This window comes from Paenibacillus sp. KS-LC4 (genome assembly GCF_036894955.1).
GTDB lineage: Bacteria > Bacillota > Bacilli > Paenibacillales > Paenibacillaceae > Pristimantibacillus.
On the sequence record NZ_CP145905.1, the window covers coordinates 3155928 to 3386613 of the forward strand.

The following is a 230686-nucleotide window of genomic DNA, read 5'->3' on the forward strand; positions in this document are numbered from 1 at the left end:
TTCTAAATGTTGCCTCCAAACAAATGCTTGCTGCTTATGATCAGCTTCGTATTCTGTATGCAAACGGAACGGATTGTACTGCCGTACTTAACCTGGATGCTCAGTCATCATGGGCGCATCTGCTAACTCAACTTCGGCTAAGTGTTAAAAGAATCAATGAAATCACCTTGCAGGAAACAGATGTTTCGAGTAGCCATGAGGAGTCTTCCATTATCGTATACGTTCATCAATACATTCACTCGCATCTTGACGGCGATTTGTCATTATCCAAAATTGCCAAAGTAGTTTCGTTGAATCCGTCTTACCTGTCACGCTGGTATAAGAAGCATACCGGAATTGCATTATCCGAATATATTAACAAGGTTCGAGTAGATAAAGCAAAGGAACTGCTCCGCATCAGCGAATTAAAAATTCATGAGATATCCAATCGTCTTGGATTTACGGATCCTCATTATTTCTTCCGTTTTTTTAAAAAGGCTGAGAAATGTACACCGAATGAGTATCGTGATCGCTCAAAAATAAATGGATAGGAAAATGGTAAACGAAAGATACCGAAGGTCAATAACACACACTATGGTAGGGCGTCATATAAGCTTAAGATTTTAATGTAAGCGTTTCAATTACTGGGGGGGGCGATCTGATGGTGAAAATAAGGAAACTAGCATGGGGATTCTTGAGTCTGGTTACAGCAACATCGATGTTAAGCGCTTGTGGGAACGGAAGTGATGGAAACAATGCGACAGCAACATCTGGCAGCACTACTGCAAGTGCCGAGGCCAGCAACAGCGGTCCAGTCGATACTTCGAATCCTTTGAAGTATGATCCGCCGATTACAATTCGAGCTACTCTAAGTGATTCCGGGAAGAATTTTCTAAACGAAGGAGATTCTCTGGAGGATAACGTCTGGACCCGCGGGTATGAGCAGGAATTAGGAATTAAAGTGAAATATGACTGGATTACCGATCAGGCAAACGAAGTAGAAAAAATGAACGTCACGCTCGCAGGAGGTGACCTGCCGGAAATTCTCAATGTTCACGATACGCAGTTGCAACGGTTGGTGGAGGCCGGCCAAGTCGCCGATCTTACAGATGCATACAACAAGTACGCTTCTGATCAGCTCAAGAGTTATCTCTCGGCAAGTGATGGAGTTGCGCTTAAAACGGTTACTCTAGATGGCAAGATGGTCGCGATTCCAAACTTCACCGGAACGTTGGATTCGGCTCATATGGTTTGGATCCGTCAAGATTGGATGAAAAAATTAAATCTGCAACAACCGAAGACGATGGATGACCTGATTGCTATCGCACAAGCGTTTGTAAATGATGATCCGGATGGCAACGGCAAGAAGGATACGTATGGCTTGGTACTGACCAAAGCGTTGAATACGGATTCCATGTTTCAACCAACGGGATTCTTAAACGGCTATCATGCGTTCCTCGATAGCTGGGTACAAGATGCATCGGGGAATTACGTTTACAGCACGATTCAGCCTGAAGTTAAAACGGCTCTGGCTAAATTGCAGGAATTGTACAAAACAGGCATTATTGATCCGGAATTCGGTACGAAGGATGCTAGTAAGACGGGGGAAACAGTCAATTCTGGCAAAGCCGGAATGTTCTTTGGGCCAATGTATGCGCCGTTCCCGGTGGGTGATAGTGTAAAGAATGACAAAAACGCTGACTGGGTACCTTATCCAATTCCTTCGAGTGACGACAAACCTGCTGTAGTGCAGACTTCTGTATCGATCAGCAACTACTATGCTGTACAAGCAGAATATGAGCATCCAGAAGCGCTGATTAAGATGCTTAATTATCAGATCGAAAAGATGTATGGCGAAAACGCAGCTACTGAACGCAGAAAATTTACGGGGGAGTCCGATCAAGGCTGGCACATGGCAACGGTGTCTTTGTTACCACCGGACAAGAACCTTACCTTTCAAATTCAAATCAAGGCAGCACTTGATGCGAATGATCCTTCGTCCCTAGATGTCGAGGGGAAAGGCTACTACGACGGAATTATGAAGTATCGTGCTGGCGATCGTAGCGCATGGTGGCAAGAACGGATCTTTGGACCTGAGAGCTCGCAGAGCGTCATAAAGTATTACAAGGACAACAACCTAACCTACGTAAATCCATTCGTTTATGCTCCAACAAAGTCGATGACGAGCTATAAGTCAACGCTGGAGAAACTTCAATTAGAGACATTTACCAAAATTATATACGGCGCATCTTCTATCGATGAGTTTGATAAATTCGTGGCGAGCTGGAAAAAGCTCGGCGGTGATAAAATTACAACTGAAGTCAACGAATTGTTGAAGAAGTAAGTTCAGCAGACAGAGTGGAGGAATAATTCGATTTCAGGGAAGCTCCTTGAGAGGCAACGAAGGAATGTGAAGGCGAGTCCAAACTTAAATTATAGTGGGAGGAAGAACGATGAATTATATTTCCAGAAGAATTTCAAAAACGTCATTGATTGTAATGTGCTCCATATTAATTATGGTGCTGTTTGCCGGCACTCAAGCGCACGCCTCTACCAATACGATAAAAAACGGACCTCATTGGTATGATACGAACGGGAATCAAATTCAAGCGTATGGCTCCAATTTCACCTGGTCGGATGGTTATTTTTATTGGTTCGGTCTGAATTGGACGGGAAATAATACGGGGGGAAATAATAATTTTCAAGGTATGAATTGTTACCGATCTACGGATCTTGTGAATTGGGAATACGTCGGTGTGGCTCTTGCCAATCAAACATCTGGTGATTTAGGGCCAAATCGAGTTGTTGAGAACGGTGATGTTATCTATAACAGTGCAACTAATAAGTGGGTTATGTGGCTTCACATCGATAATGAATCGTACAGTGAAGGTAAGGTTGGCATTGCTACCAGCGATTCTATCACCGGGCCATATACGTACCAAGGAAGTTCTAACATGCTTGGGAAACTATTGCGTGATCAAACAGCCTGGGTAGATGATGATGGGACTGGGTATTTGTTTGCAGACGATGATGTTAATGGTGCTAGAAACTTAAAAATCTTTAAGATGAATGATAGCTACACAGACTTGGTTTCTATAGTTGCATCCTTGGGACATATCGAAGCACCGGCTGTTCAGAAGGTAAATGGAGTCTATTATTTGCTTAGCTCGGAACTGACAGGTTGGGCAACTAACCGCAATAAGTACCAAACGGCAACCTCGATCGCAGGTCCTTGGTCAGATAGAGTTGATGTCGCTCCGCCTGAAACCAATACCTACAATACTCAGACACAAAATATCATCAGAGCAGGGAATACCTTTATTTATGTTGGCGGACGATGGGCCCAAGGCAATCTCGCTGATTCACGCTATGTCATGCTTCCGATGACCGTTGATAGCTCAGCAAAAACGATGTATATTCCAAATTACTATGATCAATGGAGTTTAAATTCTTCAGACTGGTCTTGGAGCGATACGTCGAATAATAAGGCTTTATTTAAAACCGTTACGGCATCGAGTTCACTTGAGAATTACGGTTGGGGAAAAGCCAAGGCAGTTGACGAAAGACGAAATTCAATCAGTGGATTCATGGGTTATTCTAGCCAGCTTGGCCAGAACTCAAATCATACGGAATGGGTGGAAATCAATCTCGGAGAGGTCAAGACATTTTCCAAAATTGTGCTTTACCCTCGCAATGACAGCGGTCATGTAGGGGACGGCTTCCCGATTGATTTCAAGATTCAGGTGTGGAACGGCAACACTTGGTTGGATCGGGTTAGTGAGACCGGCTATACGAAGCCGGACAATTCAGCCCAAGAGTTTACTTGGGGCTTCTTGGACAACACTAACCGAATTCGAGTATACGCAACCAATCTAAGAACGGTCGGCAATAATGGTTATTTGATGCAACTGTCAGAAATTGAAGTTTATTAAAGACTGAATCGAGTAAGGACGGCCGTTTGTGCCGTCCTTCTTCTAATTATATTTGGCGAGCCCACGCATCTTCTAGCCGTGAAAGACCAATCGAGGGAGGGGCCAAGCCTTCTAGATGCATGGTATATACGATTTCTTCTCGCTGTTGTTTAGAAAGGTTTAAGTTCCTTAAGTAAATTTTCCCGAATAGAAGCCAGCGAGCAGCCGTTCACGAATGACCCTGGACAGTTACAAAAAAATCTCGGCTATGGAAAGACCATAATTGAGCACGCAACGCTTCCCATATAAACATATGTATAAAATACGGGTTTTGTGAATATGTAATTAAGAATCCACATAACTACGCAGGTTTATAGGTCCATATTATCTACAGCTTTCCCAAAAGCGGTCGCATATTTTTCGATTAGTTTTTCAATGAATTTTTGATTGCTTGCTGAAGCAAACATATTGTTCTTTATTGCCTTTGCGCATCACTCGTACGATAGCTTTACTTCATTCAGGTTAATGCCGGCAACCTCAGAAAGCCGCAGTCCTGAGCATAAAATAAGAGATACGATCGCTGTATCCCGTTCACGATTCAACTAATGGAAGTAATAAATCCGTTTGTTCTCTTTAATTTCTCAAGGTTAATACAATTTTCTATTGCATCTTTATTATATTAGACATGATTAATTGAAAAAAATCCTCAAAACTATTTGCTATTTTTTCCACCTCTTCGAATTCAGGCTCATTTCCTTGTACAATAGCACCTATATCATTCGTTAAATCTATTGCATAAAATGAATACCCGTCATCAACTGATATAATGATGGGTAGATATTTATCCCACCATGAAGTTATTTCTGATTTCCATTCCGCATCATTCTCTGCTGCTTCTAAGCTTAGTACTTCAAATTCATTCCATCTAAATGCAGAATCCGCATTATTATTATACTCATCCTCACATATAAACCATGTTTTTTCACTAGGCGTTATGCATTTTTTAACTCGTTTTAAAAATTCCAAATAACTTTCAGGAATTTCTTTATATCTGGATACTATACTTTCATTTAAATTTAATTCATACTCAGATTTATCAGTTATTTTCCATCCATTATCTTTTGTCCAACTAATGAATTCACAACATTTCATATTTATATTCATATTTCCTCCTATTTCCTCCTACTAGGTGAACAACATTATGCTAGTGAAATTTTATTGGTTTCTTTGCTCGGTAAGGGGCAGCGTATCTAGAGTTTCCACCCCATTTACCTCTTTCAGCCATTGACTGAAAATTGACCCCAGTTTCTTCACATTAATATAACCATCCATTCTTTTAGATCTCTCACACAACGTTTTGATGTTAGAACTTGTTTCCAGATTAATCTAATGATCATACTCTAAGTCCCCAATATTTATCTGCTGGAGTAAGAGATATAGGTGCATAATACACAGCTATCCCTTTGAAAACTATTGATATGGTAATAGCTTACAATTTCACTGCGGGTTATGCAACCTATTTATGTTCACCGTAATATAGTGCAACTAATTTGTCGGATCACCAGAGCATGTACCATTAAAGGACAAAACCTGTACCCATCCAATTTAATTTTTGTTTTCCCTTTCCATCATTATTCACATAATCAAAAACCCGATGAACTTTTATTCAAGTTCATCGAGTTTGAAAATTCGATTTCATTACAATTTTAGATTGAATTGCTTCTTTGTAAAACTCGTCCTGATACGGACAATTTTATTTTATTGGATTACAAAATGCCACATGCCGAGCTTAAGCTTCAGCCTCTACATTACAAGCAGGAATAAACGACATTTCGCAAGCGCCGCTGAACGTAAGGCTCCTGACTGTTTAGAAGGTGCTGGGCATACATAACGGTAAGCTTGGAATCCGGGTCAATGATCGCCATGCACCCGGCTGCGCCGCTCCATCCGAATTCGCCGACCGGGCTCAGTGAGCCGCTTAATGACTTGGAGACATGGGTCCGGACACCAAGACCATACCCGTACCCACTCATGTGATCCCATGAATAATCGCCGCGGGTCTGCTCATTCAGATGATCCTTTCGCATCAGCTCTACCGAGGCTTTTGATAGAATCCGCACGCCGTCCGGGCTAGTTCCATACCCAGTCAATGCGTTCAAAAACAGTGAATAATCACTAACTGTAGACAATAATCCGGCGCCGCCACTCTCAAATTCAGTACCGATTCGGTAACCATTTCCATCCTGACGTATGGCTTTTTCAAGCTCTTCATTGTACATATACTGCGGAATCAGTCGGTTCTGCTGATCAGCGTTCAGATCGAACACCGTATCATTCATCCCAAGTGGTCCAGTGATTTCTTCTCGTAGATATGTACCAAAGCGTCTTCCGCTAACCACCTCTACTAATGCCCCTAGCACATCGTGACACATGCTGTAGTTCCAATGCGTACCTGGCTCAAATAACAGCGGCTCCTTGGCAAGCGCTTTCGCGAAAGCACGTGTTGGCAATGTTCCGTTAGTGTTCTGCACAGCTTCCTTAAAAGCTGGAGTACCTATATCATAAGAGAATCCCGCAGTCATCGTAAACAAGTCGCGTACCGTAATGAGACGGGTTGCTTTTTCCAGCCGAACTTCCCCGTTCGGCAAAGTTTTCCTCACCGTCATCTCGCCATACTCCGGCAAATAGTCGGAAACCGGATCACTTAGCAGCATAGCGCCTCTCTCCACCAGTTGAAGCGCTGCCACGCAGGTCATAATTTTCGTCAAGGAGTAAAGATTGAAGATCGCTCTTTCGCTGATAGGCGTCTGTTCCTCAAGGTTTGCATAGCCGCTGCGGTAACGGAAAACGATATCATTTTGATGCATTACGAGTACCTCTGCCCACGGAACTCGCCAGGAAGTGATACGGTCAACAAATGAAACAAGCGGTTGAAATTCCATTTTCCCCCTACTTTCTATGTAGTATGGTTTATTATTACGTCATGTGGTTCATAGACTCTCTCATCATCCACATACTATTAATATACGATCATTTGCATGGAATAACCACCATCAATCAAATATCCCCAACCCCAAGGCGACCCAAATCTATAGTCGAAATTGCATGAAAAAGGGCTAACCATTCGAAATGGTTAACCCTAATCCTTTGTCCATTCAGCTCACATCGAACATCCGAGCTTGCTCTTCAATAGGCTGGCTATGCCATGAATGCTGCTCCAAGCTTACGAACAATGTCTAGAAAAGACGATATGCCCAAGCTCTTCTTGGAACGAACGCAAATCTCCGCGCAATGCACGAATCGCCGGAACTGCGGTTATGCTTGACGCAAACTTAAAGGTGTCAAGTCTCTCCATACTTCCTTCACATATGCCAGACATTCTTCCTTTGTGCCATTCTTGCCAGCATCGCTCCAGCCGACTGGATTTTTCAGGTGCAAGGGCCATAGCGCATATTGCTCCTCGACATTGACGACTACTTTGTAGCTGAATTCTAGCATTTCGTTCTCCATTAACAATTCCCTCCCTATTCTACCATTCTATCGTTACATTCCGGAGCTCATTTGGCGGTCCGCAAGCTGCTGAAGCTGATCCTTATCTCGAATAATAACAGCATCCGGCACAGCATCCGGTAAGATTGTCTCCATGTGGCGCAGCTGCCGATAACGCATACCGAGCAACCCCCATACAAGCAAGATGACGCCAATTGAAGTGACCAGCAGCCCGATCCCCATCCCACTTCCTGTTCCGAACAGCCCTGCCTCCTCCGTACCTGCTGGCAGCGCTGATGCAAGTGGAGTGAAAACAGACGCAACAAGTGGTCCTGCAAGCAGAAAGCTAAGGGGACGCATGCTGAAAGCCATAACTTGGTTAGTTGCCAATACACGGCCTTGCAGCTCAAGTCCTACTTTTGTCTGTATCAGTGACAGCCAGTGCGTATTGATGAGCGCCAGCGCCAAGCCAAAGCCGAATAAACCGATGGCTGCCGTCACAAGTGAAGGATAGGTTCCGACAATCGCTATTGATAAACCGGTCAGCATAACGAAGCCGACCATTCCGTCCGCTCGGCGGTCGAAGCCGCCCCAAATCGTCATTAGGATCGAGCCGATGAGCAGTCCTGCACCCTCAAACGCAATAACGATACCTACCTTGTCAGCAGTCATGAACTGAAGCAGAAATGGTGTCGTCAGCACGTTGTATAAGCTCATGAAGAAATTGACTACGACGAAAAACACGACCATCGCGACCATACTCTTCCTTTGAATAATGTACTTCCATCCTCCGACGATTTCCCTGCTCATCGGTTCCTCGCGTTTTTTAAACATTAGGTTCGGGAATCGAATTAGCGAAAGGATGAGGATAGACGAGCACAGCAGCACTAGATCAATGACGACAATCGTTTGCAGACCGATTAATACGACCAAAGCTCCTCCTAACGCAGGAGCCATAATTCCGTTCAAGGACATAACGAGCTGCCCTAAGCCGTTTGCATGTCCTAAGTATCTTTTTGGCACGAGTTGAGCTGTCGCTGCCTGATAGGCTGGCATTGTGAAAGCGCCTGCAATCGAACCAATGCCGGCAGCCACGTAGATCGCCCATAGCGACAACGCATCGAAATAGAGCATAGTCGAGAGGAAAATAACAGAGCATAACGCTAACATTTGTCCTGCCAGCATGACCTTTCGCCTATCATAGCGGTCCACAACTGCACCGGCCACGGGAAGCAGCAGAAGCGTCGGGAGAATAGCGTAAAGCGAAATTGTCGCATAATCTGAAATCGATCCGGTTTGCTGAAAAACCCAGATGCCTAGCGCAAATCCGGTCAGTGACGTTCCGATTGTAGCAATAATCAAGCAAAGCGTAACCCAGAGAAAGGATTTAACGCTTGGCTTAACGTCCTTCTGCCCCTGTACAGGTACATCATGTACATACTGAGGAGAGGACGAGGTCAGTGGAACCGCGTTCTTTGTTGCCTTATTTTCCCAGAAGTCGCGCTCTTCCTCCCACTTGCGAATCTGCTGCGCCATGATTTTCGCGGTATGCTCAGATTGATGCTTGTGAAAATAATGCCCGGCATGCTCAACAACATGCAGTCGCACATCCTCGCTGAAATCCTGCCACTCCATATAACGTTCCTCGTAAAACTCCGTCATTCGATCGGCTCCTCCGACAATGCAGGCAACTGGCGCCTTCAGCTTCGGCTTATTCGGCAGTGTGAAGAGCGCCGTGTAATAATCCTCCGCCTCACGTGCATCATGCCGCAAATTGCGAAGAACGAACGTTTGTTCCTCTGGAGAAATTTCGTCATCGAATCCACCAAAGGCGCGAAGCATGTCGCGTGCGAACTTATCGGACGTCCACTTCTCACGGGGGAACAAGCGATGCCACCATTCCGTCAGCTTGAATGGCAGCCTAGCACCCGGAAAGGTGCCCGCCATAAAAATCCCGCTAACCTCCACATTGGCTTGCTGCAGCAAAAGCGCAGTTCGAAGCACCATTGCCCCGCCTAAGCAATGGCCGTAAAGATAGACTTCGCCTTTAACCTTGTTTTTGATTTCTTGGGCAATCTGAGCAGCCGTTTCGCCATGCGAGGCCAGCAATTGGCTAGGCCTACTGTAATCATGCCCGGGCAGCTCGACCGCGAACAAGGTATAATTTGGCGGCAATTTTTTAGCTAGCGGCTGGAACGTAATCGCGCTGCCGCCGCCATACGGCACGCAGACTACCGTGATTGCTTTGCCCCCGATATTGGATGCCTTTTTGAACTCAATCAAAAGATCATTGCTTCGTGTAGCGCCGGAAGTGAGATGCTCGGCCAGCTCCCGCACCGTCGGATACTGGAAGAGATCCATTACGCTGAAGGAATTGCCCATTTTTCGTACGACCTTAATTGCCTTGAATGAGTCCCCGCCAAGATCGAAAAATTCATCGTTGATACCGATCTGATCGAGCCCTAAAACTTCCTGCCAGACAACGGCGATTTCAAGCTCTTCCTTCGTCTCCGGCGCAGCAAAGTCGTTGTCGCCCGCACGATTTTCGGCGCTAGGTGCAGGCAGCATGGCACGATCCAGCTTACCATTCGCATTAAGCGGCAGCCGATCAATCTCGACAAAAGCCGAAGGCAGCATGTAGTCGGGCAAAATACTCTTGGTGTGTTTTCGAATCGCGCTTACATCGATCTGTACCCCACTCCTTGTCTGCTCCTTAGAGTCTAGTAACAAGTGCTGCTCCGGTACGAGATAAGCAACGAGCCGCTTGTCTCCTGGTTCATCTTCGCGAATCGTCACGACCGCGTCGCGCACGCCTTCCATTTGCAGAAGAACATGCTCGATCTCGCCCGTCTCGATTCGGTAGCCACGAATCTTGAACTGTTGGTCCATTCGTCCAATAAACTGAATAATGCCGTTAGGCAAATGGCGAACGAGATCGCCCGTGCGATACATCCGTCCGCCTGGCTCGTCTGTGAACGGATTCGAAATGAATCGCTCGGCCGTCAGATCTGGCCTGCCGTAGTAGCCTCGCGTAACAGCGCTTCCCCCGATGTACAACTCGCCGATGACGCCAGCAGGAACTGGCTGCAGGTTAGCGTTAAGCACATAGACCGGTACATTCGGTAGCGGACGTCCAAGTGGAAGCACCGCAAGATGATCCTGCTCGCTTCCTTCTATCGGCACCTCATAGGTGAGCACGGAAACGGTTGTCTCCGTAGGGCCATAATGGTTTTGAATTCTACAGCCCGGTCGAAGGCTCCGAATGTCTGCAATTGTCCCCCAATGCGAGGCTTCTCCAGCAAGAATTAAGCATTCGCGTGGTATGATGACGCTGGGATTTGTTATGCCGAGCAGCAACTCCATATGGCTTGGAACGATCTTCATGACATCTATCGGATTCGCCTCGCAATAAGCGGCGAAGGCATCGGGATCAGCGGCTCGCTCATACGGAATAACATGCAGAGTGCCTCCTGATCCGAACGCTCCCCAAATCATCGGTGTGCCGAGATCAGCAGCAAGTGTACTGACGATAGCAAAATGAAGGCCCTCCCGCAGCTCCAAACGCTGCATGATTCCTTCCAAATAGTTAGCATAACTTCGGTGCTCCACCGCCACGCCCTTTGGTTTCCCTGTCGATCCGGAGGTAAACAGCACATACATAAGATCGCCCAGCTTTGAGATTACATCGGGATTGCCTGCTTCTTCCTGCGCTATTTTATCCCAATCACGGTCGAGTGAAACCATGCGTATGGGCGCAGATGCTGCCTCCTCGTTTTGCAACAGTAGATCTGCGAATGCTTCCTCGGTCACGATGACGGATACCTCAGCCTCCTGTGCAATCATTCGCAAGCGCTCTACTGGCAATTTAGGATCAAGCGGTACATAAGCGCCGCCTGCCTTCAAGATGCCGACTAAGCCGACGATGATATCGACGGTGCGCTCCATGTAGAGACCGACTGTTGTATTAGGTCCGACCTGCATACGGCGCAAATAGTGAGCTAATCGGTTAGCCCGTTCATTCAGTTCTCGATAGGTAAGCGTACGTCCCTCTGAGCATACGGCGGCAGTCAGAGGTGTGAGAGCCGATTGGCGCTCCACGAGAAGATGCGGCAATTGGAGCTCTGTCCAGACAGACTCGGTTGCATTCCAGTCAACTAGTACCTTCCGCAGCTGTTCGCCCGAGAGAGCCGCGACCGCATAGAGCGGCAGCGTGGAATCGTCTACTACGCGTTCCAAAATCATACAGTAAAGCTCCACCATTTGCCGGATTGTCGACTCGCGGAATAAATCTGGGCGGTAGGTCAAAGTCACCTCCATACCTAAGTTTTGATTCTCGAATATCGTCATCGTCAGATCCAGCACCCCGCCTCGCGTACGATCTCCTACGAATGGTACAATCTCAAGGTCTGGCAGTTCCCGCAGCTCCTGCCCGTGCCGTTCGAACAGAAACATGGTATCAAAAAATAACGCATGACCGATAATGCGATCTGGATTCATCTCTTCGACAATTCTATCAAACGGCAAATCCTGATGATCATTCGCCTCCAGCACCGTCTCGCGGACTGCCGAGATAAAGTCGCTAAAGCTGCTGACCATGTCAATCGGGGAGCGAAGCGCGACCGTATTCGCAAAGAAGCCGGCAAGCTTCTCGATTTCCTGCTTGCCTCGATTCGCCATTGGCGTTCCGACAACAATTTCTTGCTTGCCGTTATAGCTTGCGAGCAGTATTTTGTATGCAGCTATCAGCAGGACAAACAATGTGCAGCCGAGTTGCTTGCTCAACTCACGGATTCGCTGTGAGAATGCCGCATCAAGCGGTAGGCTGAAGAAGCCGACTTTGCGCTCAACTTGAATCGAGGGGCGCGGGTAATCCGTCGGGAGATCCAGCGTTGCCGGTGCTGGCATAAGCTTATTTTTCCAATAGCTCAGCTGGTTCTCGTATTCCGATCCTGTCATCCACTGCCTCTGCCAAACGGCAAAATCCGGATATTGAATCGGCAGCTCGGGAAGCGAATGCGGCTCTTGCAGAGCGAAGGAACGATAGATAGCGGCTAGCTCATGGTCAAATACGTCGGCAGACCAGCCATCATAGATTAAGTGATGCGTCATCCAGACGAGAACATGCTCTTCGGGATTTAAGCGGAAGAGCATTGCCTTTACAAGCGGCCCATTCAGGAAATCATAAGGTGCCGTGGCTTCCTTCTCCATAATCTCATAGACCTTGTTTTCATCGCTCAAGTCAATTATTGGGAGGTCGATCGTCAGCTCAGGGCGAATGATCTGAACGTAATCGTCGCCTTCAAAAGCAACAACAGCGCGCATAATTTCATGACGCTTGATCATCTCGTTCAGAGTACGATGCAAGGCAGAAACGTTCAATTTCCCAATAAATTTGTAGCCGTTGGCAAAATTATACCGCTCCGTCCCCGGCATATATTCTTCGAAAAACATAATCCGCTGTTGTGGAAAGGATAATGGGAATTTGTTGTCTCCTTCTTGCCTAGGCAGCTTCGGGATGACTGAAGAAGCTGCGACTGCCTTTGCCTTATTCTGTTTGGCTTTCAGAGCGAGGAGCGCCCGTCTTTCAGGTGAAAGCTGCTCAATTCGATCAACCGTTTTACTCATCGCGCTCCTCCTCCAAAGACTGGGGATGACTTCCGAGCTGCCGCTGCACGAGCCACTGCGAGAGCAATGAACGCTTTCTTGCTGATAGTGACTGATTGAAAGCATCCAGTCGCTGATCGGATGCTGCCGCTACGGTTCGCAAGGACTTCTGGTGCTGCGCTGCAACGAAATCAGCAATAAGCTGCTCCGAGGCAATCGCGTATTCGGGCTTGCCGATTACTGACTCCATGGCTGTGCAGGCCGCTGCCATCGTATCATGCTCCGCCATAACCTTCGCTAACTGGCGGCAGCGTTGTTTCACTACGCTTGTTTGAATGCCTTTCATGGCTTGGGCAATTAGCTCCGGCTCCCACTGCAGCGGCGGCAAATAATCACCGATGCCCAGATGCTTGATCCGCATTCCGTTATCTGGCCGATCCGTATCGGCCGCGAGTGCCAGCTGCGGCAAAGCGGCGGTCATGGCTCCCGTAATCGTACCGATTCCGCCGTGATGGATGACGCTGCTGACTAGCGGATAGACACTTGCGAGCGGCAATATTCTATACCAGCGAATATGATCGGGAAGCTCGCCTTGAATGAATTCTTCATGCCTCGTAACTACTATAGTTCGCTGCCCCAGCAGCTTGACTCCCTCGATTGCTGCTTGGTAGAAGTTTGGTTTAATCATTTTTCCTGTCCCGCCTGTTATCAAAAGTGGCGGTTCTCCAGCATGAATAAAATCTAGCAGGTCTTGGGGCAAAGGCTCATATTCGATGGCATCTGCCTGCGGAAACCCGACGGTGTCCACCTTAAGTGCCCATTCTGGTGCTTCGACGGCAGCATCGAAGCTCTCATGCCAGAAACCGATATTTTTTTTCACAGCGCCCATCCATGATGTCCAGCCTGAGACAGGCGTCAGGCCAAGATTACTGCGAAATGTGTTAATAAGAGATATCGCAAAGTCCAGTCCAAGCTCTTCCCAAATATGCAGCTGCGTTACATAGCTGGGAGCCAGAACGCCCGTTACGATTGGTACCTGCATCATCTCCGATACGATCATCGCAACGAAACCGTCACGATCCTTACAAATAAGCACGGAGTCCTCCGCTTGGCATAGCTCGGTCAGGATGTCATACTCCTGTTGGAATTTCTCTTTCGAATAATACTTGCGTTGATAAGCTTCATAAAGGTCCGGCTTGTTCAGTGGATCCTCCATCATGTAGAGATCCTTCATAATTTCGGTATATTCCTCTGGCTTATCAATGCCGCAAAACGCGATGCCGGACTTCTCGGCCAGCGGCGCAAACACGCCGTGCGTCACCAGGGTTGCTTGGTGACCGCGCCGGCGAAGTGCAGACGCTAACCGTAGAAACGGCAAAACATCCCCGTTCGTCATATGCGTGCTAAGAACAAAATTTGCCACGAATCGTTTCCTCCCCGCTCGTATGCTGACTATTGCTTCAGTAGCGCCTCAATTTCCTCTTCCGTTAGATGCTCCATTTCACTCAGCAATGCTTCAATTTCGGCATCGTCTGTTTCCGCAAGCAGCTTGGCTTCTATAATGGATGCGAGGGTGCGAATCGTCGTTCCTTGCGTGAGCATATCCTTCAGTGAAACCTTCACCCCTAACACATGATCGCACCTTACAAGAATTTGAGTAGCGACGAGCGAGTGTCCGCCTAAGTCGATGAAATCATCGTCAAGCCCGATTTGATCGAAACGGAAGAAGCCTGACCAGATCAGGGCAAGCTCTTTCTCAATATAGCTCTCCGGCGGTACATAGGCGTGACCGATCATTCCCCGTGATAGCGTGGGGCTTGGCAGAAGCTTTCGATCCGTCTTACCGCTAGGCGTAAGCGGAAAGGCTTCCATCTCGACGAAGTAAGAAGGAATCATATAGTCCGGCAAATGCTTCTGTAGATGGCTTCTAAGCTCGCTAATTGAGGGAGATATTTCTGGGCTGGGAATGAAATAGGAGGTAATGCGCTGATCTCCAGGCTGATCCTCGTAGATAATTGTCACGGCTTGATGGACACCCGAATGCTGTTCAAGCACGGTGCTGATTTCGCCAAGCTCAATGCGGAAGCCCCTTACCTTCACCTGATCGTCGTTGCGGCCGAGGCACTCCAAATTCCCATCCGTGAGCCAGCGTCCAAGATCTCCAGTATGGTACATGCGTGCTCCTGGTTCAGTGCTGAAAGGGTCAGGTACGAATCGCTCAGCTGTCAAATCCGGTCTGCCGTAATAGCCGCGTGCAAGCCCGATGCCACTGATAAAAAGCTCCCCAATCTCACCAGGTGCGAGTGGTTCATAACGATCGTTTAATACATACATGGCATTATCGGGGATAGCCTTGCCAATTGGAATGACTGAGCGATTCAGGCTGCGATCGCTGGTCCAATTGGTAATGAATACAGCAGCCTCAGTGGGACCATATAAGTTATGAAGCTGCGCGGACATCATGCGGCAAAATCGTTCGTTTAAGGCGGCAGATAATGGCTCTCCGCATAAGAAAACATGTTTTAAAAAGGAAAGATCCTGAGCCTGCTCCGCACTTAAAAATGTCTGGAGCATCGTTGGAACGAATTGCACATAGGTGATTTTTTCGCGCTTCATAATTTCCCACATATAATTGTTATCCAGATGGCCTTTAGGCTTGGCCATAACGAGACATGCTCCGCATATGTGCGGCCAGAAAAATTCCCATACCGATACGTCGAAGCTGTAAGGAGATTTTTGCAGAAGCTTATCATTTTGCCCCATTTCAAAATTGCGCTGCAGCCAGAGAACCCGATTGGAAATGGCAGCGTGCGTATTCATCGCCCCCTTAGGTCTACCCGTCGATCCGGAGGTGTAGAACATGTAAGCCAGATGACTATCCTGCAAGGCAATATTCAGGTTGCCCTCCTCCGCTCCATATCCGTCAAGTGGCTCTGACTCGTCTAAAATCAGTACCTCACCGTCGAACTCCGCGAACTGCTCCGCGAACTGACGCTGCGTAATGATTCGTCTTACCTTGCTGTCCTCAATCATGTAGGCTAGCCTATCCTTCGGATAATCCGGATCCAGCGGCACGTATGCCCCCCCTGCCTTCAGAACACCGTATAGAGCAACGACTAGTTCAATCGAACGCTCCATGCAAATGCCTGTCAGTGCGTCGGGAGCGACACCAATCCCACGCAAGCGATACGCCAACCGATTTGCGCGGCGGTTCAACTCGGCGTAAGTTACCGACTCCTCCTCAAATCTAACAGCTTCACGATCTGGCGTGCGTTCCGCCTGCTGCTCGAACAACTGGTGAATCCAGCCTCTTTGTTGCATTCAATCACTCCTCATATGTAGTGACTATCCCGATAATACTATTTCCTTTGCATAGATTATGCTACTTGAATATGGTAGAATGCGCTAATGCTGGAATGACTTCTTTCGCATTGCTTTAACGCTAGAATGACCCTTTCGGGCGATCTCTCATTGGAAGAGACCGCCCGTTGTTGTGACGGATGCTGTGCTGTAATTCCTTTGATTAGACTTGGAAAAACCTGCCATCTACCGCAAGTTCAATTGTTCATCCATTGATAGGTTTTCTGCTTGACTTACTTTGTTTACAAGCGTAAACTACAACTATCGTTTACACTTGTAAACAAACTGCATAGAAATAGGTGAATAAAATGAGCGACTCTCCTCACATAACCGAGGCCGAATGTGAAGTCATGAAGCTTCTTTGGCAGAAGGAGCCTTTGTCTGCTAATGAAATGATTTCGAAGTTGTCGGAGCAAATGAACTGGACGGATCAGACAATCAAAACCTTCCTTAACCGATTGCACAAGAAGAATGCGATCCGTTTCGAAAAAACCGGCAGGAATTATATTTATTATTCGATGGTTTCACATGAAGAATACTTAAAAAGAGAGAATAAATCCTTTTTAGACCGCGTGTATAAGGGGGCCGTAGGCATGCTTTTCGCAAAATTTCTTGAGGAAGAAACTCTCTCAGAGAAAGCTATTGAGGAGCTTCAACAACTGCTGGAAAAGAAGAAGAAATCATGATTTTCCTTAAAACGATGTACGCCCTTCTCTTGAATGCATCGTTGGCATCGACGGCAATCATCTTGTTGCTGCTTTGCATTCGGAAATGGTTTTATTTGCGCCTTGCACCTAGCTTTATTCATGTCTTGTGGCTTCTTGTGTTAATTAAGCTGCTTATACCTATTGCTCCGTCGAGCTCGTTCAGTTTTTTTAATCTGGTGCCGCTCACGATAGCAGATAAATGGACAACAGAGCAACGTTTTTCTACTCACGATTCCGGGTCTGTGAAGCAATGGGAGGACACTGTCGAATCCGGCGACGAGACGAAGGCTCCCTTACAACAACATGCAGAAGAATCGCTGCCTTCCATTTTAGCGGCATCCCAGCTTAAGGATGCGGATTGGGTAGCAACAATTCCTCCCTCTTACAGCAGCGAGGAAAACCGGGGTGGGTTCACGCTACTTAGAATCGGCTTATTGATATGGCTTGGAGGATTCGTATTTCTCGGTATTTATTACCTGGCTATAACACTGAAATTCAGAAAGCAACTCCAATTCGCCCGCCGGATCAACAATGAAGAGATCCTTTCTGTTCTTAAAGCATGCAGTGAACAACTGGGCATTAAACCAAATATTCCGGTCTATGAGATAAGCGGTTTTAAGAGCCCATGGATCTACGGAGTGTTAAAGCCTAGCATTTATTTGCCAGAAGATATGGTTGTTATATTAGATTCCCGGCAATTGAGACATGTACTACTACATGAGCTGGCACATTATAAACGCAAAGATTTATGGTTCAATTTCTTATGGACGTTAGCGATATGGCTGCATTGGTTTAATCCTTTCGTTTGGCTGGCACGGCGAAAAATGACCTCCGATCGGGAAATAGCCTGTGATGCCATCGTGCTTGAAGCGCTGGGTGAGCGGGAATCTTCGTCATATGGCAGGACACTTCTTATGCTGTCGCGTTTTTTTTCCCGAAGCTCTTCTTCACGGGCTCATCTTCCCTATTTCTTCAAAAACAATAAAGAGACGAAACGGAGAGTTATGATGATTACGAGGTTCAAACAAGGTTCATACAAGCTGTCTGCAACAGCTGTTTTGTTGATATGCTTCTTGAGCGCCGTTTTGCTTACCAACGCCAATGTCGACTCAAATGCTTCTCAGGCAGAAAATTCAAGCAATGAGAATACGGTATCCTCCCTTCAGATCGACAGATTGATTCCATCGTTCAAATGGTTTCATAATCTGGACCGGGCGCTCGCTTTTTCAACGTTTGAATTTAAAGTGCCTGATTATTTGCCCGAAGGGTATCGCCTAAGGAATGTGGATTTAAATGAGAATTTTAGTAAAGCCAATAAAGCAGACTTAATTGAATTTGCTACAATCACTTTCGTATCGAACTTTGATCAGCAAGACGAGCGTAATATTGAGATCAAAGCCTCCAAAGGAAACGGAACTTTGCTGGAGCATCAATTATTGTGGGGAGCCTCGTATTCCCAACAAGCGGGCCAAGCTCCTTCTTATCGGCAAGAAGACCTGACATTAGGCAGTATGAAAGGTACGATGTACACAACTACAAGGTCCAAGTATAAGAAAAAGCCTGAACCGGCCCAAAGCTTTGTATGGCAGGAACACGGTGTAACGTATGCAATCAATTATTATAGCGTTGATCTTGCACAAGAAGAGCTTGTAAAAGTCATTCAGTCCTTTGCTTTGCCAGAACAAGTTCAATCTGTCGATTATAAGGGTAAGGGCAATTCTTTCCCTTTGTATGATGAGACGGATTTGCAGAAAGCAAAACATATTCTTGGCTTTCCAGTGAAATTCCCGGTGGCCCTTTCAGACTATGGCCTTAAGCTTGCTGATTCGGTTATGCAGCAGGCTGATGATCAGAACACCGGGTTCTCCATTCGACCAGACACAGACGCCTTAAAAAATAGTTATCGCGTTCCTTACAATTCCTCCATTTATGAAATAAATGACACGATTGATTTTTATCAGAGCAAAGCGCCTGCTGTAGATGTAAACAAGCTGTCGTTTCTACGCAAACTTGAAATTAATGGCATTGAAATAACTACATATACAGATCATGATCACATTTATTGGGAACCAGTTCAATCCGATAACAATCAGTTGAAGTTCAAAACTCAAACGTATTACGTCTGGGAGCAAAACGGTATTTATTATACGGCCTTTTTTCTCGGGGTAGACAAGCATCAAGAAGAAAACCTGAAATCCTTAGTGCTCGCTCCTGTCTAGCAACTGGGGGAACTATCCATTCGTCACGTCGATCATTACGTTGAAATAGGAGTATTGGAGCAGGGTGATTTGCGGCCGTCCTTTACAAAAAAAACGCTCCCTGCATCATGGTTGCAGGGAGCGTTTTTGAAGTTAGGAGGCTGGTATCGGCTCTTCCCAGCGCGTCATTCCCACTAGCTCCGGATGATCGTCCGGGCAAGATTCTGTAGGCAGCTTGGTTTTCTTAGAAAGCACACAGCCACACTTGCCACAGATTTTCTCCGCAGCATCGGCAGCGACCGAGGTCGTTGCCGAAAGGGCATTGTAGAGCAGCTTATTCGGCTTGTTTTGAATATGCGGGCAAGTCATGCAAGCGCTCATCCGCTTATGATAAACGTCGTCCTCCACAGTGGCAAAGCCTGCTCGTGCCCACTTCCACAGCGCTTGTCCGGCTTTCTTGGCCAAATCGGCATTGGAATGTGTAGCGGAAGACTCGCCAGTAAAGGCAGTCACCTCTTTAGCATCAGGTCGTGAGGCATCAGAGACTTCGCGAGCTAATGCTTCGGGCGTTACTAAAATCTCCTCTCCTCCGTCCATTTCCACCACTGGAGGATTGTTCAGCAAATGAGTTAGAAACATCTCCGACCTTCTTGCTGACAATAAATTATGCGCATAACTGGCATCATGAACAGCCGCAAAAAGAACCTTTTCCGAAACCGGACCGTTCAAACCCAGGATGATGCCAAATTGCTCACACTGCTCCTTTATACTTCCCGTGAATGCTTCTTGAGCGGCTGATTTCATAGCTATTCTCCTTTGTGCTTGTAATCGTGCAGCTTTTATTTCAACGTGATTTCAGCCGAATTTGAATTGGGGTCCAAGGTCGAGCCGATATCAGAGGTTAGTGCTCTGGACACTGAAACGGTATAATCCACTCCGCGCTGCAAATTGACCTTCAGCAAGACGGACGAACGGCTGCTGCCAGGTGTTACATCGCTAATGTGCGCACTAGGCTCAAATGAAAAATCATCCTCATCAGCTGCATGCAGCGCCCTAACGGCTGTATTAAAATGCAATTCAACGCTTGCGCTGGCATGAAGCAAGGCGTAACGAACCTCTTCTATAAGCAGCGTCTTATTTTCACCGGTCACATCCGCGAATAGAAACGATAGGTCTGTAGCTACTGCAAAATCCGCTGTGATCAAGCCTGTTGCATCGACGATTTTATGTTCCTGAAGCAGCCTGAACGCTGTCGCTGCCGCGTCAGGCGTTATATCGGCAGTCACCAGCGAGGAAGCATGAATAGTCGCTCCGATCACTTTTGCTCCGATTACCTTCAAGCCATTTACTTCTGGACCACCAATGCCGTTCGGAGGGAAATTCATGCCATTGCCTGCTTCTATCGCATCCATCCTAGTTCCCGTAGTTGGCTTGTAAAAATCGGTTTCATAAGCATCATGCAACGAGGTATTTATGTTATTAAAGATAACGAGCTGAATTTGGTGCAGTGCGCTAGTCATCAATGGGGCATACAGCGTACCAAAGAACATATTTTGCAAAATTGCAGGTGTATAGTAATCACTCATGCCAACAGAAGTGTAGCCATCTGCGTTCAAAGGCGCGCTCTTCTGAAGACGGCTGACCATATTCCCGAGAATGAACGCCAGTCCTTCCATTCCAAGTCCCTTGATACGCGTTAAACCGCCCGAAAGGACAACGTATTGCTTGCCGTATTGGGTGAAGGCGTAAGCGTTGGGCTCCAGACGTCCGATATCATGATAGAACGTAATATCCGGGTAGAAGCCTTGGAACAGGTTCACTAGGTATTTGACCATGGCGTTGCCAATACTCACTTCCGTAAAGCTCCATCTATCCGCATTATCGTTTACATCAATCGCTTGCAAAGGGCTAAGGAAGGCGGCCGCAGTGTCTGGGACAAAAGCTACATTTGATCCGTGTACATAAAATTTGCTCGACTTCACAGTCGCTTCAGGAGCAGCAGCGGATAACGTATCCAATCCAGCGTCGCTCTTTGCGCTAAAGGACATATAATTACCAGCAACCAAGTGTGAATGAGCCGCTTCATATTCTTTAGTTCCCAATAATGGTTGATCCTCTACATCCTCCAGCAGGCCGCTTTTCAAAAGCTCCCGCTGATGGATTTGCAAATTGAAGTCACCGGAAACCAAGCCCTCGGAAAGCAGCAAATGACCGTCCAGCCTTCCATCAAACGAAGCGTCTGTAGCGATATGATGCACCCCTCCTACGTATTCGCCGATGCTGATTTCGTCGATTTGCACCTCAGTAGCATTATAGGAAATCAACAAATCACGTCCCGGTACGAGGCGATCAGCCCGCTTAAGCTTGCCGCTAGGCATGAGGAACAAATGGTCCGGTGTGACGACGATGCTGCCATGACCGCCGAATCGGATGTACACCATCGCGGGTTGATGACTTTGAGGACCAGTGCCGTTGCTGAAGTTCACTTTGGCCTTCTTCCACTCCAGCTGTAGACCTTGCTCGCTTTGCTGTAAGCTGGCTGTAATGACTTTATCCCCTACACTAAACTTCTCAATCGCAGTGTGACCCTCTGGTGTCCCGATTTGCGTGCCATGGGCGAAGCAGGAGCAGCAGCAATAGCAGGTGACAACGTTCCACGTTTCTCCCAGGCTCATACAGCCGCGGTTGCCGAGCGTCGCATGGCTCATATCGGAAGGGTTTTTCGTATCAAAGCATACTTGAGCTGCAAACGGGTACAAATAATCATGCGGGGAGCAACCTGGCACAGGGTTTCCGTTAATATCCGTACATTGGCATAAACGATGTGCTTGGGGGGAGAAGTTAACGTTATCCTGACAATGCTCTCCAGGGCAGACCAGGTAAAAAGGTTTTCCTAATTGAAAAGTATTGTTATTAATTGCCTGAGGATCTACCTGAGACCAGTTTACATCCGTTAAATTTTGCGCTTTACCCAAGTTCGTTTCAAGAGACTCTTTACAATCCATTTTTCATAACCTCTTTTCGTTTAGTTGGTCATACTTGTCTTTGTGAACACATTTGATTGATACGTTATAATGACGGTTAACCCTGCAAATACCTCCTGATTTAAAGCCCCGTTTAACAAAAGAGCATCCGGCGTATTCGCTAAAGAAAATTGCAAAGCGGCGTTTAAGCCAGTTCCTGTGACATTACTTATATTGCTTAAATTGCATGTTCCCAGGTTATTGCTGACGCTTAGCGGGATCGCCGCATTGTCCCCCAGCTTCAGACTTAAGAACGGCGTGCTTGAGTCCTTATCGGATACGATTGCCTGATTGGATGTAAGGATAAGAACCGAGGCCGACAATAAGCTTACATCTGACAAATGGGTCAGGATGGTTCGATCCGTGATAGGAAAGCTGATTTGCTGCACCCCTTGGGTTGCCTGTGAATTGAACAAGGCGAACCAGTTACTCGGAAATGCTTGCTTCAGGTCGATCATTTTGACCGGAGTATTGGGATAAGGAGCGCTTTCTGCATGCAGCTGTTGTTTCACCTGGTTAGCGAAGAGAGCCCCTCCGTCTTTGGCCGTGTACTGAATTTTGACAATAATATCTGAGATATTGCTGAAATCAAAGCGATTGGTTTCTGGCGGCAGGTGGAGCGTCCACGAAGATACCGCGCCTGTCCCCTCGAACGGCAAATATCGCTCATCCTTAAAATCCAGAACAAACAGACCGGAATCATTCATTCCCCGAGTCACGGCAACCTGCTGCGACACATGGTTTTGTCTCAAAATTTCAGGGCCCGGTGCAGGCTCAGCTGGATTCAAGAGATAGCTGACCCCCGTAATATCGGCTTGTACAACGACAGCATTTTTATTTTGAACCAGTATCGCATTAATGTTCTGATAGGGTCCAACAACAGCGGGTATGGAAATAGAGATTGACTTGATTTTGCGGCAGTAATGGCCAGGGAAGTCGAAATCGAACAGCTTCTCATTCCATTCGAAATCCAGCTTGCCTGTAGCCCCTGTGCCGCCAGGCATTCCCCCTTTAAAGGCAATAAATTTAACCGGGTCCAGATGAAGCAGGGATACGGTCTTCTCAAGCTCCAAATCTCTCGAGTTATTGAACAGATAAGCTTTCTCCATTTGATTCAGGGCCAGTTGCAAGCCTTCCCCGGCAAGAAGCCCCCTATGGAGGTTGTCCCAGTAGTCGAATTGCAGAAATTGATCCTGCCGCTCCAGCTCATACTGATATGCCGCCTGCGCAGCCATCGCCATATCCACTGCGAGCTGATAACATTGAAAGTAGGCCGTCGATAATCGACTGATCATCCACTGGTAAAGCTCCTGGCTGGTAAACTTGCCGCGCAGGAACTGCTCCATCTCATCCTGCTGCTTTACGTTTTGTTGATGGATGTCGAGCTCTCTTTGCAGCATGGCGGAGCGCACATTCCCTCCAATAATCTGTTGATCCAACTGCTTGACCTCAGATGCCGCGACATCCCGCTGCAGCCTCCATTCCTCCCGGCGACGCACATATTGAGCGCCGGTGTTAATCAAGCCCGCGGCTTTATCCAAGACGTTCGCCGCCCCGTCAGCCATAGCTGCGCCAGCGTTCACGGCGTCACCGAATTGCATTCCGCCATCCGCCAAGCCGAATATATTCGGAGCCAGATAGGCTCCTATCGAAAGCCCATGAATGGCGATGGAAACCCCCTGAAGATCTGTGGATAACCCCCTTAAGGTTAGATCCGTAATTTCCAATCCATTGATGTTCTCTTCATATAAGGCGTTATAATGCTCTTGTCGGGCTGCCGCACTTGCTCTACTTTCTGTTAATGATACAAGCGTACTTGCAATCTCCTCCAGTTGCTTCTCTTTAATCATGGTGGAGAGATTTAAAATGTTTTTTTCATGTGTGCTCTGGAGCAAAGACAAGCTTTCCGCATCATTGCGTTCAAGTGCGGCTAGCAGGCTGCCGCCAAACTGTGTTAACGTGGCGGTTATCGACTTGGCCCGTTCCAGCATAAATGCAAATCGGTAAGGAACACCTTGATTTGCTGGTGTCAGCGAAGCCAATGGATTTACTCCGGCGCTCACCATGCGAATCAATTGAGCAGGATCGAGCGGCGGTTCAAATAGAGCCAATGTTTGCGGGATTCCTTGAATGTTGAGACAATGTCTGATTTTGAACAGACGATCTTCCACCCGATCCCAATAAGCGATAAATTGCTTGTTTTCCGGCACACAGAAATAGGTGTCCAGCGCATTGAACGGTGCATAAGCCATTAGTGCGTCTTTCCCGGCTGTCTCCTGCTCTAACGCAATCAGAAACTGCGGAATGCCATCTTTGAATTGCGCAAGGAGATCAGCGAATGTTTTTGGTGCAGGCTCTGGCGCCTTCCCTAAATTTTCGGGCCTTGGTCCAAGCAAATCATAAGCGTATACGTACATCATCGTTGCGGTCACGATGGCTTCCCATGTGTATTGCGTAAAATAAGAGTCGCCCCACTGCAATAAATTATCAATATAGGCCATGACCACCGCTTTCTCGTATGCACCGATTCGGAGCCCGGCAATCGCGTCTGGATTGAACGGATCCATATTATAGGCCGCGATCTCCTGCGGATTGGTTAATTGATCCTTTAACGTTTCCAGCGAATGGTTCCGGAAAGGATTAAACTGCCAGAAGCGAGCTGCCGGATTGCCTAACTTATCGTTTAGCAACCGATTTCGGACTGAATCAATCTGCTTGTCGTCCAGAAAGAAGAACAGCTGGCTAATCGGCGTTGCCTCCGAGAAGTCCGCACTTACCGCACCTGCGCCTGTAATGATCTTTTGATCAACCAAGATTTTGTAAATGCGCTGAGAACTGGTCAGCCCGATCGTCGAGGTTTGAAAATCTCCCGCCTGAATCTGGAAAGGCTGCAAAGTCGGATTAAAAATATACTGATACCATTTCTCTGCCGCTTGATAGTTTTGATTCGTTTTCAGCAAGTCGGCAATTAAGTAAGGAGCATGGAAAAATAATTCCCAATAGTAAGGCTTATAGGCCCCCCAAAAATCAACTTGCGACCCATCGGCTGCATCCGGCGCAACGACATAATTGCTATCGAACTGGAACCGCTTAAACAACAATTCCGCCTCAATTGGAATCTGTTGCGATTGTAGACTGAGAAGTGCATCGACACCGCCAGTAAATAGCGTAGAGCTAAGTCTGTGTACCGCAGCCGTCGTCAGGCGGAAGGCGGAAAAGCGGTATTTGATGCTGCCGATGCCATCCTTGTTTCTGTCCAGAAAGCCGACCGACACCGGAAAAGGCCACTGATACAACGTATCCATGACATGCCGAACCTTCAAATCCTCGCTTGGTTGTCCATCGAGCAGCCCTGTGACGTATTCGAGCAGCTCATAGAAATCAATATCCGCCAGTATTCTGCCATTAGGATCAAGATAACCCGATTTGATGCACTGTTGAAAAATCATCTGAGAACCAGACACCTCAATATCAACAGGAGCAGCAGCCACGAAAGAATGGTCTGTAAACATCGGGCTATTCATCAACACATTAACGACTGCCGCTGTGCTTTCAACCAGCTGAGGCTGCAAATACTGCATCAAGCTTTGAGCATCCGAATAATTTTCCAGAACGCCGTCCTGATCCAAATACCCTCCTTTGACGAGTAAATCATAGATGGTTTGCGAACCATTCGCGTCGATATTCAGATTGGGCGAAATAAATGAGGTCGGCGTAAAAATCGTATCCGGGTTCAGAAGCGCCTCGCTGATCGTTGGAACATGCTCCTGTACCTCCGAAGCTGTATCCATCAACAGGAATGCCTCTTTATCCCCTTTGAACAAAAACGCAGCCGGATGGTTTTTCACCGTAAGCAGCTCATATTCGTTGCCTCTCATATTGCTGGACAATGCTACCGTGCCGCTTGCCTGACTAATCTTATTGAGCACATACGATGCTTTTGCCGAAACATTGCTCTGTCCTGTCAGATAGCTGGCTACATCTTTCCCAAGTTGAACGAAATTGAAGGAGCCTTTAGCCAAACCTCTATCATTAAAATAGCCTGATTTCACTAGACCGTCCCAGACCGCTTTGGACTGCGCCGCATCAATGTCCAATGTCGTTGTAATGAAGGAAGCGTTATTCAGAGTTGCCGGAGCAACGACTGGCGACGGATTTCGAATGGAATCGGCAGCATAGTTATCATAAACAATCTGTGTCGTATCAATCAGATTCAGTCTGCCGGAGCTTCGGTCAATTTCGGGACGGAAATACGTCTGGCTAATCAACGCTTCTTTCGCTGCAATGATGTACTCATCTGGATTGACGATAAAGCCGGGCTGCAGATCATCATTGATAACGATAGGTTGAAATACAGGCAGAAATCCCGTGTGCCCGACCTTTTTAGCCAGAGAAAATTGCTGCATCACTTTATACAAACGATTCTCAAATTGCTGCAGCGTATCCGTTGAAGAAACAGGAGCTGCCGGCATCGTGAATGCGGATAAACCTCCAATGTCGATCATAGGGCCGAAAAACAGCACCAGCTTCTCAAATCGATTGGCTCCGACGTTTGGCGTAAGATAATGGTTTTTCTCGATTTTGAGCGGATACACCTTATTCCACCATAGTCTGGCAGGATCGAACTGGGAGGCATTAAACAGCGTATTGACTCCATCTTGAACGATAAAGGTGCTGTTATCCGCTGAGATGACTGTATCTTCCGCCAACGTTTGCGGGGGAACCCAGCTGCCGCTGAAATTGTAGAACGTATAACGAATGGTTGCCTTAACCGATTTTTGCCCAGTTGATCCCGTACCGCCATCCTTCACGACTTTCTGCTCTACCCAGAACAGAAAGAGGCGATTAAAGACATAAACGGGAGAAACCGTGTCAGCGTTAATCGTGACCTTAATCTCGTTCCATTCGGACCATACATTGCCTTCATCCCGCGTCAAATAATAATATTTGTAGGGCTGTGTTTCTGTTCTGGCAAAAAGATAGGTGACCTCCGCATTGTCATGCGACGGGTCTGTCACATGTGTATGATAGGTATCGACAACCTTCAACTTGGCAAGCTCCGCAAACCGGTCCAAATATTTGCGATACGCGGCTTCCACCGTATCTTTCGTAATATCGCCTTGCTTTAGCGTATTTTCAAACTCTGTGAAGAGCGCGGTTTTATTTTGCCGATAGGAAGGATCAATGTAATTTTCAGGATATAAAAACACTTGTCGATTCGCTTCCCAAATTCGGTAGTTAATCATCCAGCTCCACCATACCGCAGGTATATCAAATTGGATGACGCCAGGCTCCAGTCGTTCTCTGCTTCTAAGAAGATATAGCTGTATCGCATTTAGCGCTTCTTTAATATAAGAAATGGTAGCATTGCCGCTCATTTCGACGTCGATTAACAAATACTCATATAAATGGCGACTATTCTGAATCCATCCGAGATCCTCCATTTGCGACAAAGCATGAAGTGCAGTAGAAATTAAAGCGGTTCGCTGCTTCTCCTGCACAGCCCCGTTAACCTGAAGATACAGCGTCTCCCAATTATCCCCGCCCAGGCGCGCTTTTAATGTCAATAATAGATGGTCAGCAGCTTCCGTATAATTCGCCCAATTTTCCTTAGCACGGAGACCAGCAACTTTACTTACATTGTTCAGAAGACTGAAGCTCGCGCCTGTCGACTTCATCATATTCATAACCTTTTGCAGCAAAAACAGTCGTTCCATTCGCGATAATAATGGGAAAGACGCAAACAGCGAGAGCAGCTCGTTACTCGCAAGCCCTGTCATTGCTGCAATGGCAGAAGCTGCGTCCTTGTCCGTAGCAGCACTCATGTACTGAGAAATCGCTCCAGACACATCATTGAAAAACACTTTCATCTCTAGATAGGCGTACACATCAAGTACATTTGGAGCAGTCAGCTTCATAGCATCCGAAATACCGAAAGCGATGTGACTGTCCTTAATGGTCGCCAAGTCATCGCTAGTTAGCGAAAGCTTGCGGGCACACACAAGCCACTGTGATAACTGCTGCATCTTAGATATAGCCGTTGACCGTTGCTTCGGGTCGGTGAATACGACGACGAGATTTAGATCAGGATCGTCTAACAAAGCGATCAAACTCGTGACCTGCACCGTTTGAACATGGAAAAAGGCTGCGATTTGTTCAATGAGTTTTAATTGTTGCTGTAGCAGCGAGGCTCCCCCATCTTTCCCAAGAGAGGTACTTGCAATGAGCTGCGGGAGATTATTCAACCAGCCTTCCAAATCTGCTGGCCGGTATAGCATGTCCACATAATCGGAAGCGTTGCCGTTCACTATATAATCCAATTCGTATACATTGATCCTTGAGCGTTTCAAACGATCCGCATTATTTTTCATTACGACCCAGGCATCCATCGTAGGAGCTAAGGTCAGCTGCTTGAATAGCGTTAGCAGCAAAGCAAGCTGCGTAATGGGCATTCCCAGCATGTTTCCGAACAAAGAATAACGATAGAGTACGGATAGATTGCTTACCGTCAACGGCACATTTGCTTGATTTCCAAACAACGTTTCGGCCAGTAAGCTAAGATCGCCCTGACTTAGCTTAAGCGCCGCGGCAATGCGGGCTGCGATCTGCATATTGACGGAATCTCCTGCTCCGATTGTCCAAAAGAGCAGCTTGTCGGTAAACATAGGGTTGAGGGAATAGCTGCTCTTCGGCTCGTCGGCAGGATGATAAGGAGTCGATTCCGGTCCGTTAAAAAGTTTATCGAATAAGCTACTTGCTGTTGAAGCTGCTCCTTGCCCATACGTTTTGATATCGAAGATCAGCACTCCGGCCTGCTCTATCGACAGATTCCACTGCTCTTTAGCCGTTTTTAGCTTGGCCAGCTCTGTCAATGCTTGGGTATCCAACTGCGGTGCTCCAAATTTCACGCATTGCAGCGACCAGTCTAAATCCACAAAGCTCCAACCAAGCTTATTACTCAGCCTTAGGAAACGGTGAATCCGATCCAAGGAATCGTTAGTCAAGTTCAATATCGTCAAATCGGTACCTTCACTGTTGATCTGCAATGGCTTCGCGAGCCCATAATTAATAAAAAACGATTTTGTCAAACCTGCTTGGATTTCAGCTTCAGAAAGATCCTGGCTAAACAACGTCTGTAGCTGCACCAATGTTAATCCGGTTTGTTTGCAAAATGTATCTACATCTGACAGCACCTTCAAATCTGATACCCCGTAGAATTCTTTTAATTGGGCTTCATCTACGGTAGAGGTTGAAAGGAGTACAAGCTCCTCTTGAGATAGACCTAGTATTTCCGCGGCCACACTGGCAGCGGGTGAGCCAAATGCCGCGTACAGGTCCTGAAGCAGCACATTCATACGCTTCAAGTAAATTCGCATCTGCTCCAACGGATATTGAAAAGGCAGGTTGAACGGATATACCTCACCCGCCAAGGTTTGATAAGTATCCCCCTTGATGCTTAAAGCCGAACGAACAGTAGCCTCTAGCCGCTCATTAACAATTTGCAAATAAGGCATCGTTGTATTCGTATTTTCACAAGTAAGCTGAATGCTTGCCAGGTCAGGTCGGCGAGTGGACAGAGCCATGTTGGCTGGAATGGTTGTGCTATTCGGCACTGTAATGTACTCGCTGACAATCCGCATTAAATCGACTAAATAGGCAGCAGGACCAAAGATAGATTTACATTCATCGCAGTCACAATAATTTAACGTGCCAAATATCTCCTGATAATTCGGCAGCGCTTCATAATGCTGGAGAATCGTATCCGATATCGAATTAGCTGCGTAATTTCTCGTATGAGGTGCTGAAAGCTGGGAGATGGAAGCCCATTGATGCATCGTCTGGGCCTCCACATGCTTCGCCTTGGCATGAATGGCGACGGCCTTAGCTGCTCCGTCCTCACCGAGCAGCGGCCCATAGGCTCTCACAAATTGATCGGGATTAATGGCTGCTACTTGAAGCGCTGAATGCAGCGCAGGGCTGCCTGCATGATTACTGCTTTTGCTTTCTCCCTTGCTGCTGCTTCCAGCTAGCAGAACACTGGCAGCCTGCGGATCATTGGTGAGCCGCAGCAGTCGTTGATAGCTGCTAAGCAGACTTAGAGCCTCGGAATGCTCGGCATCGGACCCGTTTAACGCTTCCACGGCGGCTGTGTTGGTGAACGGAAAATGGTGGATATCGAAATTCGGGTTATTGGCATAAAATTTTGCCAATGTTGGATGCGCGTCACTCAAATACGATTGAATTTCCATGAATATAAGCCCCTCCTCGTTGCCCGAATGAATTAATGTTTGAAATGGTTTTTTAGACTCTTTGTAGCTTCCCTCTTCTTCTGCTTCTGGAGCGTATCCGCTCGTAAAATATTCGCCTTGAACTTGGTGGAGTAAATCTGCTTTCCACTCATGTCTTGGATTTGATAGAAAAAATCATCTGCAATATGGGTGATGGTGCCGTCAGCCCTCAGCCGCACGTTCGCTCCTGCTTTAACCAGCAACTTCTCGCCCGTTTTTTTGACGAAGTCCTTTACCGCAAGTTCTAGGCCTAGTTGAACAAGATTGGAGCCTTGACTTCCCGCTACAAGATTAGTGGAGGCCTCCGCACCGCCCAGACAGTGAGCAATCAGATGACACCAGGCTTCGCCGAGGCCTCCTGATCCCGAATCATTCCTTTTGGAATACAAACTTGCGGGCAAATTGTTCGTACTGTGAAAGGCGCTCGCTTTTCCCATTGTGTCATTGGTGGAATCGCGGCCATCTACGTTAAGGCTTGCTTGGGAGACAATTTGTTGATTTTCGATGTAAGTGTGTTTACCAGCGAAAAATGACCCCTGCACGCCGGTTGGTTCAGCTACCTTCTTCGGCAGGGATACCCCTGAGCTTGATGGCACGTCAAATTGATCCAGCTCCATCTGTGCTTTATCCGCTGCCTTGTGGAGCACCTTCCGAATATAAATTTGTCTGCTTTTTGTAACTCTGAGTGAACGTCCTGTCCTCTCTGAAATCATTTCCGCCTGCTTGTTGATATCACCAGAGGTGAAATTTTTTAAGTCTTCTTTCCTCTTCTTTACTTTTAAATTAGCTTTCTGCTTTTTTTTATCTAATTTTTTGCCTGTCCCCGCCTTCGACAAACCATCCGGATCAACGAACCTCATCGGATTGCCGCCGACGAAAGCAAACATATTCAAGCCGTCCGCTGTACCGGCCGGATCGGCGTTAATCCAGCAGCCTAGCCATGGCGGATAATATCGCGCTCCATAATAATATAGACCTGTGCACTCATCCCGTTCTTTACCGCAGTAGCGATATTCCTTCAGCTGCACCTCACGCTGGTTCGTTCCTGTAATGTAGGACGTCCCTCCGTACGGCAAATATTCTTCGTAGCTGATTAAGCAAGCCTCTTCATCCACCTCCAGCGTTGAGGAGCCTCGGCAATCGCTTAATTGATAGCGAATTTGCCGCTTGCCCAAGCTATCAGTTTCGCGGCCTGCATCATCCTTGCTCCAAATATTCGTAATGGCTGCCGTCCGCTCATCCTCCATGACCCGGTAACCATGCCGTTCCAGTATGAGGGTGCGCTCACCATTTTGGACTCGCGAAATTCGCTTGATTTCCAAGCGGCCTACATATATTTTCTCTTGAATTTCAGTTAATCCGTCGCTAATTTTGCGCTCCAGCACCTTGCGAACCCTCTGACCTCCGCTGTCGTATACGTAGTAGGCACAGTCAGACTGGTCGCCGTCTCTCTCAATCATCGTCGCGCTGGCTAAGTTGTTTCGATAATTCCATTGCATGGAACGCAGATGCTCCAGTGCCAGAAGATTGCCATTATTATCGTATTGCAGCTGTACGGGGCTACCTGCCAAGCTTCCTGCGGTCAGTTCCATTAAACGATTAGAATCGTCACAAACCTTAAGTGCTCGTGTCCAACTGGCGGAAGCTGCCGTATGTCTGGTCTGAACCTTGTTTCCAGCCTCATCATAGAGATACGTTTCCTTATAATTTTCAAGCCTCTCTCCATCATTCAGATGTGGCCGACTTATCGGCATCCACTCTGTTTGCTTAAAGCCTGCTGCTTGTGTGCTTGGCAATACCCCTGGATGCTGTCTGCCTGAGGCTTGAATCAACCGATAAAGAGCATCATAGGTGTAATCGCTTAAGGGCTCCACGATTTGCTGATTTTGAAAAACCGTGTGGAAGCTGTAATCACGTGACCTTGTTATGTTTCCAACAGGGTCCATCGTATACGTCAGCTTCTGCAAAATCGGGCTTCGCGTTTTTCCCTTCATGTCTGTACTTGATCGAGACGTTGTAATTCCAAGCAGCCTTCCAGTGGTTTCTTCATAGGTAAAAACGGTTGAGGTTCCATTTCCTCGAACAATTAGCGTTTGTAGTCCGTTAGCGTCGTACTGAATGTCCTGAATAAACGCAACATCCGGCTGTTCCGGGAAATCAATCACAACCTTTTGCAACTGCCCGCCCAAATTGTACGCGCTTCTATGCACAGTCTGATCAGCAGAGGTTTCGGCAATCAATCTGCCTAGCCCATCATAAGCATAGGAGGTGACAAATGTTTCGCTGCTCAAGGCACTCAAGCTTTCTTCGCTCCAATTCGGCTCTGAGGAATAGTTCGCAAGCAGCGTTTGCTCGGTTTCTAGAATATGACCTTGCAAGCTGTAAGCTTGATGACTCGTCACACCAGCCTGATCGTACAACTTGTACAGCTTGCCGAAGAGATTGCGGTTTTGGGCATCCTCCACGCTAAGATCCGCGTTATCGCCATAGACGTACTTTTCAACCGTCTGCCCCAATACAAGATTAGAAGCATGATCCGTTCCATCAACGATTATTTGTAGAGGGCGTTGCAGCCCGTCATATCGAGTAGTCGTATGGAAGCCGCGATTGTCCCATGTATGCACAGGATCATCGAACATATTGTCAATTCCGAGCCGGATGCCAGCATCCCTGCTGTCTGTACACAATAATCGATTTCGCATATCGTAAGTAAACTGCACGTCTTTCAGAAAGGTACCTTCGGGACTTCCGGCATAATAATTTCTCGCATTCACCTCATAAAGCACGTTCCCCTTGCTGTCATATCCTGTATAGGCTAGCAGACAGCTCTGTCTAAGCAAAAGTAGAATTTCTTGTACATAAGGCTCGTATTTGACATCTAAATGAAGCAAGAAGCCCGGAGCATAGGGGCGGAAATTTGTTGAAGCTTTTCCTCGTCCCCTTGCGGAATCCGTAATCTCTATATATCCTTGTTGAACGAGCTCATTCCAAATATCGGATGCGGATATTGTGCTTCCCTTTTCCATATCGTTGAACAGGTCGCTTGAGGTTTCACCCAAATTATTTTGCAATTGCAGAAACACGCGCCCGAGATGATCTTTGATTTGAATGACCGGAGTGTCTCGAAATGGGTATGCCTTCAATAGAGCATCCTTCTCATCCATCTGCTCCAAGCTAGGCTCACTTGGATAATCCTGCATAAATTTTTGGTAATAGTCGGAATCCGCAATGGTATCATTCGCATCGTAGTGCGCTTCCTCCCAAGTCGTATACAGCGTCTTTGTATAATAGCCTTTGGGGGAATCCACACGGTAAATGCGGGAGAGCGGATCATAGTGAGTAATCGTCGGCGGAGGCAGCAAGCTAGCCATCTTTGCCTGATCTTCATAGGCAGGATTGTTTGAATAATAAGGCAAATATTGCTCTACGGGTCTGCCCTTCTGGTCATAGACGGTTCTTCCAGAAACGAGCCAACGTACACTTGATATGACAGTAGGAGGATTGAATGTGCCAGTTGCCGGAGCCTCTATCCCTTCCCCCCCGAATGCCTCGCCACCATCTGACCTTTTCTTCGTTTCAATGACGCGTCCTAGCCCATCCAAATAGCTCACATTTATTAGAATTCGGGTCGGCACATCGCCAGCTTCCTCCGAGACACTCGTTTCCCGGTAAAGCTCCACGGTTCGGTTAGGCCCCTTCCCCTGACTCCAAGCGTGAACATCGTAATAAGTGAAAGAAGAAGCCTGCTGAAGATATCGTTCGGGGTGAGCCAGTACATCCTCAAAGGAGCTATCCTTCACAGGCAAATATTGCGCTAGATCACCGTCTCCTACACGCCGATTCTGAAGTGTTCCATATAGGGAAGAGGCTGTTTCCATGCCTAAGGGATCATACAGCACCTCAGCCCTATTTCCGTTAATATCCGTTGTAAATCTCGGCTTGATTACGTTGTAATCGAGAGCAATAGACATGGAGGTTGAAGCCGTTTCATTCACATACTGAATCGTGTTAATTGGAACTAGACAATAAAGATCGTAGCTGTACTGCACCTTGTGGAAAAGATTTCTCTTATCGAGGAGCATGGTGTTTTCTAATTTCCAAGGCAGGTAGAAGCGATTTTCTGAACCTAATGCATAATGCTGTACTAGCCCCTGACTCCACCAGTACCCGTCATGTAGACTATAGCCGCAATCGTCACTCATCATAATATCTGTCAGCCTTGATTTATAGATATTGCTAATTTGGTCGGCTGTCGTTACTGCATGCTCGCTGTGATGATGAAGTGCAACAGCTGTCATTTGACCAAGAGGTAAAGCATCTGTCTGTTCGTCATTCCAATAATAATGTCGATCCCAGGAGAGAAGCTCTGCTTGGATCAAACCAGCGGTAAGTGGCGTGGCATAGGGAATCACCTGCTCCAATGCCTTAGGCAACAGGGCCTGCAAATCTAATAGATTAAAATAGAAGGAAGCAGGTAATTCGATTCCCGACAATGCATAGGATTGGCTCTCGTATTCCACACCAAGCATGCGAAACGTATCTGTAACGTTTACAAAGGCTGTCACCTTCAGAACAATGGACAGCTGCTGCTGTTCAGGTAAAGCGAATTTCGAGCTTAAGCGGCGCGGATAATGAATTTGAAACGCCTTGGTAACTTGACCATACGAATCCGTTTCCACAACTATTTCATGCTGTACACGCGGATCGTCAGCATTTCGTTCATATTGATAGTCTAGCGTTTCCCTCGCATGCACATACAGCGCGGCAAAAAGAGCATTACCCCGCTCTTGAACGAGCTTTACGGTATAATTGGCTTCATGAACCGTATACGGATGCTCAGAAATTCCGCCTGGCTGATCTAATCCGTATACCTCCTCACGCAGCGAAAAACCTTTCAAGGCTGCATAACATTGCCGAAGCGTTTCCCCGTCAGCGCCGAGCAGTGCTTCATCCAGATAACTGTCCGGCATGACATATGCTCGTGTGTCCTGCCTGTAATACTGTTCATGAAAATGCCTGGATAAGCTCTCCAAATTTCGGAAGGCGCCGGTGTGGTACCATCTCTTCCAATACACAGGAGCGCTGCCTGTTAAACCGCTTTCCGTTGAATACATTTCTGCATCCCATTGCTCCATGAAACCAAATCCTCTAAATTCCTTTTCCACGGGGTCGTAATACCCCTCATGATATTTATACCGAGTCACAAGCTGATTCCCCGAACAAGCTTCTGTCACACGAACCTGCTCCACTACATGCACGGGAAAAGGAAGAATGGTTTCCCAGCGCTTCCCTTCCCGCTTATCCTCCAAATAAAACTGAACGGAGCTCGCGTATTGGATATCCGTAACGGCTCCTATGCCGTTATCTATGCGGGTTAGAAGGTACGGCTTCTCTCCCCCTGAAAAGTCATAGAAATAATGCTTTACCGTTTCCGTACTAACCTTGGTAAAGAGAAGACCTGCGCATCCGTTACCGTGAACATCAGCCAACTGCATATGGTCCCCCACACTGAAGGTTTCCGGCAATGAAATGGATATTGCTCCACTGAAGGCATTTCCGCCCTGATTGAGGAACAATTCCGCCCGATCCGGGTAAATATATACGATATCGGTTAATCCCGAGCCGTTCAGATCGCCTAGAAATAAGCGGGAGGCATCAAAATTCTCATCAAAATAAGGGGCTTGATCCATACGTATGACGGAGGCGAACTGCCCATATCCCAGATTGGGCCAGCATTCTACACTACCATTGCGAATACGAACCCGGTGTGAAAGTCCGTCGCCAACGAAATCTGCCGAAGCTACAATTTCATTTTTGCTGTCCGTTGAGCCGATTGGTAAGCTGTCTGAGTTATTTTCAGGGTAAGCTGCATGAAGGGGAGCCCCATATCCTTGTTCATACATAGACGGATAAATTTTGATTTGATGATCTTCAAAAATAACCAAATCAGGCACACCGTCTCCCTGCATATCCGACATTTCTTTCGGGTAGGAGCTTTGGAGATATTCAAGCGGGAAGCTTGAGAATGGCTGTAGTCCGCTCCAGGAGCGACCGTATTCCGTTTCATAGAAGCCTGCCCATTGTGAACCAGCAACAACTAAATCCATGACACCATTTCCAATCAGGCTTGTTAGCGTAAATGATTGGGAATCTGAGACCGCTTCTTCTGTTAACGGAAAGGCTTCAGTAACTCGGGGATTATGAAAGCTGCCACCCCCTAGCGGTTCCCAGTAGGCTGCCGCATTGGAGCTAACCTGCATAATGCCGGGCAAGCCTTCGCCATATAAATCGGTGAAATCATAAGATGATCCGTCCAAGTATGCGGGAATCGTGTTTTCGCCTGCCGTTTGAAGGATATTAAATGCTTGCTGTGCTGGTTGAAATGATGCGTATGTAAATTCTAAGGGGGGTGTGGAAAGAGTGATGTAGCTGCCATCATCTTGTCTTTGACAACCGACCATCTCAACTGAGACTAGACGATTCAGTTTAATAAGCGGATCGGGAGAATAAACGAAGCGTGTCATACGGACGAGACAAGGATCGGGGCCGAGCTCAGTAAAACGATGAAACAGCAGAACCTGCTGGCAAAGTCGGTGAATTCGTACTTCAAACCCGCTGCGGTACGTGGAGAAAGGATCAAGACGTGCTGGCCAGGTCGTTCGGGGAATATGAGGCTTGCAGTCGACTTGCTTTAATGAAGCATCAGTAATCGCGTATTCTCCATAGTCCAATACAAGCTGGTAAGCAAACTTTTCTTCATTATGGGTGTCGATATAATTTCCATAATCTATACTGTGCAAATAGATAGCTGCCGACAATGGTCTATTCTGCTCGGAAATTACTGTCGGAACATTGTCTTTGTTTTCGGGAAAATACGTGTAGACTCGTTTATTTCCTTTTGCATCAACATCCTGCTCCAGATACCACTGATATACCCTTGCAGAGCAGGTGGGATCAGCTATCCGGGCTGTACGGCTCTGACCGTATATAGAGCATAGGTTACTGCCCGATAGAAGCTTCCAATAGGAAGTTCCAGCAGTCTGCCAAAATTCAATCTTCGCAAAAGCACCTTCCAAGCGGTGAATATACTCTGTAATCGTCCACAGCTGCTCTCCAACCTGCTCTGTTCGGGTTATGGGCTTCAAGCTAGCAGAATCAAGCTTAGGGATAATTTCTTCGCCGTCGAGCAGGAAGCGGTCCTCTTCATTGTATCGAGGAACACCGATATCCGTTCGCCTCGAAATGGAAGAAGAGGATAAGGAGAAGCCTAGTCCGAATACACCGTTACCACTACCCGAGCTGTATCGGAGCTGTAGCTCCGGTTCAAACTCACGACAGGGCGATGTATAGATGGGGATACTCATATGCATGCTGCCTGTAAATAAATCCGGCTCGAATGTCTCCCCCATTCCTCTTACCGCCCCTCCCCCTTTAGGTAGAGTAAGCTCAGATTTGGAAAATGATTCCGATTGTTCATGATCGTCATGCCCTGTGTTTCGTTGCATCAGCTACCCCCTACACGTTCAGATAAACTGTAAAACTAGACTTCTATTACACAATTAGACAATAAATGCATAATATAAGATGAATGATACAACAGAATTAAAATTCAATATATAGGTCTTTTGTAGGATATCAATAACGTTCAGGATGTATGTTTTCAAAGCTCAGTCTCAAATATAGGCATGGAGCAGCTTAACCATACGGTCCTGCTGCCCATGTTCTAGAGCATTTTGTGCAAAATGCAAGGTCCGAATTATAAATTCATTGACTGAATATGCTCTTTTGTCTCTGCGGTTCCAAGATGCTGTATTGAATTATAAATTTCTTTGAGATAGTAGTCATATCCGTCGTTCTCGAGATCGTGATGATATGGAATTCCTGGAATGGAATTTCTCAACAAACTTTCGTTATCGAAATTTTCCATTTCCTCAAACAAATACAACAATCGCTGCAGCTCTTCAGAATTTGCTTCAATTTCGAATTCGTATGAGGCATCTCCTTGTCTGGTCATTATCGTCTTGGATTGAACTGAAACATAATATTTCTGCTTCTCCATGCGCATACCCTCCCCTTATGAATCCTTCAGGAAAATCCATATCATTGCAAGCACAATCGTGATCACTGGGGCAATAACATATATCATGAAGATCGGATTCGCGATGATTGGATGCCTGACCGTTGTTAAGCTTGCATCCTTGTCAAGGGTCGTATTTTTCGCTTGCAGCCTTTGGGAAACCATAATTGATCCAACAACCCCGTAAACACAAGCCGCTATTCCTAATATCATCAACAAAATATACAATTAGCTCGTCCCCTTTCCTAAAATCTTGACCTCCTTATTTTGTTTCCTTACATATTTTTTATTCATAGCAAGTTAGGCGGCTAAATAATCTAGCATAAAAAATAAGCCCTTGCCCAGCTTGGGACAAGAGCTACTCGTGTTATTTAAAGTAAGCTTCAACTCCGCTGAGCACTTTATTGCGTGCATAAGGAGCTGATCATTCGTAAACCTCAAGCCGATAGCCAAGTCCGCGCACTGTCTCAATGCGAAATTCCGGTGTAGTCCCGAACCGTTCGCGCAGACGTTTAATATGTACATCTATGGTTCGATCATCTCCAGCGTAATTGATGCCCCAAATTTGGTCAATCAGTTGCTCGCGCGTATAGACTTGTCCGGGAGTTCCAGCAAGCTTATAAAGCAGTTCGAACTCCTTGAGCGGCAGCGTGAACGACTCGCTGCCCCTTGTTACCTTATAAGACTGCCTATCAAGGGTGATGCTGCCAAACTGGATCGTTTGAGTAGAGCCAATTCGGTAACGCTTCAGCAATGCCCTCACCCGAGCAGTCAACTCCAATGGGTCGAATGGTTTCGTCAAGTAGTCGTCCGTCCCAAGCTCGAACCCCTTCACTTTCTCCCATGTTTCGCCTCGGGCGGTCAGCATAAGCAAGGGAAGATCAGGATTTGCTCTTCTCAGCTCCTTGCATAACGTCCATCCATCCATCATCGGCATCATTATATCAAGCACGACAAGATCGACATGCGTTGAGGAGTAGACGGTCAGCGCTTCCTTGCCGTCCACAGCTTCAACGGTTGCGAATCCATCGTTGCGTAAAAATAAACAGACAAGTTCGCGAATGTTCGCGTCATCGTCAGCAACCAGTATGGTATGCATGTGGTCCCTCTTTTCTTATTTTCGTTTTCCTATGAAGTAACCATTATACCCTTTTCTAGCGTTTGGCCAGTGACAATATTTCTTCTGCAACAAGATCAGGCTGATATTGATGAACGTAGTGCTCCGCGTCTTTAACAACGATTTGCTTCGGCTGTAATGACCATGAAGTAAAGGCTGCTTGACTTTTAGTCCAGAGCTCTTCGCTAACCCCGAAGTAATCGGCTGTTAATATCGTTAGCGGAAAAGAAAACGGCTGTTTGGCATCCAATACGATCTTCGCATTAGTCTGCGCTTGCTGAAATTCACCCTTTATATTGGCATTATCAAGCGTCAGCATCGAGGCTATCTGATCAATTCTTATTAAGTCATCAGGAACATACTTCAACCCATTGCGAGTAGCACGTGAGCTTTCGATAACGCCGTCAGACTGATACAGCATTCGAATCACACCCGTTTTAATCAGCAGCGTATTTAGGAAACTGCTCTGTAGTGCTTCAGAGTCGATGTTATAATATTCAGGACTACCGCCGTCTATCATCACAATACCTTGAACTTCATCCGGGTATTTCTGTGCATATCGAATCGTTTCAAGCGCCCCCAACGAATGTGCCGCAAGCAAGTAAGGCGGTTTTTGACCAGCTGCCTTCAGCGCATCGTGAATTTCATCCGTTATCGTATCAATGTCACGCTTCTTATCGGTCGTATCACTGTACCCATAGCCAAATCTGTCATAAACGGCGAATTTCACATGAGGCGCGAGCCTCTCATATAGCGGAGAAAAATCTACATAGGGACTGGCGGTGCCCCAGCCTGAGACCATTACAACGGTGACATCCCCTTGCCCACCTGTATATACATGCATGTTTTCTCCATGAACCTTATACAGCTTACCGCTAGGTGTATAGGATTTCATATCATTACGAATGCTTGCCTGTTCATAAATCGCCCCTGCTCCGATTAGCAGCGCGATAGCAAGTACACCAAAAACAACTATTTTCCCTAAACGTCTAGCCCATTTTCTCATCTGTCCCACTCCCCTTGTCGTGGGTACATTATAGCTCATCAAGCTTATGTAAGAGAAAACAGCAGCTTAATTCCAGCTTAATTATTTGCTTTACTAACTTGCTATGGAGCCCTACTTGCTATTCGCCCTCGAAAAAATAAAGCTGCGGCCCTCGCAGCATCATGCTCTGCAACGGCTACAGCTTATTTACCTGCATTTTAGTGATACACAGTTGTTTCACCATGTGGCTGGTCGTCATCTGGAAGAAGTGAAATAGCAGCCGCATTTTGTTTTATAGCAGATCCAATGCAGGAACATGATCGATCCAACGGACAAACTTTTGCAAATAAGCCTGCAAATATTCCTTCGTCTTCTCATCCGTTAGGCGCTGCTGCTTCGTATCTACTTTTGTGTGCACCTGTGAAATAAGCAGCTTTTGAAAAGGAAGCACCTGTGCCTGAACAGACTCCAGAACATGCCGGGTTTGAAGCTGAGCATGAACGGTTCCCATGCCGCCTGGCGTTGCGCCAATTAGACCGAACGGCTTTCTGTGTAACACGGAGCCGCGAGAAGGTCTGGATGCCCAGTCAATCGCATTTTTAAGCACGCCGGGAATGCCTGAGTTGTACTCCGGCGTTACAATAATGATGCCATCCACTGCTTGAATAGCCGCTTTAAAAACCTGTACCGCCTCTGGTCCGTCTCCCACTTCCAAATCTTCATTAAATAAAGGAAGCTCCTTTAGCTCAATCCACTTGAATGCAAGAGTAGCATCGAGCTCGCTCAGCGTCCGTGCCACCATTCGATTATATGAATTTTCCCGCAGGCTCCCTACGATTAGTCCAATTGTTTTTGCCATTTTAATTAGCCCCTTTCCCCATCATGCTGGCTTTAACTGTTATCTTACCTTCCATTTTACTTGCTTTCTAAAAAAATGACTAGTTGTTCGATTCAAAATACGCTGTGCAATCATCGAATAATAAAACCAATTTTAGCCACAATAAATATGTGGTACGTACGAACATGACTAGCTTTAGCAAAAAGGAGCTGCAGCATCATGCCCGAAAGCAAGGTAAACACGACGCGCGACCTTTATAATGAGCTAGTGTCCGAGCTTGGCAACAGCTCAGATTTATCAACAAGAAACTGCTTGATCGGCGAGGAACGCATTCCAGCCTCTGTCGTCTGGATAGACGGTCTCATCAGCAAGCAAAATTTAAATGCCGATGTTATTTCGCCACTCATTTCTGGAACACAGCAGATGAAGCTGCGGGATCAAAGCGAATCGCCTCTTCAACTGCTTTGCAGCTACATACTGACAGCCAATCATGTGAAATTGGTTTATACATGCGAGGAATGCGTGCCTCTGCTCGTTTGCGGCTGGACGATTATTTTGGTAGATGACAGCGACGGAGCCATTGCGGTCAATACACAAGGTCTTGAAACCCGAAGCATTGATGAACCAGCTTCATCCAGTGTCATTCGCGGCCCGCGAGATGGCTTCGTCGAGGCTTTGGGTGTCAACATTTCACTCATACGCAGACGTATTCGCGACAAGGCTTTTCGTGTGGAAACGCTGACGGTCGGCAATGTGTCGCATACCAAAATCGCGATGGTTTATATACATGATCGTGCAGCGAAGGAAACGGTTGACGAAATACGCAAACGACTTCAGAAAATCGACATCGATGCGGTATTAGAATCACACTACGTTGAGGAGATTATTAAAGACAGCCCTACCTCCTTCTTTCCTACGGTATATAGTACCGAGCGGCCTGATGATGTGGCTGGCATTATATTGGACGGACGTGTGGCCATTGTCGTCGATGGAACTCCCTTTGTGCTAGCCCTGCCTTGTACGCTGTTTCATTTGCTTAAGACGACTGAGGATTTATATTTGGCTTACCCTGTAGCTACTTTCATTCGGTGGATTCGTTACGCTGGTTTTTTCATTACGCTGCTGCTGCCCTCTACCTACGTCGGCATTTTGACCTACCACCCGGAGATGGTGCCTCCGCAGCTCCTGAGCAGCATTTTGTCTGCACGGGATGGCGTTCCCTTTCCCGTCTTAATGGAGGCGCTAATTATGGAGATCATTTTTGAGGGGCTGCGCGAGGCGAGCATTCGGATGCCCCGTTCAATTGGTTCTGCCATCAGTATCGTAGGAGCACTCGTTATTGGCGAATCCGCAGTACAAGCCGGTATTATCTCCTCCCCATCGGTCATGATTGTTGCTGGCACAGCAATCGCCTCCTTCACGATACCTTCCATTTCTCTATCGGGGACGATACGGATGCTGCGGTTTTTCATGCTGCTGCTCGCTTCGCTTGTAGGGCTTTACGGGATTATTATTGGATTGTTTATGCTGGGAATCCAGCTTGCCTCCATTCAATCGGTAGGCTTGCCCTATTTATCGCCATTCGCTCCGTTTAAGAAAAAGGAAGCCGAGAAAGCCATATTTCGTGTTCCGTGGTTTACACTTCGCAATAAACGTTAAATTTGAAAAAAAGGGGGACAACCATGTGTTTCTCCACCTTAGTAGATTTGTCTGCATCCTTAGTATGCTCCTGCTCCTTAGCGGCTGCTGGAGCCAAATCAATTTTGATCAATTGACTGTGGTTTCAGCTATAGGTATGGATGTAAATAAACAGGGGCAGCTTCAGGTTACCGTCCAGCTCGTAAATCCGACACTCCCCGTTGCCGCTGGCGGAGGCGTACAGCAGCGCAGAGCGATTGCTACGTATACGGCAAACGGCATAACCTTTGAAGATGCACTCGAGACGATTCGTAAGCAAGCGAAGAAAAGCCTCTTTTTCTCCCAAACGAAGGTTCTTCTCATTGGAGAACGTTTAGCCAAAAAAGGCTTAGACGATAGTATGGACTTCTTCTGGCGGGAGCCTAACCAGAATTTCAACTGCTGGGTGATGGTTTCACGGCACCCTGTCAAGGAAGTACTGACTGACACCAAGGAGCTGCAAGCTGTAGCTGCTGAGGAATGGAAAGCTTATTTTAAAAATAAAACCTACAAGCCGACAAGCGGCGGCATTCAGCTGTATCAATTTTTGCCTAGACTAAAGCAGTCAGGCTTTCAAGTAGCGGTGCCTGGCTTGCTCCAGGTTGGCAAGTCAGGTAAACGGGACCTGGTGATGGAAATTACGGATCTTGCTGTTTTTCGAAATAATAAAATGGTAGGCTGGCTGAATAACGAGGAAACACAGGTTGTAAGCTGGTTGACGGAGCTGTCTTCACGTGGCTTGTTCCAGATGACGACCAAGGATAAGAAATCAATCATGTTTGAGTTGAAAAATATCCATATTGCTATGAAGCCAGCATTTGAAAATGGACAGCTGCAAATGAACGTTCATATGAAAGCCAGAGCTTCCATTAAAACGTCTACGGAGGTGATGGATTTGACGGAGAAAAAAACGACAGATCTAATCAAAACAGAGCTGAGCAGCGCAATTGCAGCATCCATAGAGGGAGCCCTTCACAAGCTCTTTCACACCTACAAAAGCGACGCTGTTGGCTTTGGAGAAACGATCCATCGCAAAGATCCAAAAAGCTGGGAATTGCTGAAAGAGAGCTGGAATGAGGAGCTTGCTAACATTAAGGTGAAGACCGACATTTCTATCGAGCTTATAAAATCCGGCTTGCTTATTGACAGCAAAATAAAAAAGGATGATGTGAAGTGAAAAAGGGTCTAATTTCATCGAGTGAATTCTTTTTCATTATTTTTGTCTCGATTACCTCGCTCACATTTTTCTCGGTTCCGAGCCAGCTGATCTCTAAGGTTAAGCAGGACTTATGGCTGTCGATGATTTTGGGCGCTGTAATTGATATTTATGTCGCTATTCTTCTTTATCGGCTGGGCAGAATGTATGCTGGACAATCGTTAATTCAATATACACGCAGCATATTAGGAAAAACTGGCAAAGCTGTCGGTCTTATTTTCCTGCTGTTTTTTCTCGGAGTAATGGTTACAGCCATGTGGATTTACTGTGATTTCTTGTCTAGAACCCTTATGCCCGAAACCCCTCGGTTAGTCTTCTCCATCTCGATGACGATATGCGCCGGGCTTGCTGCCGTAAAGGGTGTTGAGGCCATTGCAAGATTGAGCCAAATTATTGGCGTCATTATCTTGCTAACCTCCATTGTGTTATTTACCAGCTCCATTCCCTATATTGAGCTGCACTATCTGCTCCCACCCTTCGAGCACGGTATATTTCCCGCCGTGCGAGGCGCGATCTATCCCGGCAGCTGGTTTGGGATTTGCATCATGATGGGAATGCTGATGCCGCATATTAAACAACAAAAGAGCATTTTAAAAATGAAGGTCTACGCCGTCATACTCGGCACTTCCATCATGACGCTTTATTTGTTATACAGCATACTGGTGATGGGTCCTATGATGGCAGCGCATTTTGAAAATCCCATCTATATTCTGTCGAGAATTACGCAGTTTCTTATTTTTGAGAGAATCGAGGTGCTGCTGCTGCTTATCTTTATTTCGGGCTCATTCATTACGATCTCAACCTTGTATTACGCTATTTCGGAGGGAACCGCGCAGTGGCTCGGAATGAAGTCCTATAAACCATGGGTATATGTGTTCGGCGCTATACTTATATTGAGCCCTATGCTCCCGTACAGCACCGAAGGCCATATCGTTGATCGGTATTTAAGCTATTGGTTTCCGCTCGTAACGCTCATTATTGAAGGCGGATTAATGACCTTCCTATTCATCTGTGCCATGATTAAGCATCGGGCGAGCCGCTCCTCTTCTTGAGCGGTTCACCCATAAGTCAATGATGGTCTGCTCTTATAAATGAATCGAGCTTGTCGAATGTCTAATAATGAGCTCGGGCTCCAGCACGAAACGTTCTGCTTTTGCAGAAGCTGATTTGCTTTGCAGCGCTTCTACCAGCAGATCAACAACCTTTTTCCCCATCGCTTCAATAGGCTGTGCAATAGTCGTCAGCGGCGGATCACTTACCGAGGCCAAAATCGTATTATCAAAGCCGATTACCGATACATCACGCGGAATACGAAGCTTAAGCTCCTTCGCTGCCTGCAAGGCGCCGATAGCGAGCAGCTCATTACAGCAAAACAAGGCGGTAGGCCGTTCCGTCAGCTTCAGCAGCTCCAGCGCTTTGCGCTTGCCATCCTCCAGCGTGTAGTCGCAAAACTTGACGGAGGCGTCAGACCAAGGCAGCCCAGCTGCTTCGACGACACTTCTAAATCCCCTGACCCGCTCCCGGCTGCTGCTGACCTTCATATGCTCGGCAAGCACCGCGACCCGTTGATGCCCTTCCTCAAGCAAATGCCGAGCCCCAAGCGCTCCCCCTTTGAAATCCTCCACAATGACTGTATGCACAGCGAGAGCAGGCATGTCCCGCGCAATTAGTGCTACAGCAATGGACTGCGTCAGCAGCGGCTTAATAATATCCTCATTATCAATCCCGGTACCGATAATGATGCCGTCCACGCTTTTTTGCCGCAGCAGCGACAGATAGCGCTCCACTCGCTCATCTTTATTGTCGGTGCTGCATATGACGAGGCTGTAGCCTAAGCGACGGCTCTGATCCTCAACGGCGCGGGCAATTTCGGCAAAAAAGGGGTTGGATATGTCTGGAACGAGCAGTCCGAGCGTAAATGTTCGTTTTCCAGTCAGCGCGGAAGCGATTACACTTGGCTGGTAATTAAGCCGCTCCATTATGCGCATGACTTCATTGCGCCGTTCTTCGCTGATTTTTCCTTTGCCATTAATGACCTGGGAAACAGTCGCAATCGAGACTCCCGCTTCCTTTGCGATATCATAGATGGTGGCTTTCATAGACAACCTCCGTTACTTTTGTGCTGGTAGATTTATTATGTATCACATCATGTTATCTTGCAATGTAATTGAAGTAATTGGCTTAAAAGGATAGAAACCAGCCTCCGCTGAAGGAAAGCTGGTTTCTACTATGTCTGTTGTTAGGTGAAACGTCCTGTCCTAAGCTTTGGTTGTTTCCTGGGCTGGTTTTGTCATTATCCAAGCATGGTCTGGATCATTATGAAACTTCCAAATGCGCGTAGGTCCAGCCATAACGTTCAAATAATACACCTCGTAGCCCGGAGGCGCACTTACCGGATGGTAGCCTCGCGGTACGAGAACCGCTTCGCCATTACGAATGACAAGTGTCTCGTCCAGCGAACGGTCATCCGTATACACACGTTGAATGGCGAAGCCCTGCTCAGGCTCTACGCGAAAATAATATGTTTCCTCCAGCAGCGATTCCTCCGGCAGCGCATCCCGGTCATGCTTATGCGGCGGGTAGCTGGACCAATGTCCGCTTGGCGTAAAAACTTCAACGACAAGCAGGCTGTCTGCCGGCGCTGTCTCTGGCAAAATGTTATGGATTTGGCGCTCCAGATTGCCATATCCGCGCTGTTCTACACCTACAGCATCCGGGGCAATGAGCCTCGCTTGATGCTGGCCTTGGCCAGGCGCAGAGCAAATAGCGATATCCAGCGCGGTTACGGCTTCAATATGATAAAAATCGTCATTAGGCACATAAACCGAAAACGGCGGGATTTTCTCAAATACGCTCATCCGCTGGCCGATATTGCTCCATTTTTCATTTTGCGTCTGTACATCCGCACGTCCACTCAACAGGACGAGGCACACTTCATTTTCATCCGTGCTCTGCTTAAGCTGCTCGCCCGGCTCCAAATGAACGATTCGAAAACCGACATACTCCCACCCTGCGCTTTGCGGTGTTATGTTCATAAGCTCGCCCTGCTCGTCTGGAGCAGCGCTTGGTTTTACGATTAGCTCTGACATTTGCATACACTACCTTTCCGTATCCGTCTACTTACGTCAGTTCATGAAGCTCATTAAGCTTCACAGGTCGTCCTAGCTTCACGGAAAGCTTCGCCGCCTTTGCAATTCGCTCGGCTTGCAGCGCATCGTTGCCGTCGACCATTACCTTCTTATTTTGCAGCAGCGCTTCAATAAATAACTCCGTTTCCTCTACATAAGCAGCATTGTAGCGTTCAAGGAAAAAGTGCAGCGGCTTATCCCTCACAATACCTTCCGCGGTGCTGATTTCCGCTGTATTCGGATGATCATTCGTTGCGGCGGCGCTGCCCTTGGAGCCAAATACCTCAACTCGCTGGTCGTAGCCATATACAGCCTGACGACTATTGTCGATGACGCCAAGCGCGCCGTTTTGGAAGCGCAGCGTTACAATGGCCGTATCGAGATCATCACATTCGGCAAATACAGGATCAATGAGGACATTGCCTTGTGCAAAAACCTCCTCAACCTCGCTGCCAGCCAAAAACCTTGCCATATCAAAATCATGAATCATCATGTCCATGAAAATGCCGCCGGATACCTTGATGTAATCCTTATGCGGCGGGTTCGGATCGCGCGACGTAATTTTCACAATATGCGTCTCGCCAATCGTTCCTTGCTCCACATGCTCGCGAATCCGTTTAAAGTTATGGTCGAAGCGGCGGTTAAATCCGATTTGCAGCTTTACGCCGGCTTTCTGTACCGCTTCTACTGCTTCCTCTGTTTGCGAAAGCGTCATGCTGACTGGTTTTTCGCAAAAAATATGCTTGCCCGCTTCGGCAGCCTGTTTAATGAGCGGGACATGTGTATCTGTTGAAGAACAAATAAAAATGGCGTTGATTTCAGGGTCTGCGATAAGCGCAGCGCTGTCTTTTGTAACGGTCGCGATGCCGCGAGCCGCGGCCCAAGCTTCCAGCTCCGCGTTTGCGAACAAATCGCTGATTGCAGCAATTTCTACTTGTGGAAGCCTCAGCAAGTTGTCGGCATGGATTTTTCCGATGCGGCCTGCGCCGATAATGCCGATTTTAATTTTTTGTACCATTTTGATCGTTCTCCTTTATGCGATTATCCATTATCTGATTAGCAGACCGTTAAACTACCAACGAGCGGTTACCATTTTTTTACGCGTATAAAATTCGACCCCATCGGTGCCGTTGGCATGCAAATCGCCGTAGAATGATTTTTTCCAGCCGGAGAAAGGGAAAAACGCCATTGGGGCTGGAACGCCAAGATTGACTCCGAGCATGCCTGCTTCAATCGTTTCGCGGAATGTGCGGACGTTGCTGCCATCCTTCGTGAACAGGCAGGCGCCATTTGCAAACTCGGATGCATTCGCAAGCTCAATCGCTTCCTCCAGCGTCTCAACCCGCGCAATCGCCAGTACCGGAGCGAAAATTTCATCCTTCCAGATCGTCATTTCCTTATGAACGCCGTCAAACAAGGTTGGGCCGACAAAATAGCCCTTCGCATCAGCCGCAGCAGCAGCATCTTTGCGTCCATCGCGCAGCAGCTGTGCGCCTTCCTGCTCGCCGATTTCAATATAGCGAAGCGTCCGCTCCTTATGCGGTCCACGAATAACCGGACCAAGGAAGACACCGGACTCAAGCCCGTTGCCAATGGTGAGGGAATCAGCCGTTTGCAGCAGTTTTTCTACGAGCTTATCAGCTACATCGCCGACAGCGACAACAACTGCGCAAGCCATGCAGCGTTCGCCTGCCGAACCGAAGGCAGCATTCGTAATTTCTTTAACCGTCAGGTCAAGGTCAGCATCCGGCATGACGATGGAATGATTTTTTGCGCCAGCGAGCGCTTGCACACGTTTGCCCTCCGCAGTTCCCGTGCGATAAACATACTCCGCAACAGGCTGCGAGCCAACGAACGAAATGCCTTTCACATCCGGGTGCTTCAGCAAGCCATTTACGACATCATGCGCACCATGAACGATGTTTAGCACGCCATCTGGAAGACCCGCTTCCTGAAACAGCTCTGCCAGGCGATTCGCAAGCAGCGGCGTACGCTCCGACGGCTTAAGCACGAACGTATTGCCGCAGGCTATCGCAAGCGGGAACATCCAGCACGGCACCATCATTGGGAAGTTAAACGGCGTAATACCGCCGATGACGCCAATTGGGTAACGGTACATGCCGGACTCAAGGCCAGTAGCAATATCAGGAAGCTGCTTGCCCATCATCAGGTTAGGCGCGCCAGCCGCGAACTCCACGCATTCAATGCCGCGCAGCACTTCGCCATAAGCTTCGGCATAGCTTTTGCCGTTTTCTTTTGTGACCAGCTGTGCTAGCTCTTCCCAATGATCAACGAGCAGCTGCTGGTATTTGAACAATACGCGGGCCCGTTTTGGTACAGGTGTACGACTCCATGAAGTGTAGGCTTCTTTCGAATTGGCTACAGCCTGCTCGACATCTTCATTTGAAGATAACGGTACATAAGCCAATACCTCTTCAGTTGCCGGGTTGTAAACCGCTTCTGTCTGCCCCGATGCCGATGCTACCCATTTTCCGCCAATCCAATTGCTTAATGTTGCTGTCATATCCACTCAATCCTCTCTGTTTTAAAATTAAACGATGATTTCACCGCGGTTGCAGCGGTCGATATAGTCTTGAACCTGATCGGCAGACGGCATAGCGTCTGAGCAGCTGTGACTGGAAATAACGATACAGGCAGCGGCACTGCCGAACTCCATGCTTTTCTCAATCGACCAGCCCTGCATGTTGCCGTACAAAAAGCCTGCTGCATAGGAGTCGCCCGCTCCAAATGTTTTGATAACCTTCGCCGGGAAGCTCTTCGCCCGGTGCGAGGCGCCATCCTTCGTGTACGCGATGGAGCCGTCCTTGCCATGCTTGATAATGACAATTTGCGCGGCATAATTGAACCACTTCGCTGCGGTCACATGATCATCACGCTCCGGATTAGGCTCGAACGTTTCCATATTGTCAAATTCTTCTCTAGTACCCATAATAATATCGCATTTTTCAGCCGCCAGGTTGTAGTAAATGGCCGTTTCCTCTGGTGAGTTCCACGTATATGGACGATAATCAAGATCAAAGGCAATAACGACGCCATGCTTGCGGGCATAATCAATGGCAAGGAACACCGCTTCACGCGAAGGGCTTTGTGCCAGCGCCGTACCCGAGATAAGGAGCATTTTGGAATTAGCAATCAACTCCTTGCTAACCTCCTGAGGTTTAAGCAGCAGATCAGCAACATTGTCGCGGTACATCAAAATGCTGCACTCCGACGGGCTTTTAATTTCGGTAAAAGCAAGCCCCGTCACTGCACCGCTGTCATCCGTTACGACGCCCGAAGTGGCAATTTGATTATTTTCCAAATATGTCGTAATAAAACGGCCCATCTGGTCATCGGCCACCTTGCCGATAAACGATGTTTTCATCCCAAGCCGGGACATGCCAATCGCAATATTCGCCGGAGAGCCGCCAACGTATTTCGTAAACGTCATCGTCTCCTCCATCGGGCGATTAATTTCATTCGCATTCAAATCAATGCACAAACGGCCAATTGCTGTGAAATCCAGCGGCTTCGCTGCGTTATATGTGATATAAGACATCCGGGGCCCACCTCCAATAGTTACTTAATGTCATAAGTTACTTAATGTTATAAAATACTTGATTCGAATTATTTTAAGTAGAAGCATGTATAAGTTCCGCCAAAGGACGAAGACAGTCGGTTTATCTTAATGAGGATAAATAACGAATCGCTTCCTTCGCATATTCATACGGATTATGAGTTGCAGGGTCCTGCTCTCCTTCGAGCATCGCCCAGCCGTTATAACCGCGAGCTGTAAGCTCCTGAAGCACTGGCGCAAAATCAAGGCAGCCGTCACCCGGCACCGTAAATACGCCCTTGCGAATACAGGTGACGAAATCGGCCTGCTCTGAGCGGGCTTCATCGAGTACGGATTGGCGAATATCTTTCAAATGAATATAGGCAATGCGGTCATAATGCTTTTGCAGCACATCCAGCGGGTTCGCACCACCATAATAGGCATGGCCAGTATCAAACAGTAGATGCACATAAGCTGGGTCCGTCAGCTCCATAAGCTTGTCAATTTCCTCCGGCTGCTCAACTACGGTTCCGCCATGATGATGGTAAGCCAGCTTTAAGCCGTATTCAGCCGCTATTTTCCCGGCTGCGTTAAGGCCGGTCGCCAGCGACTGCCAGCCTGCTTCATCCAGCCGCAGCACCTCTGTCTCATTGGGCGTACGCCGCGGATCAAAATGCAGCGAGCCGCCAACCTCAGCCGTGCTGATCACCTTGCTCCCCATGCTTTGTAGAAACTCGGCATGCTTGCGGTAACCCTCAAGCTCAGCCTCGCGGTAGGCGGGATCGGAGAACAGCACCGACTTCCACTGGGATACGAGCTGAATGCCTCGCTTGCCCAGCTCCTCGCGCAATACGGCAGTGTCGGTCGGGTATTTGCGCCCCATTTCCGTTCCCGTCAGCCCAAGCCGCTGAATATCATCCAAAATTTGCTCATAGGTCGTATCCGCCCCATGCTCCCGCACATCCTCGCCCACCCAGTTAATCGGGTGAATGCCGAGTGAAAATGTAAATGGCTTCATCGCTTACCCCAGCTCCTTATTGAAAAATAGGATCAACCTGCTACAGCTGCTTCGCCTTGCTGAGCTTTGCCTGCATCGCTTCATGCGCCCTCCGCACCTTGTCGCTTTCTGATACAGCAGGTACGCCGACATGCCACCAGGATTCATAGCCGCCGGAATTCGTTCCCGGCAATACGCTTATTTCAATCAGCGTCGTGCGCTCCTCCTGCTTCGCCTGAAGCAAAGCAGCACGCAGTTCCTCCGCATTTGCAGCTTTGTAAGCACTCGCCCCAAGACTGCGGGCATGGGCAGCAAAATCAATAGGCAGCGGCTGACCCGTGTATTTGCCAGTGCTCGCTTCACGATAGCGGAACTCATTGCCGAAGCCATCACTGCCATGCTCGCGCTGCAAGTTATGGATACACTGGAACCCATGATTGTCAAAAAGCAAAATCGTAAACTTGCGCTGCTCCTGCAAGCTCGTCACCAGTTCGGAATGCATCATCAAGTAGCTTCCGTCGCCAACCAGGGCGTACACCTCGCGCTGCGGGTCGGCGAGTGCCGCTCCGAAAGCGCCGCTAACTTCGTAGCCCATGCAGGAAAAACCATATTCCATATGATACGTTTTCGGCTCGGTCGAGCGCCATAAGCGGTGCAAATCGCCAGGCAGGCTTCCGGCAGCGCCAACGACGACGGAAGAGGAAGCAATCGTTTCATTAATGACGCCGAGCGCCCGAGTTTGGGAGAGGCCGTCTTCATGCTCCTCCTTGTAAAGACGATCAACCTCTGCATCCCATGCCGCTTTGCGCGCCGCCAATTCCGCATCGGTATAGCTGCTTTTGTAATTCGCTGCTTGCAGCGCATTTTGCAGCGCAAGCAAACCCGCGCGGGCATCGGCAATTACCGCTTCCCCGCCCAGCTTCGCGGCGTCAGCGCCATTTAAGTTAATATTGATAAACTGCACATCCGGGTTCGCGTATGCGGACTTGGAGGCAGTTGTGAAATCCGAGTAGCGCGTGCCTACGCCGATAACCAGATCAGCTTGCTTCGCCCATTCGTTCGCAGCCAGCGCACCGGTGACCCCAATAGCTCCCGCATACAGCGGATGACGCCAATCGAATGCGCTTTTTCCAGCCTGCGTTTCCGTAACCGGAATGCCGAAAGCTTCAGCGAACGCTCGCAGCTCGGAGGTAGCAGACGCATACAAGACGCCGCCTCCTGCTACGATAAGCGGATGCTTGCTCGCTACAATACGCTCCGCTGCACGGGCTACTGCCTCCGCCGCCGGCTCGCGGCGATCTACATAATGCACGCGCTTTGCGAAGAAGCTCTCTGGATAGTCATAGGCTTCCGCCTGCACATCCTGCGGCAGCGCGAGCGTAACCGCTCCTGTCTCCGCCGGATCTGTGAGCACGCGCATCGCTTGCAGCGCTGCGGTAATCAGCTGCTCGGGACGAACGATACGGTCCCAGTAACGGCTGACGGCCTTGAAGGAATCCGTAGCGGATAAAGTATAGTCACTGCTTACCTCAAGCTGTTGCAGCACAGGGTCTGGCTGGCGCGAAGCGAAGTTATCACCAGGCAGCAGCAATACCGGAATACGATTAACGGTAGCTGTTGCCGCTGCCGTTACCATGTTTAGCGCACCTGGGCCAATCGAGGTTGTGCAAGCATAGATCTGCTTGCGATTACGCTGCTTGGCGAAGGCTGCTGCTGTGTGTACCATGCCCTGTTCGTTTTTTCCTTGGATAAAGGTTAAGCTGTCTGCGCTTCTTTCCAGCGCCTCTCCCATGCCGGTCACATTGCCATGACCGAAGATGCCGAACACGCCTTTAACGAACTTCGTTTCCTCACCATCAATTGAAATGTATTGCTGATCCAAAAACCGCAGCAGCGCTTGCGCCATCGTCAATCGAATCGTCGTCATATCCATTTCCTCCTATCGTTAATCTATCATTTGAACACGTTCAGCATGTTTAAAGTTTGCTTGCAGGAGCTATGTTTGCGTCTTGGATTAAGCGCTTAACTCAGTAAAGGTATGGCGCCTAATATTTTAAGATTAAGCGCTTCACCCATAGGCTACTACAACATTGACCTGCTGACAAGTTTTTTCTTTTGGCCTTGCTTTTTCCTCTTCTTATTTTGCGCTATCGTCGTTTGTTTGCGTTTGCAAATGCTGCTTCAGCTTGGCGACTTCTGTTCCGGCAAGCATCATAATGCCTATGCCGTGATTGTCGTTAACTACCGTCCGCAAATCCTGATCATAATAATCCGCTGTGAAAGCGTAGCGCGAACCGCTGCATACGCCGTGAACATTGCCTTGGCGGTCAATAGCGTAGCGCGTCAAGCCATCCCATGCGCGGAACGCCGCATTCATAATAGCGGCTGGCTGCTTCACCCAACCGAAGCGAACGCCCCGAGCAAAGCCATAGGCAAACATCGCCGTGCAGGAAGCCTCCAAATAAGTATCTGGACGGTTAACTACCTGATGCCACAGCCCGCGCTCCGATTGACGAGCGGCATAACCCTCGCATAGCTCATTAAAGAAATCCAGCAGCTCATCACGCAGCTCATGCGCCTGCGGCAACGCTTCCAGCACTTCGGTCAATGAAAAAATCGTCCAGCCATTGCCCCGTCCCCAAGGAATGCCTGTCGCCCTGTCATATTTAAAATCATAAACATGGGACATCAGCTTCTCCTCTGGCATGAATAAATAGCTTTTGAAGCGCAAAAACTGCTTCGCCGCTTCATCCAATGCCTCATGATTGCCTGTTAAACGAGCATAGCGGCAGAGAAATGGCGTACTCATGTACAAATCATCGGCCCACATCGTATTGGCGGCATATTCTCCCTCACAGGTGCGGTAAAAAGCGCCATCGGGCTTGCGCTCCAGCTTATTCAGCATAAAATCGGCGATGCGCTCGGCAATTGGCTCTATAGCAGCAGCAGATAGCCCTACCCTAGATTCCAGCATAGCCGAACCGAACGAGCCGCAATTATCGAGCATTTTCATCATCACGAGCTGCTGATTAATGGCTGGGAACCCATATTGCTCTCGATCCCAGAAGGAATAGTCATACATCTCCGTGCAAGCTTCCACATGCTGAGTCGCATAGCTGACGATATCCGGACGCTCCAGAAAACGCCCCGTTTGCAGCAAGCCGTATATCGTAACGCCAAGCGGATAATCCCACCGCGCATAATTGGATACGGTACCCACTGTCCATTTATTGCTTAGCATTGCATTTTCGTAATAGGGACGTACCCAGGTGTTCGGCCGATCAAGCTGCCAGTAGGTGTGCAATAGGCTTGTCTGTCCAGCAGACTCCGATACCCGATTAAGAGAATAAAGAAGATCGGTGCGAATAAGCTGCTCCCAAGTAGGGTTAGCCGCTCCCGCTTCAAATGGGCCAACATACAACCACTGCCCTGCTCCAGAGCCATGTACTTGCTGCGGCAAGCTCAAAGTGATAGCGCTGCCATCAACGGCATTTGCAGCCGTCAGCGCAAAGCCCCAGGACTGCTCGCCGCACACACTGCGGGCTACGAAATGATGCTTGCCTGTATCCAGCAGCAGCTCAAATCGGAAAGGGCCTGCTGCTGTGCTTTCACCTACCTGTTGTCCTTCCAGCCACAAGGTCAGCTCGCCTGAGGACTCGCCCTCCAGCACGACGGCCTGCTTCCCAGGCAGCGGCTGATATAAGGTTGTCCGGGCATAGGCGGCTTTGCCGCGCTGCTTTCCAAAAATCCGTTCCAGCTGGCCAAGGCCGCGCTCCTCCTCTGACCATTCGATGACCGGCAGCCAGTCCAGTCCCGGCTCCTGTTGCTGTGATCCCAATAAGTCCGGCTGGGCTACTTCTAACCGCTTGCCTGATTCAAGGGCAGCATCAACCGGCTGCGAGAAAATCCATCCTGCCTGCCCATACCGCTCCTCGAACGGTGCACGGACATTCATAATCCGCACCTTTGCCTCATCAGAGCCGATTTGACACCCGAAGCCCGCTGGTGTGCAAGTCATCGACAGCCATAAGCTGTTCCAGCCCTTTGCAAAGACTAAGCTCAGCCTAACCGTCGCATCCGGGCTGATTTCCTCTATTACATTCGAACGAAAGACTAGCTCCCCGTTGAAATATAGCCTTACAGGTCCAAGGCAGCGTACGTTAATATCCAAGCTGCGCTCCTCATCGCTCCATACGAGCCCAGCTCCATAGCTCAGTTGCCCAGCTTTGGCCTCTGGAAAGCGTGAAGCCAAATCCAATTCATACAGCCCTTCTGCATTTTGCAAAACGCCATTTTTGTTAAAAGCGCGGAAAATAAATCCCGCCTGCGGATTAGCACCAACATAACGGTCGGCCAGCAGCTTCAAAATGGCGCTATCTTTGTCGCCAAAGCGATGCTGTGCACTTTCCTCTGTTTGAAAATAAATCGACATCGAATGATCACAAATCCTTTCCATGGCGCAGCTTGTAGGTATAGCGCTTAACTTAGCGAAAATGAACCGCGCTTGCGACTGCCAGTCAACTGGCGATCTACATCACGCGGTATTGTATTTTAACCTTATGCAGACATTATAGCTGAAAGCGCTTCAACTTGTCATCTCTTTTTTAATTATCGCGCTCCACTTTTAATTTAAATCGTTATTTAGCCTTTCCCCTGAACAATGAAATCGACCATCGAACGCGCTGTAATGCGGCTTCCGCTCGTTACCACGCCTGTGCTTGCACCTACATTGAAATCGCCTAGATGATGCGGAATAAACGTTACTGTTTTAACCATTCCCGGCAGCAAATCAAAGAAATTATCACTAAAGCGGCCTTCATGCTCGCAAGTTAGCCAAACGCCTTTGGCAAGCGTATTCGTCTCCAGCGTCCACTGGGTACCGCCATCGTGCTCGGACTCTGTTATTTTCAGTTCAGCATGGGCTAGCGTAATATCCTTCATTGGCTCAAAATAATGCAGCTCGCTTGACAGAGTACGTCCATCCGCTTCATCCAGCAGCTCTGCCAGCAATACGCTTGCTGCGGTATTGGCAGCTCCGAGCAGTTCGGAGCGTTGAAGCGTCAGCACATTAGCTGCACCGTTTGCGTCTACGCGGACAGGCGTACTTTGCTCTCCCAGCAGCTCGCCGCTAAAGCTGTACAATCGCAGACGCAGCTGGCCTTGCACGGGAACAAGCTGATCGGATACGAGGTGGAAGCTGATTTCCCCCTCTTCCTTGCGATCATCTACCGAAAGCAGGCAATCTGCGAAGCTTCTTGCTGCATAATATTGCAGCGCCTTCCAGCGCCCGTAATAGTCCATGCCCGCCCAGGAGGCAACAGGCCAGCAATCATTCATCTGCCAATACAAGGAGCCCATGCAATACGGCTTGCGGCGGCGATGCGCTTCAATGGCCGTTTTCATCGCTTCCGCCTGCAAAATTTGGCTCATATACAAAAACGCCGGGAAATTTTTCGGCTCGGACATATACATGTCCATATATTGCTTAATGAGACGGTTGCCGGCACCATTTTTCTGATGGGCGAGCATGACGGAGGATTCCAGCTCCATATCCGCCTCTTCCGCATAGCTGCGCACCGATTTGTATTCGGGGAACGACTGGAAGCCATATTCGCTCATGAAGCGCCCAACGTACCGATTATAGTTTTCAAAGGGCTCTACATTATGCCACACGCCCCAATAATGAATATCTCCGCTAGTTGAGGACGAATCCGAATGCTGCGTAAGGTCGCCGGACAGATTAACCATTGGCGAGGAAGGCCAATAATCGACTCCTACCGTTAAGGATGCTACAGCTTCAGGCAAAATCCGATGGAAAATCGCCTCATAGTCCGCCCATAGCTTCGTTTGCTGCTCCGGCGTGAAGTCCTTTTTCCAGCCCCAGCCGCCATCTGGAATAAAATGCGACCAAGCGGTATCAATCTCATTATTGCCGCACCATAACGCAATTGATGGATGATTGCGCAGCCGTTTAATATTATCCTCCGCTTCCAGCTGCACGCTGCGCAGGAACGCTTCGTCTCCCGGATACATGCTGCATGCAAACATGAAATCCTGCCACACAAGCAGGCCATGCTCATCACAAAGCTCATAAAAGTCTTTTTCTTCATAAAAGCCCCCGCCCCAGACGCGAAGCATGTTCATATTCGATTGGACGGCGCTTACGATTTCATGTTTGTAACGGTCGTAGCCGACTCTCGTTATGAAGCTGTCATTCGGAATATGATTCGCTCCCTTGGCGAAAACCTGTACGCCATTCAGCTCCAAATAAAAGGAAGTACCTACTTCGCCTTTCTGCCTAATGAGACGGATTGTGCGAAGTCCGGTCGTCACCTTTTGCCAATCATATCTTACCTCATTATGGCTATGCCAGCATTCGATCTGGAACGTATACAGCTCTGGGTTGCCGAGTCCTCTGCACCACCACAGCCGTGGATTTTCAACTTCAAAAGGGATTTCAATCGTCTGTTTGCCTGCGGCTAAAGAAGCAGAATGCCCTCTGAACATGCCTTTATCCGTTGCTGCCAGCTTTAGCAGGACATCGCATTCGTGTTCGGCCTCCAGCTCAACGACGGCTGTAAGCTTCGCGAGCTCCGCCCGTACCTCATCCTGACGAATATATACATCGGTAATCCTGACATAGGACCAGCCCTCCAAGTATACAGGACGCCAAATACCGCTCGTTACGAAGCGCGGACCCCAGTCCCAGCCATAATGGTAGGGCGCTTTGCGGGCAAAAATACTAATTTTCTGCTCGCCGAGCCCACCGACCTCGGATTGATCATTTGGTGCTGGCAGCGCATATGCTAGCTTAGCCAGCTTCGGCAAATCTTCTTTGATGGGCGAGCGGAACAGAACCCGCAGCTCGTTGTCGCCAGCTGTCACCCGGTCCGTAACATCTACTCTCCATGTGCGGAACATATTATCTGCTGCCAGTATATGCGCTCCATTCAAATACACATCCGCATACGTATCAAGCCCCTCGAATACAAGCTCCTGCTTCGCCCGAGCAAGCTGCTCCGGTGAAGGCTGAAAATGCGCTACATATTCCCAGTCTTGTTTGTCCACCCACTGCGCGTCCTTCTCATTTGTCCCATAGAAGGGATTTGTCAGCCTGCCATTTTGAATTAAATCCGTATGTACACAGCCCGGCACGACAGCCGGCAGCCATTCCCCTTGATCCTTCTCCTGAAAATGCCAATTGCTAATCATCCATTGCTCCCTCATCGTATCCTCCTAAAAGTAAAAAAGTAAGTTAAACACATGAAACCTCACTCCAGAGACTGAGCCGCCGGAGCAAGGTTGCCATGCATTTTACCGCTAATAAATTTTTTTATACTGCCAATGCTATTAGTAGCCTAAAGCTGTTTTAGCTTCTTTCCATTTTGCATTCAGCTTGTCGAAAGCCGCTTGCAGATCGTCAGCAACGAGATACTCTTGTACATAGTTTCCAGTACCGATGCCGATTTGCGCTTTATTGGCAATTTCATTGAATTTTGGATCAGTCGCTTCGCTTTCAAGCAGCGTCGGATTTGAGGACTGGAACTCAGCTAATTGAGAAATCGACGACTGTGCCGACTTGTCGATTGGCATAAAGCCGGATTGCTCTACATAACCAGACTCTTTCACGAAGAAGTTGACCCAAGCAATCGCAAGCTCTTTGTTTTTGCTGTCCTTGCTTACGCCAACCAAATAATCCGAACCAAGAGGTGCATTGTATTTGCCGCTATTGTCGTATGGAAGCGGGAAGAAGCCAATGTCCTCTGATGCTGCGCCAGCGCCTACGATTTGTGGAATGACCCAGTTGCCAAGGAAATACATAGCCGCTTTACCCGATGCAACCTCGCCTTTCGACATTTCCCAGTTGTTTGTCGACAGATCTTTTTCAACCCAGCCTTTTTCAATGAAAGTACGGCCGATATTGGCAAGAATACCCCAAGCGTTGTCCACCTTGAATGGTGCTTCATCTGTTACAAGCTTGGATACAAACTGCGGATCGCCTGCAACGTACCATGCAGAGCCGTCACCCCAGTTGCCCATAGGCCATTGTGCGCCATAGTTCATATAAAGCGGAATGATGCCTGCTGCCTTCAGCTTTTCTGCATCGGCATACAGCTCATCAAGCGTAGTTGGAATGTTGTCGATGCCCGCTGCTGCAAAAGCTTTTTTGTTGTACACGATCCCTTGCGTATTTACGCCAGTCGATAATCCATAACGTTTGCCATCGAACAGCGACAGGTCAGCGAAAAAAGTATTGGTGAAAAAATCATCCGGCAGCGGTTCAAAATATTTCGGATATTCCGAAGCGGCAAGGCCAGATGGAAGCATTAGAACGTCGCCTGCTTCGCCCGTTGTTAGGCGAACCTGAATGTCTGTCGCGTAGTTGGTCAAGCCTTCAAACTCAATTTCAGCTTTCGGATATTTTTCTTTAAAAGCTGCTGCATATTTATCTAGCGTCCCATCGTTGAGAAAATCGGTACGATGCGTCAAAACTTTAATTTTGCCGCCTAGTTCGCTAGCTGCGCTTGCTTCTGGGCTGACAGCGGAATCGCTAGGGCTTGCAGAAGCTGCTGGAGCGCTTTCTGCTGGTGCATTATTGCCGCCACAGGCAGCGAGAATAGTCGTCATTAATAAAATTGCGGAAGATAAAGCCAAGCCTTTTTTCATGTTGTTACCCCCTGAGTCATATTTGGTATCGCTTACATCGTAATCATATACGCTCTGAAAACAAAATAATATGACGCTGTTTTGTTTTTATTGTCATGAATTATGCTAACAGCGTCATCTTTTGTTAGTTTGCTTAGCTGCGGCGGAGAAAAGCATATTCCTCCTGCTCCATCAACTTAAGATTGCGGCTAATTAGCTCGGTGCGCTGCTCCACGCTTGCGCGGGAACGCAGAAGATCCGGCGGCGTTTGCAACACATAATCAACCAATTGTTCAATGCTCGTCACAGCGACATGCACCCTTGTATCGGAGGAAGCATAATAAATGTAGACCTCACCGCTCGGCAGCTGCACAGCGCCATTGCAAAATACAACATTAGATACATCACCGACCCGCTCTATTCCTTCCGGAGCGAGCAAATGACCGCCTGGTGCATAGGTAACCTTGTTTGGTTCATTCAAATCTGTCATAAATGCATACAATACATACCGCAAGCCCGCCGCCGTATTGCGTACACCGTGAGCGATATGCAGCCAGCCATCAGGCGTCTTGAGCGGGGCTGGCCCCTGCCCATTTTTCACTTCCTTAATGGTGTGGTAAAGCTTGCTGTCGACGATGGTTTCTTCGACGATGACAGCAGGGTTCATGCTTTCGGACAAGCCCCAGCCGATACCGCCGCCTGCCCCGGTATTAATGAAGCCGTCCTGCGGACGTGTATAAAAAGCATATTTACCATCGACAAATTCAGGATGCAGCACCACATTACGCTGCTGAGGCGACGGGGAAACTAAGTCCGGCAGCCGCTCCCATGTGCGCAAATCCTTCGTGCGGGCAATGCCGCCCTGAGCAACCGCGCTTGACGTATCGCCAGCTGGTGCCTCTGGATCTTTGCGCTCGGTACAGAACAAGCCGTATATCCAGCCGTCCTCATGCTTCACAAGCCGCATATCATACACATTGATATCTGGATCCTCCGTTTCCGGCAGCAATACCGGATAATCCCAGAAGCGGAAGCCCTCTGCGGGAGAAGCACTTTCGGCAACGGCGAAAAAGGATTTACGGTCTGCCCCTTCTACGCGAACCATTAAATAAAACCTGCCTTCAAGCTCAATAGCTCCCGGATTGAAAGCGGCATTTACACCGATCCGCTCCATTAAATACGGATTAGTCTCCGGGTCCAAATCGTAACGCCAGTATAGAGGCGTATGCTCATTCGTAATAACGGGATGCTCAAATCTTGCAAATACACCATTTGATTGCTGAACTTGTTTATTAGGCGCATGAAGCAGCTGCTCATGTCGTTCCGATAATGCTTTAAGCTGATCCAACCATTGATTCATAAGGGCCTCCTAATGATTGATTTCAATTTTATTTTTCCTCATTAATTATTAATGGCATTAACTTTAATTCGTTCTAAGCGCTCAATAGCTTCAAAGCAGGCCCGGCTATTGTGGTACGGGCATTTCCATGGATCAATTTTTGGATAGCTTTCGTCCGCAGCACCTTCCCGTGAGACTTGCCAGTGCCATTCGCCCGTTTCTTTATTGGATATGAAAGACGTAATAAACCGCCAGTTGCCCCATGCCGCATCCAAATACTGCTGCTCGCGCGTCAGCTCATACGCGTTCAGAAAACCAACCATCGCTTCCGCCTGCGGCCACCAATCCTTCGTTGCATCCAGATGTCCGTCTCCATCGTACTCATTATATAGACCGCCATCTTCATCTACGCCCTCGGCAAGCGTGGCGTGCGCCATCTGAATTGCAGCCTCGCGCACTCGCTCCTCAAGTGCTTTATCGCCCAGCACCTCAGCCGCCTCCCACAGCAGCCAGCTACCTTCGATGTCATGGCCGTACGAGATATAACGGGATTTGGTGCTCCAGGCATCATCAAAAAACAGCTTGAAATGATAGTTTTGAGGATCAATGATGTAATTCAGATGCAGCTCAATCAGCGTTTTCAGCTTGTCGCGCAGCCCTTCCGGCTTCCACACCCGATACAAGTTCGTATACGCCTCCAGCACATGCAAATGCGTGTTCATTGATTTTCGCTCGTTGAGATCCTTACCGCTGAGACTCAAATCATCCGTTTCCTGCCAGTTTTGCGCCAGTGCTTCAATATAGCCTAAATGCACCGGGTCAAATGCATGCTTCTCCAGCAGCCTGTAGATTTCCTCTGCCCACGGCAGCACGTCCTGCTTGCCAGCAGCCCGTACATATTCTGCTAATGCATAGATGACAAAAGCCTGCCCATAAACTTGCTTTTTCGTCTGAACCGGCTTTCCGTCCTTGTCAACCATCCAGTATAAACCGCCATGCTCCTGATCGTGAAAATGCTCCCGCAGCGCATCCAGAGCCCGCTCTGCCATTTCCAAATAGGGCGCTTCCTTATAAATGCGGTACGCCGATGAGAAGGACCACAAAATCCGCGCATTCAGCACGAGGCCCTTATCCGCATCCTCCGAAACAGAGCCATCGCTTGCCATATAGCCAATAAATCCGCCATTCTTTTCATCTACCGCATGCTTCATCCAAAAGCCAAGAATTTGCTCGCGCACTTCCACTGTCAGCAAATTTTGCCACTCGGCGATATCCAGCCTATTTTGCATTCCTGTCACATTGCTCATTTTTCCCTCTCCTCCCTAGCCCACCGGCTGTCCTTGTCCCTTAGCATAGAAGGAGCGGATGACCGCTGCCGAACGTTTGCCATACACGCAATAATCATCGTTGCGGGAAGCGTCTTTCGTATCGTACAGCTGAGCCGGCCAATCCCACAGCATGTAGCCGAGCATCCAATCGCGTTTGGCACATGCAGCGAACATCGCTTCATAATAACGCTCCTGCTCAATTTCAGACGGTGCGCCTAGAAGCGACCAGTCATTTGGCTTTGCAGCCGAGCCTTCGCGGCTCGGACAGCCTGCCTCCATAAAGAAAAACGGCTTATTCCACTTTGCAACACCTGCCTCTATGCGATCAAGCTGCACCTCGAATTGGTCAATCGGGTAATAGCCGCTTGACGAAATTATATCTACGGCATCCCACCAGCCTACGCGCTCTTCCTGATATTTATCGCAGTTGTAAGTAATAGGTCCGCTGTAAAGCGTCCGCACCAAGGCAATTAAATCGCGCCATTCCTGCTCGCGCTTGTCCGTCTGCACCATTTCACATCCAATGCAGAACATTTCGCAGCCCTCTTCCTCGGCTATCGCTGCATAGTAGGCAATGAATTTCCCGTAGGAAGCGAACCACTCGCCCCAGTTCGGCTCCCCTGGCGTATCTTGATCAAAGAAGCCGATATGCGCCCGCCACGTGCCATTCCCCACATTGACTACCGGCTTGAGGCATACTTTTATGCTGTAGCTTTTCGCCTCGCGTATCGCCCAGCGGATTTCCTCATCACTTACTGTCGGCTCGCTCCAATAGGGAATTTCCGTCGATTGCGGCGTTTCTTGAACTGCTGCGAACGCAATGGCCGTCCAGTTTACGTTCAGCTTGGCCATTTCAGCGATGGAGGCCGCCGCCGCAGGCCCAGCCCACGTACCGCGAACTCCCGTCCAGCCCCATGTCATTCCAAAAACCTGCTCATTCCACTGCTGCAAGTATGTTTCCCCCTTCAACTCACGATCCATATTTGGTTTGTAATCTAATTATTTGACTGCGCCACTCGTTACTCCGGCAAAAATAAACTTTTGCATCGAGAGGAAGATAGCAACCGTCGGGATAAAAATAATTAAGATGCCTGCGGAAATGACATTTAACTGGGCAGCATTCGGCCCGACGAAGGCATAAATAGCCGTCGATACGACCTTTAGCTTCTGACTTGGCATATACAGATAAGGCGTGTAAAAGTCATTGTAAATCGAGATCGTCTTCAAAATAACGAGCGTCGCTGTTGCTGGCCCGAGCAGAGGGAAAATAATGGAGCGATAAATTTTAAACAGCGATGCGCCTTCCATCATTGCGCTTTCATCCAAATCACGCGGAATGCTGTTGACGAATTGCAAATAGATGACGATTTGCAGCACGTCGGCTCCCAAATAAAGAATGATTGGCGCCCCCATCGTATTGTAAAGCGAGAAATATTTAATGACGCTAAATGTAGCGACCTGCGTCGTTACCATCGGAATGACCTGAGCAACGAGGTACATGCCCATAATGCCCTTTTTCAGCTTAAAATCAAACCGGCCCAGCGCGTACGCCACCATCGTGCCGAACATAATGTTGCCCGCTACAGCGATGACCAAAATGATCGCAATATTACGGAAGCCGAGTCCGAGCTTGCCGATGTCGAACACCTTTTGAAAATTATCAAAGTTCAAGAAGCTTGCCGGCAAAGCAAGACCGGATTGATAATACTCAATCTGTGTCTTGAACGCTCCCGTCACAATCGAATAAAGCGGGAATAAGACGACGAACAGCGCGATAACGAGTGTCACATATTTGAAAATGGTAAATAACGGTGAACCTTCTCTACTCTGCCCCACCCTCTATTTCCCTCCTCTGAACAAAAATTTGCGCTGAATGACGATAAACAGCAGAACCATCATAAGCAGGACAACCGCCATTGCCGAGGCAAGGCCGAAGTTTTGATATTTAAATGCCGTATCCACCGTCTTAATGACGAAGGTTGACGTATCGTTCGCACCCAGCAGCATGACATAAGGAATATCGAAAGCCTCGAGCGCCCCAGTCAACGTCAAAATAAGCATAAGCTCCAGCACTTTGCGAATGCTTGGCAGCGTTATAAATCTGAACTTTTGCCAGCCTGATGCGCCATCAATTGAGCCCGCTTCATACAAATCATCAGGAATCGACTGCAAGGCGCCGATAAAAATAACCATATTAAGCCCCATATACTTCCACATCGAAATGAAGGCAAGCGAGAAGTTCACCAAATGCTTATCGCCTAGCCAGCTTTGCTGCCACGCTTCAAGTCCAATTGCTCCAAGAAGCGTATTTAGCGAGCCGTATTCCACATGGTAAACGTTTTTGAACATAATGACCGTTGCCACGCTGTGCAGCACATAGGGCAAAAACAAAATGACTCGAAACCCATTTCGTCCCCGCAGCTTGCTCGTCAATATGACGGCAAAATAGAGCGAGAAGGCAACCTGAATTAAACCCCCGACAAAATAATAAGCATTGTTTTTAAGCGCCCCGAATACTTCAGGCTTTGTAAAAATCTCCTTGTAGTTGTCGAGGCCAATAAAATTCATGTCCCAGCCTAGACCACTCCAATCCGTCAAGCTGTAATACAGCAAAGATACGGCCGGGTAATACGAGAAGGTCAGCGACAATAGCACGGGAATTGTCAAAAACCCGAACAAAATTAAATATCGCTGCGTTTTGTAAGAGAACTGATGCATTAGGCCACCCTCGCTTTCTTTTAATGAACACCGTTGTTAGCGTTTTCATCATTATAGGAGAAGCTGGCCCCGATTATAATGGTCTTTGTTATGTTTTATTGTCTTCAATTTGGATAACGTGAACCTAACTTTCATCACCTAACTTTATCGCGATATTCCTTCGGTGTTAGCCCCGTCATTTTTTTAAATATTTTAGTGAAGTAAGCAGGATCGGCATACCCTACCCGTTCGCCGACCATATACGTTTTGAGTCCCTGCTCCTGACGCAGCAGTTGCTTCGCCGCCTCAATCCGCACAGAAATCATATAGTCGGTAATCGTCTCGCCTGTCTCAGTCTTGAACAGCTTGCTTAAATAGCTTGGCGTCAAGTATACAATATCCGCAAGCCGCTGTAGCTCAAGCTCCTCGGTAAAATGCTGCTGGATGTACGATTTCACTTTATCTATGGCTCTATTATCTGTACGCGCGCTGCCAAGCAAAGCGCAAATTTCCTCCATTCCAGCACGGAGCCCCTGAGCGAAGGCTTCCCAGTTTTCGCTTGCTTCAGGATCTATCGGCATATTCACCTGTCCATATTCAAGCTGGACGCTGCGTTTTTTCAGCTCCTCAGCAACGTGAGCGCTAATGCCAAAGCAGGCCTCCTGCAGCTCCTTCCAGCAAATGCGCTGAGCCGCGGCCTCTTGCAGCCACCCTTCAAATTTCGCCTGCGCCAAGGCAAAATCATTCATTTGCAGCGCCGGCAGCAGCTCCTTGCTCACAATATGCGTCAAGCGCAGCAAATGATCGACAGGCGCGACACGGCCGGCAGCACCGGAGGACCAGCGGGGCTCCGGATTATACCAAGCATGCTGATAGGCGGAAAACGCTTCGCTATAGGCATGTGTTAGCCAGCTGCTTCCACGGAAAATGCTGCTAAAGCCTATTTTGGCGCGCGTAAAGGCAGGAAGTCGCTGAAGCAGCGTAACGGACAGCTCTCTGACGCTTTCGGCATGGTCGGAATCGTGAATGGCGATGAGGATAACCCTTTTTCCGCCCTCACCCGTAATAATGATTTTTTCGCGAAGCCAGTCGGCCATGAACCGCTCCAGCTGAATGACATTCAGCTCTGGTGCAGTCGTTAATAACAGCACCGCATAGTGATGCAGAAACAGCGGCAGTTGATCAATCGTTCCACACACGTCCTCCACGACATAAGATGGCAGCTGCTTCTCATCCGCATAAAGCAGCAGACTAATTAAATCGCCCGACTCAAGGCGGCTGCGGCTGCGCTCCTGCTTGACCTTGCTGTTCACCTTGGCAAGCAGGCGAATCAGCTCCTCAAGGTTGACTGGCTTTAGCAAATAATCCTCTGCCCCCTGACGCAGTGATTCTCTGGCAAATTCAAAATCATTAAACCCGCTCAGCACAGCAAATTTAATATTTTTACCGAGCCGCTTCACCTTGGAAATAAGCTGGAGCCCGGTCATCTGTGGCATTTTAATATCAGTCAGCACAAAATCGGGATGAATATGATCGAGCTGATCCAGCAGCTCCTGCCCGCTGCCATAGGCGCCAATAATTCGGTATTCCTCGCCTGCCTGCTCAATCAGCTTGCATAACCCCAATCTAATCCGTTCCTCGTCGTCTACCACAACTATATCCATCGTTGCCACTCCTTCCTTTTCCCTGCGTCATTCATTCCTGTATTCATTCCTGATTCAGCGGCATCCGAATCGTTACCCGCGTGCCCTTTCCCAGCTCGCTCTCAATCGTTAGGCCATAGCTTGGGCCAAAACGCAGCTTCAAGCGCTCATGCACATTGCGCAGGCCAATGCCTCTTCCGCTTGGACCTTGCGGCTCAGCAGCAGACAAAGCATTTCGTACCTGCTGAAGCTGCGCTTCGTTCATGCCGCAGCCGTCATCGGCAACGGTAAACCATTGCTCCTTGCCAACAATTCGCCAGCCTATGCTAATGAGCATCGTCTCGCTCTCACGTGAATGCTCATACGCGTGGTTGACTGAATTTTCAACAATCGGCTGAAACTGAAGCTTCATAACCTGTATGCTGGAGGCCGCTTCTCCCTCAGGCAGCTCCAATTGGTACCGATTACCGAAGCGGTCGTTGATCAACCGCATATACATCCGCAAATGCTCAAATTCCTGACTCGCCGTCACCATTTCATCACCAGCATGAATGCTATACCTGAGCTGCTGCCCCAAAAGCTGAACCATCTCGGCGGCCTCTGGATCATCGTTCAACACGGCAGTCATTCGAATCGACTCCAGCGTGTTGTATATAAAATGAGGATTGATCTGGCGTTGCAAGCTTTCCAGTTCAATCTGATTTTTACGCTGCTCGATGCGGTAAATATTTTCAATCAACAGCTGAATTCTCGCCATCATGCGGTTAAAGGCATTCCCGAGCATGCCGACCTCATCGCGGCGACGCACTGGAAAGGCAACATCGAGATTGCCAGCCTGCACCTGCTTCATCAGCTTCACCAGCTCGCGCATCGGCTTCGTCAGCGCAAAAATCAGCACAAATGATATAAGCAGCGCCAGCGTCATAATGGCAATCGCTGCCGCCCCCGTGTAATTGCGGGTTTGAATAGCCTCGGCCTCCACCTGCTCCTTCGGAATGAGAATGAGCGTGAGCCAGCCAGATTCCTCGGATTTACGATAAATGACCAGTTGCTCCTTGCCATTTTTATCGACGATGTAGCTGCCATTTTGCCCTTCGGCCTGCTGAAGCAGCGCATCGCCAGATAAATTTTCAGCCAGAAAGGCCTGCTCGCTATCGTAAATTACGGTGCCTGCCTCATCCAAAATAAGCGTTGTGCCTCTCGTCGTCTCATCTAAATCATTAACAATGTTCTCAATGACCTCAATGCTGGCATCAACCGCAATCATGCCTATCGAGTGGTAGGTGCTGTCAATAATATTGCGTACGATCGTGAACACATACCGTTTGCGATTGGCATCCCCGCTGACCTCCTGTGTGCTGATCAATACAGGCTTGCCATTCGCGGCAGCAGCGGTTTCATTCCAGCGGCTATAAAATTCCGATAGCTTGGCGCGGGCTCCTCCACTTTTCATCACATAATAGGGGTTGCCATATGCATCAAACAAATAGACGCTGCTGGCCCCCTCTTTAATATTGTTCATAAAATAAATGCTGCTTTCGATTTTGCGCTGTATTTGCATCTTCATCTGCATGTTTTTAGCATAATACTGGTCCAAATCGCCGCCTGTCTCGGCCTCCACCTGCGAATAATAACGATTTGAGAGCTTAAGCCCCTCCTGAATTTCACCGAGATAGGACGGTATAATTGATATTTTTTTCATATCCTTCGTGTAGTCGTCGAGCTTGCTGACCATTTTGTCAGAAATTTCTGCTGCATAGGTAACCGTGTTTTTCTCGATCGTATTCGTGTAACGCAGCGATGAAATATAGGTCAGCCCACCAACGGGAATAACGATCAGCAGCACAAACACAATAAAAAGCTTCGCTTCCATGCGGGTTGCGGGAAAAATCGTCCAGCGCCGCAGCCAAAATTTCGAATCTCCCATAGCTTTCGCCCCTTAAGCTTGCTTCATGAAGCTTGCCGTCGATTCACGCATGACAAAATCGCCCGACAGCAAAATTTTCTCTTGCGGGCTGCCTGGATGCTCCAGCCGGCGCAGCAGCATTTCGACGGCGCGGCGGCCAAAAGCCTCCTTCTGCACGTCGACGGTGCTGAGGGTAGGCTTTGACCAAGCCGCATCCTCAATATTGTCAAAGCCAACAACCGAGCATTGTTCTGGAACGGCAACATTTAATTTGGCGAGCACCGTCATCATGCATATCGCAATGGAATCATTTGCACAAATGAAGGCGGTCGGCAGCGCTGCTTCCTCCACCATTTTTTTCACAATCAGCTCCAGCGCCTCTGTCATTTCCGAGCGGTTATTCCCTTCAAACGTCAATAATGCCGATTCCTGCGCTTGTGCAAGCCCATGCTCCTCCAGCATGGAGCTATACCCGAGAAAACGGTCCAGAAAGCTGCGCGAAAATTGGGTGTTGCCAACAAACTGCAGCTTGCGATGACCACAGCCAATCAAATAATTAGTTACGCGGCGCATGCACTCCATATTGTTCATAAACAGCGTATCCGACGGAATGAGCGGATCTTCATGATCCACCAGCACGAAAGGAATGCCTAAACTGCGGATTTCTAGCAGCATTTGCGAGGAAATTAGGCCAACGCCAATAATGCCGCGAATGCTGCTTGGGTTAATAAACTGCGCGAAATGATTTTTAAACTGCTCGGTAATGATCATCGTGCCCATTTCCCGCTCCTCCAGCTCCATCGTAATGCCATCCATAATTTTGCCCCAGAAAAAAGAGTCCCGCGTCTGGTATCTCACGTTCGGCACAAGCAATATTACCGTATCGCGGGCTTGGCGGTCGCTTGCTTTATCCCCGCTTAAGCTGGCGGAAGGCGCTTTGAGCTTCTGCCTTGCAAAATAGCCGAGCTGCGTAGCGACGCTAACGATTTTCTCACGCGTCTCCGCACTGACTCCCGGCTTACCTGAAAGCGCTTTAGAAACGGCGAATTTTGAAACATTTAAATAGTCAGCAATTTGCTGCATCGTCACTTTATTAGCCATAGCTGCACATCCTTTCATTTAAATAAAATTAAAGCAGGTGTCTAGTTAGTTTTGTTAGGTTTCTTGGTAATTTTATAAGCTAACATTAGCATAAGAGCAAAATTATGAAAAGCTTGTTTGAAAAATAAAAAAAAGACCCGCTCAGCAGCGAATCTTTCCTCGGATTATAAATGGTCATTTCGGACTCTCAACAGCTCTCTATTATATATAGAAGAAACACGTCGTGCGCTGGTCAAATTGCCAGCTTGCTGGCGTGAGCATTATTAAGGACGAGATGGCGAGGCGCTGCTGTCCTTAAAAAGTCGCATGATGGCTGCTGTTCAGCCTCTGCTCAATCCACTGCTGGCTTTGCTGATTAAACAACAGCCGCCCTTTTTTTACGACGAATAGCTTCTCGTCTTTAAGTACTTTCATAATCCGATTCACACTCCGAACGGCCACGCCAAGCTGGCGCGCCATTTCCTCACGTGTGGCGATGAGCTCATACACCGGCTTTTTCTGAAAATCAGCATGACGCAATGCCTCATAAAAATAAGCAAGCAGCTTCTGCTGCATCGAATAAAAGCTATTTTCAAGCGTTTTTCTCCCCTGCTGGAACAGCTTGTTCGCTAGCTGATCATTTAGCCGGCGCAAAAAAGCGGGACTGTTGATGACCCATTTTTTGAAGCGCTGCTTGTCGATGGCTAGCAGCGTAGACTCGCGTGTCGTCTCGACCTGATTAATAAACGGCATACCTAGGCTAATTTCGATATCGCCGATGACGTCTCCTGGCAGCAGCATGGCTAACCGGAACATTTTTCCGTCGGACAGCTTCCGTTCCACGGCAAGTTCCCCAGCAATCAAAATATACACATAAACCATGTCCCCGCCTTGCTCGCATACCGTCTCCCCCGGATGAAAGCATCGCACCTCCCAGCAATTCTGCACCTGCTCCGGGAGCTCGTCAAACATATCCTTCAGCCAGCCCTGTCCCTGAATAATCCGCTCAATGGATTTTGTACGCAATTTGGCACCCTCTTTGCTATCGCTCATCCTCAGTTATTCTAATGTAAACCTATTTTAACCTTTTAAAAAGGACATAAGTCCGTTTTGACAAAGTTTTTACGCCCATCATACGCTTTAATACCGATTGTCTACGCCCACATAGCAAAAAAAGCCGCGGGTTATCGCGGCTTTAGCTTTCTAAAGCTTTTCAGACGGAGATTGAAGCTGGCTAGTTCAGTGCGTCCAAAATGCGGTCGCATAAATCCATTGTGCCAATATTATCGCGCCCGCTTGAATTCGGTGTCCGTTTTTGCTTGCTGCAAGTGATGAAATGGGCCATTTCACCGATAAAGCCGCGTGCGTAAAGGTCGCCTAAGCATCCGGACATCGTGGAGGCTGGCGGTGTCAGCACCGTTGTTTCCTCGGATAGCGTCTGGAACGACGAGGAGCCGGGCAAAGGAGATTTGTGAATGGACAGCTTCTTGCAATCTTCAGCTATGACGTGGCCATTATCAAAAGTAACCAGCACGCTTTCACTTTCGCTAGACCAAGCAGTCATACCCGCAAAATAGACGCTACCGGAAATACCGTTCACGAATTTCAAGGAAAACGACTGAGAAATATTTTCGCCCAAATTGTTGTTAAAGCCTGCAATCTGCGCCACCTCGCCAAACAAGCCGCGCATAAGATCGACGAGATGGATAGCGGCCAGCTTCAGGAATTGCTCCTCCGTCTTGCTAAAGCCCGTACTATCGCAGGCAAAACGAATTTGGAACGAGCGTGCCGCTCCAAGCTCGCCCGATTCAATCAGCTCTTTGAGCTTTAAATATATGGGGGCATAACGCTTCATAAAGCCAACCATCAGCACAACACCAGCCTCCTCAGCTGCGTCCGCAATGACTGCCGCTTCTTTGGCAGTCCAGCCGAGCGGCTTGTCGACAAATACATGTTTGCCCGCTTTAATGCAGTCCATGACGATTTGCATTTGATCGCCTGGCTGGGCTACCACCACGATACCGTCGCACTTTTCTTTTTGCAGCATTTGCTTATAGTCATCATACGGCGTGCCGCTGCTGCCGAAGCGGGTCAACGCCGCTTGTGAACGCTCAAGGCTGCGGGTGGAGACCGCTGCAATTTCAGCTCCTGCTTCGATTGCGGAAGGAAATATATTTGTGGAGGCATGGAAGCCTGCACCGATAAAACAAAGTTTTGCTTGGCTCATCTCTTATCGCTCCTGTTCATCATGTCGACAACGACATTAGCATATTTCCATGCTCTGATACAAGCCAGCAGCAAAAAGATATTATTTTTTGCATGACATTGACTTAAAAATAAGAGTTCAGTATGATTGCTTCTTAGAACAAGTATTACCAAATGTGCAAACGAGAAAGGAATAATAATAAATGTTAGATTTAGGGTTATTAATTATTCGATTGATCATTGGACTCATTATGATTGGCCATGGCTGCAAGAAGCTGTTCGGCTGGTTTGGCGGCGAAGGCATCCAGGGAGCGGCTGGCTTTTTTGAAGCGATTGGCCTGCGTCCCGGTGCAGCGATGGTCGTATGTGCTGGACTTGCCGAGCTGATTGGAGGCCTGCTATTCGCTACGGGTCTGTCGGTAGTTGCGGGAGCCGTACTGTTGATTTTGACAATGATTGTTGCTATCCTTAAAGTTCACGGCAGCAAGGGGCTCTGGTTAGTTAACGGAGGTTTTGAGTACAATTTAGTAATGATTGCTTCGCTGCTAGGTGTTGCACTTGCCGGTGGAGGCGCATATTCATTAATGTAAAATAGTTCAAATGATAAATGATTATATTCATCATCTACTAAAAAAGTGAATTAACAGGGATTTTGTCGTTAATGATATACCTATAAGGACAAGTGGACACATGGAAGTCACAGCCGCCTGTTACAATGTTATCCTGCAAGTAAATAGATTTCATTCATCAAGGGGCTGATTGACTTGTTTAAAAACTGGCTGCCCTCCCTCTGTACGCTATTGAATTTGGGAGCTGGGACCTTATCCTTACTTTTTACGATAAAAGGCGAGTATAAGCTTGCGCTCGCTATGGTGATGACGGCGGCTTTATGGGATGTACTCGATGGACTGCTTGCCAGATGGCTTCATTGTACGAGTGACTTCGGCAAGCAGTTGGACTCGCTCGCTGATCTGGTCTCCTTCGGAATTGCACCTGTATTTCTGGTTCTGCTGTACAAGCTGGAAGCTTCATTGTGGCTAGGACCGATTGCCGCAGTATTATTTTTAGCTTGCGGCGCGCTGCGTCTGGCAAGATTTAATATTAAAGGCCAAGTGAAAGGCTTTGTGGGTTTGCCGATAACAGCTGCTGGGGTCATTTTGGCACTTGCTCCTATTTTAAATAGTCAAATGAAGCCTGCTGCCGCTCTCGCCTTAATGGGTCTGCTTTCTATCTTGATGGTCAGCCGAATTCCATTTCCAGCTTTCAAAAAAGACTACGCAAGGAAGTGAGCCGGGTATGACTTTTGCCATAGAAATGATTTCTCAATATGGTTATTACGCCGTCTTTGGACTGCTCGCTCTCGGCATTATTGGACTCCCGGTTCCAGACGAATTATTAATGTTATTTATCGGCTATTTATCCTCGATTATGGTGTTGAACTATTCGCTTTCTCTGCTAGTCAGCTTTATGGGAGCCATAACGGGCATGCTTTTAAGCTACACCTTGGGCAAAACTTTCGGACAGCCTTTAATCGACAAGCATGGCAAATGGGTTGGCCTCACATCAAAGCGTTTTGAAAAGGTAAAGGGCTGGTTTGCTCGTTTTGGCATATGGACGTTGTTTTTCGGCTATTTCATTCCCGGTGTAAGGAGCATGACCAGCTACATTTCTGGCATTACATCCATGCCTTTCCGCAAATATTTGCTCATTACGAGCCTCGGCTCTCTGACATGGGTGCTTATCTTTGTTACAATCGGCTATTTTCTCGGCGCCAGCATTAAATTTTAATGCAATCTCCTTTTAAAATAAATGAATCTAATAAGCCCCAGCAGAAGAGCCTTCTCTTCTGCTGGGGCTTTTCGGCCGCCGTGAAAATAACGGTTGACCTTCACGCACCGTTAAGGTGTACGATAAATTTGTAGGAGGTGAGCACATGGAATACACCATTCAGAAGCTAGGCTATTTAGCTGGCGTAAGTACGAGAACACTGCGTTATTACGATGAAATCGGAATATTGAAGCCGTCGCGCATCAACTCTTCGGGATACCGAATTTATGGTCAGCACGAGGTTGATCTGCTCCAGCAAATTTTATTTTATAAGGAGCTCGGCGTCAGCTTGGAGGAAATTAAAGCGCTTATTACATCGCCGAATTTCGACGTTAATGCGGCATTGCGAGAGCATCGCAGCAGGCTGCTGGAGCGCAGGCAGCAGCTTGATCAGCTTATTGCCAATCTAGACCAGACGTTATTGCAGAAGGAAGGGAAACAAACGATGAAGGATAAGGAAAAATTTGCAGGGTTCAAGCAGCAAATGTTGGATGATAATGAAGCTAAATACGGCGAAGAAATCAGAGCCAAATATGGCGACGAAGCCGTCAACCGTTCAAACCAGGCCCTTAAAAATAAGACGGAAGCGCAGTATGCTGAGGTAGAAAGGCTTGGCGAGGAAGTATTGACGACGCTGGCGTCCGCCTTCTTGACGGGTGATCCTGCTGGTGAGCTGGCACAGAAAGCAGCTGATTTGCACAAGCAATGGCTAAGCTTTTACTGGGGCAGCTACTCGAAGGAAGCACATGCTGGCGTTGCCCAAATGTACGTTGATGATGAGCGCTTCACAGCTTATTACGATGAGAAGCAGCCCGGCTCTGCTGCATTTTTACGCGATGCGGTGCTCGTCTACACAGGACATTCCTCGTAATCGTATTCCACTCAAAAAAAGGACGGCAGCCCAGCTATTAAGCCGTGCTGTCGTCCTTTCATCCGTTCGCTCTTTCCACTTGCCCTATTGTTTTTGTCCGCTATACGTTCTCGTTAGCGTTCAGCTCTTTCACTGCAACCTGCTGGGAAAGCTGCTCCACTAACTGCTCGATGCGAATCGCCTTCTGCTCATTGACACCGCGCCGACGAACAGATACCGTCCCTTCGATTGCCTCTTGGTCCCCGATGACGAGCGTATAGGGCACCTTCGCCAGCTGTGCCTCTCGAATTTTGTAGCCAAGCTTCTCGCTGCGAGCATCAACTTGTACGCGAAAACCTGCATTCAGAAGCTGCTGCTTCACTTGCAGCGCATAATCCAAATGCACGCTTGAAACAGGCAGCAGCTTCACTTGAACGGGCGCCAGCCACAGCGGAAATGCACCGCTGAAATGCTCTGTCAAAATGCCCATGAATCGGTCAATAGAGCCATATACAGCGCGATGGATGACGACAGGGCGATGCTTCCCGCCATCCTCGCCGATGTAAGTCAAATCAAACTTTTCAGGCATTTGAAAATCAAGCTGAATCGTTCCGCATTGCCAGCTGCGACCAAGCGCATCGCGAATATGGAAGTCGATTTTCGGCCCATAAAAGGCGCCGTCCCCCTCATTAAGCATATAGGGGACATTTTGCTTGACCAGCACATTTTTGAGTGCTGCCTCTGCTTGATCCCACAATTGTTCAGAGCCCATGGAATCGGCCGGCCTTGTGGACAGCTCTACCCGATAAGTGAAGCCAAAGATCGAATAAATATGATCAATGAGCGCCATTACTTTGGCGATTTCCTCCTCGATTTGATCGGGTCTGACGAATAAATGCGCATCATCCTGACAAAACGTCCGCACCCGCATCATGCCGTTTAGCGCCCCCGAAAACTCATGGCGATGCACCTGTCCATATTCGGCAAGACGGATTGGCAAATCCCTGTAGGAGCGAAGCTCATTTTTGAATACGAGCATATGTCCAGGGCAATTCATCGGTTTGAGGGCAAATACCGCATCATCAACATTTGTAAAATACATATTGTCTTTGTAATGCTCCCAATGACCGGACTGTTCCCATAGCCGATTGTTGAGCATTAGCGGTGTACGAACCTCATCATAAGCGCGCTCGCGATGCAGCCCGCGTTCCAGCTCCTCCAGCTCGTTGCGTATAATCATGCCATTTGGCAAATAAAACGGCATGCCGGGCGCTTCCTCCGAAAACATGAACAGACCCAGCTCCTTGCCCAGCTTGCGGTGATCGCGTTTTTTCGCTTCTTCAAGCATATGGAGATGCTCCTCCAACTGCTTGTTTTTCGGAAAGGCTGTGCCGTAAATACGCTGCAGCACTTGGTTATTCGAATCGCCACGCCAGTACGCACCCGCTGTGTGCAGCAGCTTGAACGCCTTAATCCAGCCTGTTGCCGGCAAATGCGGCCCGCGGCATAAATCAATAAATTCACCTTGTTCATAAAGCGAAATAACGGCATCTTCCGGCAAAGCCTGAATCAGCTCGACTTTCAGCGGCTCCTCTAGCTGTGCAAATAGCTGCAACGCTTCCTTCCGACTGACGACACGACGGATAATCGGCAGATTTTGCTCCGCGATCCGGGCCATTTCCCGCTCAATGACGGCTAGCTGATCATTCGGCAGCGAGCTTGCTATGGCAATATCGTAATAAAAACCGTCGCCTATGACAGGACCAATTCCGAGCTGGACTTCTTGCTTGCCATACAGACGCTTCAAGGCCTGCGCCAAAAGATGCGCTGTACTATGGCGGTAAATTTCCAGCCCCTCCGGGCTGTCCAAAATAATAATTTCCACGTCGCTATCTGCCTCAATGGAACGGCTTAAATCAACGGCCTCGCCATTTATTTTTCCAGCGACAGCCTTTTTCCGCAGCCCTGGGCTGATCGCTTCCGCTAATTGTTCAATTGTTATGCCGACTGGGTACTTTCTGATTGCGCCATCCGGCAGCTTGATTTGTATATGATTTTGATATTCGCTCTGTTTTTCCTTTTCCATCGTATGTGCCTCCACCTCTGCTAATATTTCTCGGACTGAAACGCGCTGCGCCGCCAAAAGACGGCTTCAGCCAGTTACGCTTGGAACGCAAAAAAACGCCTCTATCCCGGAAAGGGACGAGTGCGTTCAGCTCGTGGTTCCACCCTTATTCGACCTAATCGTCAGTTTGCCGCAGCCCTTGCTGCAGCACCCTGAATAAAAGGCCCTTATTGGTATCCGTTATCGCAGATAAAGCGGTGAAGCTTACTTTCGCACAAGGGAGCGGGTTCAGCAGCACGGCTGCAAAGGGGTAAAACCATATACGGTATCCGAAGAAGCTTGCAGCAAGCGCTTCTCTCTCTGTGCGGTCCGAAATAGGAATCATGTCTTTGGTCAATGCCGATTATGAAGATGTAGGTATTATATTACGACTGACTCATTTAAAAAGTCAAGCAGAAAAATGTTTAAATTATAGCTTATCAACTTGCAATAAGGAGATTTTTTTCGTTGTAAAGGTGTCCTGCAAACTTGTATCGCTTATGATGTTTAGCTGCAGCAAGCTCGCTACCTTCGCTGGATCCACTTTGGATATGAGGGGCCAGACATCAGGCTCTGGAAGGGCTGCAAGCAGCTTTGCCTCATCATATTCCCGCCGCTCCTGTGCGACAATTTTCACCTTATAGCGCCCTACAGTCAGCTCAGCTGCTTCTTGCTCCTCACAATAGGCTAATATTTCTGTTCGCAGGCCAGCCAGCTCCTGCTCGGTTTCCTTCTGCTTCTGCTTGAGCTGGTAATATTTCTTTACCTTCTCTAACACATAATCACGCTCCTTTTACTCCTTATTTATATGCATTAGACACGCTCCTCCATGTCTTGCATAATCTGCATTTAAACGGCCTCGCCTCATGTTTCCGGTGCAATATGGCAAAGATAGGTTTGACAGATGCTGTCATCGAGGCATATTATTTATATATGAGCACTTATTCATACATTGCTGCGAAAGAGGGCTAAACCATGGTTGAATATCGTGTAAAAGGGCTTACCTGCGGCCATTGCGCCCATACGATGGAAACGGAAATTCAAAAATTGACGTTTGGCGAGGATGCCAAGCTCAGCTATAATTCGGGCAAGCTGCTCGTCAATGAACAAATTTCGATGCAGAAGGTTGAACAAATTTTGAAGTCTGAGGGCGCTTATTTAGAAAAGCCTTCTGCTCCCGCTATCGCCAATGCCTCAGCCCGTAGTGCCGATCCTCACGGTCATTCAAAGCATGATCACGCTTGCCATGACGGTCATTGCCACAAGCAAGAGGGCCACTCGCAAAGCGACAGCCATGATCATGGCGACCATGGGCATGATCATACCCATGAAGGCGGAAATTCCCGTATGCTGAAGCTGCTGATTGCTTCTGGTGTACTCTATGGGGGAGCGCTGCTGCTGGAGCAAACGCTAAGCGCTCCACTGTTGATTGTCCTTTATTTGGCAGCTATTGCGATCAGCGGTTATACGACCTTTTGGCGAGGGCTCCGCAATTTGTTCAAGCTAAAATTCAATATTGACACACTCATGACGATTGCGCTTGTTGGTGCCATCGCCATTGGCGAATGGAAGGAAGCAACGCTAGTAGCCGTATTGTTCGGCGTTAATGAATGGCTCGAAGGCTACGGCATGGAGAAGGCGAGACGGTCAATGGAGACGCTGCTGCAAGTAGCGCCGAAGGAAGCGACCAAGCTGCTGGATGGCAAGGAAATGGTTATTCCCATTACCTCGCTGAGGGCACAAGACATCGTGCGCGTTAAGCCTGGCGAGAAAATCCCTTCGGATGGCTCCGTGACGGAGGGGAAAAGCTCGGTTAATGAAGCTGCTCTTACTGGTGAATCGCTTCCCGTTGACAAGGCGGTCGGGGATGCTGTATTTGGCGGCAGCATCAACAATGAAGGCGTGCTGGTCATTCGTATTGATAAGGCTTATGAAGATTCCTCCTTAGCGAAGATTTTGCATTTGGTAGAAGAAGCTCAGGAAACGAAGACGCCAACCGAGCTGTTTATTAATAAATTCGCCAAATATTATACACCGCTTATTATGGCGATTGCTTTGCTTGTTGCCCTGCTCCCTCCTCTGCTGCTTCAAGGGGATTGGACGAAATGGCTGTATCAAGGTCTTTCGGTGCTTATTGTCGGCTGCCCATGCGCCCTTATTCTATCTTCACCCATCGCCATCGTTTCGGGCATTACGCGCAATGCGCGCAACGGCATTTTGATTAAAGGCGGCGTATATTTGGAGCAGCTTGGAAAAATCGATACGATTGCCTTTGATAAAACAGGCACCTTAACTAAAGGAGAGCCGCATGTCGTAAAGGCCGAGGTTTATGTGGAAACACTGTTCTATAAGGTAGCCGGTGCGATGGAACGCTCCTCCTCCCATCCGCTCGCTAAAGCGGTAATGAAGGCTGTGCAACACAGTGGAGTAAGCTTGCCAGAGCCAGAGGAATTGCTAAATGTTGCCGGGCGTGGAATGGAAGCAGTCATAGCTGGCCAGCGCTATTGGCTTGGAAACGAAAAGAGCATCACGCATTTAACCTTCCCGGAGCAGGTGAGCTATAATATCGAACAAATGAAAGCAGCCGGCCTCACGCTCGTTATAGTTGCTGACGCCCATCAGGTGCTTGGCTTGTTCGGAATTGCCGATGAAATTCGCGACGAAAGCCACGCAGTCATCGCTGCCCTTCATCAGCGGGGCATTAAACGCACCGTCATGCTGACGGGCGATCACCAAAAAACAGCCGACAAGGTGGCTTCGGCCGTTGGAGTCTCTACTTTCTACGCAGGTCTGCTCCCGGAAGATAAAGTAGCTCGTATTAAGGAGCTTGCGGAAAGCGGCCAAGTCGCCATGATCGGTGATGGTATCAATGATGCCCCAGCCCTCGCATCTGCCCAGCTTGGCATTGCCATGGGCAAGGGGACAGATAGTGCCATTGAAACGGCGGACATTGTGCTCATGCAGGATCATCTGGGCAAGCTGCCCGAGGCTATTTCTGTTGCCAAACAGGTAAATCGGGTCATTCGCTTTAACATTGCGGTTTCGCTTGGACTTAAGGTGCTGGCGCTGCTGCTGACCATACCAGGCTGGCTTACGCTGTGGATCGCCATTTTATCCGATATGGGCGCCACTATTTTCGTCACCTTGGTCAGCTTGACAATTCTTATTCCGCTGCGCAAAGCTCATGGGGAGGCTTTAAACCGCACCAAGTCGATAAAATAGCGACGAAATGAATGACGGCAAGTCTGAGAACGCTGAGGAGAGCAAATTTTGCCGAATTCTAGTGGATGCTGGACCATAAAAAGCAGAGGAACGGGCTATTAATGCCAGATCCTCTGCCTTTTTTAATAAAAATGATTAGCCCGCTTTACTTCCTCCAAAATACCCGCAATGCCCTCATCCATTTGCCCCTCGCTTACCCGGGAGATGCTGATTCGCAAAAACTTTTCCCGCTCCAAATACCCCGGCAAATAGAAGCCTTTCCCGTCAACAGCCCGAATTTGTTTGCCTGATAGACGTTCCATCAGTTGCTCCATATTGACGGTGATAGGCAGTCTAAATTGGGAATAGATGCCCGAGCTCACACCCGAGGCTTGGATAAGCCCTGCTCCATTATGCCGCTCTAAAGCTTCGTTCAAAGCCAGCATTCGTGAGGTGTACAGGCTGCTTATGGCGTGCTTATGGCGTTCATACATCCCATTTTTAATATAAATATCCAGAGCTGCTTGTGAGAGGTATGACGTATCGCCGTATTTTTTAAAGCGGTAGAACGTTTCAATGAGCTGTTCCGGCAATACAGCAGCCCCCAGACGCAAGCCGGGAAAAATAATTTTCGAGAAGCTTTTCAAATAAACGACATGCTCTGTCAAATCATAGCTATAAATCGGATCAAAGCCCCGCTCTACACCTAAATCTGCCATATAATCGTCCTCGACTATGTAGACATCATATTTTTTCGCCAAGGCAGCAATGGCTTTCCGTTCCTCAGTTGTATAGGAGGTGCCCAGCGGATTATGATATCGCGACATGGTGTAGAAAAATTTGATATCCCCGCCCTTAAATTTCCGCTCTAGCTCCTGTAAGCTTATGCCTGCCGCGGTGCGGGCTATAACAGCTGTCGGCAGCTGCTCGAACTCCAGAAAGCGCAAATAAAGATTGTAAGTTGGCTGCTCCAAGAGAATGGTGCGCTTGCCGTTCGGAAACGGCATTTTTGCCAATATTTCCAGTGCCTGCTGAGCACCTGACGTCACGAAAATTCGCTCGGGTTTGGCAAATACCTGGTCACTTGCCAAATGGCGGACGAGCGTTTCCCGAAGCTCTGCCATTCCTTGAGGATCACCATAGGTAAACAGACGATATTTGTACGTATCAATCGCTTTATTCAAGCAATGCTGAAAGTCCAAATACGGAAACACAAACAAGTCAGGTGATGCCGATGAAAAATCAATGCCGTTCTCTTGAAGAACATCCTCGCTTTGCTCGCTCCCGCTGCCCTCCTTATCTACTACATAAAAACCGCTTTGCGGGATAGAATAGACCGCATGACGTTTCTCAAGCTCGCCATAGGCACGGCTAATCGTATTTGTACTACAGCCATACAGCTCCGCAGCCTTGCGAACGGAAACAAGCTTGCTGCCTGGACGATAATGCCCATCGCGAATTTTTGCTTCCATGTCGGACAAAATCATATCATATTTTTTCATATGCGCCTCCCGGCTCCTGCTGCCTTCATAACTCTCCTATTATACCGCAAAACACTAAACTGTATTGATACAGTTCTTAAAAACAGCTATCGTGCAGCATGGCCAAATGCTATATCTTTTAATTAACAAGATGAGACGTTCGCGAACACGACCTCGCCTAACCTAAGGAAGGAAGTCATACCTATGAAAGATAAAAATATTAAGCTTGCTTATATCTTCGCCGTATTAAATGCCGTCATTATTGGTTTCTCCTTTTTATTCGCCAAGCTGTCGCTTGGAAGCGCGCAGCCGCTGGACACGCTAACGTTCCGATTTGCATTTTCGTTCCTCATCATGACCATTCCTGTCGCGCTTGGCATAATTAAGCTGAATTATCGCGGCAAGCCTTTAATTAAAGCGCTTATGCTTGCAGCGATGTATCCGCTCGGCTTTTTCACCCTTCAGGCTTTTGGTCTGCTGCATGCAAGCTCAGCTGAAGGCGGCATTTTATATGCGTTTACGCCTGTTGTGACGATGATTATAGCGGCCATCTTTTTGAAAGAAACGACGACTCTGCTGCAAAAGCTATCTATTTTTCTTTCGGTGTTTGGCGTTGTGTTCATTTTCATGATGAAGGGCAGCAGCATCGATTTATCCAATATGCTCGGCATTTCCTTGCTGTTTCTAACCTGCTTCGCATTTGCTGGCTATAGCGTAATGGCACGTTCGCTTTCCAAGCAATTTAGCCCGGCAGAACTGACGTATTTGATGCTCGGAATTGGTTTTGTCGTTTTTCTCACGATATCGCTCGTGCAGCACACGACTGCGGGGACGATGGGAAGCTTCCTCACGCCGCTGCGGAGCGGGTCCTTCCTGATTGCGATATTCTATTTGGGAGTTATCTCTTCCCTTGTTACATCGTTGACATCCAATTATATTTTAGGACAGATTGAAGCGTCGAAAATGAGCGTATTTACCAATTTATCGACCATCGTATCCATGGCAGGAGGTGCTATGTTCTTAGGTGAAGAGGTGACGATGTATCATGTTATTGGCTCCCTATTCATTATTGCGGGAGTCGTCGGCACTAATTTACTGGGCAACAAGCGTAAACGGCAAGCTCCATCCTCCGGCGGCAAAGCTACCGTATCTTAATGAATGATAAGCCGGGGCGGCTGTGCTTGTGCCTAAACAAGGCTAAGGTGCACCGCTCGGACAATCTGCGCGAACCTTTTATGGCATTAACTAATTATTTTATAGCGTTAAATAATAATGGGAATACTCCGCATCCTGCAAATAGCCATTGCGTTCATACAACCGCTGCGCCTGCACATTCGTCATCGCGGTAGACAGCTCAATGCCTTTCGCCTGCAGCAGGCTGGCATAGCCTTTCGCTTGATCCAGCAGTAATTGAGCTACGCCTTGCTTTCTGTGGGCTTCAACAACGTATAGATCGTTTAAAATATAGGAACGCTTCATCGAAATCGAGGAGAATATAGGGTACAGTTGGGTAAAGCCAGCCGCCTCCCCGCTCCCGGATTGTTTAGCCATAAAGATGACCGAGTCCCGCTGTTCAAAGCGCTCAAACAAAAAGCGGCGTGCTCCCTCTACATCCGGCGCTTGTCCATAAAACCTACGATACAAATCAAATAGCGTCGCCAGTTCATCCAAATGCTCTATCCCTGCTTGCTGAACAACATAAATATTTTCCATTTCTCAGCCTCCTGTTTAAAATAGTATACCAAATCACGAAACACCCCAACTATTAGATTTTAATATCTAATAATTGGGGTGTAGTTCGTTTACGGCCGATTCATTTCATTTATTTTGATTCTATTGCAAGCTTACCATCGTACAGCAGCTTAAAGTATTTATAACCTGCCGCGCCAACAATAACAAAAAATACAAGTTGTTTTATCAATATAGGAATATGAATGGCTTCGGAGAAAATCCACACGATCAACACTGCGGTAACAATAATTTCGTAAAGACCAATTTTCAATCTCATTTCTGGTCTGATCATCCTTAGTTTAAGTGCTAAAGATATACTGCCAATGAATGCGAGTATTAGCCAGAAATAATAGGCGTCCTTGTTAAGAGAATAGCCGAATAGCGGACCATACAATAATCCGAACGAAACGATTGAGAATTTTTGTAATTTCCGTTCAGCATCCTTCAGCTTACTATAATCTCGCGTCATATTACCATGTTCCTTGTGATAGATTTGGTGAAGCTTGGCACGCCCGCTATTTCCTCAAAAGCCGCTCAAGCCTTGGCTACTGAGATTATTTTTCACAAGTTGGGCCAGCTTCTGAGCCCCTGCATAATTGGGATGCAGCGTATCTCCCGTCATGTAGAGGTTCAAAGTTGCCGCAGGGCCGATGGAGGTGAAATACGCAGAGCTAAGCACATTGAGATCAACGAGCGTTACATTTTCTTCGACAGCCAGCGCCATTGTTGCTGCTCTGTACCATCTGCCCGTGGAGCTGTGGACATTGCTCGCATTAAAATCAGTTGCCCGACCTTGCGGCGTGGAAAGGACGACGGTCGCTCCCTTCGCCTTGACCTTGGTAACCATCTCACGCATAATCTCCTTGAACTGCGCTTCGGTTGTTTCATTTTTTGCGGCAGTATCGTTAATGCCAAATTGGAGTATGAAATAATCGCCCGGTTTAATATATTTCAAAATCGCTTCCAGCTGTCCATCATCCCGAAACCCTCTCGCGAATTGTCCGCCTGTCGCCATATTCCGTACCTGAAACGTGCTGCTGTTAACATATTGCTTCAACATTTGTCCCCAGCCGCCCTGTATGCTGCTTGCCAATGGATAGTAATTCGCGACCGTCGAATCGCCGCCAATATAAATCGTCCGCTTCGTAACCGGATTGTTGGAAATTTTCGTAATTTCCAGCGAGCTGAGTGTAAAGGCAGTGCCGACCTTGCCTTCTGTTACCAAAATATTAAGCTGCCCATCGGTAATTGGAATTTGAAAAGAGTCCGTTGCAAGGTTGCCTGTCATATTCATAATTTGGTAAACGCCCTCCGCGGCCACACTGGCTCGCGACGTATTGCCAAGCATGACCTTCACTTCATACAGCCCATTAGACAAATTAACATTAAACGTATTTGTGCTTTTCGTACCGAATGTAAGGAAGCGTACCGCATCACTGCCTACGCCTGTTCCAGAAGCGGTTACATTTTGCATATTGGCTGGTGTATTAAAGCCGTAGCCCAGCGAAGCCGAAAAGCCCTGCGTAGCAGATACGCCAATGTAGCCGGAGGCCACTCCACTATTGCCGAAATCAAATTTATAATTGTCTGCGGCACTAACCTTTTCACCCTGCCCCATGCTTATCCCGCCAAGCAGCAAAGTAAAAGCCAAGCACATTAAAAAAGCCTTTGACCATCGGTTCTTTGTCACTTCATTTCCTCCTCATTAATAGGTTGTCACATATAGCTGCACCAAATTGAAAGCGCAATCATAAAAAGTCCTCAAAGGAACTTTACCATAAATAACCTAATATTTCTACATGATTACAAAAATATAAGCTCCTCTCTACTGCTATGACTTGCCTCTCTGCGCAAGCTCATTCGCCAAAATAAAATAGAGCATCCGGAAAAGCATCCGAATGCTCTATTCAACCTAATAAATTGTAATTGCAATCATTTGGCTTTGGGAAAGCACTTAATTTTTATTTTGCTCAATATCCTCTATCGCCGCATATACGGCCTGCTTGATTTCTTCGGGTTGATTATACAAATCTTCTGGAAACTGAACAGAAACAATGCTCCCAGGCGTAACAACAATATCTTGAAGCTTCAATTCAAATTTAAAGCCATCAATGAAATCCGTTCCATCCCGATCACGGTAACAATACATCCCGGAAACATCTTCCTCATCAAGGATTAGTATCCCATTTTCAGTCAGCTTCATTGTCCTTCCCCATTTCTCTCACTTTATACAATTAGTATAAGAGAATCTGGAGAATAATGCCAAGTCAGCAAGCCTTATTTTGTTAGGACTTATGCCTTAAGCGTCGTATCAATGGGTTTAAGCCGTGCTTCGATGGCTTCGCGGCGCGGTTCCAGAAACGGAGGCAGCGCCAGCGATTCGCCAAGCGTCTCGAAAGGCTCGTCTGTTACAAAGCCTGGACCGTCGGTGGCCAATTCGAACAAAATGCCATTCGGCTCGCGGAAATATAACGAACGGAAGTAGTAGCGTTCCACAAAGCCTGAGTTTTGCAAGCCCGCCTTATTCAATACGTCGATCCACGCCATAAGCTCTTCCTTATCCTCTACGCGGAAAGCAACATGGTGAACACCGCCTTTGCCAAGGCCAGCAAACGATAAGTCGCTGCGCGGCTCTACCTGCACTTCAGAGCCAGAGCCACCCTCATGAGCCTGCATAATGATAATATCGTCCTGTCCTTCGACGAGAGCAGGAACACGCCCTGTCTCTTCGAAGCCGAGCAGCTTGAGAGCGGCAACAGTTGAATCAGGCTTGCGAACAGTCAGTTTAACAGGGCCGAGACCTGTAATCCCGTATTCTACCGGCACGGGGCTGCGGTCCCAAGGTATACCGGCAGCAACACCACTGTTCGTTTCATCCGATACAAGGGCAAGCTGCTGTTTTTCTGGATCTTCAAAAAAGATAACGTTGCGATTTGCAAACGACTTAATTTCTGAATGTTTAACCTCATGCTCGTCAAAGCGCTGAAGCCAATATTCCAGCGCCTTGTCGCTCGCAACCCGCAGCGACGTGCCGGAGATGCTGCTTACGCCAGGACGGTTGTTTCCAATGTTAGGAAAGTCAAAAAAAGTCAACTCCGTACCCGGATTGCCTCTTTCATCGCCATAAAAGAGATGGTAAGCGGATGTGTCGTCCTGATTTACAGTTTTTTTAATCAGTCGCATGCCAAGCACCTGCGTATAGAAGTTGTAGTTTAAGGATACGCTGCCTGTCATAGCAGATAGATGATGGATTCCTTTTACGTTCATAATAAACACCCTTTCGATTCATATTGTAACTTTATATTTGTAAGTATATAACCTTTAAGTTAGAAAAGCAAGTCTTCCCCGTTGTTCTTGCCAGCTAGCCGATACACACGCCAGAAAGCCAGAGCTGCACATTCGCATGCTCTGGCTTTCCTTCCTCCATAAGCTTTATGCTTTCAGGAGTCTCCCGATTTGTTCGCCAGCCCGATGATCATGATGACAAGCACGAGTAATTGAATGAGTAGCTCAGCGCTCATTTTCATACCTCCATTGCTGTTCAAAATGCTCCTTCGTTCCGGCTTCTCCTCTTCAAGTGGCTTGAAAATTCGCTCCCACTATATAGGTATGCGGCAGCTTTGTCCAATATGTCTCCTTGCCAACAGCAAAAATCCACTATAAGCGAACTAAACATGGATAATTTATCCTTTTCTACAGTTCTGTCGTAAAATTTTAGTAAAAATGATTATCATCTTATTATTACTCTTAAAATTACAAAATGATTTGACGATATAGTCCTTAAGTAACAGATTCACAAATTTACTAATTCTGTAGGGGTGATTGAATGAAACTCAAAATGAAATTAATGTTGATGTTCGTGATAACGGTTATTTTTGCAGCCACCCCACTAGTCTCAGTTGGGCTTTATCACATGGATAAACAGGCTTCCCGCGGGGTAGATGCCCAGCTCGTAGGCACGATGGCTTCCGCTGCTAACCAATTGGACTCCTGGCTAAGCAGCAATGCGAAAGTAGTTGAAACGCTCGGCTTTGTTATTCAGGAGGGCATTCCAGACGGCGAGCTGACTGAAAATTATTTTTCAATTATGAAACTTGGCACGAATAAAGAAAGCATGTCCGACTTTTACTTTGGCTTCGAATCGGATGGCACATTTATGAATGGCTCTGACTGGACACCAGATGCGGATTATGATCCTCGCCAGCGGCCATGGTATGTGGAGGCAAAGCAGGCCAACAAACTCATCTTTTCCGATCCGTACCAAGACATGATGTCCAAACAATATGCTGTATCCATTGCGATGCCGGTAAACAGCCAAAATGGCGGTATTAAAGGCATCGTTGCTGGTGACCTCCTGCTTTCGACCATTACGGAAACGGTAGGTAAAATCAATTTGGACGGGCTCGGCTATGCGTTTTTGCTGGATAAGAAGGGCATGATTTTAGCTCATCCTGATGAACAGCAGGTCAATACGTCCGCTGCGGACAATATCGAGCTGAAGCCACTGCTTGCAGACATGCAAGCCAATGAAAGCGGCCAGCAGTCCTTCAGCTTCGATGGTGAAAGCTATTTGCTTTACTACAACGAAATACCAAGCACCGGCTGGATTGTAGGCTCAGTCATCTCGGAAAAGCTTGCTTTTGCTGATTATTTCAAGCTCCGCAATCAATATATAATCATTATTTTAGCTACCTTGCTTATTGTCATGGCTGCCGCTTACTTTATTGCTACACAATTCGCCAAGCCGCTGCACAGGCTGCGGGCGACGTCCCAGCAAATGTCGGAAGGCGACTTTACGGGCAGGGTTTCTATTAAAGGCAAGGATGAATTTGCTGAGCTGGGCACAGCCTTTAATCTCATGTCCGATAAATTAAGCGCTCTGCTCAAGCAGGTAACGGAGGCTGCGGGTCAGGTTCACAGCGTCTCCATCGAAATGGACGAACATACGAATAATACGCAGCGGATATCTCAGCAAATTTCCTTGGCTACAGAAGAGCTGGCCAAAGGCTCCAGCTCGCAAGCCGATTCCGTCTATGCAGGCTCAGAGCGCCTGTCTGAAATGAGTGAATCGGCCCGAGGCATCAGCCACAGTGTGGAACAATCCGTTGCGATGATGAATGAAGCAGGAATGGCGATGGAGGAAGGTCTGCAGGCCGTGGAGCAGCAGGTAAAGCTTGCAGCAGACAATCGTAAGTCGATAGATAGCGTTGGCGAGTCTATCGCCCTGCTTGCCGATAAATCGCAAAAAATTGAAGTCATCGTTGGTGTTATTCGCGGCATCGCCTCCCAAACCAATTTGCTTGCCTTGAATGCAGCGATTGAAGCAGCACGTGCCGGAGAAAATGGACGCGGGTTTGCGGTGGTGGCAGACGAGGTTAGGAAGCTTGCTGAGCAGTCTGCTGGCTCCGCTGGAGACATCATTGTACTGCTGGACGAAATTCAAGCAGCAAGCCGTCAGAGCGTAAGCGAGGTGTCCCATGCAGAGGGTTTTGTGGAGCAGCAGGTAACAGCGGTAAATGAGACGCGAGATTCATTCGAGCGGATTAGGCAATCCATGGATGGTATTGGCAGCCACATTAGATCCGTCTCCGTCTCGACAGCGGAGCTTGATGATAATGCCGGCAAAATTTCTGAAGTCATTGCAAGTGTTGCCGCCATGTCTCAGCAAAGCGCGGCTTCGACGGAAGAAGTTGCTTCCTCTACGCAGGAGCAGTTTGAGTTTATTTCGAATATTTCCGAACGTTCGAATGAGCTTGCACAGCATGCCAATACTTTGTTTGAAGAAGTGAAAAAGTTTAGAATTTAACGAGCATCAAGCGCCATAGCTTTATATAAAAAGAAGCCTGAGGAGGCCGCCACCATCATGTGACGGCCTTCCCAGGCTTCTTTGCTATAATAGCTGGCTTCTTAGTTGAAGCTTTAATATGTCGCCCCTTGCAAAAACTTTACTCGTTCGCCCATTGGCGGAATTTCATTGCCATCAACGACTATCTCTACGACCAGAGGTCCACTTACGCCTTCGGCAAACCACTGCTGAATATGCTCGGCTTGAAGCTGATCCACTGACCCCACTTGCATATGGCGAACGCCAAGCGACTCGGCGACTGCTGCAATGCTGACGCGCTGCTGCGAGAAATCGCTGAGACAGCGCTCGTATTGCAGCATATGACCATGATAGACCATGCCGAGACGAGCGTTGTTAATGACAACGAAAACGATTGGCAAGCCGTATTCCTTAGCTGTTATGACTTCCAATCCATGCATGAAAAAGCAGCCGTCCCCCGTTATGCAGAGGACTGGGCGCTCTGGCTCTGCGAGCTGTGCACCTAACGAGCCCGCTATGCCTGAGCCCATACCACCAAAATTAATATTGATATCAAATTGCTGCTGCTCACGAATAAGCAAATTTTGAATGGAATACGTCATGAACTCGCCAATATCAATGTAAAAACGGGTTTGCTCCGGCGCGTGAGCACCAAGCATGCGAATCGCAGTACGTGTATTCCACGTCTCTCTATCCAAAGCAGCGGCCGCCGCCTCCAAGCGGGCAAAATACAGCTGCTCTAGCCGCATTTTCCGCTCTGCACTCAAGCCGATTCCTGCCTGTGCAAGCCCTGCGCTCAGCTCGCGCATCACAGGAGCAATTTCTCCATGCAAGGCGAAGTCCGCTTCGTAGCAGCGCCCAAGCTCCCGCTCATCATAATCGACATGAACGAGCTGCTTGCCTGCCGTCAATCTCGCTTCCCAATTGCAGGTCGCAAGCTCACCAAGGCTTGAGCCCAGTACTATAATAAGCTTATGGCCGTTACTGTTTAGAAATTCAATTGCTTTATCATTGCCGGAAAGGCCATAGACGCCAAGCGATTGTGGATGGTCTTCAGGGAAAGCTCCTTTTCCACGGGGTGTCGTGGCAACCATCCATCCTGTCTGCTCCGCAAACGCGAGTACTTCATCCTTTGCGCTTTTCGCTCCATGACCAAGTAATAAGGCCCCTCGCTCACCAGCTTGCAGCACCGCTTCCAATGTCGCATCTATAAGCATTTTGTCTACTGGAGCCAGCCGCTCCTGTAGCAATGGCAGCTCAGGCAGCACTATATCGCCTATATCGTGCATCTGAATGTCAATCGGTATGGACAAATGCACCGGTCCTGGAACCCCGCTAATCGCCGTCCAATACGCCTCGGCAATTGCTCCGGGCAGTTCTTCAGCAGTCATGACCATTCGGCTAAGCTTCGTAACAGGTGCAAAAATCGGATCAGCTCCGAGCTCCTGTGCGCCTCCTTTGCCGTGCCTAGACAACGGCACAGAGCCGGTGATAAAGATGACTGGCAGCTTCTCTTTCCAGGCATTGGCGGCTGGTGTCACCAAATTCGTAGCACCCGGTCCGCTGGAGCCTACGCATACCGACGGCATGCCGGTGATGCGTGTATAAGCTGCCGCCATATAGCCAGAGCTCGTCTCATGCTTGGCTACTACTGCCTGCAGCTCTGGCAAATCATATAAACAATCATAAAGGGCATTTATCGAGCCAGCAGGAATGCCAAATATATATTTTACTCCCTGTTTGATTAAAAAGCGCATACCCGCTTCGATAGCACGCATTATCTCTGCCCCCTTTTTGGCAGTACAAACGTAAATATAGAGCCTGCTCCTTCATTGCTATTAAACCATATTTGACCGCCATGCAGCTCAATTAGCTGCTTGGAGATAGCAAGACCCAGCCCCGTACCATTAATTTGATTATTAACCTGATAAAATTTCGTGAAAATGTTTTTTTGCTTCTCTAACGGTATGCCGATGCCATTGTCGCAAACCTCCAGCTTTAAATGATCATCGTCGGAGGATGCGCGAATCGTAATTTGCCCTTGCTGTGGCGTAAATTTCACCGAATTGGACAGCAAATTCAGCAATATTTGCAAAATCCGTTCCCGATCCGCCTGAATAATCATATCCGCCGTCTCTTCGATTTCGATTGCCAAGTTGATTTTCTTCTTATTGACCAGCGATTGAACGATGCGCGCGGCCTCGCGAATTAAATCATTAAAATCAACAACCTTATAGCAGAGCTCAAATTTCCCATTTTCCATCTTGGCAAAATCAAGCAGCTCATTTACCTGGTTCAATAAACGCTCAATGGACCGGCCTGCCGTATCGAGCAAATCATGCTGCGCATCGTTTAATTGCCCAAGGAGCCCTTTGCCCAATATATCGACGGTCCCCTTGATTGCAGTGATTGGCGTTCTCAGTTCATGGGACAGCGTTGCAATGAAATCGTTTTTGAGCTCGTTTAAGTATTCCAGCTCCTTAACAAGCCCCTCCAGCTTAAAATTCGCCTGCTGCAGCTCCATCGAGCGTTCACTTACTGCCTGATCCAAATGCTCCGTATGCAGCGCATTAGACAAAGCTGTAGCTGTTACATCGGCAATAGAATGGCAAAACTCTATTTTGCCCTCCTCGTACTCTGTAGGCTTATGAATGGATGGAATCGCAATAATACCAAATACGCTGCCCTTTGCCACTAGCGGAATAGCGAGCAAGCTTTTAATTCCGAACATCTCACATGCTTTATGATTAGGGCGCTCGTCCGCATAAACGTCTGGAATGAAGATCGCCCGTTTGTGCATAATGACCTCGTAAAACAGCTTGTCATTGTCGATGCTTAGCTTGATTACATCACGATGCTTCCCTCGCCAGTCCTCTTCCTTTACATTCAGAGAAGACAGATGGAAAGGCTCGACCGTCCGATCCTTCTCATTAAACAAATGAATGGCAACATCATCCGAGCCGCTGGCACGCTGCATATAATAAAAGCAGGTTTTTAATACTTCACGGACGGACAGCGACTTGGACAGCGATTTCGTTGCATCCAGCAGCAATTGCTGCTTCTCCAGCAGCTCTTGCGACTGCTCGAACATTTGCAAATTGCGAATCGCTACGCTTGCCATATTGACGAATGCTTCTGTTACGTCCATCTGCTCCTGTGTTAAATTCATTGGCTTGCCAAAGTCATGGACGAACACAAGTCCGAATATTTTATCATCGACAATAACCGGAATCCCCAAAATCGACTTGATGCTCAGCAGATTCTTTTTCGTATCGTCAATGCGATTGTCTTTGCTCGTATCAGGAATATAGCCAATCGTACGATTTTCCATAATATCGTGTACGAATGCATCCTCCGATGGATCAATAATTAGCTCGGTTATATCAACGGGCATTTTGTTGCCTTTGTAGCCCTTGTACGTTCCATTTGGCTGCTTTAGAAAAAAGCCAACAAGGTCGGCCTGAGTAATTTCACTTGCTATTGCATCAACGAACACTTGCAAAATTTCAGACTGCTCATATTGCGAATTGATAATTTTGGTCATATGAAAAAGCTTCTTGAAGCTCTTTAATTCCATCACTTCACATCATCCATTCATCGTAGATTAATTCACTGTTATTTGGTGCCTGCCGCCTCGTTTCGAGCCTAATAATGCAGAGTCCGCTTGCGATATCATCTGATGAAGGGTACTGGAGTCTAAGCTGTGAGATACTCCGATGCTGACGGAAACCTGAATCTGCTTTTGGGAACAATGGCCGACCTGCATTTGATCCACGGCGGCAATAATGGCTTCTGCCGCCACGAGCGCTGCCTCCCTATCCTGCAATATAACGAGAAACTCGTCTCCCCCATAACGGAAAGACACATGCACATAAGGGGTAAGCACCTGAAAAAGGATGTTTCCAATGTCGCGAAGCGTCTGGTCGCCAATCATATGACCGAAAGTATCGTTAATTGTTTTAAAATTATCCATGTCAATCATCAGAACGGACTCAAAATGCCTTTCTCCGTCTTTAATTTGCTGGGCTACGACTTCCAAATATGTACGATTGTAAAGTCCCGTTAGCGCGTCCACATAAGCTAGCTCTGCAAGCTGCTCATTATCCTTTTTCAAGCTCGACAGCTTCATTTTTTGCTGCAAGGCAATCGACACCTTCATCTCGAGCAAATCGAGATCATAAGGCTTGGTTAAATAATCAAAGGCGCCAAGCTGAAGCCCTTCCAGCATCGCCTTCTTCTGTACATTGGCAGATAGAAAAATGATTGGCACGTCAAAATCATCTTTGTCCAGCCAGCGTTTATAAACCTCAAATCCTGACAAATCCGGCATCATCACATCCAGTAAAATCAAGTCCGGCGCAACAGCGTCAATCATTTCCACCGCCTGTCTGCCATTCTCGGCTACATAAATATCATAATTCAGCGATGTCAAGAAAACACGGAGTATATGGATGTTGTGAGGCTCATCGTCGACAATAAAAACCCTCTTGCGCATATATGTCCCCAACCCTCTTCACTATAAAATCACTCATCCCAAACCAATCTGTCCATAATCATATGATCATCAAGCATTTGCAGAAATGCTTTTACAAGCCGCTCGTCAAACTGCTTCCCTCCGTTGATTTCCAGTTGCCTCCGAACCTCGAAGACAGGAAGGGAATGCCGATATACTCTCGTAGAGGTCATCGCGTCGAAGGCGTCTGCCAAGCTGACAATACGCACGAGCAAAGGAATTTCATCCCCGCTGAGACCGTCCGGATAGCCTTTGCCATCAATTCGCTCATGATGCCAGCGTACGACAGGCAATATTTTCTGAACATCAGGCAAATCCTTGAGCAGCTCGTATCCAATTGCAGGGTGCTGTTTTATAACCGAAAATTCATCCTCCGTCAGTCGATCAGGCTTAAGCAGTATCGAGTCCGGTATGGCGATTTTTCCAATGTCATGCAGCAGGGCCGATATTTTGAGCTGCTCCAATTGCTCAGCATCAACGCCTACTTTGGCGCCCAACAAAGAAGCGTAGAAGGCCACATTATAACAATGATTAAGCGTAAAACCATCCTTCATCCGCAAGGTGTTGACCAAATTCTCGTAGGATTGCTGCTTCAACACCTGCTTGCGAAAATAAATTTTCTCGATTAACTGTTCCATTTGCATTGTAACCATCTTACAGATATGAAGCTGCTCGTCTGTCAATTGGACCTCAGAACGGAAGCATAATAAAATCGTGCCATAGACAGAGCGGTTGAGGTGAAAGGTATATAGCGATTGGAAAGTTGTCATAGACAGGAGTTTAATCGCAGGTTTTGCGCTGCTCATCTTTATACAGAGGCGCATGCCCGAGGACATGTCTGAAAATAAATCGGTGTCTATCGCCATTTGCTGCAAAAGCTTCAGATCCGTTTGATTGATTTTGAAAGAATATGGTATAAGCTCATTTCGCCCATTATCGTGCGGCAGCAACAAACAAATATGCTGGCAACCGATCAATGTCTCCAGGTATTGTCCTAACAACCCAATAGAATCCAAGATCGAATCAGAGTTAATCACACTTTTGAAAAATACTGAATTTTGCATTCAAATACCTCGGATTCTTATTCGTCAAGTCTCAAATACTGGTTAAGTATGTTTCTACACGATTTGGTTAAATCCTCTTCTTATGGATTTATTACCAAAAAAATACTTCTTGGTTATTAGTGGGGAGCCTGATGATTCATAGCAATACCATAGCATACCTAGGTTTAGTCGTACTAGTGCTAAAGACACCGTTTTTCAAAAAAATTTTACTGAAAAGTCCACGCAATATAAGAAAAAGCCTGGCTCCCCCATTACGGGGCACCAGACTGCTTAAACCATGGAGACATTTTTCACATAGTCTGTTAACGCAGCTTGCGATCCAGTAAAAATGGACCAAAGGGTAAGAAAGCAGCAAGAACTGCCAAAAAAGAATGAAAGAAGGACAATTGCTTCACGAAAAAAGCATTGGCTATTCCGATGAGATAGATAATAAACAGCACGCCATGCAGCATCCCTGTAATCGAAACCGCTTCATCAATGCCTGCGCCGTACTTCAGCGGCATGGCAATAAACAGCAGCACCAAAAACGAAATTCCTTCCGTAATGCCGAACAGGCGCAGCCGGCCCATCGCTGTTTTCAACGTATAGGTTGACATCTGTGTTACCTCCTGACGAAATGATCTGCAAACACCTCCTAATCATACCAGCATGATGGGCAAAATACGCAATCATACTTTGAACAAGTTGTGAATCTACTCCCTGCGCTCCTCGCGCAAGGGCCTCGCATCTAGCGGAATCGCCTGCTTGTCAGTATCAATGAAATAAGCCTCGAAGGAGCCCGCATAGCGAAAAACCGTACCGATAAGCGGATTGTTCACCTGAACCGAGATCCGGTATTTATCCAGAGCATCGTCATACCATTCCATCACATCGGCTTCGCCCGTCAACCATCTAGGAAAGCGGAATTGCAAGAAACGCTCATAGAAGCGCTGCTGGCCGGAGCGAATGCGAATGCCTCCACCCGGTACGGCGGAAATATTAAGCTCTACAGCCAGATGCTGCTTCGTCCCCAGATAATCGACAATCTTTTCACGTTTTCGACTATAAATCATCGTAGCGTCGAATCTTCGTATTTTTTGCGGAAATTTGAAGGTTCTGATCCAGGTCACCGTTTCCCGGCCAAATTGATCTGAATAGGCATAATTCCCAATCGTAAATGGAATTTGACTGCCACCCTGCGGGAACATGATATGGCGCCAGTTGCCAATGTAAAGCGGGATGGCAACGCGCTTGCTATACCAAATTTCTTCCATGACGCCTTCTCCGATCGAAGCTATACCATCTGTACTGCTGAAGCCAAACCGTTCTTGAATGCGCGGGTGTAGCTTTGCAAAATCTGCTCCTAAAGCCTGTTCATAAATGGATGCCATCGTAAATGTCCCCCTTCTATTCGTGAGCCTTCATTTTTGGTCTGCGCAAGCAGCGTGACGCATTGGGCAAACCCTTGCATGTCCAGCGCGCGACTAAGCACAGTCCCATCATCGGAATCGTTATCGTAGCCGGATTATACGCGGCTTGCAGCAGCTCCGGGTTGTTTAATAAAGCGATGGCAGGCAAGAGCAGAAGCAGCAACAGCTGCAAACGGTACATCATTGAAGAACGGTGAAAGACGACGAAGATAACGGCCAGCGCTGCTTCAAAAAGACCGAGCAGTACAAGCGCTTGCTGCTCCCAGCCTGAAAATAGCCCCGAGGCATGCAGCTGCTCAAGCTCCCCCGTCTCCGGGTAAAGCAGCTTGGGGACGATGCCCTGATAAAGCCATAATAAAGCGAGCAGCATAAGGCTAACATAATGAATGAGCGCCCGCTGTATCGTTGCCGCAGGTGGAATATGCTGCTCCAGCCAGATTTTGAGCACATCGAAGCTCCATGCCGTTGCCCACCCGAATAGCGGTCGAAATAGGAGCCGATCGAAAGCTTTGCCGGCTGCCCCAAAGCGTGTTTTATAATCATAGCGGGTGAGAAAAATAACGTCTTCTCCGCGCTCGGTATACTGCCAGTAGCCTCTCCCCTTGCTGATGAGCGACAGCTTCTGCTCGGAGCTGAAGGAGAGGGTAGAAAGACGGGTAGGCTCCCCCCCTTTTTCCAGCCACCCCGCGCGAGTCGCCCCTGTGCCTGCTATTGCAAGTCCAAAGCCGATGCGTGTCTGGTAATGAAACCTCTGAATTTCCTCTTCCGTGTGGCGGGGCAAATATTCAATAGCTGTAAAGCGCAAATCCCACTGTACATGCTTGCTCGGAATTTGTGTGTAATTCCAGAGTGTATCCAGATCGGTACGAATTGCTGCTTCGACATAAATCGACCTATCTTTCCGCTTCCTTGACATAGGGAAATGCCTCCTCTCTTTCTTCTATTAAAAGGATGGCTTGATTTGGGTTTGGAAGCAGGCAATATTCAACTCGTCCAAACCAGCCATAACGCTTAGCGGCAATCCAATCGTAAATCCTATTTCTTAATAGCGCGGGAACGAGCATTAAACCATATAATAGCGGCCATAGTCCATTTAATCGACGCAGGACGCGAAGTGCTGCTTCTGATTTTGTATAGATACGACCACCCTCAATCATGACAAAGGTATCCGGGTCGCTTGTTGACAGAGAGTGAGCCTGAAGCACATATTGTCCGGCAGGTGATTGCAGCGAAGCAAAGCGGAAGTAGGCTGCCTGATCACGCGCAATAACAAATTTCGTGATATTGCTGCATAGCTGGCATTGTCCGTCAACGAGCAGCAGAGCCTGCCTTGGCTGTTGTTTGTTAGAAGCGTGCATCATATCCCTCCGTTCTTCCTTCATTGTAGAGGGAGAAGCGAAATTTGATCAGGGCTAACTTTTGTAGCGGGTATACGAAAAAGGGTACTACGATGTGTAGTACCCTCAGCTTGTCTATGCAGCTATTCCTTATTTTCCTCCAGGCCAGCGGTCAGCCCTTTGCGCCTTACCTTCTCAACGGCTTCCTTGCGGCTGCGGACGCCTAGCTTCTTGAGCATTTTATTCACTTGATTTTTCAGCGTGCTTTCCGCCTTATACAGCTTCTGTTCGATTTGCGTTTGCGTGTACCCCTGCTCAATCAGCTCGAATACTTCCCGCTCTGCCAAGGTTAAATCCTTTAGCTGCTCCTCACGCTTTAATCTGGCAAATTCCTTCAGCAGAGCTTCCATTGGCGCAGGGTGGTGATAAGCGCTGCGAATCGCTTCTGGAAGCTGGCGAAAATTTGTCTTTTCAATATAATTGATAGCGCCGGCGGTGAACGCCTGAGTCATCACTTCCTCCTCGCTCATCGAGGTCAGCATGATGATTTTGGCTGCGTGGATACGATGCATCTCTACAGCTGTATATATCCCATTTTGCTGTTGGTCAGCTAACTGAATATCAAGCAATGCGACATCAAAAGACAACGTTCGAGCAAGGCTCAGCGCTTCCTCCGCCGTTGAAGCCGCTCCAACTACAAGCAAATCCGCCTCCTTGTTCAAAAAAAGCGTCATCGCCTTCACCCAATCGGGATCATCCTCTACGAGCAGCACCCGTATGTGGCTCATCCAATTCCCTCCTTGATTTCCAACACTTTGCGGGCGGGAACATGAAGGAGCACGTCTGTTCCTTTGCCAACAACGCTGGACAGCTTGATCGTCCAAGCACTCTGCTGTACGACATTATATACATAAGCAAGCCCTAATCCAAAGTTGCGGCTGCGATTTTTCGTGCTATAAAAAGGCTCCAGCGCTTGCTTTAGCTGCTCCTCATTCATCCCTCTGCCCGTATCGCTCACAAGGAGACGCACTGCTCTTTTATGCCAGCTTATCGTTACGTTTACTTCGCCAGCCTCCCCTTCCGGGATCGCTTCGATTGCATTTTGCACCAAATTATTCAGCGCTTCCAGCAAATGGAGCGAATCACACAGCACCGTGGGCCTGCAAAGCAGATGCAGCTTGAGCTGAATGGGCCTGCCTTCGAGCGGCTGCTGCTGCAAGCAGCGCTCTGCCAGCTCGTCCAAACGAATAGGCTGCTCGCGGAGCACAATGCTGCGGGTCTGACTGTGAATGCTCGTCACCATCGCCAGCATATGGCTGGATGCCGTTTCAATGATGCGCAGCTGCTCGGCTGCTTCTGGCGACCCAGCAGACAGCTCGCTTTTTAAATTTTCCGTGCTGATCGCAATTTTTCCGATTTCATTCTTAATCGTATGATTAAGTATCGTCGTCCCGGAGCTGACCGCCTTGCGAGTGCTTTCCCATTGATCGCGCTCGAAACGCAGCTTAACGCCGAGCACGCCATAAGCAAATGTGCACAGTACAGCTACCGTAAGCGAATAAAAGATGAAAAGCGATATATATCGAAAATAATCGAAGGCAGGCGAGATAACGTTCGCTACATTAATAAGAATAAGCACCGCTAGCAGCGTCGGTACCATAATAAGGGCAATTATAAAGCGATTGCGCTTTCGGCGGCTGTTATCCTCACTCCAAAGCGAGAAAAGCAGCAAATAGCAGGAGGCTAAATAATAGGGAGCTGTCCAAGCTAGCAGAATTCGGTAGTCCAGCTCCAGTCTTGGTGCAACCGGCGTAATGCACAGCATGACAGCTGCCGGAAGCAGCAGCAGTCCTTTAAGCAGCAGACGCACCCTAGCATTTGCCACTTTATCGGAATAGACCATGCTAAACACCAATACGCCATAAGGCGTAATCGTGTGATTCATCAATTGAACGAGCTGAGCTAAAATATTCATTTCTGCTGCGGCCAGCGTATCTGCAAGCCCGCCTATAGACGCAAAGCCAAGAAAAAAAGCGGCCCAGCGATTCGATTCGCTCCGTGGATTTGTTAACAGCAGCAGTAAGGCAGCTGCAAGCAGCGCTGCAAAATAATAAAGCATATGGTATCCTTCCCCAATATAACGTGTGATCGCTTTATTTTACCATATTTCAGCGGCTCAGGCCGTATTTTCAAACCTGCGGTGTTATTTTAGGGCTGCTCTCCCTTGCCCTGCTCCCGAGCTTAACTGTAAAAACCGCAATAACGAATATAAGTGCGCTTAAGCTGTAAACAAGAGGCAGCGTCCATGCTGCCATTAATACGCCGGATAGCGACATTCCAATGACCATCATGCCAGTAAACATGGGCGTAATCGTGCCTCCGACCCGACCGATGAAGGCAGCATCGGTGTTTTGAATAATAATGGTGCTAATGCCCGCCTGTATAAGCGGAACACAGAAGCCGCCGAGCATGAGCAGCGCCAAAGTTAGCGGAATGCTCTCCGACCAGCCGGTGCCCAGCGTAGCCAATGCACTTGCCGATAGGCCGAATAGGAGCAGCCTGCGCGGACCTGCCTTTTTTCCGATTGACATCACCACCCCACCGCCAACTAGCATAGCTGCCCCGCTAACGACCAATAAATATTGTAAAAACGACTTATCCTGGCCTAAATTATCAATGGCAATAAACAAAGCTAACGGCTGGGTAAGCCCGGAAGCGAGGCCCGTTGCCGCGAACGTAAAACCCAAGGAACGCAGCGCATGCTGTCCCCAAACATAATGAAGTCCCTCCGCAAGCTCCCGTCTGAAGCTTGCTGTCTGCGGTGTGCGCTCAAGCTTCGCATCTCGCGGCAGCAGCAGCAATATAGCTGCTGCGCCACAAAATAGTATAGCCGCAGCAACAATAGCTATCTCAATGCCATAATGCTGATACACAAATGCCCCGAGCAGCGGGCCAATGATCATAAACACAGCCATTATCGTTTGATACATCCCCATCATCGCTTGCAGCTGATCCTCTGGCACATGCTGCTTGAACAGCTTCATGCCTGAGGGCTGGGAAAACTGTGAAAGCACGGCCGAAACCAGCGTCGTCAGCAGCAGCCCTTGCCATGAGCCGCTAAGCAACGCAAGCCATACCCCGAGGACGGAAACAGCGGATAACAAATCGCAGCCTATCATCGTCCGTTTGGGCTTCCAACGGTCTGCAAACGTACCGCCAATAATAGCAAATACAAAAATCGGCGCAAACTCTGCCACTGAAATAAGCGATATAGCTGAAGGATCATTGCTCGTAACCTCCGTCACATACAGCAGGATCGCAAAGTTCCTAATCCAAATCCCCAATTGGAGCAAAATTCTGGACAGGATGATCGTACGAAAAAAACGATTGCTAAACATTTTCGCAACTCCTCTAGTTATAAAATAGACAAAATATATATATGTTTGCCTTATATTTAGACATAATATTATTTTGTTTGGTCATAGTCAATACTTTTATTATGCCTGTCCACCCTCTTCGCTCTATACATGACCGCAAAATGCAAAAAACTGCCGCTATGACCGGATCGGTCACAGCGGCAGTTTGCCGTAGCGAAGCTATAGGATTAGCACAAAGCCATAGCTTGTGGTAAACCTCGATTATTGTCCGCGCAGCGAGACGCGGAAACGATAGTCGCGATTGGCAGGAAGCGTATATTCCGGATGAACCCGTGCTCCCCAGCTGTCATCTCCGCCAACACCCATTTGGCGATAGTTCACGCGAACGACGGTTTTATCGCTCACAGGCAGCTTGTAAGGATGATCATGCGCTTCCAGCTCTTCGGCTGTATAAGGCAGCACATTTAATTCAAAGCGCGGCTCGCCGTGAAGCGATATGCCGCTGCCGCTCGTATCCGTTACAGCTGCAAAGCGCACTTCGGTTTTGTTGCCGCATTCCTGCGGACGGATGTAAGGAACGAGTTGATCCTTCACCTTGCCGCCGAAACGGCCAAGACGCACACTCGTTTGACGGTCCCAATACGATTCATGAGGTCCATTGCCGTACCAAGCAATGGAATCAAATGCTTCATTCATCGTGAAGAGCAGACCGATTTCCGGTATTTCAGGCAGGCCTTCACCAGGCTGCAGCAGCAGCTCAGCTTCAATCAGCCCATCGCCATAAATCGTATAAGCTAGCTCGCAGCGCGTCTCAGCAGCAGCGCTTAAGCGGTATTGCGATTTCACCCTCACGCGATCTCCAAGCGCTTCCCAGCTAAAGCGGATTAATTGGCGCTCCTTTGAAGCTGCCTGCCAAGGCGCGCAGCGCTCGACATGCCCATTCCCACGGTCATTATCAGTATACGCGCGCCAGAAATTCGGGATAATCGGCGAGGACAATAGCTCAGAGCCGCCAATTCGATAAGACTCCAGCTCGCCGCTTACCTGATTAAAGCGAATATCAAAGCCTTCGCCTGTTAATAAAAGGGCTCCATTAGACACGGCTTCAACCGCTATTGCATCAAACTGCGGCGATGCTAGCTCTACTGCAACTGGCGATACAGGCAGTGCAGGCGCAATAAATTGACCGAAGGCCACCTCATGCCCTTGCTCCGCCCATGGCGTAGCTTCCTTAAGGAACGCTCTTATTGTAAGTGTAATTTCCTCATTCAGGCCTGCTTCTGTTGGCATTTGGAATGGAACGGCCAGCTCGGCAGAGCCGCCCGCTGCGATATCTACAGTCAGCACGCCTTTTTGCATAATAATTCCATTGCTGTTAAGCTTCCAGTGAAGCTCATACGCATCCAGCGATATGAACAGATTTTTATTATCGACTTGTACCGTTCCAGCTTCCCAGTTAGGACTATGAATTTTAATATTTTGGTAGCAGGCCTTCACTTCATGCAGCTTAGGGGATACGGTGCGATCAGCAAAAATCAAGCCATTGCCGCAGAAGTTGCCATCGTTCGGACTATCGCCAAAGTCGCCGCCGTAGGCCATGTAAGTAATGCCATCCGGCGTTTGCGTACGAATAGCCTGATCGATCCAATCCCAGATGAAAGCGCCTTGAAGAATCGGATATTTGTCAAACAGCTCCCAGTATTTATGCAGGCCGCCGCAGGAATTGCCCATTGCATGGCTGTATTCGCAAATAATAAACGGCTTTTGCGGATTATTTTTGGCATAGGCTTCTACACCTTCTGGACTTGTGTACATATGGCTCTCAATATCCGAAGCCGCTTCGCTTTCGCGGCAATGGAACACGCCCTCGTAATGCACAATACGGGACGGATCTGCCTGGCGGAAATAATCGGCCATTTTCAGGAAATTATCCCCACCGAACGATTCATTGCCGAGCGACCAAATAACGATAGATGGATGGTTTTTATCGCGTTCAAGCATCGAGCGGCTGCGGTCGAGCACATTTGCCGTCCATTCCGGGAAGTTGCCGGGTACGGCGTCTCCAACCTCTTTTTGCCCATAGGTCCATGAGCCATGCGTTTCAAGATTGACTTCATCAATGACATAAAGCCCATATTCATCACACAGATCATACCACAGCGGATGATTCGGATAATGCGAAGTTCGTACGGCATTGATATTATGAGCTTTCATCAGCTTAATATCGGTAACCATATCCTCATAGCTGAGAGCACGCCCTGTGTCACAAGAAAACTCATGGCGATTGACGCCTTTGAAAAGAATGCGCTGACCGTTGATTTGCATCAACCCGTCTTTAATTTCAAACGTGCGGAAGCCGACCTTGCAGCTAACGGCTTCTGTCAAAATGCCCTCTGCATCTTTCAGTGACAGCACAAGCGTGTACAAATTCGGCTCCTCTGCGCTCCATTTAAGCGGCTGTGCAAGCTTTGAGTTTAACGATAATGCCGCGACCGTCTCGCCTTGCTCCTGACGAATTGCATTGCCGCTAAGTGGCTGCTGCCATACCGGCTCGCCGGAAGCCGTGTACAGCATCGCCTCAACTGACGTTTGCTGCTCGGATGCTTCCTCCTCGAAACGAACCTTCACCTCTACCGTCAGCTCGCCATCCTCATAATTTGCATCGAGCGCCGCCTTGGCGAAGAAGTCATAAATATGAACCTGAGGCGCTGTATACAAATATACCTCGCGGAAAATCCCGCTCATCCGCCAAAAATCTTGATCCTCCAGCCAGCTTGCGTCGCACCAACGGTAAACCTCCACCGCCAGCTTGTTTTCACCCTCTTGCAAATAAGGCGTCAAATCAAAATCTGCTGGCGTAAACGTATCCTCGCTATAGCCGACAAGTTCGCCGTTTACCCAAACGTAGAAGGCAGACTCTACACCTTGGAAGCTGATAAACACAGGCTGTCCATCCCAGCCCTTGGGAACGGTAAAGGTCGTGGCATAGGAGCCAACCGGATTATATTTAACAGGCGCGAAAGGCGGCTTAATGTCCTCCTTGCCCACCCATGGATAAGTAACGTTCGTATATTGCGGGTAATCATACCCTTGAAGCTGCCAGTGGCTCGGTACGGGAATCGTCGCCCACTCCGAGCAGTCATAGTCCAATTTATAAAAATCAGCGATGCGAGCTTCCGCATTTTCCGCAAAGGCAAACTTCCAGTCTCCATTCAGTGAAACGTAACGCTCGGAGCCTGCACGGTCACCTTGAAGCGCTTCCTTGACGCTTGTATAAGAAATACGGGTTGCATGTGCATCGAGCCGATTAAGCTGAAATATAGTTGGGTTGTTATTCCACTCTGGATATCCATTAGCTGGAGCCTGATAAGTAAATTTGCGTTTTGACAATGAAGGCACCTCTTTCAACTCTGTATAAGTTTAGTTATAATATTCACATTATAAAAGCTAGAAAAGTAAAGATCATTAAACTATTTTCGTATTTTAGTTAAAGATTTGAACATCAGCTACTTAGAAGGGATGCTTCCCATGAATGAAATTATTTATACGACGCTGACGACAACGGATTATCAGCTGCCTGTCTATGTGACCGGTGTTGGACATTGGGACCATCAGGAAGGCATTCGTCGCCCGGAGGGCTTTCCCGAATACCAGTGGACGCAGGTCGTCTCCGGCGAAGGCGAGCTTATTATTGAGCAGGAGCGTTTTCTGGTGAAGCAGGGCGACGGCTTTCTCCTTCCTCCGCGGCTTACCCACAGCTATTATTCAGTAAAGGAGCCTTGGGAAGCCTACTGGTTTACCTATGACGGACCGCTCGCGGAATCGTTGAATCAGCTGGCAGGCTTGACCCGCCCTGGCATCTATACCATTAACGATGATCGTGCTGTATTGGAGATGATGAGCGATATGCTTCGCCTTATGCGTGAGAAGCAGCCGGGTCTTGGTATGCTCGGCTCCAAGCAAATTTACAGCGTTCTACTTGGACTGCGCCAGCAGCTTGCTGAAGGCAGTCTTGCGACGCAGCAAATGAATGAGCGGCTTCATCCGGTGCTGCGTTACATCGAGGCGAATTTGCATCGTCCGATCACATTGCCTGAGCTTGCGAAGCTGCTTCATGTCACGCCCCAGCATCTATGTCTGCTTTTCAAAAAAACGTTCAAGCTGCGTCCCATGGAATATGTGAATAAGGAGCGAATCAATAAAGGCAAGGAGCTGCTCATACGCGGCGGAGGTATGAAGCTGTATGACATCGCCCGCCAGGTCGGCTTTGAAAATCCAACGTATTTCAATACGCTGTTCAAAGCTTATGTGGGCTGTACGCCTGGCGAATTCAAGCAGATGCACGGCTTTAAATAACGGCTACCAGATAAGGAGTACCATCCGTGATAACAAAAAGATTTTATTATGCAGCAGCCGTTCTCCTCACGATGGCGCTTGGCTTCAGCTCGCGGCATTTCGCCAGCCAGCTGCCTGCGTTTATTGTTGCCCATTTTGGCGATATGCTATGGGCAAGCATGGTTTACTTTGGTTTCCGCATGCTGCAAGCCGGGCGTCCTTTGCTCCTTTCTCTCCTATGCAGCACAGTCTTCAGCTTTGGCATTGAATTCAGCCAGCTTTATCAGGCTGATTGGATTAGGGATGTCCGGCATACGACGCTAGGCGGCCTTGTGTTAGGACAAGGCTTCAGCGGCATTGATCTAGCCAGATATAGCTTCGGACTGCTGCTGGCCTATGCTCTGGACCAATGGTTAAGCAAGAGAAGCGGAGTCCAATCAAGGTAATTGCCGCTTCATAAAAAAACGCTGCATCGCTCTTCAATCAGAGCAATGCAGCCGTATCCGTGTCCATATGTATGCGGGAATACGCCGCATTCGTCATTTTCAGCCAGTGCGTGCTTCGCCCGGCGAGGTACTTGCTCTCGCTTCTTTTTCCAGCCATGCCCTCCAGCTCATAATCCGCAATCCGCTCCCATAGCTCGGTGCCACACCCTGTTACGAAGGGAAGCTTCATAAAAAATCCATTATCCTCAAGCAGCTCATACAGCAGCTTTTTCCGTTCCAGCAGCGGCCTGCTGCGCAGGTCGACCCCGTCATAATAAAGTAAATCAAACACATAATAACGAACGGGCCACTTTATAGCGCCTTCGCGAATTCGCGCTTCCTTCGTCAGCTTGTAACGGTCAATTAGCGGGGCAAATTCATGCCGTCCAGTGGCCGGATTCATATAAGAAAGCTCGCCATCCAGCATGATATCCACGGGTCGAGATAGCGGCAGCCTGAGCAGCTCCGGATACTGCCGGGTCACCTCGTAACCATGCTTAGTAAACAAACGCGTTTTTCTATCCATAAAAGAAAGCAGCAGGCGCTGCCCATCAATGAGCGGCTCAAACAGAAATTGCTCGTTATCAAAAGGCTGATCACATGCCGTCATCAGCATCGGTCGCTTAAACATGCCGTCTCCCCCTTGCTGTCCTATCATTTTAGCATGGAAAGCGCTAGCTGAACGGCGGTAAATTCAGGGGAATTTAGTGAATATTCCAATACATTCCTCCACATAATAGCAGTACGCCAGCGCTTGGTTTCTTCTAAAATGCTGACGCTCAATACTTGAGGAGGTTACCCTTATGACTAGAGGTTCAAATCAGCTCGTTGTGCCACAGGCTCGTGCAGCGCTGGAGCAAATGAAGTTTGAGGTTGCGCAGGAGCTTGGCATTCAATTGCCGCAGGATGGTTATTATGGTCATATGACGACGCGTGATATGGGCTCCATCGGAGGGTACATTACACGCCGTCTTATTCAAATGGCAGAGCAGCAGCTCTCTGGGCGCTGATTGCATGAAACCAAAGCAGCCAGACACGCGAACAATAACTTGCTTTTTTACAAGCTATGTGTTCTCTTGCCTGGCTGTTTCTATTCCGATGGTCGTTATCTCTGCTTTAAAAACCGCTCCCAGCCCTCCGTCGCATTGTCTCTGGCCCACTTCAGATGCGTTTGGTCGCTGTATTTGCGGTAAGCGCATTCAACTACAAAAATAAGATCCAAATACAAATCATACAGCCCCCGTCGTATTCGCTCCTCAGCTGTAAGCGCCCCACGACCATAGCCCCGCAAAAATGCCTCCGACAAGTTAAAGTGGCTAAAATAATGCTCCATTAATGGATCGCCCCACATCGCCCGTTCAAAGTCGATAATGCCGCAAATTTGCTGCTCCTTCACAAAAATATTGCCATCCCACAAATCCCAGTGCAGCAGATGGGGTCTGGTCACAGCTTGCAAATGAGGCAAGCGGTCTTTGACCTCCTGTTCAATCACATAACGCTCTGCGGGCAGCGCGACTCCTGAATCGGTTGCATCATCAAGTACGCCTTGCAGCATCGACCAAAAAGCATCCGGCCAGCTTGCGAACGACTCGTTCAGCGGATAATAGCCGAACCTCTCCCCCATTAATTCGTTCAGACAGGCATTGTACTGACCCAGCTGAAACTCAATTTGCTCGCGCTCCTCTTGGGTAAAGCTTTCCTTGACCTTATTATATGGCTCGCCTTCCAGCCGCTGCATCACAAAATAATCAGTGGGGACAAGCAACCTAGATTGGTCGTACGCGTACACCTCAGGAACGGGTAAACGGTGATCCCGAGACACGAGCCTCATAACCTCCACCTCGGTGTTCATCATATCCTGCTCATAGCGCATCAGTGCCCCAACCGCTGTAGGTGCTACCTTTATAACTGATCGGATTCCGTCTTTAAGTGTCAGCTCATATGCCGTATTCGCCCAGCCATCGGTAAGCTCGCGCGAATGCGCAAGCTCCCTGCCGAAATGATGCTGGGCTATCTGTGCCAACTGCTGCGTGCTTAGCTTTAGCTTGATTTCATTGTCCATGAATATCCCTCATTTATATAGGATAACAACAACACTGCCGTGTTAATGATCGCATCTGCATGCGTCCGTTCCATTGCATGCGAGGCATGCACGCCTGGACCAATGAGAGCAGCCCGAATATTGCTGCCTCCGCGCAGCGCAGCCGATGCATCCGAGCCATATTGCGGATAAATATCGACCGCATAGGAGATGCCTGATGCCTTTGCCAGCTCAATTAGCTTTGAGGTCATCTCATAATCATAAGGGCCGGAGGAATCTTTGGCGCAAATGGATACATCACGCTCGCTAGCCGATAAGTCATCACCTAGAGCGCCCATATCAATCGCAATTAGCTCCGTCACATCTGGCGGCATATAGGCATTACCATGTCCAACCTCTTCATAAGTGGAAAAGATCAGCTTAATCGTACGCTCTGGACGTCTCCCCTCGCGTGCGAACCACTCCAGCAATCCAAATAAGGCAGCGACGCTAGCTTTATCGTCCAAATGCCGCGATTTTACCCAGCTATTGTCCATTATTTTTGTGCGCGGGTCCCAGGAAATAATATCGCCAACCTCAATGCCAAGCTGCTTCGTCTGCTCTTTGGACGTCGTATCCGCATCCAGACGAATTTCCATATTTTCCTCGCTGCGCTTCCAATCCCTTGCCTCAGGGTACACATGAACGGATGTTTTCGTCGACAGCACGGTTCCTTCATACTGGCGGCCATCGCGCGTATGGACGAGGCAATATTCGCCTTCTACCGTGTGCATGGCATAACCGCCAATAGGCGTAAAACGCAGCATGCCATTTGGTTTGATCGCGCGCACCATGGCCCCCAGTGTATCGACATGCGCAGTTAAAGCAAGCGTGCCAGCTGTCGATGCCCCTGTTCCCGGAATCGTAATGATTCCATTGCCCTTCGGCGTCAGCTCCAGCTCAAAGCCATGCTTGCCTGCTTCCTCCTCCAGCAATTTCATAATCGCCATGCAATAGCCGCTAGGGCTTGGTGTTTGAAGCAAGCGATTTAAAAAATCCAGTATGTATTCGCGGTTAAGTTGTTTTTGCAATAGGTTAGTCAATGTCATTCTCCTCTTTCTATCTATTTTTATTGTATGATTAAGTATAGGCAATTTCTTATATGGTTGAGAAGCGAATTTATTTTTGACTCATCTCAAAATAGGCTATAAACTTAGCTGTCAGCATCTGAAGTCAGGAGATTGGAAAGATATGAAGCGAAAAATACGGATTTTCCTTATATGGCTTAGCATTGCCGCCTCAACTGGGGTGCTTACAGGAGCTTCTTCTGCGCTGCTGCTAGCGCTGTTGGAGGCTGCAACGAATCAGCGCTTGACGCATCCGTGGCTGCTTTGGCTCCTTCCGCTAGGCGGAGCTATGGTCAGCTACATCTATATGAAGCATGGCAGGGATGCCGGCAAAGGGAACAACCTCGTACTGGAGCAGCTGCATGCGGAGGAGGGCGCAGTTCCGCTGCGCATGGCGCCCCTCGTCCTATTCGGCACGATGATTACTCACTTATTCGGCGGATCTGCCGGACGTGAAGGGACTGCCGTACAGATGGGTGGAAGTCTCGCCAGCTACATTGGACGCCTTTGCAAGCTTGGCGGAATAGAGCGGAAAATGCTGCTCATCTGCGGCATTAGCGGCGGGTTCGGCTCTGTCTTCGGCACCCCGCTCGCTGGCGCCATATTCAGCCTGGAGCTGCTCGCAATTGGTCTCGTCCCCTACTGGCTGCTGCTGCCCGCTTTGGCGGCAGGCTTTACTGGACATGCCGTAGCCCTGGGGCTAGGTACGCATCATAGCCATTATGCAATTGGCAGCCTGCCAAGCTTTAATATGCACCTGCTGCTCTCGATTTTACTCGCTTCGGTTTTGTTCGGCCTGATGGCGCGGCTGTTCATCGTGCTCACCCATAAGCTCAAGGCATTATTCAGCCATTATTTCCCGAATCTCGCTATCAAAAGCTTCGTCGGCGGTCTGCTCATCGTTTTGCTTGTCTATATTTTGGGTACACGCGATTATTTAGGCCTCGGTCTTCCTTTAATGGAACAGGCCTTTCATGAGGCACTGTCGCCTCTCGCTTTTTTACTAAAAATGCTGTTCACCGCCGTTACGCTTGGTGCTGGCTTTCAAGGTGGTGAGGTTACGCCCTTGTTCGTCATCGGCTCAGCTTTGGGCAGCGCCCTTGGCGGCCTGCTGTCAGTATCCGTTCCGCTGCTTGCAGGCATTGGCTTCGTTGCCGTATTTGGCAGTGCCGCTAATACGCCGCTCGCCGCTGCCATAATGGGCATGGAGCTGTTCGGCCTCGACGCCTTCCCGTATTTACTGCTAGGCTGCTTCGTTAGCTACCTTTTCTCTGGACATACAGGTATCTACTGGTCTAAGCGTACCCACAGGCTGAAGCTTCGCTTCAAACGCCTAAAGCAGGAGAAGTCGCTCGAAGAAACAACGTGAGGTCAGGCGATTGGGTCAAGGCGTAGGATATCCGCAAGATCCGGCATTTTTCTTCGAATTTCATCCTATTAGGATTTTAAGCAGGTCATTTTAATTTGGGTGAGGTTTTCCACATTGATTTCAATTTGTAATTCAGAATGCTCATTAATAGCGATTAAAATGTTTTCTTTCAGTTCTAAGCTTTTGATAGGGTTTGTATTTTCAAAAAACATTCCCCATACCAATTGGTCTTCAGCATCCGTACAAGCAATAAAGCCTTCATTGCCCATTTGACCATCACCGCCAAGGATTTTCCCGCCTTGATAATCCATACTTACCCATTCATCCACGACCGTCCAAGATTCATTATTATACTTTTCTATACTTTCAATGGTCGTGTCACATAAGGGTGAGCAAAATAATTCACTTTCTTTTGTGTTAGGGTTATAGGTGCTGTAAGTATTCAGAATTGTTATCGTTCCATTTGGAAAGAGAATGCCATTCATACCGGGCAATTCATGTTTTTCAGAATTCCAATGCTCCGCAATAATCATATTCATGACAGAACCCCATTTATATTTTTTTCCAGTCATTCATTGTGTACTTCCTCAACCTCTTCAACCTTTGCAGCAAGTCCTAATTATTTTACCAACTAAACGCTATGCTCCACCATGCATCAAAACAACCATTATTGTACGGATACGCACAATGGTCAAGCCTGAATGCCGAAAAAACCGAGATCCTTCTATTAAGGATGCCGGTTTTTTGGTTGACCATCTTATGCCCCTGTTCCAAAGCGCTTGCGATAGCCGCATTTTCGGCAAAGCTCCTCGACCGCTTCTCTGCGGGAAAAGCCTTCCACCAGCTTAATCGCCCGATCACCCTCGATAATGTCCGAAAAGGGTTGATCATTAATATTTCCAAGATCAATGACGCCTTCACCATCCAGGCAGCAGGGTACGACCGTTCCATCGACCAAAATGCCCGCCTGATTGCGCAGCCCATAGCAGAAGCCTTTGCCGTCATCCTCTTCTGCCTTTAAATCTGGCCATTCAAACTCATGATCCTGATTCAAGTAAATGCGGTCGGCAATTTTCAGTCCTTTACCTGGAGCAACCCGCTCCTCAATGAAATAATCCAACCCGAATTGCTGCTCAATGATTGACAAAACGTCGCGATTGCGCTGTCGCTCCGCATTTGTCGCATTATCGGTATGCAAATTCCAAAGGCGAAGCGATATGATCATATTGGTCCGCTCAACCGCTTCACGTGCAAAATCCAATACGCTTCGCACATATCCCTCTTTATTCGTCGAGCCAACATGCCCATCAAAGCTATGCAAGGAAAAATTCATTTGGCGCAGCGCCGGCTTTGTCAAAATTTTCTCCTTCACTTTATGAAGCAGCGTCCCGTTCGACGTTAAATTGACTTTAAAGCCGTGCTTTTGGCTAAGATCCAGCAACTCGTCAATTTTCGGATGCAGCAGGGGCTCACCTTTTAGATGAAAATAAATATAGTCCGTAAACGGTTTAATCTGCTCCAGCCGCTTCTCGAAATCCTCGACCTGAATGAAGCCCTTTGCCCGCTGTGTCTGGGGACAGAAGGTGCATGCCAAATTGCAGATGCTCGTAATTTCCACATAAAACTTCTTAAACCTCTTCATTCCTCGTTGCTCCATTCTGCTCGGTAGTCCTTCCTGCTATTATAGCATGCTCCCCGCTTGCGCGACCATTATGCTATAAAAGCCTCTAGCTTCAATGAAAGGATCGCCAGAAAGCGCCTTCTGTCGCAATAATGGAGCGTATTTGGGCATAAGGAATGCGGAATGTCGGGAACCCGGCAGCATATGGCGCAATATCATACGGATTGAAATAAAGATGCAGCGCATCCTCCGTTACATAAAAAGGCTGATCCGGTTTTATTCCGGTATACGTATCTGGGAACACATAGCTATACTGAGGATCGTTCTTAATTTGCTCGCCAACGATATCGCTCAGCACCTGTACATAATTGCTTCCTGGCTGGAACAGATTTCTCAGCTCGTACATGGACCCGTCGATGACATTGATGTGGCTGTAAATCATAGTCGGCATGCCATGTGCAGCCCCAAACGGGAAATGATAGCCGTTTAACTGCAGGACGAGCAGGTTTTTGTGAAACCAGGTGACATCAAAATCACCGTCATACGAATACTCCAGCTGCACATTCGCCGGGATCGGCTTCACCTGAGACAGCTCCGCAAGCCGGCGGTTTACCTGCTGCTGTGCCGCTTGATTGACCATGCCCTCTACGCTTGGATAATACACTAAATAATCAACGTTCGGTTTATATTTATGTTCCTTGACTCGAAGGGGGACTCGCAGCGGAATAACCGTATTGCTTTGCCAAATAAGGCGTCCGCTGCGCGTATAATAGGACTCGCGGTTATCGACAATCGCCTGCACAACGCCATCTATGATCGTTAACACGCCTCTGCCAGACAGCCGAGGATACCCCGGAGCGGGCTGTCCCTTCGTATTAATAAAATAGGTCTGCTTCCCGTCAGTAACGGAGGCCAGCCCATATTTATAATCCGACACATCCGTGAAAAAATAATCCGTCAGCAGCTTGCCGTCATGATCTGCAATGGCATAAAGGGAGCCCAGATACGGCTGATCGGCGTTTCTCGCCTTTCCAAGCGCCAATCGCTGCTCGCCAAGCTGGCGAATATCATTATAGGCTGGCTGAACGACATAGCCGCCCCGCTTGTCAATGACGCCATACAGCGCGCCAAAATCCTCCGCTGTATTCACAATGGCCCGGCCATCCTGAAACGGCATAGCTGACGTAAACGCCGGATAAATGACCGATTGGCCGCGCTCATTGATGTACCCGTATTTGCCATTTTGCTCTGGCTGATAGGAAAGCAGCCCTTCCCCAAGCTGGCCCACATCATAAAACGGGTATTCGGCAAGCTTGCGTCCGTTTCGATCAATTAGCGCAAAGGCCTGCTCATGCAGCTTGACGACGACTTTTCCTTTCGCAAAATCGCCGGCGCTTTCGAACTGTGCCGGTATAACCTCCGCCCCTTTACGATCCAAGTACCCATATTTGGAGCTGCTGTCGGCTTCATTCATGACATAGAACATCGCCCGTTCATCTGCAAACGCAGAAATGTATGAATAGGCCTTAGGGGTAAGAACATTCCCTCGCTCATCAATGATTTTAAAGCCTGCGCTATCTATGATGACCGCCCGGCCTTCCGAGAATAGGCCAATAAAATCATAGATCGGCTGAATCCGGAAAGCACCTGACATGTCAATTAGACCGCTCTTGTTGCCTGACTGCACGACAGCGAGCCCATTTGGCTGAAAAGCATCCGCACTGCTGTATTGCGGCGCAATGACGAAGCTTCCTTTTGCGTCGATATAACCCCATTTTGTTCCGCTCGTCGTCTTTACTGCTGCCGGAAGCAGTACGGCTCGGCGAGCATGCTCCATTTCCCCTGTTTCCAATGCAGCTTCTGCATATTGCGTTCCAGCGTGATCCATGACGTCCATGTCGGCAGTCATTCCTGTTGCTTGCTGGGCCGCCTCTGTGCCTGCCTCTCCTCTGCCATTAGCCAATATGATGGCATGCTTTAATTGCTTCAGCACCTCAAGGGATGGATAAGGCTCAGGAAAGCTAAGCGCCTTGTGGACAGAGGCAAGCGCCGCCTGCAACTGGCACGCTTTAAACTGCGCATCTGCAAGATGAAACCAGTAGAAGCCAAAATCCGGCTGCTCAGCTACCATTCGCTCATAATAATGGACGACTTTGCAGAAGTAATAAGGATAGACATCTTGCGCCGGAACAAGCATTCCTTTCGACCAGCGCATGACATGGACATCATACGCTTCCCCCGTGTCATGTGCCCACAATGCCAGTTCGGCCTGCCCATCTCTTCCCGCTGGTCCCGGCATATCCTCCACATCCACATAGCTGAAATTGATGCCATCCGGCAGTACAGGGCAAAGCTTGAAATTGCTGTAAGCATACACCGAAAGCGTGGACCAAATTGCCCCAATCTGCCAGCCAATGATTAAATTACAGCATAGATAGCTAGTTACAGGGGCGGCAGTCATTACCGTTACGCCGTACCCGCTTCCTTTCACACAAGCGCCTATCACCCAGCCAAACTGACAATGCTGCAAAATCATAACATAATATTCGTTATTCAAACGATACACCGCTGCTACCTCGGGGCAACCGTCCCCATTAAAATCCGCCACTACAACTGCATAATGTGGAGACGGGCACGAAATTTCAGCCAGCTCCGCTCCAACTGGCAAGTGAGCGGCAGCCAATCGCACCCACTGCATGTCATCCGTATTCATGATCCTCACACCCCACCCGTATACGACTGGAATTTATCCTTAACAAACTAAACATATGCAGGAGAAAAAGGAATATGATCGCGTTCACGAATGTCAATGATATAAGAAGACATATTATTTATTATGTAAACAAAATAAAGCCGGGACATTCCCTATCAGTGGTACGCTCCCATCATAGTAGACAGTAGAAAAAACAAAAATTTCTACGTCTACTCATGATGGGGGTTTTTCTCATGTCAAAAAGAAGTCCTGTTCCTTTAGAAATCAAACTACAAATTGTACAACGATGTCTGGATTACCGTTCCAACCCAAATGCTGAGGCTAAACACATGGGGGTGAGCCAGGACTCAGTCAAGGATTGGATCAGAAAATATAGCGCACATGGATTGGACGGGTTAACGGAATCGAAAACGTGGAAAACGTATGCCAAGGAATTGAAGCTTGATGCAATCCAGGATGTTGTGTCTGGTCGTTTATCCTTAACTGCCGCAACAGAAAAATATCATATTTCAAGCAGAAGTGTGTTGTCGAAATGGCTAACCAAGTATACTGAGGAGATCAAATGGAAACCTGCGCGTAAAGGGAAAGGACGATCTCCTATGAACAAAGGACGTAAGACAACGCTTGAAGAACGGATTGAAATCGCACAATATACGCTGGCTCATGACTTGGATTATTCAAAAGCGATGGAGAAGTTTGGTGTATCTTATCAACAGGTATATGCATGGGTACGAAAATACCAAGCAGGTCAAGAAGGAGCCCTTCAGGATGGTCGGGGACGTAAAAAGCCTGTAGAAGAACTCGGCGAGCAAGAACGACTCAAGCTACGGATCAAAGAACTAGAAGCCCGAAATGAATACCTAGAGATGGAGAATGCCTTCGCAAAAAAGTTGGCAGAGATCGAGCGACGAAAACCACGTTAACGCTGGTTCGACATGTACAGCGGTATCAAGCGATACAAGAACTATACGTTGAGAAAGGATACGCGATTGCAGCATTATGCGCGTTAGCTAGTGTGGCTCGATCTGCCTACTACAAGTGGTTAAAGTGGACACCTTCTGCCAAAGAACGTGAAGCACGTATGCTTGCTAAAGAAGTGAAGCGTCATTATGAAAAGCGAGATGGGATTTTGGGCTATCGCCAAATGCGAACCCAGTTAAATCGAAAGCTGAACCAGAAGTACAACAAAAAGCGCTATTACCGAATCATGCGTGCGCTGGAGCTAAAAGCAGTCATTCGTAAAAAACGGCCACATTACGTAAGTGCCACAGCGCTCCATGTGGCTGAGAATAAAATGAATCGCGACTTTGATGCCTCTGCTCCAAATGTAAAATGGTCTACGGATGTAACCGAACTGAAATACGGAAATGGGCGTAAAGCGTATTTAAGCGCTGTTATAGATCTGTACGACAACGCCATTGTTTCATGGGTGCTCAGTCATTCCAACAACAATAAACTCGTGATGGATACGCTGAAAAAAGCGTATACCAAAAATCCAGGTGTGTCCCCGATGATCCAGAGTGACAGAGGTTTTCAGTACACGTCCCATGAGTATAAAAGGCTTCAATTGAAGTATGGATTTACGAAGAGCATGTCTCGTGTGGGTCGATGCTTGGATAACCAGCCAATTGAACGATTTTGGGGTACGTATAAGTCAGAAAGTTATTATCTTACGAAGTATGATGCCTATGAGAGCCTATACAGCGCCGTTCGCCGTTATATGAACTACTATAACAACTACCGTTATACGGAATGTCTGGACGGCTTGTCTCCAAATGAATACCGCAGAGCGGTATAACAAAGATACCTTAGCACGTCATCCGAGTTAAGGTATCCATCTGAACTGTTTTTTTGTTTTTTTGACTGTCTACTTGACGGGGAGCACTTCACAGGAGCATCCGGCTTTATTTTGTCTAATTAACCATTCGTTCGATTTAACGTAATCAAATAATTATATTTGCTTGCATGCTTCAACTCGTCTAAAATAATGCCAAAAACCGTGTCTCTGTATATACCTTCGGGCAAACCGAACCATATGTTGCGATATTTTTCCACCGCAGCAAGCTCTCCTAATAAAGCTTCCTCTAATCCGGCAAGATAGGAGCTCACTGGCTGATGGGGCTCATTACTGACTCCGGTAATTTCCTGACCGGTAAGCTGCCTGTAAATTCCGCGAAACATTTGGTTGTGGCTGCGCTCATCATTGCGAATAGACATAATGATCCCTGCCTGCTCGGCATTCGGCGCAAGCCTAATGAGCTCATCATAGAACAACTCATCATTTCGTTCCCCTTGTACAGCTTCTTTAATTAACGTTAACGCATGCTGCGGGGTTGTTGCCCATACTGGCATAAACACCGAGTTTCTCCATTGATAGTTAACCCAATTCATCGACTAGCCTCCACAAATAAAGATCATGATTTAGATCAGCATATGTGTGAGCAGCCCATTTGTTGACAATTGCTAAATGGACTGCTTAACTGCCATTAATGGGCTTACCTATCCTTTCTTCTTGCTTGTCCGTATATAGCGACATCATTGACTGCAGCTCTTGAAGCAGCCTCTGGCGCAGCTCTAACGGCTCAAGAGCCTCGATCGTTGAACCGAATTTAAGCAAAATTTCGCAGGCGGATTCCAGTGTATTGAAAAGCACATCCACCTTAATTTCATCCTGATTAACAGTGCCTACTGCCGTAACCGTTACATACCACTGCTTACGAAATCGGGGCAGGTCTGCTGCCCTCATGCGGATTTTCGCCGGATAACGCGGCAGCTCAGACTTGAACTGCGAAATGGACTGCTGCCAGTAAGAGGCTAAATCGAATCGTTCCGGCCGATCGAAGCTCTCCCCTTGTATAGCCGCCTCATGAAGCCGAGAAATACGATACGTTCGCCTTCCGCCTTCCGTATCAGCAACGAGGTACCATGCATGATTTTTCGCCACAAGCCCGAGTGGTTGAACAAGCCTTTCAGCCAGCTCCGCTCCGCGCGTATATGAAAGGAGCAGCTTCCGCTCCAGCCAAATCGCTTCTTGAATTAGCGGAAGAAGCGGCACCTGCTCGCTTGCTTCCTGCCAGCCCGCCCCGTCGATATGGATGCGCTGCCGCACCTTTTCTGCTTCCTCCCGATACATCGACGGAAATGCGGCGATCAGCTTCTGAAAAGCAGCATCAAAGTTATCGCTGATCCCTAATTCTAAGGCAATTCCCGTAGGCTGGGACAGAAGCAGCGACTGGATTTCCTCCTTTTTCATCCCGGTCAAATTTGTCCGATAGCCCTCGGCAAGCATCCAGCCGCCATTCGTCCCGCGCTCTGCCACGATTGGAATGCCCGCAGTACCAAGCGCCTCCATGTCGCGATGGATGGTCCTTCCCGATACTTCAAGCTGGCTAGCCAGCTCCTGTGACGTCATTCTGCCGCGATTTTGCAGCAGCAGCAATATTGCAATTAATCGATCTGCCCGCAGCTGATATCCCTCCTGTCATTATGTCGCTTTTCCGTCGCTCGCTTCCGGAATCGGAATTGTTTCTAGCGTAGCTGCATAGTTCCCCCAATGTGGGCGTGTGCCACCTTCATCGTCAAACGCGTATTCCTCCGAGAGCCCCCAAGTGCTTAGCGCTTTCCCTGTTTTGAGATGTATCTCTGGATCAGCTGCGAGCGCGGCAACCGCTCCACCAATATAGGCAGGTGTTTCAGACATTATAAAATGCGGCTCCTGGGCAGCAGCTTCACGCCAATTTTCCTTCGTTACACCAAAATAATCCAGCATCGCCTCCGAACGCAGGAAACCAGGCGTCAAAGCGACCGCCGTCACCCCAAATGGCCGTAAATCCTCCGCCATCGCTTTAGCCAAATGGATAACCGACGTTTTGGCCAAGCTATAGTACAAATTTCCGCGATACTGGTTGTCTACTCCGTCGGTAACTTCAATAATAAGCCCCTGTTTTCTAGCTGTCATAAGCGGAGCACCATAATAACTTGTAATCATATGTGAAAAAACAGCACGCTGCTGCATAAGCAGCCCATTCTCCAGCGAATGCTCCCAAAACCGCTTGCCCCACTCGGTTAATGGATCACCGCCCCATACATCATTCACCAGCAAGTCTAACTGACCGTTCTGCTCGGCTGTCACCCGTTCAAACAATGCCTGAACCTCCGACTCCACCGTGTGATCCACACGCACAGCAATACCAACTCCCCCTGCTGCCGCAACCAGCTCCGCCGTTTCGTCGATGGTCTCATGCCTGTTCATATTCGACAAGCCGCCTCGCACACTGCGCCCTGTGCAATAGACGGTAGCCCCTGCTTTGCCCAAAGCAATTGCAATCCCTCTGCCCGCTCCTCTTGTCGCTCCCGCCACAACAGCGACTTTTCCGGCTAATGGTTTCATGACAAGCCACGCTCCCTTTTATTTGCTTCTTCTAGTCTCGCCCATTATAACGCTTTCTAGATGACAACGACTGTCATATATCTCAAACGATGAAGGGGGAAGCGCTTAAAAATAAAAAGGGCAAAATAAAATCGTTAGTGGGAATGTGCGCCTCTTTCCCCGCATTCCCACTAACGATTGTCATACGCTGTTATTTTACAGACGGCAAACGCCCTTCGCGCAGGTCGGTGCCGTCGGACATTCACAGTGAGTTCGGAGCTCATCGAGCTTAAGGATAATAATTTCACCGCGGACGACCTTGATTACTTCTTCATCCTTGAGCGCGGCAAGCATGCGATTGACACTTTCACGCGTTGCTCCAATCAGCTCAGCAAGCTCGTTGTTCGTCAGGCGAATATCTATGTGCAGCCCTTCTGGACGCAGCACCCCGTACATATTGCTAAGCCGAATCAGCGTCGAAGCGAGCGCGCCCAATTTGCCGAACTGCGTCAAATCCCGAAGCTTTGAATGGCTAATTTGCTGCATCATGCCTAACCACTTGGCAAAGCTTACCGCCATACTCCCATTTGTACGAAGCAGCAGCTCCAATTCGTCAGAGGCGATAAGACCAGCCACAACGTCCTCCGTTGCTTCGGCACTCATGCCATGCAGCAGTTGTCCTTCACCGCCATATTCACCGAGAAAATCGCCGTGACTTGCAAATGACAGCGTTAGACTTTTGCCATCCGCCATCATCCGAGTCAGCTTTATTCTGCCTGAAACAATTAAATAATGGTAGCTCGCTGCATCGCCTTCCCAAAATAAATGATTGCCCGCCTCATAACGGTGCATGTTCATCCGCTCAGTTATACGTTCCAAATCAGCTGGGGTGAAGAAGGCCGCAATACCTTCTCCTTGTGCAATAGCAGGTCGAGCGAAGCTGCCTCGTTCATTAGAGCTATTTGCGCTCATCTGGCTCATCCCCCTCCCGTTTTGTACATCATACCAATATATGACGTCTTTGTGCATACAAATGAGGAAGGAAATTGTTAAAAGCAGTTTTTTTCGCAAAAAAGCTGCATCGCAGCCCTCATCAGTTCATACAGAACTATGATTTGCTGGATGCAGCTTGCTTTTATTTAATTGTCCCCCTGCTCAGCGTCATCTCGCCGAGGGCTTCAGTCCTGTGCTTTCTCCGTCATTTTTGTGATGAACAAGTCGTTGATACCATTTCCGCAACAGAGGCAACACGTAGTAGTCAAGACCATATTTGCCAGCATTCGCGCCACCGACGATGATAATGACACCGAGCAGCACCATCCATGGGTTAACCGAGATCGTTCCAGCGAAGAGGAACATAAAGTTCATGAGAAGCCCGAAAAATACAGCTGCTGTCGTCAGTGCACCAACGATGAGTCCTAACCCTACAAGAAATTCACCAAGCGGGATAATAAAATTGAACAGCTTTGCATTAGGCAGTGCGAAATTCTCTATAAATGCAGTATACGTTGGATAGACAGCGAGGCCTGTTGCCCGGTCAGCTACTGGATTTTCAACTGCATTTTTCAAAAATCCTGCCGTATCGAAGCCCCCGCCTGTCAGCTTGCCCCAGCCCGATTCCAGCCAGTGATACCCGACATATAGTCTAAGCAGCAACAGCGCACCTGCCGCAATTCGATTTTCTCTCAGCCATTTGTATAACATGACCACTCACTCCTTAAGTGTTTATGTGTTGTTTGTTTCTGTCTTTATCATAAGGGATGAGCGATCATTAATATGTGATTTTTTTCACAACAAACAAAAAGATTGGCTAATACCGTCTATTTGTGTCGTTTATTTGAACGCATACACTAGGCTTGACAGTCACTGCGCCACCTTTGATCCAAGTGTCAGGATGTTGCTGATTATGTAAGTGGCGCAGAGCAACTGGCTGGAACAATGAGGCAGACCGCTAGCCTGGTGTCGGCTTAAACGGACTTTCTCCATCTCTCAAGCTTTTCCCAGCGATACGCTGATAGATAGTTTTCAAATAGGGCAAAATGAAATAATCCAGCCCGAACTTGCCCGCATTGGCTCCTCCAATTAGAATAATGCCACCGAGCAGCACCATCCAAGGATTGATGGATATAGCGCCTGCAAATAAATACATGAAATTCATGAGCAATCCGAACAATACGGCCGTTGTAGTAAATGCGCCTACAATTAGTCCCAGGCCCACAAGAAATTCACCAATGGGAATAATCAGATTAAATAGGCCTACGTTGGGCAAGGCGAAATTCTCCAAAAATCCCGTGTATACTGGATAAACAAGCTGGCCTGTCGCATTATCCATAATCGGTTTTTCGACAGCATTCGCTATAAAGCCCGCCGAGCTAAAACCTTCTCCAGTCAGCTTGCTCCAGCCCGCCAAAAGCCACTTTGTCCCAATATACAAGCGAAGAAACATAAAAATACCCGCCGCAATCCGGCTCTCCTTCATCCATGTTAATACCATCACCATTAACCTCCTTTCGTCTAATTTCGTCGAGCAATTTCATTATATAGGAAATTATGAATAATGTATGTATTTTTATTAAAAATTGATCAAATTGAATTTTGTTGACTTTTAATTAAATTTGAGGCAATTAATTAAAAGTTTCATAATTTTAATTATGTAAACATAAGCTGCAAAAACAGACAGCTATAAGCGGCTCATTTTCAACCGACATCCTCACACACAAAAAACGCCGCATCAACGATGCAACGCTTCCTCTCTTGCGCTATGCCCATCGGCTAAGCTTTTCTGCTGCCAATCTTCATTTTATCCGCAATATTATTCATCGCATTTTGCAGTTGTTTATTGTCTATATGCGTATAAATTTGCGTCGTCGCTATACTCGCATGACCCATAAGCTCCTGCAACGTACGAATATCCGTACCGCTGCGAATTTGCAGTGTCGCAAAGGAATGTCTTAGCTTATGACTGGAAAGCTTTTTGCCCTCAAGCTCGGGCAGCTTTTTCTTCATCAGTCCAATCGTGTCATCCGCAACGGTCTGAATCATGCGAATAGACAGCCGCCTGCCAAATTGCGAGACGAACATCGCCTGTTCCTTCAGGTGCCCTGGTGTTTTTCGCACCTCTATCGCCCGGCGAAGCACCTCCTGTAACGGCTCTGGCAGCGGGACAACTCGCCATTTCCGCCCTTTTCCTAAAATATGTAGGGAGCCGTCGGAGTGAAAATGCTGCATGTCCAGTCGATGCACCTCACCAACCCGCAGCCCCGCATAGCACATGAGCAGCATAATCGCGAGATTACGCTCATAATATTTTCCGCCAATCGCAGCAACAAGCTGCTCCAGCTCACCCTCCTCCAAATAGACAGGGATGCGCCCCTTCTCTTGCTTTGACTTGGCAATAAGTGCAGCTGGATTAACTCTGAGAGCCTCCAGCTCGATTAGCGCCTTATAAAAGGAACGCAAGGAGGAGAGCTTGCGATTGCGCGCTTCATCCCCTGCCCCTTTTTCACGACATGCCGACATAAATCGCACCATGTCTAATTTCCCAACCTGATCAAGCGCCTTCGGATGTACCATATGTAAAAAATGCCGTGTGTCACTTAAGTACGCCCGCTGCGTCGCTGCCGTCATCCCTTTGTTTTTCATCCAAACGGAGAACAGCTCCAACTCCTGCGTGTACGTATCCATAATTTCATGCTGCCACATGCTGCTTGCTACCTCCAGCTCCTCAAATGCAAGCTTTTAAAGCTTAAATTTGATATATTCCTTATCATAGCTGATAAATATAATGCCCGTAAAGTGAAACTGCGTGAAATATGTATTTCACGCAGTTTTTTTGACGATTAAATTTACGCAAACGGACGCTTTTTCCGGCATTAACGCGTGATTTTACCCCCATATTCGGTTATTTCCATTTCGATGCTTACCGTTATTGGAATTTCGGGAAACAGCTCCTCCCAACGGCCCTTTATCTTCTCCCACATGCGAGGATGCTGAATGCTAAACTGCTTGCCGAGGCCAAGCACATCCGTTCCATATTTCTGCTGAACCTTTTTCAATGCTTTGTCCGTCAGCCTTCGCACCTCTTTCTGAGCACCTTCCTCTGCCTGCTTCTTGAAGGCCGGATCTATCGGTTCATTATTGTTCAACCATTCCTCGATCAGCCGTCCCTGTGACTTTATGCTAATGTGAAAGGAAATTTGGTCTCCTGCTACTTTGGCATCAATGTCGCTCTTCATGCTTTTGACCTCATAAACGATCGGCTGATGGCTGTCCTCATAATAGCTTTTAACTAATCCGCCTTCTCCCTTTCCCGTTAGCCAAACACAACCCGTTGTTTCCTCTTCGGTCAAAAGACCTTGTATTTTTTGCGTTTTGCCTTTAATAACGGCTCCACCGGAAAATTTGACCTCCCCCTCTGCGGCAATAATATTTTGCAGTAAGTAGCTTTGCTCGCCATACATCTTGCCCTCCAGCTTTGATAATGTCATCGGCTCTAAAATATTCAAGGAGCGATAACGATTATCCACAAGTCCCGCAAGCCGAAAGGATGGAATAATAGCTTTGTCCTTCGCGACCAATGAGCTGCGTGCACTCCCTTTACTGATCAGGACGAGACAGCTTGGCCGAATATCATTGTCTCGCAGAAAAAAATCAAGCAGCTCATTCATGCTATATTTTCGCAAAAGCTTCTCATTAATGACAATGACCTTTAAATGATGACCTATAACCGGTCGCTCCATGCGCGTCGCAAACTCCCGAATGAGCTGAAACATAGAGTCTCCCGTCTCAGAAATATTGTAATAGGGCTTTTGCGATGTCGGAGCCTGTCCCCCGCTATGCTGGCTCTCAGATTGTACATTTATAATTTGCAGCGTATACGTGAGCAGCTTGCGTTTGAGGTAGTCGCTTCCCATGCTGCGTAATTTTTTCTCAAGCTCTGTCTCACTCGCTGGATCTAGCCCCATACCGACATAGATGCTCTGATCCTCAATCTCATCCTTGCTCCAGCAGCCCGTTTGCAGGGGCAAAACGACTGCACAAACCGCAATCAGAAGCGAGCGCTTGACTATATGGCTAATATGCATGCTTGCTCGACCTCCATTTCGTCACCATCAATAAAATAATCGGAACGACCCCAAACAAATACAGCGCGACTTTTCCAATCCAATCTCCTAATGTAAATACGTCGTCTAGCTTTTTCGGAACGGCCACGAATATATAAACAAATGGAAGCAGCCCATACAGGCATGTTTTCATTTTGCGATTATAAAGCTGGGCAATGCCCAAAGCTGAAAAATAAAAAGCGGTAGTGAAGCTAGAGAAAATTTGCATAATCCAAATAAGCAGCAGCAAAAATTCAAAGCGTTCAAAAATGAGCCCCGACAATTCGAAGCTTCGAGCCAGATCAAGGGTCGGCCAGTTTCTCGTTAAGGTGCCATCTACGGACAACGCGCCAATGACCATAAAAACAGTCACAATATAAATGACGAGCGGAACCGCTATTCCTATAGTCACCGCTTTAATATTTTGACGTGGATTTGTCATATTAGCTGTTAACATAAGAATGACCTCAAAACCAGTAAAGGCGAGTGAGGTCGTCTGAACCCCTTTAAGAACAGGCCAAATTCCCTGTCCTAATACAGGACGCAAATTATCCAAATCAAATATGGTGAACCCCATTAAGGTTACGAGTAAATAAATGAAAATAGTCAGTGGTAAAATCAATTCAAAGAGGCGGGCAATAGCCCCAATTCCACCCAGCATTAAATACAGCCCCACCCACATAAATACAGAGGCCATCGCCCATCGAGGCGTGCCCTCTAATAATATAAAGCCAGAAACCTCGGTTAATGAACGAACTTGGAACGCGGCAGTCGCGGCAAAATATAAAATGATAATGGGACCTAGTAAATGTCCCAGCCACGCCCCCATTATTTTTCGGCTGTATTCATAAAAGGTTTGTCCGGGATAGGCTTGCGATAAAAGCGCCATTATGCCCCCTGCCACAATCGCTACAATGCCGCCAAACAACACCGATATCCAGGCGTCCGGCGTTCCCACCTTTTCCGCTGCTACTCGGGGGAGTGTTAAAATGCCGGAGCCAAGCATGAAGTTGGATATAATAACCGCGACCTGAATGGTCGTGAGTTTCGCTTGGGGAAGGCCGCCTTTGGCCTGTGGGTTCCCGCTCATTGGCTCACCTTTTTCTTGTAGAATCCTGTGGATAAAGCAGCTTAGGCCGCCGCTTCATCATCCGCAGCGGCGCACGCAAGAGGAAATCCTTCCAATCCCCAAGTCGATATGGCGCGGCTGGGCTGGCGTAAGGAACACCAAAGCTTTCCAGCCTCGCTATATGTGCTCCAAGCAGCAGAGCATATAACACTACACCATACATGCCGAAGGCTGCTGCACAGAACATCGCTGGGAAGCGCAGCATCCTTATCGAAATGCCTGTGCTATATTGCGGTATCGAGAACGAGCAAATGGCAGTAAGCGCTACTACAATGACGAGAATCGGGCTGACTATTCCCGCCTGAACAGCCGCTTCACCGATGATGAGGCCCCCTACGATTCCCATCGCAGGTCCAATCGGCTTCGGCAGCCTTAGACCTGCCTCCCGTAATATTTCGATGGCAATTTCCATAATCAAAGCTTCTACTAGGGATGAGAATGGCACGCCAACCCTCGTAGCAATGATGGAAATGACCAGTTTAGTTGGAATTAAGCCTGGGTGAAAGGAAATAAAGGAGATATAGGTTGCTGGAACAAACAATGCCATGATAGCAGCGAAAAAGCGCATCATTCTAAGCAGTGTCCCTGCCAGCCAACGCTCATAATAATCCTCTGGCGACTGCAGCAGCATGCTGAAGGTAACCGGTGCGATTAGCGCAAATGGCGTACCATCCAGCAAAATGGCTACCCTCCCCTCCATTAAAGCCCCTGTCACTCTATCTGGCCTCTCCGTATTTTGAATTTGCGGAAAGGGGCTTAAATAATTATCTTCAATCAGTTGCTCGATATAGCCCGATTCCAATACATTATCAATGCGAATTTTTGCCACTCGGCGGCGAACCTCTTCAATTAAAGCAGGATTTGCAATTCCTTTCATATAAACAATGTATAGATCCTTCTTCGCCCGCTCGCCTACCTGGAGCTTGAGCATACACAAGTCTTTATTTTCTCCCTGCTTGCGCAGCAATGCGATATTATCAGAAATATTTTCGTTAAATCCAGCCCTCGGCCCACGCACCAATGCTTCTGAAATAGGCTCTTCAATGGTGCGGCTTTTGCCAGCAAGTGCACGGATCAAGGTGATTTCTTTTATCCCATCAACGATTAAGGCAGTAAATCCTGTAAGTACCTTGGACAACATTTCCTCTAACGCTTCCACATCTATAATCTCGCTTGTGGTCAATAGCGTATTTTGAATGAGCTCCTTCGAAATCGGCTGAAGCTCTTGCGTATAGGACATTAAAGCTTTTAATACATGAGTATCAATTTGATCCCTATCCGTCAGCCCATTACAATACACAATAGCCGCTTTGAGCTTGGTTTGCCCCAGCTCAAACTGCCGTATGTTGATATCCCCATATTCCATTTGCTTCATTTTTATTACATCTAGACGGGTCTCTATGCTGTGTTCCTTATCCATCACTTAATTCCTTTCCGACTCAGCCCAGGTGAAAACGACGGATAGTATAAGCGGAACGATCAGCACGGCCAGCGCCTGAAGGAACACGGGGTATTCCGGTATATAGGCTAGTAATGTCTTCATGCTGCACCGCCCTCCCCTTGATTTCTGCGCAATGGAATAAAGTGTAGGCTTTCCTAAATTCCCTATTTTTAACCACAACCGCTGAAAAACAAAAAAAGCACCTCATGTCAGGACACTTTTGTAAAAGTATCCTAACATAAGGCGCCTAATGAATGAGGTTGCTTTCTTTGAACGGCTAGCTTATTTCAGTGAAGCGCGCTGCTTAGCACGAACGAGGATGATATTCATTCGGAGCTTAACGCCTCTAACGCCAGCAGCTTAACGCCTTTTGGCATAATGGCTCTAATCCGCTCTTTAACAGCCGGCTGGCGCATTTCCTCGCCAAAAATGACAACCGTCCCATGATCGCTGCTGGTACGAATCAGACGCCCCATGCCCTGTCTTAAGCGCAGCAGCATATAAGGCATATCGACTTCCTCGAAAGGCAGCTTGGCGTCCGCACGCCTTGCAGCAAACACGGGATCATTTGGAGGGAATGGCAACGACCATACAATGACCTGTGATAAAGATGGCCCCGGGATGTCGAGTCCCTCCCAAAGCGTCACGGCACATAATATACTGGACTCATCAGCTTGAAATGCCTCAATCAAATGGCTGATTTCCGACGTTCCTTCATACAGAAACCGTCTTTGCCGGGCAAACGGCTCATCATTCATCATCTGCTTGAAGCGAGCGAGCTCTTCACGAGAAGGGAACAAAATAAGCGTGCCGCCCTCCGCTTCACCAAGCAGCTTCACCGTTGCCTGCATCCGGCTCGCAAATTCATCCAGCACCTCAGAATCGGATGCAAGCACCCGCATTTTATTCTCATAATCATAGGGCGAAGCAACCGAGAACGACTCGGCCTGTTTAATGCCAAGACTGTCCATCGTATATTCGAAGGAGCCGTCAACCGATAGCGTAGCCGATGAAAACACAATCGGCATTTTGCGAGAGAACACCTGCTCCTCCAGCACTTCCTTTACCATCTTGGGCATAATCACAAGTGAAATGCCCGACTTATCCTCCATCACCCAGCTAATTGGTTTTTCCGGTTTGCGGAACAGAGAGAGAGCGTATTGAATCATCTCCAAATGCTCCTCGACGATTTTGAGCTGATATTCATCAAGCGTGAACAAGCCGCTTTCGAATACAAGCTCCTCCTCGATGAGATCAAGCAGCTGATGCAGTCGGTTTACTTCCTGTATGAGTGTGTTGTCCCACATCAGCTCACGGCGATCTGACGCTGCTACAGCGCGGCTGCTTTGCTGGATTCGATCGAATAGCTGCTCGCTTTGCACAATTGCATCCTCTATAGCAAGCGCCAGCGATTCGCGGATTTCCCCTTCCAGCAAACGCGTAATAATGCTCTCAAATACCGCATGATTGAGCTTATAGGTTAATGCCTGCTGCGCTGCTGTTTCCAGTAAATGCCCTTCGTCGAATACGACGGAGCTATGCTCCGGCAGCAAGGGCAGTTGTCCCTCGCGCTTGCGCGCTTCATAAGTCCATACATGCTCCATATAAAAATCATGCGAGCAAATAATTAAGTCCTTCGATTTGCGGTAGTGATCACGCGATAGCGTCTGTCCGCAGCGATGTCTGCGGCTGCATACCATACAGTCCTGAAAGACGTCCCAGCCGACATGGTTCCATACTTCATCGCTGAGCTCAGGGTAATCCCGGCGATTGCCATATGGGTGAAAGCTTTGCATCGTTTCCGGCTTATGAACAAAATCCGGCAAGCTGCGGTAAATGTCGTCAAAATGCTCAGCGCCCTCTAATTGAGCGTCGCCGCGTGCATCATCAAGCTTGTTCAAGCAGACATACTGGTCTGGCGACCTTCCCAATCTGCTGTCGATTGTCAGCCCCAAATGACGGGAAAGCTTAGCAATATCTCCTTCCGGCTTTACCAATTGCTCGATGAGCGATTCATCCGCGCAGGCAATAATGGCTGGCCTCTGAGTATATCGCGCATAGCTAAGGGCATACAGTAAATAGACGAAGGTTTTGCCCGTACCCACTCCAGCCTCGGCGAAAATCGTCTGCTTGTCCGCATAAGCCCGTTCCAGTTGAAACGCCATATAAATTTGCTCATCGCGCAGCTCAAGCCCGGCCTCGGGAAGCTTCTCGTAAAAAACATCTGCGATCCAGTCGCTTGCCTGCTGCATATAAGGCTGTGACGGGTCAAAATCAAACGGATAATGATGGTGTGTCATACTTTGCAGCGCCTCCAAATAGACGCCCGAACGGCTGCGTTAAAATCACGCAGCCGTTCGGGCGGTTTTTTTTCAAATTGTAATTAAAAGTCGGATTTCGGTTTTCTAGGCTGCGGCTTTGGCTTGTTCTGCACGGCTGGCAAATGCTTCATGCTTCTTAGCATCGGTCCTTTGCATAACGGGCAGGTTTGCTCTGCCGAGGCGAATTCATCTCTTACCCACGCTTTGCATTCGGGGTTTTTACATTTCAAAATTTTGGTAGGTAATAATTTCGGTTTCGTAATGTCTTCGCTCGTAGCCAATATATTTTACATCCCTTTCATTTACACGTTCAGGCAATCTGAAATAATATATCACTTCATTGACGCTTTAGTCAAGACGCTCAACCCCGCCAGCCTCCCTGATCTGCCCAAAAAATGTTACAGTCTACCTTTGTATTTTCCAGTATTGGAAATCGTTATTTTCACATCAATTTGGCCCAGCGTATTGTTGTTTAATAGAAGCTGTTTGCTGTTATTCAGCTGATGCCAAAGCTTGGCGTCACTCCGATAAAGCACAGCAAATAAATTTAGCAGATCCGTTTGAGTCGCAACACCTTTCTCATAGGTAGCCATTATTTCATCGCGAATGGCTTTTGCCGCAAGCGCCTCCATCTCTTTTACTGTTGCCTCTTTTATCATTTCCTCCACAAAGGCTTTCGCCTTCAGCTCAACCTTAAACTGCAATTGCTTGTTGTTCCTAACATGCTGGATTCGGTAATGCGGTTTTACAATAATGAGGTTAGCCGTCGGAGATTCTCTATTTCCAATGAGAAGAACGGAGCGTTTATTTTCTTTTTGCACCCATCTTCTTCCAAGCAATTCTGTTTCTGAAAACCAGCTTATTTTTTCATTTTGCCGCATAAAATAAGCCCCCGTAATTTTAAACATTGGCATTTTACGGGCATCCTCCCTCCATACCTCCTTCGTTATGCCAATCGTAGGAATCATAGCCGTATTGCCCGGCTCATTAAATTCAGCAATAAATTTGAAGCCATATTGGGGATCCAGGCTGGAGCGTTGTGCATGGGTATCCTCGGGTGTATCCAAAATGGAATCCAATGCCGGCAAATTAAAAATCGACTTTTGTTTGAAGATGTCTACCATCGGCGTCTTCGTTGAATAGAGCAAAATATTATATCGCACCTCGCGATACCGATTGATGGCCTCGTAGCTTTGCCGAACAATTGCTTGCGATTTTAGAAGCTCCTCCGCCACCACGACAACTTTGACATGCCCCCAGAACATTCTGATCTGCGATGTTTCGGATAGTGACGACAATGCTTCTGTCACCGTCCTTCCTGTGCCGCGGCCGATCCATACCGGTACGTTTTTCCCTATTTCATTTTGCTCGGATTTTGCCACATTTAAGAAATTCAGCACCTGCGCGTAAGTAATAAAATGTCCATCCTTATAATCCAGTCCGATAGCTGTAGCATAAGCCATGTTTTGTATCGGCTTTGAATCAAAGCAGCCTGGACTTAGCAGCAGCAACCCAGCGATAAGGCCCCATTTTACCCACAAATTCATGCTAATCTTCCCCTTGCTTGTCCGAATCAACCGTATGCAATGTTTCTGGCCTTTGTTTCTGCTTTACCCAGGGCAGCCGAAGCGTAGCCGCAAAAAGCTCCTTCATCATAGGTGGAGAATAGGGCGACAAATATGGGACACCGAAGGAGCTAAGCCGTCCCATATATCCAATCAGCACAACAATCCCTAAAATAAATCCGAACATCCCCAGTAATGAAGCCGCTATAAACAGCAGAAAACGGATAACGCTCACCGTCGTACTTAACGACTGATTAACGAGCGTCGCTCCAGCTACTGCCGTAATAGCACCGACAACGACGACACTCGGCGAAACAAAGCCTGCCCGAATAGCAGAGTCTCCAATAATTAATCCACCAATGACGGTCAAGCTTTGACCGATGGAGCTTGGCAGACGGACACCGGCCTCTCTGAATATTTCCAGCAGCAGGAGCAAAATTAAAAATTCCAATGCGCCTGAAAAAGGCAGTCCAACTCGGGTAGCCGCCATCGTTGCCATCAGCCTGTACGGTATTTGATCCTGATGAAATGCGGAAAGCGCAATCCACAGCCCCGGCAGCAAAATAGAAATAAAAAAGCTGAAAATGCGCAGCAAGCGCGCAAAGGAAACGTATTGAAAATTAAAATACAAGTCCTCTGGCGATTTCAGCAGGAGCAGAAAGGTGCTTGGCCCAATTAAGACCATTGGATTGCCATCCAATATAACGATAAATCTTCCTGCCAGCAGGCTAGTTACGGCATAATCCGGACGACCCGTAAAATCGAGCAATGGAAACAAGCTATATTTCTCTTCCATAAGCATTTCTTCCAATTGGTTAATGCTGTAAAGTCCATCCACATCAATGCTATTTAAACGATTCCGCACCGCGTGCAGCACATCTGGCGAAATCATGTCGTCGATGTACAATAAACCAACCTTCGTTCTCGTTCGTCTGCCAAGCGTTGCCGTCTCGTAGCATAAAGATTGGCTGCGAATCCGTTTGCGAATGAGAGCCACATTAATGCTAACATCCTCTACAAACCCATCTCTAGGCCCTTTAATTGATACTTCTGTAGTCGATTCCTCCGGTGTACGATGAGGGTGCTGGCTGAGCGTCATTCGGAATAAGGTATTTGACTCATTCAATAGAAGCAGCAAATCACCTTGAAAAATCCACTCGCAAAGCTGCTCGGGCAACGCGTCCGCAGTTACAGGAATAAGCGGGAGCGTCCCGTATAATTTGCCCGATTGCAAATGAGCAAACCCATTTTTACGGTAAAGCTGCTCCAGATCAGGAAGAATATATTTCCCGATTTGAGAGGTATCGCATAATCCTTCGCTATAAACAAGAGTGACCTCTGAACGCACATCCTCATCAAATTGGAATCGCTGTATTAACACATCTGCAGAATGCGGAAATAAGTTGGAAATTGACTGCAAGCTCCATGGCTTGGCAGGCTCAGGCTTTGTTTTGTTCATGCGGGGCTCCCCTTCCCCTGCCGTCTCAGCAAAGCGATTGCAAGGAATATGGCCAATAGCAACAAAACTCCAAACAGTGAAACGGGAAAATAAAAATGATAGAGCCAAAGGTAAGAGGAGTAGCCATTAATGGGTATGTAGCCCAAGACAATATAGCCGAGTGTCAACAGTAAAATGAGTCTTCGCGCCGCCTTCTTGTTTGGGAAGGGAATCAATTCTCCCAATAAAAACATCGCAAAGCTTGTACGAATAACAGCCCCGGACAGCCATTGAAATTCTGATAAAAAATCAACATGCTCAATATTACCGAATTTTAAAAGCCGCCACTGCTCAAAAGGGGATTCCATCTGCTTCGCCGCCTCTACATGTCCGAACTCCACAATGCCTCCGATGATAGGCCCGAGCGTAATATAAATGAAGAGAATAGCCAAAATGAGAAGCTGCCATGCCTTAACCCGGGATTTGATTCGATGCTGAACAGCTAGAAGCAAAATCATTTCTACAAATCCACCACCAACATAAATCATGCCATGAATGGCGGGCTGCCAGCCATTTTCAAGGACGGGCTGCAATAGGCGATAATCCTTCTCTGGCGTATTGGCTATCGCCACAAAGTAACCAAGCACAATGACAATGGGAAGCATAATGCCTGCTGCGAGCGCAATCATGCGTATGCCAGATATGGCAAAATAGCAGCATACGAGACACAGGGTGATAATTAAAACCGATCTTGGCGTACTGGGCATATAATTGGTTGTGGTCCATCTGACCGTATCAATCAAGGTAAATCCCCCGATAAAAAGCAATTGTAGACAGATCGGAATGATCATCAGCCAAGCAATGAACGGATTCGTCTTGGCTGCCAGCCAAGGATGCAATTTCTGTTGACCGGATCTCCTCATAAATAGAACAAGCAATATGCACCAAGGTAGAAAGCATACACCAGTCAGCAAGACAGAAATCCATGCATCTCTGCCCGCAGCTTCCAAAATTAAAGGATTCACAATGACATGATTCGTTAAACCGACCGTCATCATGAGAATCATGCAAATTTGTAGGAAGCTAACTTGCTGCAGTGCCTTAACCATCTCGAAATCCACCCCAAGTGTTTGTTTTAAATGATAATAGCACTTATAGGTTTCCTTATTGATCCAATTTTATACACAATACTTGTAATACGCGTCATGATTTAGCCAGCATGCTGATCCCATCCTCCAATTGACCAGAGAGTGAAAGCACATCATAATAAATCCACTTTTGCGGATCTATCGTTTGCACCTTGCCTTGACGGACAGCAGATAATTCCCTCCAGATAGAGTTGTGCTGCAATTGCTTATAGGTAAGAGCAGCCTCCGCCCCATATACGATGATAAACAACCGATCAGCTTCATATTGCCAGAGCTGCTCAATCGCAACCTTCCTGCCGTATTGGTTTGGATGTTTAGCAAGCTCGCTTTGCACAAGCGGGGGTGGCTGCAAGCCAAAGGAATGATACATGACCTCGCCCGCATTACGATCTCCAAGTATAAATAGCTCCTTTCCTTCTATGACAAGCAGGCCAACCGTTTCATTCACATTTAAATAGGGCTTGATCCGCCGATGAGCCTCCGCTCGCTTCATTTCGTAGCCGTCAATCCAGCTCTGTGCCTGTTTGCCCAACCCAAGCAAATGACCGATCTCCTGTAAATGCCCTGTTGCTTGCAGCCCCATCCATGGAATGCTAACAATCGGGGCTATACGCTCAAGCTTTTGTTGGATATCCTTGTCTAGCGTGTCACTGCTTATGATCAGATCAGGCTTTAGTGCAGTTATTTTGTCATAATAGAAGGTTGACTTATCTCCAATGCTAGAAATGGCTTCACCTGAACGCCTAGCATAATAACCTAAATGATAGGCAGGTGCGCCAACTGGCTTTATGCCAAGCGCCAGCAGCGCACAGGCATAATCAATGGACAAAATGTTATACTGGCGCGTGTTGACGTATACTCGCGGCGGTACACCTGTTACCTGCTTAAAGCGACGGTTAAAATAATAGCTGTCGCGGAATCCAGCCTGCTCGGCAATATCAGAAAGCGGCTTCCTGGAAATAAGCAGCAGCTCCTTGGCCTTGCGTATTCGCAGCTCTGTTACATATCCATGAGGCGTTGAGCCTGTTATTTTTTTAAATAAAACGATGTATTGCTTTGTGCCAAGTCCAGCCTGATCTGCTAACTGCTGCGTACTGATTTCCTCGTTATAATGGTCTTTTAAAAAAGAAACGGTCTGTTCTACGGCCTCCATGGAACTGGTCGTGTCTGTTACGGACGTATTTTGCTCCAGAATGGCATACATCAGCTTCTGGAAACGGAAATAATAGCTGAGCCGCTCTTTCTCACTTTTAGTATTTTTCATAGTGATCAGCTTGCGTATTTGGGCCAGCATGCGATTAAAAGGCTTGATACTCATTTCACCATGAGCAAAATGAAGAGGAAGGCTGCTGTTGAGCTCAGAGCTAACGATGTCAAAGGTCAGGCACATATAGTGCAGCTCCTTCTCCTTACTTCCATCAGCAGTGATGTCAAGCTTTGCACCAGGCGCTATCCCATAACAACTGCCAAGGGTAGCTTCATAACAGCTGTCGTCTATATGCAAGCTGACTGAGCCGCTTGATACCATTATGAGTCTGTAGCTCAGACTGACACTAGGGAAGAGCTCGCTGCCCCTACTGTGTTCAAGAGATATAACATCAACCAGTCTAAAAAAGTACGAATGAAAAGGAGTCGCTTGGTATCCCCTATTTGAAGTGCTTCTATTCATTGAAGTCACGGATGCCTCCTGCATTAATCGAGAATTAATTGAGAATTATTATCATCATTCTAATAACAAAGAAGAAGCTAGTCAACCATTAGGTTAACTAGCTTCTTCTTTGTTGTTATTTGCTCGGAATAATCGCCTTCATGACGTCCTCCAGCTTTTTCTCGTAAGCAAGTGGACCATTGGTAATCCATACGTCACCGCGCACTTCATAGATATGTCCTTGCTTGACGGCAGGAATGCTCTTCCACAGGCTGCTTTCTTTAAGCTCTTTAGCTTGCTCCTCTCTTCCTTCATCGACAGCTAGGAAAATATAGTCGGCATCAAGCTGTGGAATAATTTCCATGGAAATCGTCTGAATATCCATGTCTTCTCCCCAAGCCAGCTTACGTACAATTGGAGCAGGCTCCAGCCCAAAATCACCATACAAGGCTGTCCCCACCTGACCTCCAGGTCCTCCATACAATCTAAGCTCCTTGCTGGCATGGATGCGAACCATAGCTGCTGTTTTCCCTTTAGCAGCAGTCTGCAATTGCTCTTTAGCCAGCTTCGTTTCCGCTTCGCGCTTTTTAATTACAGCTTCCGCTTGTTCTGTCTTTCCGAGCAGATCAGCTACAATAAGTAGATTTTTTTTCCAGTTTTCCGGATATTGAATTTCACTGCCTGTAAATACATAGGTCGGGGCAATTTGTGATAGTTTTTCATAGACGCCTTCCTCGGCCCAACCCTGGAAGCCAAGAATTATGAGATCCGGCTGTGCAGCCATTATCGCTTCAAAGTTAATCGCACTCGTGTCGAGCTTCGGAACATCCTTCAGATAATCCTCCAGATAGGTCTGATAATAAGCTCCGCTCGAGTATTGCAGGATCGGCTTGACGCCTAGCGCGCTCATTTCGTCTTCGACGAATAATCCAATAATGCGCTGCGGCTGCGCAGGGGCTTCAATTTTACCAAGCACATGCTCAAAGGTGCGAGTATTCGTGGATTGAGCTGCTGGTGATTTTTCGGGCGATGCCTGCTCGGTCTGTACCACGCCCGTCTCCTCCTTCACCTCTCCCCCTCCACATGCCGCTAGCACCATGACGAGCACCCATATACCGCTCAATAAGGACAAGCCTTTTTTACTAAAAGCCATAGCTATTCCGCTCCCTCTACTGATATTTATTCTCATTTGTTTGCCTTGCTTATCATAAATAGTAGATCTGATTTATTCAATGGACTTTTGAGACATGCTCGTATTATTTCGAAAAACACCCTAAATGTACATTTATACAGCAGTACCTTCCTTAGATTATAAACTGTAAAGTTCGAGTTATAGGCCTCGTAAAATAAAAAGAACGCTGCCTGTAAGGCAACGCTCGCTGAATCCCATTTATAAAATCATGCACAATCTACGTAAATCAATTAAGCTGTGTCCTTGTTAACATCTCGGTCTCACCCGTACTGAAGCCAACAATGACTTGACTGGTCATCGAAATAAATAAACCATTTTCCACTACGCCCGGAATCGCATTCAGCTGTTCATGCAGCTCAGCAGGCGCAGCAATCGTGCCGAAGCGGCAATCGGCAATATAATTGCCGTTATCCGTTACAAAAATACCGTCAGCCGAAGCCCGCAGCTCAGCGGTGCAGCCAAGCTCTCTCAGCTTTTGCAGCGTTAAATTCGAGGCAAAGGGCACAACCTCCACTGGAAGCGGAAATTGTCCAAGCTGGCTTACTTTTTTGGACTCGTCCACAATGACGATAAACGTTTTGCTGTGGGCAGCAAGAATTTTTTCACGCAAAAGCGCACCGCCGCCGCCTTTAATCAAATGAAGCTCGCCATCTACTTCATCCGCACCGTCAATTGTTAAATCTATCGCCGTAATTTCATCGAGCGGAACTAACGGAATGCCGTACTCAACCGCTAAATCCTCAGACTGCTTGGAGCTGGCAACGGCTTTAATATCCAGTCCTTCGAGCTTCATTCTTTGCGCCAGCTTCAAAATCGCCCAATACGCCGTCGTTCCTGTCCCAAGCCCAATAAGCATGCCATCCTGCACAAGCTGGACGGCCTTCTCTGCTGCCAATTGCTTGACGTTCAAACGTTTCCCTCCGCTCTCTGTGTTCTATTTCCCAAAAAATTACATGCCCAATATATGATAGCCTGCATCAACATGCAGCACTTCGCCAGTAATGCCGCGTGACAGATGACTAAGCAGGAATAACGTCGCATCGCCTACTTCTTCTTGGTCAATGTTGCGGCGCAGCGGCGCGCGCTCCTCAATCGTTTGCATAATCTCATTAAAGCCGGACACGCCTTTTGCGGATAAGGTTTTAATCGGCCCAGCTGAAACCGCATTAACCCGAATATTATATTTGCCAAGATCCTCGGCCAAATATCGTACGCTTGCTTCAAGCGCTGCCTTAGCAACGCCCATGACATTATAATTTTTCACTACGCGCTCTGCGCCGATATACGATTGGGTAACAATGCTGCCGCCTTCGGACATGATCTCTTTCGCCTGCTTAGCGACCGCCACAAGCGAAAAAGCGCTGGAGTTTTGCGCGAGCAAATAGCCTTCACGCGATGTATCCAGGTATTCGCCTTTAAGCTCATCTTTATCCGAGAAAGCAAGTGAATGCACGATTCCATCAATGCTTCCGACCTGCTCTTTAATATGGGCAAAAGCCGCACTTATGCTGTCATCGTCCAATACATCACATGATACTGTGAGCAGTGGATTCATATCGTTCTGTGCAAGCAACCCCTTCAGCTTCTCGAAAGAACGTTCCTTCCTGTATGTAAAAATAAGCTGCGCCCCTTCCCGATGCAGCGACTTGGCGATTCCCCAAGCAATGCTGCGTTCATTAGCGACGCCCATTACGACGATTTTTTTGTTGTTCATCATTCCAGACAAAGTAATCCCTCCATTAGCTAAATCCATAAATCTGTTGCCATTATAGCATAAAACAAGGTGAAACGGCTGTCGCCTCCATTGGCGGCACAGCGCGTTTCAGTCCGAGAAATGCTATAATAAATGTTAGCAACTTATTCATAGAAGGATGATTCATTGTAATGACAGAGCAGGAGCGCAAAAATTGTATGAAATGCCGCCATTATTATGTTACTTGGGACCCCGGCGCGCCAAGAGGTTGCAGGGCGTTCGGTTTTAAAACGCAGGCGATGCCAAGCCAAGTTGTACTGGCCTCCTCCGGGAAGCCTTGCTTGAACTTTGAAGCTAAGGAAAAAGGATAAGGCAGCAGACCGTCAATGATCGGTTTGCTGCCTTCTTTTTCAGGATTGGGCTACCTGTCTTCTCGTCTGTAGGTAAACAAGAGACAGCTTTACACGGAGGGAGGTTTGCTCCATGTACTGCGCGTATAACATAGGCTCATGCCAGCGCGCTCCATATTCCGCTGACTGCTAGAGCAATAACTGGCTTGTCCGACCATGAGGGTGCAGCCCGCTTGGGCAGCAGCAAGCAAGCGCGCTGCAATTAACGCCGCTTGAACACCTCGCTTGCGATATTCCGGCAATGTTGCGGCAAATGTAAGGGAGGCGATATGTTCATGTATATGCATGACCCCAACCCCAACAGCGATACGATCTATCTCAGCAGCATAAAACTGCCAGCCTTCTCGGTTGAACAGCATGCGGTTATTATCGGCAATGTGGTTTTTTCCAGCAATCGGCAGTCCGCTGCCAAGCGCATGCAGCTCTGCGTAAAGATCAACCTCGTGCTCGCCAAGCCTGCGTACGACAATGCCTGTCTGACCTTCCTCCAACGTCATGCCTGCTTGCTGAGCGATATTTCCTGCCAAGCTCGCATGAAAGCCCGACTGATAATACCCCTTCTGGGCCAGCGCCAGCAGCGTGTCCCCATCTATACGCGAAGGAACGATCTCGAATTGCGGACTCCCGCCCTGCTCTTTGTACCAGTTTAGCACTTCATCCAGCTGTGCTGCGCTTGCACGGCCAAAGCCTTTAACCGTATTAAATTGAGGCCATGGCATTTCTCGGCTAGCAATAGCCACTGCAGGGCCGAAGCGCTGAAGTGCTATCCCCATTGGATTATGCTCCCGTTCCTGAATGGCCTTCATTCGATCCAGCATGTATACAAGCTCGGAGTTCTCAACGTGCTCGACAAGCTCGAGGGTAGTCATACGAGTATTCAACAGGTAAAACCTCCCTATATTCGTGATAACGGAATATTGTTAATGGCTTTAACAATTCAATCGCCATTTTGTTTACATAATTATTTTTATGTAACTAATTGATTGATTTCAGACTATTCAGAAATTAATAATATTTCTTCGATATATTCAATCGCTTAAGTATGGTTCAAGTGAATTTGCGAAATCCGTGGAAACTCCAATCGTCCTAATGAAGCGATTACTACTTCCGCTGGATAAAATTGTGCCTGTCTGCCACCTGAGAAATACCATTTGCGTAATTGCTTTACCACAATAAATAGCCCGTGCTCATCGCCGACAGGGGTTAATCCCTCGCTATCCTCCCGCCAGTTGGGAATGCCAAGCGCATTTAGCTCCCGAACGATAGGGATAACCTCTGCAGCGACGATGCCCAGTTCACTAACTTCGAGGCAGTCCGAGTAGCTGAACGGGTGGTCTGTACCATTTTTCAACTGATGCCTAGCAATGAACTCGACGATATTGCCAGCAGGATCAGCAAAATAAACGGCACCTGCATCCCATGATGCGAAAAACACCTCGTCTCTGCCTTCCTCCTCAATAAGCGCCACTTTCCCCTTCAGCCAGCGCTTCGCTTCTGCCAGCTTATTTTCGGGAATATTAATGGCAAAATGATAGAAGGGCTCGGTCTGCTCCGTTGTCGCCTGAAAGGTGAGCTGCGTGCTGCCAATGGCCATTGTGAAGGACTGCTCGTCTCTATCCAGCACCAAGAAACCAAGCTGCTCGTTATAAAAGGCATACAGCGCCTCCAGCCTGCTTGTCCACAAGGTGATGTGTTCAAATTTCATCGTACCTATTCCTCCCTAAAGCGGAGCATTACCGCCTGCATATTGTAAACAATTCCAAAGTCTATTTTATCATAATATCTGCCTTGAGAGGCTTTGCAAGGTGATTTTTACTACTTACCCTTTAGCTTCAATAAAGCACACAATTTTCTCCTGATCCACAGACTTTAGCAAATAATCATAGGTAGTGCGCCCTATCGCTTTTTGGGCATAATCGAGATCGTCATAATCGCTCAAATAAATAAATTTCTGCGGCTGATTCGATGAGCGAAGCTGCTCTAGAAAATCAGGCTCCATGCTACTCGTTGCAGTGGGGTCACACCCTACGCCGAACAAAACACTAAAATAGACTTCGTGGACACCACAGCCGCTATTTCAACAAAATCAGGGATATAGAACTGCTATCGGACACAGGAGCCGCTAATGGATTGCCAATTGCCTTCTTGCTCGGAAAATAAGGACAATAGCGGATCTCCTGTCCACGCACGTCCAAAAACGGGTCTAATATTCAAAATAGAGGAAGCTGAGTCCTGCAAAAAAAGTAGTGAGCGTCCAAGCCTCATGACCTTAGCCACAGGGGTCCCCGTAACATTGCTATTACCCGTAATCGCGTAGCACGGTTCCTTAAGTCTCGAATCGTCAGATGAGATCGGCCTCGAATAAGCGCTAAGTTATGAGCAGAAAGCGGGCTCCAATTTGTATATACATCCTAAATAGACGCACTCTGAACGAGGCGTCTATTTACTCGTCACAACTATTTAGCTCTTTGTTAAGCTTGCAGGCAGCTTTACAGCAAGCAGCGTGCCGCCCGAGCGCACATAGATCATATCCCCAGACTTCAGCGTCGGATCAAATTCGCTCGAGCCCGTTTTCACGCTGAAGACGGGCTTTGTGGTTGCGAAATTATACGCATCCAGCGTTCCATCTGCACGTGCAACATACAGGCCATTTGAAAAAATATCCGTCTGAACGGGCTGAATACCGAACGGGAACGGGACACTTTGCCCGCTCGTCGTCTTTAGAGCGAGCATGGAATGATTGCGGAAGCTCTGATAGAGCAGCTTGCCGCCATAAATGCTATAGAGCGGATAATATTCTTTTGGGTCTGGCGCATTCCACCGCTGAATAGCTTTACTGTTTGGAGAATATGAGGAAAAATTGTATTTGGAAACCATTTTCCCCTGATAAATGTATAGGTCATTACCGTCCAGGAATGCGGAGCCATTAGCGCCGCCTGATTCAATTTGCCCAGGCACCTCAGGCACTACTGTCCAGTTGTACACCCGCTCGCCCTTGTTCTTCCCAGACACTAAGTCAAGGACCGCGATTTGCAAACTTCTATTGCTGGAATCGTCATCCCCTCTCATGAATGTGTCCAAGACTGAGTAGACCAGCCCGTCCTTGACCAAGAGCGGAGAAAAGTGAGCAAATGCCGTCCAAAGCTTTTTGCCTGTTGCCTGATCGTAGGCATTAAGCTGATTAGAAGTAAGAGCTCCTTGAACCAAATAACTGCGCAGCACAACACCTTTGCTTACGATTATGTCACTGGATCCTGAGGAGTAGAGGCTATCCTTCTCGGTTATCTTCCAGCGCAGCTTACCCGTTGCCCGATCTAGTGCAAAAAGAGTGAAATTTTGCGTCACATAAATCGTATCGCCAATCGGAACGATGCTTTCTGCTTTATTCGCACGAATCGCTGTCGTCCACTGCTTGCTGCCATTTTTGGTAACAGCAATGACTGCACCATCTGTTGTAAGTCCATACAAACTTCCTTGTTCATAGGCAAGCACGGGCCTCAGGCCAGAACCATATTTCCACAGCATTCTACCACTTGTGCCGTCATAAGCAGCAAGCTGCCCTCCATTCACAAGTGCAAACAGCCGCCCTTCCTCTGCAAGCGCTGCTGTTATGAATCGGCCATCCTGATCAAATTTCGCAAGCGGCAAGCTCCACATTGGTTTGACTGCTGGGGCAGAGACAGCTCCATACATAGGGGTGGTGCTGCTAATAATAGGCTTCTCGGCAAACGCAGCCGATGCTCCCAACAAGCCGCAGGCGATAATGGAGGAAGCTACGCTAACCGCGACGATTCTTTTCATTTGTTGCGAAGGATTAATAAACATCTCTCACTCTCCCATTCCCTGGTCATATAAAATATGCACGATATCATCCAGCATAAATGACCGAATCGCCCGCTGATCTGCAAGGGCAATCCGGTTATTTTTGAAACGCCATGCTCTGTCAATTCATAGTCCTGAGATTCCATTGACTTTGAACACAGTCTCATGATATCCATATTATAGGCGATGAAAGCTGCCAATCCTACTTTTTTATGAATTTTGTATCTTTTTCTCCAATATTTCTAAGCTTTATCAGCATCTAATGCCAGTAGTAAAGAAACCGTTAATTCGGCCCCTTCTTCCAGCTTGCAGCGCACGGCTATTGGGCCGCAATGCAGCTCCAACATTTTGTAGACGTTGGGCAACCCGAGGCCGCTGCCTCTGATCGTCCCAACACATCATCAATCGTTCCGGCGCGCACATTCTATGAGCCAACAGCATGATGTGAAAATAACGAAAAACCGATCCAGCAACCGGATCGGCCTTTCCTGCTATTTTTCCCCACTCCGATATTCGTTGAAAAGTAACCGTCCTGCTAAGTGCTCGTCAGCGGAAAAAGCATAATAGCAAGCTTCATCGGCTGGGGCTTTACTAAATAAGCGTCCAGCGTCGGCGCGTAACCGCAGCTGTGGTTGCCGATCCCGCTTTGTAGGGCATCGATTTTGACAATCGTTTCAGGCAGCCTGGTCAGCTTATGAACATGGCTTGTGCGCGACATATCCTCCGTAGAATAATGATGGACACTAATGTTAAACCGCTCACTGCCTGTTATCCCGATTCCAGCACCTTCCCCATTCTCAAGCTTTGCCCAGCGTACATCGACTTTATTACCGTTTTCCTGCGGCTTGACATAAGGAACAAACTGCTCCGCTACCGTACCGCCGTAAATGCCAAGCTTACCGCTTTCTTTACGGTCGGCATAACATTCATGAGGCCCTCTTCCATACCAGCTGAACTGGTCATAGCTATCACGAAGACGCAGCTCCAAACCAAAACGCGGCAGTGGCGGCAGGTCGCTTCCAAGCGGTTCAATCGTCGTTTCCACGCCTATGGAGGCATCAGCGTTAATCTGGTGAATCATTTTGCAGCGGAAGGCTGCTCGTTCGCCCTTTGCGCCCATGACCGCTTCAGCCGTAGTTATGATGCTTCCCTGATGGTCAGCGTTCACCGAAAACTGGCGCAGCTGCCAATCAAGCCGATCATAACCGGCTTTCCCCCATTCTTTGGCTAGATGGACATCGTTGTCCAGAGGGGCACGCCATAGGAGCAGCTGTGGACCTGCGAGCAGCTGCTCATCACCGTCATACAGCCAATTGCTGATTGTGCCTGTCATTTGATCCATGTCTACCTGAAACCCGTTCCCGCTTATGCGGCATATAGGCTTACCGTCTTCTCGCTGCAAATTTTGATGCTTAGGAGGCTTTAGAGCAGGACTCTCACCAAAGGCCTCGCTTGCTCCAGCTATTGGGTGAACGATACTACAGAACACATCCTTCGCACAATAAGCGGCAACCTTCTCTTGCAGGTGCCAGCCCGTCTCCTCAAACCATATATCGGCCCAAGCTGTTTCATGACCTTCGTCGCACCACAACCTACTGTTGCGCTCTGTAAAACAGATATGCAGCGCATACTCACCTTTTTCCATTAATTGCTCCAAAGGGAGCGGAATGTCTAATATCTCTTCCTCGCCAGGCGCCGTCTGCAAGCGAGCAAGCTCGCCTTGGGCAACTGCGGCGCCGCTGCGGAGCAGCTGCCAATGACCTTTCAAATGTCCCAGCGATAAAAAGCTGTAACGATTCACAAATTGAACCCGGCCAAGCTGTGCGGGGTCCGGCTTTATTTTCACCGGCTGAATGATCTTCTTGTATTCCAGCAAGGACGCTTTAATGCTTCGATCCGGAAACAATAGTCCATCCATGCAAAAGGGTCCGCTGTGCGGGGCATCGCCAAAGTCGCCGCCATATGCGTAAAACGCAGCTTCACCGTCATTTTGCCGCAAAATGCCCATATCCGACCACTCCCAAATAAGGCCTCCCAGCAATCGGGGGTACTCGTAAACCGCATCCCAGTATTCCTGTAAATTGCCCGTGGAATTGCCCATGGCATGACCAAACTCGACCATGAGATAAGGGCGGTCATCCGGCTTGCGTCCTTCCTCTATGAGCATGTCGACCGAAGGGTACATGGAGCTCACAATGTCAACAACTGCGGCTTCATAAGCCCGCTCATAGTGAACCAGACGAGTCGGATCGGCGCTGCGGGTCCACTCCGCCATCGCATCATGATTTTCACCATAACCTGACTCATTTCCGAGCGACCATACGATGATAGATGGATGATTTTTATCCCGTCCAAGCATCCTTTGCGCACGATGCAAATAGGCTTCACGCCAATTTGGATGTTTGCTCAAATAAGATTCATCGCCCATAAAATGAAATCCGTGCGTCTCCAAATCCGCTTCATCTATAACGTATAAGCCGTATTGGTCGCATAAATCAAGCCAACGTGAATCGTTTGGATAATGGGACAGCCGAACTGTGTTGATATTATGCTGCTTCATCAGCCTTATGTCTTCCAGCATCGCTTCGAGCGTCGTTACATAACCCAATTGCGGGTGGAACTCATTGCGATTGACGCCTTGAATAACGATAGGCTGCCCATTAATTAGCAGCTTCCCCTTTTCAATCTGAATATCCCTGAAGCCAACTGAAAGCTGTTTCACCTCCGCTATCGCTCCGTCTTGGCCACGGAGCGTCAACAAAAGCTTATACAAATAAGGCGTTTCCGCTGTCCATAGCCGAGGCTTTGAAATAGGAAACTGGATCGGTAACGTTCGAAGCTCTTCAAGCGAATGTGACGCTTGAAGGTTAAACGATTGAATAGCGACGCTCTCTCCACCAGCATCTAGCAAGGATACGCTCAAATGGAAGTTTTCTCCCTGACTGTACTCCGGTTCATTTATGGTTTGGTTCACTTTTTTCACTGCGGTTTCTGCCGCGTTTTTCCAAATGCTGCGTTGAGCAAGCGTAAGCTGCAAGCTGAGGCTCGCCTCCTGATATCCGGAGCCGGGTATAAAGGGAGTTCGCACCCGTATGTCCTCAATTGTGACAGCCGCCTGTGCGGTTAAATAAACATCGCGAAATATTCCGCTCAGCCGCCATTTGTCCTGCGATTCCAAATAGCTGCCATCGCACCATTGGTAGACGCGAACCGCTAGCAAATTAGAGCCGGGACGTAGCAACTGGGAAATATCAAACTCTGCCATATGATGGCTTCCCTGACTGTATCCGACCTGTTCGCCATTGAGCCACACATGGAAGGAGGAATCGACTCCGCCAAATACGAGGCGAATTTGGCGATTTTCCCAATGCTCAGGTGCTACAAAGCTTGTACGGTAGCAGCCAGTAGCGTTGAGCAGTGGAATATGCGGAGGGTCAAGCGGGAATGGATATGGACAGCTGCTGTAATGTGGTTGTCCGTAACCGTGCATTTGCCAATTTGAGGGCACAGGAATCCAATCCCATAGCGTATCATCGCAAGTATCCAAATGGCTATCGACTGCACAGTGCATAGGCGAATCGAAGTAGCGGAAGCGCCAGTTGCCGCTAAGCAGCTTGTAATAGGGCGATTCGATCCGAGCATCACGCAGCGCTGCTGCCGTATTGTCAAATGGAATCATTTCGCTGCGCGGGGGCATTGTATTGCGCTCCAGCACGTTTAAGTTGCAATAATCTGGCAGATGCTCGCGTTCAATTGGCATAAGCCGCCCTCCCTTGCTTCATGCGGGTGAAAAAATCCCGCTCGCCGATTTGCCCACCCTTCAGCACTAGCTCCAGCCCATCCAGCGCGGACTCCTCTGAGAAGGCTCGGCATAGCGGCGCCCCTGGCGTCAGCGCAGCCACGCATTCCAGCGCATAAATGCCTAAGCTGCGCGTCACATATCCAGACGTATCCCCACCAGCGATGACGATGCGTGTCAGCTGTTCATCAAGGATCAGCTCACGCGCCAGCGCTCCAAGCAAAGCGCCCAACAGGCGGCTGCTTTGCTCAGGTCCATAGCCCTGCTCAGCAAGCTTGTCACGGAAACGCGAAATGCTTGGATCGTCTACACCTTCCGCTGAATAAAGCAGCAGACTGCGCCCTTCGGCAAGCTTTTCCCGAGCCTCATTCAGCAGCTGCTGCCGGGCAGCCGCTCCTTTCCTTCCGTCCAGCAGCTCCTCTGCCGGCACCCGAATGCCCGCAAAACCCGCTGCCTGCGCAGCCTTAATTTGCTGCTCCGTAACCGGCGAGCAGCTACCCGACACAACGAGCAGACGTTCAACCTCTGCTGCTTGAGCAGTACTAAGCTCTGGCTGCGGCGGCAGCAAGCCAAGCTGCCGCCAACAGGCTCCAAGCGCATACTCCACGCCAGAGGAGCCAATGGCAAATAAGCCGTCGCGCTGCTGGGCCTCCGCCCAAATCAGCTTTCCAGCCGCCGCCAGTCTTGCTTCGTCAAGCACATCAAACAGCACGAGATCAGGCCGCTCCCGCTCTACAAGCTCAGCCAGCCTTTCGCCCACTTCAGACTCGGCTCCTTCCAGCGCCAAAATATCCATCAGCGCCATCTTTAATTCCGTTTGCTCCGACAAATGCTTGCGCAAATCCGCTTCTGCCATTGGTGTGATCGGATGGCGCGACATCGTTGGATGGCGATCAAGCCGGTACGTCTCCTCGCCCGCCGCCGCAAAATGGTTGCCGAACAATGTATAACGCCCTAAATAAGGAACCCCTGCCAGCACTGGAACATAACCAGCACCAAACACGGAACGGCCTATTTCCGCTGCCTTGCCGATGCTGCCAACTTCAGCGGAGGAATCGAATGTAGAGCATATTTTGTAATGCGTAACAGCTGCCCCTATTTTCCGCAGCTGCTCCAGTACCGGACGCAGCTCGCGCTCCGCCTCATCTGGGGTTAGCGAACGACCAATGCCCGCTACTCCTATGGCTTCTATATCTGCAAACTTGCTGGCAAGCAGCTGCTCGCTAGGAGTCTCTAGAAATAACGCAGCCCGAAGTCCAGCTCGGAACAACGCCTCCAGCACATCGGTTGAGCCTGTGAAATCGTCGCCATAGTAGCTGAGCAGGCGCTGCGCTTCCGGGAGCCGATAACCGTGGCTAACCGAGTATGCTTCCTCTTGCTGCTGCCCGATCTCCCCCATAGTATCTGCGCTATATGGCAGCTTTCCACCGGTGTCGCTTGTTGCACCATCGTCTGGCTTTAGCGTGAATTCCCCTCTGTCCATCACCGCTCAGCCCTTCCCGTATTTTGCTATAGCCTGCTGCAGCTCTGGATGCCGCTTTGCATACTCAGCGAGCGGAACGCCTTGAACGGCTGCCTCCCAGCCCTGCTTCATGCTTGCAAAGCCAGCCGCTGCCCCGCCCGGATGAGCCAAAATGCCGCCGCCTGCCAAATGCATCACATCTACCGTGCTTGTGGCTTCATAAGTAGCCGGAGCCGTTCCCGCCCATTGTGCCGAGGATACGACAGGCATTGTCCCAAAGCCATTGTACATAGGCTTCAAGCATGCACGAATAGAGCTTACGACCGAGCTGTTGCTTTCATAAAATTTGCTGTCTAAACCGTTCACATGCAGATGGTCGGCTCCTGCCAGACGGCAGAGCTTCTGATAGGCTGGAAAAGCGAAGCCCAGCAGCGGACAGCGCGTCATCATGCCCCACTGATTGCGGTGGCCGTGAATCGGAACCTCGCTATATTTGCTCAAATGGGCAAGTCCCGTCAGTCCGACGCTCATTATGCTGACCATGACACAGTTGCCGCCTGCCTTAACGACGAGCTCATGCCCACGCTCCATTTCATCAATGTCCCCCGTAATATTGAAGGCGTACATGATTTTTTTACCCGTGGCATCAGCCGCTCGGTTGACGGCATCCATGACCGCACTCACCCGCTGTGCCAGAGGGGCGTAGGTCCCATTTGCATTCAGTTCATCATCCTTTATAAAATCAAGACCGGCTGCCGATACGTCCATAATCATCTGCTGCAAATCAGCCATCGGAAGCCCGATGCTCGGCTTGACAATCGTCCCCATAATCGGTCGATCATACACGCCGGTTAGCTCCCGTGTACCCGCGATACCAAACCTCGGGCCGGGGTACCGTGCTGCGAACGCTTCGGGCAGCTCCAAATCAACTAGCCGCAGCCCGGACAATTCTTGCAGCTCGAACAAATTGCCCGCAATAGCAGACATTAAATTCGGAATAGACGGGCCAAAATTGTGCATCGGAAAGGATACTGTTACCTCGCCGCGTCTATAAAAGCCATCATGCCCGGGCGGCGTTTTGGAGCCAGGCAGCGACGGTGAGGACACAGACGGAAGCTCGACAATTTGTTCAATTCGCGCCCCGTGCCGCTCTTTCAGCTGGTCCGTCTCTCCTGGCACTGCTGTAAAGGTGCCCGTCGACTGCTCGCCAGCAATGACCTCGGCAGCACGCTCCAGCGTATAGGGTGTTTCTATCAAATAGACGGCCGTTACTCTTTCTTGCTCCATGCTATTTCCCTCCCGCAAAATCTGCCTCTAACCTTGCTGTAGCTGCTCTTGCTAAAATCATTGCCGCTACAGCAAGCCTCGCTCTGCCAGCAGCTCCTTAATTTGCTCGACCGCAAGCCGCGGACTCGATAATACCGGCTTGCCTGTCGCCTCTCGTACGGCCCCCTCCATTCGCGCCATTGATCCTTGGGCCAATACGATAACATCCGCTTTATCGCTGACCGCAAGCGCCGTTTCCAGCAAAATGCGGTCATGCTTTGCCGGATTCCCTCCGACCAGAGCGTCGAAGGCTCCGGCTGCGAGCCCGTTCAAGACGGTGACCTCTTTGCCAATGGCTTCCGCCTGCTTCGCCAAAAAACGCATCGTCGGCTCAAGCGTTGAAGGCAGTGTGGCCAGCACTGCAATCGCGTCGTATTCGGCTACCGCCTTGGCGGTCATTGCCTCGTCAATTTTAACGAGCGGCACACTCAATTGTCCCTTCGCAGTATCAGCCACTTCGCCGACGGAGGAGCAAGTATTCAGAATAAGATCTGCTCCCAGCTCCTCCCCATGCTGAAAATATTGCGTTAGCCGCTTGCTCACTCCAGCCGGTATATGCCCTGCCTTGACGACATCGCCAATCAGGCTGTCATCTATAATGTTGACAAGCCGCACACCTGGCAGCACTTCCTGAAACACAGCCTTTAGCGGATCAGCAAGCCCTTGTCCGGTATAAACCGCAACTACCGTTGTCATATCCCCAGCCTCCATTTGGATTGATTATTGAACCTGTTCTCTAAGCCGCGATTCAGAACTACCAGACCAATTCATTCTCTATCCGCCTTATGCTGCCTTCACGCATAGGCGCTTTCTCATATACCTGTCTGCCGCTGTAGAACGGATGATGCTCTCCTTCTGGCGAAATGCCAATGACATCATCGCCCTGCCACTGGGTTATGAACGTTTGCCCGATTGCGGTTTCAACCGTCTGGCGGCGCGACAGCGGGAACGTTATTGTAATTGTTTCCCCAGCGAATGCTGCGCCAAGCAGCAGGAAGCATTCATTTACCCAGCGGCTCGGCTCGCTGCCCTTGCCCTGCTCCGTGCTGCCGTTCAACTCGCGGGTAAAGGCTACTTTCGCGAAGCCCGCCCATTCGGGAATACGCACCTGAAGGCGCGGAATATCGCGGTGGATATGCAGCACCAGCTTGCCTTCATGCGGCAAATAGCTGTCAACGTCGAGCCAAGCCGAGCTGCGGTTGAGCAGGAAATTAACGCTGACCGTGCCTTTTTTCTCGGTAACCGTGTTGCTCCAGCCCATGAACAGCCCGCGCGTCCCTGAGCCAAGGCAGCAAATTTGCAAATCATTCGTATGTCCCCGCCCGTGGTTGACATTACAGCAAAAATCATTCGGTGCCGAGTACCCGGCAAAAGCGCCCCGCGTACGCTTGGCAATATTTTCATGCGTAATGAGTCCAGGAATGTTGCCGGATCGGTCCTCCGTTTCCTTCACCCAGTCCATATCGAGCAATTGCGACTCGGCAAGATGGTTGCGAATATAACGCTCGGTCACTCCCCAGTAACGGGTATAGCCGCTTTGCGCGAGCGTAATGCCCGTAGAGATGAGATCGACGAGCGAGCAGGTTTCATGCTCATAGGCCTGCTCCTTCATGTCGCCGGGGGTCCAGCCAAAGGCGGTACACTGGGTTACGGCCCAAGCGTAGCTTTTTTCCACAAAGCTGAGCAGCGCTGCATCCCCCGTGAATACGCCAAACCGCGCCAATGCGTCGAGTGTTCCAAGTCTTGTATGAAAATGTCCGCTGCGGTAAGCGAGCGCATCGTTAAAGCTGCCATCGGCGTTGAACACGCCGCTTCGCTGTACGATGAGGGCCGTGAAAAACTGGCACAGCTCGAACGCATCCGCATTGCCAGTCAGCTCATGGTATTTCAGCAGCGGCATTACGAGCCGTCCGCAGAAGGCAGCAGGATCTGGCGCAAGCCGCAGCAATATGGCATTGGAAGAAGGCCAGCCGCCCTCCTTATATTCCGACGCCGGATAATACCACACATCGCGCTCTTTAATTGCAATCCTTTTAAGTGCTGCAACATGATTATCCGCCGCCTCCTTCACCAAAGGATCACCCGTCTCCATATACCAGCTCGTCAGCGATAAAATGACCGCGCGCTGGTCAATCAAATTCGCATTCGGCTCCCAGTTGTGATGCGGGTTTGTCTGGCGGTAGCTCAGGCCATCTTCCTTGAAAAAAGAGAGCAGATTCGCCCGGTATTTCTCCTCCGTCTCCTTGCCAAACGTTTCCCCCGACATATGACGGGCCAAAATCATCCCGTCCACCATCCGGCCATGAGACGAGCCATAATCCCAGTCCCCATGTGTCAAATTGGCTGGCTCCTTCATTAGGTTTGCAGCAAAAAAAGGGATATCGTTATAATCGCGGTCTGCCATTCCCACAATTGCATTCATCGCATGTCCTGCTCTGTCCGCAAGCGTCAGCGTAGCTGGTATTTGTCTCGTTTGCATCGCAAGTCTCTCCCTAATCGTTTATTGCGGCGTTTTACCTGCTGCGCCGCGGTATTCGCCAATCGTTTGCCCGGTTTTCTTTTTGAAAATTTGGCTGAAATAACGGTAATCCTCATAGCCAACAAGCTCGGCTATTTCATAGTTTTTATACTGCGGATAACGCATCAGCTCGGTCGCCTTGGCAATCCGATAGTCGATTAAGTAATCGACAAAGCTACTGCCCGTCGTTTTCTTAAACAAACGACCCACATAATCGGCATTCAAAAAGCGGCTTTCTGCAATTTGCGGCAAGCTAAGCGGCTGGTCATAATGCAGCTCTATCAGCTTTTGGATTTCACGGATCAGCTGCTCGCCATGCCGTCCTTGGCTGTTGCCGCGCGGGGCAGCAAGAGCAGGCAATATTTGCTCCTCGAACAGCAGCTTAACCGAAACATGATCCTTGCGCAGCCGGATAAGCTCCATATAAGCGAGTGCGCTTTTCCCGCTCAATTGCTCCAGACTAGTGTGCGCCGCTTGAAGCTGACGCTCCAGCGCATGCACCAGCATGGTGGCGCTCCGGCGCAAGCCATCCACCGTCTGCGAGGGCGCTGCAAGCGCATTGAAAAAGCGATTGAATTCCGCGCGCAGCTGCTCTACATTGCCAAGCTGCAGCTGCACGAGAAGCGCTTGTTCCAGCTCAGTCGGGTAAAAATCTGCATTTCCAGCACTGGTCGGCAAATGGGGCGGCTGCTTAACCAACATTTCCTCCGGCTCCAGCGCGCACTCCACAAATTCCATAATCGCCATATCGCCCAGCTGCCTCCCATCCAGACGCTGCTGAAGCTTGCTGTAGACAGCTGGAAGCTGATTTGGCGGGCAATCCTTGCTCCCAGCACTAATGCTGTAGCTTGTGCCCGTCTCCTCGCGAAGTATGCCCTGAAGCAAAGTCGCAAGCCGCTGTATTTCCGCATGCTCAAAGCGGCTGCCAAACAAGCAGAGGGCTATTTCGCCAAGGTTAATCGGAGAGGCGGCGGCGACAAATGACCAGCAGCCTTCAAAATAAAAGGACTGGCACTGCTGCAGCCTTGTCTCTATGATCCCAACGGCCTCTTGAATGCTGACCTGCTCCGTATAATAGTCTGGCTGAGCGAGCAGCAGCAGCGCTTTATTGCCCGCTGCTCCTTCTGGAAGCTCGGTTAAGCTCTGCGTCAAGGACGCTCTCTTTGCCTCTGGTATGACTGACGATGGAGCAGAAGCTTGAGTTTGAGCCTGTGCAAGCGGCACGCCTCGCTGTAAAATGTCCAGCAGCCATTTTTTCTGGCTGTCCCGACGCTGCTGCTCCTGCCTTAGGTCACGTTCGCTGAGCAGTGACAGCGCCTTGCCGAGCACCGTAATCAATTCCTCCCGCTTAAGCGGCTTAAGCAAATAATCAAACGCCTTATGACGAATGGCTTCCTTCGTATATTCGAAATCCGAATAACCGCTGACGACGATCGTCACAACGTCTGGCAGAGATTCCGCCAGCATGCCGAGCAGTTCCTTGCCGTCGAAGCCCGGCATGCGCATATCGAGAAACAGCAGGTCGGGTTTATGCAGCAGCGCCAGCTCATAGCCTTCTTCGCCATCGACCGCTTCACAGGCAAGCTCAAGCCCAAGCTCCTCCCATGGAATCATTTGAATAAGTCCCCGCCGTATCCAGCGTTCATCGTCTACAACCATAACCTTGCGCATGGCCCGCTCCCCCTTCCTGCTGCCCTTGTATGCTTCGCTTAGCCTTTTACCGAGCCCGCAGTCAAGCCGTCAATAATGTAGCGCTGCAGGAACAAATAAATAATTAGCACCGGTGCAATGACAACGATCATAAAGGCAAAAACAACGCCCCAATTCGTGCTGTATAACGTAACAAAGTTAAATACTTGAAGCACAATCGTCCATTTCGTGCTGTCCGTGACCAAATAAAACGGGCCGAAAAAGTCATTCCATACCGATACAATGACGACGATGGAGACGGTTACCAGCACCGTGCTGATAAGCGGCAAAATGATTTTAAAATATAATCGGAAGTAGCCGCAGCCCTCTAAAATCGCCGCCTCATCCAGCTCGCGCGGCACCGATTTAATAAACCCAACAAGCAGAAACACCGCAAACGGCAGCAGCACTGCTGTATAATACATAATGATGCTTAAGTAGCTTCCCTTCATGTGCAGCAAATCCATCAGTCGAATTGTCGGAATAATGGATACAGGAACGATTAGTCCCATAATAAAGGCAAAATAGACACCCTGCAAAAACTTCCCGCCGCGCCGCTGAATGACGAATGCAGCCATGGAGGCGAAAAAATTGACGCTGACGACGACGAGCGCCGACAGCAGGAAGCTATTTTTGAAGCCGCGCAGCAGGTTATCCTGGTTAAATACCTCTTCATAGTTGCTAATCACCCAATGGCTTGGCAGCGTCAGCCCGAACAGCGCCGACTCGCGAATATCCTTAAACGAGTTAATGAATATCATAAAAAACGGAATGAGAATGAGCAGAGATAGGCAGATCGCGAGCAGCTCCAGCAGCAAAGGAGAATATTTTCGGCTTCTCACATTTCCACCTCCCTCTTCTTCATTGCCATTAAGACCGGAACGCCCACTAGCGTGACAAGTGCGAACAACAGCATGTTAATCGCCGTCGCGTACCCCATTTCACCGGAGCTGAACGTATTGCGGATGTACGTATAAAACACTTCCGTCGTATAGCCCGGACCGCCTTCGGTCAGCACCATTACGATTTCGAACACCTTCATCGAGCCAATCATCGCCAGCAGCACATTAACTGTGAACGCCGGAGCGAGCAGTGGAAAAACAACATGCTTGAACCGCGTCCAATAGTTCGCCCCATCAATGGATGCGCTCTCCGTCAAATCCTTCGGAATAAACTGCAAGCCAGCCAAATACACGACCATCGAAAAGCCAGCTACCCGCCAAATGTCGGTCATAATGACAGTGAATAGTGCGAAGCGTGGATCATTCAGCCAATCCTGAACCATAAAATCCATGCCGAGCAGTCCGAAAAATTGATTGACGATGCCATGCTCAGGATGATAGATCGCCCGGAAAATGTAACCGATAACGAGTGGAGCGATGACATACGGCATAAAAAAGATCATCCGAAGCAGATTGCGCAGCTTCAGCTTTTCATTCAACAATAGCGCCAAGGCGAGGCCGACTGCATTTTGCAGCAGCGTAACGGCGGCGGCGAAAATAAGGGTGTTTATAAAAGCCTGCTTCAGACGAGGCTCGTTAAACAGCTCCTTGTAATTTTCAAGTCCAATAAATTTAATCGCATCGGCGTTAATATTCCAGTCCGTAAAGCTGTAATAGATTCCGATAAGGGTTGGCGTGATGAAAAACAATAAAAATACGAACAATGCCGGAAATGAAAAATATAGCGGATATTTGCTTCTCTCCATAGGGGCTGCCCTCCTGCTCCTGCCTCGTTTGAACGGAATGCCGGGGCGAAGCCTCGATCACTCTGATCGCATCGCCCGCAGCATCTATCCCGTCCGGTAATCAACAGCTTCGGCTTGCCCTGCTGCCGTCTCTGTCTTTTATTTGTTGCTTAGCTCATTTATTCAAAGCCTTCAAGACGCTTTGCTTTGCCATCCTTCACATAGTTCGCATCCATCTCTTTGATCGCGGTGTCTACATCGCCTGTAATATGGAAGTTTTGCAGCGTTTTACCGAAATCAAGAAACGATGCCGTCAGGCGGTTTTGAATATTGACCTTCGATTTACCTTCATCAATGTAGCCCTTGACCGTTTGCTGCATCGGATACAGCTCGCTCGTAGCATCCTTGAACACTGGAATGCCAGGCTGGCTTTGGTAGAAGGTATTGACGCTCTCCTTCGAGATCATAAATTTAACCAGCTCTTTGGCTGCATCCAAATTTTTCGCTTTTGACGGCACCATCAGCTGGTTCGGAGGCGTAATCATCGCCGTGCCTGTGTCCGTTGCAGTTGGAAAAGGGAAGAAGCCGATTTTATTCGTTACAAAATCTTTGCCAAATTTCTTCTCAAGCTGCGGCAATATACCGTCCAGCATAAAGGCCATCGCTACCTTGCCCTCGCCAAGCTCGTTTTGCAGCTCGTCGAATGTGCCGGACAGCGTATTTTTTTGGAGCAAGCCTAGATCCTTAATTTCCTTCGATTTTACAAAAAGGTCCTTGAGCGACGCGATGTCCGACAGCTTAAGCTGATTGACGTTCAGCTTCTGTACGCCTTCGTCGCCGATTTCCTGATCAACCTGGCTAACCCAGCCAGTCAAATAAAAGACTTGTGTCGGCCAGCCATCCTTTACTCCTTCGTAGAACGGCGTTACGCCGTCGCCCTTCAGCTTTTTAGCAATTTCAATCATATTCGCATAATTAGTTGGAGCGGCAACGCCCGATTTTTCAAAAACGTCCTTATTGTAAAAGACGCCCATCATACCTGTTTTGCCAAAAGGCACGCCATAAGCTTTGCCATCCGCATTCTTCTGGAAATCTACAATCGTATCAATGACATTGTCCCAAACGCCAGCCTCGCCGGACCATTCGTACAGCGTCTCATCCGCTCTGAGCTTTACATATTGCTTCGTGCCCGGCTGCATGAGGAATACGTCAGGGAAATCACCTGTAGAGAAGCGAGTTTTCAGCATATTGTCATAGTCGCCGCCGGGCAGCGCCTGTACCTCGACCTTATTTCCCGTCTTCGCTTCAAATTCTTTGAAAATAAGATTGTAAGGCGTGACATCCTCCGTATTCGGAATTAGAAAGGTCAGCGTAACGGGCTTCGCTGACGGCTGGGCTGAGGCTTCAGCAGAAGGGCCTGCTGTTGCTGTTCCCTCTGGGGCATTCGTCCCTTGCGTGCTGCCATTGTTGCTGCCGCAAGCTGTTAGTGAAAATGCTCCCAGCATTAGCGCCATTGTGAGGTGAACCGCTTTCATCTTTCTCATGATAAGACACCCTCTCATTCATAATGATCTGCCTCTTTATTGTATTGAAAGCGCTTCCTTAATTCTGTCTATGATTTTGACTTCTAATGTTGAATATTCCGACTTTTATGAATCCGTTTCCAATTATTCAGGAATAAGAAGCTTAATTTCGGTACCTGCACCTTTGCAGCTATTAATATGAAACTCAAACCGGTCCCCATAACGAATCCGATAACGCGAATACACGTTTTGCACCCCGATGCCGCTGCGCGTATCCGAGCTGAGTCCTTCGCCCTGTTGAAGCGGAGGCTTCAAGCTGCTTCTGATGTCGGCCAAATGCTTGTCGGATATACCCACGCCGTCGTCTTTGACAATGAGCATGATGCTGCCGCCCTCCCTGCTAACGATTACAGCGATCGTTCCTTTGCCGCGTTTGCGTTCAATACCGTGGAATACCGCATTTTCAACGAGCGGCTGAAGCGTCATTTTAAGCATAGGAATGCTGTATAGGTCGTCATCAATTTGCAGCTCAAAGGAAATTTTGTCCTCAAAGCGAATGCGTTGAATGTTCATATAAGCTTCAATTTGCACAAGTTCCTCCTGCAAGGTGACGATTTCATCCTTGTTTTTCGTATTGTAGCGAAAAATATCAGCAAGCGACTGCGCCATTTCACTAATTTCCTGAACTTGATAATAGTCGGACATCGCCCGGATGCTGTCTAGCGTATTGTACAGAAAATGCGGATTGATCTGCGAATAAAGCATGGCGAGCTGTGCCTCCTGCAGCTTAATCTGATTCACATACCGCGTCTCAATCAAATGTTGCAGCTCATCCTGCATCGCATTGAAGTTCATGCCGATTCTGCCGATTTCATCATTGCGCCGCACCTCGACGCGCACCGAAAAATCGCCACGTTTAATGCGGTTAACCGTCTTGTACAGATCTAGAATCGGCTTCGTAATTCGCTGCCCGAACACAACCGAAATAATCAGCGTAATCGCAAAGGCAATGAGAGCGGTTGCAATAACCGTCGTCTTAATAATGTCTAGTGCGCCAAAAATATCATGCTTTGGCACAATAAGCACAGCCTTCCAGTTCGAATAAGCGGAATTCGTATACGAGACGAGTCGATCCTCGCCATCCAGACCCAGCCAAAACTTGCCTTGACTGCCGTTAATACGGCTCGTCAGCTCCTTCCCGCCTGCATAACGCTGCGCATCACCAGATGCATAAACAAGCCTGTTGCCTTCGTCAAGAATGACAATGCTGCTGTTTGGCGAAAGCCCGTCGTTTCGTCCAATGCTGTTGAACAGCTCGGCACGATATTCGGCACGCACTAATATAAACTGCTCGGGATTGGAGAAATCGCGGATCATAATGGAGGAAAAATAGGCCGTTTCCCCATCCAATGTCCGGTCTTCCGCTGGAATAAAGCCGCTGTAAAATACCTCGCCATCCTTCGCTACCGTTTGGCGAAACCATTCGGAGCTCCGCACCTTCGCCGGATTATGCTGACCGCTTTCGTCAGAGGAGCTAAGCAGCTCGCCGTTGCTATAATAAATTTGAAAACGCAAAAAATCACGAATGGGCGTGACATTGAAGCTTTTTAAATACAAATCGCCGATTTTCTGCCGAAACAGGAACCGTTCGCGATCGCTAAGCTCGGGGTAACGATTAACGCCGTCAATATAGCTCTGTTCATTGTAGGAGGCCAGCAGCAAATTGCGCTTGCTATGAAAATCATTGTCCATATTTTTTTCAATTTGCTGGACGAGCAGCAGGCTGGCAGCCTCCGCTTGAGTCGCCATCGTTTTGTAGGAAATATAGAAGGAAACCGAGCCGACCAGTGTAATACACACCAATATAATAATAAAGTAGCTTAACAACAGCTCATTGCGCAGCCGGATAATAATTCCCCCTCGGAGCAAACTTGTTTTAGTACCATTATAACGAATTGGGAGAAGTGAACCTATAACAAAAAGTGTTTATATAATAGCCAAAAGTAACCAGCTGTAAGTTATAAAAAAACTCGGGATAATGGTATAGTTCATGTATCAGGCAGATATTCCCCACATACAAAGGAGAATTGAAAATGAGAAAACTCGTTCTTTTTCTGCACGCTTCGCTCGACGGATTTGTAGAAGGACCAAATGGTGAAATGGACATTGGCTGGGTTTCCTATGATGCTGATTTGGAGAAACACGCGCAAGAAATTTTGAGTACTGCCGACACCGTCCTCTGGGGACGTGGGACTTATCAGATGATGCACAGTTACTGGCCATCTATGCTTTCGGCTCCATCAGCTTCGCAGCACGAACGGAATCATGCCGAGTGGATCGAAAAAACAGCAAAACTCGTTTTTTCCACGACACTGGAGAAAGTGGAATGGAATAATTCCAAACTCGTGAAAGAAGATGTCGAGGAAGAGATCAAAACCCTCAAGCAGCAGCCAGGTAAGGATATGGTCATCCTCGGCAGTCCTAGGTTCGCACACCACCTTATGCAGCTTCATTTAATTGATGAGTATAAAATTACGGTTTCTCCCGTCCTGCTCGGTAAGGGATTGCCGTTATTCCAAGGCATCAAGGAGAAGACCAATCTTAAGCTGATCGACAACAAGACCTTTGATTCTGGAGCCATAGGTCTCGTTTATCAGACGGTAAGATGAGCTTGTCACTTATTCCAGAATTGGGATGTATATTCCGACCGAGCATGGTCACCCGTGCTAGCTGGAACGCCTCTTCGACGTTAATCTGTTTCGTCACTCCCTACTTGAGTAGAGGGAGCTCTAAAAACTAACGCTTAAAAAGCCCAGAGCCGCTTCTAGGAGAAGAAACGGCTTTGGGCGAAAGAATCTGTTTCCTTTTCATTATGAAACGTAATAATGGATCGGAAAAACGGGGCTCTTCCGAAAGCTTTCATCCCCCGCAGGACTGGCTTGACTAGTCATTAACTTGACTGATTAAGCGGTAACAGCCGGAGCCAATTTCCAGCACCGTTTGGCTGACAAAGGCATCCAGCACCTTAATATCCTCGCTGCCAGATAGACTAGCTGCTCCATCAATTGCCTTGACCGTCCCAGGAATGTATAGCGTTGCCGTTGTATTAGCCGGAATGATTACGTTTAACTGGAACTCCCCGGACTTATCCATTTGCCACTCTACTTCGATTTTTCCATATAACGAAGAAAAATGGGATTTTACATAAGCAAGTCCGCCGCCCGGCTGAGGACGGATAATCGCATGACGGAAGGCAGGTGCTCCCTTGTCTGCTTCAATGCCTGCCATATAGCGGAACATCCACTCGCCAACGGAGCCTAGCGAATAATGATTGAATGAATTCATCTGAGGCGTCTGGAAGCCCTTCTCCTCCGTCCAGCCATCCCAGCGCTCCCAAATGGTCGTCGCTCCATGCTTGATGGAATACATCCACGATGGAAAAGCTTCCTGCAACAGCAGCGAATATGCTACGTCGAGCTGGCCGTTATCGGACAGCGCGGGCAGCAAATACCCAACGCCGAGGAAGCCCGTCGTCAAGCGGTTCCCGCGATTGGCAATATCTGCTGCGAGATGGCGGACCGCCTTTAATCGCAGCTCTTCTGTAAGCAGACCAAATTGCAGCGCAAGCACATATACCGTTTGCGTCTCCCCATGTATGCGGCCCTCCTCCGTTACAAAAGCAAGGCGGAATGCTGCGGCAATGCCCTGAAACAGCTGCTCCAATCGGCGAGCATCCTCCTCCTTGCCCAGCACGTCGGCAATTAACCCCAGCACCTTCGTGCTATAGGCAAAATAAGCGGTTGCCAGCACCTCGTTTGGCGTATCGGCATCAATGGACAGCCAGTCGCCATAGTTGGCATAGTTTGGCCTTACTAGCTCTTCGGTCGTCGCGAGCAAGTAATCGACCCATCTGCTCATTGCCTCATAATGCGTTTCCAAAATCCGTATATCGCCATACATTAAATACAGCGTCCAAGGAATAATGACGCCAGCATCGCCCCAGCCTGCATTATCTGGCGCATACCAGTTCAGGCGCGTGCTCCAGTTTTTATAGCGAATCCAGCCTGCATCCGGCGCCACATCGGTGAAAGCGCCCGATGGCTGCTGGCAATCAACCATATCCCACATAAATTTATTGAAAAACCTTGCCACATCCATATTGTACGAGGCTGTACGCGCAAAAATCTGCGCATCCCCCGTCCAGCCAAGGCGCTCATCCCGCTGAGGGCAATCGGTTGGCACCGACAAGAAGTTGCCCCGCTGCCCCCACGTAATGTTGGAAAACAACTGATTTATCATCGCATTCGACGTTTCCAAATGCCCTGTCTCCGGCGTGTCGGAATACACAACCTTGCCTGTAATCGTATCCAAATCAGGCTCGCCGGGATATCCAATCAGCTCTACATAACGAAAGCCATGGAATGTGAAATGTGGCTCATAGCGCTCCAGCCCTTCGCCATTAAGCGTATAATGCTCTTGCTGAACAGCAACACGCAAATTTTCCAAATACAGCGAGCCATCAGGACTCAGCATTTCCGCATGGCTGATCGTGACCGTCGTGCCGCGTTCACCGCTAACACGAAGCTCCGTCCAGCCGACCATATTTTGTCCCATATCAAAAATATAGCTGCCGCTCGGTGTCCGCTCCATCCGAATTGGCCTAATCGTCTTCATTACCTTAATCGGCGGTTCGTTAGACGCCACAAGCATGCCGTTATAGCCAGGGCGCACATCCGGCTCCTCCCACAGGCTGTCATCAAAGCCTGCTTCCGACCAGCCCATCATTTCAAGCCGCGCGTCATACGCTTCGCCCATAATAAAATCGGAATATAAAATAGGCCCTTTACTTACCTTCCACGTATGATCGGTTGCGATACTTTGCTTCGTGCCATCCTCATATTCCACATAAGCCTGCATCATAAAAAACGGACGCTCTCCGTACACCTTGTCGCCAAGAAAGCCAACCGTTCCCGCATACCAGCCTTCTCCAATAATGACGCCAAAGGCGTTGTCGCCTTCATGCAGCAGCGGCGTAATATCATAAGCCTGCACCTGTGAGCGGACATTATAGTCCGTAAAGCCTGGGGCAAAATAATCCCCTACCCGCTGCCCGTTAACGTATAGCTCGAACAAGCCAAGCGCTGTCGCATAGACCATAGCGCGGCGCACCTTGCCGCCCAAGGTGAATGGCTTGCGCAAGTGGGGCGAGGGCTGTCTGCCTGCTGCTTCCTCATCATGCTTGCGGCCAATCCATTTACCTCGGTACGCTGCCCTATGAAGCAGCCCTACCGTCCAGAAGCTTGGCTCACTCCATTCCGATACGCGCCCATAATTGTCCCAGACGCGCACCTTCCAAAAACATTCGGCCTCCGCCTCAAGTGGACGGCCGCCATATTCCACCTGAATGGAATCGCCCGATTCCGTTTTTCCACTATCCCAGCGATCACCCTCATCTGCGCCCAGCCGCTCTATTGAAGAAGCGACCAGCACCTGATACGCTATTTGGCGAACAGAACGCTTCTCTGAGCGCAGCTTCCAGAACAAGCGCGGCTTAGCCGCTTCAATACCGAGCGGATTCGTCATATATTCCGTTTTGCAATCTTCAATGATTAATGACATTAAATTTCAACCCCCTAAAGTATTAACGCTTCACATATTTCTTTTTGCTTGCCTCTTCTGTATGTCTTTTGCTTACTCCTATGCTTGCTCCTTGACCTTATCGGAGCTGTTATGAACCAAACGCTCATGCAGAAAATCAACAATATGCTGCACCTGCATTTGACCGTCACCATGCTTGGCTGCTCCAAGCTTCATTTGGAGTAGGCAGCCTGGGTTGCTCGTAAGCAAATAATGCGCCTTTGTCGCATTGGCATGCTCCATTTTGCGCGCTAGCAGCCCGCCCGCCATTTCTGGCTGGACAATATTGTAAGTGCCTGCCGAGCCGCAGCAGCGGTCAGCCTCAAACATTTCTACAAACTCAGCTCCACTTACGTCCCTCAGCAGCTTCCGGGGAGCATCAGCAGAGCGCATCACATTGCGCAGATGACAGGAATCCTGATACGTAATCCGAATCGGCTGGCCCTCCGGCTGGGCGGCTGCAAGCTTACCGGAACGGATAAGCAAATGACTAATATCCACCACACGCTTCGCTAGCCACAACGCGCCTTCCCTCCACTGCTCATCCTCATGAAGCAAGTGGTCATATTCCGTTAAGCTGGCGCCGCAGCCGCCCGCATTGGATACGATATAGTCCACACCAGCTGCCTGAAAAGCAGCAATGTTCTTCCTCGCTAGTGACCGGGCATCCTTCATCTCCCCGCTATGCGCGTGAAGCGCTCCACAGCAAGCCTGCGTATCCGGTATGACGACCTCAAAGCCTGCTTCAGTCAGCAGCTCCACCGTCTTGATATTCGTTTCCGTGAACAGCATATCCATAAGACAGCCGCGGAACATGCCGACTTTAGCTATTTTCGTGCCTTTTGCCGGATGATGGCTGCCAATTTTTTGGACAATGCCTTTGCTTGAGGCATCCGGCAGCACCTGCTCCATCTCGCTCAAATGCACCGGCAGCAGCTTCATAACGCCAGCGCTGCGCGCCAGCTTCCGAAGTCCGGCTTGCTGATACAGCCTTATAGCTCCGCCGAGAAGCCGCACCCGCTTCTGATGAGGGAAAAGCTGCTTGAACACTACGTGCCGCAGCGGCTTTACCCACCACCTGTGGCTTTCCGTATGCGCTTCAATCGCCTCCCTCGTCTGTTCAAGGAGCTGGCCATATTTCACATCTGCTGGACATGCTGGCTCGCAGGCACGGCAGCCAAGACAATGGCTCATCTGCTCCTCAAAGGACTGGTCAGGCATCATCAAACCGTCGGTAACCGCTTTCATCAATGCAATGCGACCGCGTGGCGATTCCGCTTCAATACCTGTTTCACGAAACGTTGGACATGCAGGTAGACAGAAGCCGCAGCGCATGCAATTGGTCAATTGATCCTCATCAAGCTGGAGCTTGAGCTTTCCAGCAAGCTGAAGCTGCTGCGAGCGTGGCGTAATGCACGCTGGCTCAGTTCCGTGCCGATTTATGTTTGTGGCTTTGGCTGCTTCTGTAGCTGCTGTAATTTGAACAGGCAGCCTTTCTTCCGTTTTAACCATGCTGAAGCACCACCCTCTTGCGCGACTGTTTGGCAAATATTTTGCCGGGATTGAGTAAATGATGCGGATCGAACGCCTGTTTAACGGCCTGCATCACTTCAATGCCTGCGGAGCCGACCTTCCATTCGAGATAAGGGGATTTCACTAGGCCAACGCCATGCTCGCCTGTAATCGTCCCGCCGAGCCGAATCGCTGCCTCAAAAATTTCCGCAAATGCCGCCTCAACGCGGTGAATTTCTTCCTTATCCCGGGCATCAGTCGTTGCTGTAGGATGCAGATTGCCGTCGCCCGCATGGCCGAAGGTACAGATCGTCACTTGATGCTTGCGGGCAATTCGATTAATTTCCAGCACCATTTCGGCAATTTTGGAGCGGGGCACCGTCGCATCCTCAAGAATCGTCGTTGGCCGCAAGCGTGCAAGTGCGGTAAACGCACTGCGCCTTGCTGTCAGCAGCTTGAGTGCTTCCTCTGGACTTTCAGCGATGCTAACGCTGTGCGCCTGCTCGCTTCGGCAAATCTCTTCAATCCTTGCGATGTCCCGTTCTACCATTTCCGTTTCTCCGTCCTGCTCGATGAGCAGAATCGCCTCCATATCGAGCGGCAAGCCAAGCTTGGCAAAGTCGTCGACCACCCGCACCGTTGCATTATCGAGAAATTCGAGCGTTGAAGGAATAATGCGGCTCTCAATGATTTTGGACACGGTTCGCGCTGCACCATACAAGTCCTTATACATAGCCAGCATTGTCTTCTTGTACTTTGGCGGCGGCACAAGCTTAAGCGTCGCTTCGGTAATAATCGCCAGCGTCCCTTCCGAGCCGACGAGCAGCTTGGTCAAATCATACCCCGCTACATCCTTCATCAGCTTGCCGCCGGTACGAATAATTTCGCCGCTGGCCAGCACGGCCTCCAGGCCGAGAACATAATCTTTGGTCGTGCCGTACTTGAGTCCGCGCAGCCCACCAGAGCATTCCGCAATGTTGCCGCCAATAGTTGAAATTGCCATACTGCTCGGATCGGGCGGGTAAAATAAACCGAGCGACTCCACATGGGCGATAAAAGATTTTGTAATGAGTCCGGGCTGAACAATTGCAACCAAATTTTCGAGATCAACCTCCAAAATGCGATTCATCCGGTGCATGACCATCACTACTCCGCCCTCGACGGGAACAGTCCCCCCGCATAAGTTCGTGCCTGAGCCGCGGCCAATGACGGGAATGCGATGCGTATTCAACACCTTCATAATCGCACTCACCTGCTCCGTGCTCGCAGGGTAGATAACACCATCTGGAAGCGCTTGCAGCATTGGTGTACCATCATAAGAATGAGTCACAAGCGACTGCGGATCATCTTTATAAAAATCGCTCCCCACTATAGCGAGCAGTTGTTGGCGAACTGTTTCCTGCAGCATATTGATGTCCCCTTCCATAAAATAAAGCTTCACCTATTACTCCATCAATTAATCAGGTCATCTGATGACTTTGAATTGAAAAAAGTATACACTAAAATAGATAAAAGCGAAAGCGTTATTTTGAAGCATGCTAATTCGTTGTTTGAAGGGAGTTCATATGGAGATTAGCCCAAACCGGCCGCTCAAAAGCTATGAGTGGGTCATGAATGATATTAAGCAAAAAATGGATGCAGGCTCGCTCGCCCCTGGTGATAAGCTCTCCTCGGTTGCCGATCTTGCCTCCTCTTATGGCGTTGGACAATCCACGATTCGTGAGGCATTAAGCGCGCTGCGCGCCATGGGCAGGCTGAATATTCGCCAAGGCAGCGGCACTTATGTTACCGCTCCGCCGGAGCCTGCTACCGCATCGGTACCAAGCTTTCTTTATGACGAAGCATGGATGGACCGTGCGGAAACGCTGCGCCATATTTTGGAGGTGCGCAAGGTGCTGGAAACCGGCTGCGCTGCGCTGGCTGCACGCAATCGGACCGAAGCCGATTTGACTGCTCTGGCCTCTATCTTGCAGAGCATGTTTGAACGCCTTGGCGATGAGGCCTTCAGCGAACAGGCAGATATCCGCTTCCATCAGGAGCTTGCGAAGGCGACGCATAACCCTGTGCTGCTGGAGATGATGGATGCCTTGTCCACTAAGCTCCACGAAAGCATGAAGGATACGCGGGCGCTATGGTTTTATGCCGAACGCTCAACGGCGGAGCGATTGCAAGGCGAGCACCAAGCAATCTATGATGCCATTGCTGCACAGCAGCCTACAGACGCATCCCGGCTTATGGAGGCTCATCTATCCAAGGTAGAGTCCGTGCTGCTGAACAAGCTTGTGTAATTGACCTAGCCTACCCATATTGGCAGTTGGAGGTCACTCCAGCAAACGTTGAGCCATACGACTTAATTAACGACGTTAAAAGAAAAATTTAATATCGTTAATAAATTTAAAGAGCTGCTCCGCACCCTGTTAGATAAGGCACAGAAGCTCAATAAAAGGCCGCCCCCATCAGCTTCAGCAGGTATAGCTTCCGTGCTGCCTTGGATGTACTTTCATGCTTAACGCTTGCGGAACGGTTTAGCTTGTTTTCATTGTGGTAGCTTGCGTGTTACGCTAAGCGGTACTTACAGCGAGCGTCAACGATACTTATGCAAGGATTGTATGTAGGAAAGTAAGTTTCAACGACATAAGTGGAACGCTACTTTCTGGCACTCACAGTGCTGAGAAATGGATGAAACTTATGTCTTGGAAAGTGAAAAGGGTAGAAAAGGAGGCGGCAAAGCTACAAAACGTGGAATAAATGATGAACGAGATGGCTATGTAAAAAAGGTTATTTACCATATTCAACACATTAATATCACTTTTAGTTCCGATTTCTTGAAATGAAACTCGATATTGGAGCTTGGTCTCAATTAATGTGACAGTTTATTCCTGATTTGCTCTAAATGATGAATATCATGCTCTGAAAATATACGGATGTAACTTTCAAGAGTAAATTGTCGTTTGCCAGAACCAATAGTGAATCGTATATCGTTTTTGATACTATCAATAGCCTCAATTAGTTGGCTTCGTGTAAATACAAATTCATCAATTAAAGCAACCACGCTCTTGAAGCTACTGATATACTGAATCCCTTCATTGTTGTGAATGTCATGATCAGGGAATGCAATTAGATTTGCTCCTTGCGCCATAAAAGGGATATGTTGTTCTAAAATAAATTTATCCCAATAGTACAGGTGTCCAATTATTTCTCTAATTGACCATTTCCCTTCTTTAATAGGGTCAAGCATTTTATACTCTTCCTTTTCTTTTAACATTGCTATCTCTTTAGTTGTTTCCTGATAACTAATGATTGCATTCAAGCTCATTTGATTATCTCCCCACCATATATAAAATTTGGATTCTGGAATTATTATACTTTAAAGAGATCCAACCTGTAAAGAACATATGTTCTTAATGATTGGATATTATTAATATGGGCTAGGATAGATAGCTATGATTATTTAACAACAATTTTGTAGCCTTCCTGCTGTTTTGTGCCGCGATGCTCTTGCTCATGCAGGGAGGGCTGCTCCCGCTTTCTTAGATTCAGCTTTCATCAAATGGGGCTGCTGGGTATATGCGGCTGCAGCTTGATCAGTCTAACAAATTTAATATAGCCAACCAGCTCCTTATGAATTCACGTATTCGTGAAATTAGAAGCCGCAAACTGCCTCATAAAAGCGTCCCGGCTTCCTTTAAACACATTGATATCGACGTACATGTCAATACCTGTCACATGACCACGGTTATGATATTGCCAGAACTGCCAGCCGCGCTCTTGAAGTGTCGGATGTTTTACGATGTCGCGAATCCAAATTTCATAAGCGGCAAATGCGGGTACATTTTCTATATAAGTATGATAGGTATCGTATGTCACATACAATATAGGCTTTTTGCCATACCCCGCCTCCATCCCGTCCGCTAGCACCTGCAGTTCCTTATGTATTTTAGCTTGGTCATGGTCCAGACTAATTTCCAAATCAATGACTGGGGGTAGGCTATCCGGCTCATAAGGGACTGTTTTTATAAAATGGGCCGCCTGCTCTGCTCCCGTACTCATCGTTGTGAAGAAATGGTACGCTCCCGTCAAAAAGCGCTGCTCCCTCGCTCCCTTCCAATTTGCTGCGAACCTCTTATCGGTATAATCCTTGCCCTCCGTCGCCTTCACAAACATGAATTCATATTTCCCTGTCGCCTTTATTTGCTGCCAGTTTATTTCGCCTTGATAATGCGATACATCGAGCCCTTTCACTTCATAGGCATTCGCAAATATGGCATTATGCCAAATGATCCCTTTATACTCTAAAACGCCAAGCAGCACTAGCAATGCCAGCCCGCCAATGATCAAATTTCTCCATTTTTTATTACGCTTCATCTGCCCGCTCCTCCCCTAACATTATAAATATTATACCAATTGGACAAATTAAAGCCTACAACAATAAACGTCTGTCACCTATAAATTTTAAAATTACAAAAAACTCGCCACGCTTTCCGTGTTTAGAAAGCGAGCGAGTTTTTGCTGCTGCGTGCTGGTTATGGTGCTTTTAAATGGCAAAAATATGATTGCCGATTTGAACGATTTGTTTCCTCGTCCAAATCCATGATGATGTTGCCGTCTTCGGGTTAAAATAATACAGCGCGCCAAACGTCGGGTCGTTCCCGGCAACAGCTTCGACTGCGGCCTTGTAGGCTATACTATCCGGCTTAAGCTGATATTGTCCATCATCTACTGCTGTAAATGCACCTGGCTGCTCGATAATGCCTTGAAGCGTATCAGGGAACTGCGAGGACGCTAACCGATTCATGACAACAGCGCCTACTGCGACCTGTCCCTTAAATGGCTCGCCGCGCGATTCGGCAAAAATAATGCGCGCCAGCAAATTCAGCTCATGCTCGCTGACGGATACCTTTTTCAACGTGCTCCAGGTTTGCTTGCCAGCAATGCCATCGGCTTGCAGTCCGTAATCCTTTTGAAACCGTTTCACGGCATCCTCGGTCATTTTGCCATAGAAGTCTGTAACCTCGCTATTCATAAAATACCCTAAAACCTTTAAGCGATACTGTACATCGGGGACATCTCCCCCTTTACTGCCATAGCTCAGAGTCGCCGGGGCAGCAGCGCCTACAATTTGAAGCGGCAGGCTGACGACCATAATAATTGCAAGTATATATGCAAAGAAGTTTCTTAGTATTTGTTTATTTTTCATAATTCTAATTTTCCTCCTATTTAAAACAAGTAAAAACTTATTTTATAAATATATTATTTATATATTTCAACACTCGTATGAGTTTAACATAGTATTAAATTGAAAGTAACCGTATTTGCACAATTACATGAATTTACTAATGATTAGATAAGACTTCAGAGCTGCCTAGTACGCTATACGGGAGTTTTTATTAGGGAACTGCTATAATAAGGGTTAGATGATCGGCAGAGGTGATAAAGGATGAACATTATTAAAGTGAAGGATCGGCAGGAGCTGGATAAACGTGTTCCATCCATGCCTTGGTACATTGAGAAGTTTATTAATTATAAGCTGCCTGACCTCTCTCCTTCGTCGCTGCTTGAGTATGTAAGAGATTATGAGCTTTTTCTCAATTGGCTGATTGCAGAAGGGCTTTCAGAGGCGACGGTAATCAAACACGTTCAGCTAGCTGAGCTGGAGCGGCTCCACATGGATAGCATCGACAGCTTCCGCATGTTTCTCGCCACTCATCCTAGCCATAATAATCGTAAGACGACGATTACTCGCAAGCTGTCCTCGCTGCGCTCGCTGTTTCATTATTTGAGCCAAATAGCCGAGGATGAGCAGTTTTACCCGCTCTTGAAGCGTAATGTCATGGCTAAGGTCGCTATTAAGCGCACAAGCAAACCTAAGGATACGGCGGCGAAGCTGGAGGGCAAGCTGCTTCAGGAGGAGGAAATTGGAGAGTTTCTTGCTTATATCGCCAGCGGCTACGAAAGCGATCTTGCCAGCAACAAGCAGGCGCTGTATTCCTATGAGCTGAACAAAATAAGGGATACGTGCATCATCAGCTTTATTTTGCATTCCGGACTGCGCGTTTCCGAGCTGATCAATCTCAATGTCGACGACATAGATATGAAAAAAAAGCTCGCGCATGTTTACCGTAAAGGGAAAAACGACGATTCGTTTAAAACCCCGGTTTATTTTCGCCAGGAGGCGGTCGATGACCTTCAGGTGTACCTCCAAATGCGCGATACGCACTATAAAGCGCCGAAGCGCGAGAAAGCGCTGTTCCTTGCCATTGCTAATGGTAAAAAGGAAGGCTCGCGCATGACAAAACGGGCCGTGCAGGCAATGGTTATGAAATATGCGAAGCGATTCGGCAAGCCCTTTTTATCCGTACATAAGCTGCGGCATTCGTTCGCAACGGACTATTATTTACGCAATGATCTGTACAAAACCCAGGAGCAGCTTGGACATGCATCACCAGAGACGACGCAAATTTACGCCCATTTGACCGATAAGACGATGGCGGAAGCGATTGATCGTGAAAAAACGGCGACTAAGAAGCTGCGAGAAAATTAGCGGTACTTTATTTCGTCTCAGACTTTAATGGTTTTAACGAGAAGAATACAGAGAATTTGGAGGTTATAATGCACATTCGAGTACTTGGCCTAGAGGATGCCCAGCAATACAGGACGATTAGATTGGAAGCCTTACAAATGCATCCTGAATCATTTAGTTCGAGCTATGAAGAGGAAAAAGAATATCCTTTAGAACCATTTCTCAGCAGGCTGCAAGCGAAAAACTCCTTTACCTTCGGTGTATTCGAAAACAGCCAGCTTTATGGCATAGCAACTTTAGTCATGGAAAACAAAATAAAATTGAAGCATAGAGCCCATATTTATTCCGTATATGTAGCTCGTGACAAGCGCGGTCGCGGATACGCCAAAAATTTAATGCTGCAAATGATTAAGAAGGCGAAAAGCATGAAAGGTATTGAGCAAATTCATTTGACCGTGGCATCGACTAATGAGGCTGCGAAAAACCTGTATACAGCCTTAGAATTTAAGACATACGGCATCCAAAAGCAAGCCTTGAAAATACAAGATGAATACTTCGATGAAGAATTGATGTGTTATTTCTTTTAGACCATATCTTCATCTGACAACAGGTTTACAAAACAAATAGCTTTCTTGCCTAAAGCTGCTATCCGACAGCTTACGCAAGAGAGCTATTATCTTCTTAATCATGCGCCTGTTAGGCGTAAAACGCTGTCGTCTCCCTTTGGCGGCAAGATCAGGCTAACGTTTTGCGTTGACATATAAAGCCCTTATAAATTGAAACTTGTGCAGACTTATATTATTGGAAATCCTTGGACAGCTCCAAATCTGTAGCAGAAATCCCCTCTTCTACCGCAAATTCAAAATCCTCAATGTCGTAAATTTGTACAGGGATCTCCGCTTGAATCAGCTTATCCTGAAATTCAAATTGGTCGGAAAGCAGCGGCAAGTTAAATTTCAAGGCGGTCAACACCAGTTCGGTCTCTATCGGATCAAATGCCTCGCCGTATTGTGCACTGTCTACAGCATGTACAATGGTAAACTGTATGCGCTCATTCAGCAGCAGCGGCGAGCTTTCCCGCCAAGGCACCTGCATCGTGCGTTCGATTTTTTTACGATTGAGCGGATCTTCGAAAAAAGCAATCAGCTCGACAATTTTATTTTTGACATGAGCATCATCATCTGGGTCCTCCATAACGGGGTCCGATCCGTCTCTCATATCATAAAGCTCCAAAATGGATGAATAAGGAACAACATAATCAATGGCACTGCTTGGGACGAGAAGGTGACCGTAAGTTGCCACCATTACTGCTTCTATAACAAACCGTCGCGGCATGATTGACCTCCTTCTATAAAACAACGTTTCCACATTATTATACAATAATCCAACTGGTGTACAAGATAGCCATTCGCCAAATTTGCATTCATTCCGCAAGCCGCAGTACAATGGTGGGGAAATTATTATCGGAGGTACATGCATGATTAGAGAAGAAGCAATCATTATCGGAGCTGGTCCATGTGGACTTGCCGCGGCCATTGAGCTGCAGCGCATCGGTATTCGCCCCTTGATTATAGAAAAAAGCCATCTGGTCCATTCCATCTCGCAGTACCCGACCTATATGCATTTTTTCAGCACGCCCGAGCTGCTTGAAATTGGCGATATTCCCTTCACAACGCCTAATGACAAGCCTTCGCGGCTTGAAGCGATGAATTATTATCGCACGGCGGCGCTGCGCCATCAGCTTCGAATTAATCCTTATGAGACGGTAACGCGGGTCCTTCGTGAAAATGATCGTTTTACGCTCTCCAGCACGAATCGTTTTGGTGAACCGCTGACCTATTTCAGCCGCTATGTCATTATTGCGACCGGTTATTTTGACCATCCTAACTATTTGGGCATTCCGGGAGAAGAGCTTGAAAAGGTGACGCATTTTTTCCGCGAAGCCCATCCGTATACTGGAATGGAGGTCGCGATTATTGGGGGCAGCAATTCTGCTATAGATGCAGCGCTTGAGCTTGAACGGATTGGGGCGAAGGTGACCGTCATTTATCGCGGTGAGCATTATTCATCAAGTATTAAGCCTTGGGTGAGGCCCGGCTTTGAAAGCAAAGTGGCTAAGGGGCAAATAGCGATGCGCTTTCGCTCTCGCGTTATCAGCATTGATGATCGCAGCGTCACGCTTGAAGACCCTGAGGGCAAGCATACAATTGCCAATGATTTTGTACTTGCGCTAACAGGCTTTCATCCAGATCGGGATTTCCTGACGGACACAGGCGTAGTGATGGCTGAGGAAGGTTACCCGTTTTTCGACGAAGCGACGATGGAGACGAATGTTGCAAATTTGTTTCTTGCTGGTGTTGTTGCATCGCGTCATGAAGCGAATGAAATTTTCATCGAAACCGGACGCTTCCACGGTAGAAAAATTGCCGCGCATATCGCCCAGAGCACCGCAGCCGAATCTTAAACTCAATGGATGGCAACAGCTTGAGGCTGCCCATAACGAGAATTTGCGCAATGCGATGCGCTAAACCTCTGAGTATGGGCAGCCTTTTCTATCAATCTGTCATGAGAGGTTAGCTCTGTGCTCACTCCATGCTTCCCCTAATAATTCACTATTAATGCTTACAGCAACCATTGATCCCATTGAAGCTGCCGCAACGACCTGATACTTTTGGGAGGCAGCATCTCCCGCACTATAGATGCCTGGCACATTCGTTTTGCCAAACTCATCTACAACAACAGCCCCCGCTTCCGTCATTTCACAGCCCATAATCTGCGGAAGCTCCGATCCAATCGCTAGCTTCGGCAAGAAGAAAATCCCTTCGCAAGCAATGATCGCACCATCCTCCAGCACAACTTGCTTAACGATGCCGTTAGCCGATTCAATTCGCTGAATTTTGGAGTCAAATATGGGCACATCATGCTGCTGCAATTCCTCGCGCTGCTCAGCGGTCATTTCGTCTGGACCATCCGTGCAGATCGTATATTGGCTTGTCCAGCCTGCTATTATTTTGGCGAAGTGCAGCGCATGAGCCCCTTTGGATATGATAACCAGCCTCCTATCCCTCATTTCCCAGCCATCACAATACGGACAAACAAATGCGCTCTTTCCATATACATCAGTTAAGCCTTTAATATCAAGCGGAAGATCCTTCATCCCTACGGCAAAAAGCAGCTTTTTGGCTCCGAAGGCTGCTCCTTTTGTGGTCGTAATCGTAAATGCCCCATCGACTCCCGTTATCGCAACGGCTGAATCATTTTCAAACTGAACAGATGGGTAGACACTGATCTGCTCGCGTGCGATATGACGTAACTCAGCAGGCTTAATGCCGTCTCTTGTCAGGAAACCATGCGACTCCTGGGTCACCCGATTGCGCGGACGTTCTTCATCAATGACGATAACACTTTTCCTCGCTCTGCCTAATACAAGTGCCGCACTCATTCCTGCTGGGCCTCCACCAATAATCGCAACATCCATCAATTGCTTCATATTAACCACCTTCCAAGAGTTTTAATATCTTTAATTGAAAAATAAATAACATCCAACAGCATATCGTTTTCTAAAACGCTACGAAAATTTAGAGATTAGAAAAATATTACACCGTTTTGTTACAATACCTCTACATAATCATCCATTAAAGATATGCGATATCTATTATATTGCTGCAAATTTGATTATAGACAAGTAGAGTCTTCAATTCAAGCTTTATTTTGCTTATGTGCATAGAGGTTTCCATCTTCAAAAGCCGAATAGATCTGCTCAAAGTACTGCTTGTCCAATTATCGCCTACCCGCTCTTAGCAAAAGAACAGCTTTCTGGTCGCAAGTAAAACGACGGTACATCACCCTTTTTTCATATTTATGTATATCTTGGGTTTCTTATCATATGATCCATTTGTGGGGAGGCAATTATCGAATTAAAGGAGTGGAATGATGAAAAAAAGGCTAATCACTTCTATTGTTCTATTATTTTCCGTTTTTGTAATGGGTTTTAGTTTAACCAGTTCGGCAGCACCATCCACATATGTCCACGGTATTTTTTCTCAAAAACCGTTGTATGTATTGGATGGAACGACAGGCAATTGGCTGACCTCGACAAGCGGCAATGCGATAGCAAGTTGGACAGAAGCCCCGCTAGCCTCAGGAAATCAGGCATTTTTTAATGCAATCTCGATAGTTGGAACCGACCGTTTTGAATTCCGTCTAATTAGTCTTGGATCGACTACCGTTGATCAGATCAATGGCAAATTCGATATTTACAAAAATAATGTGAAGGTCGCATCGGGAATTCCCGGCAGTGTATACGGTTTAAGCCAGCCGGTTGGAAATTATTTTAAATTTTATAACAGCACAAATACATGGCATGTATCCGGATATATTACAGATCGGCTAGACTACTAAAATTTTACATCAAAGAAGTCCCACCCTCCCCTGACTTCTTGTTGCAATTCTTCTAGCTAGTCGGAACGTTATCAACATCCATGGAAACTCTTCAGTATCGCATTCCTTCCTGTAAAGATGGGGCGCACATCATTCATGTAAGCCTTTACATAAATGATGCGTACTCCATCCTTGCCAATACATAACCAGATAAAGCCGAAACAGCTATGTATATGGGTAGGCCCTTGCTGAGCTTGAATAGATCAGGCTTCATTAAGAGTCTTTCTTAAAGTCAAGATGCTTAAATCCCCAACTGCACATATCCGTCAACACCGGCTTCAGCGTCTGTCCATGAACGGTTAATTTGTATTCAACTTTAGGAGGAATCTCCTGATATACACGACGTTCGACAAGCCCATCCCGTTCGAGCTCCCGCAGTTGATTAGTAAGCATACCCTGCGTAATTACCGGAAGCATTCGCCTCAGTTCACCGAATCGCTTGGTCCCCTCATGCAGCAATATAAAAAGAATCAGAGGCTTCCATTTCCCTCCAATAACAGCCAATGTTGCTAGTATACCATCCCTCGTCTTTTCATCTTGGACTTCTAGCCGCAATAGGTTCAACTCCCGACCATTGTAAGATAACCACACACCATCAACACAATAGTATCAAAATATCTTCGTTCCAAACAGTACTCTTTATTCACGTACTTAGTACGTTTTAACGGACTATTCCGAGGTGGCTCTGTGCCAACTATAGTCTGGTTTACAGGACTAAGTACAAACAAAAATCGTACTTGTTTAATTTCTAAAAGCCCGGATAATTAGGGCTGTGAATGGGCAGAACCTTAGCCAGAGCAGAAAACCAAATTATCTATAAGGGAGAATGGTTATGAAAATAATGGTAATTGTGGCACATCCGAATCTGAACGATTCCGAGAAAAACCAGGCGCTGCTGAGCGAATTGAGAAAACAGCCTGATACTCACATTCGCGATCTGTATCAAGAGTATTCGAATTGGAGCATCAATGTCGAGCGAGAGCATCAATTGTTGATCGAACATGACCGAATTGTTTTTCAATTTCCATTTTATTGGTACAGCTGCCCACCGCTTTTAAAAAAGTGGTTTGACGATGTATTGACATTCGGTTGGGCGTTCGGACCAGAGGGCGAGAATTTGAAGGGCAAAGAATTTATGATTGCAACGACAACAGGCGGCTCGGAAAACGAATATCGTGCAGGCGGCCGTAACTGGTTCACCATAAGCGAATATATTCGGCCCATTCAGAGTACCATTGCCCGGTGTAATGGTACATTCCTGCCGGCCTTTGTATGCTACAACTCATCTGCTGATGCCCTTAAGGACGAAGCAAAGCGATATGCAGAGTTTGTCCGAAATTCTCAGACGACGCTAGCGCAATAAAAGAGTAACCTATAGCAGACTGTCTTTTGCCGAAGAAGACTACAAGAAAAAGTATCGCTCCTACAAAGGAACCGTCGGGCATCGCAAAATCTTCATTTGACTTTTCGACAAGGAGAGCGTGGCATACGGCTAGATTTTGTTAAAATACCTCTAGTAGAAAATTATGGATATTTTAATTTTAAGTTGATATAATGGTAAATAAAGTTTAGTGAATCATCTGATGATGTGAATTGGCTATCTTGTCTAACATAGGAGGTGAGCCTGAGAAAAGTTTAATACTTATTCCAACTTCATACCAAGTTAGGGCGGGTTAATTTCTCCTTTGCCAACCTTAACTGAATGCTGTACAGAAACATGCACTAATTGTAACGGTTTGTAGTTCTATGCCTTTAGCATTAACCATTATAAGGACTAGGAGTGTGTCAAATGAATAAACCGCTTTTTTCCCGATTTTTTCGTATTATGATACCTTGCTTATTGATTTTGATATTGGCCTTACCAGCGACGGCTTCCGCAGGCAATCTTGGAGATAGGATTACTATTGGTAGCAGCTTTGCAAAGGGCGATTATCTCACCTCGCAGAATGGTAGGTTTACAGCTATTTGGCAAAATGATGGGAATTTTGTCGTCTATCAGAATGGTTCGGCTCTTTGGAGCAGCCGTACGAATAATAGTGGGGCCATTTCGTTTAAATTTGAACCAACTGGGAAACTGGTCATGTACAAGTATTTATCAAGACCTACTACTGTATACCAATATGGTTATCATTATGGATTCAACCCTGCCACAGGTAAATACGAATATTACTATGGGTGGGGATATGATACGGTTTGGATAACTGACACTACTAAACTTCAAGACGCTTGGTTTACTGATACCGCCTCTTGGATTTCCAAGAACGGAAGAGGTCTGCCAACTAACACAACTGGTGACACGCTAATCATGCAAAATGATGGGAATTTAGTTCTCTATAACTCAACCCTGACAACTATCAATTATCCCAATAGTTGGATTCCTGTCTGGGCTTCGAACACGACTGGTCGATAAAATAAAGTTAAGAGCCGCATAATGCGCGGCTCTTAACTTTATTTATCCAAGCAACCTTACACTTCAGTCAAAGAAGAGAGCTTTTAAACAGAACTTCCTAAACGTCAAAGCTATTGTGACAAAATACATTTTAATACCATATTCCCGAATTCTTGAATGTCATTGATATAATTATATTCGGGTGGATTAGCTTCAAGTTGGTTTAACATTCTGACTGCTACTACGTTGTACTCAGGAATAACTAATACAGCATTCCCATAAAGACCAAGTGATTGATATGAACCCTCTGGAAGATCATTTCCTATCTCAGATAAAGGACGGCTTTTGTCTTTCACCCACCAAAAGAACCCATTTCGGGGTAACGTTTCGTCGAACTGACTAGGAGTGACGATTGAAACAGCTTGTTCAAAAACCACACGAGGTATTATTTGTTGTCCCATATGCTTTCCCTTATTAAGATGTAAGCTTCCCCAATTAGCTAAATCTCGTGTACTTACAAATAAATTTGCCTCACTGCCTTGATCGCACATGTAACTTTCATCAACCCACACCAATTTATCATTTTTCTCTTTTCGCCAGTCGGTATTCATAAATCCATATGGTACAAACAATCGCTCCCTCAACACTTGTGCAAGAGGTTGGTCAAATACCTTTTGTACGATTCTAATAAGCAAATTAACGCCAGTGTTATTGTATTTCCAGTCTGTCCCTGACGGAAATAGTCTTACGTTTTGATCTTGTAAACCATGAGTGTGTGTCAAGAGATGCTGTATTGTTGTATCACCTAATACGTTTTCGTTCAGATCGTCTAAATAATCAATTACATAATCATTAATACTTCTTATTTTTCCTTCATAGAGCGCAAGGCTAATGGTAAGCCCAAGATATGTTTTGCGAATTGATGCCACATTGAATTGAGACTTTTCATCAATCAATCGACTGTTAGGAGATTGATTATGATTGCCAGAATAAAACTCATTTACTATTTGATTATTTTGCATAACTAAAACCGATGAAGCTGATGCAGAAATTTGATTCCTAATACCCTCAACAAAATGATTAAGCTCACTGAATGCGTTATGCAATCTAATTAAACACGTGGTCTCTCCCTTCCGTTAATAGAATTTCCAAACAAATATTCGAAATCATTTTCCACCTCAAAATCAAAACATTCACGCTGGCGGTCTAATCGAGCGAGAAACGGGAGTAGTAAATCAGGACAGCGCCTGAAGTTTATGTTATTTTAAAATGTTTTTCTCCATGTGTAATTGTCGAAGTAACAAAAACAAGGGAAGACCAAGTGAAGGACCTACCAGAAGCGTACCTACAATCGGCAGCCATACATATTTCATTTTCTTTCTGGTGCCTTCTAACAGAATGAATCCTATAAGCACGATCGCGGTAACTAAAACATCCATCCATGCAAAAGCTCCAATACGCGTATTGGTTATGGCTTCAAATAGTAGAGACAAATCGAAGCCGTTGAGCATGACCCAAGGGATGAATTGCGAATAGGGCAAGACGAGTCCCAAAAAAGATAATATTCCATAAAAGTACTTCATTTATAATCCTCCGATTCCTAAAAAGTATGCCTTGCTGTCCGCTGATCGCAATGGTAAATTTCTTACGTCCGCCGTCTTTTAGCGCATGAAGTTTTACACGAAACAACCGCAAAATCTCCAACTACGAGTGTATATCAATTCCTTGAACACCCATTCAAAGCAGCCTGAACGAACCCTTCTCCGACCAGGCTTTCTTGTGAGCTATTTACCGTGTTTCTGCTGCCGCGCATACAAGGCGTTTACCGCTTCTTCCTGCGGCTCCTCCTCCTTATAGCGCGCCTCCTCATACAGCTTGATTAGCTGCTTTTGTTCTGCTTCGCTATAGCTATCCGCTGTTTTTGCAGCGGCCCGCCATTTGACCAGCTCCTCTGCCGTCTCCCTTGGCGTCAAATGAGCCTGATACACATAGCCCTTGCTTATGCTGCGCTTCACCCAGCGGCTGTATAAATAGCGGATACGCTCCCTTGTTCCTATGAGCTCCTCCCACTTTACAGCAGGCTCTCCCCTTTTGTTTTTTCTTCGCAGCCGCCAGCCATCCTGCCATTTATTTAAGGTCATTAAGCTTTCAACCTCATCGGTGTAGCCCTGTTCAGCTCCCAGCCTTTCAGCAGAGCGCTCTGCCATCTTGGCGAGAAATTTTTTCGAGAGTCGATACACGGCTCGCAGCAGCCAATATAGGGTCAGTCCTATTGCAGCAATTACGATGATTATTATGACGACTTTCAATAGGTTTTCTATCCAAACGAGCCAAGGGGCAGGATCTTTGTGCTCCACTGGCGGAAAAGCGTTCGGCGGCGATGCTTCGGGCGGCTGTGAGGCAGGCCTCTCTGCTTCGTTTCCTGTTATTAGTGATAGAAGCAGCCCAACGAGAGAACGCACTGCCCATTCTATTCCCTGAGTAATTTGCCTGATGAAGCCAATAGCAATGACAGGCAGCAGCAGCAAGGCAAGCATCCATCTATTTTGACGCTTAAAGGCTTCTATAGAGGCTGAGATTGGACGATGCTGCCCCGTCAGATTCGTCTCGCGCTGCATAAGGCGCTCATTTATCATAAAAAAATAAACAATCAACGCTATGATTCCGCCAGCTGACATCAAAATTGTGTATTGCTGAAGCGGAATGAGCCAAAATTGAGCCAATTGCAGCGCTAAATAACCGAAAATGCCTATCATCATCGTGCTGCCAGTAAACGTAATCGGCCAGCTGTGCAGCCGTTCATTCATTCCACGGTAAGCTGCGATGCTGCCAAAAACAGCAAGCGCGGGCCACCAAGCTTCCCGACCTGCGTCTGGTGCTGAGACCACTGCCCCGCTTGCAGCAAGCAAGCCATCAGAAAGCAAAATGCCAATCAGCAAGGCAAGGCAAAGTCTAGTTGCCCGATTGCTATTGATGAGCTTCTCTGATCTGGCAAGCAGCAGCGAGCTAGCGCCAAAGCATAACGGCAAGCTGAGCAGCCAAACGACAAGCGGGACGCCTGAGAGTGCATAAGCACCGAAAGGCAGTACGAAGGGCAGCCAAAATAACAGCTCCAGCGCGCCTTTTCCCATAGTTGTTCCAGCGAATTTTACACTAGGCATTCTATTCATATGGCTCCACCTGCCTGCAACTGCTCGCTATGTTTGCTAGTCTGCCCTGCTAATAGCCAAATCGTAACGGAGTTGCCGCCAAACCTCAGCTCCTGAGCAGCAAGCTCCAGCGTTTCATTCCAATATGCAGAAATAATGAGCACATCGCAGCCGCTCACACCGCGCTTGCTCTCCCTTTGCAGCAAATCGCTGAACAGCTCCGTCCGGGTCAGCGTCAGCTTGGCGAGCAGCTCCAGTATCGTCAGCCACTGGTCATGGCCGCTGCGCGGCAGCAGCATGGCGCTTTCAAGCTCGCCTTGCTGCGGCATGTTAGCGGCAAAGCCGACTTCCATTCCGCTGGCCGTCATGACCTCTGCTGCTCCTGCTGCCCATTCAATACCCCGTTCGATTAATGCTTCATCCGTAATCGTACGCCACATGCCCTCATGATCCTCTACATTTAAATAAATCATCAGCCTCCGGTCAGCTGTATAATCATATTGATGCACTTGCAGCTTACCTGCCCGAGCAGTCGCCTTCCAATTGACCGACTTGAAAGAATCGTTGGGCCGATAATCTCTTGCTCCTGCGACGACGAAAGGATCCTCCACAATCCAACGCTTTACCGACATTTCCCCCTGCCAGCTGTGAGAGGGCAGCTCATCAATTGGCACCTGAGCGGGGAGCGGATACACAAGCAGCTCGCCCTCAATCATCATTTGCTTCATATTATGCTGAATGCCAAGCAAATCGCCGCCAGTGAGAGCCACCGAGCGAAGCTTGTACACTCCGCGTCTAGCGCTGACGAACGAATGCGTACGAGTAATTTTTGTATAAGGCATAAGACTGAAAAAGCTTTTATGATTTTGGTAATGCTCACCGCTGCTCACCGCAAGATTGTCCTGCGAGCGGAAGATGAGCTGAGAGGATAATTGAGATTCGACGCGAAGCCACGGAACGGGCAGCCATTTGCCATTTGACAATTGCTCCACTAATTCCATACGATCACCCCTATAACAGGTTGATTGACTAAACCGCCTTGAGTAGCTAATGCTCCGCAGCGCAAATCTGCGAAAAATTTTAGCCTGAAGCACAACAATAATGATTGCAGCGATAATAAAAGAAAAGACGAGCATCGTCTATTTGCTAGCCTATTTAGCGAGAAGCCCTGCCTCGGCAGGAACCTCGGTTTGCCTAATAATATCTTCTATAATCTTCTCTGCGCTGCCTTGTGTACGCTGCAGTCCACGAAGCGCGAGACGATGGGCCAGTACGGGCTGCGCCATCGCTTTAACATCATCCGGCGTTACAAAATCTCTTCCCCGCAAAATCGCCTGCACCTGCGAGGCTCTCAGCAGCGCCTGGCTGCCGCGAGGGCTTACGCCCGTCTGCACTTCTTCCCTGCTCCGTGTCTGCTCTACTAGCTTCAACATATAAAACAGCACATCGTCCGATACGCGTACGGAGGAATAAAGCTTCTGAGCTTCAGCAATTTCGTCTGCCCCTGCAATAGGCGCAAGCAGTTCCAGCGGGTCTTCTTCTTTAAAGCGCTTCAAAATTTGCAGCGCTTCATCCGTTGTGGGATAGCCCATTTTAAGCTTGAATAAAAAACGGTCCAGCTGCGCTTCCGGCAGCGGAAACGTTCCTTGATGCTCGACGGGATTTTGCGTCGCCATAACCATGAACGGCTTTGAGAGCGGCATCGTCTCTCCCTCGAGACTAATTTGCCGCTCCTCCATACATTCGAGCAGGCTGGATTGCGTTCGCGGAGTGGCGCGGTTAATCTCATCAGCCAGCAGCATATTCGTAAACAAAGGGCCGGGCCGGAACTCAAAATCGCCCTGCTTCTGATTGTAAAAATGAATGCCCGTCAAATCTGATGGCATTAAATCCGGCGTAAACTGTACGCGCCGAAAGGTAAGACTGAGCGACTTCGCCAGCGATTTGGCCAGCAGCGTCTTGCCCGTTCCGGGTACATCCTCCAGCAGCACATGACCGCCGGTAATTAATGCGATAAACAATAAATCGGCTATACGTTCTTTCCCTACGATGACGCGGCCGATATTGCCTCTTAGTTGTTCAGATAATGCAGCAATGGATTGGTAAGACATACTAGCAGCTCCCTTTTCACTATAAAATAAAATGTTCTATCGGCCCCAGCCACAGCGCTCGCGCTGCACCCGCTGCAGCTCCGACCAGCGAACGAGCCGGATGCCCTCGCCATGCAGCACCTGCACAATCTCGCGATCACGGAACAGCTGAAACTCAAGTCCCCGTTTCTCAGGCTGGCCATGGAAGGAAAACAGCTCATCGGTTACGAGCGACGGATGAATAATAAGCTCTGTCAAACCCGGCTTAAGACTGCGCAGCTGCTGCTTCATCGCCTCTTTGAACGACACATACGTCTCCCCTGCCTGCAGTTGGAAGGGTAAGCCAACTAAGTAGTCCGGTATGATGACGCCCTTGGAATCGGCCAGCATTCCGAGCTGCTTCGCCTGCTCAGCAAGCTCAGGAGAGGCTGTTTGTACACGATCACCAGGCAAATGACGCGGAAGGCGAAAAGGCAAGCCATATTTAGCGCACACGTCGAATACAATAGGTAAAAAATGCTTGCCTGTCTCAAGCCCATACAAGCTCCCCATATGATTGTCAGCATGGCTCGGCTTCATCCCTAATTGCAGCGCAAGCTCTATCTGGGCAACCAGCTCTCGCTCTACCTGCTCGGAGTCGGCCTGCAGCTCGAATGTGCGGCTATCTTTCGGGAAATATCCGTCCTCTGCAAGCAAAGAGGGAACATCCTCGGACTTGCTTACGGGCCCCCAGCGATAATTATCCCACTCGCTTGTAAACGTAAAATGAACACCAACATCATGCTCCTGATGCTGTGCGCTCCACCTCGCTGCTTCCCGCGCTGCGGGGCACGGCATCATAATTGTTGCCGAGCTTACTGCGCGCTCTTCCAACAGCTGCTCCACCGCTTTATTGACTGAATCACATAAGCCATAATCATCTGCATTAACAATGAGCAGTCTTTCATCGCTGCTGTATCCTAATGCGGCTGCCACACTCATGAGCTCCACTCCTCCAAATTATTGTGGTTGATCAACACCAGCAAGCAGCTCCCGAAATAGCGCTTTCAAACGCAGTTCATTGCTGCCTGTCCATTTCACAATTTTTGCCGCTTGGATTACAATTTTGTGCAATATTTCCGCTTCGTCAAGCTGCTCTCGCCAGCGTGTCATAAAATGCAGCGTCACATCAAGCATCCGCAGCTTAAGCAGCAGCGGAATGGCGTTAGCCTCCTCCTCCGTCAACCGCAATTCCGCGCCAAACCCTTCACAAAACGAGGCGATACGCTCCAGTTGCCCTTCATCTGCCCAGTCAATTAAATCCACAATAACGACTGCGAGCTCCATAGCCCTCACATCGACGGTACAAAATTCAAAATCCAGCAAGCCGACTACAGCATCTCCGCGTGCAACGGAATTACTGAAATTCAAATCGCCATGAATCCATTGATGGGGAAGCTTGGCTATGCTTTTCAGGTCGCTGCGCAAGCTTGCTCGTTCCTGCTGCAAACAGGAGATTTGCTCCTCAAGCACTGGCAGCAGCCCAGCTTCACCGGCAATATCACGCAAAGCTGTAATGCCTATAGCTTCATAAGATTGCTCCAGCTTGTAATAGGGATCATAAATAGGCTCTCCCTGTGGCTTAATGGCGCTTAATCCTTTGCATAAGGCAGCCGCAGCGGTTCCGAGTCCCCTAATGTGGGAAATATTTTCGACGGAAGGCCGCTTGCCTTCAATGAAATGGCATAATGTTGCCAGCTTGCCGCCCTTCGCCTTCGTTACGGTGTGCCCTGCACGGTTCGCTACAGGCATCGGAACGTCAAAATGGCGATTTTTTTGCCCTAGCAGCCCCAATAACACCTCGTGCTCCAGCAATACAGTCGACTTATTCTGATGATTGTTGTAAATTCGCAGCACATAGCGGTTATTTCCCGCCTGCACGATCCGTGTTGTATTGTTCATGCCGCTGTCTCCGGCAGCTATTTCCCATGGCCCACCTAGCTCATATTGATCTAAAAACGTTGAAAAATCATGCTGACTCAATGGTTTTTCCTCCCCTAAGCTACCAGTTGCTGCCTTTATTATACTTGCTGGAAGCAGAAGTTGGCAAAGAAACGGAAAACCGCCGATGACATTCGCTATTTCTCCTTAATGAAGAGTTCTGTAACATGCAAGCTTCGACACATTTTGTAACCGCTGGTTAATGGATTATAACTTCTGAACGCCTTCATTTTGCCATATCTAGTTTCCACAGATTCTGCATCTTCCAGCTGTTGTGGGCAGACACGCTATCTCGGGTTTTAAGCTTTATTAGGCAATCGTTAGCCTGCTGTCGAAATCATTTTAAACATGTTGGATTGTGCGCTTCCCCGGGAAATAGACAGCTCATTTCCACCTCTCTATTTCCCATACTGGCTCTTCATTCTGTCAGTTCGAATTTTCGCTCAATTCTAATAATTTCTCCGTGAGTTTTATTTAGGCGGCTTTGCATCGTCTCTAAATGACGTCTTCGGTACCGCAAATCAAGCAATGCTGACACAAGCAGCACTGCACCCGCTCCCATGATACCCTCCTTGCCAAGCACGATTGCCGCCAGCACGACGCTAAGCAGCAGCCAGACCAGTGCCGTTATATTCACCACAGCGCTCCACCTTCCAAGATGCCAAGGCGCATCCATGAGCAGCTTGTGCTTCTTGCCTGCGCGCAGCGCTAACGCTATTGGTATTGCATACGCCGTGTACAGGCAAATCAGTGTAAAGCTGGGAACGACAGCTGTCAGCAAGTGCTCTGGAATGAGCAAACAGCATGTCACGAGGATAATGAAAAACCCCACCGCAGCGAGCCAGACGCATTTCCTGGGTGATTGCGTTGCAGGATGAACGCCAGACAGCTGTCTGCTGAAGGGCAGCGCCTTATCGCGCGTGAGGCTGTACAGCAATCGCGAGCAAGCGATCAGGACGCTGCTGCTGCTTGAATAGAGCAGTATGACTAGAAGCACTATCGCCAGCGGGGATCGGCTTACAGCATCCAGCAAACTACCCGCAAACCACACGGCCCCGCCAGTCGGTATCCCTCCATATGAGAAGCCAGGCCATACAAGAGTCAGCACAGCCAGTAGCACAAAGCCAATAATAAACGTGTAGGCCGTCGATAAATAGATCGCCCATGGCACGCGAATGCGAGGATCGGACGTCTCCTCGGCTCCTTGAGCAGCGCTGTCCATGCCGAGAAAGAGCTTTTGCAGAAGCAAAAAGCCCGCAATCATGCCCATGGTGGACTGCCCCTTCCCCTCTCCGTTATAGGCAGGAAGCGTAAATAATAGCTCTGGCGAAAAAGCGCCCGGCCAATACAGCGCCACTAGCATGCCGATTGCAGCAATTGCAGCGATAAGCTGCAGCCACAGTCCGGTGCGCAGCAGAATAGCAAGCAGACGGACGCCTCGGCTGTGTAAAGCAGCCTGGATGACCACCATTGCCAAGGCAATAATCGCCTTCGTCCATATGGAAGGCACATAACCGAGCCAGCCGGCAAGCAGGCTATCCAGCAAGAAGGCGGATAGCAGATTGCTCAGCAGCAAGAGCCCCATGTAACCAGCCATGTGAAACCAGCCCGCATGCCAGCCCCATACACGTCCTCCTAATGCGGAGGACCAGTGATAGACGCCACCGGCGGTCGGAATAGCAGATGACAACTCGGCAAGCGACGCACTTACCATTAAGGCAAACAATGCTGCAAGCGGAATGCCGATACCGACAACAACAGGTCCCCCCTGCTGCAAGGCAGGCGCGAGAAACAACAAAGCTGCTGCGCACAGACCCATCGTGTTGAAGGATAGTCCGAATGAAGCAGCCGTTCCAAATTTGCGTCTAAGCTGCTGGGCAAGTCCAAACAAATTCAAATCATGCTTATCCTGCTGCATTTGAATATAGGTGGCATAAGCCGTCATGCTTTGATGGCTTGAAGATTTGATACTTTGCTGCGCCTTTACAGCCCCAGCTAATGCAGCCGCACATACAGCGAAAAATAATGCCAGCCCGATTACGAGCGCAAACATCCCACCACCCCCATCATTAAGCATTATATGTGAGGGCGGAAGGACTCATGCCAGCAATCAAGCAAAACAAATCATGACATTAATTATTTATGACATTAACTATAAGGCAAAAGCAGGTACCCTATACTAGCGCGAGCACCCGATTCAACAATTGGTCGGTGTCAAACGGTTTTTCTATCCACTCAGTAATGCCCAGCTCAGCCGCAGCATCCATTTTTTCAGGCTCCCCGTAGGCGGTAATTAGCAATACTTTAACGCTCGCATCGCTTTTGCGAATCGCGCGTAGCACGTCCAATCCGTCCATATCAGGCAGCATAAAATCAAGCAAAATGCAGTCCGCACCGTAACGCTCGAATTGCTCAAGCGCCCTCACGCCATCCGCAGCTTCATAAACGGTAAATCCCGCCTTCTGAAACAGCTCTGACAGCATGAGCCGAATGAGAGGCTGGTCGTCAACAATAAGCAGCTTTTTCCCTTGAGCTATCTTTGCTGCATCCGCGCCGCCCGCCATGGCCTTGAGCGTTGGCTGGCTGCGCCCGTCGCCTTGCTTGCCAGGAAAGCTTTTTTTTACTGGACCAAGCTGCAAGCTTGAAGGCTCTCGCCGAACGGGGGGCGCGTAAAGTCGCGGCCCCTTGTCCTTTTTCACATACTGCAAATAAACAACGAAAGCGATCGTCATGACAAATACAACGCATAATAAAATAATATACATCATGCTGTTTTCTCTCCTGCTGCAAAGTTGCACAAATCAATAATTGACGACCATTGGTCCGAGCGGGCCATTTTCATTAATCATATCCTCAATGTCATAGACGGAGATTGGGAAATACGGAAAACCAAAAGCGTAAGGCGTCAGCTCATAAAGGGCAAAATAAAGCACCAGCGTCCGATCCGCAATATAAAAGTCCTGATCCGGCCTTATCGCTTTGAACGGCGACAGCGTACTGATATCTCGCGACCTGATTTGAGCATTGACCAGCGCAGACAGCTTGACGACATAATTGCTGCCGGGCTTAAACAGCTCAGCAAGCGCATAAGAGCGTCCCGTGGTCAGCTTGAAGGTAAGCGACTGCTGCAGCGTCAGTCCATGCGCTCCTCCTGTATATGCATAGTTAAACAAAGACAGACTGAGCACATCCTTCTGATTGTTTTTGAGCTCAAAATATCCTTGCATCTCCGCATGCGGGTCTTCAAGCGTACCTTGCTCGGCTATGAGATGCTGTGCTGCTGAGTGAATGGTCCCATTGATTTGACTATCCGCTGCCTCGTTGGATCCCCCGCTAATTTGAGGCAGCCACAGTTCGACCTTTGGAGACGTACTGCGGACAGACTGAACGATTACAGGAGATTGAAACGCCATATCGGGCTACACCTGCCTATTCGCTAGAATGCTCCATTGTATGCAGATTACGCCTCATCTCATACCACTCAATTCCTCCATGTGTGGAGGAAGCCTTGCCTACGTATGTAAATTTTGCCTGCTCATAAAAAGAAATAAGATGCGGCTCGCACATTAGTATAATCGCTTTCAGCCCTTCATTCTCGCATGCTTGGATCAGCTTGTCCAGCAGTTTTGCAGCAATTCCCCTGCGCCTGAAAGCCGGAGCTACAGCAATCGTCAGGATGCAAAAGTTGTCTCCCGCGTATTCGCCTTGGTGACTTCCCTTCATCTCATCACCGCAGCTTTCCTGCTCCGTTCGTATCCCGTTGGCTATGCCGAGCAGCTCTCCCTCCTCTGACCAGGCGGACCAGAAATAAGAAGGATACTCCTGAAAACGGTACTGAAATCCCGCTTCAGTCGCCGCGGCCTCAGGTGGGTAACAGCGCAGCTCAAGCTCCAGCGCCTGTAAAAGCTCATGCTGCTGAATCAATCTCAGCACTACGATGCTCATAACAGCATTTTCTCCCGTTCGGTCAAGCGCCTGCCTCTAATGTCGATGACGAGCTTGCCACTATTGAGCCCAATAATGCGGTCCGCGAAACGCTCCGCATAATCCCCCTGATGCAGCACCGCAATAACCGTAACGCGCTGCTCTGTGCAAAGCCGTTTTAAATCCGCTAGCACCTGATCAGCCGTGTGCGGGTCAAGTCCGGACACCGGCTCGTCCGCCAAAATAATTTTCGCGCCGTGCACAAGCGCACGGGCAACGGCGATGCGCTGGCGCTCCCCCCCGCTCATCTTCTCCGCCTTCAGATGTGCTTTATCGAGTAGGCCAAGCTTCTCTATCGTGTCCATGGCGCCCATATAATCGTCGCTGCGCACCATGCCGGTCCATCGCCGCCAAGCCGGCGTCTGGGTCACCGATCCGATTATCACATTTTTGAGTCCAGTCTTGCTCGGATACAAAACAGGCTTTTCCTCCAAATAAGCCACCTCACGGCGAACTTTAAATTTACCTGTAAGACCTTGCTTTAGTACGTCCGTTCCATCCAGCTTGTAAGTTCCCCGCGTCCATTTTTCTTGCAGCGCCAAGCATTTAAGCAGCATCGACTTGCCGCTTCCGCTCGCTCCTTTAATGGCGATAAATTCTCCATCTTCCACATCTAAATGTATGTCGTCGAGCACCTTCGGCCCTCCGGGAATTACCTTCGTCAAATTCGAAATTCTTATCATTTTCCGCGCCCCTTTGTTTCACGCATCATATTTTCAGCATTTTGTATAATTCGATTCGGGTCGCTCCTAGGTGCAATATTTAGACCGATAGAACCGGCTCGCTCTCGATATTGTCCATTGAAAGTCGCTCAGGGGATTTATGCAAAATGCTTTTTTATATAAATCTAGTTTACGGGAAACAAAAAACAGTTTCCACACGAACAAATGTTTGATATAATAAAGATAGGAACAAGAGTTCTTATTGACTATTTTCCAAACATCTAATAAGGGAGGCAGGATCACCATGAAGAGCACTTGCGAAAATTTTCGTTACGTTGAGAAAAATTGGCCGCGTCGGGATTTAACTTTTAAGTTTTATACAAACGGAGAGTTGACGATTATTGATAACAGCTCCGAGGAGGTGATCTCTCCGAATGACTTGCGGGGCGACAGCTTGGATTTCTATATTCGCCGCCGCATTGCTTTTATTAAGACAACGCTGCTGGTGTCGCAGCTTAAATATGCTTGATTTTTCATGGGAATATCCGGCTGTCCGGCTGTTTATCCTTAATTTTCCTAACTTACTGTTGTGAAAACGTGCTTGCTGCGTTGACGTAAGGCTCCCGATACTGTAGATTAATTTCATACACCGTCTATTTTGCGCCGAAGGAGCCGTGCTTTTTTATGAAGCAACACATTATGTTTGACCTCGACGATACATTAATCCATTGTAATAAATATTTCTATTTGGTCATTAGTCAATTTGTTGATGCGATGACGACCTGGTTTGCCGGATATGAAGACGTAACCGCAAACGCTGTAAAGGATAAACAAACCGAAATTGATATCGCCGGAATTGCTGTGCTTGGTTTCAAGAGCGAGCATTTTCCCCAATCCTTCGTTGACAGCTACGTCTATTTCTCCGATGTTACAGGTAGGAAGCGCTCTACTGTTGAGCAGGATTTTCTATGGAAGCTTGGACTTAGCGTATACGAGCATGATACTGAGCCCTATCCAAATATGGAGGAGACGCTATACTCTTTAGCGAATCAGGGGCATGAGCTGCATCTTTATACGGGTGGTGAGCAGTTGATTCAGACCCGCAAAATCGATCAGCTCAATCTGAGCAAATATTTTAATGACCGTATCTACATCCGCCAGCATAAAACCAATGAGGCATTAGAGCATATTTTAGCAGAAACCGCGCTGGATCGCGCTCACACATGGATGATTGGCAACTCCATTCGTACGGATGTTGTGCCTGCCTTGACTGCCGGCATCCACGCCATTCATATGCGCAAGGATACCGAATGGCAATATAATGTTGTCAATATTGAAGTGGAGCCTAAGGGGGCCTTTTTCACTTTGAATGATTTAGTTGAAGTGCCGGAAGCCATCTATTGCTATATTAATCGCTAGTTAAAGAATTTCATAATAATCTCAAGGAGCGGGAACAACTGCCACCTCAGCTAGAGGCAAAGATACCGTTCCCAGATGAAATAAGCCGCCCTACCAGCAGATTTGTTGGTTCGGCGGCTTATTTTGCTGCGATGCTCGGTAGCGCTTGATCAAATCGAAAAATGCTCAATCAACTATGTTACGAAAGTATGATAACTAGTCAGCAGGCCGAATCGTGAGCGTCCCTTGGTCACGGTCGGTCAATACAAATCTGCCCTTCAAGCTGCTTCCATCAGAGCGCTTAAAGGTGAGCTGGCTCGTTGCCCCTTTCTCCAGCAGCGCTTGCAGCATCGGCAGCGTAATCTTCTTCCCCTGCTGCTCCTTCCAAATAACAAAAGAACAGCCCTCGCGAAAGCTGCTGCAGCCATAACCACGCTTGCCTTCAATAATACTGCCCTTGCAGCCCTGCCTCGGGCAGGCAGCTAGCGGCCCTCTTGAAGCCGCAGAAGCCGTTGCTTGCTTGGGCGGCTTCGCCGCTTCGCTACCTGCTGCTGACCGTGCGTAGCTCCTGCTCTTGCTAGCCCCCGCAGTTGACTTCGTGCCTGCTTTCCCCTCCGACGAGCGTGAGCTGCTAGTACGGCCTCCGCCTGTCGTTGAGCCCGCTGCCTTCTTCCCTTTCGAAGAGGTATCCTCGAACGTTCCAGGCGCAGCAGGACGCTGCTGACGAACCTTATCTACAATGACTGCTGCGAATTGCTTCACCTGTGCAATAAAACGATCATCAGAAGCCTCGCCTTTGGAAATTTGGTGCAGCCGCTGCTCCCAGCGTCCCGTCATTTCTGGCGAAGCGAGCAGCTCAACGCCTGCATTCCGAATAAGCTCAATCGCTGCGAGTCCCTTGGGTGTAATATCCAGCTTCTTTCCTGCCAGCTGGATATAGCCAACTTGCTTCAGCCGCTCGATTGTCGCTGCCCGTGTCGCAGGTGTGCCAAGACCAGTGTCTTTCATCGCTTCCCGCAGCTCATCATCCTCCATGGACTTTCCTGCACCTTCCATAGCTTTGAGCAGCGTGCCCTCTGTAAAGGACTTGGGCGGCTGAGTCATTTTTTCCAGTGCCTCAACGCTAGTGCAATGAACCGCTCTATGCGGGTCCAGCTTAAAGGGCTGATCGGTCACCATTTCCTCATCATCGGCTTCCTTATCATCCTTGCCTTTGCCTCGCTTAGCTGGCTTAGCAGCAGTGGAATCCTGCTGGGGCAGCACCACTTTCCAGCCGGGCTCCAGCAGTTCCTTCGCCTTCGTGCGGAAGGTTTCACCTTCGACAAGCGTCAGCACCGTATGGTTTTTGTATACCGCAGGCGGATAATAATGCGATAGAAAACGTCTGACAATCATGTCGTAGACGTTTTGCTCCTCCTGGCTAAGGCCAGAAGCACGCTTCGGTGTAGGCATAATGGCATGGTGATCCTCGACTTTCGACGGATTGCACACCGCCTTGTTTCCTTTGTGAACACGAGAACGGTCCGCTCCCTTCGCAAGCTCGCCATAGCCGCTAGTGCCCTCAAGCATCGTTAATACATTACCCATGACCGGAATGTTCTCCTCGGTTACATAGTTGGAGTTGGTCCGCGGATACGTAATAACCTTATGCTTCTCGTAAAGCGCTTGGGCAATATCCAGTGTCTTCTTGGCCGAATAGCCATGCTTGCCATTGGCTTCCCGCTGAAGCAGCGTCAGGTCATAAAGTCTGAAGGGATACTCCTTGCTTTCCGCTACCTGGTAATCTTCCACTTTCGCAGGTTTATTTGCTGTCTTCGCAGCCAGCGCCTCCGCCTTTGCTTTATCGGTCAGACGCTCCCCCTGCCAAATGCCGGAGTAGCCAAATCCAGACTGGTCAAACGCTGCCTTAACGACAAAATAAGTTTCCGATTGAAACGCCGTAATTTCTTTATGGCGATCATACAGCAGCGCCAAAACCGGCGTTTGTACACGGCCGACAGAAAGCAAGGCTTTATGGCGAATGGTAAAAGCGCGAGAAGCATTCATGCCGATCAGCCAATCGGCTTCACTGCGGGCACGGGCTGCTTTCGTTAGCGGCTCATATTCGTCATCACTGCGCAGCGTGTCAAAGCCGCGGCGAATGGTCTCCGCTGTCAAATCTGATATCCATAGCCGGTCCGTAGGCTGCGCCAGCTTCAAATATTGTCTGATTAGGTGAAAAATAAGCTGCCCTTCGCGCCCGGCATCGCAAGCGTTAACCAGTCTGCCGCATCGCTTGGCAAGCTCGCCAATCGTCTTAAGCTGGTCCTTCGTGCGCGGATTCGGCCACAGCTTGAACACCTGTGGAATGATTGGCAAGTCCTGATCATTCCACCGTTTGTAGCGCGCATCGTATTGGTCAGGCTCCGCGAGTGATACTAAATGCCCAATCGCCCATGTAATAATATAGCGGTCGCCCTCCAAATACGTTCGGCGATTGGCTGCCTTTGGCTCAAGCACGGCAGCAATCGTCCTGCCCATATCCGGTTTCTCCGCAATAATTAATGTCTTCAACAAATCGCCTCTTTACTTCCTGCTAGTTGTCTCCACATATTGCTTCATGGAAGCAAATATCGACCGAACGCCGTTCGACCAGTTGGGGTCTTCTGCATATTTTCGGTTAATCCATGTGAAGGGGTCCATTCCATCTGGACGTCCCTTGCTTAAATTCACAATTGTGCGCGACGCAATTTCAGCGGAATCGCTAATCGTCGTGTTATATTCCTTCCAGCTGTGAAACACATTGAATGGATTATTCGCAATTTCCTTCGCCTGTTTGTTCGTAGTAGGAACAAAAGCCTGCTCCTGTCCAGTTATAGCAAACAGCAGCAGCGGATGGATATCGAATGCTTTCGCCTGGGCAATAATTGCATCTAAATAAGGCTTCCTGGCAAGTATGGACGATTTACCTTTCAAATACTCCGTCAGCCTCTTCTTGTCAATTTCTACATAACGCAGCTCTTGTGGCAAACCATCAAGCGCTACGCTCTCTACAGGTTCAATTGGAGCAAGGATTATAGGCTCCGGCTGCGCACCTCTTAATGTACGCGTCAGAGACTCTCCATACAGCAGCGTAACGCTCACAAGCAGCATACTGAGCAAGCCGTACACAATAACGTGATTGCGCCGTTTATGAGGGACTGGCGCGTTCTGAGGTTGTGCTAGCGGCAAGGGCAGTGGTATGACGTCAGCCAAGCCAGGGGAGCCGTCCGCTCCCGCTGTAAGCAGATCTTCAGCTAGTAGCTCAACGCCCTGTGGCTGCAAATCATTTTTCAACTGAAGCCAGCTCTCATTCAACGTAAAATTTCCACTTGGTAGAGAAAGCGTGCTCGTATCCGTTTGCTCTATAGAACTACGCAGCTTGTCCATCGCCTGACGATAGCGCTCGATCTCAACGACGCTTTGCAGTTGCTTCTCCACCCATTGATGCATCGGCAGCTCCATATCCTGCTCTCGCTCGTCAAGCAATAATAAACAAGCTGCAAAAATATCATCTGCGCGTACGGGGCGCTTCTGCTCCAGCACCGCAGTACGAATAAGCTGCGCCGTCACCTGACGCTTAATCGACTCGTCAAAAGACGGAAGCTGCTTATGTATAATGCGATTTACCGCATCGGCAATCATTTCGGTTTTCTTTTCCTGCGGCAGCGCTCCATATTTATGCTGGACATAATTTCGAATATTGCTGACATCCGCCGGGGATAACACATAAGCTTCTTCAGCATGCATGACGAATCGCTCCTTCACGTCATCTCACACTGATTTTACCACAACTTTCCTTATATTGGGGAGGGGAGCTGTCTAATTCTCAGCTGATTTTGCTCCTGCAAAATAAAGGCTGTAATTTGCTCCTTCTCAGATGCAGTAAATTGATATTCACAGTCGCAATCCTCGTCTTGCGGCACCATTTGAGCAATACTGCCATCCGGCGTACATATGACAAGTCCACTGAAGTCAATGAGGTCGTCAGGCGCAGGGGTGTTCTCCGAAAGCTCAAACATTAGCTCAATATCCACCCATTGGTCATTGCGCCGCTCCATGCTCGCCACGATTTTCTCAAACTTCAGCTCTGTCACCGTATCCAGACCATATTTAATCATAATGCTTCATTTCCCTCCTATCGACAAGAAAAGCGCCCGAAGGCGCTCCTCATAAGCTGCTATTCAATTTATCATACCATTCATTTAAGGAAGCAAGGAAGATCCCATCAGGAACTTATCCACTTCACGAGCCGCTTCGCGCCCTTCGTTAATCGCCCATACAACCAGGCTTTGACCACGACGCATGTCGCCTGCTGCGAATATTTTCTCTGCGTTCGTCGTATATTTGCCATAAGGCGCCTTCACATTCGTACGACGATCCTGCTCTAGGCCGAAAGCATCAATTAGCGTATTTTCAGGACCTTCAAAGCCGACTGCGATCAATACAAGATCAGCTGGCCACACTTGCTCGGAGCCTTCGATTTCTGTATAAATTCTGCGTCCTGTTTCTGGATCAACCGTACGCTCAATCTGCACAGTGTGAAGCTCCGTAAGCTTGCCATTCTCGCCAACAAATTTCTTCGTCAGTACGGAGAATGCACGCGGGTCTTCGCCGAACAGCGCTTTTGCCTCTTCGTGTGCATAATCAAGCGTATAGACGTTCGGGAACTGCGGCCAAGGATTGCTGACACTATCGCGTACCAGTGGAGCCTTAGCGTGCGTACCGAATTGCGTAACTGATTTACAGCCATGACGAAGCGCGGTTGCCACGCAGTCTGTTCCAGTATCGCCGCCGCCGATAACAATGACATTTTTGTCCTTCGCTGAAATGTAGTTGCCATCCTCCAGATTGGAATCCAGGTAGCTCTTAATGGTACCGTTCAAATAATCCATCGCCATATGAACGCCTTCAAGCTCATGGCCTTCAATATCTACCGGGCGCGCTTTCGTAGCGCCGCCGCACAATACGATTGCATCAAACTGACCTTGCAGCTCATCGGCCGATACATCTTTACCGATCTCTGTGTTTACAACGAAGTTTATGCCTTCCTCCGCCATCAAGTCTACACGACGCTGAACAACCTTCTTGTCAAGCTTGACTGTTGGAATACCGTAAGTCAGAAGTCCGCCAATGCGGTCCGCACGCTCGTACACCGTTACAAGATGTCCCGCTTTGTTAAGCTGCGCTGCGCACGCAAGACCCGCTGGGCCCGAACCGACAACTGCTACACGTTTGCCTGTACGCACCTTCGGAGGCTGTGGTACAACCCAACCTTCGTCAAAGCCGCGGTCAATAATCGCTTGCTCAATCGTCTTAATCGTAACCGCATCGCCAATCAGGCCAACCGTACAGGAGCCTTCACATGGAGCCGGACAAATCCGTCCTGTAAATTCAGGGAAATTGTTCGTTTTGTGCAAACGATCCAGCGCTTCACGCCATAAGCCGCGATAAATTAAATTGTTCCACTCTGGAATGAGGTTGTTAATCGGACAACCTGATGTAGAGCCAGCTAGCTCCATTCCTGAATGGCAGTAAGGTGTTCCACAGTCCATGCAGCGCGAGCCTTGCGTACGCAGCTGTTCATCGGACAAATGCTTATGAAATTCTTCCCAATCTTTAATCCGCTCAATCGGATCGCGATCGGCTGGGAGTTCTCGTTGATATTCCATAAAACCAGTAGGTGTAGACATGATCGCTTTTCCTCCATCCGTTATTCCCGTCAACCGCTGTAAGGCTTCTCTAAACAAACTATATCGGGAATTCAGCAATTATTCAATAACAAACATTTTCAATTTTCACGAGCCATTTTACAAAATCCTAACACTCTTGCCTGCCATCGTTAATGGATTATCCGTACAATCATTTGCACTTTATAACATATTGTTCGTACGTTTCTACCAGTTGACTCAAATAAATGCGCTTCCGATGTCATATTTGGCCTCTGTGCCCTCGCGAAAAAAGCCGTTTAACGGTTTTTACGTGTAAAAGTTTGCCATGTAAAATCATGCAAATTGCGTTCATCCTTGCGATGAGGGATGGATTCCACCAATTCCCAGTCCGCCTCATTGAACACAGGAAAAAAAGCGTCGCCTCCCGCTACTTCCACATCCACAGCTGTTAGGTGAAGCTTGTCTGCAATCGGTAAAAACTGCGTATAAATTTCCGTTCCGCCTATAACCATAAGCTCCTCCGCACCGAAACGCGACAAAACCTCCTCAATCGAATGAACCCCCTCACAGCCTTCTGAGGCAAAATCAGACTGCCTTGTTAAAACGACGTTATGGCGGTCCTTCAGCGGCTTAGGTAACGATTCAAACGTTTTACGGCCCATTACAACGGTTTTGCCAAGCGTGTGCTTCGTGAATAGCGCCATCTCCGCTGGAAGCCGCCATGGCAGCTTATTGCCGATTCCAATCGTTCTGTTGCGATCCATCGCTGCTATTAATGTAATCGACATCATTTGTTCATCCTTTCTAAACGGCTACAGGCGCTTTGATGGAAGGATGTGGCTTGTAGTCTTCCAGTACAATATCATCTACTTCTACATCAAATAAAGAGGTTACTGCAGGATTAATTCGCACTTGTGGAAGCTCGCGAGGCTCACGGGCAAGCTGCGTCTTAATTTGATCCATATGATTGGAATAAATATGCGCGTCACCAAGCGTGTGCACAAATTCTCCAAGCTGCAAGCCACATTCATGAGCAATAAGCAGCGTGAGCAAGGCATAGCTGGCAATATTAAAAGGAATTCCGAGAAATATATCTCCACTGCGCTGATACAGCTGGCAGGAAAGCTTGCCCTCTGATACATAAAATTGAAACATCGTATGGCAAGGCGGTAGAGCCATATTTCTAGGAACGTCCTCTGGGTTCCACGCGGACACAATCATTCTACGGGAATCGGGATTGGTCTTAATCGTTTGGATAACATCCTTCAGTTGGTCAATGGACTCCCCTTGCGAGGTTTTCCAGTCGCGCCATTGCTTGCCATATACATTGCCCAGCTCGCCGTATTTTTCCGCGAAAGCATCATCCTGCAAAATTTGCTGCTTGAACAGCTCCATTTGCTCCAAATAAAGCACATTAAAGGCTTCATCATTTTGCGAGCGCAGGCCAAAGCCCGTCATATCTGGCCCTGTATAATCAGCGCTCTCAATCCACTTCTTAAACGCCCATTCATTCCATATATTATTATTGTGCTGAAGCAGGTAGCGAATATTGGTATCGCCTTTTATAAACCACAGCAGCTCGCTGACAACCAGCTTAAACGGCACACGCTTCGTCGTAATGAGCGGGAAGCCCTCGTTTAAGTCAAAGCGCATCTGGTAACCAAACGTGGAAACGGTGCCCGTTCCAGTCCGATCCTCTTTGACCGTGCCGCGTTCCAGTACGCTGCGCAGCAGCTGCAAGTATTCGTTCTCACTCGTATGAACACTCATTCACTTACAACTCCTATTTTGGACATATAGATTTGTATTATATCATTATAATCAATCATTTAAAATAGTCGCCTATACTAATTTTGTATAAATTCTCACTCAAGCACATAATTATTAACTTTTCATTAAAAAAGGCCCGCGGGCTTCAGCAGCCGCGGGTCCTCTTCTCTAGCTGCCGCAAATACGGCAGCTGCTATTTTATTAAACCAAGCTATTCCTTACTTAAGAACCGTGTGGATCGGGTGGCCAAGCGCTACTTCTGCAGCGTCAAGCACGATCTCACCCAGCGTTGGATGAGCATGGATTGTAAGAGCGATATCCTCAAGCGTAGCACCCATTTCAATTGCCAGACCAAGCTCAGCAATCATATTGGAAGCTTCCATACCAACGATATGTGCGCCGAGCACAAGACCGCTGTCTGCATCCGCAACGAGCTTCACGAAGCCTTCAGCCGCATTAAGCGACATTGCGCGTCCGTTGATAGCAAATGGGAATTTGCCGACTTTAACATTATGCCCTTTGTCTTTTGCATCCTTCTCCGTGTAGCCAACGCTTGCGCATTCTGGATCAGAGAAGCAGACAGCAGGAACACATTTATAATCAATCACGCTAGGCAGGCCAGAAATCGCCTCTGCCGCAACGCGTCCCTCATACATCGCTTTGTGAGCAAGTGCAGGACCCGCAATAATGTCGCCAATTGCATAGACGTTTTTGTTGCTAGTACGGCATTGATCGTCAACCTCAATCAGCCCGCGCTCGCCAACTGTAATGTTAGCCAGCTCAAGACCAAGATCGCCATCTGTGTTAGGACGACGGCCAACTGTAACCAGCAAGTAATCCGCCGTTACTTTTTCTTCTTTGTCGCCAACTTTGTAAGTCAGTGTTACATCGTTATCCGTTTGCTCAGCACTTTGTGCAAGAGCTCCTGTTACGATATCCACCTTCGTACCTTTAAGCTTCTTAACGACAAGGGAAGACATATCTTTATCAAAGCCTGGCAGGATGCTGTCTCCGCCCTCGATAACCGTTACTTTCGTGCCGAATTTCGAGAACATTTGTCCAAGCTCAATACCGATATAGCCACCGCCGATTACGATAACGCTTTTCGGCAGCTCAGGGAGCGACAAAGCTCCTGTAGAGGAGATAATACGATTGCCATACGGGAATGCTTTCAGCTCAATTGGACGGGAGCCTGTAGCAATAATACAGTTTTTGAAACGGTAGCGCGGAGCTTCTTGATCGTTGAATACACGCGCTTCGTTTTCATTGATGAACATTACTTCACCACTGAAAAACTGTACTTTGTTCGCTTTAAGCAAGGAGCCTACGCCGCCAGTCAATTTTTTGACGATGCCGCTTTTGAACTCCTGTACTTTACTCCAGTCAACCTTCACATCGCTAGCTGTAATACCGAAAGCGTCTGCGTGGCTGATGGATTCATACTGATGGGAAGCGGAAATCAAAGCTTTGGACGGGATACAGCCCACGTTCAAGCAAACGCCGCCTACATATTCCTTATCTACACAAAGCACGCTTTGTCCCAATTGCGCAGCGCGGATTGCCGCTACGTAACCACCAGGACCTGCACCAATGACTAAAGTATCAATATCTAAAGAAGCATCTCCAACAACCATCGTTTATACCTCCATAATGAACAGTTCTGGGTTGCCCAGCAGCTGCTTAATGTAGTTCATAAAGTTTTGAGCGGTTGCGCCGTCGATTAGACGGTGGTCGAAGCTCAGTGACAGTGCCATCACAGGAGCAGCTACGATCTCGCCATTGCGTACGATTGCTTTTTCGGAAATACGTCCAGTACCCAGAATGGCAACTTCAGGGAAGTTGATAACTGGTGTAAAGAACATACCGCCCGCCGAACCGATATTGGAAATGGTAATCGTGCTGCCTTTCAGCTCGTTAGCCGAAAGCTTGCCATCGCGTCCACGAACAGCCAGATCACGAATGGTGTCAGCCACTTTCCAAATGTTTTTGCGATCCGCATCTTCAATTACAGGAACGATCAAGCCGTTGTCTGTATCTGTTGCGATACCGATGTTGTAATATTTGCGCAAAACGATTTCTTGATTAGCTTCGTCAAGCGTCGCATTCATAATTGGGAATTCGCGAGCAGCAGCTACGAGCGCCTTCACGATGAATGGCAGATAAGTAAGCTTAGCGCCTTTTTTCTCTGCATAAGGCTTGTATTTTGCACGAAGGGCAACAAGCTCAGTAACGTCCACTTCATCCATGATCGTTACATGCGGAGCTGTATATACAGATTTAGACATTGCGTTTGCAATAATTTTGCGAATGCCTTTGAATGGCAAGCGCTCTTCTGGACGGTAAGCTGTGCCAGCAGCAACTGGAGCTGCTTTCGCTTCGCCAGCACCATTTGCAGCTACAGCTGCGTTGTCTTGCTGCTCAGCAGGAGCCGCCGCTTGCTCGGACGCTGCAGGAGCAGAACCGTCAAAGCCAGTAACATCTTCACGCGTAATACGGCCGTTTTTGCCAGTGCCGCTTACTTGCGTCAAATCAACATTTTGCTCACGAGCGAACTTGCGAACGCTTGGCGTAGCAAGCACAGAAGCATTTGTAGCTTTAGGAGCTTCTTTAGCTGCTTCAACAGCAGGAGCCGCTTTTGCTGCCTCTGGAGCTGGGGCAGGAGCCGCCTCTTCCTTCTTCGGCTCTTCAGCTGCAGGAGCTGCTTGCTCAGGAACTTCACCTTCAGCATCAATCAAAGCAACCAATTCGCCTACGTGACAAACTTGGCCGTCTTTAACCAACACTTCAAGCACAGTACCATTAACCGGACAAGGCACTTCAACAATTGCCTTATCGTTTTGTACTTCCATAATAATGTCATCATCTGTTACTTTGTCGCCGGCTTTAATGTGCACTTTAATGATTTCACCTTCGTGCAAGCCTTCGCCAAGCTCAGGGAAACGATATTCGAATTTAGCCACCGCGTGTATCCTCCTTTAGAAATCCAGTACTTTTTGGACAGCTGCAGAAATGCGGGCCACCGTTGGAAGCCATGCATCCTCAACTTGCGCAAACGGATAAACGGTATCCGGACCTGCAACCCGCAGCACAGGAGCTTCCAAGTGCAGAATTGCTTTTTCATTGATTTGAGCGATTACTTCAGCGGCAACGCCGGAAGTTTTTTGCGCTTCTTGAACGACAATTGCACGGTTCGTTTTTTGAATCGAAGCAACAATGGTGTCGATATCGAGAGGCACAAGGGAACGAAGGTCGATAACCTCAGCCTTGATTCCTTGTTTCTCAAGCTCGTCAGCCGCTTTAACAGCGGTGTGAACCATCAAGCCGTAAGCAATAATGGTAACGTCGCTGCCTTCACGAACGACATTGGCTTTTCCGATTTCAACCGTATACTCGCCTTCTGGCACTTCTGCACGGAAAGCATGATAAAGGTTCAAATGCTCCATAAAAAATACAGGGTCATTATCGCGGATAGCCGAGATAAGCAAACCTTTTGCATCGTAAGGATTGGATGGAATAACGACTTTGATACCCGGAGTCTGTACAGCAAGACCTTCCAAGGAATCCGTGTGCAGCTCAGCTGCTTTCACGCCGCCGCCGAAAGGCGTACGGAATACGATTGGCGAGTTGTAGCGTCCACCGGAACGGTAGCGCATACGAGCCGCTTGAATAAACATTTGGTCCATCGCTTCATAGATGAAACCTACGAATTGGATTTCAGCAATTGGACGGAAGCCTTGAATACCCATACCCACTGCCAAACCGCCGATAGCGGACTCCGCAAGCGGCGTATCAAATACGCGGTCTTCGCCAAATTCAGCTTGAAGGCCTTCGGTCGCACGGAACACGCCGCCGACTTTACCAACATCCTCGCCAAACAATAGTACATTCGGATCCCGTTTAAGTTCAACGCGCATTGCGTCACGGATCGCTTCTTTCATATTCATTTGAGCCATGATCTATAGTTCCTCCTTCGTTAAAGGCTATTATTGGAAATCAGCTTTTTGCTCTTCGAGGTGCTGCGGCGTCGTTTCGAACATCGAGTCGATCAAGCCTTCAACCGTCATTTTTTCAACAGCTTCTGCTTTCTTGATTTGCTCGTTAACAGTAGCTTTCGCTTCTTCCTTCACGCGAGCTGTATCCTCTTCCGACCAGAGACCTTTGCTTTCCAAATATTTGCCGAAACGAATGAGTGGATCTTTAGGAGCCCATTCCGCTTCCTCGTCTTTGGTGCGATATTTTGTCGTATCATCTGCCATGGAATGCGCACGATAACGGTAAGTGAGAAGCTCAATCAGCGTAGCGCCTTCGCCGTTGCGGCCGCGCTCAGCAGCATCTCTAACTGCTTTAATAACAGCAAGTACGTCCATGCCATCAACCTGCACACCTTTGATACCAGCAGCAAGTGCTTTATGTGCAACGGAATGTGCAGCTGTTTGTTTAGCATAAGGAGTTGTAATCGCATAACCATTGTTTTGTACAACATAAATAACGGGAAGCTTGAACGCGCCTGCAAAGTTCATGCCTTCGTAGAAATCGCCTTCGGAGGAGCCGCCGTCACCTGTGTACGTAATAGCAACGCGTTTTTCATTCTTTTTCTTGAATGCCATCGCAACACCAGTCGCGTGCAAAATTTGCGCGCCAATGATAATTTGCGGCATAAGAACGTGAACATCCTCAGGGATTTGTCCGCCATGCTGATGTCCTCTGGAATACAGGAACGCTTGGTACAGCGGAAGACCATGCCATACGAGCTGTGGAATGTCACGGTAGCCTGGACAAATAAAGTCATCTTTATTTAAAGCGTATTCGCTGCCAATCATAGCAGCCTCTTGACCGGATACTGGAGCGTAGAAGCCCAGACGGCCTTGACGGCCTAAGTTAACAGCACGATCATCCCAAGTGCGGGTAAATACCATACGGTACATAATTTCTTTTAATTGGTCGTCCGTAAGCTCCGGCATTTCATCCGGGTTAACAACTTCACCATCAAGCGACAAGACGGACAATGGTGTAACTGGCTCCGTTTGAACTTCATATGGCAGTTTGCTAAGCACTTTGCTCATTGTGAACGCTCACCTCAATCATTAATATTTGAATATTACAGTACTCTGTTATAGAATTATTATAAACCTGTTTAACAAAAATGGTCAAAGCAAAAAGCAAAAAACACGTGGTATTTTCAACGCCTATGCCCTTTTTGTTAAGAAATTGTATATGTAACAGCTGTTAGAAAGCTATATAACAGCATAATACAATGTGGAACGTGTGGAGCTTGTACGCCGTTTCGTCAGCCGCGGAACCCGCAACACTGCGGCATCTCTTTATTGTTTACCCACAAGCTCCCATTCCATTCAACCAACGGAGGAAGAAATGATGACAGATGAACGTTATTTGAAACGCACCGTCCTGAGGGAAACGGTTGCAAGCAGCTATTTGCAAGATGGCCAGCGCTCGCTTCGCGTCTATTTGCCGCCTGGCTACAATGAGCTGCTGAGCTATCCCGTCGTCTACTGCCAGGACGGAGAAGATTTTTTCAACTTCGGCCGTATAGCGACGACAGCGAACCGCATTATTTTGGATGAGGGCGTGGAGCCCTTCATTATTGTTGGTGTCGATGTGAATAAAACATTCCGCACAGCGGAATACGCTCCTGACGGAGACCGTCATGAGGCTTATGTCCGCTTTTTCGGCGAGGAGCTGCTTCCCTATATAGAAGCAAAATATCCGGTCCGTCGTGAGGCCGAGCATCGCGTACTTGCCGGCGACTCGCTTGGCGGCACCATCTCCTTTCATCTTGCGCTAGCCTATCCGGAGCTGTTTAGCCGCGTGCTTTCCTTGTCAGGCGCCTATTTCGAGCGCTCGCTAGAAATTATGGCTGCTCAGCATGACCTTTCCTGGCTTGCGCTTTACATGATTGTCGGCCTGCAGGAAACGGCTTATGAAACTATGGATAGAGGCGTACAAAATTTTGTCGAATTAAATCGTGAAGCCAAAAAGCTGCTTGAAGAAAGACAAGCCCCTTTTTATTATGCGGAAAAAGAAGGCCAACATCAATGGGGCTTTTGGCAGAAAGAGCTGCCGGAAGCATTAATGTATTTTATGGAGCGTCAATAAGCGCTGCCATCTTGCTCCAGAAATAAGACAAAGCCTTGATTTCCCCCGCCCAAGGAGGAAGTCAAGGCTTTGTTTGTAGAGTTGTTTAAGGCCAGTTTACTTAAGCCTCACATGGTCTAGCAGCCGCTTGCAGCCTGCCTCCACCAGTTCAAATACATAATCGAATTGCCCCGTATAATAAGGGTCCGGCACATCCGCTACGCCGCGCTCGGGCAGCAGACTCATAAAGGTAAGCACCTCTGCGCTTCCCGCACGCGTGCCGAGAATATCACGCACATCGCGTTCGTTTTTCGTATCCATGCAGACGATAAAGTCAAAATCCACATCATCCTGCTGCGTGAACTGACGCGCCTTCATACCCGCATAGGATATCCCGTTTAAATCAAGCTCCTTGCGTGTGCCTTCATGCGGAGGATGGCCGATATGCCAATCTCCCGTACCCGCGGAGTCTACAATTATTTGATCCGTCAGTCCCGCTTGCTCCACCTTGCTGCGAAAAACAGCTTCCGCCATCGGGGAACGGCAAATATTGCCGAGACAAACAAACAATACTCTTTTCTTCAATTAGGCCTCTCCTTTCTCCTGAACGATTTTCTCCCGCAGCGAGCGACGCGGCAGCTTCCATTTGTAATACACCGACAGCATCCTGAACACAATAATGAGCAAGAACAGGAACAGCAAATCAAGTGTCGAATGAAACCAGCCTTTGCCAATAACCAAACCGCCAAGCATCGCCCAAACGGCATAAATTTCATCCCGCAGCACAAGCGGCTTGCGCCCTGCAAGCACATCGCGAATGATGCCGCCGCCTATACCTGTCAGCATAGCCGCTACCATTACGGCGCTAATGGGATGATTCATCTGCGTCGCATACAGCGCGCCCTGAATCGCAAAGGCTGATAAACCGATCGCATCGAAAAAAGCTTCGCTTTTGCGCCACGTATAAATCCATTTAACCGGCAGCAAAAAAGCAATCGTCATTGCGATGAGCGCGATTTTCAGCAAGCTCCCCTGGCTCCAAAGCGACGTGACCGGAACGCCGATAAGCAAATTCCTTATGACCCCTCCGCCAAACGCCGTGACCAGACCTAGCACAAAAACGCCAAGAATGTCGTATTCCTCCTCCATTGCCACAACCGCGCCGCTGACGGCAAAGGCAATGGTGCCGATAATGCTGAATACGCCAAAAATCTCCAAATCCAACGTGTACGCCCCCGCTTCCGTTCTCCCATCCGATGTCATCTATCGAATGGTCTATCCTTTCCCATTTTAGCCCCGACGCTTTCGTAAAGCAACGACATATTTCGTCAATTCGCTGCCGAAATTATACCTGCTACTGGTGCTTCTGCTCAAAGAAACGATATACTAGCAAAAGCGACATGCAGCAAGGTAAAATAGCTGTCGCCGTTTTTTTGCGGCAAAGTTACCGTTTCGAGGGTGAGATATTAGCCCCTTATTAAGGATGTAACTTATACTTGCTTATCTATTGAACAAACTTGTTAGAGAAAGAAGGAAGCGAATATGCCTCAACGAATAGTCATTTGCTCCGGCGGCGAGCTTGGAGACTTTGCGCTGCCGCATTTGCAGCAGGATGCCTTTCGTATTGGCGCCGACCGCGGCGCACTATTTTTGGTGGAGCAGGGATATGCACCGCAGCTTGCAATAGGCGATTTTGATTCCGTAACGGACGAGCAGTTGGCGCTCATACGTTCAGCCAGCAAGGAGCTCATCACCTGTGATCCAGTTTATAAGGATTATACGGATACTGAAATGGCTTTCCGCTATGCGCTGGAGCAAAATCCAGATGAAATTATTTTACTGGGCGCCTTAGGAACTCGCTTTGATCATTCGTTATCGAACGTACAGTTGCTTGTGCTCGCCGAGCAGCGGGGCATTCCCGCCTGTATTATCGACGAACATAACTGTATTACTGTTACTTCCTCTAAACGAGTAATACAGAAAGGGCTTTATTCGAATGTTTCCCTGCTGCCCTTATCTTCTACTGTTTCTGGCATTACATTGAGCGGCTTTCAATACCCTCTGCACAATGCCAGCTTGAAGATCGGCCAATCACTAGGCATAAGCAATGTACTCGCGGAGACGGAAGGAAGCATTTCCATTGATGACGGAATGCTGCTCATTGTCCAAAGCCGTGATTAAGCCATTTTGAGCTGACCGCACAAACATTATTCAAAAGTCTCGGGCTTCATCTCGATAACCAGCCCTTCCACATGCTTGCGGCTGAGCTGTTTGCGGAGCTTGCGGTTTTCCTTGGAATCAAAGACGATACTCATATCATAATCTTCCCCAGGATACAGCTCCGCCCTGCCAATGGACAGCTTAAGCCGCTTTCGATTGAAGGCCAGCTTGCGGCCCTGCACCTGAACAATGACCTCTCCCCGAGCGTCTGCCGGACGAAAAACGACACCCAGTCGCTTCAGCGGATAAATCCATACCGCGTCGCCCACTTGTAAGAGCGGCAAAGCGGTTTTGCCTGCTTCCTCTTCTTTTTTGCTGTTATTTTTCACTTGACCCTTGGCTTGAGCTTCGGTTCGAGCCTCGATTTGCTCTGCTTTAACAGCTGTGCTTCGTTCATCTTGGCCTAGTGTTACGTTCTGCTGACGATTAGCTGCAAGCTGCTCGGCCCGCTGCATTACACGATCTGGCAACCCATATCGACGGGCAATTGCGAAAGCTTGGCTTTCCCCAGCCTCCCCAATGATCAATTGATATAACGGAAGCAAGGTTTTCGGATCAAAAGCCATTCGTGCATTCATACAGCCCTTCGTGCGAGAAGCATATTGCTTAATCTCATTAAAATGGGTCGTTGCCGCCGTCAAAGCTCTTCGATTGTGCAACTCCTCAAGCACGGCTATTGATAGTGCTATGCCTTCGCCTGGATCTGTGCCTGCTGCCAGTTCATCAAGCAGCAGCAAGGAGCGCGGTCCGGCTGACTCCAGCATTTCGCCTAATACACGAATATGCGAGGAGAAGGTGCTTAGCGATTGCTCCAAGCTTTGACCGTCACCTAAATCAGCAATAATCGTGCGAAAAATGCCTAAGCGGCTTCCCTCCCCTGCGGGAACCAGCAGCCCTGACTGAGCGAGCAGCGCGAGCAGGCCGATTGTTTTCAGCGTTGCTGTTTTCCCTCCCGTATTGGGTCCTGTAATAATGAGCTGGCTCCAATTCAGGCCAAGCTCTACATCAAGCGGAACCGCCGACTGGCCAAGCAGCGGGTGACGGGCTTGCGATAATACGATAAGAGGTTCATCTGCTAATTGAAAAGATTGACCAGCGTAGGAACGTGAAAGCTTGCCGCGCGCCATAATGAAATCGAAGGTGGCCATCGCCTCTAAATTGAGCCTAAGCTCAGCTTCATGCGCATCTGCCAAATCGGATAAGCCTGATAAAATAACAGTGCGCTCGCGCTCCTCCTCCGCCTCCCATTGCCGAAGCTCTGCTTGTAAATCGGCAACATCAAGCGGTTCTACGAATAAGGTTTGCCCGCTAGCCGATTCATCCCACACCGTGCCCGGCACCTGCTTGCGCAGCTCGCGCTTCACAGCGATAACAAGCCTGCCGCTTCGTTTACTGATTATCGACTCCTGTAAGGCTGATTTGTATTTGGAAAGCGCCGCTTCCATTTTACGACTGATTTTATCCTCAACTGAATAACGATGCCTGCGAATTTCTGCAAGCGCAGCGCTTGCCTGATCGGTGAGGCTTCCATAGCGAATACAGCGGCTCAGCTCCTCCCGCAGCTCCGGGCAATCATGCATGGAATCTGCATAGCTAGCAATGATTGGTGCAATCGCCCGCTTACTGGCCATATATCTTCTCATTTGCATAACAGATGCAAGCCATGTCTGCAATTGCTCCAGCTCCTGCTCGACATAAATTCGTCCTTTGCCCAGCAGCGCTAGAAAAGGATCAATTCCCTCCATCGCGGATAAAGGAACACTTGCCCCCGAGGCAAGCAATGCGGAGGCTTCCTCTGTCTCCGACAGCCATGCTTGAATTTGCCTGATTTCGATGCTGGGCATATGGCGTTCCGCCAGTAATCGCCCCGCCGGAGAAACCGTGTAGTCGATTAATTGTTCCTTCAATTTGTCATATTCCAAACGCTTTAGCGTAGCTTCATGCATCATTTTCAATCGCTCCTCATTGTAATTGGATGTAATTTCTATTTTGCTGGCGTGCAGATATAGATGGCTATTTACAAAAAAAACAGGAACAGAACGCATGAGCGTTCCATTCCTGTTTTAAACGGCTGCTATACCTGGCCAAACGTTATTCAACCTAACGCAACCGCCCTCTATAAACGGGCAGGATTAGGAAATAACGCAAAAAAACCGTGCTGCAAGAGCACGGTGGTCAGGCCGCTGCCGAATAGCATTCAGGCGGAGTCCACATGTTCTTAACTCTTGGTATCAGACCGCCTATGAAGATATGCTCATAAAAACCTGCCATAACTGCACAAAGCAGCCAGCAAGCTCCTATTCGCCTTCAACGCGTTCTGATCTATCCAATTTATGAGTTAAGAACACCTGTCAACATAAAATAAACCCCTTCCCGAACCATCCAGCCAACAAAATATAATTACAATCTACTTCAAGTACAAGCCTGTTGTCAACCCTTTTGGCTTCCGCCAGCATCCTTATGCTCATGCTCCTTCGGGCCCAGCTGTAGCTTGCTATACCTTCGCTTCCAGAGCCGTCCTTGCAAACTGTACATCAGCCGGAAGTCCATATTCGATATTTAAATCAATGTCGTGAGACATATGCGTAAAAATCGTATGCTTCGGCCGCCAAAGCTGAATCAGCTCCAGCGCTTCCGTTACATCATAAACAGAACGGGTTTCATAGGCAAACGGCTCTTTATAAAAGCTAGTGCCGAGCACCAGCAGATCAAGACCGTGAAGCGGCTGCTGCTGTTCATCAGTCAGCCCAATGGCGTCAGAGCAATAAGCCCATGAACGTTTTTCGAGAGCATGATCAAAGCGAAAAGCATAGGCATAGCCATTTTTGCCGTGATTTATGCGCCAGCTTGTTAGATCCCAGCTGCCAATCCGCATAGCCCCGCCGTCTATCGCATGAAAATCAATTTGCCGCTGCAGCCACGGAAAACGAGCGTTAATATCGCTAATTACCTCAGCAGCTGCAAAAGCCTCGCCCTTCACGTTCAGCCAGCGGCAAGCGTCAGCCCATTCCACTAGTCCGCCGATATGGTCAAAATGGGCATGCGTAATTAATATCCGTCTGACGAAACGCAGGCCTGCCGCCTCCATTTGCCTTCCCCAATCAGGGCCGCAGTCAATCCATACCGTTTCATCAGCTACACCTGCTGGTGACGCTCCTAATTCATCAAGCTGCACAAGAGAACGCAAGCGGCGATTAATGCCTGTGCTTCTCGCTTCTTCACATACCGCGCAGCTGCAATAAACACGCGGAACACCCATGGAATCGCCTGTCCCGCGAAATGTAATACGCATTATAGCGGCAGCAGTGCGACCTGCTCCTGCTGTCGCAGCTGATTAATCATATCGAGCCAAGCTTGAGGTTTATTAGGCAGCGCCTCATAGTAGCCTTCAAGAAAAGTCACGATGAGTAAAGCCGGCAAAAATGCCAAATTCTCATCAGCAGGCAGGAAGCTGAGCTGAAGTCCCGTTACAGCCTGACCCTCATGATCCCAAGACGGATGTACATACGGGAAATCCAATCGGTTATATCCGATATGCGACAATACTTCGCGGCGCACAAATGGATTCATTGGCGTTACACCACCAAATGCATGCTGCTCTTCCTTTTCATATGGGTTATAAATTTCCGCAAACATGCCGATTGATTCTGTGCCGGATTGCTTAGCCAGACGCGCCAAATCCTTTTCCCTGGCACGCAGCAGGAAGCGCCCGATGCCCTTGCCCGCTTGTCCAATAATGGTGAAGTCGGTCATCGCAACGCGCAGCTCAGGGTAATAACGATATTCCGTGGAGCCTACTACTTTGCCGTCTTCTACCGCAACATAAACATGGATACCCGCATCCTCGAGCGGCTCTCTCCACAGCTCATAAGCCAGTACCTCTTCTGGCGGAAAAATCGTTTGAAGCAGCTTATGCAGCTCCGCAAAATAAGGGTCGTCAATCGAAGTAATACGATGATACAGCATAAAATATCCCCTCTCATTATGTACAGGCACTCGATTTAATTAGCAGCAAGAAATGGATTACGCCATTCCATCAAAGCCGCATAGCCGCAAGACTGCTCATCTTCCAAATAATTAGCCGCCACCTCTGTAGGAGTACGGCCGCAGCGCAGCAGAAAAGACAGAACAGGGTCGCTGTATGCTCCAGCAACGACCCCACTAACGTAATTTTCCGGTGTTATTTCGTCTGCATAACGATGGTAGCCGGGCATACGCCCTCCGCCAAGCAGCCTTTTGAGCTGTAAATGTACGACGGTCTCATACATCGTCTGCATCAGCCATTTTCCAATGCCTGACTTTCGATACTCTGGAATTACACAAATATCTACAACATAAAGCGTGTCGCCGCTGCTGTCATGATTGCGAATAAAACCATTATCCGTGATCGCTTCCCAGCTGTGTGAATGTCCATAATGATCCATGTTAACAATAAGGCCTGTCATCGAGCCGATAAGTCTGCCGCCTATTTCAGCACATAGCGCCCCTTCGGGAAAACGGGAAACATGCTCGGTAAGCTGCTCCTTGCTCCACCATAAATCCGAAGGAAATGGTGGCGGGAAGCTTTCGCGCTGCACGTCAATAAGCGCTGCAAAGTCCTGCTCGGAGTAGCGCCGAATGACAGCCTCTACCGGAGCGCCTTCATGATATACATATAATTGTTTACGAATAATGCCACATCCCTTCTGCCAGGGGAAGCTTTAATACCAATCGGTATAAAGATCAGTGCGACGGTCCCGCCACGTTGTAACGGAGCCTGCGCTGCGAACATCTTCAAGCAGCTTCAAATCAAGATCAGCTACAACGAGCATGTCGTCATTAATAATTCCTTCTGCCAAAATGCCGCCCGGCGGAAAGGGGATATCATTGGGCGACAAAATCGCCGCTTGCCCAAAGTTGGCCCGCATAAAATCGACCTTTCGCAGCGAGCCCACTGTCCCTGTCGTCACTACATAAACCTGATTTTCTATCGTGCGTGCATGAGCGCTATAACGAACGCGATAAAAGCCGTGACGATCATCTGTGCAGGATGGGCAGAAAATGACATCTGCCCCTTTTGCTCTCGCCATACGGACGATTTCTGGAAATTCAATATCATAACAGGTCAGCATGGCAATTGTGCCATACGGCGTTTGGAACACTTCCAGACCTTCGCCTGGTGACATCGCCCAATCGCTCACTTCCGTTGGGGTTAGGTGGATTTTCGACTGACGGTCGATCTTTCCATCCGGATGGAACAGATGTGCAACATTGCGAAGCTTGCCGCCTTCCACTTCTACAACATGGGTTCCTGCCACAATGTGCATATTGTATTCCGCCGCGAGCTTGGCGAACAGTTCTTCATAGGCGGCTGTAAAACTCGGGAGTTTGTCAAATGATAATGGCTTGCCGCTGCTGTCACTGATGGACAGCAGCTGCGTTGTAAAAAACTCAGGAAATAAAAGAAACTGTGTGCCGTATTCCGAGGCATTGCGCACATAATGCGCGACCTGCTCAGCAAATTGCTCAAAGGAGCTGATGTCGGCCAATTTGTATTGAACGGCCGCTACTCTATATTTCAAAACCGACCCTCCTACCGTTACTTTCGTTGTTTAAATTGAAGTGTAATCGTCGTACCAATATCCTGCTGACTGAATACATCTACCTTGCCATCATGCAAATCAACTATTCGCTTGGCAATGGAAAGACCAAGCCCCGCACCGCCAGTCGCACGGCTTCTAGCACCGTCGACCCGATAAAAACGTTCAAACAAATGCGGCAGATCACTCTCTGGAATGCCTACGCCTCTATCCTTGACTTCAATCTTGACGATTGTTTTCACTTGGCTCACCGAAACATCAATCGAATCCTTACTATACTTTATGGCATTGTCGAGTAAAATGACGAACAGTTGTTTAATTTTTTCTTTATCGCCATACATTCTGATGATTTTCGAGCTTGTTTTAATCCGAATCGTACGGTGAAACGTTGTTTGCAGCATGCCTGCCAGCTCGTCAATAGCCTGAACGACATCGAACTGCTCCTGCTTCAGCCAATCCTCTTGCTCGGCTTCGGCAAGCGTTAACATTGATTTAGTCAAGTTTTGCATCCGTTTCGCTTCCCGGTCAATCGCTTCAATCGCTTCATCCCGCACTGCGGCATCGTCGCGTCCCCAGCGCTTGAGCATATTGGCATAGCTGGAAATGACCGTTAGCGGCGTCTTAAGCTCATGCGATGCGTCCGCCACAAACTGCTTCTGCTTCTCAAACGTACGATCCAGCCGCTCAATCATTTGATTGAAGGCTCTAATCAACTGCTGCAGCTCCGCTGATTCCTCGTGACTCGTCGTCTCAATAACCCGAAGCTTCCCGCTGCGGTCAATTTCCCGCATCGTCGTGACCATTTGCTGGATTGGTGCTGTCAATCTGGACGTAAACCAATACGTACCGAATATGGCAAACAAAATTGCCCCTGCACTCGTTACCGTGAGAGCAGCCACTAAAATCTGCAAATAATTATCAAGCTCGTTGAGAACTCTGTTAATTTCCAGCATTCCGACGATTTCGGTCCCATCATACAGCGGAACGCGCGTATACAAAATACGCTCGCCGCCCTTTGAAATCATCCCCGTGTCATGTTGATTTTCAAAAGCTGCTGGAAGACCCAGCAGCACAGGATCCGAGCCTGTAATATTGACGACCTTGCTATCTGGCTGCACAATACGAATCATTTCATTCACATTATAATATTCACTTAGCAAATCCGAATTGTTTAGCCCTTTGCCGCTTTGGATTTGCGGATTTTCCAGCATGAGATTGACTTTGTTCGCGATGACGCGCTCTTCGCTTTCTGTCGTAATTTTTATGACATAAAAATAAACGAAAATATTAAACAAAATCAAAATAAAGATGAGCCAGAATATCGTGAAAAGCGTAAATCGTTTACGCAGCGTCATGCGTCAGGCTCCTTGACCATATAACCAACACCCCGAACCGTATGAATGAGCTTGTGACGATAGCCTTTATCCAGCTTTTGCCGCAAGTAACGGATGTATACATCGACCAGATTCGTCTCGCCGATAAAATCATATCCCCACACTTCAGAGAGGATATCTTCACGGGATTTCTCTTCATTTTTGTTTTCAACCAAATAAACGAGCAATTCAAATTCTCGCGGCGTCAGCTCGATAATAATATCTTTTCGGAAAACTTTGCGCGTACGCAGTTCAATCGTCAAATCGCCTACCTTAATCATATCCGAGCCTTCGGATTCACGGGGGTTTTGCTGGAATATGCGTAAAATATTGCGAACGCGCGCCAGGAGCTCCTCCATGGCAAACGGCTTCGTAATATAATCGTTAGCTCCATGCTCAAAGCCGCTAACTTTATCGGGAACCGTATCTCTCGCTGTAAGCAAAATAACGGGAACCGTGTTGCCCGCCTGTCGCAGACGGCGCAGAACTTCAATACCATTAAGCTCCGGGAGCATGACATCCAGCAGCACAAGCTCCCACTCCCCTGACGATGCCATTTCATAGCCTGTCCGTCCGTCCAAAGCCGTGCCTACTGTATAACCTTCATGCTCAAGCTCAAGCTGTAAAATGCGGGAGATGCCTGCTTCATCTTCTACTACCAGGACACGTTCTTTCATCTTAAGCGTTCACCTACCTTAGCAAATAATCCTGCGTGGACACGTTTTGTACTAATCATAAAGGAATCTTCGATTCAAATGCAAGCAAGCCGGACTACTGCCGCTTGCAGTCCGGCTTGCTCATTTTCCTAAAGCGTTACCCGTTTAATTTTGGGCTTGCAGGGACCAGCTTTCGACATCCCAAGTTTTCGTAACCCAATCCTCATAAAAATCAGGCTCGTGGGACACGAGAACGACGGTGCCTTTGAAAACGCTAAGCGCGCGCTTTAACTCAGCTTTTGCAATGACATCCAAATGGTTCGTCGGCTCATCGAACAAAATCCAGTTACTTTCGCGCAGCATCAGCTTGCAAAGACGCACCTTCGCCTGCTCACCGCCGCTCAATTGGTTGAGCGCCCGCGTAATATGCTCATTTTTCAAGCCGCAACGGGCAAGTGCTCCACGAACTTCACTTTGCGTCATATGCGAAAATTCATTCCATACATCATCCAGCGGCGTCATCGTTGGCGCCTTTGCTTCCTGCTCGAAATAAGCCGGGTGCAAATAATCGCCGCGATAAACTTTACCGTCAAGCGCTGGAACGACGCCGAGAATCGTTTTAAGCAGCGTTGATTTGCCGACACCGTTACAGCCTACGATTGCAATTTTGTCACCACGCTCGATCAGCATGTTCATCTTAGGCAGCAGCGGTTTATTATAGCCAATAGACAGCCCTTCCGCCTCGAATACCGTTTTGCCGCTCGTACGGGCCTCTCTAAAACCAAAGGTCGGCTTAGCTGCCTCCTCCGGCTTGTCGATGCGATCAATCCGGTCAAGCTGCTTCTCACGGCTCTTGGCCCTTCCAGAGGTCGAAGCACGCGCTTTATTGCGCGAAATAAAGTCTTCCTGCTTCTTGATATACTCCTTCTGCTTCTCATAAGCGTCAATATGCTGGGCTTTGTTCATATCTGCCATCTCAAGGAACTTCTCATAGTTGGCGGAATAACGGGTCAGCTTGGAAAACTCCAGATGGTAAATAATATCAACCACTTGATTCATAAAGCCCGTATCATGGGAAATCAGAACAAACGCATAAGGGTACGACTTCAAATAGCTCGTGAGCCAATTAATATGCTCTTCATCCAAATAGTTCGTAGGCTCATCGAGCAATAAGACCGTCGGCTTCTCAAGAAGCAGCTTGGCTAGCAAAACCTTCGTCCGTTGTCCGCCGCTGAGCGCCGTTACGTCGCGTTCAAGCCCAATCGCATTCAGCCCTAGACCATTGGCCATCTCATCAACCTTGACATCGATTAAATAGAAGTCGCCCATTTCCAGCTCTTCCTGAATTTCACCCATCCGTTCCAGCAGCTGCTCAAGTGTATCTGGATCAGCATCGCCCATTTGCAACGCAATATCATTCAATTCCTGCTCAAGCAGCAGCATTGGTGCAAATGCATCCTTCAGCACATCCCGAATCGACTTGCCCGGCGTTAGTTTTGTATGCTGATCTAGATAGCCGTAGCGGACGCGTGGTGTCCATTCTACTTTGCCCTCATCCTTAAGCAGCTTTCCGGTCAAAATGTTCATCATTGTCGATTTTCCCGTTCCATTGGCGCCTACAAGACCAACATGCTCGCCAGCCAACAGGCGGAACGATACGTTTTTGAACAAAACGCGGTCGCCAAACGTATGGGATAATTGCTCTACTGTTAATAAACTCATTTCTTCTTAGCTCCATTCATGCACTTGTTTATGGCATCGTATGAAAACGCCCGCATCACTTGGCCTTTTCGGCGTTTGTGTCGGTACGCAATACTTGTCGTTTTTAAGGTTATATATGTTTATGCCCGATCTATTGTACCACAAGAGCTGCTCCGTTGTGCAAAATTTCAATGTGGGCTTTGTCGCTTCAGCCCGCTGCTGCCGTGAGTTGGACAAAGGAAGTTAGGCCGACTGGCTCCAGCGGCAGCCTCATTTCCCGTTACGCTTTTTCACCATTTGGCCAATGAACTCAAGCAGCGGATTAAATGCCTGCTTCATAGACTTGCCAAGCCGTTTGTCTTCCGTCACCCATTTGCCGCTCCAAAGCCCATTAAGCCATTCAGCTGCTGGCAGCATAGGCAGCACTGCTATTGGCCGCTCTGGCAGTAATTGCAGCCACTGCTCTCGTTCCATGAAGCGGTTATCCTTATTCGCCAGCCATAAGAAACGCCCATCCTGAGCCTTGAGCTTCTGCTGGAGCGTTTGGAGACGGCGCAGCTGGGGCTGCTGCCATTTTGCCGGAAAAGGATCGGCCACAATACAAAGCAGTTGACACCGAGACAGCCACTCGCCTGCTGTATGCTCATTGAAGCTTGAAAAATCGACGATTTTCACTCCGTGATGCTGCCGATTCATAAAAAGCTCCCATTTTTCCAAGTCGTATACTTCTGGCTCAATACGGACTGGCTTTTGGGCAAGCCATTGAATAGCGCCTTCCTGCCAAGTCCAATAATTTCCGAATGCGAGCCTTCCGTTAGCATATTGAGAGGGCAGGAGTGCATGCCATTCCGACGGATTGCTTGGAAATTCGGCTGCAATGCAGCTTACTCCCCTTTGTCCAAGCAGCTTGGCTAACGTAATAGCGGCAAAAGTCGCTCCAGCTCCGGGTGACAATGACATTAGGGCAATCGTTACGCCATTTGCAGCTGCTTTAACGTGACCTTGACTACTGGGGCAGCCGAATGTCGGCCTGACATGATCGCCACCCGCGATTTGAACGATTGCCAGCAGCTCGCGCTCAACTTGCTCCATATTTGCGGTGCGTTCCACGAGTTGATAGGCGAGCATTCCGCTAAGCACATTAGCCAACATAAGAGAGCCCGCTGTATTCATTTGACCCTTCCATTGAAAATGAGACTCTAGCCGTGGAACAACGGGCTGGGGCTGATACAGCTCACCCCCGCTTGCCAAATAATAAAGCAGTGCTCCAAGTCCATATACATCCGTTCGGGAATCACTTTGGCTGCTGCCTTGATACTGTTCAGGAGCTGCAAAGCCTGGTGTACCAAGCTTTTGTGTATCTTGTCCTCCCCTTGCTCTAACCTGCCTTGCAATGCCAAAATCAATTAGACGTAAGTGACCGCCCCCGCCCTCCAGCATGACATTGGACGGTTTTACATCCCGATGAATGATTTGCGGCCATTGACGGTGCAAATAGTTAAGTGCCGAACACAGCTGGAGCCCAAGCTGAACCACTTCGAGCAGCAGCATTTGACCCTGTCGTTTTTGAAATTGTACCGCAAGCGTTTCTCCATGAATGAAGTCCATCACAACCGCATAAACAGAATGTTTATGTATCGGAAAAGCATCCACAATATGAGGAAGGTTCGGATGATTTAACCGCACCAGCATGCCCGCCTCCGCGGTAACGCAATGAGCTTTCTCCACTCCCTCCGCTACCGATAACGGAGTAATTTTAATTGCCCGCAGCTTGCCTTGGAGCTTGCGGTCTTCCACCGCATATACGATGCCCATTCCACCCTTGCCCAGCACCCGAATAACGGCATAGCGCTCTGCTATTATTGAACCCGCCTCCCAAAGCGGGAGTTCATGCACTTCTTCACAGATTACTTCGTTTCTTTCCATGTAAGCCACCCTTCCCTATAAATGCAAAAAATCCCGACTGGACAGACGAATCTCGTTCGTCTTCCAGCCGGGATGCTTTCCCGCTTATCGTTTAAAATAATAGTAAGCTTTATTCTAACGCTGATTATATCATGCGGGCATCTAAAAAAGAATGATGATTTGTGTAATATTCGCTATGAGATTATTACAATCTGCCCGCATATCCCGCATTAATCTCCTGAATAATCTGGTCGCCGCCAAGCTGCTTCCAGCGTTCTACTTCCTTATCGAACCCTTGCTCATCTAGCAAGCCGAGAATAAAAGAGTTGGTCGCGTTTTGAATAATAATATTCAGCTCTCCTCCACGTTCATTCGCAGTTGGTGAATCAAGCGATGCGGCAGGGTTGACGACGAGAAAGCTGCGATTATCCTCTGTCAAGCGGTCGCTTTTTTCCCTAAGCGGATCGCCCTGCGGACGAATAGCAAGCGCTCTGACCCCCATCAGTGAAATAAGCGGCCGTACCTCCTGCTCCCATCGCTCGCTTTCATTGGAGAGCAGCTCTACCATATCACCATTTTCCAGCTTATAGTGAATGCCTTCAACGCCATAATTCAGCATATAGATGAGCTCTGGGTCAGCAAGTCGGTTAAAAAATTCAAGAATGCGCAGCAGCTCAGCCTCGGTTTTCACCTGTGATTTTGGGAATACGAATATGCCGTTATGTCCCGCCTGCGACCATACATGCGGCTTGCCGTCAGGCCCGTTGATCCGGTTCACCAAATCAATTTCTGCTTTGGGATTGCTTTGAATAAGCGACTTATATAAATTACGTCCATCATCCATGTTTCCTATATAAACACCCGCACGCCCCTTGGTAAATTCCTCCCATTGCTGCTGCTTGCTCGTCACCGCAAACTGCTCATTCATCAATTTGCCTTCATACAGCTCCCGCATAAATTTCATCGTATCTTTATAAGCGCTGAACATAAATGCAGGCCGCAGCTCTCCCCCCATCCAGCCCCAATCATTAGGTGCGCCAAAATAAGAGGCCAGCGTTTGAAAAGCGCCAAACTTCAAATCATTGCGATCCGTTAGGCCGTAGGTATCATTTATGCCATTGCCATCAGGATCATTTTTCGTGAACGCCTCCATCATTTTATAAAGGCTTTCCAGATCCGTTGGAGCTTCCAGCTTCAGCTGGTCAAGCCAATCCTTGCGGTAGATGATACCCTGACGGGATAAGTCTCGCTCCCGATAGATGCCATATATTTTGTTGTCAATTGATGTATTTTGCAATATCGTTTTGTCCATTGCGTGCAAATTTGAAAATTGGGATAAATAGGGACCAATTTCCCAAAAAGCACCGGCACGCACCGCGCTCAAAAAAGCCGAATTCCGAATATCCTGAATCGTGACAATTTTGGTAAGCGCATCTGAAGCAAGCGCAATGTTCAGCTTATCCTCCTTCATCGCATCAGCAACCCAAATAATGGATAGCTTCGTGCCCGTCGCTTCCTCAATATGCTCCAGCACAACATCGGATGGCGGGCTGTCCGTATATTGAACGGCTGTCCACGTTAAAGCAAGCGGAGCTTCCTTGCTCTGGGCGGCCGCACTCTCATCTAGCTGTTGGCAGGAAACCATTACTACAGCTGCTCCGCATACGAAGGCCGTTAAAAACGATTTTGCGCAGTGATGGATCTGTCTCTTCACAAAATTCATAGGCAACTTGACCCACTTTCTGGTATAATACCCTAGTAATTATTGTTTGCGAAGCAGTGCAGCGTATGGCTCGCAATCATTATGGAGGAGATATGATGGCAGCCCCACCTAATCGGTATTTTTTGCGCATTTTGCTGTTCGGCTTTCTTGTTAGTTCCGTACCTGTTATTATTGTTGGACTATTTTCCTACATGAAATCCTCCGACACCATTCAACGAAATGTAAACGCATCCAAGCTGTTGCAGTTGGAGCAAATGCAAATGAATGTGGAGCAGGTCATGCGTACGGTGGACCATTCCATGACGTATTTCGTCAATTCGTCTTTTTTGAAGTCCGCCATGCTGGAACCGCTTAATGTGGAACAATTTCAATTATTTAACCAAATCAAACAAGAAGTCAACCATTTACAAACATTTGATACAGGAATAGAAAATATTATTTTATTAAGTACTCGGGAAAATTGGTATATTGACAATTCCGGCCTATATCGGCTGAGTGAATTAGACAAGAAAGACCAGCTGCTTCAATATAAGGAGCTGCCCTTCGATTCGCAATGGATTACAGAGCCCGTCAGCAATACCGTGCTGCTTGGTCAATCCTCAAGCCGTTGTACATACGGCATCAGTCTCGTGAAGAAGCTGCCGCTAACGGCTTCAACCAAAAATGGACTTGCGGTGTCAACGATACCTTCCTGCTATTTGAACGAGCTGCTTTCCTTTGACAAAAATAGCGAAGCTGTGCTCGTATTTAATGATAAAGGCGAGCTGCTGTTTGGACAAAATGAAGAACTGCTGCCATCTGATGGCCTATTCACTGCCCTTTACCAGGACATTAGCGAATCGGACTCCGTTCTTGCCCAATTCGATACGCAGCTTGAAGGGACAGACTATACGGTATCCTACCGCAAGTCTGATTATAATGGATGGACCTATGCTTCTATTACATCGCTCGAATCTTTGTCGAAGCAATCCCGTGCCATCGGTTGGTTTACTGTGTTTATTTGCCTAGCCCTGCTTGCTATTACGCTGCTTGTGACCTGGTTCGGCTCTCAACGCCTGTACAGGCCGATTGAGCAGCTGTTTGTGAGCGTCTTTCAGCTGTTCCCGTCCAAGCACGATAAGCCAAGCAGCGACGGCTTCGTCTATATTGCTGATCAAATTCGACATGTCATTCGCGAGAAAAGCGAACTTGAAAGCACAATGAACAATCAGATTGACAGCCTGCGGACGTTGTTCATGATGGAGCTGTACCAAGGAAAAAGCAACAGCCGAACGATTGAAGAGCGGCTCAAGACGCTTTCCTTGCCTGCGGCATTCAAAGGCTATGCGATTATGACGCTGCGCATTGATTTTTTTGAAGGGACGAGCTATTCGAAGGGCGATACCGATTTACTCCTGTTCGCCGTAAATAATATTGTGGAGGAATTGGTTGATGCAAGCGATAGGCTGGCACCTATCGTCTACGAACAGTCGCAAATTACACTTCTGCTGAACCGTGAGCATAACCTGGATACTTTTTTTGCCCAATTGGTTCCATTGGCAGAGCAAATTGCACACACCGTAAAGGAAGTGCTGAATTTGTCCGTCAGCTTCGGCTTTAGCGGCTACCATGACAAGCTCAAGTCAGCGGGCACTGCGCTTGAGGAAAGTATGGAGGCTTATAAGCATCTTAAGCGGTTTGGCGACTCCTCGGCGATGTTTTACCGGGATCTGCCTCAAAAGCTGAGCTTCAATACATCTTATCCCGTACGCTTGCAGACGGAGCTAAATGACGCTATCAAGCTTGGAGATCGCGCCAAAAGCGACGAAGCGCTGGCGGAGCTATTCGAAGCGGTGTTTAAGCAGCAGCTGAGCGCCCATGATTTTGAGCTGACGACTGCAAGGCTGTTGATTGATTTGATTCATCTGTCCCAGTCGCTCGGCATTCACGAGATGGAGCTTGGCGACCACTCATCCTTATTTGAATATTTGTTCAAGCCGCATTCTCCGAGAGAGGTTCGCAGCTGGTTTCTTCAAAACATCGTGGAACCGATTATTGTAGCGGTAGAGGAGCGAACCAATTCGCAGTATAAAAATATTTCTGAGGAGATCATTCATATGATTCACCAGCAATATGACCAGGAGCTTACGCTAGAGGCCATTGCGGCGAGCATGCACTACAATGCGAACTATGTCAGCAGCGTATTCCGCAAAGAAACAGGAACCTCCTTCAGCGAATATTTGGCTGCGCATCGTCACCGCATCGCGCTTGGTCTGCTACAGGATACCAATATTTCGGTCAAGGAAATTTCCGAGCGGCTGCAATACACGAATCCACAAAATTTCATTCGTTCCTTCCGCAAGCTCGAAGGAACAACTCCCGGCAAATACCGGGAGCAGCATCAGCCGGGATAGCCATCTACGGCTCCCCGGCTTAATTACCTATTCCTGCTGCGCTTGAACTGGCAGCAAATTAAGTACGCCATCCAGCTCCACACAAGCCAGAACGAAGGCCCCCACACCGTGCAAATCGTTTTCGCTTGTTGGGCGCGTCACATAGTTGCGATAATCCCCTGCTGACGTTCCGATGCAGATACCGCTTACAATTAATCCCAACTCATCGGAATGCAGCGTACGGAGCAGCCCCTCATACCCTTTTATCGCTATCTCCGAATAAGCTTTCGAAATACACCCATGCTTAATTGCTTTCGCTATCGTGTATAGAAAGAGGCAAGTGCACGAGGTTTCCAGCCAATTGTCCTCCCGCTCGCCTTTATTGACAACCTGATACCAAAGACCGCTTTTATTATCCTGAAACTCGGTGAGCGCTTCAACAAGGGCCGCGACCTCCAGCTCGATAGCTACTCTGCCGGAATGTGTTGCCGGCAGTACATCGAGAAAATCAACAAGCGCCATGCCATACCAACCGAGTGAGCGGCCCCAAAACTCTGGTGAGCAGCCCGTCTCCGGGTTAGCCCACGGCATGCTTCGCGTCTCATCCCACGCATGATACAGCAATCCTGTCCGAGTATCCTTCATACGCCGATTCATTAATCGCTCCTGCTTGAGGGCCATATCCAGCAGCTCAGGCTTGTCATATTTCGCACCATAGAGCATTGCGAATACACCGCCCATATAGAGGCCATCCAGCCACATTTGATACGGATATTTATCCTTATGCCAGAAGCCTCCCTCCGAAGTCTGATTGAGTGTCCCGAACAGTCCGAGCAGACGATCTGCCGCAAGGCGATACCGCGGATCGTCAAACTGCTCATCCAGCGTAAACAAAATCAGCCCGGCCATTATTGCATCCAACTCGTCGCGATCAAACGTCAAATTCCCATATGGATCAATTAAGGCATCCGCATAACTTTTAATATAAAGCAAATAGCGCTCGTCGCCATTTTGCTCCCATACCTTGAGCATACCATACAAAAATACGCCTTGATGGTAATGCCAGCGGTTTGCTGGAGGCAAGTCATGTGCCTCTGGAAATCTCGCTATTAAGGAATCGCAAGCAGCAACTCCCCATTCCAGCGCTAACGCATCACGTTCACGCATTGCTTCAGCTAATTGGGATAGACTCATTTGACTTCAACCTCTCTTCATATAGGATACAAGGAGGATAGCTCGTGAACCCCCGAAGGGAAGGGTCTGCAAGCAGACTACCCCTTCACCGAGCCCAATAATGCGCCTTTATCAAAATACTTTTGTAAAAATGGATAGACCAGCAGTACCGGAACCGTTGCTACTACGATAACGGCCATTTTAATCGTCTGATCTGGAGGCGTAACGAAATCACCCGAGAAGCCCGAAGAATCCGCCGTCAAACCGCTTGCCAGAATGACAATTTGCCGCAATAAAACTTGAATCGGCCACTTATCGGCACTGTCAATGTACAAAATCGCCGGCAAATACGTGTTCCAATACGTTACGGCATAAAAGAGGGAAATCGTTGCAATCGCCGGCATGGAGAGCGGGATCACAATACGGAATAAAATACCCCAGTCGTTGCAGCCGTCAATTTTAGCCGACTCCTCCAACCCATCCGGCAAACTTTGAAAGAAGCTGCGCAAAATAATCAGATTAAACGCATTAATAGCAGTCGGCACAATAAGCGCCGCATAGCTGTCGATCATGCCTAGCGACTTGACGACGATGAAGGTCGGTATCATCCCGCCACTGAACAGCATCGTAAACACAATCATAAACATGATCTGCTTGCGACCAACCAAATCACGTCGGGACAAGCCATAGGCCATCAGCGACGTAAGTATCATGCTGAATAGCGTACCAAAGCCAGTAACCCCAATCGAAACTAGCATACTGCGAAAAATGGTGTTCGTTGAGAAAATATAGGCATACGCATCCCAGCTAATTTTCGTCGGGAATAGGACGAATCGCTTTTGTGCAAGCTCATCAACTGTCGTTAGCGATCCAGCAATAATATGCAGAAAAGGAAGAATTGTCACTAACGCAACTAAAAATAATATTACATAGACAGCACCATCAAATAAGCGGCCGCCAATCGTTTTGTCATGCACCATAATAGCTTTTCCTCCTCAAGATGTTGCTTCGGCGGCAAACGTAGAGCTTAATATACGCCCTCTTCGCCGAATTTTTTGGCCAGCCAGTTCGCGGACATTACCAGTACTAAACCGACGAAGGATTTGAAGAAGCCTACCGCGGTGCTATAGCTGAACTGCCCTTGTTTAAGCCCCGCTGTATACACATACGTATCAAAGATTTCCGCCACATTCCGGTTCATCGCGTTAAGCAGCAAATACACATGCTCAAATCCTAGCTCCAGGACGTCGCCAATTTTCAAAATGAGCAGGATTACAATAACGCTGCGGATCGACGGCAATGTAATATGCCAAATTTGGCGGAAACGGTTGGCACCGTCCATCCGCGAAGCCTCGTACAGCTGTGGATCAATGGCAGCAATAGCTGCGAGATACACAATGGTTCCCCAGCCAGCTTCACGCCAGATGACCTGTAAAATGTACATCGGCCGGAACCATTCATCACTTAGCAGAAAGTTGATTTTCTGCATGCCCATTGCATCAAGGCCTTCATTAATCATACCGCCATCCATCGTAACCATAACGAAGGAGATCGAAACGATAATAACCCAAGACATGAAATGCGGAATGTAGACAATGGTCTGTACAAAACGCTTGAAAGCTTGCAGTCTTACTTCATTTAATAAGATCGCTAAAATAATAGGGACGGGGAAGAAGAAAATTAAGTTCATCAGAAACAAAACGATCGTATTGCGGAAAATCGTCCAAAACATCGGTTCGGTAAACAGACGCTGATAATGCTTGAAGCCGACCCAATCACTTCCGAGAATACCGTCGTATGGACGGTATTCCTGGAAGGAGATCACAAGCCCCCACATAGGGAAGTATTTGAATAAGACGAAATACAGCAGTCCCGGCAAAATCATGAGGTAAATTGCTTTATTTTTCAATATACGCCGGCGAAGATCATGCTTCTTCATGTCCGGCTTAACGGCTGCTACTGCTGACGCTGAGTTGCTGCTCATGTGAAACATCCTTTCGATTCCCTGTTTTTACAGGAGTTCTATTCCTATTGTGATTTAGCTAGAGAATCATTGTATTCAGCGATAATGCTCTCGCCGCCAGCTTTTTTCCAACGCTCGATTTCGCCATCAAATCCTGCGGCATCCAGATTGCCCAGAATATAGCGGTAAGTAGCATCGTTAATAATTTGCTGAAGCTCTACGCCCTTCTCGCCAAATGTTTTGGAATCAAGCGCCGCTGTTGGATCGTTAATCAGCATGCTGTTGTTTTCGATAATGAGCTCCTCTGCTTTTGCTTTAGCTGGAAGCTTGTTGTAAGGACGCAGCATATCAATCGTGCTTTCGCCACCGACCTGCAAAATTTCGTAAGGCTTCTGCTCACGGTCTGTCATCTTCGTATCTTCAACTTTTTGCACTAAGCCGCCTTCTACGATCGTGTAATGCTTGTCTGGAACTCCCCATTTCACGAGATTAGCAAGCTCCGGCTCCATCAGCTTGTCATAGAATGCTAAAATGCTCTTCAGCTCTTCTTCCGATTTAACGGATGATTTCGGGAACAATACTAAGTTTCCGTAGCCTGGAATAGACCAAATACCCGCATCCCCGCTCGGTCCGCTAATGCGATTCGCTACATCGTAAAGGGCGTTTGGATTAATTTCCACGGTTTTCTGGTGCAAGCTTTGCACATCCGCCATTGAACCAATGTACATGCCCGCTTTTCCTGTAATGACCAGATTTTGCTGATCTTCCTTGCTCGTAACTGGGAAGTCTTTATTGATTAGACCTTCGTCATACAGCTTCTTGAAGAAATCCATCGTTGCTTTATACTGCGGGAACATAAATTCGGGCTGCAGCTTACCGTCTACTGTACCCCAGTTGTTTGGTGTTCCAAAATACGAGGCAACCGTCTTGAACGCGCCATATACCAAATCACTACGGTCAGTCAGACCAATCGTATCTGCCTTGCCATTGCCATCCGGGTCGCCTTCCTTAAACTGCTTCAGCATATTGTAGAGCTCATCCGTCGTTTTTGGTGCTGCGAGACCTAGCTTATCCGCCCAGTCCTTGCGGAAAATAATACCTTGACGCGATAGCGGACGCTCTTGATAGATGGCATACGTTTTGCCGTCTACTGCTGTATTTTTCACAACCAGCTCATCAAGCTTGCTTAAGTTTGGATAGTCCTTAATGAAAGGACCAATTTCCCAAAATTGGTTATTACGAATCGCATCGCGGAATAAAATGTAGGTGGTTTGATTTTTCATATATACAGCCTGAGGCAAGGAGCCCGTTGCAAATGACGAGTTCAGCTTTTCTTCATAGCTGCCATCCGGTACCCAGTTAATCGTCAAATCTGTGTTCGTTTTTTCCTCAAGCATTTTTTCAATTTCATCTGTAGGAACTTCAGGGGTATGCAGGTTTGTCATTATTGTCAGTTTGAAAGGAGCTTTCACTTCACTAGTAGATGCGCCTCCTTGATTAGTTCCCGATGTTGCGCTTCCCTCATTCCCTCCTGTACCTGATGCACAACCTGCCAAAATACAGCCTGCTAATGTCGTTGTGCACAAAACGCGAAATGTAGATGTCATTTGTTTCTTTCTCATGCTTTGACCTCCCGAATTTGGAATTCATTTAGGTGCTCCTGTTACCCTTTTATCGTATAGCCCGCTAGGGTGGTTTGCCTATAATCACCACGCCATATGTTATGGCGCAATCCCTTGTGGCGCAAGGGTTACAGCCAAATGTGAGTTAAGGATTATAGCGGTTATGCCCTAAATCCAGCCCTTTTTCCGCCCAAAAAGCGCAGCAAAAAAAGCATGCAGGATGTAGCCTAATTGCTACCTGCATGCTTTTTGAAAATACTGTAAATAATTGGAAAGTATTTAATTTCTCAGAATGAAACGCGCCGCATCGCCAGAGGACGGTGCGAGCCGTTTCACCTTGAATCGTTTCACTTTCAAGCTGAGCTTGGTGTTGGAACAGCGCTCGTTTCTACAGCTTCCGCTCCCTTTGATGATTCCTCCATACTTGGGGTTTCGGTTGCTGGAGCAGCCGTTGGGGTTGACTCAACTGATGGCTCCGACGCGTTCGGTGCGTTCGGACTCGGTGAAGAAGGAGTCACCTCTGGACGTGCAGTCGGTATAAGTATCGGGGTCGGGGTTGGAGTCGGCGCTGGCTCGCTCCATGGCCTTGTAATACTTTTAGCTATCCATCTGCTCCCTAGTCCGCTTAGCTGGATTTCATACCAGCTTCCTTTTTCCCTCGTCACCTTATAGACACCTGCGTTAACGCTGGTTGCTGTCTCCCGATTCAGAGCAGGAAAACGATAAGTTGTTGCTGGCGAGGTCAGCTCGATGGTGGCAGAGGCTTTCTTTGCTTTTTCGCTCTGCATCGCTTGTTCATAAGCTGTCGTCCCAATAAGCCACATCGTATCCTTATGCTGCTTCCATATCCGCTCCCAGTAGCTGAGCGGCACATTCGTCTCCCCTACAGCAGGAGCGATTTCCGGTGTAAGCGCTGGTTTTCCGAACTCGGTAATAAACCAATCGGTAAAGCCTCCACCCGAAGGATTCGCTTCCGGGGCTACCGGTCGGTAGCCGGTCATGGCTGCATAAGCTTGAACAAATGCTCGATCCCTTGGCAAATTAGATGCCTTCGTCTTAAAGTTCCAAAATATAATTTCACCCGATGAATGATAGGAAATCGCAATTTCCGGTTTTAGCTGCTTTGTGAAATTGTACATAAGCTGGGCTTCTTTCGCTTCCAACGACTTTTTGCCTTTATAATTTTTATAGGAGGGCGCATTCTCGGCTTGGCGAATCGTTTCCCAGTCGGCGGGATACTGCCTGTTTAAATCGACGCCTTTGCCATTGGCCTTCCAGCGTTTGAAATCGCGGCTATTTTTGTTCATTTTAATTAATTCGGCATGATCCTGCTGCGGAAAAGCAGCTAATCCCTTTTGCTGAAGGGAAACGCCATCGGGATTAACCATAGGCACGATTTGAAACGTAATGTGGTCGAATAAATCAGCCGTATTAAGCTGCTTCCACACTCCCCGCTTAGCTGCACTTGCAGCCATTGACTCCGCCATATTCATCACCGTAATGGTCGTGATCCATTCCCTAGCATGATGGGATGCATTCAGTAAAACATTGACGGGGCCATTGCCTATTTCTATCACCCACAGCTCGCGTCCATATTCACTTTTTCCGATGCTCCGATAACGGATCAGCTCCGGATAAGCATCGGCGAGCTTCTTTATATCATTCGTCATTAATTCATAGCTGTATAGCTGCTTTGGATTTACAATCGCTTGCTTGGAGCCCCCTCCATTAGCTGCTATTAAAGTAGGCAATACAATTGCGAAAATAAGCAGCAAGATAAACGTTCTTGTTCTCAAAAACAAATGCATGTAAACAAGCCCCTTGTCTATGTTCGATAGAGTTAAACATCATCCATGGAATTTCGACAAAAAAACTATATTTACCTGCTATATTTACAAAATAATATAGTTGCGAGTCTATCATTTATCCGTCTTAAGGCGGAGTAAGCTTTCATTCTAGCGATCCTTTTTATACGCTCTAATGTCCTGTAAAATTCCCATTGAATACAACGCTGCTCAAGGTGAAACGGTTGTCGCCGTCCTCTGGCGGCATGACGCGTTTCAGTCCGAGAAATATAAGCACAATTTATACGTGAAAACTTATAAATTCTTATATTTTAAAAAAAATGAAAAAGGAAAGGTGAAAACGATGACAGCCTCTCAACCTGCTTCAGCATTTTCGCTGTTAAGAAATCGCTTTGTGCAAGCGATACTGATGTCCACTTTATTTTTGCAAATCGGCATCTGGGTGCGGAATATCGCGGTGCTGCTTTATGTGAAAAAAATGACGAATGATGATGCATTCGCCGTTTCGCTCATCTCCGTAGCTGAATTCGCGCCCATTTTCGTATTTTCGTTTATTGGCGGGACGTTTGCCGATCGCTGGCGACCCAAGAAAACGATGGTATGGTGCGATCTGTTAAGCGCCTTATCCATTCTAGCCGTACTATTGGCCATGGAGAATGGGACTTGGCACGCCGTCTTTTTTGCCACATTAGTTTCAGCCATCTTGTCCCAATTTTCTCAGCCTGCTGGCATGAAGCTGTTCAAGCTGCACGTGCCTGAGCATCTAGTACAGACCGGGATGTCGCTGTATCAAACGTTGTTCGCCATATTTATGATTTTCGGCCCCGTCATTGGGACATTTATCTACCAAAGCTACGGCATCGAAACGGCCATTGGTGTAATGGGAGCAGCCTTTCTATTATCTGCTGCTTCGCTAGCTTTCCTGCCGCGTGATCGAGACGATGCTGGGGAGCAGCAAAATTCCCGGGTGCTGGAGGACATTAAGGCCGGCTTCCGCTACGTATGGTCAAGTAAAATACTGCGTACACTCGGCGGCGGCTTCATTGCTGCTGGACTTGGGCTCGGCTTAATTCAACCAATGGGCATTTTCCTTATTACGGAGCAGCTTGGGAAACCGGAGGATTATTTACAGTGGTTTCTATTAGTAAACGGCATTGCCATGATTATCGGCGGCGTGCTTGCGATGAGCTTCTCCAGCAAGCTATCGCCGCAGAAGCTTCTAGCGATTGGCATGACGGTCGACGCCTTAGCAATGATCGCTATGGGACTATCAAAGGATTACTGGTTCACGCTTGGTCTTCAGTTTATAAGCGGTTTTGCACTGCCATGCATCCAAATTGGCATTAATACTTTGATATTACAAAATACGAAGGAATCCTTTATCGGCCGCGTAAATGGTATTCTAACACCGATGTTCATGGGCTCTATGGTCGTAACGATGATGCTGTCGGGTTTAATGAAAAATGCGATTTCGCTCACGCCTATGTATATCATTGCAGGTTTATTTTTCCTTGCAGGTGTAGCCATTCTCCTTCCATTATTCAAGTTGCAGAGCAGAATTGAGCCTGTAGCTGAGAAGGCTTTAGCTAAGTAAATAAGCAGATCGTAAAAAACGCTCCCCCACCTTAAGTGGAGAAGCGTTTTTTACTGCTAAGAGAACTCTCGTTGTTTAGATTGCAGCACCGTTGCCAGGAAAGCAAGTGTCAGCCCTTGGCCCCAGCCTTGAATCCTTTTATAGGATACTCCTTTATAGCCTTCCGCGTCATTCATAACAGCTGTACCAGCCGATACCCCTTGTACGGTGCCATCCTCGGTAATTTGCTCCAAAATGCCATCAATCGACTTTTGGATGTATTTATTGTACAGCGATCCAAAAGTGAACAAGCCTGCCGCGATGCCTGCGGAACCGGATGTTTCCTCATAGGAGGTAGGGTCGTTCACAATCGTATGCCAAAGTCCCTTCTCTGATTGCAGACGCACTAGCGCAGCTGCCTGATCGCGCAGCGACCCTTCAATAATCATAAAGGATGGGTGCTGTACGGCAATGAGCGGAAGCGCTTTGGCCATTGTAAGCGAAGCCCAGCCATTGCCGCGCGCCCAAAATATGCTCGACATATGATTTTGCGCAATATTATCCCAGCCATGATAATACAAGTTGCTGACAGGGTCCTGCAATACACGCTCATGTCCATGATATTGCAGCAGCCCGTCCTCCAAATAATCTTCCCGTCCCAGAAGCTCGCCCATGCGAATGAGGAAGTAACCCGCCATCATCATCGTATCAACCCACGCCTGCTCAGGGAAATTATACGTTTCAGAATTAACCGTATGCTGGAAAATGCCTTCGGCAAACCGTACCGCATCGTTTTGTAAATAATCTGCCATTCTAATTGCAATATCTAAATACTTGCGGTCATCGGTTGCCTTATACAACGTAATAAGAGCGTGGCCAATGGATACGCCATTAACCGAAAGCTTAGGCAGTTCATCCTCCAGCTTTTCATCGACCCATTCTTTAAGCAGCGTTAAATATTTTTCATTCCCCGTTGCCTCATAAGCCTCACATACGCCGAAAAATGCGACGCCGCCGGGCCAATCCCAGCCGAAATCCATACG

At 48.1% G+C, this 230686-nt stretch carries 178 protein-coding genes and 1 pseudogene (2 of these 179 only partly in view); 35 read left to right on the forward strand and 144 right to left on the reverse strand.

All coding sequences use genetic code 11. From position 1 onward, the window contains the following. From V5J77_RS13315 to V5J77_RS13325, 3 genes are all read left to right on the forward strand, one after another. Window positions 1–530: the final stretch of a response regulator gene (locus V5J77_RS13315; RefSeq protein WP_338551331.1), read on the forward strand. It extends 1144 nt beyond the left edge of the window; 530 of the gene's 1674 nt are visible here — the last part of the coding sequence; its start codon lies beyond the left edge, outside the window; the stop codon is at window positions 528–530. A gap of 110 nt (window positions 531–640) precedes the next feature. Then, a complete protein-coding gene (locus tag V5J77_RS13320; protein WP_338551332.1) occupies window positions 641–2323 on the forward strand; it encodes an extracellular solute-binding protein in 1683 nt (560 codons plus the stop codon). Window positions 2324–2432: 109 nt separating this feature from the next. Then, complete coding sequence (locus V5J77_RS13325; protein ID WP_338551333.1) at window positions 2433–3911, forward strand: family 43 glycosylhydrolase; 1479 nt, start codon at window positions 2433–2435, stop codon at window positions 3909–3911. A gap of 639 nt (window positions 3912–4550) precedes the next feature. Here V5J77_RS13325 and V5J77_RS13330 read toward each other — a convergent pair. From V5J77_RS13330 to V5J77_RS13355, 6 genes are all read right to left on the reverse strand, one after another. Further along, entirely contained in the window at window positions 4551–5054 is a 504-nt protein-coding gene (locus V5J77_RS13330) for an SMI1/KNR4 family protein (RefSeq protein ID WP_338551334.1), read from the reverse strand. 644 nt (window positions 5055–5698) lie between these two features. Beyond that, a complete protein-coding gene (locus V5J77_RS13335) occupies window positions 5699–6832 on the reverse strand; it encodes a serine hydrolase domain-containing protein (RefSeq protein ID WP_338551335.1) in 1134 nt (377 codons plus the stop codon). 373 nt (window positions 6833–7205) lie between these two features. Next, on the reverse strand, window positions 7206–7400 hold the full coding sequence (locus V5J77_RS13340) for an MbtH family NRPS accessory protein (protein WP_338551336.1): 195 nt from the start codon (window positions 7398–7400) through the stop codon (window positions 7206–7208). Between the two features lie 33 nt (window positions 7401–7433). Then, a complete protein-coding gene (locus tag V5J77_RS13345; protein ID WP_338551337.1) occupies window positions 7434–13004 on the reverse strand; it encodes an amino acid adenylation domain-containing protein in 5571 nt (1856 codons plus the stop codon). Next, entirely contained in the window at window positions 12997–14406 is a 1410-nt protein-coding gene (locus V5J77_RS13350) for a nucleotide disphospho-sugar-binding domain-containing protein (protein WP_338551338.1), read from the reverse strand. The genes V5J77_RS13345 and V5J77_RS13350 overlap by 8 nt, the downstream gene beginning before the upstream one ends. 29 nt (window positions 14407–14435) lie before the next feature. Further along, complete coding sequence (locus V5J77_RS13355; RefSeq protein ID WP_338551339.1) at window positions 14436–16304, reverse strand: amino acid adenylation domain-containing protein; 1869 nt, start codon at window positions 16302–16304, stop codon at window positions 14436–14438. A gap of 347 nt (window positions 16305–16651) precedes the next feature. Between V5J77_RS13355 and V5J77_RS13360 the strand changes: the two genes are divergently transcribed. After that, complete coding sequence (locus V5J77_RS13360; RefSeq protein WP_338551340.1) at window positions 16652–17029, forward strand: BlaI/MecI/CopY family transcriptional regulator; 378 nt, start codon at window positions 16652–16654, stop codon at window positions 17027–17029. After that, on the forward strand, window positions 17026–19269 hold the full coding sequence (locus V5J77_RS13365) for a M56 family metallopeptidase (protein ID WP_338551341.1): 2244 nt from the start codon (window positions 17026–17028) through the stop codon (window positions 19267–19269). Before V5J77_RS13360 ends, V5J77_RS13365 begins: the two co-directional genes overlap by 4 nt. 132 nt (window positions 19270–19401) lie before the next feature. Here the strand turns inward: V5J77_RS13365 and V5J77_RS13370 are convergent, their stop codons facing one another. The 9 genes from V5J77_RS13370 to V5J77_RS13410 all read right to left on the reverse strand — a co-directional run bounded on the left by V5J77_RS13370 (window position 19402) and on the right by V5J77_RS13410 (window position 41597). Continuing rightward, window positions 19402–20052 (reverse strand): hypothetical protein, encoded by a 651-nt coding sequence (locus V5J77_RS13370; RefSeq protein ID WP_338551342.1) that lies wholly within the window; start codon window positions 20050–20052, stop codon window positions 19402–19404. A gap of 35 nt (window positions 20053–20087) precedes the next feature. Then, window positions 20088–22034, reverse strand: coding sequence for a Hint domain-containing protein (locus V5J77_RS13375; protein WP_338551343.1), 1947 nt, complete (start codon window positions 22032–22034; stop codon window positions 20088–20090). Between the two features lie 239 nt (window positions 22035–22273). Further along, the gene (locus tag V5J77_RS13380) at window positions 22274–30520 is read right to left on the reverse strand and encodes a neuraminidase-like domain-containing protein (protein WP_338551344.1); all 8247 of its coding nucleotides are present in this window, start codon (window positions 30518–30520) and stop codon (window positions 22274–22276) included. 32 nt (window positions 30521–30552) lie between these two features. Further along, entirely contained in the window at window positions 30553–38064 is a 7512-nt protein-coding gene (locus tag V5J77_RS13385; protein ID WP_338551345.1) for a SpvB/TcaC N-terminal domain-containing protein, read from the reverse strand. 251 nt (window positions 38065–38315) lie between these two features. Next, window positions 38316–38618: a hypothetical protein gene (locus V5J77_RS13390; protein WP_338551346.1), complete on the reverse strand. Its 303-nt coding sequence runs from the start codon at window positions 38616–38618 to the stop codon at window positions 38316–38318. 15 nt (window positions 38619–38633) lie between these two features. Beyond that, window positions 38634–38864, reverse strand: coding sequence for a hypothetical protein (locus V5J77_RS13395; protein WP_338551347.1), 231 nt, complete (start codon window positions 38862–38864; stop codon window positions 38634–38636). A 196-nt stretch (window positions 38865–39060) separates the two neighbouring features. Next, window positions 39061–39735, reverse strand: a complete 675-nt coding sequence (locus V5J77_RS13400) for a response regulator transcription factor (protein WP_338551348.1) — start codon at window positions 39733–39735, stop codon at window positions 39061–39063. A gap of 55 nt (window positions 39736–39790) precedes the next feature. After that, window positions 39791–40759, reverse strand: coding sequence for an alpha/beta hydrolase (locus tag V5J77_RS13405; RefSeq protein WP_338551349.1), 969 nt, complete (start codon window positions 40757–40759; stop codon window positions 39791–39793). Between the two features lie 271 nt (window positions 40760–41030). Continuing rightward, the gene (locus tag V5J77_RS13410) at window positions 41031–41597 is read right to left on the reverse strand and encodes an NADPH-dependent FMN reductase (protein WP_338551350.1); all 567 of its coding nucleotides are present in this window, start codon (window positions 41595–41597) and stop codon (window positions 41031–41033) included. A 198-nt stretch (window positions 41598–41795) separates the two neighbouring features. On the opposite strand from V5J77_RS13410, the gene V5J77_RS13415 reads away from it, so the two are divergent. From V5J77_RS13415 to V5J77_RS13425, 3 genes are read left to right on the forward strand one after another with little or no spacing between them, the layout of a single operon-like run. Then, entirely contained in the window at window positions 41796–43235 is a 1440-nt protein-coding gene (locus V5J77_RS13415) for a spore germination protein (RefSeq protein WP_338551351.1), read from the forward strand. 25 nt (window positions 43236–43260) lie between these two features. After that, entirely contained in the window at window positions 43261–44430 is a 1170-nt protein-coding gene (locus V5J77_RS13420) for a Ger(x)C family spore germination protein (RefSeq protein ID WP_338551352.1), read from the forward strand. After that, complete coding sequence (locus V5J77_RS13425; protein WP_338551353.1) at window positions 44427–45521, forward strand: endospore germination permease; 1095 nt, start codon at window positions 44427–44429, stop codon at window positions 45519–45521. The genes V5J77_RS13420 and V5J77_RS13425 overlap by 4 nt, the downstream gene beginning before the upstream one ends. 33 nt (window positions 45522–45554) lie before the next feature. Here V5J77_RS13425 and V5J77_RS13430 read toward each other — a convergent pair whose 3' ends face one another. The 20 genes from V5J77_RS13430 to V5J77_RS13525 form a co-directional block, all read right to left on the reverse strand. Then, complete coding sequence (locus V5J77_RS13430) at window positions 45555–46568, reverse strand: LacI family DNA-binding transcriptional regulator (protein ID WP_338551354.1); 1014 nt, start codon at window positions 46566–46568, stop codon at window positions 45555–45557. Between the two features lie 159 nt (window positions 46569–46727). Beyond that, entirely contained in the window at window positions 46728–47558 is an 831-nt protein-coding gene (gene iolB, locus V5J77_RS13435) for a 5-deoxy-glucuronate isomerase (RefSeq protein WP_338551355.1), read from the reverse strand. A gap of 31 nt (window positions 47559–47589) precedes the next feature. Then, a complete protein-coding gene (gene iolG / locus V5J77_RS13440; RefSeq protein ID WP_338551356.1) occupies window positions 47590–48615 on the reverse strand; it encodes an inositol 2-dehydrogenase in 1026 nt (341 codons plus the stop codon). A gap of 54 nt (window positions 48616–48669) precedes the next feature. Beyond that, entirely contained in the window at window positions 48670–50121 is a 1452-nt protein-coding gene (locus V5J77_RS13445) for a CoA-acylating methylmalonate-semialdehyde dehydrogenase (protein ID WP_338551357.1), read from the reverse strand. A gap of 27 nt (window positions 50122–50148) precedes the next feature. Further along, entirely contained in the window at window positions 50149–51156 is a 1008-nt protein-coding gene (gene iolC, locus V5J77_RS13450) for a 5-dehydro-2-deoxygluconokinase (RefSeq protein WP_338551358.1), read from the reverse strand. A 121-nt stretch (window positions 51157–51277) separates the two neighbouring features. Next, a complete protein-coding gene (iolE, locus tag V5J77_RS13455) occupies window positions 51278–52171 on the reverse strand; it encodes a myo-inosose-2 dehydratase (RefSeq protein WP_338551359.1) in 894 nt (297 codons plus the stop codon). 40 nt (window positions 52172–52211) lie between these two features. Next, window positions 52212–54077, reverse strand: coding sequence for a 3D-(3,5/4)-trihydroxycyclohexane-1,2-dione acylhydrolase (decyclizing) (gene iolD / locus V5J77_RS13460; RefSeq protein ID WP_338551360.1), 1866 nt, complete (start codon window positions 54075–54077; stop codon window positions 52212–52214). Window positions 54078–54287: 210 nt separating this feature from the next. After that, window positions 54288–56582 carry a glycoside hydrolase family 88 protein gene (locus V5J77_RS13465; protein ID WP_338551361.1) on the reverse strand — a complete coding sequence of 765 codons (2295 nt, stop codon included), beginning with the start codon at window positions 56580–56582 and terminating at the stop codon, window positions 54288–54290. 209 nt (window positions 56583–56791) lie between these two features. Then, window positions 56792–59377 (reverse strand): glycoside hydrolase family 2 protein, encoded by a 2586-nt coding sequence (locus V5J77_RS13470; protein ID WP_338551362.1) that lies wholly within the window; start codon window positions 59375–59377, stop codon window positions 56792–56794. A 123-nt stretch (window positions 59378–59500) separates the two neighbouring features. Continuing rightward, complete coding sequence (locus V5J77_RS13475; RefSeq protein ID WP_338551363.1) at window positions 59501–60817, reverse strand: extracellular solute-binding protein; 1317 nt, start codon at window positions 60815–60817, stop codon at window positions 59501–59503. A 133-nt stretch (window positions 60818–60950) separates the two neighbouring features. After that, window positions 60951–62156: a glycosidase gene (locus V5J77_RS13480; protein WP_338551364.1), complete on the reverse strand. Its 1206-nt coding sequence runs from the start codon at window positions 62154–62156 to the stop codon at window positions 60951–60953. Window positions 62157–62197: 41 nt separating this feature from the next. Beyond that, a complete protein-coding gene (locus V5J77_RS13485) occupies window positions 62198–63442 on the reverse strand; it encodes an AGE family epimerase/isomerase (RefSeq protein WP_338551365.1) in 1245 nt (414 codons plus the stop codon). A gap of 15 nt (window positions 63443–63457) precedes the next feature. Continuing rightward, the gene (locus tag V5J77_RS13490) at window positions 63458–64384 is read right to left on the reverse strand and encodes a 1,4-beta-xylanase (RefSeq protein ID WP_338556777.1); all 927 of its coding nucleotides are present in this window, start codon (window positions 64382–64384) and stop codon (window positions 63458–63460) included. Between the two features lie 78 nt (window positions 64385–64462). After that, window positions 64463–65299, reverse strand: a complete 837-nt coding sequence (locus tag V5J77_RS13495; RefSeq protein ID WP_338551366.1) for a carbohydrate ABC transporter permease — start codon at window positions 65297–65299, stop codon at window positions 64463–64465. 3 nt (window positions 65300–65302) lie between these two features. Further along, entirely contained in the window at window positions 65303–66181 is an 879-nt protein-coding gene (locus V5J77_RS13500) for a sugar ABC transporter permease (RefSeq protein WP_338551367.1), read from the reverse strand. Window positions 66182–66315: 134 nt separating this feature from the next. Beyond that, a complete protein-coding gene (locus V5J77_RS13505; RefSeq protein ID WP_338551368.1) occupies window positions 66316–67824 on the reverse strand; it encodes a response regulator in 1509 nt (502 codons plus the stop codon). A 43-nt stretch (window positions 67825–67867) separates the two neighbouring features. Beyond that, a complete protein-coding gene (locus tag V5J77_RS13510) occupies window positions 67868–69730 on the reverse strand; it encodes a sensor histidine kinase (protein ID WP_338551369.1) in 1863 nt (620 codons plus the stop codon). Between the two features lie 12 nt (window positions 69731–69742). Beyond that, entirely contained in the window at window positions 69743–70810 is a 1068-nt protein-coding gene (locus V5J77_RS13515; RefSeq protein ID WP_338551370.1) for a LacI family DNA-binding transcriptional regulator, read from the reverse strand. A gap of 294 nt (window positions 70811–71104) precedes the next feature. Further along, window positions 71105–71815, reverse strand: a complete 711-nt coding sequence (locus V5J77_RS13520; protein ID WP_338551371.1) for a Crp/Fnr family transcriptional regulator — start codon at window positions 71813–71815, stop codon at window positions 71105–71107. Between the two features lie 208 nt (window positions 71816–72023). After that, window positions 72024–73016, reverse strand: coding sequence for a Gfo/Idh/MocA family oxidoreductase (locus V5J77_RS13525; protein WP_338551372.1), 993 nt, complete (start codon window positions 73014–73016; stop codon window positions 72024–72026). Window positions 73017–73197: 181 nt separating this feature from the next. Here V5J77_RS13525 and V5J77_RS13530 point away from each other — a divergent pair, with 181 nt between their 5' ends. The 4 genes from V5J77_RS13530 (at window position 73198) to V5J77_RS13545 (ending at window position 75692) form a co-directional block, all read left to right on the forward strand. Next, window positions 73198–73584 (forward strand): DoxX family protein, encoded by a 387-nt coding sequence (locus tag V5J77_RS13530; RefSeq protein WP_338551373.1) that lies wholly within the window; start codon window positions 73198–73200, stop codon window positions 73582–73584. A gap of 174 nt (window positions 73585–73758) precedes the next feature. Next, entirely contained in the window at window positions 73759–74283 is a 525-nt protein-coding gene (gene pssA / locus V5J77_RS13535) for a CDP-diacylglycerol--serine O-phosphatidyltransferase (protein ID WP_338551374.1), read from the forward strand. Between the two features lie 7 nt (window positions 74284–74290). Next, window positions 74291–74782, forward strand: coding sequence for a DedA family protein (locus V5J77_RS13540; RefSeq protein ID WP_338551375.1), 492 nt, complete (start codon window positions 74291–74293; stop codon window positions 74780–74782). Between the two features lie 145 nt (window positions 74783–74927). Further along, entirely contained in the window at window positions 74928–75692 is a 765-nt protein-coding gene (locus tag V5J77_RS13545) for a MerR family transcriptional regulator (protein WP_338551376.1), read from the forward strand. Window positions 75693–75792: 100 nt separating this feature from the next. On the opposite strand, the gene thrS is transcribed toward V5J77_RS13545, so the two are convergent. The 3 genes from thrS to V5J77_RS13560 all read right to left on the reverse strand — a co-directional run bounded on the left by thrS (window position 75793) and on the right by V5J77_RS13560 (window position 78553). After that, complete coding sequence (gene thrS / locus V5J77_RS13550) at window positions 75793–77757, reverse strand: threonine--tRNA ligase (RefSeq protein ID WP_338551377.1); 1965 nt, start codon at window positions 77755–77757, stop codon at window positions 75793–75795. Between the two features lie 154 nt (window positions 77758–77911). Then, entirely contained in the window at window positions 77912–78121 is a 210-nt protein-coding gene (locus tag V5J77_RS13555) for a hypothetical protein (RefSeq protein ID WP_338551378.1), read from the reverse strand. Window positions 78122–78205: 84 nt separating this feature from the next. Next, window positions 78206–78553, reverse strand: coding sequence for a hypothetical protein (locus V5J77_RS13560; RefSeq protein ID WP_338551379.1), 348 nt, complete (start codon window positions 78551–78553; stop codon window positions 78206–78208). Between the two features lie 197 nt (window positions 78554–78750). Between V5J77_RS13560 and V5J77_RS13565 the strand changes: the two genes are divergently transcribed. After that, on the forward strand, window positions 78751–80997 hold the full coding sequence (locus tag V5J77_RS13565) for a heavy metal translocating P-type ATPase (RefSeq protein WP_338551380.1): 2247 nt from the start codon (window positions 78751–78753) through the stop codon (window positions 80995–80997). A gap of 122 nt (window positions 80998–81119) precedes the next feature. Here the strand turns inward: V5J77_RS13565 and V5J77_RS13570 are convergent, their stop codons facing one another. Then, window positions 81120–82478 carry a PLP-dependent aminotransferase family protein gene (locus V5J77_RS13570; RefSeq protein ID WP_338551381.1) on the reverse strand — a complete coding sequence of 453 codons (1359 nt, stop codon included), beginning with the start codon at window positions 82476–82478 and terminating at the stop codon, window positions 81120–81122. A 183-nt stretch (window positions 82479–82661) separates the two neighbouring features. Here V5J77_RS13570 and V5J77_RS13575 point away from each other — a divergent pair, with 183 nt between their 5' ends. After that, window positions 82662–83612, forward strand: coding sequence for a DMT family transporter (locus V5J77_RS13575; protein WP_338551382.1), 951 nt, complete (start codon window positions 82662–82664; stop codon window positions 83610–83612). A 99-nt stretch (window positions 83613–83711) separates the two neighbouring features. Here V5J77_RS13575 and V5J77_RS13580 read toward each other — a convergent pair whose 3' ends face one another. The 5 genes from V5J77_RS13580 to V5J77_RS13600 form a co-directional block, all read right to left on the reverse strand. Next, entirely contained in the window at window positions 83712–84170 is a 459-nt protein-coding gene (locus V5J77_RS13580) for a GNAT family N-acetyltransferase (protein ID WP_338551383.1), read from the reverse strand. 109 nt (window positions 84171–84279) lie between these two features. After that, window positions 84280–84657: a hypothetical protein gene (locus V5J77_RS13585; protein WP_338551384.1), complete on the reverse strand. Its 378-nt coding sequence runs from the start codon at window positions 84655–84657 to the stop codon at window positions 84280–84282. Window positions 84658–84711: 54 nt separating this feature from the next. Next, window positions 84712–85806: a GDSL-type esterase/lipase family protein gene (locus tag V5J77_RS13590; protein WP_338556779.1), complete on the reverse strand. Its 1095-nt coding sequence runs from the start codon at window positions 85804–85806 to the stop codon at window positions 84712–84714. A gap of 336 nt (window positions 85807–86142) precedes the next feature. Then, complete coding sequence (locus tag V5J77_RS13595) at window positions 86143–86391, reverse strand: hypothetical protein (RefSeq protein ID WP_338551385.1); 249 nt, start codon at window positions 86389–86391, stop codon at window positions 86143–86145. Window positions 86392–86480: 89 nt separating this feature from the next. Next, entirely contained in the window at window positions 86481–87455 is a 975-nt protein-coding gene (locus V5J77_RS13600) for a ring-cleaving dioxygenase (RefSeq protein ID WP_338551386.1), read from the reverse strand. Window positions 87456–88014: 559 nt separating this feature from the next. Here V5J77_RS13600 and V5J77_RS13605 point away from each other — a divergent pair. Then, complete coding sequence (locus V5J77_RS13605) at window positions 88015–89994, forward strand: methyl-accepting chemotaxis protein (RefSeq protein ID WP_338551387.1); 1980 nt, start codon at window positions 88015–88017, stop codon at window positions 89992–89994. Between the two features lie 113 nt (window positions 89995–90107). Here the strand turns inward: V5J77_RS13605 and V5J77_RS13610 are convergent, their stop codons facing one another. From V5J77_RS13610 to V5J77_RS13665, 12 genes are all read right to left on the reverse strand, one after another. Further along, window positions 90108–91790, reverse strand: coding sequence for a thiamine pyrophosphate-binding protein (locus V5J77_RS13610; protein ID WP_338551388.1), 1683 nt, complete (start codon window positions 91788–91790; stop codon window positions 90108–90110). Further along, window positions 91790–93556 (reverse strand): GAF domain-containing sensor histidine kinase, encoded by a 1767-nt coding sequence (locus V5J77_RS13615; RefSeq protein WP_338551389.1) that lies wholly within the window; start codon window positions 93554–93556, stop codon window positions 91790–91792. Before V5J77_RS13615 ends, V5J77_RS13610 begins: the two co-directional genes overlap by 1 nt. 60 nt (window positions 93557–93616) lie before the next feature. Continuing rightward, window positions 93617–94507, reverse strand: a complete 891-nt coding sequence (locus tag V5J77_RS13620) for a diguanylate cyclase (RefSeq protein ID WP_338551390.1) — start codon at window positions 94505–94507, stop codon at window positions 93617–93619. A 29-nt stretch (window positions 94508–94536) separates the two neighbouring features. Beyond that, the gene (locus V5J77_RS13625; RefSeq protein WP_338551391.1) at window positions 94537–95169 is read right to left on the reverse strand and encodes an HD-GYP domain-containing protein; all 633 of its coding nucleotides are present in this window, start codon (window positions 95167–95169) and stop codon (window positions 94537–94539) included. A gap of 722 nt (window positions 95170–95891) precedes the next feature. Then, complete coding sequence (locus tag V5J77_RS13630) at window positions 95892–96185, reverse strand: DUF3817 domain-containing protein (RefSeq protein ID WP_338551392.1); 294 nt, start codon at window positions 96183–96185, stop codon at window positions 95892–95894. 96 nt (window positions 96186–96281) lie between these two features. Beyond that, entirely contained in the window at window positions 96282–96959 is a 678-nt protein-coding gene (locus tag V5J77_RS13635) for a DUF4166 domain-containing protein (RefSeq protein ID WP_338551393.1), read from the reverse strand. Between the two features lie 16 nt (window positions 96960–96975). Beyond that, window positions 96976–97914, reverse strand: coding sequence for a DoxX-like family protein (locus V5J77_RS13640; protein ID WP_338551394.1), 939 nt, complete (start codon window positions 97912–97914; stop codon window positions 96976–96978). Continuing rightward, window positions 97892–98359 carry a DCC1-like thiol-disulfide oxidoreductase family protein gene (locus V5J77_RS13645; protein WP_338551395.1) on the reverse strand — a complete coding sequence of 156 codons (468 nt, stop codon included), beginning with the start codon at window positions 98357–98359 and terminating at the stop codon, window positions 97892–97894. Before V5J77_RS13645 ends, V5J77_RS13640 begins: the two co-directional genes overlap by 23 nt. A 119-nt stretch (window positions 98360–98478) precedes the next feature. Beyond that, window positions 98479–99123, reverse strand: a complete 645-nt coding sequence (locus V5J77_RS13650) for a response regulator transcription factor (RefSeq protein WP_338551396.1) — start codon at window positions 99121–99123, stop codon at window positions 98479–98481. Then, window positions 99120–100454: a HAMP domain-containing sensor histidine kinase gene (locus tag V5J77_RS13655; RefSeq protein WP_338551397.1), complete on the reverse strand. Its 1335-nt coding sequence runs from the start codon at window positions 100452–100454 to the stop codon at window positions 99120–99122. The genes V5J77_RS13650 and V5J77_RS13655 overlap by 4 nt, the downstream gene beginning before the upstream one ends. Before the next feature lie 70 nt (window positions 100455–100524). Further along, the gene (locus tag V5J77_RS13660) at window positions 100525–101733 is read right to left on the reverse strand and encodes an MFS transporter (RefSeq protein ID WP_338551398.1); all 1209 of its coding nucleotides are present in this window, start codon (window positions 101731–101733) and stop codon (window positions 100525–100527) included. A 240-nt stretch (window positions 101734–101973) separates the two neighbouring features. Then, window positions 101974–105102, reverse strand: a complete 3129-nt coding sequence (locus tag V5J77_RS13665; protein WP_338551399.1) for a glycoside hydrolase family 2 TIM barrel-domain containing protein — start codon at window positions 105100–105102, stop codon at window positions 101974–101976. A 138-nt stretch (window positions 105103–105240) separates the two neighbouring features. Here V5J77_RS13665 and V5J77_RS13670 point away from each other — a divergent pair, with 138 nt between their 5' ends. Together V5J77_RS13670 and V5J77_RS13675 are read left to right on the forward strand one after the other, a co-directional pair. After that, window positions 105241–106068 carry an AraC family transcriptional regulator gene (locus V5J77_RS13670; protein WP_338551400.1) on the forward strand — a complete coding sequence of 276 codons (828 nt, stop codon included), beginning with the start codon at window positions 105241–105243 and terminating at the stop codon, window positions 106066–106068. Window positions 106069–106094: 26 nt separating this feature from the next. After that, the gene (locus tag V5J77_RS13675; protein WP_338551401.1) at window positions 106095–106493 is read left to right on the forward strand and encodes a DUF2809 domain-containing protein; all 399 of its coding nucleotides are present in this window, start codon (window positions 106095–106097) and stop codon (window positions 106491–106493) included. Window positions 106494–106530: 37 nt separating this feature from the next. On the opposite strand, the gene V5J77_RS13680 is transcribed toward V5J77_RS13675, so the two are convergent. Beyond that, entirely contained in the window at window positions 106531–107163 is a 633-nt protein-coding gene (locus V5J77_RS13680; RefSeq protein ID WP_338551402.1) for a hypothetical protein, read from the reverse strand. Between the two features lie 172 nt (window positions 107164–107335). On the opposite strand from V5J77_RS13680, the gene V5J77_RS13685 reads away from it, so the two are divergent. Then, window positions 107336–107542, forward strand: coding sequence for an alpha/beta-type small acid-soluble spore protein (locus V5J77_RS13685; RefSeq protein ID WP_338551403.1), 207 nt, complete (start codon window positions 107336–107338; stop codon window positions 107540–107542). Between the two features lie 95 nt (window positions 107543–107637). On the opposite strand, the gene V5J77_RS13690 is transcribed toward V5J77_RS13685, so the two are convergent. Further along, on the reverse strand, window positions 107638–108594 hold the full coding sequence (locus V5J77_RS13690; RefSeq protein WP_338551404.1) for an aminoglycoside phosphotransferase family protein: 957 nt from the start codon (window positions 108592–108594) through the stop codon (window positions 107638–107640). Further along, window positions 108573–109661, reverse strand: a complete 1089-nt coding sequence (locus tag V5J77_RS13695; RefSeq protein WP_338551405.1) for a M42 family metallopeptidase — start codon at window positions 109659–109661, stop codon at window positions 108573–108575. The genes V5J77_RS13690 and V5J77_RS13695 overlap by 22 nt, the downstream gene beginning before the upstream one ends. 142 nt (window positions 109662–109803) lie before the next feature. Here V5J77_RS13695 and V5J77_RS13700 point away from each other — a divergent pair, with 142 nt between their 5' ends. Then, entirely contained in the window at window positions 109804–111048 is a 1245-nt protein-coding gene (locus V5J77_RS13700; RefSeq protein ID WP_338551406.1) for a chloride channel protein, read from the forward strand. A 68-nt stretch (window positions 111049–111116) separates the two neighbouring features. Here the strand turns inward: V5J77_RS13700 and V5J77_RS13705 are convergent, their stop codons facing one another. The 3 genes from V5J77_RS13705 to V5J77_RS13715 all read right to left on the reverse strand — a co-directional run bounded on the left by V5J77_RS13705 (window position 111117) and on the right by V5J77_RS13715 (window position 115382). After that, entirely contained in the window at window positions 111117–111620 is a 504-nt protein-coding gene (locus tag V5J77_RS13705; RefSeq protein ID WP_338551407.1) for a hypothetical protein, read from the reverse strand. Window positions 111621–111805: 185 nt separating this feature from the next. Beyond that, window positions 111806–112690: a radical SAM protein gene (locus V5J77_RS13710; protein ID WP_338551408.1), complete on the reverse strand. Its 885-nt coding sequence runs from the start codon at window positions 112688–112690 to the stop codon at window positions 111806–111808. 91 nt (window positions 112691–112781) lie between these two features. Next, window positions 112782–115382 carry a WG repeat-containing protein gene (locus V5J77_RS13715; RefSeq protein ID WP_338551409.1) on the reverse strand — a complete coding sequence of 867 codons (2601 nt, stop codon included), beginning with the start codon at window positions 115380–115382 and terminating at the stop codon, window positions 112782–112784. A 233-nt stretch (window positions 115383–115615) separates the two neighbouring features. Here V5J77_RS13715 and V5J77_RS13720 point away from each other — a divergent pair, with 233 nt between their 5' ends. Both V5J77_RS13720 and V5J77_RS13725 read left to right on the forward strand, forming a co-directional pair. Continuing rightward, window positions 115616–116305, forward strand: a complete 690-nt coding sequence (locus tag V5J77_RS13720) for a helix-turn-helix domain-containing protein (protein ID WP_338551410.1) — start codon at window positions 115616–115618, stop codon at window positions 116303–116305. A 32-nt stretch (window positions 116306–116337) separates the two neighbouring features. Next, the gene (locus V5J77_RS13725; protein WP_338556511.1) at window positions 116338–117180 is read left to right on the forward strand and encodes an IS3 family transposase; all 843 of its coding nucleotides are present in this window, start codon (window positions 116338–116340) and stop codon (window positions 117178–117180) included. Window positions 117181–117299: 119 nt separating this feature from the next. Here V5J77_RS13725 and V5J77_RS13730 read toward each other — a convergent pair whose 3' ends face one another. The 33 genes and pseudogenes from V5J77_RS13730 to V5J77_RS13890 all read right to left on the reverse strand — a co-directional run bounded on the left by V5J77_RS13730 (window position 117300) and on the right by V5J77_RS13890 (window position 158593). Continuing rightward, window positions 117300–117773 (reverse strand): ferritin-like domain-containing protein, encoded by a 474-nt coding sequence (locus tag V5J77_RS13730; protein ID WP_338551411.1) that lies wholly within the window; start codon window positions 117771–117773, stop codon window positions 117300–117302. An 85-nt stretch (window positions 117774–117858) separates the two neighbouring features. Continuing rightward, a complete protein-coding gene (locus V5J77_RS13735) occupies window positions 117859–118794 on the reverse strand; it encodes a WYL domain-containing protein (RefSeq protein ID WP_338551412.1) in 936 nt (311 codons plus the stop codon). A 72-nt stretch (window positions 118795–118866) separates the two neighbouring features. After that, entirely contained in the window at window positions 118867–119772 is a 906-nt protein-coding gene (locus V5J77_RS13740) for an SDR family oxidoreductase (protein WP_338551413.1), read from the reverse strand. 195 nt (window positions 119773–119967) lie between these two features. Next, a complete protein-coding gene (locus tag V5J77_RS13745; RefSeq protein WP_338551414.1) occupies window positions 119968–120723 on the reverse strand; it encodes a Crp/Fnr family transcriptional regulator in 756 nt (251 codons plus the stop codon). A gap of 189 nt (window positions 120724–120912) precedes the next feature. Then, window positions 120913–121455: a DoxX family membrane protein gene (locus V5J77_RS13750; protein ID WP_338551415.1), complete on the reverse strand. Its 543-nt coding sequence runs from the start codon at window positions 121453–121455 to the stop codon at window positions 120913–120915. 247 nt (window positions 121456–121702) lie between these two features. Next, window positions 121703–122245: a DoxX family membrane protein gene (locus V5J77_RS13755; protein WP_338551416.1), complete on the reverse strand. Its 543-nt coding sequence runs from the start codon at window positions 122243–122245 to the stop codon at window positions 121703–121705. A gap of 278 nt (window positions 122246–122523) precedes the next feature. Then, a complete protein-coding gene (locus V5J77_RS13760; RefSeq protein ID WP_338551417.1) occupies window positions 122524–123453 on the reverse strand; it encodes a tyrosine-type recombinase/integrase in 930 nt (309 codons plus the stop codon). A gap of 170 nt (window positions 123454–123623) precedes the next feature. Continuing rightward, on the reverse strand, window positions 123624–124835 hold the full coding sequence (locus V5J77_RS13765; protein ID WP_338551418.1) for a Ger(x)C family spore germination protein: 1212 nt from the start codon (window positions 124833–124835) through the stop codon (window positions 123624–123626). Then, window positions 124825–125943 carry a spore germination protein gene (locus V5J77_RS13770; protein WP_338551419.1) on the reverse strand — a complete coding sequence of 373 codons (1119 nt, stop codon included), beginning with the start codon at window positions 125941–125943 and terminating at the stop codon, window positions 124825–124827. The genes V5J77_RS13765 and V5J77_RS13770 overlap by 11 nt, the downstream gene beginning before the upstream one ends. A gap of 4 nt (window positions 125944–125947) precedes the next feature. Further along, window positions 125948–127378, reverse strand: a pseudogene (locus tag V5J77_RS13775) (spore germination protein); the annotation flags it as partial. A gap of 371 nt (window positions 127379–127749) precedes the next feature. Then, window positions 127750–129723 (reverse strand): ATP-dependent DNA helicase, encoded by a 1974-nt coding sequence (locus tag V5J77_RS13780; protein ID WP_338551420.1) that lies wholly within the window; start codon window positions 129721–129723, stop codon window positions 127750–127752. 83 nt (window positions 129724–129806) lie between these two features. Beyond that, entirely contained in the window at window positions 129807–130025 is a 219-nt protein-coding gene (locus tag V5J77_RS13785; protein ID WP_338551421.1) for a cold-inducible protein YdjO-related protein, read from the reverse strand. A 117-nt stretch (window positions 130026–130142) separates the two neighbouring features. Further along, window positions 130143–131291 (reverse strand): Ger(x)C family spore germination protein, encoded by a 1149-nt coding sequence (locus V5J77_RS13790; RefSeq protein ID WP_338551422.1) that lies wholly within the window; start codon window positions 131289–131291, stop codon window positions 130143–130145. Window position 131292: 1 nt separating this feature from the next. Next, entirely contained in the window at window positions 131293–132768 is a 1476-nt protein-coding gene (locus V5J77_RS13795; RefSeq protein WP_338551423.1) for a spore germination protein, read from the reverse strand. Continuing rightward, window positions 132765–133856 (reverse strand): endospore germination permease, encoded by a 1092-nt coding sequence (locus V5J77_RS13800; protein ID WP_338551424.1) that lies wholly within the window; start codon window positions 133854–133856, stop codon window positions 132765–132767. The genes V5J77_RS13795 and V5J77_RS13800 overlap by 4 nt, the downstream gene beginning before the upstream one ends. 94 nt (window positions 133857–133950) lie before the next feature. Beyond that, entirely contained in the window at window positions 133951–135285 is a 1335-nt protein-coding gene (locus V5J77_RS13805; RefSeq protein ID WP_338551425.1) for an AraC family transcriptional regulator, read from the reverse strand. 394 nt (window positions 135286–135679) lie between these two features. Then, window positions 135680–136696 carry an ABC transporter substrate-binding protein gene (locus V5J77_RS13810; protein WP_338551426.1) on the reverse strand — a complete coding sequence of 339 codons (1017 nt, stop codon included), beginning with the start codon at window positions 136694–136696 and terminating at the stop codon, window positions 135680–135682. A 265-nt stretch (window positions 136697–136961) separates the two neighbouring features. Beyond that, on the reverse strand, window positions 136962–137645 hold the full coding sequence (gene rpiA, locus V5J77_RS13815) for a ribose-5-phosphate isomerase RpiA (RefSeq protein ID WP_338551427.1): 684 nt from the start codon (window positions 137643–137645) through the stop codon (window positions 136962–136964). Between the two features lie 39 nt (window positions 137646–137684). Continuing rightward, complete coding sequence (fabI, locus tag V5J77_RS13820) at window positions 137685–138461, reverse strand: enoyl-ACP reductase FabI (protein WP_338551428.1); 777 nt, start codon at window positions 138459–138461, stop codon at window positions 137685–137687. 427 nt (window positions 138462–138888) lie between these two features. Continuing rightward, the gene (locus V5J77_RS13825; protein ID WP_338551429.1) at window positions 138889–139719 is read right to left on the reverse strand and encodes a GNAT family N-acetyltransferase; all 831 of its coding nucleotides are present in this window, start codon (window positions 139717–139719) and stop codon (window positions 138889–138891) included. A gap of 155 nt (window positions 139720–139874) precedes the next feature. Beyond that, a complete protein-coding gene (locus tag V5J77_RS13830; RefSeq protein ID WP_338551430.1) occupies window positions 139875–140543 on the reverse strand; it encodes a VOC family protein in 669 nt (222 codons plus the stop codon). Window positions 140544–140657: 114 nt separating this feature from the next. Continuing rightward, entirely contained in the window at window positions 140658–140837 is a 180-nt protein-coding gene (locus tag V5J77_RS13835; RefSeq protein WP_338551431.1) for a hypothetical protein, read from the reverse strand. Between the two features lie 461 nt (window positions 140838–141298). After that, on the reverse strand, window positions 141299–142663 hold the full coding sequence (locus V5J77_RS13840; protein WP_338551432.1) for a PQQ-binding-like beta-propeller repeat protein: 1365 nt from the start codon (window positions 142661–142663) through the stop codon (window positions 141299–141301). A 532-nt stretch (window positions 142664–143195) separates the two neighbouring features. Next, window positions 143196–146420 carry a glycoside hydrolase family 2 TIM barrel-domain containing protein gene (locus V5J77_RS13845; RefSeq protein ID WP_338551433.1) on the reverse strand — a complete coding sequence of 1075 codons (3225 nt, stop codon included), beginning with the start codon at window positions 146418–146420 and terminating at the stop codon, window positions 143196–143198. Beyond that, window positions 146410–147942 (reverse strand): four-carbon acid sugar kinase family protein, encoded by a 1533-nt coding sequence (locus tag V5J77_RS13850; RefSeq protein WP_338556781.1) that lies wholly within the window; start codon window positions 147940–147942, stop codon window positions 146410–146412. Before V5J77_RS13850 ends, V5J77_RS13845 begins: the two co-directional genes overlap by 11 nt. 6 nt (window positions 147943–147948) lie before the next feature. Continuing rightward, complete coding sequence (locus tag V5J77_RS13855) at window positions 147949–149208, reverse strand: ribulose-bisphosphate carboxylase large subunit family protein (RefSeq protein ID WP_338551434.1); 1260 nt, start codon at window positions 149206–149208, stop codon at window positions 147949–147951. 66 nt (window positions 149209–149274) lie between these two features. Beyond that, entirely contained in the window at window positions 149275–149943 is a 669-nt protein-coding gene (locus V5J77_RS13860; RefSeq protein ID WP_338551435.1) for an aspartate/glutamate racemase family protein, read from the reverse strand. A gap of 58 nt (window positions 149944–150001) precedes the next feature. Beyond that, complete coding sequence (locus V5J77_RS13865; protein ID WP_338551436.1) at window positions 150002–151726, reverse strand: hypothetical protein; 1725 nt, start codon at window positions 151724–151726, stop codon at window positions 150002–150004. A 21-nt stretch (window positions 151727–151747) separates the two neighbouring features. Continuing rightward, window positions 151748–153436: a response regulator gene (locus V5J77_RS13870; RefSeq protein ID WP_338551437.1), complete on the reverse strand. Its 1689-nt coding sequence runs from the start codon at window positions 153434–153436 to the stop codon at window positions 151748–151750. A gap of 38 nt (window positions 153437–153474) precedes the next feature. Next, entirely contained in the window at window positions 153475–154296 is an 822-nt protein-coding gene (locus tag V5J77_RS13875) for a carbohydrate ABC transporter permease (RefSeq protein WP_338551438.1), read from the reverse strand. Further along, window positions 154293–155162 (reverse strand): sugar ABC transporter permease, encoded by an 870-nt coding sequence (locus V5J77_RS13880; RefSeq protein ID WP_338551439.1) that lies wholly within the window; start codon window positions 155160–155162, stop codon window positions 154293–154295. The genes V5J77_RS13875 and V5J77_RS13880 overlap by 4 nt, the downstream gene beginning before the upstream one ends. 158 nt (window positions 155163–155320) lie before the next feature. Then, the gene (locus V5J77_RS13885; protein WP_338551440.1) at window positions 155321–156685 is read right to left on the reverse strand and encodes an ABC transporter substrate-binding protein; all 1365 of its coding nucleotides are present in this window, start codon (window positions 156683–156685) and stop codon (window positions 155321–155323) included. A 123-nt stretch (window positions 156686–156808) separates the two neighbouring features. Then, window positions 156809–158593, reverse strand: coding sequence for a sensor histidine kinase (locus V5J77_RS13890; RefSeq protein WP_338551441.1), 1785 nt, complete (start codon window positions 158591–158593; stop codon window positions 156809–156811). A 164-nt stretch (window positions 158594–158757) separates the two neighbouring features. Between V5J77_RS13890 and V5J77_RS13895 the strand changes: the two genes are divergently transcribed. Then, window positions 158758–159333, forward strand: a complete 576-nt coding sequence (locus V5J77_RS13895) for a dihydrofolate reductase family protein (RefSeq protein WP_338551442.1) — start codon at window positions 158758–158760, stop codon at window positions 159331–159333. A 274-nt stretch (window positions 159334–159607) separates the two neighbouring features. Here V5J77_RS13895 and V5J77_RS13900 read toward each other — a convergent pair whose 3' ends face one another. From V5J77_RS13900 to V5J77_RS13910, 3 genes are all read right to left on the reverse strand, one after another. After that, entirely contained in the window at window positions 159608–162283 is a 2676-nt protein-coding gene (locus V5J77_RS13900) for a family 78 glycoside hydrolase catalytic domain (RefSeq protein WP_338551443.1), read from the reverse strand. Window positions 162284–162361: 78 nt separating this feature from the next. After that, a complete protein-coding gene (locus V5J77_RS13905; protein ID WP_338556783.1) occupies window positions 162362–163636 on the reverse strand; it encodes a (Fe-S)-binding protein in 1275 nt (424 codons plus the stop codon). A gap of 169 nt (window positions 163637–163805) precedes the next feature. After that, on the reverse strand, window positions 163806–165221 hold the full coding sequence (locus V5J77_RS13910) for an FAD-linked oxidase C-terminal domain-containing protein (protein ID WP_338551444.1): 1416 nt from the start codon (window positions 165219–165221) through the stop codon (window positions 163806–163808). A gap of 157 nt (window positions 165222–165378) precedes the next feature. Here V5J77_RS13910 and V5J77_RS13915 point away from each other — a divergent pair, with 157 nt between their 5' ends. Further along, the gene (locus V5J77_RS13915) at window positions 165379–166101 is read left to right on the forward strand and encodes a FadR/GntR family transcriptional regulator (RefSeq protein ID WP_338551445.1); all 723 of its coding nucleotides are present in this window, start codon (window positions 165379–165381) and stop codon (window positions 166099–166101) included. A 572-nt stretch (window positions 166102–166673) separates the two neighbouring features. Here the strand turns inward: V5J77_RS13915 and V5J77_RS13920 are convergent. The 3 genes from V5J77_RS13920 to V5J77_RS13930 form a co-directional block, all read right to left on the reverse strand. Further along, a complete protein-coding gene (locus V5J77_RS13920) occupies window positions 166674–167129 on the reverse strand; it encodes a DinB family protein (protein ID WP_338551446.1) in 456 nt (151 codons plus the stop codon). Window positions 167130–167440: 311 nt separating this feature from the next. Then, a complete protein-coding gene (locus V5J77_RS13925) occupies window positions 167441–168178 on the reverse strand; it encodes a GH25 family lysozyme (protein WP_338551447.1) in 738 nt (245 codons plus the stop codon). 169 nt (window positions 168179–168347) lie between these two features. Further along, complete coding sequence (locus V5J77_RS13930) at window positions 168348–169010, reverse strand: cell wall hydrolase (protein ID WP_338551448.1); 663 nt, start codon at window positions 169008–169010, stop codon at window positions 168348–168350. 240 nt (window positions 169011–169250) lie between these two features. Here V5J77_RS13930 and xerS point away from each other — a divergent pair, with 240 nt between their 5' ends. Together xerS and V5J77_RS13940 are read left to right on the forward strand one after the other, a co-directional pair. Then, the gene (gene xerS / locus V5J77_RS13935; protein WP_338551449.1) at window positions 169251–170354 is read left to right on the forward strand and encodes a tyrosine recombinase XerS; all 1104 of its coding nucleotides are present in this window, start codon (window positions 169251–169253) and stop codon (window positions 170352–170354) included. A 122-nt stretch (window positions 170355–170476) separates the two neighbouring features. Continuing rightward, complete coding sequence (locus V5J77_RS13940; protein WP_338551450.1) at window positions 170477–170920, forward strand: N-acetyltransferase; 444 nt, start codon at window positions 170477–170479, stop codon at window positions 170918–170920. A 211-nt stretch (window positions 170921–171131) separates the two neighbouring features. On the opposite strand, the gene V5J77_RS13945 is transcribed toward V5J77_RS13940, so the two are convergent. Continuing rightward, complete coding sequence (locus tag V5J77_RS13945) at window positions 171132–171668, reverse strand: ADP-heptose synthase (RefSeq protein ID WP_338551451.1); 537 nt, start codon at window positions 171666–171668, stop codon at window positions 171132–171134. Between the two features lie 142 nt (window positions 171669–171810). Between V5J77_RS13945 and V5J77_RS13950 the strand changes: the two genes are divergently transcribed. Further along, entirely contained in the window at window positions 171811–172797 is a 987-nt protein-coding gene (locus tag V5J77_RS13950) for a YpdA family putative bacillithiol disulfide reductase (protein WP_338551452.1), read from the forward strand. A 99-nt stretch (window positions 172798–172896) separates the two neighbouring features. Here the strand turns inward: V5J77_RS13950 and V5J77_RS13955 are convergent, their stop codons facing one another. Beyond that, complete coding sequence (locus V5J77_RS13955) at window positions 172897–173823, reverse strand: NAD(P)/FAD-dependent oxidoreductase (protein WP_338551453.1); 927 nt, start codon at window positions 173821–173823, stop codon at window positions 172897–172899. A gap of 440 nt (window positions 173824–174263) precedes the next feature. On the opposite strand from V5J77_RS13955, the gene V5J77_RS13960 reads away from it, so the two are divergent. After that, window positions 174264–174734, forward strand: a complete 471-nt coding sequence (locus tag V5J77_RS13960) for a hypothetical protein (RefSeq protein WP_338551454.1) — start codon at window positions 174264–174266, stop codon at window positions 174732–174734. A 252-nt stretch (window positions 174735–174986) separates the two neighbouring features. On the opposite strand, the gene V5J77_RS13965 is transcribed toward V5J77_RS13960, so the two are convergent. Beyond that, complete coding sequence (locus V5J77_RS13965) at window positions 174987–175328, reverse strand: helix-turn-helix domain-containing protein (protein ID WP_338551455.1); 342 nt, start codon at window positions 175326–175328, stop codon at window positions 174987–174989. Window positions 175329–175605: 277 nt separating this feature from the next. Here V5J77_RS13965 and V5J77_RS13970 point away from each other — a divergent pair, with 277 nt between their 5' ends. Beyond that, window positions 175606–176136 carry an NAD(P)H-dependent oxidoreductase gene (locus V5J77_RS13970; RefSeq protein ID WP_338551456.1) on the forward strand — a complete coding sequence of 177 codons (531 nt, stop codon included), beginning with the start codon at window positions 175606–175608 and terminating at the stop codon, window positions 176134–176136. Window positions 176137–176562: 426 nt separating this feature from the next. Beyond that, window positions 176563–177183, forward strand: a complete 621-nt coding sequence (locus V5J77_RS13975; RefSeq protein ID WP_338551457.1) for a hypothetical protein — start codon at window positions 176563–176565, stop codon at window positions 177181–177183. A 110-nt stretch (window positions 177184–177293) separates the two neighbouring features. Here the strand turns inward: V5J77_RS13975 and V5J77_RS13980 are convergent, their stop codons facing one another. The 12 genes from V5J77_RS13980 to V5J77_RS14035 all read right to left on the reverse strand — a co-directional run bounded on the left by V5J77_RS13980 (window position 177294) and on the right by V5J77_RS14035 (window position 189048). Continuing rightward, window positions 177294–178268, reverse strand: a complete 975-nt coding sequence (locus tag V5J77_RS13980; protein ID WP_338551458.1) for a serine hydrolase domain-containing protein — start codon at window positions 178266–178268, stop codon at window positions 177294–177296. 153 nt (window positions 178269–178421) lie between these two features. Next, window positions 178422–178745, reverse strand: coding sequence for a DUF2834 domain-containing protein (locus V5J77_RS13985; RefSeq protein WP_338551459.1), 324 nt, complete (start codon window positions 178743–178745; stop codon window positions 178422–178424). A 201-nt stretch (window positions 178746–178946) separates the two neighbouring features. Next, entirely contained in the window at window positions 178947–180332 is a 1386-nt protein-coding gene (locus tag V5J77_RS13990) for a DUF4129 domain-containing protein (RefSeq protein ID WP_338551460.1), read from the reverse strand. Next, window positions 180329–181312 carry a DUF58 domain-containing protein gene (locus V5J77_RS13995; RefSeq protein WP_338551461.1) on the reverse strand — a complete coding sequence of 328 codons (984 nt, stop codon included), beginning with the start codon at window positions 181310–181312 and terminating at the stop codon, window positions 180329–180331. Before V5J77_RS13995 ends, V5J77_RS13990 begins: the two co-directional genes overlap by 4 nt. Before the next feature lie 150 nt (window positions 181313–181462). Further along, window positions 181463–182422, reverse strand: coding sequence for a MoxR family ATPase (locus tag V5J77_RS14000; protein ID WP_338551462.1), 960 nt, complete (start codon window positions 182420–182422; stop codon window positions 181463–181465). 36 nt (window positions 182423–182458) lie between these two features. Beyond that, window positions 182459–183382, reverse strand: coding sequence for a polysaccharide deacetylase family protein (locus tag V5J77_RS14005; protein WP_338551463.1), 924 nt, complete (start codon window positions 183380–183382; stop codon window positions 182459–182461). An 18-nt stretch (window positions 183383–183400) separates the two neighbouring features. Continuing rightward, the gene (locus V5J77_RS14010) at window positions 183401–184423 is read right to left on the reverse strand and encodes a phosphotransferase (protein ID WP_338551464.1); all 1023 of its coding nucleotides are present in this window, start codon (window positions 184421–184423) and stop codon (window positions 183401–183403) included. A gap of 376 nt (window positions 184424–184799) precedes the next feature. Further along, complete coding sequence (locus V5J77_RS14015; RefSeq protein WP_338551465.1) at window positions 184800–186434, reverse strand: amino acid permease; 1635 nt, start codon at window positions 186432–186434, stop codon at window positions 184800–184802. 121 nt (window positions 186435–186555) lie between these two features. Next, window positions 186556–187149, reverse strand: a complete 594-nt coding sequence (locus V5J77_RS14020) for a response regulator (RefSeq protein ID WP_338551466.1) — start codon at window positions 187147–187149, stop codon at window positions 186556–186558. Between the two features lie 33 nt (window positions 187150–187182). After that, window positions 187183–187794, reverse strand: a complete 612-nt coding sequence (locus V5J77_RS14025) for a DUF3298 and DUF4163 domain-containing protein (RefSeq protein WP_338551467.1) — start codon at window positions 187792–187794, stop codon at window positions 187183–187185. A gap of 16 nt (window positions 187795–187810) precedes the next feature. Continuing rightward, on the reverse strand, window positions 187811–188326 hold the full coding sequence (locus V5J77_RS14030; protein ID WP_338551468.1) for a GNAT family N-acetyltransferase: 516 nt from the start codon (window positions 188324–188326) through the stop codon (window positions 187811–187813). Further along, on the reverse strand, window positions 188323–189048 hold the full coding sequence (locus tag V5J77_RS14035; protein ID WP_338551469.1) for an ATP-binding cassette domain-containing protein: 726 nt from the start codon (window positions 189046–189048) through the stop codon (window positions 188323–188325). Before V5J77_RS14035 ends, V5J77_RS14030 begins: the two co-directional genes overlap by 4 nt. 283 nt (window positions 189049–189331) lie before the next feature. Here V5J77_RS14035 and V5J77_RS14040 point away from each other — a divergent pair, with 283 nt between their 5' ends. After that, window positions 189332–189556, forward strand: a complete 225-nt coding sequence (locus V5J77_RS14040) for a hypothetical protein (RefSeq protein ID WP_338551470.1) — start codon at window positions 189332–189334, stop codon at window positions 189554–189556. A 155-nt stretch (window positions 189557–189711) separates the two neighbouring features. Continuing rightward, window positions 189712–190446 (forward strand): HAD family hydrolase, encoded by a 735-nt coding sequence (locus tag V5J77_RS14045; RefSeq protein ID WP_338551471.1) that lies wholly within the window; start codon window positions 189712–189714, stop codon window positions 190444–190446. Between the two features lie 195 nt (window positions 190447–190641). Here V5J77_RS14045 and V5J77_RS14050 read toward each other — a convergent pair whose 3' ends face one another. The 10 genes from V5J77_RS14050 to pdhA form a co-directional block, all read right to left on the reverse strand. Next, complete coding sequence (locus V5J77_RS14050) at window positions 190642–192978, reverse strand: DNA topoisomerase 3 (RefSeq protein WP_338551472.1); 2337 nt, start codon at window positions 192976–192978, stop codon at window positions 190642–190644. 12 nt (window positions 192979–192990) lie between these two features. Next, the gene (locus tag V5J77_RS14055) at window positions 192991–194193 is read right to left on the reverse strand and encodes a hypothetical protein (RefSeq protein ID WP_338551473.1); all 1203 of its coding nucleotides are present in this window, start codon (window positions 194191–194193) and stop codon (window positions 192991–192993) included. A gap of 50 nt (window positions 194194–194243) precedes the next feature. Continuing rightward, window positions 194244–194564, reverse strand: a complete 321-nt coding sequence (locus V5J77_RS14060; protein WP_338551474.1) for a hypothetical protein — start codon at window positions 194562–194564, stop codon at window positions 194244–194246. 84 nt (window positions 194565–194648) lie between these two features. Continuing rightward, window positions 194649–196136: a glutamate synthase subunit beta gene (locus tag V5J77_RS14065; protein ID WP_338551475.1), complete on the reverse strand. Its 1488-nt coding sequence runs from the start codon at window positions 196134–196136 to the stop codon at window positions 194649–194651. A gap of 275 nt (window positions 196137–196411) precedes the next feature. Then, on the reverse strand, window positions 196412–196906 hold the full coding sequence (locus tag V5J77_RS14070; protein WP_338551476.1) for a dihydrofolate reductase: 495 nt from the start codon (window positions 196904–196906) through the stop codon (window positions 196412–196414). Between the two features lie 13 nt (window positions 196907–196919). Further along, window positions 196920–197885: a thymidylate synthase gene (locus V5J77_RS14075; RefSeq protein ID WP_338551477.1), complete on the reverse strand. Its 966-nt coding sequence runs from the start codon at window positions 197883–197885 to the stop codon at window positions 196920–196922. A gap of 218 nt (window positions 197886–198103) precedes the next feature. Further along, on the reverse strand, window positions 198104–199519 hold the full coding sequence (gene lpdA, locus V5J77_RS14080) for a dihydrolipoyl dehydrogenase (protein ID WP_338551478.1): 1416 nt from the start codon (window positions 199517–199519) through the stop codon (window positions 198104–198106). A 3-nt stretch (window positions 199520–199522) separates the two neighbouring features. Beyond that, entirely contained in the window at window positions 199523–200845 is a 1323-nt protein-coding gene (locus V5J77_RS14085; protein ID WP_338551479.1) for a dihydrolipoamide acetyltransferase family protein, read from the reverse strand. A 15-nt stretch (window positions 200846–200860) separates the two neighbouring features. After that, window positions 200861–201838 (reverse strand): alpha-ketoacid dehydrogenase subunit beta, encoded by a 978-nt coding sequence (locus tag V5J77_RS14090; RefSeq protein WP_046232584.1) that lies wholly within the window; start codon window positions 201836–201838, stop codon window positions 200861–200863. 30 nt (window positions 201839–201868) lie between these two features. Then, the gene (pdhA, locus tag V5J77_RS14095) at window positions 201869–202948 is read right to left on the reverse strand and encodes a pyruvate dehydrogenase (acetyl-transferring) E1 component subunit alpha (protein WP_046232583.1); all 1080 of its coding nucleotides are present in this window, start codon (window positions 202946–202948) and stop codon (window positions 201869–201871) included. A gap of 310 nt (window positions 202949–203258) precedes the next feature. Between pdhA and V5J77_RS14100 the strand changes: the two genes are divergently transcribed. Then, the gene (locus V5J77_RS14100) at window positions 203259–203999 is read left to right on the forward strand and encodes an alpha/beta hydrolase-fold protein (RefSeq protein WP_338556785.1); all 741 of its coding nucleotides are present in this window, start codon (window positions 203259–203261) and stop codon (window positions 203997–203999) included. A gap of 96 nt (window positions 204000–204095) precedes the next feature. Here V5J77_RS14100 and V5J77_RS14105 read toward each other — a convergent pair whose 3' ends face one another. Beyond that, on the reverse strand, window positions 204096–204512 hold the full coding sequence (locus tag V5J77_RS14105) for a low molecular weight protein-tyrosine-phosphatase (RefSeq protein ID WP_338556787.1): 417 nt from the start codon (window positions 204510–204512) through the stop codon (window positions 204096–204098). A 51-nt stretch (window positions 204513–204563) separates the two neighbouring features. After that, the gene (locus V5J77_RS14110) at window positions 204564–205241 is read right to left on the reverse strand and encodes a trimeric intracellular cation channel family protein (protein ID WP_338551480.1); all 678 of its coding nucleotides are present in this window, start codon (window positions 205239–205241) and stop codon (window positions 204564–204566) included. Between the two features lie 279 nt (window positions 205242–205520). Between V5J77_RS14110 and V5J77_RS14115 the strand changes: the two genes are divergently transcribed. Next, window positions 205521–206159, forward strand: a complete 639-nt coding sequence (locus V5J77_RS14115; protein ID WP_338551481.1) for a thiamine diphosphokinase — start codon at window positions 205521–205523, stop codon at window positions 206157–206159. Between the two features lie 26 nt (window positions 206160–206185). On the opposite strand, the gene V5J77_RS14120 is transcribed toward V5J77_RS14115, so the two are convergent. The 10 genes from V5J77_RS14120 to V5J77_RS14165 all read right to left on the reverse strand — a co-directional run bounded on the left by V5J77_RS14120 (window position 206186) and on the right by V5J77_RS14165 (window position 219135). Then, the gene (locus V5J77_RS14120) at window positions 206186–208147 is read right to left on the reverse strand and encodes a DNA mismatch repair protein MutS (RefSeq protein WP_338551482.1); all 1962 of its coding nucleotides are present in this window, start codon (window positions 208145–208147) and stop codon (window positions 206186–206188) included. 545 nt (window positions 208148–208692) lie between these two features. Next, on the reverse strand, window positions 208693–209493 hold the full coding sequence (locus V5J77_RS14125) for an MBL fold metallo-hydrolase (protein WP_338556789.1): 801 nt from the start codon (window positions 209491–209493) through the stop codon (window positions 208693–208695). Then, the gene (locus tag V5J77_RS14130; protein ID WP_338551483.1) at window positions 209490–210164 is read right to left on the reverse strand and encodes a GNAT family N-acetyltransferase; all 675 of its coding nucleotides are present in this window, start codon (window positions 210162–210164) and stop codon (window positions 209490–209492) included. The genes V5J77_RS14125 and V5J77_RS14130 overlap by 4 nt, the downstream gene beginning before the upstream one ends. Window positions 210165–210199: 35 nt before the next feature. Next, window positions 210200–210871, reverse strand: a complete 672-nt coding sequence (locus V5J77_RS14135) for a GNAT family N-acetyltransferase (RefSeq protein ID WP_338556791.1) — start codon at window positions 210869–210871, stop codon at window positions 210200–210202. Window positions 210872–210898: 27 nt separating this feature from the next. Next, on the reverse strand, window positions 210899–211759 hold the full coding sequence (locus tag V5J77_RS14140; protein WP_338551484.1) for a carbon-nitrogen hydrolase family protein: 861 nt from the start codon (window positions 211757–211759) through the stop codon (window positions 210899–210901). Window positions 211760–211776: 17 nt separating this feature from the next. Beyond that, window positions 211777–213132 carry a HAMP domain-containing histidine kinase gene (locus V5J77_RS14145; protein ID WP_338551485.1) on the reverse strand — a complete coding sequence of 452 codons (1356 nt, stop codon included), beginning with the start codon at window positions 213130–213132 and terminating at the stop codon, window positions 211777–211779. Beyond that, on the reverse strand, window positions 213129–213827 hold the full coding sequence (locus tag V5J77_RS14150; RefSeq protein ID WP_338551486.1) for a response regulator transcription factor: 699 nt from the start codon (window positions 213825–213827) through the stop codon (window positions 213129–213131). Before V5J77_RS14150 ends, V5J77_RS14145 begins: the two co-directional genes overlap by 4 nt. Before the next feature lie 144 nt (window positions 213828–213971). Next, window positions 213972–215528, reverse strand: coding sequence for an ABC-F family ATP-binding cassette domain-containing protein (locus V5J77_RS14155; protein ID WP_338551487.1), 1557 nt, complete (start codon window positions 215526–215528; stop codon window positions 213972–213974). 249 nt (window positions 215529–215777) lie between these two features. Further along, window positions 215778–217433 (reverse strand): serine/threonine-protein kinase, encoded by a 1656-nt coding sequence (locus V5J77_RS14160; protein ID WP_338551488.1) that lies wholly within the window; start codon window positions 217431–217433, stop codon window positions 215778–215780. Between the two features lie 184 nt (window positions 217434–217617). After that, window positions 217618–219135 carry an extracellular solute-binding protein gene (locus V5J77_RS14165; protein ID WP_338551489.1) on the reverse strand — a complete coding sequence of 506 codons (1518 nt, stop codon included), beginning with the start codon at window positions 219133–219135 and terminating at the stop codon, window positions 217618–217620. 92 nt (window positions 219136–219227) lie between these two features. Between V5J77_RS14165 and V5J77_RS14170 the strand changes: the two genes are divergently transcribed. Next, window positions 219228–221528 carry a helix-turn-helix domain-containing protein gene (locus V5J77_RS14170; protein ID WP_338551490.1) on the forward strand — a complete coding sequence of 767 codons (2301 nt, stop codon included), beginning with the start codon at window positions 219228–219230 and terminating at the stop codon, window positions 221526–221528. Between the two features lie 27 nt (window positions 221529–221555). Here the strand turns inward: V5J77_RS14170 and V5J77_RS14175 are convergent, their stop codons facing one another. The 5 genes from V5J77_RS14175 to V5J77_RS14195 form a co-directional block, all read right to left on the reverse strand. Beyond that, the gene (locus V5J77_RS14175) at window positions 221556–222701 is read right to left on the reverse strand and encodes a glycoside hydrolase family 88 protein (RefSeq protein WP_338551491.1); all 1146 of its coding nucleotides are present in this window, start codon (window positions 222699–222701) and stop codon (window positions 221556–221558) included. A gap of 77 nt (window positions 222702–222778) precedes the next feature. Then, the gene (locus V5J77_RS14180; protein ID WP_338551492.1) at window positions 222779–223660 is read right to left on the reverse strand and encodes a carbohydrate ABC transporter permease; all 882 of its coding nucleotides are present in this window, start codon (window positions 223658–223660) and stop codon (window positions 222779–222781) included. 47 nt (window positions 223661–223707) lie between these two features. Continuing rightward, a complete protein-coding gene (locus V5J77_RS14185; protein WP_338556793.1) occupies window positions 223708–224619 on the reverse strand; it encodes a sugar ABC transporter permease in 912 nt (303 codons plus the stop codon). 89 nt (window positions 224620–224708) lie between these two features. Then, a complete protein-coding gene (locus V5J77_RS14190) occupies window positions 224709–226265 on the reverse strand; it encodes an extracellular solute-binding protein (RefSeq protein WP_338551493.1) in 1557 nt (518 codons plus the stop codon). A gap of 353 nt (window positions 226266–226618) precedes the next feature. Beyond that, window positions 226619–228073, reverse strand: a complete 1455-nt coding sequence (locus V5J77_RS14195) for a M14 family zinc carboxypeptidase (protein WP_338551494.1) — start codon at window positions 228071–228073, stop codon at window positions 226619–226621. 340 nt (window positions 228074–228413) lie between these two features. On the opposite strand from V5J77_RS14195, the gene V5J77_RS14200 reads away from it, so the two are divergent. After that, window positions 228414–229664, forward strand: coding sequence for an MFS transporter (locus tag V5J77_RS14200; RefSeq protein ID WP_338551495.1), 1251 nt, complete (start codon window positions 228414–228416; stop codon window positions 229662–229664). Window positions 229665–229720: 56 nt separating this feature from the next. Here the strand turns inward: V5J77_RS14200 and V5J77_RS14205 are convergent, their stop codons facing one another. Continuing rightward, a protein-coding gene (locus V5J77_RS14205; protein ID WP_338551496.1) for a glycoside hydrolase family 88 protein crosses the window boundary here: on the reverse strand, window positions 229721–230686 show its 3' portion. The gene runs 69 nt beyond the window's last position; the window shows 966 of its 1035 coding nt (coding positions 70–1035); its start codon lies off the right edge, out of view; the stop codon is at window positions 229721–229723.

Bases quoted from the DNA above. Each gene is read 5' to 3' on its own strand.
- V5J77_RS13475 (WP_338551363.1), bottom strand. From the start codon at position 60,817: ATGAAAAAAGGCTTGGCTTTATCTTCCGCAATTTTATTAATGACGACT.
- V5J77_RS13345 (WP_338551337.1), bottom strand. From the start codon at position 13,004: ATGAGTAAAACGGTTGATCGAATTGAGCAGCTTTCACCTGAAAGACGG.
- V5J77_RS13715 (WP_338551409.1), bottom strand. From the start codon at position 115,382: ATGAATACGGATGACATGCAGTGGGTGCGATTGGCTGCCGCTCACTTG.
- V5J77_RS14170 (WP_338551490.1), top strand. From the start codon at position 219,228: ATGATGGCAGCCCCACCTAATCGGTATTTTTTGCGCATTTTGCTGTTC.
- V5J77_RS13610 (WP_338551388.1), bottom strand. From the start codon at position 91,790: ATGCGTGCTATCGAAGCGGGTATGCGCTTTTTAATCAAACAGGGAGTA.
- V5J77_RS13480 (WP_338551364.1), bottom strand. From the start codon at position 62,156: ATGAATCAATGGTTGGATCAGCTTAAAGCATTATCGGAACGACATGAG.
- V5J77_RS13895 (WP_338551442.1), top strand. From the start codon at position 158,758: ATGAGAAAACTCGTTCTTTTTCTGCACGCTTCGCTCGACGGATTTGTA.
- V5J77_RS13850 (WP_338556781.1), bottom strand. From the start codon at position 147,942: ATGGACAGAGGGGAATTCACGCTAAAGCCAGACGATGGTGCAACAAGC.
- V5J77_RS14070 (WP_338551476.1), bottom strand. From the start codon at position 196,906: ATGATGTCGATTACATTAATAGCAGCGATGGATCGCAACAGAACGATT.
- V5J77_RS13595 (WP_338551385.1), bottom strand. From the start codon at position 86,391: ATGAAGCTGACTGAAAATGGGATACTAATCCTTGATGAGGAAGATGTT.
- V5J77_RS14110 (WP_338551480.1), bottom strand. From the start codon at position 205,241: ATGACATCGGATGGGAGAACGGAAGCGGGGGCGTACACGTTGGATTTG.
- V5J77_RS14100 (WP_338556785.1), top strand. From the start codon at position 203,259: ATGACAGATGAACGTTATTTGAAACGCACCGTCCTGAGGGAAACGGTT.
- V5J77_RS13580 (WP_338551383.1), bottom strand. From the start codon at position 84,170: ATGGAAAATATTTATGTTGTTCAGCAAGCAGGGATAGAGCATTTGGAT.
- V5J77_RS13960 (WP_338551454.1), top strand. From the start codon at position 174,264: ATGATGAAAAAAAGGCTAATCACTTCTATTGTTCTATTATTTTCCGTT.
- V5J77_RS13985 (WP_338551459.1), bottom strand. From the start codon at position 178,745: ATGAAGTACTTTTATGGAATATTATCTTTTTTGGGACTCGTCTTGCCC.
- V5J77_RS14040 (WP_338551470.1), top strand. From the start codon at position 189,332: ATGAAGAGCACTTGCGAAAATTTTCGTTACGTTGAGAAAAATTGGCCG.
- V5J77_RS13680 (WP_338551402.1), bottom strand. From the start codon at position 107,163: ATGTTTAAGCGACCGATGCTGATGACGGCATGTGATCAGCCTTTTGAT.
- V5J77_RS13685 (WP_338551403.1), top strand. From the start codon at position 107,336: ATGACTAGAGGTTCAAATCAGCTCGTTGTGCCACAGGCTCGTGCAGCG.
- iolC (WP_338551358.1), bottom strand. From the start codon at position 51,156: ATGTCTTATATCACATATAACGCAGCGAAGCCGCTGGATTTCACAGCA.
- V5J77_RS14145 (WP_338551485.1), bottom strand. From the start codon at position 213,132: ATGACGCTGCGTAAACGATTTACGCTTTTCACGATATTCTGGCTCATC.
- V5J77_RS14045 (WP_338551471.1), top strand. From the start codon at position 189,712: ATGAAGCAACACATTATGTTTGACCTCGACGATACATTAATCCATTGT.
- V5J77_RS13800 (WP_338551424.1), bottom strand. From the start codon at position 133,856: ATGGTTAAGGCACTGCAGCAAGTTAGCTTCCTACAAATTTGCATGATT.
- V5J77_RS13405 (WP_338551349.1), bottom strand. From the start codon at position 40,759: ATGAGAAAATGGGCTAGACGTTTAGGGAAAATAGTTGTTTTTGGTGTA.
- V5J77_RS13835 (WP_338551431.1), bottom strand. From the start codon at position 140,837: ATGGAGCCTGATTTTCTAGAGCAGCTTCGCTCATCGAATCAGCCGCAG.
- V5J77_RS13900 (WP_338551443.1), bottom strand. From the start codon at position 162,283: ATGTCATTAATCATTGAAGATTGCAAAACGGAATATATGACGAATCCG.
- V5J77_RS13470 (WP_338551362.1), bottom strand. From the start codon at position 59,377: ATGAGGGAGCAATGGATGATTAGCAATTGGCATTTTCAGGAGAAGGAT.
- V5J77_RS14075 (WP_338551477.1), bottom strand. From the start codon at position 197,885: ATGAGTGTTCATACGAGTGAGAACGAATACTTGCAGCTGCTGCGCAGC.
- V5J77_RS13410 (WP_338551350.1), bottom strand. From the start codon at position 41,597: ATGGCAAAAACAATTGGACTAATCGTAGGGAGCCTGCGGGAAAATTCA.
- V5J77_RS13930 (WP_338551448.1), bottom strand. From the start codon at position 169,010: ATGAAAAATAAACAAATACTAAGAAACTTCTTTGCATATATACTTGCA.
- V5J77_RS13490 (WP_338556777.1), bottom strand. From the start codon at position 64,384: ATGACATGGGGCTGGACGGGAGTTCGCGGTACGTGGGCTGGGCCTGCG.
- V5J77_RS13720 (WP_338551410.1), top strand. From the start codon at position 115,616: ATGTCAAAAAGAAGTCCTGTTCCTTTAGAAATCAAACTACAAATTGTA.
- V5J77_RS13760 (WP_338551417.1), bottom strand. From the start codon at position 123,453: ATGTGGCAGCATGAAATTATGGATACGTACACGCAGGAGTTGGAGCTG.
- V5J77_RS13505 (WP_338551368.1), bottom strand. From the start codon at position 67,824: ATGGATATAGTTGTGGTAGACGACGAGGAACGGATTAGATTGGGGTTA.
- V5J77_RS13695 (WP_338551405.1), bottom strand. From the start codon at position 109,661: ATGACATTGACTAACCTATTGCAAAAACAACTTAACCGCGAATACATA.
- V5J77_RS14020 (WP_338551466.1), bottom strand. From the start codon at position 187,149: ATGATGTATATTATTTTATTATGCGTTGTATTTGTCATGACGATCGCT.
- V5J77_RS13385 (WP_338551345.1), bottom strand. From the start codon at position 38,064: ATGCAACGAAACACAGGGCATGACGATCATGAACAATCGGAATCATTT.
- V5J77_RS13370 (WP_338551342.1), bottom strand. From the start codon at position 20,052: ATGAAATCAGCCGCTCAAGAAGCATTCACGGGAAGTATAAAGGAGCAG.
- lpdA (WP_338551478.1), bottom strand. From the start codon at position 199,519: ATGGTTGTTGGAGATGCTTCTTTAGATATTGATACTTTAGTCATTGGT.
- V5J77_RS13590 (WP_338556779.1), bottom strand. From the start codon at position 85,806: ATGGGGCAGGGTGAAAAGGTTAGTGCCGCAGACAATTATAAATTTGAT.
- V5J77_RS14180 (WP_338551492.1), bottom strand. From the start codon at position 223,660: ATGGTGCATGACAAAACGATTGGCGGCCGCTTATTTGATGGTGCTGTC.
- V5J77_RS14035 (WP_338551469.1), bottom strand. From the start codon at position 189,048: ATGATAAGAATTTCGAATTTGACGAAGGTAATTCCCGGAGGGCCGAAG.
- V5J77_RS14005 (WP_338551463.1), bottom strand. From the start codon at position 183,382: ATGAGTGTGGCAGCCGCATTAGGATACAGCAGCGATGAAAGACTGCTC.
- V5J77_RS14185 (WP_338556793.1), bottom strand. From the start codon at position 224,619: ATGAAGAAGCATGATCTTCGCCGGCGTATATTGAAAAATAAAGCAATT.
- V5J77_RS13735 (WP_338551412.1), bottom strand. From the start codon at position 118,794: ATGACGTCACAGGAGCTGGCTAGCCAGCTTGAAGTATCGGGAAGGACC.
- V5J77_RS13765 (WP_338551418.1), bottom strand. From the start codon at position 124,835: ATGCATATTAGCCATATAGTCAAGCGCTCGCTTCTGATTGCGGTTTGT.
- V5J77_RS14030 (WP_338551468.1), bottom strand. From the start codon at position 188,326: ATGAGCATCGTAGTGCTGAGATTGATTCAGCAGCATGAGCTTTTACAG.
- V5J77_RS13945 (WP_338551451.1), bottom strand. From the start codon at position 171,668: ATGCCGCGACGGTTTGTTATAGAAGCAGTAATGGTGGCAACTTACGGT.
- V5J77_RS13570 (WP_338551381.1), bottom strand. From the start codon at position 82,478: ATGAAAAAATATGATATGATTTTGTCCGACATGGAAGCAAAAATTCGC.
- V5J77_RS14015 (WP_338551465.1), bottom strand. From the start codon at position 186,434: ATGTTTGCGCTCGTAATCGGGCTGGCATTATTTTTCGCTGTATGTGCG.
- V5J77_RS13950 (WP_338551452.1), top strand. From the start codon at position 171,811: ATGATTAGAGAAGAAGCAATCATTATCGGAGCTGGTCCATGTGGACTT.
- iolE (WP_338551359.1), bottom strand. From the start codon at position 52,171: ATGAAGCCATTTACATTTTCACTCGGCATTCACCCGATTAACTGGGTG.
- V5J77_RS13325 (WP_338551333.1), top strand. From the start codon at position 2,433: ATGAATTATATTTCCAGAAGAATTTCAAAAACGTCATTGATTGTAATG.
- V5J77_RS13885 (WP_338551440.1), bottom strand. From the start codon at position 156,685: ATGAGAAAGATGAAAGCGGTTCACCTCACAATGGCGCTAATGCTGGGA.
- V5J77_RS13905 (WP_338556783.1), bottom strand. From the start codon at position 163,636: ATGCGCTGCGGCTTCTGTCTACCTGCATGTCCAACGTTTCGTGAAACA.
- V5J77_RS14195 (WP_338551494.1), bottom strand. From the start codon at position 228,073: ATGCATTTGTTTTTGAGAACAAGAACGTTTATCTTGCTGCTTATTTTC.
- V5J77_RS13430 (WP_338551354.1), bottom strand. From the start codon at position 46,568: ATGAAAGCCACCATCTATGATATCGCAAAGGAAGCGGGAGTCTCGATT.
- V5J77_RS13630 (WP_338551392.1), bottom strand. From the start codon at position 96,185: ATGTCAACCTATACGTTGAAAACAGCGATGGGCCGGCTGCGCCTGTTC.
- V5J77_RS13845 (WP_338551433.1), bottom strand. From the start codon at position 146,420: ATGCCAATTGAACGCGAGCATCTGCCAGATTATTGCAACTTAAACGTG.
- V5J77_RS13415 (WP_338551351.1), top strand. From the start codon at position 41,796: ATGCCCGAAAGCAAGGTAAACACGACGCGCGACCTTTATAATGAGCTA.
- V5J77_RS14065 (WP_338551475.1), bottom strand. From the start codon at position 196,136: ATGTCTACACCTACTGGTTTTATGGAATATCAACGAGAACTCCCAGCC.
- V5J77_RS13780 (WP_338551420.1), bottom strand. From the start codon at position 129,723: ATGACACACCATCATTATCCGTTTGATTTTGACCCGTCACAGCCTTAT.
- V5J77_RS13620 (WP_338551390.1), bottom strand. From the start codon at position 94,507: ATGCGCAAGAGGGTTTTTATTGTCGACGATGAGCCTCACAACATCCAT.
- V5J77_RS13955 (WP_338551453.1), bottom strand. From the start codon at position 173,823: ATGAAGCAATTGATGGATGTTGCGATTATTGGTGGAGGCCCAGCAGGA.
- V5J77_RS13865 (WP_338551436.1), bottom strand. From the start codon at position 151,726: ATGCAAACGAGACAAATACCAGCTACGCTGACGCTTGCGGACAGAGCA.
- V5J77_RS13335 (WP_338551335.1), bottom strand. From the start codon at position 6,832: ATGGAATTTCAACCGCTTGTTTCATTTGTTGACCGTATCACTTCCTGG.
- V5J77_RS14150 (WP_338551486.1), bottom strand. From the start codon at position 213,827: ATGAAAGAACGTGTCCTGGTAGTAGAAGATGAAGCAGGCATCTCCCGC.
- V5J77_RS14190 (WP_338551493.1), bottom strand. From the start codon at position 226,265: ATGAGAAAGAAACAAATGACATCTACATTTCGCGTTTTGTGCACAACG.
- V5J77_RS13360 (WP_338551340.1), top strand. From the start codon at position 16,652: ATGAGCGACTCTCCTCACATAACCGAGGCCGAATGTGAAGTCATGAAG.
- V5J77_RS13355 (WP_338551339.1), bottom strand. From the start codon at position 16,304: ATGCAACAAAGAGGCTGGATTCACCAGTTGTTCGAGCAGCAGGCGGAA.
- V5J77_RS14115 (WP_338551481.1), top strand. From the start codon at position 205,521: ATGCCTCAACGAATAGTCATTTGCTCCGGCGGCGAGCTTGGAGACTTT.
- V5J77_RS13340 (WP_338551336.1), bottom strand. From the start codon at position 7,400: ATGGAGAACGAAATGCTAGAATTCAGCTACAAAGTAGTCGTCAATGTC.
- V5J77_RS13660 (WP_338551398.1), bottom strand. From the start codon at position 101,733: ATGTTTAGCAATCGTTTTTTTCGTACGATCATCCTGTCCAGAATTTTG.
- V5J77_RS14165 (WP_338551489.1), bottom strand. From the start codon at position 219,135: ATGAATTTTGTGAAGAGACAGATCCATCACTGCGCAAAATCGTTTTTA.
- V5J77_RS13880 (WP_338551439.1), bottom strand. From the start codon at position 155,162: ATGGAGAGAAGCAAATATCCGCTATATTTTTCATTTCCGGCATTGTTC.
- V5J77_RS14025 (WP_338551467.1), bottom strand. From the start codon at position 187,794: ATGGCGTTTCAATCTCCTGTAATCGTTCAGTCTGTCCGCAGTACGTCT.
- V5J77_RS13390 (WP_338551346.1), bottom strand. From the start codon at position 38,618: ATGGAGAAGCAGAAATATTATGTTTCAGTTCAATCCAAGACGATAATG.
- V5J77_RS13770 (WP_338551419.1), bottom strand. From the start codon at position 125,943: ATGAGCGGGAACCCACAGGCCAAAGGCGGCCTTCCCCAAGCGAAACTC.
- V5J77_RS14105 (WP_338556787.1), bottom strand. From the start codon at position 204,512: ATGGCGGAAGCTGTTTTTCGCAGCAAGGTGGAGCAAGCGGGACTGACG.
- V5J77_RS13530 (WP_338551373.1), top strand. From the start codon at position 73,198: ATGTTAGATTTAGGGTTATTAATTATTCGATTGATCATTGGACTCATT.
- V5J77_RS13500 (WP_338551367.1), bottom strand. From the start codon at position 66,181: ATGCATCAGTTCTCTTACAAAACGCAGCGATATTTAATTTTGTTCGGG.
- V5J77_RS13975 (WP_338551457.1), top strand. From the start codon at position 176,563: ATGAATAAACCGCTTTTTTCCCGATTTTTTCGTATTATGATACCTTGC.
- V5J77_RS13970 (WP_338551456.1), top strand. From the start codon at position 175,606: ATGAAAATAATGGTAATTGTGGCACATCCGAATCTGAACGATTCCGAG.
- V5J77_RS13710 (WP_338551408.1), bottom strand. From the start codon at position 112,690: ATGAAGAGGTTTAAGAAGTTTTATGTGGAAATTACGAGCATCTGCAAT.
- iolG (WP_338551356.1), bottom strand. From the start codon at position 48,615: ATGGTACAAAAAATTAAAATCGGCATTATCGGCGCAGGCCGCATCGGA.
- V5J77_RS13840 (WP_338551432.1), bottom strand. From the start codon at position 142,663: ATGTTTATTAATCCTTCGCAACAAATGAAAAGAATCGTCGCGGTTAGC.
- V5J77_RS13525 (WP_338551372.1), bottom strand. From the start codon at position 73,016: ATGAGCCAAGCAAAACTTTGTTTTATCGGTGCAGGCTTCCATGCCTCC.
- V5J77_RS13320 (WP_338551332.1), top strand. From the start codon at position 641: ATGGTGAAAATAAGGAAACTAGCATGGGGATTCTTGAGTCTGGTTACA.
- V5J77_RS13465 (WP_338551361.1), bottom strand. From the start codon at position 56,582: ATGTCGATTTATTTTCAAACAGAGGAAAGTGCACAGCATCGCTTTGGC.
- V5J77_RS14055 (WP_338551473.1), bottom strand. From the start codon at position 194,193: ATGCATGCTGAAGAAGCTTATGTGTTATCCCCGGCGGATGTCAGCAAT.
- V5J77_RS13925 (WP_338551447.1), bottom strand. From the start codon at position 168,178: ATGAAGCGTAATAAAAAATGGAGAAATTTGATCATTGGCGGGCTGGCA.
- V5J77_RS14160 (WP_338551488.1), bottom strand. From the start codon at position 217,433: ATGGAAAGAAACGAAGTAATCTGTGAAGAAGTGCATGAACTCCCGCTT.
- V5J77_RS13810 (WP_338551426.1), bottom strand. From the start codon at position 136,696: ATGGCTTTTAGTAAAAAAGGCTTGTCCTTATTGAGCGGTATATGGGTG.
- V5J77_RS13485 (WP_338551365.1), bottom strand. From the start codon at position 63,442: ATGAGCAATGTGACAGGAATGCAAAATAGGCTGGATATCGCCGAGTGG.
- V5J77_RS13365 (WP_338551341.1), top strand. From the start codon at position 17,026: ATGATTTTCCTTAAAACGATGTACGCCCTTCTCTTGAATGCATCGTTG.
- V5J77_RS13990 (WP_338551460.1), bottom strand. From the start codon at position 180,332: ATGAATAGAATGCCTAGTGTAAAATTCGCTGGAACAACTATGGGAAAA.
- V5J77_RS13690 (WP_338551404.1), bottom strand. From the start codon at position 108,594: ATGGACAATGAAATCAAGCTAAAGCTAAGCACGCAGCAGTTGGCACAG.
- pdhA (WP_046232583.1), bottom strand. From the start codon at position 202,948: ATGAGCAAAGTGCTTAGCAAACTGCCATATGAAGTTCAAACGGAGCCA.
- V5J77_RS13655 (WP_338551397.1), bottom strand. From the start codon at position 100,454: ATGCTTTATTATTTTGCAGCGCTGCTTGCAGCTGCCTTACTGCTGCTG.
- V5J77_RS13555 (WP_338551378.1), bottom strand. From the start codon at position 78,121: ATGATTCCTATTTCGGACCGCACAGAGAGAGAAGCGCTTGCTGCAAGC.
- V5J77_RS13915 (WP_338551445.1), top strand. From the start codon at position 165,379: ATGGAGATTAGCCCAAACCGGCCGCTCAAAAGCTATGAGTGGGTCATG.
- V5J77_RS13790 (WP_338551422.1), bottom strand. From the start codon at position 131,291: ATGAATTTGTGGGTAAAATGGGGCCTTATCGCTGGGTTGCTGCTGCTA.
- V5J77_RS13640 (WP_338551394.1), bottom strand. From the start codon at position 97,914: ATGTCAAGGAAGCGGAAAGATAGGTCGATTTATGTCGAAGCAGCAATT.
- xerS (WP_338551449.1), top strand. From the start codon at position 169,251: ATGAACATTATTAAAGTGAAGGATCGGCAGGAGCTGGATAAACGTGTT.
- V5J77_RS13860 (WP_338551435.1), bottom strand. From the start codon at position 149,943: ATGACAACGGTAGTTGCGGTTTATACCGGACAAGGGCTTGCTGATCCG.
- V5J77_RS14175 (WP_338551491.1), bottom strand. From the start codon at position 222,701: ATGAGTCTATCCCAATTAGCTGAAGCAATGCGTGAACGTGATGCGTTA.
- V5J77_RS13515 (WP_338551370.1), bottom strand. From the start codon at position 70,810: ATGGCTAATAAAGTGACGATGCAGCAAATTGCTGACTATTTAAATGTT.
- V5J77_RS13445 (WP_338551357.1), bottom strand. From the start codon at position 50,121: ATGACAGCAACATTAAGCAATTGGATTGGCGGAAAATGGGTAGCATCG.
- V5J77_RS13380 (WP_338551344.1), bottom strand. From the start codon at position 30,520: ATGGAAATTCAATCGTATTTGAGTGACGCGCATCCAACATTGGCAAAA.
- V5J77_RS13545 (WP_338551376.1), top strand. From the start codon at position 74,928: ATGGAATACACCATTCAGAAGCTAGGCTATTTAGCTGGCGTAAGTACG.
- thrS (WP_338551377.1), bottom strand. From the start codon at position 77,757: ATGGAAAAGGAAAAACAGAGCGAATATCAAAATCATATACAAATCAAG.
- V5J77_RS13670 (WP_338551400.1), top strand. From the start codon at position 105,241: ATGAATGAAATTATTTATACGACGCTGACGACAACGGATTATCAGCTG.
- V5J77_RS13330 (WP_338551334.1), bottom strand. From the start codon at position 5,054: ATGAATATAAATATGAAATGTTGTGAATTCATTAGTTGGACAAAAGAT.
- V5J77_RS13615 (WP_338551389.1), bottom strand. From the start codon at position 93,556: ATGACCAAAATTATCAATTCGCAATATGAGCAGTCTGAAATTTTGCAA.
- V5J77_RS13565 (WP_338551380.1), top strand. From the start codon at position 78,751: ATGGTTGAATATCGTGTAAAAGGGCTTACCTGCGGCCATTGCGCCCAT.
- V5J77_RS13585 (WP_338551384.1), bottom strand. From the start codon at position 84,657: ATGACGCGAGATTATAGTAAGCTGAAGGATGCTGAACGGAAATTACAA.
- V5J77_RS13635 (WP_338551393.1), bottom strand. From the start codon at position 96,959: ATGGCATCCATTTATGAACAGGCTTTAGGAGCAGATTTTGCAAAGCTA.
- V5J77_RS14200 (WP_338551495.1), top strand. From the start codon at position 228,414: ATGACAGCCTCTCAACCTGCTTCAGCATTTTCGCTGTTAAGAAATCGC.
- iolD (WP_338551360.1), bottom strand. From the start codon at position 54,077: ATGACGACGATTCGATTGACGATGGCGCAAGCGCTGCTGCGGTTTTTG.
- V5J77_RS14060 (WP_338551474.1), bottom strand. From the start codon at position 194,564: ATGATTAAATATGGTCTGGATACGGTGACAGAGCTGAAGTTTGAGAAA.
- V5J77_RS13605 (WP_338551387.1), top strand. From the start codon at position 88,015: ATGAAACTCAAAATGAAATTAATGTTGATGTTCGTGATAACGGTTATT.
- V5J77_RS13510 (WP_338551369.1), bottom strand. From the start codon at position 69,730: ATGGGAGATTCGAAATTTTGGCTGCGGCGCTGGACGATTTTTCCCGCA.
- V5J77_RS13870 (WP_338551437.1), bottom strand. From the start codon at position 153,436: ATGCGCAAGGTTATGGTTGTAGACGATGAACGCTGGATACGGCGGGGA.
- V5J77_RS13805 (WP_338551425.1), bottom strand. From the start codon at position 135,285: ATGTGCCTGACCTTTGACATCGTTAGCTCTGAGCTCAACAGCAGCCTT.
- V5J77_RS13920 (WP_338551446.1), bottom strand. From the start codon at position 167,129: ATGAGCTTGAATGCAATCATTAGTTATCAGGAAACAACTAAAGAGATA.
- V5J77_RS13705 (WP_338551407.1), bottom strand. From the start codon at position 111,620: ATGACTGGAAAAAAATATAAATGGGGTTCTGTCATGAATATGATTATT.
- V5J77_RS13650 (WP_338551396.1), bottom strand. From the start codon at position 99,123: ATGAGCCACATACGGGTGCTGCTCGTAGAGGATGATCCCGATTGGGTG.
- V5J77_RS13540 (WP_338551375.1), top strand. From the start codon at position 74,291: ATGACTTTTGCCATAGAAATGATTTCTCAATATGGTTATTACGCCGTC.
- V5J77_RS13750 (WP_338551415.1), bottom strand. From the start codon at position 121,455: ATGTTATACAAATGGCTGAGAGAAAATCGAATTGCGGCAGGTGCGCTG.
- V5J77_RS13600 (WP_338551386.1), bottom strand. From the start codon at position 87,455: ATGAACGTAAAAGGAATCCATCATCTATCTGCTATGACAGGCAGCGTA.
- V5J77_RS13830 (WP_338551430.1), bottom strand. From the start codon at position 140,543: ATGAAATTTGAACACATCACCTTGTGGACAAGCAGGCTGGAGGCGCTG.
- V5J77_RS13995 (WP_338551461.1), bottom strand. From the start codon at position 181,312: ATGGAATTAGTGGAGCAATTGTCAAATGGCAAATGGCTGCCCGTTCCG.
- V5J77_RS14000 (WP_338551462.1), bottom strand. From the start codon at position 182,422: ATGTCTTACCAATCCATTGCTGCATTATCTGAACAACTAAGAGGCAAT.
- V5J77_RS13910 (WP_338551444.1), bottom strand. From the start codon at position 165,221: ATGCTGCAGGAAACAGTTCGCCAACAACTGCTCGCTATAGTGGGGAGC.
- V5J77_RS14155 (WP_338551487.1), bottom strand. From the start codon at position 215,528: ATGAGTTTATTAACAGTAGAGCAATTATCCCATACGTTTGGCGACCGC.
- V5J77_RS13855 (WP_338551434.1), bottom strand. From the start codon at position 149,208: ATGGAGCAAGAAAGAGTAACGGCCGTCTATTTGATAGAAACACCCTAT.
- V5J77_RS13400 (WP_338551348.1), bottom strand. From the start codon at position 39,735: ATGCATACCATACTGGTTGCTGACGATGACGCGAACATTCGCGAACTT.
- V5J77_RS14120 (WP_338551482.1), bottom strand. From the start codon at position 208,147: ATGATGCATGAAGCTACGCTAAAGCGTTTGGAATATGACAAATTGAAG.
- V5J77_RS14130 (WP_338551483.1), bottom strand. From the start codon at position 210,164: ATGCTGTATCATCGTATTACTTCGATTGACGACCCTTATTTTGCGGAG.
- V5J77_RS13730 (WP_338551411.1), bottom strand. From the start codon at position 117,773: ATGAATTGGGTTAACTATCAATGGAGAAACTCGGTGTTTATGCCAGTA.
- V5J77_RS13575 (WP_338551382.1), top strand. From the start codon at position 82,662: ATGAAAGATAAAAATATTAAGCTTGCTTATATCTTCGCCGTATTAAAT.
- iolB (WP_338551355.1), bottom strand. From the start codon at position 47,558: ATGTCAGAGCTAATCGTAAAACCAAGCGCTGCTCCAGACGAGCAGGGC.
- V5J77_RS13740 (WP_338551413.1), bottom strand. From the start codon at position 119,772: ATGAAACCATTAGCCGGAAAAGTCGCTGTTGTGGCGGGAGCGACAAGA.
- V5J77_RS13795 (WP_338551423.1), bottom strand. From the start codon at position 132,768: ATGAACAAAACAAAGCCTGAGCCTGCCAAGCCATGGAGCTTGCAGTCA.
- V5J77_RS13645 (WP_338551395.1), bottom strand. From the start codon at position 98,359: ATGATGCACGCTTCTAACAAACAACAGCCAAGGCAGGCTCTGCTGCTC.
- V5J77_RS14090 (WP_046232584.1), bottom strand. From the start codon at position 201,838: ATGGCTCAAATGAATATGAAAGAAGCGATCCGTGACGCAATGCGCGTT.
- V5J77_RS13745 (WP_338551414.1), bottom strand. From the start codon at position 120,723: ATGAGCGCAAATAGCTCTAATGAACGAGGCAGCTTCGCTCGACCTGCT.
- V5J77_RS13625 (WP_338551391.1), bottom strand. From the start codon at position 95,169: ATGCAAATGGAACAGTTAATCGAGAAAATTTATTTTCGCAAGCAGGTG.
- V5J77_RS13755 (WP_338551416.1), bottom strand. From the start codon at position 122,245: ATGGTATTAACATGGATGAAGGAGAGCCGGATTGCGGCGGGTATTTTT.
- V5J77_RS13700 (WP_338551406.1), top strand. From the start codon at position 109,804: ATGAAGCGAAAAATACGGATTTTCCTTATATGGCTTAGCATTGCCGCC.